At 63.0% G+C, this 230,047-nt stretch carries 208 protein-coding genes (2 of these 208 only partly in view); 83 read left to right on the top strand and 125 right to left on the bottom strand.

From position 1 onward, the window contains the following. Nucleotides 1-23, top strand: partial view of a hypothetical protein gene (locus tag NKK52_RS14295; RefSeq protein WP_245260485.1) — the final stretch only. It extends 127 nt beyond the left edge of the window; only the last 23 of its 150 coding nucleotides appear in the window; the start codon falls outside the window, past its left edge; it ends in the stop codon at nt 21-23. Here the strand turns inward: NKK52_RS14295 and NKK52_RS14300 are convergent, their stop codons facing one another. The 3 genes from NKK52_RS14300 to ettA form a co-directional block, all read right to left on the bottom strand. Then, nucleotides 24-1,145: a beta-ketoacyl-ACP synthase III gene (locus NKK52_RS14300; protein WP_023682164.1), complete on the bottom strand. Its 1,122-nt coding sequence runs from the start codon at nt 1,143-1,145 to the stop codon at nt 24-26. A gap of 131 nt (nt 1,146-1,276) precedes the next feature. Next, entirely contained in the window at nt 1,277-2,047 is a 771-nt protein-coding gene (gene tam, locus NKK52_RS14305; protein WP_023682165.1) for a trans-aconitate 2-methyltransferase, read from the bottom strand. A 49-nt stretch (nt 2,048-2,096) separates the two neighbouring features. Further along, entirely contained in the window at nt 2,097-3,746 is a 1,650-nt protein-coding gene (ettA, locus tag NKK52_RS14310) for an energy-dependent translational throttle protein EttA (protein WP_023682166.1), read from the bottom strand. A gap of 234 nt (nt 3,747-3,980) precedes the next feature. Here ettA and NKK52_RS14315 point away from each other — a divergent pair, with 234 nt between their 5' ends. Further along, nucleotides 3,981-5,267, top strand: coding sequence for a GGDEF domain-containing protein (locus NKK52_RS14315; RefSeq protein ID WP_023682167.1), 1,287 nt, complete (start codon nt 3,981-3,983; stop codon nt 5,265-5,267). A gap of 5 nt (nt 5,268-5,272) precedes the next feature. On the opposite strand, the gene NKK52_RS14320 is transcribed toward NKK52_RS14315, so the two are convergent. From NKK52_RS14320 to NKK52_RS14340, 5 genes are all read right to left on the bottom strand, one after another. Next, complete coding sequence (locus NKK52_RS14320; protein ID WP_156939230.1) at nt 5,273-5,887, bottom strand: hypothetical protein; 615 nt, start codon at nt 5,885-5,887, stop codon at nt 5,273-5,275. 70 nt (nt 5,888-5,957) lie between these two features. Next, nucleotides 5,958-6,965 carry a ribonuclease T2 family protein gene (locus NKK52_RS14325; RefSeq protein WP_023682169.1) on the bottom strand — a complete coding sequence of 336 codons (1,008 nt, stop codon included), beginning with the start codon at nt 6,963-6,965 and terminating at the stop codon, nt 5,958-5,960. A 98-nt stretch (nt 6,966-7,063) separates the two neighbouring features. Further along, nucleotides 7,064-7,513 (bottom strand): MarR family winged helix-turn-helix transcriptional regulator, encoded by a 450-nt coding sequence (locus NKK52_RS14330; RefSeq protein WP_023682170.1) that lies wholly within the window; start codon nt 7,511-7,513, stop codon nt 7,064-7,066. Further along, nucleotides 7,510-8,049 (bottom strand): alpha/beta fold hydrolase, encoded by a 540-nt coding sequence (locus tag NKK52_RS14335; protein ID WP_023682171.1) that lies wholly within the window; start codon nt 8,047-8,049, stop codon nt 7,510-7,512. Before NKK52_RS14335 ends, NKK52_RS14330 begins: the two co-directional genes overlap by 4 nt. After that, nucleotides 8,028-8,399 (bottom strand): alpha/beta fold hydrolase, encoded by a 372-nt coding sequence (locus tag NKK52_RS14340; protein WP_156939231.1) that lies wholly within the window; start codon nt 8,397-8,399, stop codon nt 8,028-8,030. The genes NKK52_RS14335 and NKK52_RS14340 overlap by 22 nt, the downstream gene beginning before the upstream one ends. A 141-nt stretch (nt 8,400-8,540) precedes the next feature. Here NKK52_RS14340 and NKK52_RS14345 point away from each other — a divergent pair, with 141 nt between their 5' ends. The 3 genes from NKK52_RS14345 to NKK52_RS14355 all read left to right on the top strand — a co-directional run bounded on the left by NKK52_RS14345 (nt 8,541) and on the right by NKK52_RS14355 (nt 12,377). Further along, complete coding sequence (locus tag NKK52_RS14345) at nt 8,541-9,473, top strand: alpha/beta fold hydrolase (RefSeq protein ID WP_023682173.1); 933 nt, start codon at nt 8,541-8,543, stop codon at nt 9,471-9,473. An 82-nt stretch (nt 9,474-9,555) separates the two neighbouring features. Then, nucleotides 9,556-10,731 carry a CaiB/BaiF CoA transferase family protein gene (locus NKK52_RS14350; RefSeq protein ID WP_023682174.1) on the top strand — a complete coding sequence of 392 codons (1,176 nt, stop codon included), beginning with the start codon at nt 9,556-9,558 and terminating at the stop codon, nt 10,729-10,731. Next, a complete protein-coding gene (locus tag NKK52_RS14355; RefSeq protein ID WP_023682175.1) occupies nt 10,728-12,377 on the top strand; it encodes a thiamine pyrophosphate-binding protein in 1,650 nt (549 codons plus the stop codon). Before NKK52_RS14350 ends, NKK52_RS14355 begins: the two co-directional genes overlap by 4 nt. Before the next feature lie 243 nt (nt 12,378-12,620). Here the strand turns inward: NKK52_RS14355 and NKK52_RS14360 are convergent, their stop codons facing one another. Further along, nucleotides 12,621-13,904: a cystathionine gamma-synthase family protein gene (locus NKK52_RS14360; RefSeq protein WP_023682176.1), complete on the bottom strand. Its 1,284-nt coding sequence runs from the start codon at nt 13,902-13,904 to the stop codon at nt 12,621-12,623. A gap of 122 nt (nt 13,905-14,026) precedes the next feature. On the opposite strand from NKK52_RS14360, the gene NKK52_RS14365 reads away from it, so the two are divergent. Further along, nucleotides 14,027-14,485 (top strand): Lrp/AsnC family transcriptional regulator, encoded by a 459-nt coding sequence (locus NKK52_RS14365; RefSeq protein WP_023682177.1) that lies wholly within the window; start codon nt 14,027-14,029, stop codon nt 14,483-14,485. Nucleotides 14,486-14,533: 48 nt separating this feature from the next. On the opposite strand, the gene NKK52_RS14370 is transcribed toward NKK52_RS14365, so the two are convergent. From NKK52_RS14370 to NKK52_RS14385, 4 genes are all read right to left on the bottom strand, one after another. Beyond that, on the bottom strand, nt 14,534-15,505 hold the full coding sequence (locus NKK52_RS14370) for an ABC transporter substrate-binding protein (protein ID WP_023682178.1): 972 nt from the start codon (nt 15,503-15,505) through the stop codon (nt 14,534-14,536). Nucleotides 15,506-15,543: 38 nt separating this feature from the next. Then, entirely contained in the window at nt 15,544-16,698 is a 1,155-nt protein-coding gene (locus tag NKK52_RS14375) for an ABC transporter permease (RefSeq protein ID WP_023682179.1), read from the bottom strand. Then, nucleotides 16,695-17,573 (bottom strand): ABC transporter permease, encoded by an 879-nt coding sequence (locus NKK52_RS14380; protein ID WP_023682180.1) that lies wholly within the window; start codon nt 17,571-17,573, stop codon nt 16,695-16,697. Before NKK52_RS14380 ends, NKK52_RS14375 begins: the two co-directional genes overlap by 4 nt. Nucleotides 17,574-17,903: 330 nt before the next feature. Further along, nucleotides 17,904-18,695 carry an ABC transporter ATP-binding protein gene (locus tag NKK52_RS14385; RefSeq protein ID WP_023682182.1) on the bottom strand — a complete coding sequence of 264 codons (792 nt, stop codon included), beginning with the start codon at nt 18,693-18,695 and terminating at the stop codon, nt 17,904-17,906. 110 nt (nt 18,696-18,805) lie between these two features. Here NKK52_RS14385 and NKK52_RS14390 point away from each other — a divergent pair, with 110 nt between their 5' ends. Further along, the gene (locus tag NKK52_RS14390; protein ID WP_031196380.1) at nt 18,806-19,210 is read left to right on the top strand and encodes a cupin domain-containing protein; all 405 of its coding nucleotides are present in this window, start codon (nt 18,806-18,808) and stop codon (nt 19,208-19,210) included. A 17-nt stretch (nt 19,211-19,227) separates the two neighbouring features. Here NKK52_RS14390 and NKK52_RS14395 read toward each other — a convergent pair whose 3' ends face one another. The 5 genes from NKK52_RS14395 to aptA all read right to left on the bottom strand — a co-directional run bounded on the left by NKK52_RS14395 (nt 19,228) and on the right by aptA (nt 24,164). Then, a complete protein-coding gene (locus NKK52_RS14395; RefSeq protein ID WP_031197044.1) occupies nt 19,228-19,611 on the bottom strand; it encodes a hypothetical protein in 384 nt (127 codons plus the stop codon). Nucleotides 19,612-19,627: 16 nt separating this feature from the next. Continuing rightward, on the bottom strand, nt 19,628-19,960 hold the full coding sequence (locus NKK52_RS14400) for a hypothetical protein (protein ID WP_050588123.1): 333 nt from the start codon (nt 19,958-19,960) through the stop codon (nt 19,628-19,630). Between the two features lie 41 nt (nt 19,961-20,001). Then, a complete protein-coding gene (gene hydA / locus NKK52_RS14405) occupies nt 20,002-21,453 on the bottom strand; it encodes a dihydropyrimidinase (RefSeq protein ID WP_023682186.1) in 1,452 nt (483 codons plus the stop codon). A gap of 62 nt (nt 21,454-21,515) precedes the next feature. Further along, nucleotides 21,516-22,766 (bottom strand): Zn-dependent hydrolase, encoded by a 1,251-nt coding sequence (locus NKK52_RS14410; protein WP_023690832.1) that lies wholly within the window; start codon nt 22,764-22,766, stop codon nt 21,516-21,518. A 69-nt stretch (nt 22,767-22,835) separates the two neighbouring features. Continuing rightward, nucleotides 22,836-24,164 carry an omega-aminotransferase AptA gene (gene aptA, locus NKK52_RS14415; protein WP_023682187.1) on the bottom strand — a complete coding sequence of 443 codons (1,329 nt, stop codon included), beginning with the start codon at nt 24,162-24,164 and terminating at the stop codon, nt 22,836-22,838. Between the two features lie 255 nt (nt 24,165-24,419). Here aptA and NKK52_RS14420 point away from each other — a divergent pair, with 255 nt between their 5' ends. After that, entirely contained in the window at nt 24,420-25,049 is a 630-nt protein-coding gene (locus NKK52_RS14420) for a TetR family transcriptional regulator C-terminal domain-containing protein (RefSeq protein WP_023682188.1), read from the top strand. A 30-nt stretch (nt 25,050-25,079) separates the two neighbouring features. Here the strand turns inward: NKK52_RS14420 and NKK52_RS14425 are convergent, their stop codons facing one another. Beyond that, nucleotides 25,080-25,859, bottom strand: a complete 780-nt coding sequence (locus NKK52_RS14425) for a toll/interleukin-1 receptor domain-containing protein (RefSeq protein WP_031197933.1) — start codon at nt 25,857-25,859, stop codon at nt 25,080-25,082. 58 nt (nt 25,860-25,917) lie between these two features. After that, entirely contained in the window at nt 25,918-26,790 is an 873-nt protein-coding gene (locus tag NKK52_RS14430; protein WP_023682190.1) for a helix-turn-helix transcriptional regulator, read from the bottom strand. Between the two features lie 104 nt (nt 26,791-26,894). On the opposite strand from NKK52_RS14430, the gene NKK52_RS14435 reads away from it, so the two are divergent. Then, complete coding sequence (locus NKK52_RS14435; protein WP_023682191.1) at nt 26,895-27,734, top strand: SDR family oxidoreductase; 840 nt, start codon at nt 26,895-26,897, stop codon at nt 27,732-27,734. Continuing rightward, nucleotides 27,731-28,453, top strand: coding sequence for an SDR family oxidoreductase (locus NKK52_RS14440; RefSeq protein WP_023682192.1), 723 nt, complete (start codon nt 27,731-27,733; stop codon nt 28,451-28,453). The genes NKK52_RS14435 and NKK52_RS14440 overlap by 4 nt, the downstream gene beginning before the upstream one ends. 2 nt (nt 28,454-28,455) lie before the next feature. Here the strand turns inward: NKK52_RS14440 and NKK52_RS14445 are convergent, their stop codons facing one another. The 7 genes from NKK52_RS14445 to NKK52_RS14475 form a co-directional block, all read right to left on the bottom strand. Next, complete coding sequence (locus NKK52_RS14445; RefSeq protein WP_023682193.1) at nt 28,456-28,833, bottom strand: DoxX family protein; 378 nt, start codon at nt 28,831-28,833, stop codon at nt 28,456-28,458. Between the two features lie 76 nt (nt 28,834-28,909). Continuing rightward, a complete protein-coding gene (locus NKK52_RS14450) occupies nt 28,910-29,368 on the bottom strand; it encodes a carboxymuconolactone decarboxylase family protein (protein ID WP_023668206.1) in 459 nt (152 codons plus the stop codon). A 32-nt stretch (nt 29,369-29,400) separates the two neighbouring features. After that, on the bottom strand, nt 29,401-29,919 hold the full coding sequence (locus NKK52_RS14455; RefSeq protein WP_023682194.1) for an RrF2 family transcriptional regulator: 519 nt from the start codon (nt 29,917-29,919) through the stop codon (nt 29,401-29,403). Nucleotides 29,920-30,028: 109 nt separating this feature from the next. Further along, complete coding sequence (gene preA / locus NKK52_RS14460) at nt 30,029-31,342, bottom strand: NAD-dependent dihydropyrimidine dehydrogenase subunit PreA (RefSeq protein WP_023712066.1); 1,314 nt, start codon at nt 31,340-31,342, stop codon at nt 30,029-30,031. A gap of 12 nt (nt 31,343-31,354) precedes the next feature. Then, nucleotides 31,355-32,197 carry a class I SAM-dependent methyltransferase gene (locus NKK52_RS14465; protein ID WP_023682195.1) on the bottom strand — a complete coding sequence of 281 codons (843 nt, stop codon included), beginning with the start codon at nt 32,195-32,197 and terminating at the stop codon, nt 31,355-31,357. Between the two features lie 5 nt (nt 32,198-32,202). Beyond that, the gene (locus NKK52_RS14470) at nt 32,203-33,558 is read right to left on the bottom strand and encodes an NAD(P)-dependent oxidoreductase (RefSeq protein WP_023682196.1); all 1,356 of its coding nucleotides are present in this window, start codon (nt 33,556-33,558) and stop codon (nt 32,203-32,205) included. A 130-nt stretch (nt 33,559-33,688) separates the two neighbouring features. Continuing rightward, nucleotides 33,689-34,408, bottom strand: coding sequence for a gamma-glutamylcyclotransferase (locus NKK52_RS14475; protein ID WP_023682197.1), 720 nt, complete (start codon nt 34,406-34,408; stop codon nt 33,689-33,691). Between the two features lie 194 nt (nt 34,409-34,602). Between NKK52_RS14475 and NKK52_RS14480 the strand changes: the two genes are divergently transcribed. Beyond that, the gene (locus NKK52_RS14480; protein ID WP_023682198.1) at nt 34,603-35,379 is read left to right on the top strand and encodes a VOC family protein; all 777 of its coding nucleotides are present in this window, start codon (nt 34,603-34,605) and stop codon (nt 35,377-35,379) included. 74 nt (nt 35,380-35,453) lie between these two features. Here the strand turns inward: NKK52_RS14480 and NKK52_RS14485 are convergent, their stop codons facing one another. After that, on the bottom strand, nt 35,454-35,942 hold the full coding sequence (locus tag NKK52_RS14485) for a hypothetical protein (protein ID WP_023682199.1): 489 nt from the start codon (nt 35,940-35,942) through the stop codon (nt 35,454-35,456). A gap of 209 nt (nt 35,943-36,151) precedes the next feature. Here NKK52_RS14485 and NKK52_RS14490 point away from each other — a divergent pair, with 209 nt between their 5' ends. Continuing rightward, nucleotides 36,152-36,544, top strand: a complete 393-nt coding sequence (locus NKK52_RS14490) for a DoxX family protein (protein WP_023682200.1) — start codon at nt 36,152-36,154, stop codon at nt 36,542-36,544. A gap of 113 nt (nt 36,545-36,657) precedes the next feature. Here NKK52_RS14490 and NKK52_RS14495 read toward each other — a convergent pair whose 3' ends face one another. Then, nucleotides 36,658-39,099, bottom strand: coding sequence for a GcvT family protein (locus tag NKK52_RS14495; RefSeq protein ID WP_023682201.1), 2,442 nt, complete (start codon nt 39,097-39,099; stop codon nt 36,658-36,660). A 78-nt stretch (nt 39,100-39,177) separates the two neighbouring features. Next, entirely contained in the window at nt 39,178-40,716 is a 1,539-nt protein-coding gene (locus NKK52_RS14500) for a trimethylamine methyltransferase family protein (RefSeq protein WP_023682202.1), read from the bottom strand. A 217-nt stretch (nt 40,717-40,933) separates the two neighbouring features. On the opposite strand from NKK52_RS14500, the gene NKK52_RS14505 reads away from it, so the two are divergent. Next, a complete protein-coding gene (locus NKK52_RS14505; protein WP_023682203.1) occupies nt 40,934-41,524 on the top strand; it encodes a transglycosylase SLT domain-containing protein in 591 nt (196 codons plus the stop codon). Nucleotides 41,525-41,580: 56 nt separating this feature from the next. On the opposite strand, the gene NKK52_RS14510 is transcribed toward NKK52_RS14505, so the two are convergent. The 8 genes from NKK52_RS14510 to NKK52_RS14545 all read right to left on the bottom strand — a co-directional run bounded on the left by NKK52_RS14510 (nt 41,581) and on the right by NKK52_RS14545 (nt 56,962). Then, nucleotides 41,581-42,018, bottom strand: a complete 438-nt coding sequence (locus tag NKK52_RS14510) for a TA system VapC family ribonuclease toxin (RefSeq protein ID WP_023682204.1) — start codon at nt 42,016-42,018, stop codon at nt 41,581-41,583. Continuing rightward, nucleotides 42,015-42,242 (bottom strand): hypothetical protein, encoded by a 228-nt coding sequence (locus NKK52_RS14515; protein WP_023668191.1) that lies wholly within the window; start codon nt 42,240-42,242, stop codon nt 42,015-42,017. The genes NKK52_RS14510 and NKK52_RS14515 overlap by 4 nt, the downstream gene beginning before the upstream one ends. A 142-nt stretch (nt 42,243-42,384) precedes the next feature. Further along, a complete protein-coding gene (locus NKK52_RS14520; protein WP_023668190.1) occupies nt 42,385-44,601 on the bottom strand; it encodes a dipeptide ABC transporter ATP-binding protein in 2,217 nt (738 codons plus the stop codon). Between the two features lie 48 nt (nt 44,602-44,649). Then, nucleotides 44,650-45,807 (bottom strand): ABC transporter permease, encoded by a 1,158-nt coding sequence (locus NKK52_RS14525; protein ID WP_023682205.1) that lies wholly within the window; start codon nt 45,805-45,807, stop codon nt 44,650-44,652. A gap of 13 nt (nt 45,808-45,820) precedes the next feature. Further along, nucleotides 45,821-46,855, bottom strand: coding sequence for an ABC transporter permease (locus tag NKK52_RS14530; protein WP_023668188.1), 1,035 nt, complete (start codon nt 46,853-46,855; stop codon nt 45,821-45,823). 223 nt (nt 46,856-47,078) lie between these two features. Then, nucleotides 47,079-48,731, bottom strand: a complete 1,653-nt coding sequence (locus NKK52_RS14535) for an ABC transporter substrate-binding protein (protein ID WP_023668187.1) — start codon at nt 48,729-48,731, stop codon at nt 47,079-47,081. 252 nt (nt 48,732-48,983) lie between these two features. Beyond that, complete coding sequence (locus tag NKK52_RS14540) at nt 48,984-55,031, bottom strand: translocation/assembly module TamB domain-containing protein (protein ID WP_023682206.1); 6,048 nt, start codon at nt 55,029-55,031, stop codon at nt 48,984-48,986. A 2-nt stretch (nt 55,032-55,033) separates the two neighbouring features. Further along, nucleotides 55,034-56,962 carry an autotransporter assembly complex protein TamA gene (locus NKK52_RS14545; protein WP_023804940.1) on the bottom strand — a complete coding sequence of 643 codons (1,929 nt, stop codon included), beginning with the start codon at nt 56,960-56,962 and terminating at the stop codon, nt 55,034-55,036. Between the two features lie 277 nt (nt 56,963-57,239). Here NKK52_RS14545 and NKK52_RS14550 point away from each other — a divergent pair, with 277 nt between their 5' ends. The 7 genes from NKK52_RS14550 (at nt 57,240) to NKK52_RS14580 (ending at nt 69,972) form a co-directional block, all read left to right on the top strand. Next, entirely contained in the window at nt 57,240-62,726 is a 5,487-nt protein-coding gene (locus NKK52_RS14550; RefSeq protein WP_352629206.1) for an alpha-2-macroglobulin family protein, read from the top strand. Between the two features lie 83 nt (nt 62,727-62,809). Then, nucleotides 62,810-64,915 (top strand): penicillin-binding protein 1C, encoded by a 2,106-nt coding sequence (gene pbpC / locus NKK52_RS14555; RefSeq protein ID WP_031203746.1) that lies wholly within the window; start codon nt 62,810-62,812, stop codon nt 64,913-64,915. A gap of 253 nt (nt 64,916-65,168) precedes the next feature. Then, nucleotides 65,169-65,852, top strand: a complete 684-nt coding sequence (locus NKK52_RS14560) for a M15 family metallopeptidase (RefSeq protein ID WP_023682209.1) — start codon at nt 65,169-65,171, stop codon at nt 65,850-65,852. Between the two features lie 230 nt (nt 65,853-66,082). Then, nucleotides 66,083-67,111, top strand: coding sequence for a sulfate ABC transporter substrate-binding protein (locus NKK52_RS14565; protein ID WP_023673082.1), 1,029 nt, complete (start codon nt 66,083-66,085; stop codon nt 67,109-67,111). An 18-nt stretch (nt 67,112-67,129) separates the two neighbouring features. Then, nucleotides 67,130-67,981, top strand: a complete 852-nt coding sequence (gene cysT, locus NKK52_RS14570) for a sulfate ABC transporter permease subunit CysT (RefSeq protein ID WP_023682210.1) — start codon at nt 67,130-67,132, stop codon at nt 67,979-67,981. Continuing rightward, on the top strand, nt 67,974-68,858 hold the full coding sequence (gene cysW, locus NKK52_RS14575; RefSeq protein WP_023682211.1) for a sulfate ABC transporter permease subunit CysW: 885 nt from the start codon (nt 67,974-67,976) through the stop codon (nt 68,856-68,858). Before cysT ends, cysW begins: the two co-directional genes overlap by 8 nt. 73 nt (nt 68,859-68,931) lie before the next feature. Further along, complete coding sequence (locus NKK52_RS14580) at nt 68,932-69,972, top strand: sulfate/molybdate ABC transporter ATP-binding protein (RefSeq protein ID WP_023682212.1); 1,041 nt, start codon at nt 68,932-68,934, stop codon at nt 69,970-69,972. Between the two features lie 14 nt (nt 69,973-69,986). Here the strand turns inward: NKK52_RS14580 and NKK52_RS14585 are convergent, their stop codons facing one another. Continuing rightward, nucleotides 69,987-70,385 (bottom strand): type II toxin-antitoxin system VapC family toxin, encoded by a 399-nt coding sequence (locus NKK52_RS14585; RefSeq protein WP_023673078.1) that lies wholly within the window; start codon nt 70,383-70,385, stop codon nt 69,987-69,989. After that, complete coding sequence (locus NKK52_RS14590; protein WP_023682213.1) at nt 70,385-70,657, bottom strand: AbrB/MazE/SpoVT family DNA-binding domain-containing protein; 273 nt, start codon at nt 70,655-70,657, stop codon at nt 70,385-70,387. The genes NKK52_RS14585 and NKK52_RS14590 overlap by 1 nt, the downstream gene beginning before the upstream one ends. Before the next feature lie 240 nt (nt 70,658-70,897). On the opposite strand from NKK52_RS14590, the gene NKK52_RS14595 reads away from it, so the two are divergent. Then, nucleotides 70,898-71,884 (top strand): sulfate ABC transporter substrate-binding protein, encoded by a 987-nt coding sequence (locus tag NKK52_RS14595; protein WP_023682214.1) that lies wholly within the window; start codon nt 70,898-70,900, stop codon nt 71,882-71,884. 261 nt (nt 71,885-72,145) lie between these two features. After that, a complete protein-coding gene (locus NKK52_RS14600; RefSeq protein ID WP_023673075.1) occupies nt 72,146-72,595 on the top strand; it encodes an RrF2 family transcriptional regulator in 450 nt (149 codons plus the stop codon). Nucleotides 72,596-72,658: 63 nt separating this feature from the next. Here the strand turns inward: NKK52_RS14600 and NKK52_RS14605 are convergent, their stop codons facing one another. After that, nucleotides 72,659-74,200, bottom strand: a complete 1,542-nt coding sequence (locus tag NKK52_RS14605) for an acyl--CoA ligase (protein ID WP_502902993.1) — start codon at nt 74,198-74,200, stop codon at nt 72,659-72,661. 113 nt (nt 74,201-74,313) lie between these two features. Between NKK52_RS14605 and NKK52_RS14610 the strand changes: the two genes are divergently transcribed. Next, on the top strand, nt 74,314-75,459 hold the full coding sequence (locus NKK52_RS14610) for a hypothetical protein (RefSeq protein ID WP_023682216.1): 1,146 nt from the start codon (nt 74,314-74,316) through the stop codon (nt 75,457-75,459). Here NKK52_RS14610 and NKK52_RS14615 read toward each other — a convergent pair. The 7 genes from NKK52_RS14615 to NKK52_RS14645 all read right to left on the bottom strand — a co-directional run bounded on the left by NKK52_RS14615 (nt 75,454) and on the right by NKK52_RS14645 (nt 83,438). Continuing rightward, nucleotides 75,454-76,008: a gluconokinase gene (locus NKK52_RS14615; protein WP_023682217.1), complete on the bottom strand. Its 555-nt coding sequence runs from the start codon at nt 76,006-76,008 to the stop codon at nt 75,454-75,456. The genes NKK52_RS14610 and NKK52_RS14615 overlap by 6 nt on opposite strands. A gap of 2 nt (nt 76,009-76,010) precedes the next feature. After that, the gene (locus tag NKK52_RS14620; protein WP_023682218.1) at nt 76,011-76,997 is read right to left on the bottom strand and encodes an ABC transporter permease; all 987 of its coding nucleotides are present in this window, start codon (nt 76,995-76,997) and stop codon (nt 76,011-76,013) included. Beyond that, the gene (locus NKK52_RS14625; RefSeq protein WP_023682219.1) at nt 76,994-77,974 is read right to left on the bottom strand and encodes an ABC transporter permease; all 981 of its coding nucleotides are present in this window, start codon (nt 77,972-77,974) and stop codon (nt 76,994-76,996) included. The genes NKK52_RS14620 and NKK52_RS14625 overlap by 4 nt, the downstream gene beginning before the upstream one ends. Then, nucleotides 77,971-79,536, bottom strand: coding sequence for a sugar ABC transporter ATP-binding protein (locus tag NKK52_RS14630; protein WP_023682220.1), 1,566 nt, complete (start codon nt 79,534-79,536; stop codon nt 77,971-77,973). The genes NKK52_RS14625 and NKK52_RS14630 overlap by 4 nt, the downstream gene beginning before the upstream one ends. Before the next feature lie 94 nt (nt 79,537-79,630). Beyond that, on the bottom strand, nt 79,631-80,755 hold the full coding sequence (locus tag NKK52_RS14635; protein ID WP_023682221.1) for a sugar ABC transporter substrate-binding protein: 1,125 nt from the start codon (nt 80,753-80,755) through the stop codon (nt 79,631-79,633). A 326-nt stretch (nt 80,756-81,081) separates the two neighbouring features. Next, a complete protein-coding gene (gene gntR / locus NKK52_RS14640; protein WP_023682222.1) occupies nt 81,082-82,110 on the bottom strand; it encodes an HTH-type transcriptional regulator GntR in 1,029 nt (342 codons plus the stop codon). Between the two features lie 155 nt (nt 82,111-82,265). Beyond that, entirely contained in the window at nt 82,266-83,438 is a 1,173-nt protein-coding gene (locus tag NKK52_RS14645; RefSeq protein WP_050591957.1) for an MFS transporter, read from the bottom strand. A 232-nt stretch (nt 83,439-83,670) separates the two neighbouring features. Here NKK52_RS14645 and NKK52_RS14650 point away from each other — a divergent pair, with 232 nt between their 5' ends. From NKK52_RS14650 to mocR, 4 genes are all read left to right on the top strand, one after another. After that, nucleotides 83,671-83,958 (top strand): DUF3175 domain-containing protein, encoded by a 288-nt coding sequence (locus NKK52_RS14650; RefSeq protein ID WP_023673065.1) that lies wholly within the window; start codon nt 83,671-83,673, stop codon nt 83,956-83,958. 216 nt (nt 83,959-84,174) lie between these two features. Next, the gene (gene iolE, locus NKK52_RS14655) at nt 84,175-85,086 is read left to right on the top strand and encodes a myo-inosose-2 dehydratase (RefSeq protein ID WP_023682224.1); all 912 of its coding nucleotides are present in this window, start codon (nt 84,175-84,177) and stop codon (nt 85,084-85,086) included. A gap of 214 nt (nt 85,087-85,300) precedes the next feature. Next, entirely contained in the window at nt 85,301-85,507 is a 207-nt protein-coding gene (locus tag NKK52_RS14660) for a LacI family DNA-binding transcriptional regulator (protein WP_023682225.1), read from the top strand. Nucleotide 85,508: 1 nt separating this feature from the next. Next, nucleotides 85,509-86,975 (top strand): rhizopine catabolism transcriptional regulator MocR, encoded by a 1,467-nt coding sequence (mocR, locus tag NKK52_RS14665; protein WP_245263053.1) that lies wholly within the window; start codon nt 85,509-85,511, stop codon nt 86,973-86,975. A gap of 21 nt (nt 86,976-86,996) precedes the next feature. Here mocR and NKK52_RS14670 read toward each other — a convergent pair whose 3' ends face one another. Continuing rightward, entirely contained in the window at nt 86,997-88,241 is a 1,245-nt protein-coding gene (locus NKK52_RS14670) for a DegT/DnrJ/EryC1/StrS family aminotransferase (RefSeq protein WP_023682227.1), read from the bottom strand. On the opposite strand from NKK52_RS14670, the gene NKK52_RS14675 reads away from it, so the two are divergent. The 6 genes from NKK52_RS14675 (at nt 88,240) to NKK52_RS14700 (ending at nt 93,804) form a co-directional block, all read left to right on the top strand. Next, the gene (locus NKK52_RS14675; RefSeq protein WP_156939233.1) at nt 88,240-88,641 is read left to right on the top strand and encodes a hypothetical protein; all 402 of its coding nucleotides are present in this window, start codon (nt 88,240-88,242) and stop codon (nt 88,639-88,641) included. The two genes, NKK52_RS14670 and NKK52_RS14675, sit on opposite strands and share 2 nt — an antisense overlap. Next, nucleotides 88,616-89,527 (top strand): polysaccharide deacetylase family protein, encoded by a 912-nt coding sequence (locus NKK52_RS14680; RefSeq protein WP_023682229.1) that lies wholly within the window; start codon nt 88,616-88,618, stop codon nt 89,525-89,527. The genes NKK52_RS14675 and NKK52_RS14680 overlap by 26 nt, the downstream gene beginning before the upstream one ends. A 63-nt stretch (nt 89,528-89,590) precedes the next feature. Beyond that, the gene (locus NKK52_RS14685; RefSeq protein ID WP_023682230.1) at nt 89,591-90,559 is read left to right on the top strand and encodes a rhizopine catabolism ABC transporter substrate-binding protein; all 969 of its coding nucleotides are present in this window, start codon (nt 89,591-89,593) and stop codon (nt 90,557-90,559) included. A gap of 157 nt (nt 90,560-90,716) precedes the next feature. Then, nucleotides 90,717-91,832: an ABC transporter permease gene (locus tag NKK52_RS14690; RefSeq protein ID WP_352630512.1), complete on the top strand. Its 1,116-nt coding sequence runs from the start codon at nt 90,717-90,719 to the stop codon at nt 91,830-91,832. Beyond that, nucleotides 91,829-92,665 carry an ATP-binding cassette domain-containing protein gene (locus tag NKK52_RS14695; protein ID WP_023712088.1) on the top strand — a complete coding sequence of 279 codons (837 nt, stop codon included), beginning with the start codon at nt 91,829-91,831 and terminating at the stop codon, nt 92,663-92,665. Before NKK52_RS14690 ends, NKK52_RS14695 begins: the two co-directional genes overlap by 4 nt. A 32-nt stretch (nt 92,666-92,697) precedes the next feature. Then, nucleotides 92,698-93,804, top strand: coding sequence for a Gfo/Idh/MocA family protein (locus NKK52_RS14700; RefSeq protein ID WP_023682232.1), 1,107 nt, complete (start codon nt 92,698-92,700; stop codon nt 93,802-93,804). Nucleotides 93,805-93,953: 149 nt separating this feature from the next. Here the strand turns inward: NKK52_RS14700 and NKK52_RS14705 are convergent, their stop codons facing one another. Then, nucleotides 93,954-94,730, bottom strand: a complete 777-nt coding sequence (locus tag NKK52_RS14705; RefSeq protein ID WP_023682233.1) for a FadR/GntR family transcriptional regulator — start codon at nt 94,728-94,730, stop codon at nt 93,954-93,956. A 107-nt stretch (nt 94,731-94,837) separates the two neighbouring features. After that, nucleotides 94,838-95,728 carry an NAD-dependent epimerase/dehydratase family protein gene (locus NKK52_RS14710; protein ID WP_023682234.1) on the bottom strand — a complete coding sequence of 297 codons (891 nt, stop codon included), beginning with the start codon at nt 95,726-95,728 and terminating at the stop codon, nt 94,838-94,840. Nucleotides 95,729-95,845: 117 nt separating this feature from the next. On the opposite strand from NKK52_RS14710, the gene NKK52_RS14715 reads away from it, so the two are divergent. After that, the gene (locus NKK52_RS14715) at nt 95,846-96,784 is read left to right on the top strand and encodes an NAD(P)-dependent oxidoreductase (RefSeq protein ID WP_023682235.1); all 939 of its coding nucleotides are present in this window, start codon (nt 95,846-95,848) and stop codon (nt 96,782-96,784) included. An 18-nt stretch (nt 96,785-96,802) separates the two neighbouring features. On the opposite strand, the gene NKK52_RS14720 is transcribed toward NKK52_RS14715, so the two are convergent. Together NKK52_RS14720 and NKK52_RS14725 are read right to left on the bottom strand one after the other, a co-directional pair. Beyond that, nucleotides 96,803-97,585, bottom strand: coding sequence for a FadR/GntR family transcriptional regulator (locus NKK52_RS14720; protein WP_023682236.1), 783 nt, complete (start codon nt 97,583-97,585; stop codon nt 96,803-96,805). Nucleotides 97,586-97,764: 179 nt separating this feature from the next. Next, on the bottom strand, nt 97,765-98,754 hold the full coding sequence (locus NKK52_RS14725) for a sugar-binding protein (protein ID WP_023673050.1): 990 nt from the start codon (nt 98,752-98,754) through the stop codon (nt 97,765-97,767). 465 nt (nt 98,755-99,219) lie between these two features. Here NKK52_RS14725 and NKK52_RS14730 point away from each other — a divergent pair, with 465 nt between their 5' ends. From NKK52_RS14730 to NKK52_RS14785, 12 genes are all read left to right on the top strand, one after another. After that, nucleotides 99,220-99,960 carry an ATP-binding cassette domain-containing protein gene (locus NKK52_RS14730; RefSeq protein ID WP_023682237.1) on the top strand — a complete coding sequence of 247 codons (741 nt, stop codon included), beginning with the start codon at nt 99,220-99,222 and terminating at the stop codon, nt 99,958-99,960. 41 nt (nt 99,961-100,001) lie between these two features. After that, nucleotides 100,002-101,000: an ABC transporter permease gene (locus NKK52_RS14735; protein ID WP_023673048.1), complete on the top strand. Its 999-nt coding sequence runs from the start codon at nt 100,002-100,004 to the stop codon at nt 100,998-101,000. Between the two features lie 39 nt (nt 101,001-101,039). Further along, nucleotides 101,040-101,810 (top strand): SDR family oxidoreductase, encoded by a 771-nt coding sequence (locus NKK52_RS14740; RefSeq protein WP_031197944.1) that lies wholly within the window; start codon nt 101,040-101,042, stop codon nt 101,808-101,810. A 150-nt stretch (nt 101,811-101,960) separates the two neighbouring features. Next, nucleotides 101,961-102,788: an AraC family transcriptional regulator gene (locus NKK52_RS14745; protein ID WP_023673046.1), complete on the top strand. Its 828-nt coding sequence runs from the start codon at nt 101,961-101,963 to the stop codon at nt 102,786-102,788. 112 nt (nt 102,789-102,900) lie between these two features. Then, nucleotides 102,901-103,344, top strand: coding sequence for an SRPBCC family protein (locus NKK52_RS14750; RefSeq protein WP_023682239.1), 444 nt, complete (start codon nt 102,901-102,903; stop codon nt 103,342-103,344). Nucleotides 103,345-103,359: 15 nt separating this feature from the next. After that, a complete protein-coding gene (locus NKK52_RS14755) occupies nt 103,360-104,154 on the top strand; it encodes an FAD binding domain-containing protein (RefSeq protein WP_023682240.1) in 795 nt (264 codons plus the stop codon). A 60-nt stretch (nt 104,155-104,214) separates the two neighbouring features. Further along, nucleotides 104,215-104,697 carry a (2Fe-2S)-binding protein gene (locus NKK52_RS14760; protein ID WP_023682241.1) on the top strand — a complete coding sequence of 161 codons (483 nt, stop codon included), beginning with the start codon at nt 104,215-104,217 and terminating at the stop codon, nt 104,695-104,697. An 11-nt stretch (nt 104,698-104,708) separates the two neighbouring features. Then, nucleotides 104,709-106,076: a xanthine dehydrogenase family protein molybdopterin-binding subunit gene (locus NKK52_RS14765; RefSeq protein WP_352499685.1), complete on the top strand. Its 1,368-nt coding sequence runs from the start codon at nt 104,709-104,711 to the stop codon at nt 106,074-106,076. Between the two features lies 1 nt (nt 106,077). Beyond that, nucleotides 106,078-107,082: a xanthine dehydrogenase family protein molybdopterin-binding subunit gene (locus NKK52_RS14770; protein ID WP_023682242.1), complete on the top strand. Its 1,005-nt coding sequence runs from the start codon at nt 106,078-106,080 to the stop codon at nt 107,080-107,082. A gap of 7 nt (nt 107,083-107,089) precedes the next feature. After that, nucleotides 107,090-107,971, top strand: coding sequence for an AAA family ATPase (locus NKK52_RS14775; RefSeq protein WP_023682243.1), 882 nt, complete (start codon nt 107,090-107,092; stop codon nt 107,969-107,971). A gap of 202 nt (nt 107,972-108,173) precedes the next feature. Next, the gene (locus tag NKK52_RS14780) at nt 108,174-109,310 is read left to right on the top strand and encodes a vWA domain-containing protein (protein ID WP_023682244.1); all 1,137 of its coding nucleotides are present in this window, start codon (nt 108,174-108,176) and stop codon (nt 109,308-109,310) included. After that, nucleotides 109,310-110,197 (top strand): amidohydrolase family protein, encoded by an 888-nt coding sequence (locus NKK52_RS14785; RefSeq protein WP_023682245.1) that lies wholly within the window; start codon nt 109,310-109,312, stop codon nt 110,195-110,197. Before NKK52_RS14780 ends, NKK52_RS14785 begins: the two co-directional genes overlap by 1 nt. A gap of 44 nt (nt 110,198-110,241) precedes the next feature. On the opposite strand, the gene NKK52_RS14790 is transcribed toward NKK52_RS14785, so the two are convergent. From NKK52_RS14790 to NKK52_RS14820, 7 genes are all read right to left on the bottom strand, one after another. Beyond that, complete coding sequence (locus NKK52_RS14790) at nt 110,242-110,649, bottom strand: carboxymuconolactone decarboxylase family protein (protein WP_023668181.1); 408 nt, start codon at nt 110,647-110,649, stop codon at nt 110,242-110,244. A gap of 248 nt (nt 110,650-110,897) precedes the next feature. After that, on the bottom strand, nt 110,898-112,394 hold the full coding sequence (locus NKK52_RS14795; RefSeq protein WP_023682246.1) for a sugar ABC transporter ATP-binding protein: 1,497 nt from the start codon (nt 112,392-112,394) through the stop codon (nt 110,898-110,900). Next, nucleotides 112,394-113,443 carry an SMP-30/gluconolactonase/LRE family protein gene (locus NKK52_RS14800; RefSeq protein WP_023682247.1) on the bottom strand — a complete coding sequence of 350 codons (1,050 nt, stop codon included), beginning with the start codon at nt 113,441-113,443 and terminating at the stop codon, nt 112,394-112,396. The genes NKK52_RS14795 and NKK52_RS14800 overlap by 1 nt, the downstream gene beginning before the upstream one ends. Then, on the bottom strand, nt 113,440-115,563 hold the full coding sequence (locus NKK52_RS14805; protein ID WP_023682248.1) for an ABC transporter permease: 2,124 nt from the start codon (nt 115,561-115,563) through the stop codon (nt 113,440-113,442). The genes NKK52_RS14800 and NKK52_RS14805 overlap by 4 nt, the downstream gene beginning before the upstream one ends. 78 nt (nt 115,564-115,641) lie before the next feature. Then, nucleotides 115,642-116,667, bottom strand: a complete 1,026-nt coding sequence (locus NKK52_RS14810) for a sugar ABC transporter substrate-binding protein (RefSeq protein ID WP_023682249.1) — start codon at nt 116,665-116,667, stop codon at nt 115,642-115,644. A 60-nt stretch (nt 116,668-116,727) separates the two neighbouring features. After that, entirely contained in the window at nt 116,728-117,714 is a 987-nt protein-coding gene (locus NKK52_RS14815) for an ABC transporter permease (protein WP_023682250.1), read from the bottom strand. Between the two features lie 272 nt (nt 117,715-117,986). Beyond that, on the bottom strand, nt 117,987-119,420 hold the full coding sequence (locus NKK52_RS14820) for a DHA2 family efflux MFS transporter permease subunit (protein ID WP_023682251.1): 1,434 nt from the start codon (nt 119,418-119,420) through the stop codon (nt 117,987-117,989). A gap of 110 nt (nt 119,421-119,530) precedes the next feature. Between NKK52_RS14820 and NKK52_RS14825 the strand changes: the two genes are divergently transcribed. Then, nucleotides 119,531-120,532 carry an ornithine cyclodeaminase family protein gene (locus NKK52_RS14825; protein WP_023682252.1) on the top strand — a complete coding sequence of 334 codons (1,002 nt, stop codon included), beginning with the start codon at nt 119,531-119,533 and terminating at the stop codon, nt 120,530-120,532. Next, nucleotides 120,529-122,037, top strand: coding sequence for an HAL/PAL/TAL family ammonia-lyase (locus NKK52_RS14830; RefSeq protein WP_023682253.1), 1,509 nt, complete (start codon nt 120,529-120,531; stop codon nt 122,035-122,037). Before NKK52_RS14825 ends, NKK52_RS14830 begins: the two co-directional genes overlap by 4 nt. On the opposite strand, the gene NKK52_RS14835 is transcribed toward NKK52_RS14830, so the two are convergent. From NKK52_RS14835 to NKK52_RS14890, 12 genes are all read right to left on the bottom strand, one after another. Further along, a complete protein-coding gene (locus tag NKK52_RS14835; RefSeq protein ID WP_023682254.1) occupies nt 122,038-122,841 on the bottom strand; it encodes a 3-methyl-2-oxobutanoate hydroxymethyltransferase in 804 nt (267 codons plus the stop codon). It abuts the gene before it with no gap. 85 nt (nt 122,842-122,926) lie between these two features. Continuing rightward, on the bottom strand, nt 122,927-124,021 hold the full coding sequence (locus tag NKK52_RS14840) for a fatty acid desaturase family protein (RefSeq protein ID WP_023682255.1): 1,095 nt from the start codon (nt 124,019-124,021) through the stop codon (nt 122,927-122,929). Nucleotides 124,022-124,037: 16 nt separating this feature from the next. After that, nucleotides 124,038-124,952: a sugar phosphate isomerase/epimerase family protein gene (locus NKK52_RS14845; protein ID WP_023804913.1), complete on the bottom strand. Its 915-nt coding sequence runs from the start codon at nt 124,950-124,952 to the stop codon at nt 124,038-124,040. 54 nt (nt 124,953-125,006) lie between these two features. Further along, nucleotides 125,007-126,095 (bottom strand): Gfo/Idh/MocA family protein, encoded by a 1,089-nt coding sequence (locus NKK52_RS14850; RefSeq protein ID WP_352629231.1) that lies wholly within the window; start codon nt 126,093-126,095, stop codon nt 125,007-125,009. 101 nt (nt 126,096-126,196) lie between these two features. Next, nucleotides 126,197-127,261, bottom strand: coding sequence for an ABC transporter ATP-binding protein (locus tag NKK52_RS14855; protein ID WP_023685258.1), 1,065 nt, complete (start codon nt 127,259-127,261; stop codon nt 126,197-126,199). Continuing rightward, on the bottom strand, nt 127,261-128,049 hold the full coding sequence (locus NKK52_RS14860) for an ABC transporter permease (RefSeq protein ID WP_023685259.1): 789 nt from the start codon (nt 128,047-128,049) through the stop codon (nt 127,261-127,263). The genes NKK52_RS14855 and NKK52_RS14860 overlap by 1 nt, the downstream gene beginning before the upstream one ends. Beyond that, the gene (locus NKK52_RS14865; RefSeq protein WP_023685260.1) at nt 128,049-128,918 is read right to left on the bottom strand and encodes an ABC transporter permease; all 870 of its coding nucleotides are present in this window, start codon (nt 128,916-128,918) and stop codon (nt 128,049-128,051) included. Before NKK52_RS14865 ends, NKK52_RS14860 begins: the two co-directional genes overlap by 1 nt. Before the next feature lie 66 nt (nt 128,919-128,984). After that, nucleotides 128,985-130,046 (bottom strand): ABC transporter substrate-binding protein, encoded by a 1,062-nt coding sequence (locus NKK52_RS14870; protein ID WP_023687931.1) that lies wholly within the window; start codon nt 130,044-130,046, stop codon nt 128,985-128,987. Between the two features lie 60 nt (nt 130,047-130,106). After that, a complete protein-coding gene (locus tag NKK52_RS14875; protein ID WP_023685262.1) occupies nt 130,107-131,054 on the bottom strand; it encodes a PfkB family carbohydrate kinase in 948 nt (315 codons plus the stop codon). Continuing rightward, nucleotides 131,051-132,085, bottom strand: a complete 1,035-nt coding sequence (locus NKK52_RS14880; RefSeq protein WP_023685263.1) for an ADP-ribosylglycohydrolase family protein — start codon at nt 132,083-132,085, stop codon at nt 131,051-131,053. The genes NKK52_RS14875 and NKK52_RS14880 overlap by 4 nt, the downstream gene beginning before the upstream one ends. A gap of 3 nt (nt 132,086-132,088) precedes the next feature. Continuing rightward, entirely contained in the window at nt 132,089-132,814 is a 726-nt protein-coding gene (locus NKK52_RS14885; RefSeq protein WP_023685264.1) for a GntR family transcriptional regulator, read from the bottom strand. Nucleotides 132,815-133,023: 209 nt separating this feature from the next. After that, a complete protein-coding gene (locus tag NKK52_RS14890) occupies nt 133,024-133,794 on the bottom strand; it encodes an IclR family transcriptional regulator domain-containing protein (protein WP_023685265.1) in 771 nt (256 codons plus the stop codon). A gap of 116 nt (nt 133,795-133,910) precedes the next feature. Here NKK52_RS14890 and NKK52_RS14895 point away from each other — a divergent pair, with 116 nt between their 5' ends. Genes NKK52_RS14895 through pcaF form a run of 3 tightly spaced genes read left to right on the top strand, consistent with a single transcriptional unit; the run spans nt 133,911 to nt 136,760 of the window. After that, the gene (locus tag NKK52_RS14895) at nt 133,911-134,768 is read left to right on the top strand and encodes a CoA transferase subunit A (protein WP_023685266.1); all 858 of its coding nucleotides are present in this window, start codon (nt 133,911-133,913) and stop codon (nt 134,766-134,768) included. After that, a complete protein-coding gene (locus NKK52_RS14900) occupies nt 134,765-135,553 on the top strand; it encodes a CoA-transferase subunit beta (protein WP_023685267.1) in 789 nt (262 codons plus the stop codon). Before NKK52_RS14895 ends, NKK52_RS14900 begins: the two co-directional genes overlap by 4 nt. 1 nt (nt 135,554) lies before the next feature. Continuing rightward, the gene (gene pcaF / locus NKK52_RS14905) at nt 135,555-136,760 is read left to right on the top strand and encodes a 3-oxoadipyl-CoA thiolase (RefSeq protein ID WP_023687925.1); all 1,206 of its coding nucleotides are present in this window, start codon (nt 135,555-135,557) and stop codon (nt 136,758-136,760) included. Nucleotides 136,761-136,773: 13 nt separating this feature from the next. On the opposite strand, the gene pobA is transcribed toward pcaF, so the two are convergent. From pobA to pcaD, 6 genes are read right to left on the bottom strand one after another with little or no spacing between them, the layout of a single operon-like run. Next, nucleotides 136,774-137,946, bottom strand: coding sequence for a 4-hydroxybenzoate 3-monooxygenase (gene pobA, locus NKK52_RS14910; RefSeq protein ID WP_023685269.1), 1,173 nt, complete (start codon nt 137,944-137,946; stop codon nt 136,774-136,776). After that, nucleotides 137,946-138,998, bottom strand: coding sequence for a 3-carboxy-cis,cis-muconate cycloisomerase (locus NKK52_RS14915; protein ID WP_023685270.1), 1,053 nt, complete (start codon nt 138,996-138,998; stop codon nt 137,946-137,948). The genes pobA and NKK52_RS14915 overlap by 1 nt, the downstream gene beginning before the upstream one ends. Before the next feature lie 19 nt (nt 138,999-139,017). Continuing rightward, on the bottom strand, nt 139,018-139,632 hold the full coding sequence (pcaG, locus tag NKK52_RS14920) for a protocatechuate 3,4-dioxygenase subunit alpha (protein WP_023685271.1): 615 nt from the start codon (nt 139,630-139,632) through the stop codon (nt 139,018-139,020). Then, a complete protein-coding gene (gene pcaH / locus NKK52_RS14925; protein ID WP_023685272.1) occupies nt 139,632-140,387 on the bottom strand; it encodes a protocatechuate 3,4-dioxygenase subunit beta in 756 nt (251 codons plus the stop codon). Before pcaH ends, pcaG begins: the two co-directional genes overlap by 1 nt. Then, nucleotides 140,377-140,790: a 4-carboxymuconolactone decarboxylase gene (gene pcaC, locus NKK52_RS14930; protein WP_023685273.1), complete on the bottom strand. Its 414-nt coding sequence runs from the start codon at nt 140,788-140,790 to the stop codon at nt 140,377-140,379. Before pcaC ends, pcaH begins: the two co-directional genes overlap by 11 nt. Next, nucleotides 140,783-141,592 carry a 3-oxoadipate enol-lactonase gene (gene pcaD / locus NKK52_RS14935; protein ID WP_023685274.1) on the bottom strand — a complete coding sequence of 270 codons (810 nt, stop codon included), beginning with the start codon at nt 141,590-141,592 and terminating at the stop codon, nt 140,783-140,785. Before pcaD ends, pcaC begins: the two co-directional genes overlap by 8 nt. 92 nt (nt 141,593-141,684) lie before the next feature. Between pcaD and pcaQ the strand changes: the two genes are divergently transcribed. The 9 genes from pcaQ (at nt 141,685) to NKK52_RS14980 (ending at nt 151,233) form a co-directional block, all read left to right on the top strand. Then, the gene (gene pcaQ, locus NKK52_RS14940) at nt 141,685-142,602 is read left to right on the top strand and encodes a pca operon transcription factor PcaQ (RefSeq protein ID WP_023685275.1); all 918 of its coding nucleotides are present in this window, start codon (nt 141,685-141,687) and stop codon (nt 142,600-142,602) included. 276 nt (nt 142,603-142,878) lie between these two features. Beyond that, nucleotides 142,879-144,177: an ABC transporter substrate-binding protein gene (locus tag NKK52_RS14945; RefSeq protein WP_023685276.1), complete on the top strand. Its 1,299-nt coding sequence runs from the start codon at nt 142,879-142,881 to the stop codon at nt 144,175-144,177. A gap of 89 nt (nt 144,178-144,266) precedes the next feature. After that, nucleotides 144,267-144,941, top strand: a complete 675-nt coding sequence (locus NKK52_RS14950) for an ABC transporter ATP-binding protein (RefSeq protein ID WP_502898761.1) — start codon at nt 144,267-144,269, stop codon at nt 144,939-144,941. Beyond that, a complete protein-coding gene (locus tag NKK52_RS14955) occupies nt 144,938-145,666 on the top strand; it encodes an ABC transporter ATP-binding protein (protein ID WP_023685278.1) in 729 nt (242 codons plus the stop codon). The genes NKK52_RS14950 and NKK52_RS14955 overlap by 4 nt, the downstream gene beginning before the upstream one ends. Then, nucleotides 145,663-146,559, top strand: a complete 897-nt coding sequence (locus NKK52_RS14960) for a branched-chain amino acid ABC transporter permease (protein ID WP_023685279.1) — start codon at nt 145,663-145,665, stop codon at nt 146,557-146,559. Before NKK52_RS14955 ends, NKK52_RS14960 begins: the two co-directional genes overlap by 4 nt. After that, nucleotides 146,556-147,620, top strand: a complete 1,065-nt coding sequence (locus tag NKK52_RS14965; protein ID WP_023685280.1) for a branched-chain amino acid ABC transporter permease — start codon at nt 146,556-146,558, stop codon at nt 147,618-147,620. Before NKK52_RS14960 ends, NKK52_RS14965 begins: the two co-directional genes overlap by 4 nt. 2 nt (nt 147,621-147,622) lie before the next feature. Beyond that, complete coding sequence (locus NKK52_RS14970) at nt 147,623-148,408, top strand: coniferyl-alcohol dehydrogenase (RefSeq protein ID WP_027050689.1); 786 nt, start codon at nt 147,623-147,625, stop codon at nt 148,406-148,408. 94 nt (nt 148,409-148,502) lie between these two features. Continuing rightward, entirely contained in the window at nt 148,503-149,948 is a 1,446-nt protein-coding gene (locus tag NKK52_RS14975) for an aldehyde dehydrogenase (RefSeq protein WP_023685281.1), read from the top strand. 253 nt (nt 149,949-150,201) lie between these two features. Continuing rightward, on the top strand, nt 150,202-151,233 hold the full coding sequence (locus NKK52_RS14980) for a hydroxyacid dehydrogenase (RefSeq protein ID WP_023685282.1): 1,032 nt from the start codon (nt 150,202-150,204) through the stop codon (nt 151,231-151,233). A 297-nt stretch (nt 151,234-151,530) separates the two neighbouring features. Here NKK52_RS14980 and msuE read toward each other — a convergent pair whose 3' ends face one another. Both msuE and NKK52_RS14990 read right to left on the bottom strand, forming a co-directional pair. Then, nucleotides 151,531-152,091, bottom strand: a complete 561-nt coding sequence (gene msuE, locus NKK52_RS14985; RefSeq protein ID WP_023685284.1) for an FMN reductase — start codon at nt 152,089-152,091, stop codon at nt 151,531-151,533. Between the two features lie 125 nt (nt 152,092-152,216). After that, a complete protein-coding gene (locus NKK52_RS14990) occupies nt 152,217-152,873 on the bottom strand; it encodes a glutathione S-transferase family protein (protein ID WP_023685285.1) in 657 nt (218 codons plus the stop codon). A gap of 126 nt (nt 152,874-152,999) precedes the next feature. Between NKK52_RS14990 and NKK52_RS14995 the strand changes: the two genes are divergently transcribed. Then, nucleotides 153,000-153,908, top strand: coding sequence for an AraC family transcriptional regulator (locus NKK52_RS14995; RefSeq protein WP_198020008.1), 909 nt, complete (start codon nt 153,000-153,002; stop codon nt 153,906-153,908). A gap of 107 nt (nt 153,909-154,015) precedes the next feature. Beyond that, nucleotides 154,016-155,662, top strand: a complete 1,647-nt coding sequence (locus NKK52_RS15000) for an acetolactate synthase large subunit (RefSeq protein WP_023685287.1) — start codon at nt 154,016-154,018, stop codon at nt 155,660-155,662. A 29-nt stretch (nt 155,663-155,691) separates the two neighbouring features. Here the strand turns inward: NKK52_RS15000 and NKK52_RS15005 are convergent, their stop codons facing one another. From NKK52_RS15005 to NKK52_RS15030, 6 genes are all read right to left on the bottom strand, one after another. Continuing rightward, complete coding sequence (locus NKK52_RS15005) at nt 155,692-157,062, bottom strand: alpha-glucosidase/alpha-galactosidase (protein WP_031204338.1); 1,371 nt, start codon at nt 157,060-157,062, stop codon at nt 155,692-155,694. Nucleotides 157,063-157,083: 21 nt separating this feature from the next. Further along, nucleotides 157,084-158,751 (bottom strand): ABC transporter ATP-binding protein, encoded by a 1,668-nt coding sequence (locus NKK52_RS15010; protein WP_031204339.1) that lies wholly within the window; start codon nt 158,749-158,751, stop codon nt 157,084-157,086. Nucleotides 158,752-158,761: 10 nt separating this feature from the next. Further along, on the bottom strand, nt 158,762-159,898 hold the full coding sequence (locus NKK52_RS15015) for an ABC transporter permease (protein ID WP_031204340.1): 1,137 nt from the start codon (nt 159,896-159,898) through the stop codon (nt 158,762-158,764). Then, nucleotides 159,899-160,906: an ABC transporter permease gene (locus tag NKK52_RS15020; protein WP_023668135.1), complete on the bottom strand. Its 1,008-nt coding sequence runs from the start codon at nt 160,904-160,906 to the stop codon at nt 159,899-159,901. A 99-nt stretch (nt 160,907-161,005) separates the two neighbouring features. Further along, nucleotides 161,006-163,117 (bottom strand): ABC transporter substrate-binding protein, encoded by a 2,112-nt coding sequence (locus tag NKK52_RS15025; RefSeq protein WP_033000503.1) that lies wholly within the window; start codon nt 163,115-163,117, stop codon nt 161,006-161,008. 112 nt (nt 163,118-163,229) lie between these two features. Beyond that, the gene (locus tag NKK52_RS15030) at nt 163,230-164,678 is read right to left on the bottom strand and encodes an alpha-glucosidase/alpha-galactosidase (RefSeq protein ID WP_031204342.1); all 1,449 of its coding nucleotides are present in this window, start codon (nt 164,676-164,678) and stop codon (nt 163,230-163,232) included. A gap of 247 nt (nt 164,679-164,925) precedes the next feature. Between NKK52_RS15030 and NKK52_RS15035 the strand changes: the two genes are divergently transcribed. Continuing rightward, entirely contained in the window at nt 164,926-165,768 is an 843-nt protein-coding gene (locus NKK52_RS15035; RefSeq protein ID WP_081727386.1) for an AraC family transcriptional regulator, read from the top strand. 72 nt (nt 165,769-165,840) lie between these two features. On the opposite strand, the gene NKK52_RS15040 is transcribed toward NKK52_RS15035, so the two are convergent. From NKK52_RS15040 to NKK52_RS15070, 7 genes are all read right to left on the bottom strand, one after another. Further along, the gene (locus NKK52_RS15040; protein ID WP_023685295.1) at nt 165,841-166,908 is read right to left on the bottom strand and encodes an ABC transporter ATP-binding protein; all 1,068 of its coding nucleotides are present in this window, start codon (nt 166,906-166,908) and stop codon (nt 165,841-165,843) included. 3 nt (nt 166,909-166,911) lie between these two features. After that, nucleotides 166,912-167,760 (bottom strand): carbohydrate ABC transporter permease, encoded by an 849-nt coding sequence (locus NKK52_RS15045; protein ID WP_023668128.1) that lies wholly within the window; start codon nt 167,758-167,760, stop codon nt 166,912-166,914. Next, complete coding sequence (locus tag NKK52_RS15050) at nt 167,760-168,683, bottom strand: carbohydrate ABC transporter permease (RefSeq protein WP_023685296.1); 924 nt, start codon at nt 168,681-168,683, stop codon at nt 167,760-167,762. Before NKK52_RS15050 ends, NKK52_RS15045 begins: the two co-directional genes overlap by 1 nt. Nucleotides 168,684-168,914: 231 nt before the next feature. Further along, the gene (locus NKK52_RS15055) at nt 168,915-170,192 is read right to left on the bottom strand and encodes an ABC transporter substrate-binding protein (RefSeq protein ID WP_023685297.1); all 1,278 of its coding nucleotides are present in this window, start codon (nt 170,190-170,192) and stop codon (nt 168,915-168,917) included. Between the two features lie 26 nt (nt 170,193-170,218). Next, nucleotides 170,219-171,415 (bottom strand): PLP-dependent transferase, encoded by a 1,197-nt coding sequence (locus tag NKK52_RS15060; RefSeq protein WP_023685298.1) that lies wholly within the window; start codon nt 171,413-171,415, stop codon nt 170,219-170,221. Continuing rightward, complete coding sequence (locus NKK52_RS15065; RefSeq protein WP_023668124.1) at nt 171,412-172,146, bottom strand: FadR/GntR family transcriptional regulator; 735 nt, start codon at nt 172,144-172,146, stop codon at nt 171,412-171,414. The genes NKK52_RS15060 and NKK52_RS15065 overlap by 4 nt, the downstream gene beginning before the upstream one ends. A gap of 121 nt (nt 172,147-172,267) precedes the next feature. Beyond that, nucleotides 172,268-172,975 (bottom strand): DJ-1/PfpI family protein, encoded by a 708-nt coding sequence (locus tag NKK52_RS15070; protein ID WP_023685299.1) that lies wholly within the window; start codon nt 172,973-172,975, stop codon nt 172,268-172,270. A gap of 86 nt (nt 172,976-173,061) precedes the next feature. On the opposite strand from NKK52_RS15070, the gene NKK52_RS15075 reads away from it, so the two are divergent. Next, nucleotides 173,062-174,009, top strand: a complete 948-nt coding sequence (locus NKK52_RS15075; protein WP_023685300.1) for a GlxA family transcriptional regulator — start codon at nt 173,062-173,064, stop codon at nt 174,007-174,009. Between the two features lie 62 nt (nt 174,010-174,071). Here the strand turns inward: NKK52_RS15075 and NKK52_RS15080 are convergent, their stop codons facing one another. The 4 genes from NKK52_RS15080 to NKK52_RS15095 form a co-directional block, all read right to left on the bottom strand. Beyond that, nucleotides 174,072-174,851 (bottom strand): SDR family oxidoreductase, encoded by a 780-nt coding sequence (locus NKK52_RS15080; RefSeq protein ID WP_023685301.1) that lies wholly within the window; start codon nt 174,849-174,851, stop codon nt 174,072-174,074. Nucleotides 174,852-174,875: 24 nt separating this feature from the next. Then, the gene (gene araH / locus NKK52_RS15085) at nt 174,876-175,826 is read right to left on the bottom strand and encodes an L-arabinose ABC transporter permease AraH (protein ID WP_023685302.1); all 951 of its coding nucleotides are present in this window, start codon (nt 175,824-175,826) and stop codon (nt 174,876-174,878) included. An 11-nt stretch (nt 175,827-175,837) separates the two neighbouring features. Beyond that, nucleotides 175,838-177,349 (bottom strand): L-arabinose ABC transporter ATP-binding protein AraG, encoded by a 1,512-nt coding sequence (araG, locus tag NKK52_RS15090; protein WP_023685303.1) that lies wholly within the window; start codon nt 177,347-177,349, stop codon nt 175,838-175,840. A gap of 70 nt (nt 177,350-177,419) precedes the next feature. Next, nucleotides 177,420-178,409 carry an arabinose ABC transporter substrate-binding protein gene (locus tag NKK52_RS15095; RefSeq protein WP_023668118.1) on the bottom strand — a complete coding sequence of 330 codons (990 nt, stop codon included), beginning with the start codon at nt 178,407-178,409 and terminating at the stop codon, nt 177,420-177,422. A gap of 245 nt (nt 178,410-178,654) precedes the next feature. On the opposite strand from NKK52_RS15095, the gene NKK52_RS15100 reads away from it, so the two are divergent. Continuing rightward, nucleotides 178,655-179,344, top strand: a complete 690-nt coding sequence (locus tag NKK52_RS15100) for a FadR/GntR family transcriptional regulator (protein WP_245259915.1) — start codon at nt 178,655-178,657, stop codon at nt 179,342-179,344. 7 nt (nt 179,345-179,351) lie between these two features. Beyond that, a complete protein-coding gene (gene dgoD, locus NKK52_RS15105; RefSeq protein ID WP_023685304.1) occupies nt 179,352-180,500 on the top strand; it encodes a galactonate dehydratase in 1,149 nt (382 codons plus the stop codon). 239 nt (nt 180,501-180,739) lie between these two features. On the opposite strand, the gene NKK52_RS15110 is transcribed toward dgoD, so the two are convergent. The 5 genes from NKK52_RS15110 to uxuA form a co-directional block, all read right to left on the bottom strand. After that, entirely contained in the window at nt 180,740-182,392 is a 1,653-nt protein-coding gene (locus NKK52_RS15110; RefSeq protein ID WP_023685306.1) for an FAD-binding dehydrogenase, read from the bottom strand. 49 nt (nt 182,393-182,441) lie between these two features. Next, nucleotides 182,442-184,154, bottom strand: coding sequence for an aldehyde dehydrogenase family protein (locus NKK52_RS15115; RefSeq protein ID WP_352629259.1), 1,713 nt, complete (start codon nt 184,152-184,154; stop codon nt 182,442-182,444). 79 nt (nt 184,155-184,233) lie between these two features. Further along, nucleotides 184,234-185,406 (bottom strand): alanine racemase, encoded by a 1,173-nt coding sequence (locus tag NKK52_RS15120; RefSeq protein WP_023752124.1) that lies wholly within the window; start codon nt 185,404-185,406, stop codon nt 184,234-184,236. After that, nucleotides 185,403-186,692: a D-arabinono-1,4-lactone oxidase gene (locus NKK52_RS15125; protein ID WP_023681203.1), complete on the bottom strand. Its 1,290-nt coding sequence runs from the start codon at nt 186,690-186,692 to the stop codon at nt 185,403-185,405. The genes NKK52_RS15120 and NKK52_RS15125 overlap by 4 nt, the downstream gene beginning before the upstream one ends. 203 nt (nt 186,693-186,895) lie before the next feature. Continuing rightward, nucleotides 186,896-188,080, bottom strand: coding sequence for a mannonate dehydratase (gene uxuA / locus NKK52_RS15130; protein WP_023681202.1), 1,185 nt, complete (start codon nt 188,078-188,080; stop codon nt 186,896-186,898). 83 nt (nt 188,081-188,163) lie between these two features. Between uxuA and NKK52_RS15135 the strand changes: the two genes are divergently transcribed. Beyond that, on the top strand, nt 188,164-188,949 hold the full coding sequence (locus tag NKK52_RS15135) for an SDR family NAD(P)-dependent oxidoreductase (protein ID WP_023681201.1): 786 nt from the start codon (nt 188,164-188,166) through the stop codon (nt 188,947-188,949). Nucleotides 188,950-188,998: 49 nt separating this feature from the next. On the opposite strand, the gene NKK52_RS15140 is transcribed toward NKK52_RS15135, so the two are convergent. Together NKK52_RS15140 and NKK52_RS15145 are read right to left on the bottom strand one after the other, a co-directional pair. Next, complete coding sequence (locus NKK52_RS15140; RefSeq protein ID WP_023681200.1) at nt 188,999-189,835, bottom strand: amidohydrolase family protein; 837 nt, start codon at nt 189,833-189,835, stop codon at nt 188,999-189,001. A 68-nt stretch (nt 189,836-189,903) separates the two neighbouring features. Continuing rightward, nucleotides 189,904-191,433 carry an MDR family MFS transporter gene (locus NKK52_RS15145; RefSeq protein WP_031203639.1) on the bottom strand — a complete coding sequence of 510 codons (1,530 nt, stop codon included), beginning with the start codon at nt 191,431-191,433 and terminating at the stop codon, nt 189,904-189,906. Between the two features lie 117 nt (nt 191,434-191,550). On the opposite strand from NKK52_RS15145, the gene NKK52_RS15150 reads away from it, so the two are divergent. Further along, nucleotides 191,551-192,189 carry a MarR family winged helix-turn-helix transcriptional regulator gene (locus NKK52_RS15150; protein ID WP_023681198.1) on the top strand — a complete coding sequence of 213 codons (639 nt, stop codon included), beginning with the start codon at nt 191,551-191,553 and terminating at the stop codon, nt 192,187-192,189. A gap of 74 nt (nt 192,190-192,263) precedes the next feature. On the opposite strand, the gene NKK52_RS15155 is transcribed toward NKK52_RS15150, so the two are convergent. Genes NKK52_RS15155 through NKK52_RS15175 form a run of 5 tightly spaced genes read right to left on the bottom strand, consistent with a single transcriptional unit; the run spans nt 192,264 to nt 197,193 of the window. Then, nucleotides 192,264-193,466, bottom strand: coding sequence for a mandelate racemase/muconate lactonizing enzyme family protein (locus NKK52_RS15155; protein ID WP_023681197.1), 1,203 nt, complete (start codon nt 193,464-193,466; stop codon nt 192,264-192,266). A gap of 8 nt (nt 193,467-193,474) precedes the next feature. Beyond that, nucleotides 193,475-193,801: an NIPSNAP family protein gene (locus NKK52_RS15160; protein WP_023681196.1), complete on the bottom strand. Its 327-nt coding sequence runs from the start codon at nt 193,799-193,801 to the stop codon at nt 193,475-193,477. A gap of 45 nt (nt 193,802-193,846) precedes the next feature. Next, complete coding sequence (locus NKK52_RS15165; RefSeq protein ID WP_023681195.1) at nt 193,847-195,205, bottom strand: mandelate racemase/muconate lactonizing enzyme family protein; 1,359 nt, start codon at nt 195,203-195,205, stop codon at nt 193,847-193,849. A gap of 56 nt (nt 195,206-195,261) precedes the next feature. Continuing rightward, nucleotides 195,262-196,428, bottom strand: coding sequence for a mandelate racemase/muconate lactonizing enzyme family protein (locus tag NKK52_RS15170; RefSeq protein ID WP_023681194.1), 1,167 nt, complete (start codon nt 196,426-196,428; stop codon nt 195,262-195,264). A 54-nt stretch (nt 196,429-196,482) separates the two neighbouring features. After that, a complete protein-coding gene (locus NKK52_RS15175; protein ID WP_023681193.1) occupies nt 196,483-197,193 on the bottom strand; it encodes a GntR family transcriptional regulator in 711 nt (236 codons plus the stop codon). A gap of 205 nt (nt 197,194-197,398) precedes the next feature. On the opposite strand from NKK52_RS15175, the gene NKK52_RS15180 reads away from it, so the two are divergent. The 6 genes from NKK52_RS15180 (at nt 197,399) to NKK52_RS15205 (ending at nt 203,990) form a co-directional block, all read left to right on the top strand. Continuing rightward, the gene (locus NKK52_RS15180) at nt 197,399-198,877 is read left to right on the top strand and encodes an ABC transporter substrate-binding protein (RefSeq protein ID WP_023712166.1); all 1,479 of its coding nucleotides are present in this window, start codon (nt 197,399-197,401) and stop codon (nt 198,875-198,877) included. Between the two features lie 81 nt (nt 198,878-198,958). Continuing rightward, nucleotides 198,959-199,918, top strand: coding sequence for a carbohydrate ABC transporter permease (locus NKK52_RS15185; protein WP_023681191.1), 960 nt, complete (start codon nt 198,959-198,961; stop codon nt 199,916-199,918). Then, nucleotides 199,915-200,805 carry a carbohydrate ABC transporter permease gene (locus NKK52_RS15190; RefSeq protein WP_023681190.1) on the top strand — a complete coding sequence of 297 codons (891 nt, stop codon included), beginning with the start codon at nt 199,915-199,917 and terminating at the stop codon, nt 200,803-200,805. The genes NKK52_RS15185 and NKK52_RS15190 overlap by 4 nt, the downstream gene beginning before the upstream one ends. Before the next feature lie 124 nt (nt 200,806-200,929). Beyond that, nucleotides 200,930-202,027: an ABC transporter ATP-binding protein gene (locus NKK52_RS15195; RefSeq protein ID WP_023681188.1), complete on the top strand. Its 1,098-nt coding sequence runs from the start codon at nt 200,930-200,932 to the stop codon at nt 202,025-202,027. Between the two features lie 32 nt (nt 202,028-202,059). Then, nucleotides 202,060-203,223, top strand: a complete 1,164-nt coding sequence (locus NKK52_RS15200; RefSeq protein ID WP_023681187.1) for a mandelate racemase/muconate lactonizing enzyme family protein — start codon at nt 202,060-202,062, stop codon at nt 203,221-203,223. A 23-nt stretch (nt 203,224-203,246) separates the two neighbouring features. Beyond that, a complete protein-coding gene (locus tag NKK52_RS15205) occupies nt 203,247-203,990 on the top strand; it encodes a ribonuclease activity regulator RraA (protein WP_023681186.1) in 744 nt (247 codons plus the stop codon). Between the two features lie 87 nt (nt 203,991-204,077). On the opposite strand, the gene NKK52_RS15210 is transcribed toward NKK52_RS15205, so the two are convergent. Both NKK52_RS15210 and NKK52_RS15215 read right to left on the bottom strand, forming a co-directional pair. Then, a complete protein-coding gene (locus NKK52_RS15210; protein ID WP_023681185.1) occupies nt 204,078-205,148 on the bottom strand; it encodes a DUF930 domain-containing protein in 1,071 nt (356 codons plus the stop codon). 141 nt (nt 205,149-205,289) lie between these two features. Continuing rightward, nucleotides 205,290-205,445 carry a YjiS-like domain-containing protein gene (locus NKK52_RS15215; protein ID WP_023681184.1) on the bottom strand — a complete coding sequence of 52 codons (156 nt, stop codon included), beginning with the start codon at nt 205,443-205,445 and terminating at the stop codon, nt 205,290-205,292. 235 nt (nt 205,446-205,680) lie between these two features. Here NKK52_RS15215 and NKK52_RS15220 point away from each other — a divergent pair, with 235 nt between their 5' ends. The 7 genes from NKK52_RS15220 to NKK52_RS15250 all read left to right on the top strand — a co-directional run bounded on the left by NKK52_RS15220 (nt 205,681) and on the right by NKK52_RS15250 (nt 211,293). Continuing rightward, entirely contained in the window at nt 205,681-206,550 is an 870-nt protein-coding gene (locus NKK52_RS15220) for a LysR family transcriptional regulator (protein ID WP_023681183.1), read from the top strand. A 318-nt stretch (nt 206,551-206,868) separates the two neighbouring features. After that, the gene (gene ftsZ, locus NKK52_RS15225) at nt 206,869-207,849 is read left to right on the top strand and encodes a cell division protein FtsZ (protein ID WP_023702103.1); all 981 of its coding nucleotides are present in this window, start codon (nt 206,869-206,871) and stop codon (nt 207,847-207,849) included. A gap of 454 nt (nt 207,850-208,303) precedes the next feature. Next, entirely contained in the window at nt 208,304-208,945 is a 642-nt protein-coding gene (locus tag NKK52_RS15230; RefSeq protein WP_023681182.1) for a hypothetical protein, read from the top strand. A gap of 183 nt (nt 208,946-209,128) precedes the next feature. Further along, nucleotides 209,129-210,100, top strand: coding sequence for an SDR family oxidoreductase (locus NKK52_RS15235; RefSeq protein WP_023668089.1), 972 nt, complete (start codon nt 209,129-209,131; stop codon nt 210,098-210,100). A gap of 251 nt (nt 210,101-210,351) precedes the next feature. Continuing rightward, nucleotides 210,352-210,669: a hypothetical protein gene (locus NKK52_RS15240; protein WP_023668087.1), complete on the top strand. Its 318-nt coding sequence runs from the start codon at nt 210,352-210,354 to the stop codon at nt 210,667-210,669. 26 nt (nt 210,670-210,695) lie between these two features. Then, on the top strand, nt 210,696-210,872 hold the full coding sequence (locus NKK52_RS15245) for a PCC domain-containing protein (RefSeq protein WP_023668086.1): 177 nt from the start codon (nt 210,696-210,698) through the stop codon (nt 210,870-210,872). Further along, entirely contained in the window at nt 210,865-211,293 is a 429-nt protein-coding gene (locus NKK52_RS15250; protein WP_084026208.1) for a GFA family protein, read from the top strand. The genes NKK52_RS15245 and NKK52_RS15250 overlap by 8 nt, the downstream gene beginning before the upstream one ends. A 118-nt stretch (nt 211,294-211,411) precedes the next feature. On the opposite strand, the gene NKK52_RS15255 is transcribed toward NKK52_RS15250, so the two are convergent. From NKK52_RS15255 to NKK52_RS15275, 5 genes are all read right to left on the bottom strand, one after another. Further along, entirely contained in the window at nt 211,412-213,550 is a 2,139-nt protein-coding gene (locus tag NKK52_RS15255; protein WP_352629275.1) for a PAS domain-containing hybrid sensor histidine kinase/response regulator, read from the bottom strand. Continuing rightward, nucleotides 213,498-219,209: a HAMP domain-containing protein gene (locus NKK52_RS15260; RefSeq protein ID WP_031246159.1), complete on the bottom strand. Its 5,712-nt coding sequence runs from the start codon at nt 219,207-219,209 to the stop codon at nt 213,498-213,500. Before NKK52_RS15260 ends, NKK52_RS15255 begins: the two co-directional genes overlap by 53 nt. Before the next feature lie 447 nt (nt 219,210-219,656). Beyond that, nucleotides 219,657-219,932 (bottom strand): hypothetical protein, encoded by a 276-nt coding sequence (locus NKK52_RS15265; RefSeq protein WP_023681179.1) that lies wholly within the window; start codon nt 219,930-219,932, stop codon nt 219,657-219,659. 297 nt (nt 219,933-220,229) lie between these two features. Beyond that, nucleotides 220,230-220,850: a cysteine hydrolase family protein gene (locus NKK52_RS15270; RefSeq protein ID WP_023681178.1), complete on the bottom strand. Its 621-nt coding sequence runs from the start codon at nt 220,848-220,850 to the stop codon at nt 220,230-220,232. Nucleotides 220,851-220,873: 23 nt separating this feature from the next. After that, on the bottom strand, nt 220,874-221,416 hold the full coding sequence (locus tag NKK52_RS15275) for a DUF6894 family protein (protein WP_023700055.1): 543 nt from the start codon (nt 221,414-221,416) through the stop codon (nt 220,874-220,876). Nucleotides 221,417-221,438: 22 nt separating this feature from the next. On the opposite strand from NKK52_RS15275, the gene ku reads away from it, so the two are divergent. Beyond that, nucleotides 221,439-222,398, top strand: coding sequence for a non-homologous end joining protein Ku (gene ku / locus NKK52_RS15280; RefSeq protein ID WP_502900853.1), 960 nt, complete (start codon nt 221,439-221,441; stop codon nt 222,396-222,398). A 654-nt stretch (nt 222,399-223,052) separates the two neighbouring features. Here ku and NKK52_RS15285 read toward each other — a convergent pair. From NKK52_RS15285 to NKK52_RS15305, 5 genes are all read right to left on the bottom strand, one after another. Then, nucleotides 223,053-224,099 (bottom strand): ATP-dependent DNA ligase, encoded by a 1,047-nt coding sequence (locus NKK52_RS15285; protein WP_023696313.1) that lies wholly within the window; start codon nt 224,097-224,099, stop codon nt 223,053-223,055. Nucleotides 224,100-224,227: 128 nt separating this feature from the next. After that, on the bottom strand, nt 224,228-224,734 hold the full coding sequence (locus tag NKK52_RS15290; RefSeq protein WP_023668075.1) for a YciE/YciF ferroxidase family protein: 507 nt from the start codon (nt 224,732-224,734) through the stop codon (nt 224,228-224,230). A 330-nt stretch (nt 224,735-225,064) separates the two neighbouring features. Then, on the bottom strand, nt 225,065-225,484 hold the full coding sequence (locus NKK52_RS15295; protein WP_023681173.1) for an HD domain-containing protein: 420 nt from the start codon (nt 225,482-225,484) through the stop codon (nt 225,065-225,067). A 40-nt stretch (nt 225,485-225,524) separates the two neighbouring features. Then, on the bottom strand, nt 225,525-225,935 hold the full coding sequence (locus tag NKK52_RS15300; RefSeq protein WP_023681172.1) for a DUF427 domain-containing protein: 411 nt from the start codon (nt 225,933-225,935) through the stop codon (nt 225,525-225,527). 626 nt (nt 225,936-226,561) lie between these two features. Next, a complete protein-coding gene (locus NKK52_RS15305) occupies nt 226,562-226,882 on the bottom strand; it encodes a hypothetical protein (RefSeq protein ID WP_023807304.1) in 321 nt (106 codons plus the stop codon). 202 nt (nt 226,883-227,084) lie between these two features. On the opposite strand from NKK52_RS15305, the gene NKK52_RS15310 reads away from it, so the two are divergent. Further along, a complete protein-coding gene (locus tag NKK52_RS15310; RefSeq protein WP_023681170.1) occupies nt 227,085-227,660 on the top strand; it encodes a GNAT family N-acetyltransferase in 576 nt (191 codons plus the stop codon). Nucleotides 227,661-227,739: 79 nt separating this feature from the next. Here NKK52_RS15310 and NKK52_RS15315 read toward each other — a convergent pair whose 3' ends face one another. The 4 genes in view from NKK52_RS15315 to NKK52_RS15330 are tightly spaced (at most 2 nt apart) and all read right to left on the bottom strand, a layout consistent with a single transcriptional unit that may run on beyond the window. Further along, nucleotides 227,740-228,072 (bottom strand): hypothetical protein, encoded by a 333-nt coding sequence (locus NKK52_RS15315; RefSeq protein WP_023681169.1) that lies wholly within the window; start codon nt 228,070-228,072, stop codon nt 227,740-227,742. A gap of 2 nt (nt 228,073-228,074) precedes the next feature. Beyond that, nucleotides 228,075-228,437, bottom strand: a complete 363-nt coding sequence (locus tag NKK52_RS15320; RefSeq protein WP_245260251.1) for a hypothetical protein — start codon at nt 228,435-228,437, stop codon at nt 228,075-228,077. Then, nucleotides 228,434-229,654: an NRAMP family divalent metal transporter gene (locus NKK52_RS15325; RefSeq protein ID WP_023681168.1), complete on the bottom strand. Its 1,221-nt coding sequence runs from the start codon at nt 229,652-229,654 to the stop codon at nt 228,434-228,436. Before NKK52_RS15325 ends, NKK52_RS15320 begins: the two co-directional genes overlap by 4 nt. After that, nucleotides 229,651-230,047, bottom strand: partial view of a hypothetical protein gene (locus NKK52_RS15330; RefSeq protein ID WP_245263030.1) — the 3' portion only. It continues 65 nt past the right edge of the window; only the last 397 of its 462 coding nucleotides appear in the window; the start codon falls outside the window, past its right edge; it ends in the stop codon at nt 229,651-229,653. Before NKK52_RS15330 ends, NKK52_RS15325 begins: the two co-directional genes overlap by 4 nt.

Here is a 230,047-nt window from a genome sequence, read left to right on the forward strand (position 1 = left end):
TGGTGCCGTTCATGCCGGCCTGATTACAGCATCCGCAAAAGCGCGCCACCGATCGAATAGCCGGCGCCGAAGGCGCACAGCACGCCGAAATCGCCGGGCTTCATGTCGGCGTGGTTTTCCGACAGCGCGATGATGGCGCCAGCGCCGGCGGTGTTGCCGAGCCGCTCCAGCACCATCGGCGCGCGGTCGTGGTCGACCTCGTGGCCGAAGGCCAGTTTCAGGATCATGGCGTTCATTCGCGCATTGGCCTGATGCAGCCAGAAGCGCCTGATGGCTTGCGGCGTCAGCCCGTGCTCGGCGAGGAATTCGACAATGAATTTGTGGCCGGCGACGGTGACTTCCTTGAACACCTTGTTGCCGACCTGTTTGATCAGATTGCCTTCGAGGTTGATCATGTAAGGATCGTCCTGGGCGGTGCGGGTGTGATAGCCCAGATTGGTGCGGATATTGTTCGACATCTGCGTCCAGGTGCGCGTGTCCAGCACCTCGAAGCGCCCCGGCCGCTTCTCGCCCCTGGCCAGCCCCTCGACCACCATCGCCACCGACGCATCGCCGAAGATGAAATGCGTCTGCCGGTCGCGGAAATTGAGATGGCCGGTGATGATCTCCGGCGTGACCACCAGCACGCGTTTGTGCGCGCCCGCCCGCACCAGATTGGCCGCAATGTGCAAGGCGGCCGCGGCCGATGAACAACCAAGCCCCATATCGAAGCCGGCGCCCTTGGTGCCCAGCGCCTCCTGCATTTCGATGGCGATCGCCGGATAGGGCCGCTGCTGGTGCGAGGCCGAGCAGATCACCAGGTCGATGTCGGACGGCTTCAGGCCGGCATGGTCGAGCGCCTTCCTGGCTGCGGCGACGCCGAACTCGGCCTGCAGCGACAGCGCATCGTCGAGCCGCGCCGGAATGCGCGGCGCCATGCGGGTCGGATCGAGAATGCCTTCGCGCTCGATCACATGGCGGGTCTGGACGCCCGAGGCATGGACGATGAAGGCGCTGTCGGATTTCTGCAGCAGCGTCTCATCCGTGCCTTGCCGGCGTGCATTCTCGGTGTCGACCCAGGCATTGAAGCTGGCGACCAGTTCTTCATTGGTGATCTTGGCTTCAGGGATTTCAACGCCAATGCCGCTGATGATGACGCGATGCATATCCAGTCCGTCCATGCGCAGGCGTTGTCGTTCTCATGTGAACGACGAAGGGGCGCGACACAACACTTTTCTCACCCCACCGGTTTACGCCGGCTTAAACCATAGGCTGTGGCCGGATGTCATCGGGAGTGCTAGCCGGCCCGCTTGGCGACGATGAAGATACGCGGAAAGCGCAGCAGCACCTTGCCGTTTGCGGTCTTCGGATAGGCCTCGGTGATCTTGGCCGTGTAGCTGTCGAGGAAGGTCTTGCGCTCGCCGGCGTCCAGCGGATCGAGGAAAGGCTTCAGCCCCGTCGACTTCACCCATTCGACGATCGCCTCGGCGTCGGTCAGCGGATGATTGTAGGCTGTATGCCAGATATCCACCCGGTCGGAGAGCGGCGACAAGAGATCATAATAGAACGACACCGCCGGCAGCGGTCCGCGCGCAGCACCTGCCATCTTGGCGGCGAACGGCATTTCGGCGGCCGTCTCGCGCATCACCTGATGCGACGGCTCAAGCAGATTGTCGGGCATCTGGACGGCGAGCGCGCCACCGGGGGCGAGAAAGCCCATCAGCCGCTGAAACACAGCCGGATGGGTGGGCAGCCACTGGAACACGGCATTGGCGAAGATGACATTGACCGGCTCGGCCGGCTGCCACGTCGAGGCATCGGCGAGGTCGAAATTGACGCTGGGCAGGCGCGCCCTCGCCTTCTCGATCATGTCGGGCGAGGTGTCGAAACCGCTCACCTCGGCATCCGGCCAGCGCTCGACCAGCAGCTCGGTCGAATTACCCGGCCCACAGCCGATGTCGACGACCCGGCGCGGGAAATCCACCGGCACCTGCGCAACAAGATCGCGCGCGGGCCGCGTGCGCTCATCCTCGAATTTCAGATATTGGGCGGCTGACCAGTCGGTCATTCAAGCTTTCCTCGTATCAGTTGAGAAATTCGCCGCCCCGGTTGCTCCCTTACCGCGTCAGCCTCTTGTAGGTCATCCTGTGCGGGTTGACGGCTTCGGGGCCGAGACGACGGATCTTGTCCTGCTCGTAGTCCTCGAAATTGCCCTCGAACCATTCGACATGGCTGTCGCCCTCGAAGGCGAGGATGTGGGTGGCCAGACGGTCGAGGAACATACGATCATGCGAGATGATGACCGCGCAGCCACCAAAATTTTCCAGCGCGTCTTCGAGCGCCGCCAGCGTTTCGGTGTCGAGATCGTTGGTCGGTTCGTCGAGCAGCAGCACATTGCCGCCGGTCTTCAGCATTTTTGCCAGATGCACGCGGTTGCGCTGGCCGCCGGAGAGGTTGCCGACCTTCTGCTGCTGGTCGCCGCCCCGGAAATTGAACGACGCGCAATAGGCGCGCGTGTTGGCCTCGAACTTGCCGAGCTTGACCACTTCTGCGCCGCCGGAAATCTCCTCCCACACCGTCTTTGACGGATCGAGCGCATCGCGGCTCTGATCGACATAGCCGAGCTTGACCGTCTCGCCGACGCGGACAGAGCCGGCATCCGGGGTTTCCTGGCCGGTGATCATGCGGAACAGCGTCGTCTTGCCGGCGCCGTTCGGCCCGATAACGCCAACGATGCCGCCCGGCGGCAGTTTGAATTCCAGACCCTCGATCAACAGCGTGTCGCCAAAGCCCTTCGACAAGCCTTCCGCCTCGATCACCACATTGCCGAGCCGCTCGCCATGCGGAATGACGATCTGCGTATCGCTCGGACGCCGCTTGTCGGCTGCATCCAGCAGCTCCTGGAACGCCTGGATACGCGCCTTGGACTTGGTCTGGCGGGCTTTCGGGCTGGACTGGATCCACTCGCGCTCGCGGCCGATAGCGCGCTGGCGGGCGTCGTCCTCGCGACCTTCCTGCTTGAGGCGCTTGGCCTTGGCTTCGAGGTATTTGGTGTAGTTGCCCTCATAGGGAATGCCGCGGCCGCGATCGAGCTCGAGGATCCATCCCGTGACATTGTCGAGGAAGTAGCGATCGTGGGTGATGATCATCACGGCGCCGGGATAGGCGCGCAGATGCTTTTCGAGCCACGCCGTGGTTTCGGCGTCGAGATGGTTGGTCGGTTCGTCGAGCAGCAAGAGGTCGGGCTGACGCAGCAGCAGCTGGCAGAGCGCGACGCGGCGGCGCTCACCGCCCGAAAGCTTGGTGACCTCGGAATCCTTGGGCGGGCAGCCCAGCGCTTCCATCGCCATCTCGACCTGCTGTTCGAGATCCCACAAATTGAGCCGGTCCATCTCGTCCTGGAGCTTGGCCGACTCGTCAGCCGTCTCGTCGGAGTAGTTCATCATCAATTCGTTGTAGCGCTCGATGATGGCGGTCTTGGCGGCGACACCTTCCATGATGTTCTCGAACACCGTCTTGTTGGCATCGAGCGCCGGCTCCTGCGCGAGATAGCCGACGGTGGCGCCTTCGGCGAGCCAAGCTTCGCCGTTCCACTCCTTGTCGAGCCCGGCCATGATCTTGAGGATCGTCGACTTGCCCGAGCCGTTCGGGCCGAGGATGCCGATCTTGGCGTCGGGATAGAAGGAGAGATGAACATTCTCAAGCACCTTCTTGGTGCCATAGGCCTTGTTGAGGCCGGCCATGTGATAGATGAACTGGCGTGCCACGCGCGCTTTCCTTGATGATTGACCGAAATGTCGGATTGAATGGAGGTTGGCCGCTATGTAGGCGATGCCGGGCCGAACGGCAATCGCTTTTGCCATTTCAAGCCGGGTGTACACCGCACGTTAAGTTTTCCGCCGGTTGTGGGGAGCGTTGAAATCCCCGGTTAACCCTTCAGCGTCAAAACAGGATCGATCGCTGGCCTGTCGCGATCGAAAGTAAAGATCGGACCGAAGGTAGTGCTGAACAGTTTCCTGCTCCTTGCCGAAGCGGTCGTCTACTTCAGCGTCATGGTCACGCTGTTCCGCTTCAGGGATCGCATCGGCCTCGGCGTCTTCGTCTGCGCGCTGGGCGCCATGCATTTCCTCGAAACCTATCTCGCCAGCGTCTTCTACGTCGCCCTGCCCTTCGGCATGGTCTCGCCAGGCTCGGCGGTGCTGTTTTCCGGCAAGCTGGTGATGCTGCTTCTGCTCTACATGAAGGAAGATGCGGCCACGGTGCGCCAGCCGATCTATGGCCTGCTGCTCGGCAACGCCTTGATGATCGGGCTGGTCCTGATCCTGCGCCTGCACGATATTTCAGCTCTTTCCGACGGCAAGCTTCCCGATATCGGCTTCATCGACCAGATGGGCTGGTTGATGGTATGGGGCACGACGCTGCTCTTCATCGACGCCATCCTGATCATCCTGCTTTACGAAAAGCTCGGGCGTTATCTGCGCAAGGCGCCGTTCTCCCGCATCCTGATTTGCGTCGCCTGCGTGCTCACCTTCGACCAGGCCGGATTTTTCACCGCCCTGCATTTCGTCGCAGGCGCACCGATTGCGGTCTTCTTCGGCGGCTGGTTCGCCAAGATGGGTGCCGCTTTTGCCTACAGCGCCATGCTTGTCGCCTACCTCAGATGGTTCGAAACGCGTCAGGTCGTGGCACCCCGCGGGCTATCCGACGTCTTTGACACCTTGACCTATCGCGAGCGCTACGAAGCCCTGGTCGAACATGTCGGCCGCGACGGCCTCACCGGCCTGTTGCACAGGGGACGCTTTGACAGCGACGGCGAACGTCTGGTTGCCGTCAGCCTGCGCACGGCCCAGCCGCTCAGCCTGCTGATCGTCGACGTCGACCATTTCAAGTCGATCAACGATCGCTTCGGCCATGCAGAGGGCGACAGGGTGCTGAGATCAATCGCTCAGGTGCTGACCCAGGCGGCCGGCGCGCACGATCAGGTTTTCAGGATCGGCGGCGAGGAGTTCGCCATCCTTTGCTCGCAGCCGCATGCGGTCGCCAGGTTGCTCGGAGAAAACCTCCGCCAGGCCGTCAAGACGTGCGTAAACCGGTTCGACATCAGCGTCAGCGCCGGCATCGCCACTGTCGATGAGACCGTAGGCTCGCTTGCCGATCTCTTCGCCCTTGCCGACGAGCGTCTCTACAGGGCCAAGTCCACCGGGCGCGACCGCGTCGTCGGCGAAGCGCATGACGATGCCGAAGACCTAACCGCGTGGACATTGCCCACGCGTGGCGTCAGCGGATAAGGCTGTCAGCTCCGCTTGCGCTGCTGCAACGCGCCGACCGCAACTGAAACGGCTATCAGCGCGATGGCCAGCCATTTCAGCACGGTGATGATCGGACTGGCATCGATGTCATAAGCGATGAACAACAGAATGCCGGGCACCAGCAGGCCGCACATGACCAGCATGATGCGGTTGATCTGCCAAGACACTTTTGCCGCCAGCGCTTCGTCACCGGCTTTGCCGACAAGACCGGCGCGCATCTCCCGGGAGATGGCCAACGCGCTCGACAGGCGCATGGAGATCGGCAAGCCGAGCCCGATTATGAGGAAGGCACACGCCGCCAGCAGAGCCGAGAATTTGAGCGCGCTGGTGTCGGCCGGCACCGGAAACAAAAGTGTCGCCAGCGGCAGGAAGACACAGACGATGCCGAGCGCGGCAATGGCGATGAAGATCGCGGCATTGACCCAAGTGAACAGCTGGTAGCGGCCTGCCCCGATCGGCGCGGCAAGCACGCGCATGCGCGCCCACTCGGCATCGGTATAGGAAAAGCCCGGCCATTCCATGCGGCCGTCTTTTATGGCTGTCATTCCCCTGGCCCAGAAAGCCAGCCGCGCCAGCCCGCCTGATGTCATGCCACTCATCGCCACCCCCGCCGAATGAAACACATCCAGACCATATCACCGCGTCACTGCTAAGCGACAGACGGATATCCTACTGGAACCCGGCCGCATCGACCGAACCCTTCGGACAGCCCGCCTTGGTCGTCGGCGCCGAGGCGAGCATGAGAGTGCCCAGCGAACTGTCGGGGCCGATCGGGCCGGTCAGGCCCAGCGTCAGCTCGCCGATCAGCCGCCTGCCGCTCGACGGATCGACCAGGCAGGAGACACGCACCCGCGCGCCCGCCCCGGCGCCGAAGGCGCTGTCGAAGGTGCTGCGGATCTGGTCCGAAGTCAGTTGCTTGCCGACGTTCCTGGTGAAGAGCTCGCGCACCGGCGACGCATTCACCGCCCGCATCAGGTTCAGCGCCTCGGCAAAATACTCCTGCTGGCTCTTGCCGTAGCAGGTGCCGTGCTTGATCCATTCATGCCGTTCGAGCTTGGAGGCGGTGCCAGGCATCACCTGGTCGAGTTCGGCGCGCGTATTGGCATCGAGGTTGACCGGCGGCAGGTCTGCCCAATGGGCCGGATTGTCATTGGCCTTGTCGCTCGCCGGCACCTGGCAATAGAAATTGCCGTTCGGCTGCGGCCAGAGCCCATGCAACGTGAAATGCGACGCGTCGAAGCCGCCCGCCGTCTGCGCCTGGCATTCGGGCTTGCTTGCCTTGGTTTCGCAGAAGGCCGGCTGCCAACTCAGCGCAAAGACATATTCGGGCTTTCCCGAAGCCGCAGGCTTGCCCTGATCGGCGGGCGCGGCCGGCTGGGCGGCTGCGCTGCCGCCGGTGACATGACCGCAGCTGATCTTGACCCAGCGACGCTCAGGATCGGCGCCCGGCACGCGGATGAGGTAATGCGTCGGCGCATCCTTGTTGCCGGCCAGGAGGTCGTAGCTCTGTCCAGCCGTTGTCGCGATATTGCCGGGGTTCTTGCCGCTCTTGATTGCCTGCGTCGCCGGGCAAGCCGCATCGGCCATGAAGGAGCCGCTCATCTTCACATCGGCGCGCGCTAGGCCGACACCGGCCAGCGCCACCAACACCGCACCCCATATCGCCGATATCCGCATTCCAGCACTCCTAGCGTTTCATAGCGCAAGCTAGAAACGTGTGACATGTCAGAATTACGATTTCTTTCGTCCGCCGCAAAAAACAATCGCTCTGTCGATCAGACCCCGCCCTCCTCGACCCGCTTCGTCAACATACGCAGCAGATCAAGCGCTGTCTCGAGCGCGCGAGCCTCGATGCCCTCGCTGATGCGGTTGGCCCAGACATGCTGGCGCGTGCCGATATCCCGGATCGCGGCCCGGCCGGCATCGGTCATCGCCAGGAGCTTCGCGCGGCGGTGCGCCGGGTTGTCCGCATAGGCGGCAAGCCCTTCGGCGGCCAGAATGTCGGCAAGGCGCTGCACGCTCTGGCGGGCAAGCCCCATGTCGCGGGCAATGTCGGCCACCGATTTCGGCTCCTTCAGCACCGCGCCCAGAACCTGCCAGCGCGCCGCCGTTAACCCGGCAGGCTCGGCCAGCCGGTCGGCCGCGTCGAGAAACCCGCCATTCAGCCGGAACACGGCAAGCACCATTTCGGTGAGCACATCTCCGGCTTCGGTCCTGCTTGTCATTTCTGGCCGGCCTCGATGGTGGAAACGAAAGTGTTGACGGCTTCAGCCACCGCCTCCGGCTTGTCAAGCATCACCCAATGGCCGGAACCGGCGACGGTTCTGTGGCCAATTCGGCTGCACAGCCGAAACAGGGCCGCCGCATTGTCATTGGCCTCCGTAGCCAGCACGAAGATCGGCCCGCGATAGGCGTCGAGCGTCGGTTCGGGATTCCATTCCGCCAGCGCCTTGCCGACGCCTGCCAGAGCCGCCGGATCGACCACCGCCGCATCGGCGAGGACCCGTTTGCGGACATCTGGATTGGATCCGGCGATCGAGGTGTAATAAGCGCTCAGGACGTCGCCGCCGTTTGGCCCCGCCAGATCGCGCACGAACCCGTCGCGAATCTCTTTGGGCAGGGCGCGCGGATCGGTCGCCGGATCGACCAGCAGGATGCCGGCAACACGGTCGGCATGGCCGGCGGCATAGGCGAGCGCGGCCCCACTGCCGCCGCTATGTGCAACGAGGACAAACCGCTTCAGGCCGAACGCATCGGCCACCGCACTATATCGTCGGAACGGCCGTCATAGCCGTAGTCGGCATCAGCTGCAGGCGCCGATGCGCCATGGCCGCGAAAATCGAAGGCGACCGCCTCACGGCCACCTGCGGTGAGCTGCATCACCCGGTTCCACTGTGTGGCGCGGCTGCAATCGCCATGCGCGAACAGGATCGGCAGGCCGCCGCCGGATTTGATGTCGTAGCCGGCAAGCTGGCCCTGCGGGCCGGCAATGGTTGAGGTCTTCATGGTCGTCTCCCTGGTCTGGCTGGAAGCAATGCCGGGCAGGAGCATTGCGGATGAAAGGCTCGCCAGCAGAAACGCGCGGCGCGAAACGGTCGAAACGGTTTTCATGCTCATGTTCCCGATGTAATTTGACAGCATGCTGTCATATAGCCAAATTGACAGCACACTGTCAATAGTGACGCCGGCTGATTTCGACCTCCCCTTGACGTCGGTCACGCCGTCGCCCAACAGTCGCCAAGGGAGCGAGACATGGCATTTGACAAGCAGACGACGCTGGCCTCACCGACCGGGGCCACGCTCAATCTCTATGTGAAGCACGCGGGGGGCTCTCCACGCGCGGTAGTCCAGGTCAATCACGGCCTGGCCGAACACGCCGCGCGCTATGCCCGCTTCGCCGATTACCTCAGCACCCGCGGCTTTCATCTCTACGTCCACGACCATCGCGGCCATGGCGCGACCAAGGCGCCCGATGCCCCGCTCGGCAGATTCGCCGGCACAAGCGGCCCGGCCAAGGTGATCTCCGATGTCGACGCAGTCCACGATTTGATTGCGAAGGAGCAGCCCGGCCTGCCGGTCATCCTGTTCGGCCATTCGATGGGTGCGTCGGTGGCGCTCAACTACCTGCTGGCGCACTCGCCGCGCGTCCACGCCGCGGCGATCTGGAACGGCAATTTCTCACAAGGCCTGCTTGGTCAGCTTGCACTCGCCATCCTCGCTTATGAGCGCTTCAGGCTCGGCTCCGATGTTCCCTCACGCGTCTTGCCCAGGCTGACCTTCCAGGCCTGGGGCAAGGCGGTGCCCAACCACAAGACGCCGTTCGACTGGCTGTCGCGCGACGAGGCTGAAGTGGCCAAGTACATTGCCGACCCGCTGTGCGGCTGGGATGCCTCGATCTCGATGTGGCGCGATGTCGTGGAGATGGCGCAGAAAGGCGGCAAGGATGCGGGCTTTGCCGGCATCAGGCGCGACCTGCCCGTCAGCATCGTCGGCGGCGAGAAGGATCCGGCCTCCGACTATTGCAAAGGCATCGATCATCTCACCAAGCGGATGCGCGCGATGGGCTTTTCGAATCTGGTTTCAAAGGTTTACGCCGACACCCGCCACGAAAGCCTGAACGAGGTGAACCGCGACACCGTTATGGACGATTTCGCTGCCTGGGCCGATAGCGTGCTCAAAGAGTGACATCGCTGGCCTACCGCAAGGCCCGTGACAGCGGCATCCCGGGTTGATAGAGGCTGCGGTTCCGACCCGTTTTTGGTGATTTATGGCTGAACCTCCGCTGAAAGGCGTCCGCGTCGTCGAACTCGCCCGCATCCTGGCCGGCCCCTGGGCAGGACAATTGCTGGCCGATCTCGGCGCCGATGTCATCAAGGTCGAGAGCCCCGAAGGCGGCGACGATACCCGCAAATGGGGTCCGCCCTTCGTCATGAGCCATGATGGCGAGAACCTGTCGGCCGCCTATTACCATTCCTGCAATCGCGGCAAGCGTTCCATCGCCGTCGATTTCTCGACATCGGAAGGGGCCGAGACGGTGCGCCGGCTGGTTGCCACGGCCGACATTCTGATCGAGAATTTCAAGCTCGGCGGCCTGAAGAAATACGGGCTCGATTACGAGAGCCTGAAGGCGATCAATCCAAAGCTCGTCTACTGCTCGATCACCGGCTTCGGCCAGGACGGGCCTTACGCCCCACGCGCCGGCTATGATTTCATCATCCAGGCCATGGCCGGCATGATGTCGATCACCGGCGAGGTCGGGCGCGAGCCGCAAAAGGCCGGCGTCGCTATTTCCGACATCTTCACCGGCCTTTACTCTGTGATCGCCATCCAGGCAGCGCTTCGCCATGCCGAAAAGACCGGCGAAGGCCAGCATATCGACATGGCGCTGTTCGACACGCAGATTTCCGCACTCGGCAACCAGAACCTCAACTATCTCGTCTCCGGCAAGGCGCCGGTGCAGATGGGCAATGCGCATATGAACATTGCGCCCTATGAGGTTGTCCCGGTCAGGGACGGCCACATCATCCTGGCGGTCGGCAATGACGGCCAGTTCGCCAAATTCTGCGCCGCCGTCGGTCTCGACCATCTCTCAGCGAATCCCGATTTCGCCACCAATCCGGCCCGCGTGGCCAACCGGGTGAAGTTGCGCGAGCACTTGATCGAGACGCTGAAGAATTGGGATCGCGACCCGTTGCTGGCCAGGCTCGAAGCGTCAAGCGTGCCGGCGAGCCCGATCAACGACATCGGCCAGATGTTTGCCGACCCGCAGACGATCGCACGCGGCATGCGCCTCGACCTCGACGATGGCCATGGCAATCGTCTGCCCTCGGTACGCGCGCCGATGGTGATGTCCGGCACACCGCTGGTCTATGAGCGTCCCTCGCCGCGCCTTGGCGAACACACGCAAGAAATCCTTGCCGAACTGGAGAAGTCTGGACGATGAAGACCGGTGGACAACTGATTGTCGACGCACTCGAGGCGAACGGCACCGACCGCATCTTCTGCGTGCCCGGCGAATCCTATCTCGCGGTGCTCGACGCATTGCATGACTCGCCCATCCGCACCATTGTCTGCCGACAGGAAGGCGGCGCCGCCATGATGGCCGACTGCCAGGGGCGGCTGACCGGCAAGCCCGGGATCTGCTTCGTCACCCGCGGCCCCGGCGCCACCAATGCATCGGCCGGCATTCACATTGCCATGCAGGATTCGATACCCGTCATCCTGTTCATCGGCCAGGTCGCCAGCCACGCCAAGGAGCGCGAGGCTTTCCAGGAGGTCGACTACAAGCGCTTCTTCGGCGACATCGCCAAATGGGTGGTGGAGATCGACGATGCCGCGCGCATCCCCGAACTCGTCACCCGCGCCTTCGCCGTCGCGACATCGGGCCGCCCCGGCCCCGTCGTCATCTCGCTGCCGGAAGACATGCTGACCAGCCTGGTCGACGCGCCTGCGGCCTTGCCGCACACGCCGGTCGAAACCCGCCCCGGCGAAGCCGAACTCGACGCGCTGGAGAAACTGCTCGGCAAGGCCAAACGCCCTTTCGTCATCCTCGGCGGCACACGCTGGGACGAGGAAGCGGTGGCTCGCATGCGCACCATTGCCGAGGCCTGGTCGCTGCCGGTCGGCTGCTCCTTCCGCCGCCAGATGCTGTTCGACCATCTGCACCCGAACTATGCCGGTGATGTCGGCATCGGCATCAACCCGAAGCTGGCCACCGCCATCAAGCAGGCCGACCTGGTGCTGCTGATCGGCGGCCGCATGGGCGAGATGCCGTCCTCCGACTACACGTTGCTGAAAAGCCCCTATCCCGACCAGACGCTGGTCCATGTCCATGCCGACGCCGGTGAACTCGGCCGCGTCTACCGGCCGACGCTGGCGATCAACGCCTCGCCATCGGCCTTCGTCGAAGCCTTCGCCAAGCGCAAGCCAGCCTCCGCGCCAGCCTGGGCGGATGAGACGCCAAAGCACCATGCCGCCTACCTCGACTGGTCGACGCCGCCTGAGACCGGCCCCGGCCCGGTCCAGATGGGACCGATCATGAATTACCTGGAAAAGGTTCTGCCCGACGACGCCATTTTCACCAACGGCGCCGGCAATTACGCCACCTGGGTGCACCGCTTCCACCGCTTTCGCCGCTTCGCCACGCAGGGCGCGCCGACCTCCGGTTCGATGGGTTATGGCACGCCGGCCGCGGTCGCCGCCAAGGCGCTCCATCCCGACCGCACCGTGATCGCCTTTGCCGGCGACGGCTGCTTCCTGATGAACGGACAGGAATTCGCCACCGCCGTGCAATACGACCTGCCGATCATCGTCATCGTCGTCAACAACGGCATCTACGGCACCATCCGCATGCACCAGGAGCGCGACTATCCCGGCCGCGTCGTCGCCACCGATCTGAAGAACCCTGACTTTGCCGCTCTTGCCCGCGCCTATGGCGGCCACGGCGAGACGGTCGAGAACACGGCAGATTTTGCCCCTGCCTTCGAGCGGGCCCGCGCCAGCGGCAAGCCGGCGATCGTCGAGATAAGGCTCGATCCCGAGGCGATCACGCCGACGCGGACGATGACGCAGATCCGCGACAAGGCCTAAGAACTTCGTAGCGAAGCCGAGTTCGTCACACCCCCCTCTGTCCTGCCGGACATCTCCCCCTCAAGGGGGGAGATTGGATGTCATGTCGCCCTTCGCCAATCTGCAGCGTTGCAGACAGGGCGCTATGGTCAGAGCTGCTGATCTCCCCCCTTGAGGGGGAGATGGCCGGCAGGCCAGAGGGGGTGCTGTCCCGCCGACGCTGCCAAGGCGATCGCCCCTTTCCTGATATCTACAAGCGAGCTATCAGACCGCTACCAGCGCCTGCGTCAGGTCGGCGATAAGATCGTCCGGATGCTCGACGCCGATCGACAGCCTGACAGTCGTCTCCAGCACGCCGATGCGCTGGCGCACGTCGAAGGGGATGCCGGAATGGGTCATGGCCGCCGGGTGGCTGGCGAGCGATTCCGTGCCGCCAAGGCTCACCGCCAGCTTGAATATTTGCAGCCCGTTGAGAAAGGCGAAGGCCGCCTTCTCTCCGCCTTTGATATCGAAAGAAAATGTCGACCCGGCGCCGCTGCATTGCGCCTTGTAGGCCCGTCCCGCTGCGGTGTCCTCGCCCAGGAAGCACAGGTAATGCACCTTCTCGACCTTGGCGTGATCGCGCAGGAATTCGGCCACGAGCCGCGCATTGTCGTTGGCGCGCTCCATGCGGATCGACAGCGTCTCCAGCGAGCGGCCGAGCATCCAGCAGGAATGCGGGTCGAGTTGCGTGCCGATGGCGCCGCGCAGCGCCTTGATCGGCTTGGTCACCGCCTTGCTGCCCATGGCTGCACCGGCGATCAGGTCGGAATGGCCGCCGACATATTTGGTCAGCGAATAGACGGAGACATCGGCGCCATGTTCGATCGGCCGCTGGAACACCGGGCCGAGCAGCGTGTTGTCGCAGACGATGATCGGCGTTGATCCTTGGCTTGCGCCGATCTCGTCGGCAATCTTCCGGATCAGTGCGATGTCGACCAGGCTGTTGGTCGGATTTGACGGCGTCTCGATGAGAATGACCGAGACACGCCCCTTCGCCACCGCAGCATCCGCAGCGGCCCGCACCGCCTTGTCGTCGACGCCGTCGGCGAAGCCGACAGCGCCGATGCCGAAGCCGGACAGCGTGCGCGTCAAAAGCGTCTCGGTGCCGCCGTAAAGCGGCTGCGAATGCAGAATGACATCGCCCGGCCGGGCATAGGCGAGCAGCGTGGTGGCGATCGCCGACATGCCCGACGAGAACAGGATGCAGGCGTCCGTTCCCTCATAGACCGCCAGCCGGTCCTCGACGATCTCTGAGTTCGGATGGTTGAAGCGCGAATAGACCAGGCCGGACGCCGTGCCGCTCGGCGGCTCCTTGCGGCCGGATGTGTAGTCGAAGAAGTCGCGCCCCTCCTCCGCCGATTTGAACACGAAGGTCGAGGTCAGGAACACCGGCGGCTTGACGGCGCCTTCCGACAGTTGCGGATCGAAGCCATAGCTCAACATCAACGTTTCCGGATGGAGCTTGTGGTTGCCGATGTGGGTTTTCGACGGGCGCGGCGCGGTCATGGCTTTTCCTGCATCTGGAGGAGTCTCGTGCAGCAATTTATGCGATCCCGGTCCGCCAGTCCTTGCTATTTTCGGCCTCGCATGGCTGCATCCCGGCAACAAATTGCCGAGCGAGAGCAAAAGTGCAGCAGAAGATAGCCGACGATTTCGACCGCAAGATCCTGCGCGAGCTGCAGGCCGACGCCCGCATCACCAACAATGAGCTTGCGGAGCGCATCGGCCTGTCGCCGTCGCCATGTTTGAGGAGGGTACGCCGGCTGGAGGAGGCCGGCATTATCCGGGGCTATACCACGCTGGTCGACCCGGCCGCCTTCGGCTGGAACATGGTCGCCATCGCCACCGTTCGGCTCAGCCGCCAGAACGAGGACGAGATCGTCATGTTCGAGGACGCCATCCGCGGGTGGGAGGAGGTGCTGGAATGCCACCTCGTCACCGGGTCGCGCGACTATGTGCTGAAGGTGGTGACCGGCAGCCTCGAACAGTACGAGCGCTTCATCAAGGAAAAGATCGCGCGGCTGAAATGCGTCGCTTCGATCGAGACCAGCTTCGTCATGAACACCATAAAGGAACGGCGCCTCTGACATTTGGTCAAAGGCGCCGCTCTCGAGGTCGAAATTGCCTGGCCAGGCTTATTTGATCGCCTTGTCGGTGATCGCCGTGGTGTAGGCGCCGGTCGGCGCCTTGGTGATGATCTTCTGGTCGAGCAGCGCCTTGGCGGTGCGCTCGTAGGTCGCCGGGTCGAGCTTGCCGTCGGCATTGTCGATCAGCTTGGCGACTTCGCTCATCATCCGCTTCTGGTGGTTTTCGTCCTGGCCACCGCCGTCCATGACAATGCCCGCGGCCTCGTCATTGTTGTCGATGGCATATTTCCAGCCCTTCATCGAGGCGCGCACGAAACGCACCATCTTGTCTTCGAAAGCCGGATCCTTGAGCTTGTCTTCCGAGGCATAGAGCCCGTCCTCAAGCAGGTCGTTGCCCATCGCCGAGTAGTTGAACACGGTGAGCTGGTCCGGCTTGTAGCCGGCATCGATCAGCTGCCAGTACTCGTTGTAGGTCATGACCGAAATGCAATCCGCCTGCTTCTGGATCAGCGGCTGCACGTCGAAGCTCTGCTTCAAAACCGTGACGCCGTCCGGGCCGCCTTCGGTCTTCAGGCCGAGCTTGTTCATCCAGGCGTAGAATGGATATTCGTTACCGAAGAACCAGACGCCCAGCGTGTGACCCTTGAAATCGGCTTCGGTCTTGATCGGGCCGTCCTTCGGGCAGACCAGCTCCATACCGGCCTTCTTGAACGGCTGGGCGATGTTGACCAGCGGCACGCCCTTTTCGCGCGCGGCGAGCGCCCCGCCCATCCAGTCGACGATGACGTCGGCGCCACCGCCGGCGATCACCTGCTCGGGTGCGATATCGGGACCGCCCGGCTTGATGTCGACGTCGAGGCCTTCTGCTTCATAAAAACCCTTGGCCTTGGCGACATAGTAGCCGGCAAACTGCGCCTGCGTGACCCATTTCAGCTGCAAGGTCACCTTGTCGGCGGCCATTGCCTGGAACGCGGCCAGCGACATCGCGCCGGCCAGCATCGGAATGATCAGTCTTTTCATGTTTTTACCCTCTGAAGTTAACACCCGAACCCACCGCCCTATCCACCACGGACAGAGGGATGCCAAAACGTGACGGCTCTCTCGACGAGAGCGACCACGCCATAAAAGACCGAACCCGCCAGTGCTGCAACTGCGATTTCGGCCCAGACCATGTCGATGTTCATCCGCCCGACCTCGGTCGAGATGCGAAAGCCCATGCCGACCACAGGCGTGCCGAAGAACTCGGCGACGATGGCGCCGATCAGCGCCAGCGTCGAGTTGATCTTCAGCGCGTTGAAGATGAAGGGCGCTGCCGCCGGCAGCCGGAGCTTCAAGAGTGTTGGCCAGTAGCCCGACGCATAGGTGCGCATCAGGTCGCGCTCCATATGGCCGGAGGCGGCAAGACCGGCAACCGTGTTCACCAGCATTGGGAAGAAGGTCATGATGATGACGACCGCGGCCTTGGACGGCCAGTCGAAGCCGAACCACATCACCATGATCGGCGCCACACCGATGATCGGCAGCGCCGAGACCATATTGCCGATCGGCAGCAGACCGCGGCGCAGGAACGGCACGCGGTCGGCCGCAATCGCCACCAGGAAGCCGGCGCCGCTGCCGATGACATAACCGAAGATCACCGCCTTGAAGATGGTCTGCCTGATATCGGCGCCGAGCACCGGCAGGGAACTGGCGATGCGCACACCGATGGCGCTCGGCGGCGGCAAAAGGATGAAGGGAATGCCGGCGCCACGCGTCACCGCTTCCCATATGATCAGGATCCAGGCGCCGAAGATCGCCGGGATGATGAGGCGCAGCGCCATCCGCGCCCCTTTTGCCATCGGGCGAAGCCCCGACAGCACCGCCACACAGCGCCAGGCCAGCAGCCAGGCAGCGGCGAGCAGCAGGAAATAAGGCGCCAATGCCGTGCCTTCGAAACCTGTAATGCCCGAGATCAGCATCCAGGCGACGAGATGAGCGCCGATGAACAGCACCGCAGCCTCGGCCAGCGGCGAAATTCTGATCATCGAGATCAGCCCTGCCAGCACGGCCAGGCCGATCATCGGGGTCTTTATCCCGAAATAGGGGTAGTCGAAGCTTGCTGTCGGGTCTGCAAGGGCGGCCGCTTCCGGCTTCGACATCGCACCGAGCGCGACGGCGACGAGGCACAGCGCAATGGCCAGCACGGCTTGCCAGGAGGGCTTCAGCCAGTTCATGCCGGCCTCCCGCCCATCGCGCGGTCAACGAGGCGCCCGGCTATGCCGACCACCATGACCAGAAGGGCCGCCACCACCGAGCCCGCCACAAGGGCGGACCAGATGTCGATGGACTGGCTGTAATAGGCGCCTGCCAAAAGCTTGGCGCCGATGCCGGCGACAGCACCGGTCGGCAGTTCGCCGACAATGGCGCCGACCAGGCTCGCCGCCACCGCCACCTTCATCGAGGTGAACAGGAACGGCACCGAGGCCGGCACCCGCAGCTTCCAGAGGGTCTGCGAGACACTGGCATTGTAGGTGTGCATCAGGTCGAGATGCATGAGTTCGGGCGAGCGCAGGCCCTTCACCATGCCAACCGTCACCGGGAAGAACGACAGGTAGGTCGAGATCATCGCCTTTGGGATCAGACCGCTGATGCCGATCGCCCCCAGCACGACGATGATCATCGGCGCCACCGCCAGAATGGGAATCGTCTGGGAGGCGATGATCCACGGCATCAGGCTGCGGTCGAGCGTCGCCACATGCACGATGCCAACCGCGATGACGATGCCGAGCGCCGTGCCGAAGGCAAAGCCGAGCAACGTCGACGACAGGGTCACCCAGGCATTGTAGACGAGGCTTCGGCTCGATGTGATGGGCCGCAGGAAGGTGTTCTCGAAGAAGTTCACCGCCACCTGATGCGGCGCCGGCAGCGTCGGCTTGGGCTGCGACAGCGTCTTGCCGATGAATTCGACGGTGTCGTGGGTTTCCCCGGCGCGCCGGTCGAGGTCGCGCTGGAAGGGCGCGTTTAGGATGACGGCGAAGACATACCAGAGCACCACCACGCCCAGGAGGATGGAGGTCACGGGGATGAATTTTTCGCGGAAGGTGTCCATCAGGCGCGCTCCCCTTCTCCTCTCCCCGCCGGGAAGAGGGTGGCCGGAGCGAAGCGGAGGCCGACCACCTCCGCGTTCGTCATCCTAGGGCGGAGCGACACGAAGCGTCGTGCAGACCCTAGGATCCATTCCGTGACGTTGGCCGAGGGGTATAAGCGGTTGAGAATGTTCGCCTTCGCGGGCGCAGCGGCGTGTGCACCGTTTTGCACCGTTGCGGACCGTATAGGTAACGGTATGGATCCTAGGGTCTGCCCCGCGTCGCTTCGCTCCTTGCTTCGCCCTAGGATGACGAAGGCGTGGCGGCGACGTCCGCACTCATTCGCTACCCCCTCAATCATCATAGCTGTGCCCTGCCCTCAAGCCATCGCGTACCCTGGCCGCGATCGCCAAAAATTCCGGCGTCTCGCGGATATCCAGTGGCCGCTCTTTTGGCAGCGTCGATTCGATGATGTCGGTAACCCGACCTGGGCGCGGCGACATGACGACGATGCGCGTCGACAGATACACCGCCTCGGGGATGGAATGGGTGACGAAGCAGATCGTCTTGTTGGTGCGCGCCCACAATTCCAGAAGCTGTTCATTGAGATGGTCGCGCACGATCTCGTCCAGCGCGCCGAAGGGCTCGTCCATCAGCAACAGGTCGGCGTCGAAGGCGAGCGCGCGGGCGATCGAAGCGCGCTGCTGCATGCCGCCGGAAAGCTGCCAAGGGTATTTCTTCTCGAAGCCGGAGAGGTTGACGAGCTCCATCGTGCGCTTGATGCGCTCGGCCTGCTCCGCTCTCGAAAGGCCGATGATCTCCAGCGGCAGCGCCACGTTACGCTCGATCGTGCGCCACGGGAAAAGGGCTGCCGCCTGGAAGACGTAGCCATAAGCGCGTTTCTCGCGCGCCTGTTCCGGCGTCATGCCGTTGACCGAGATCATGCCCGATGTCGGTTTTTCCAGATCGGCGATGACGCGCAGCAAGGTGGTCTTGCCGCAGCCCGATGGGCCGATGAAGGAGACGAACTCGCCCTTGCCGATGGTCAGGTCGACATTGGAGAGCGCCTCTACCGGACCGTCATTGGTCTGAAAGGTAAGGCCAAGTCTGCTTGCCGAGACGACGGCTGGCGATTGTCCCGTCATCGCTTGCTGCCTGCCTCTCGCAGCCGCCCAGGATGAAATGCCGTTGCATTCGCGTTGATGTTGCTTTCCACTCGTCCAATCCCACCCACTCGACGCCCGGAGCCTTGCCGATGTCGCCCAAACCCACTTGTCACCTTATCCGTCCTGAAAGCACTTATGAAGGCAAGCAGGGATTGACCTATTTTGCCGGCATTGCAGCCGAGACGGTCGGCTCGTCCGGCATCTGCATGCATCTGCTCACCCTGCCGCCCGGCGCCCGCGCCAAGGCGCATCTGCATGAAAGCCATGAGACGGCGATCTATGTGCTCTCGGGCGAGGTCCACACATGGTATGGCGACAGGCTCGAGAACCACATCGTCGTCAAGGCCGGCGACCTCTTCTACATCCCGGCCGGCGTACCGCATCTGCCGGCCAATATGAGCAACGCCCCGTCCTCGGCCGTCATCGCCCGCACCGATCCCAATGAACAGGAAAGCGTCGTCCTGTTGCCGGAGCTGGATGCGCTGGTGGCCTGACGCTGACGGGACTGCCGTCATTTGCACCGCGCCACTTCGCCCATGACATTGCCGTCCTCGTCGGCGACCGTCAGCTTCTTGGCGTTCTTGGCGCTGCGCTTGATGGTGAATTTGGTCGGCTCCTGTCCGTCTTCACCTTCGGCCTCGCATGTCGCCGTCACCACCAGCGAACCATCAGCCTGCGCTTGCTTCTCCGTGAAGGTGCAGGCGCTGGCGGCGGTGACCAATGCCTCGTCGGTCAAAAGCAGCATCCGATCGGCGGCGACTTCCTGGCCGTTGCGGTTGATGCAGCCATATTTGTCCCCATAGGGTTTCGTCAGGTCGATGCCTGCCGCAAGGGCCTGACCCGCAGCCAGAACGACTACCATCGCAACAGATGGCCCCAAACCGCGCGCGCTCATTCCCCCAGCTCCAACGTCACGAACACGGTTGCAACGGCCCCATTTCTTCAAGACCGGGAATGGTCACGAAGAACCCACCCTCGCCCTTGTTGGTGACCACAACGGTTTCAGCCGTCGTCCCCGCCTCGCCTTCGGCGGAACAGGTCGCATCAAGTGATTGCGTGCCCGGCGCCCACGTCAATTGCTGCGCGAACCGGCAGCCGCTGCCATAGGTCTCGATGCCCTCGGCGGTCAGCACGATATAATCGTCGCGGCCCTGAAAGCCGGCCTTTGCAAAGACACAACCGGCATCGTTGCCCCAGAAGCCCACCAGCCTCTCGGCCCCTGTTGCCGGACCAGCGACCACCATCGCCACGACCAGTGAAATGAGCGCCCCCGGGCTCCGCAACGTCAAACGCCTGTCGCCGGAATGCCGGTGCGTTCGACCTTGCGCGGCGCGGTGATGTCCTTCCAGGTCGATAGAGCCCGGTTGACCGCCGCGTTCGGCTCGCGGGCGACGAATTCGCCATGGCCGGGCTTGGCCTTGACCTCCGCTTCCTCGACCGACAATTCGCCGCGCGAAAAGACGAAGCGCGGCAGGCCGGTCACCTCAAAACCTTCGAAGACGTTGTAGTCGATCACCGATTGCTGCTTCTTCGAGGTGATGGTCTTCTTGGCGCTGGGGTCCCACACCACGATGTCGGCGTCCGCGCCTTCGACGATGGCGCCCTTCCTAGGATACATGTTGAGGATCTTGGCGATGTTGGTCGAAGTCACCGCGACGAACTCGTTCATCGTCAGCCGCCCGGTGTTGACGCCCGTCGTCCACAGCACGGGCAAGCGGTCTTCAAGCCCGCCAGTGCCGTTCGGGATCTTGGTGAAATCGCCGACGCCGTTGCGCTTCTGCTTGGTGGTGAAGGCGCAGTGGTCGGTCGCCACCACCTGCAGCGATCCCGCCTGCAGGCCGGCCCACAGCGAATCCTGGTGCAGCTTGTTGCGGAAGGGCGGGCTCATGACGCGGCGCGCCGCATGGTCCCAATCCTTGTCGAAATACTCGCTTTCATCCAGCGTCAGATGCTGGATCAGCGGCTCGCCGAAAACCCGCATGCCCTTCTGGCGGGCGCGGCGGATGGCTTCGTGGCTCTGCTCGCAGGACACATGCACGACATAGAGCGGCACGCCGGCCATGTCGGCGATCATGATGGCGCGGTTGGTCGCCTCGCCTTCCACTTCCGGCGGCCGCGAATAGGCGTGTCCCTCGGGACCATTATTGCCGGCAGCGAGCAGCTTTTGCGACAGCGCCGCAACCACGTCGCCATTCTCGGCATGAACGAGCGGCAGCGCGCCGAGATCGGCGCAGCGCTGGAACGACGCGTACATCTCGTCGTCGTCCACCATCAGCGCGCCCTTGTAGGCCATGAAATGCTTGAACGAGGTAATGCCTCTGTCGACGACGGTGGCCATCTCGTCGAACACCTGCTTGCCCCACCAGGTGATCGCCATGTGGAAGGAGTAGTCGCAGGCAGCCTTCGAGGTCTTGTTGTCCCACATCTGCAACGCTTCCAGCAGCGATTGCTGCGGCGCCGGCAGGCAGAAATCGACCACCATCGTGGTGCCACCGGAAAGGGCCGCACGCGTCCCGGACTCGAAATCGTCGGCCGAATAGGTGCCCATGAACGGCATTTCGAGATGGGTGTGCGGATCGATGCCGCCCGGCATGACGTAACAGCCGCTGGCGTCGAACTCATGGTCGCCATGCAGGTTCGAGCCAATGGCGACGATCTTGCCGTGCTGCATCAGCACATCGGCCTTCCAGGTGCGGTCGGCGGTGACGATGGTGCCGTTTCGGATGACTTTGGTCATTGTCGTGTTCCCTTGTTCTCTTCGCGCTTCTTGTGAGCGTCGTTTTGAATACAGATCTTAGTTCACGCCACGATCCCCGCTGTCTCTACCACCGCATGGAACAGCACGTCGGCGCCGGCGCCGGCCCATTCCTTGGTGATTTCCTCAGCCTCGTTGTGTGACAACCCGTCAACGCAGGGGCACATCACCATGGCGGTCGGCGCAACGCGGTTGATCCAGCAGGCGTCGTGGCCGGCGCCGGAGACGATGTTGCGGTGGGAATAGCCGAGCCGATCGGCGGCGTCGCGGATCGCCTTGACGCAGCCGGCATCGAAGGTGACCGGATCGAAAGCGCCGACCTGCTCGACCTTGTACTGGATGTCGAGCGCCTCACAGATTGTGTCGATGCCTTCGCGTATGCGCCCATCCATCGCGTCCAGCACTTCCTTCTCGGGCGAGCGGATGTCGATGGTGAAGACGGTGCGCCCGGCGATGATGTTGCGCGAGTTCGGAAACACCTCCATGTGGCCGACCGCGCCGACGGCGTCGGGCTGGTAGTCCATGGCGATCTCGTGCACCAGTTCGATGACCCGAGCCATGCCGAGCCCGGCATTACGGCGCTTGGGCATCGGGGTCGAGCCGGTATGCGCCTCCTTGCCGGTCAGCGTTACCTGCAGCCATTTCAGGCCCTGGCCGTGGGTGACGACGCCAATGTCGATGCCTTCGTCCTCGAGGATCGGCCCCTGCTCAATATGCAGTTCGAAGAAGGCGTGGATCTTGCGATCACCGACTTTCTCGGTGCCTTTCCAGCCGATGCGCTCCAGCTCCTCGCCAAATTTCCTGCCCTGTTTATCAGTGTGCTGATACACGTCCGCCTGATCGAGCACACCGGCGAACACGCCGGACGCCATCATAGCCGGGGCAAAGCGCGAGCCTTCCTCATTGGTCCAGTTGGTAACGACGATCGGATGCCTGGTCTGGATGCCGAGATCGTTAAGCGAGCGAATAATCTCCAGCCCGCCGAGCACGCCGAGCACGCCGTCATATTTGCCGCCGGTCGGCTGCGTGTCCAGATGGCTGCCGACATAAACCGGCGGCAGGCTGGGATCAGCGCCTTCCCGGCGGGCAAACATGGTGCCCATTTCGTCGAGCCCCATTTCGAGCCCGGCCGCCTCGCACCAGCGCTTGAACAGATGCCGTCCCTCGCCGTCCTCGTCGGTCACGGTCTGGCGATTGTTGCCGCCGGCAATACCGGGGCCGATCTTCGCCATCTCCATGATGGAATCCCACAAACGGTCTGAATTGATTCGCAGATTCTCGCCCGGGGCGGCCATTCAAAGTCCTCTCATTTCATATAACCAACCGGGCGGCGGTTCCCGCCGCCGCCCGACTGGCTGGATAGATTAGTCGATCGCCCTCAGCACTTCTCTGACATGGTCGATCAATTCGTTGATCTGGCCCTTGGTGATGATCAGTGGCGGCGACAGCGCGATGATGTCGCCGGTGGTGCGGATCAGCGCGCCGCGCTCGAACGCCTTGACGAAGGCCGAGAAGGCCCGCTTGGTCGGGCTGCCGGCGATCGGCGCCAGTTCGATCGCGCCGATCAGGCCGATATTCCGGATGTCGATGACATGCGGCTCGTCCTTCAGCGAATGCAGCGCATCTTCCCAGTAAGTCGCCAGTTCCTCGCCACGGGTCAGCAGGCCCTCTTCCTTGTAGGTGTCGAGCGTGCCGAGTGCCGCGGCGCACGCAATCGGATTGCCCGAATAGGTGTAGCCGTGGAAGAACTCGATCATGTGCTCGGGGCCGGTCATGAAGGCGTCGTGGATTTCCTTCTTCACGAACACCGCGCCCATCGGGATGACGCCGTTGGAGACGCCCTTGGCGGTGGTCATGATGTCGGGCGTGACGCCGAAATAATCCGCTGCGAACGGCGCGCCGAGACGGCCGAAACCGGTGATGACCTCGTCGAAGATCAGCAAAATGCCGTGCTCGGTGCAGATCTCGCGCAGTTTCTGCAGATAGCCCTTCGGCGGCAGGATGACGCCGGTGGAGCCGGCGACCGGTTCGACGATGACGGCGGCGATGGTCGAGGCGTCATGCAGGGCAACGATGCGCTCCAGCTCGTTGGCGAGTTCCGCGCCATATTCCGGCACGCCCTTGGAGAAGGCGTTCTTTTCCGGCAGATGCGTGTGCGGCATGTGGTCGACGCCGCCGAGCAGCGTGCCGAACATCTTGCGGTTGGTGACGATGCCGCCGACCGAGATGCCGCCGAAATTGACGCCGTGATAGCCGCGTTCGCGGCCGATCAGGCGGGTGCGCGCGCCCTCACCCTTCACACGGTGATAGGCGATCGCCATCTTCAGCGCGGTTTCCACCGATTCCGAACCGGAATTGGTGAAGAAGACATGGTCCATGCCCTTGGGCGCGAGGTCGACCAGGCGGTTGGCCAGTTCGAACACAATCGGGTGTCCCATCTGGAAGGCCGGCGCATAGTCGAGTTCGGCCGCCTGATGCTGGATCGCTTCCGTGATCTTGGGACGGCAATGGCCGGCATTGACGCACCACAGGCCGGCGGTGCCGTCGAGCACCTTGCGGCCGTCGCTGGTGGTGTAATGCATGTCCTTGGCGGACACGAACATGCGCGGCGCCTGTTTGAACTGCCGGTTTGCCGTGAACGGCATCCAGAATGCGCTGAGATCGTTCGGCGTGACTTTCAGCCGGTTGGACATGACCAAGACTTCCCCTTGTAACCTGTTTCGGTGCGGCTAACGCTTGGTCTTTCCAAAGCTTGGTCTTTGCTGCGTTTTCATGCTACGCAAATTTTTGACCGATTGGACAAACGTTAGCACCGCCCTGTCGGCGGTCAAGGGATTACTAGCGGAAATGCGGCCTGCGAAGTGCGCTCCACGGGTAAGAGAAAAACTGGTCCAGAGAATTGGTCCAGATGACCCGCTCGGCCAAGGCTTGCAGGGGTGAGCGGCGCCATGGAAGGCTCAGCCCCTCGCCGCACCCGCATCCAGCAGGAAAAGCGCGAACTGATCCTGGAAGCAGCGCTCGAAGTCTTCTCCACCAACGGCTTTCGCGGCTCGACCATCGACCAGATCGCCGAGGCCGCGGGGATGTCGAAGCCGAACCTGCTCTATTATTTCCGCCGCAAGGAAGACATCCACGAAACGCTGATGGAGCGGCTGCTGGCGACGTGGCTGGCGCCGCTACGTGAACTCGACGACATCGGCGACCCCCTGACCGAGCTCAGGAGCTACATCCGGCGCAAGCTCGAAATGGCGCGTGATTTTCCCAGGGAGAGCCGGCTGTTCGCCAACGAGATCCTGCAAGGCGCGCCGCGCATCATGCCGCTGCTGGAAGGAGAGCTGAAAACGCTGGTCGACGAAAAGGCCAACGTCGTCAAGGGCTGGATGCGCGCCGGCAAGATCGCCCGCACCGATCCCTGGCACCTGATCTTCTCGATCTGGGCGACGACCCAGCATTACGCCGATTTCGACGTCCAGGTCCGCGCCGTGCTCGGCGCCGACCGCGGCGGCGACGGCCGCTTCGAGGATGCGGCGCGCTTTCTCGAACAGCTGTTTATCGATGGGCTGAAGCCGAAGCCCTGATAACTGCCGCGGTGCTCAGTTGCGTGATGCTCAGTTCCTTGGAGGTATTGCTTTCCATTCGTCATAAGATGCCTGATGAAGAACTCCCCTAAACGCTACGAGCTTGCCCTGTTGCGGTGTGATCTTTAGCTTCGTCGGCATTTTAGGTGTGATGGCTCCGCCGAGTGGAGCAATAGCAAAGCCATTCACCACTATGCCGTTGTCCAGGGTGATGCCTTTGTTGAACCCACCCCGATGCGGCACTCCACCGTTCATCTCGATTTTGATTTCACCCTCTTCGTTGTCTATCAAAACAAGAAATGAGGGATTCGGCTCCATGAGGTGAGAAGCCGAAATTACGATGTCCACGGCAACAGACGGATTACCTGAAAAGCTATAGGTGAGATTGGAGAATCCCATATGCTGCGGGGTGAACGTATTATTTCCTTGGATGACATTCACGATCTGAACAATCGCTGCTTCAATCCCATTGGCGAACATATCGATGTAGACGTTCTGAAGAAGTACAGGCGGCATCGTGGAGCCATCCACACGAACGGGAATGATTTTGCACTCGCCCTTCGTGGCTTTATATAATGCGTTCTGCCATTCGAGCTTGACCATGTTGCTCTGAAGACTTTTTCCAGAAACAAAGAAAAAAACAAACTTTGGCGAAGTCAGGCCTTCGTTCATTTTATCAATGATGCCATCGCCTGGCTGTATTGACCAGCTGTCGTAAAAAACCTTGTCCTGCCCAAAAATTTCGCGGAGCCGAAGTGCAACCGGTTCAATAACGGGCTTGTCCGCGTGATTATGACTTAAAAAGATCATCTATGTGCCTCCCCGGAAATTGTCTCGGAGAGGTGGGAACTTGCATTCACAACGTCAACTAGGCACTGCGCCGTTCGACAGGCAGCGCGTCCACCAATGCCTGCAGCTTGGCGACCGAATTCTGCTCGGCCAGCGGCGTGTAGACGATCAGCTTCATGTCCGAGCCGTCATCGATCGACAGGCTCATATGCTCGAACGCCATCGCGCCGGCGATCGGATGGCGCAGATACTTCTTGCCGGAGAGACGATGCACCACATCTCGCTGCGGCCACCACTCCCGGAACTCCGGGCTCGACCGCATCATAAGCGCGATCAGCCGCTCGAAATCCGGGTCGCCGGTGTATTTCGCGCTCTCGGCGGGAAACGCCGCAAGGGTGGCGCGCGCCAGCTGTTCCCAGTCGACCAGCAAATGGCGCCGGTGCGGATCGGTGAACACGCCATGGAGGATGTTACGGGCGTCGCCCTCCAACAAGCCGTAATCGCCGAAAATGGCAACCGCCCCGGCGTTCCAGGCCAGCACATCCCAGCGCGGCCCGACAATATAGGCCGGTTGCAGGACGAGACTCTGCAGCATGTGCAGCAGGGGACCTTCGACCTTGACCGGGGTAATGCGCCGCCGCTCGGGCTGCTGGCGGCCGGCCAGCGTGAACAAATGCCGCTTCTCGGCGGCATCGAGGCGCAAGGCCTCGCAAAGCGCCGTCAGTACCTCCACCGAAGGCCGCACATCCCTGCCCTGTTCCAGCCAGGTGTACCAGGTCGTGCCGACGCCGGCGATCATCGCCACCTCTTCGCGGCGCAGACCGGGCGTACGCCGCCTCGCGCCGGCCGCAATGCCGGTGGCTGACGGCGAAAGCCGTTCGCGGCGCGAACGCAGGAAGGCGCCAAGCTCGCGCCGGCGGCTGTCTTCGGGCGATGGTGCGGAAGCATCCATGAGGGCGCAGTATAGCAGTATCGATACCAGGATAAAGTTTGAACTGTTTGGCGAGCGCAAAGCGCACCATCTTGGCATCCAGAGCGAATATGGAGGCTCCCGACATGGACCTGAAAGACAAGACAATCCTCATCACCGGCTCGACCGACGGCGTCGGCCGCGCCGTCGCGCAAAGGCTGGGCGACGGCGGCGCGCGCGTGCTGGTGCATGGCCGTGACGCGGCTCGCGGCAAGGCAACCGTCGCAGAAATCGAATCCGCCGGCGGCAAAGCCGAGTTCCTCGCCGCGGACCTCGCCTCGCTAGCCGAGGTCCGCCGCCTCGCCGAGGCCGTACGCGCAAAAACCGACCGGCTCGACATCCTCATCAACAATGCCGGCATCGGCACGGCCGGCGCCAAGCGACAGCTCAGCGCCGACGGCTTCGAACTGCGCTTTGCGGTCAACTATCTCGCCGGTTTCCTGCTGACCTCGGAACTGCTGCCGCTGCTCAAGGCGAGTTCGCCGGCGCGCATCATCAACGTCGCCTCGGCCGGCCAGCAGGCGATCGATTTCGGCGATGTCATGCTGACACGTTCCTATGACGGCGTGCGCGCCTATTGCCAGAGCAAGCTGGCGCAGATCCTGTTCACCATCGACCTGGCCGGAGAGTTGAAAGGCAGCGGCGTCACCGTCAACGCTCTGCATCCGGCGAGCTACATGAACACCACCATGGTCCGCCAGGCCGGCGTGACGCCATGGAGCTCGGTCGAAACCGGCGCCGACGCCATTCTCAACCTCGCGACATCGCCCGCGCTGGAGGGCCGCAGCGGCCTCTATTTCGACGGCCAAAGGGAGGCCCGCGCCGACGCACAAGCCTATGACGCCAAGGCCAGACAGCAATTGCGAACCCTGAGCCTCGACTTCGTCGGCCAGGCTTCCCCAAAATCGAAGGAACAACATTCATGACCGGCAAGATCGAACACACCGTCATCATCGGCGGCTCATCCGGCATCGGCCTGGCGACGGCGCGCAAACTGCTTGGCCCGGGCATGAAGGTGACGATCACCGGACGCAACCGGGACAAGCTGAACAGCGCCTGGAAGAGCCTCGGCGGTGCCGCCGACAAGGCGGCCTTCGATGCTTCGAAGCCGGACGAGGTCCGTCAGTTCTTCGAGCGCCTCGGACCCTTCGATCACCTTGTGCTGGCTGCTAGCGGCGGCAAGGGACTTGGGCCGTTCGCAAGCCTCGATCTTGCCGACATCGCCGGTGGTGTCGACGAGAAGGTCCGGCCGCAATTGTCCTGCCTGCAGGCAGCGTTGCCGACGCTCAACAAATCGGGATCGGTGACCTTCATCTCGGCTGTATCGGCGCAGCTGACCGCGCCCGGCGTTGCCGGCATCGCCGCCGTCAACGGCATGCTGTTGACCGTGGTGCCGATCCTGGCGGTGGAGCTGAAACCGCTGCGCGTCAACGTCGTTGCGCCCGGCGTCATCGACACGCCGTGGTGGGACTTTTTGCCTGACGAGCAGCGGCAGGCGGTCTTTGCCGACTATGCAGGTAAGACCCCTGTCGGCAGGATCGGCCACGCCGAAGACGTCGCCGGTGCAATCGCCTTCCTCGTCTCCAACGGTTTTATGACCGGCCAGGTGCTGACCTGCGATGGCGGTTTGCGCTTCGCGGCGTGACCTTACAGCGACTGTGCGATCAGCGTGAGAAAGCCTCCGGCGAGGGCGACGTTGCCGACGAAGCCGTTGATGCGCGAGGCCCGGTCCGGGCCCTGATGGTCCCAGAAATTGTGGAACATCGGCGTCGCGACAATGAGAAACAGCACCAGCACAGCACTGGCGATCGCGGTCCACAGGCCGGCCATCACCAGCGCGCCGGCAACGGTCTGCAGGACGATGCCGGCCCACAACGCCAATCTCGCCTGCGGCACGCCGCGCGCGGCCATCAGCCCGGTCAGGAACGCCTCGTTTTGAACATTGCGCAGTCCCGCGACAACGAAGGCGCCGCCAAGCAACAGGCGGCCGAGAAACAACAGGGTCGAAGGCAAATCGACAGGCATGAAATCTTCCCCGTACTTAAGCATGAAACAGGTGGAGCGCCGCCCTTTCCACGGCGCTCCATGACTAACCGCACGGTCAGGCTGCTTTGGCCGCCGGCATCGGGTGAATGGCGTGGAACGGGATGCAGAGCCGGTTCCAGGTGTTGATCATGCCGATCGCGACCGACAGCTTGACCAGTTCCTCTTCCGAGAAGTGCTCTAGCGTGCGGGCATAGAGTTCGTCCGAAACGCCATTGTTGGCGATCAGGGTCGTTGCCTCGGTCCAAGCAAGCGCCGCGCGTTCGCGCTCGGAAAACAGCGGCGATTCCTTCCAGGCCGAAACCAGATAGAGCCGTGTCTCGGTTTCGCCATCGCGCCTCGCCTCGCGGCTATGCATCTCGACGCAGTAGGAGCAGCCATTGATCTGCGAGGCGCGGAGCTTGATCAAATGCAGCAGGCTCACTTCAAGCCCGCATTCGTCGACCGCCTTGTTGAGCGCCGACACGGCTTTCATGATCTCAGGCGCCTTGGCGAAGAATTGCAGTCTCTGTTTCATCGTCTTTCCTTTCACATCTGTTTGGCGGGGGATTAAATCTGTTTGGCTGCAGCGGGTTTCTGCGGCCGCTGATGGCGCGCCACAAAGGCACAGCTGGCGGCAAACGATCGCGGATCGCCTTCGGCCTTGTAGTCAGCCACGATGTCGGACAACCGGGTTTCCGCGAGAGCGGCACGATAGGCACGCTCGGCTTTCAGCATCGCGGCATTGATGCCGCACGGCTTCACATAGGCCGAAGCATCGATCTTGACCGGGCCGCGCTGGCGGATCTCGCCGCAGCGGAAGGCCGGCTCGCGACCCTCGACCGCAAGCACGATATCGAGCAGCGTGATGCGCTCGGCCGGACGCGCCAGCCGGTAGCCGCCCGCCGGTCCCGGCACCGATTCCAGGATGCGCGCAGCAGTCAGCTGGTTCAGATGTTTCAGCAGATAGCTCGGCGACAGGCCGAAGGACTCTGCCAAAGCAGCACCCGGTATCGTGCTGTTGCCCTCCACGCTGGCCAGTGTGGCCGCGCAATGGATGGCCGCTTCTACACCCTCGCCCAGCTTCACGATGTTGCGCTCCTATTCATGGATATCTTTTATCCTAGATAAAATTTATCTGCAATAGGAAAATGAAAAACGGCGCTCGAAAGCGCCGCTTTTTTCTTCGACCCGTCCCCTACTCCGCAGCCACCTTGGCCATCGGGTTGTTCGGGTGCGTCGTCCAGTTGGCATAGACCGGCGACACCGGCTTGCCGGTGCGCTGGTCCATCACGCCGGCGGCCAGCGGCTCCATGGTGATGCAGTTCTCGACCGGGCAGACATTGACGCACAGATTGCAGCCGACGCATTCGGCCTCGATCACCTCGAAATGCCTGACGCCGTCGACCATGTTGGTGATTGCCTGGTGCGAGGTGTCCTCGCAGGCGATGTGGCAGCGGCCGCATTTGATGCAGGCGTCCTGGTCGATATGCGCCTTGGCGATGTAATTGAGGTTGAGATACTGCCAGTCGGTGACGTTGGGCGTGGCGCGGCCGACGATGTCGTCGAGCGAGGCATGGCCCTTCTCGTCCATCCAGTTTTCAAGACCGGCGATCATCTCCTGCACGATCTTGAAGCCGTAGGTCATCGCCGCCGTGCACACCTGCACATTGCCGGCGCCGAGCGCCATGAACTCGGCAGCATCCCGCCAGGTGGTGATGCCGCCAATGCCGGAGATCGGCAGGCCGTGCGTTTCGGGATCGCGGGCGATCTCGGCCACCATGTTCATGGCGATCGGCTTCACCGCCGGGCCACAATAGCCGCCATGCGAGCCCTTGCCGTCGATGGTCGGCTGCGGCGCGAAACTGTCGAGATCGACGCCGGTGATCGAGTTGATGGTGTTGATCAGCGACACCGCGTCGGTGCCGCCGGCGTGGGCGGCGCGCGCCGGCTTGCGCACATCGGTGATGTTGGGCGTCAGCTTGGTGATGACAGGCATGCGGGTGTTGGCTTTGCACCAGCGCACCACCATTTCGATATACTCCGGCACCTGGCCGACAGCCGCGCCCATGCCACGTTCCGACATGCCGTGCGGGCAGCCGAAATTGAGCTCGATGCCGTCGGCTTCGGTCTCCTCGACCACCGGCAGGATCGCCTTCCAGCTTTCCTCGACGCATGGCACCATCAGCGAGACGACGATGGCGCGGTCGGGCCAGTCCTTCTTGACCTGCTTGATCTCGCGCAGATTGACCTGCAAATCGCGGTCGGTGATCAGCTCGATATTGTTGAGGCCGAGCAGGCGGCGGTCGGCGCCCCAGATCGCGCCATAACGCGGGCCGTTGACATTGACCACCGGCGGGCCTTCCTCGCCCAGCGTTTTCCACACGACACCGCCCCAGCCCGCCTTGAAGGCGCGGATGACATTGTAGGCCTTGTCGGTCGGCGGCGCCGAAGCCAGCCAGAACGGATTGGGCGATTTGATGCCGACGAAATTGTTGCGGATGTCTGCCATGACAGGTCCCTTTCAACCGAGACGAACGAGCATTTCCACGGGTGCGAGAATGCCGCCTTTAAGCGCGGGGGTGAGATTGGCGATCTTGGTGCCGGCGTTCTCGCCCATGATAAGATTAACGCCAGGCGGCGGCTTTTTTCCTTCCGCCTGCGCCGCAGCCATGCGCGCCCGTATCGTGTCGAAAAATTCGATGGCAAAGGCGCCACGAGGGCGCTCGGCGGTTACAGAGAACCCCGCGGCGGCGGCAGCCGAACGATAGTCGTCGGGCGTGGCAACGAAGGACATGCTCTCGTCGGATGCCCATGGCAGCGGATAGGTCAGCGCACCTGCCTTGAGCCGCATCACATCGTAGACGGCAAAGACGCCGCCCGGCTTGAGCACACGCGCCGCCTCGCTCATCAGCTTTTTCTTGTCGGGAAGATTCATGCCGACATGCAGGATCATGGCCGTATCAAAGCTTTTGTTGCTGAACGGCATGTCCAGCGCGCTGCCCTGCACGAACCGGACTTTGTCGGCCATTCCCACCCGCTTCGACAGGCTGGTCGCGATGTCGACATAGCTTTGCGTCAGATCAATGCCGGTGACATCGGCGCCGGCATTGTTGGCGGCGAAGCGGGCTGGACCACCCACGCCGGAACCAATGTCGAGCAGCCTGGCCCCCGGCTTCAAACCCATCTGGCCGATGAGTTCCCTGGTGGCGGCGATACCGCCAATGTGGAACTCGTCGACCGCTTCGAGATCGCCAGCGCGTAGATGGGCAATTTCCACGCCGGTATCGGCGAGCACGGCAAGAATGTGCTGCTCAAGATCCGAGACGTCGTAGTGACGCGCGATGCCTGATTCCACTGAGGCCATGATCTCTATCCCTGTGCCAGACTCCGGTTGATGCTCTCCGCCGCATCGCGGCCTTGCGCGACGGCCGATACCGTCAAATCGTCGCCGCGAAAAATGCAGTCGCCGCCGGCCCAGACATTGGCGAGCGAGGTGCGCCCTTCTGCGTCGACCTTGATGCGGCCGGCTTCGAGTTCGATCGCAGCACCGCTGCCGTTGAGTGCCGCCGGCACAAAGCTCTGGCCGATCGCCTTGAACACCTGGTCGGCGGCCAGCGTAAGCCGCTCGCCGGTGCCGGCAAGCCTGTCGCCGTTCATCGCGGTGTATTCGAGTTCGATGCCCGACACTTTGCCGGCCTCAGTGATGACCCGCTTCGGCTGCAGCCAGTGGCGGATGGTGACGCCGTTGGCGGCAGCCAGATCCTGCTCGAACTCGGAAGCGTTCATGTGTTCCTGGCCGCGCCGGTAGCAGATCGTCACCTCCTCGGCGCCGAGCAGCTTCGATTGCACGGCGGCGTCGATCGCCGTCATGCCGCCGCCGATGACGACGACGCGCCGGCCGATTGGCAGGCTCGAGAGATCGCTGGCCTGGCGCAGTTCGGCGATGAATTCGACTGCATTGACAACGCCATCGGCGTCCTCGCCATCCGTGCGCAACGCATTCACGCCGCCAAGCCCCATGCCGAGGAAGACGGCATCGTAATTCAGGATCAGATCCGACAGCTGGTAGTCGCGGCCGAGCGCCTTGCCGTTATGGATATCGATGCCGCCGATCCCCGTGACATAGTCGACCTCGGCCTGGGCGAAATTGTCGATGCTCTTGTAGGCGGCGATGCCATATTCATTGAGGCCGCCGGCCTTCGGGCGGGCTTCCAGAATGGTAACGTCATGGCCGTGGCGAGCGAGCCGGTGCGCGGCGGCGAGGCCGGCCGGCCCGGCGCCGACCACGGCGACCGACTTGCCGGTTGTTTCAGCGCGCGGATAAAACTGCTTGTGCTCGGCCATGGCGACATCGGTGGCGTAGCGCTGCAGGCGGCCGATCTGCACCGGCTTGCCTTCCGCCACCTCGCGCACGCAGACCTCTTCGCACAGCGTCTCGGTCGGGCAGACGCGGGCGCACATGCCACCCAATATGTTCTGGTCGAAAATCGTCTTGGCCGAACCGATCGGGTTGCCGGTCGAGATCTGGCGGATGAACAGCGGAATGTCGATCGAGGTCGGGCACGCATTCATGCACGGCGCATCGTAGCAGAAATAGCAGCGGTCGGATTCGACCAGCGCCTCGTGGTGATCGAGCGGCGGATGCAGGTCGGAAAAATTCTCGGCGTACTGGTCGGCGGCAAGCCGGCCGCCGGCAATGCCGTCCTTGAACTGGCCTTCTGGCATCGTCAGTTCCCCACGTTTTCGTTTTGGGGAAGGCTAGCACGTTTTATTTTTTTATCAATTGGTCAATTTTCGCCGCAAGCCATTGAAAAGACTAGCTCATAATATGATTTGACTACTCATGTTATGGCTTTCAGCCTATGGCACGGGCGAAAGGCCGGAGCTCGTAGCGGCCATGGATCGACCGGATCTCGTCGGCAACCAGTTGCTGCAGCCGCCACAGATTGCGGTCGCGGATGCCGAATTCCTCGAGGTGGCTGACGGTGTTGTAGAGATATTCCGCGCCTGAGCCGACATGGCCGCAGGCTCTGGCAAGCACCCCCGCCACCGTGTCCAGCGGCTGCCCGAGCGAGGTTCCCCTGCCCGTCACCCCGACCCAGAAGCCGAGCGCCCGTATCCGGCCCTGCTGGGTGCGCACGGGAACCCACCGGACCGAGCTGACACTCTCATGATCGTCGATCTCGCGCCGCAGCAGTCTTTCGATCTGCTGCGGCTTGTCGCCGTCGGGCAGGCGGTAGATGACGCCGTCGCATCGGCCACCGCGTTCGAGCGCCATCATCAGCCCCGGCTGCGCGACGCTGCCGCGCCAGCGCACCATGTCGAGGCAGAAGGAGCGGTGCCAGCCGAAAGCAGTGGCGCGCTGGCGTTCGACGGATTCGAAAGCCGGCTTCCAGATCAGCGAGCCATAGGCGAACACCCACAAAGGCCCCTCGTCTGCTTCTTCAGACAGCCGCAAGGCCAAGGTCCGGTAATCCTCATCGTTCAGCTGCGTCCAACTGCAGTCGGGTCCGGGATCGACCTCTTCGCGATGACACAGTGACACAAGCTCAGGCGTGAGCGACATAAGGCGCATGAAACGACTACCCCTCGTTTGCCCAAGGAAAGTCGAAAACCGCCGCATGTGCAAGCCGCCGGTGGGCCGAAGTGCGGAACGACGTGTCAACGCAGCCGTTGAACTTTCTCCGCTTCGCTGTCGGATTTGCGTCGCTGAAAACGTCCTTTGATGGATCGGACGACGATCTATGCATGAAGGTGAGGAGACCGAAAATGCCGAAATCCCCAATGCCCTTCTTCTGGTACGAGTTGATGACCAGCGACCTCGATGCGGCGCAAGCATTTTACACCACCGTGGTCGGCTGGCGGGCCGAGCCCTTCGACAAAGCGCCCAGCATGCCGCGCTATATCGTGGTGAACTCCGCCGAGCGTGGCGTGGGCGGGCTGATGACCCTGCCCGAGGAAGCAGCCAGGACGGGTCTGAAGCCGGCCTGGTTCGGCTATGTGCACACCAGCGATACCGATGCCTCGACCGAGGCACTGAAAGCCGCCGGCGGGACTGTTCACCGCGAACCCGACGACATTCCCGGCGTCGGCCGCTTCTCCGTCGTCGCCGACCCGCAAGGCGCCGCCTTCATGTTCCTGCAGCCCAATGGTCCCGACCAGCCCGTCCTTCCGGCAACGACGCCGGGCCATGTCGGCTGGCACGAGCTTTATGCGTCCGACCGCCAGAAGGCCTTCGATTTCTACTCCAGCCAGTTCGGCTGGACTGATGCCGGTAGCATGGACGTCGGCGAGATGGGCATCTATCAGACCTTCTCAGCCGGCCCTGAATCCGGCGGCGGCATCATGAACAAGCCGCAACAGCTGCCGGTGCCGGTCTGGCTGTTCTACTTCAATGTCGACGCCATCGACGCAGCCGCCAAACGCGTCACCGACAATGGCGGCAAAATTGTCATGGGTCCGATGCCGGTGCCGACCGGCCAATGGATTGCCCAGTTCACCGATCCGCAAGGCGCTTATTTCGCGCTGATCGCGCCGGGCCGCTGATCCCCTCCGGTACTCGCCTGCACGGAACTGCTCTCATCGCGCCGCCGGTGCGATGAGAGGCGCGTCCGGGGCGGTCACTCTGGCGCCAGCACAGCAACCTTGAGGTTCTCTTTCCTGGCGCCGCTGAGCTGGATCGTGGCTGCGCCAGGCGTCAGCTTGAAGCGCACGCTCTTGCGGATGCCGGGGCAGGTCTTCACGCCGGTGAAACCTGCTGATTTCACGGCTTGGCCATCCTGAATGACGTCAACCCAGGCCTCGTCGGATAGGCTGATCTGGAGCTCTCCTTCCGGTGGCACGGCCACGTTTGCCGTCGCGCCGAACGTGCCGGCTGCCGGCGCGCGTTGCGGTGAGACCGTGAAGCTGACCGCATCGACCGGCTCCAGCGCCATATCCGCGGCTTCGCCGAAAGCAAGAGAGGCACCGGACTGCGCGGCGGGCGCCGCCGGAAACAGTTCCTGCTCGCGTGTCACCGGCCATTTGAAGCCATCGCAGCCAGCTTCAGCGGCCACGGCGAAACTGGTGCTTGCGAGGATTGCGAACAGGCTGATGGCGACTTTTTTCATGGCGAAGGAACCCGTTTGGTTTGGAGTGTCTACACGCAGGTATACAACTTAAACGAGCTGTATGCAACCATAACGAGAACAAATTTCGGAGTCCAGACTGGAAGTGATTTCCAATCACCGATTGTTGATGACAGGCCACGCGAAGTGAATGGTCCAGCGCCGGGTGATAATTTATGGCCGGGCCGCAGGGTTGGAAAAATGGAGTTTAGATGAAGCTTTTTGACGGTCTCGCCAGATTTCAGCCGCAGGCACTCGGCGTCCTGCGCATCATCACAGCCCTGCAGTTCGTCGAACATGGCTCGCAGAAACTGTTCAATTTTCCGGTCAGCGCCGAGCCTCACGCTCTTACCGGCCTGACGGCGACGGCAGGCATCCTGGAGTTCGCCGGTGGCATCCTGCTGGCGCTCGGTCTGTTCACCCGCCCGGTCGCGTTCCTTCTGGCCGGCGAGATGGCCATCGCCTATTTCATGGCGCACTACCCGCGCGACTTCTTCCCGGTCAACAACAGCGGCGACGCGGCAATCTCCTTCTGCTTCATCTTCCTCTATCTGGTGTTTGCCGGCGCCGGCGCCTTCGCGCTCGACAACCGCCGCAGCACCTGACGCGCCTGATGCATGTCGCCCAAAAGTGCGCAGCGGTTTTGGGATAACGACTTGCACAAAAAACGACTTGCACAAAACAAGAATCTGAAGCGCCTCGGCGAAGCCGAAGCGCTTCAGGCGCGCATTCGCTCGAAGTTCGCGTCAAAGAGCGGCGCTGCCTGAACGCGCGCCGCGTGGCGCTTGCCCAAAAGTTCGATTTCGAAGCCGTCGCTCTTGTCTGCGATCTCCTTCGGTACATAGCCGATGGCGACGGATTTCTTCGAGTGATGCGCATAGCCGCCCGACGTCACCCAGCCGCGCACCGCGCCATCGTACCAGATCGGCTCGTCGCCGATGACATCGGCATCGTCGGCGTCGAGGATAAATGTGCGCAGCCTGAGCTTGCCGCCCTGCTTGCGCTCGGCAAGAGCGCCGGTTTTACCGATGAAATCGGCATCCTTGCCATAGGCGACGAAACGGTCGAGCCCGGCCTCCAGCGGCCCGTAGATCGGCCGGTATTCACGCGCCCATGAGCCGTAGTTTTTCTCCAGCCGCAGCGCATTGAGCGCGCGCGAGCCGAACAGGCCGAGGCCGAATTCCGCGCCTGCCGCCATCAACGCCTGGAAGGCAGCGCGCTGATATTCCGGCGCCACCCAGATCTCGTAGCCGAGATCGCCGGTGTAGCTGACGCGGCCGACCAGGCACGGCGCCGTGCCGATGTCCATTTTCGCGACCGCCATGAAGGGGAATGCGGTGTTGGCGACATCCGCGCGGCTGACCTTCGCCAGCACCTCCCTCGCCTTGGGTCCGGCGATCGCCAGACCGGTCAGTTTCTGCCCCAGCGCCTCCATGCGCACTGAGCTATCCGCAGGTAAATGCGCCTCGAACCAGCGCATATGATACTGCTCGGCGATACCGGAGCCGGCGATGAACCACTCGGTCCCGTTGGAATTGGTGGCACCGATATTGGCCAGCGTGAAATCGCCGATGAGCTTGCCGTCATCCTTCAGCATCGGCGCCAGCGTCATGCGGCCTGGCTTGGGCAACTTGCAGGCAAAGACCCGGTCGAGCCAAGCGGCCGCCCCTCCTCCCGTCACCTTGTATTTGGCGAAGTTCGAAATCTCCGCCAGGCCGACGCTCTCACGAACAGTCGCGACCTCATTGGCGACATGGGAAAAATCGCTGGACCGCCGCCACGAGAACTCGTCCTTGACACCCTCGGGCGCAAACCAGAGCGGCACTTCCAGCCCATAGGACACGCCCCATTGCGCGCCCTTGGCCGACAGCAGATCATAGATCGGCGTCGTCTTCAGCTGCCGCCCGGCGGGCAGCTCCTCATTGGGGAAGCGGATAGAGAAGCGGCGCGAATAGTTCTCGCGCACCTTGGCGTTGGTGTAGGCCATCGTCGCCCAGTCGCCGTAGCGCGCGACATCCATCGCCCAGATGTCGGCGCCGGGATCGCCCTCGATCATCCAGTTGGACAGCGCCAGGCCGACGCCGCCGCCTTGTGAAAAGCCCGCCATGACGCCGCAGGCGACCCAGAAGCCGGGAAGGCCACGCACCGGCCCGACCAGCGGATTGCCGTCCGGCGCGAAGGTGAAGGGGCCGTTGATGATCTGCCTGATGCCGGTCCTCTCGAAGGCCGGGAAATGCCTGAAGCCGACTTCGAGCGACGGCGCGATGCGGTCGATATCCGGCTCCAGCAGTTCATGGCCGAAATTCCACGGCGTCTGGAATTCGGACCAGACCTTGTTGGCCTTCTCATACGTGCCCATCAGCATGCCGCCGCGCTCCTGGCGCAGGTACAGCTCACCATCGAAATCGACGGCATGGATGATCTCGGTGCCGGTCTTGGCGTTCCAGGCGGCGACTTCCGGCATATCCTCGGTGATCAGGTACATGTGCTCCATGGCCAGCACCGGCAGTTCCAGCCCGACCATGCGGCCGACCTCGCGCGCCCATAACCCGCCGGCATTGACGACATGCTCGGCCACCACTTCGCCCTTGTTGGTGATGACGCGCCACATGCCGTCGGGACGGCGGACGATGTCTTCCACCTTGGTGAAGCGCTCTACTTCCGCGCCCAGTTTCCGCGCGGCCTTGGCATAGGCATGCGTCACGCCGGAGGGATCGAGATGGCCGTCCTCCTTGTTGCGGACGGCGCCGACGAATTGTTTCGGGTCGAGCAGCGGCATCAGCTCGGCCGCTTCGTTGGCCGATATCTCCTCGAGGTCGATGCCGAGGTAACGCCCCTTGGCGACGACGCCGCGCAGCCAGTCGAGCCGCGCCTCGGTTGCCGCCAGAAGCACGCCGCCGGTCAGATGTACGCCGGTCGCCTGTCCCGACAGCTCCTCGATCTCCTTGTAGAGCGAGATCGTGTATTTCTGCAGCTTGGCGACGTTGGGGTCGCCATTGATCGTGTGCATGCCGCCGGCCGCATGCCAGGTCGAGCCCGAGGTCAGCTCGTCGCGCTCCAGCAGCACGACATCGGTCCAGCCATGGCGGGCCAGATGGAACAGCACCGAACACCCGACGACGCCACCGCCAATGACCACGACCTTTGCATGCGATTTCATGAGTTTTGCTCTGTTATCAATGAGTTGAGGAGATAAGGTGAATCAGAAAGGCAGCGCCGCGCGCCGACGCTGAAAAAGTCACGGCTCGCCCTGCCCGATCGCTTCCTTGCGCCTGGCCACATACGCCTCCAGCGCCTCGCGCACGGCGATATCCATCACCGGCTCGACATAGTCTTCCAGCGCCTTCTTCCACAGCCGGGTCGCGCGCGCCGTCGTGTCGAGGCCGCCGGCCTCCTGCCATGCCTCGTAATTCTGCCAGTTGGACAGTATCGGCTGGTAGAAGGCGGTGGCATAGCGTTCCAGCGTGTGCGGTTCGCCGAAGAAATGGCCGCCGGTCGGCACCGCGCCCAGCGCCTCGACAGCAAGCTCCGCCTCGTCGACGACGATCGGGCGCAGGAATTCCATCATGTGCTGGATCATCTCGACATCGATGATGAGCTTTTCGAACGATGCCGTCAGCCCGCCCTCCTGCCAGCCGGCGGCATGATAGACGAGGTTGCCGTGGCCGAGCACAGCGCCCCACAGCGCCATCAGCGTCTCGTAGGCGCCTTGCGCGTCCGCCGCATTCGATGCCGACCCCGGTGTCGTGCGGTAGGGCAGATTGTAGCGCCGCGCCAATTGCCCCGAGGCGATGTTGGCCTTGGTGTTCTCCGGCGTTCCGAAGGCCGGCGCGCCCGACTTCATGTCGACGTTGGAGGTGAAGGCGCCGTACATCACTGGCGCGCCGGGGCGCACCAGTTGCGTCAGCACCACGCCGAACAGCGCCTCGGCATTCTGCTGCGCCAGGGCGCCGGCGAGCGTCACCGGGCTCATCGCGCCCATCAGCGTGAACGGCGTCACCGCCACCGACTGGCCGAACTCAGCCATGGTCATCAGCCCTTCGGCCATCATCTCGTCGAAACGCCGCGGCGAGTTGACCGAGATGATGGTGGCAATGCCGGGATCATCGCGCATCTCGTCCAGCGTCAGCCCGCGCGCGATTGCCATCATCTCGATGCCGTCCAGCGCCCGGCCTCGTCCGATCGCCGAGACATGGAACGATTTGTCGGTCAGCGTCAGATTGGTGAAATAGGTATCCATGTGCCTGGTGTTGGCCGGCAGTTCCACCGGCGCGCAGACCTGGTTGCCGAGCATGTGGATGCAGTTGAAATGCTGCGCCAGCCGGGTCAGATCGGCATAGTCGTGCAAGTTTCCGGCGCGCCGGCCGCGCTCCATGTCGTGCACATTGGGCGGCCCGGCGACGAGGGTGAAATTGATCGTGTTGCCGCCGAGATGAATGGTGTTGGCGCGATTGCGCGGCGTCAGCCGATAGCTGGACTGCGTGGTCTTCAGCGCCTCGGCGACAAGGCCCCGGTCGATGCGGACGTTCGCCGTTACATGGTCGACCTTTGCGCCCGCCTTCTCGAACAGCGCCAGCGCCCGCTGAGACATCACCTCGATGCCGAAATTTTCCAGAATATGCATCGACGCCTGGTGGATCGTTTCGACCTGGTCGACTGAGAGCATCGCCATCGGCGGATAGGGATTGGTCACCCGCCGCAGTGGAAGTTGCGGGATGGCGGCAGGCCCCCGGTTGCTGGTTCGCTCCGCGCCGCGCTTTCGTCTTGGTTCATTCATGCCTGGCATCAGAGCGCCGGCATCCGGATATCGCTGTCAGAAATCCGCCCTTCGCGGGCGTGATTTTAGCCAAGGCGGCATTTTTGAATTCGTATGGAGACAGAGGCGACGCAAAAGGTCGGAATAATGATACAGGTCCCACTCAGCGGAGCCGGGCCGGCAAGCCGTTAAGAAACGCCGCAAGATTCCCTTTATGATTTCAGCCTATCCGTCTTCCATGCGTAGTTCGAATTTGAGTAAAATTGTAGCGGTTGGCGTGCTGCTGGCTTTGCCGGCCTGCGCGACGCCGCCCAACCATATCAACAATGTCTGCGCCGTCTTCGACCAGAACGACGGCTGGTTCGACAACTGGCAGTCGGCCGCCGAGCGCGCCTCGCAGAAATACGGCGTCCCCGTCCCCGTGCTGATGGCGACGGTGCGCAAGGAATCCGGTTTCAAGAGCAATGCCAGGCCGCCGCGTACCAAACTGCTCGGCTTCATTCCGTGGAAACATGTCTCGTCGGCCACCGGTTTCTCGCAGGCGCTCGACGGCACCTGGTCGCAATATCAGAGCGAAACCGGCAGCTGGGCGGCGCGGCGGACCAAGTTTGCCGATGCCGTCGATTTCGTCGGCTGGTATCATTCCAAGACATCAGACACGTTCGGCGTCGCCCGCAACGACACCTACAATCTCTATCTCGCCTACTATCTCGGCTGGACCGCCTACGGCCGCGGCAACCGTGGCGATGCCGGCGTGCAGGGCTATGCCAGGGCGACCGAAAAGATGGCCCGCGACTATGCCGAACAGCTGCAGCAATGCGGCAGCTGACGTTGCCAAGCGGTCTTGCAGCCACGCAGTTTGCGATCGAAGCAGAACTCAGCCATTCATTCGCTTGGGATCAGGTGGAGGATCGACCTCCCTCCCTTTACCGCTGCCGTCGACAGCTTTCGGTCAAACGTCGCCAATTGGCCGTCACGCGCCTTGGCGAGTCCCAACAAATAGCTATCCGTTACCTGTGCCGGGGTGAGGATCCTGGCTGCATCGATGTCGTTGGAACCGACAAGGCTGATCTCGTCAGGCCAGAACTGATGTCCTGAAAGGGCATGCAGCTTGCCGACAATCTGCGCCACCACGGCGGGCGAACCCGGAGAATTGGGGTATTTCGGGTTGCTTACAATCCTGATGACGCCATTCTCGGTAATGGGACATGTTGCCCATGATAAATGCCCGGTGGATTGAAACCACCGATGGGCATCTTCATGCGCGACGTGAGCCGGATCGATCAACGCAATCAAGACATTGACGTCGAGCAGGAAGGTCACGGCAATTCGTCGCGAAGCGCATTGACCATTTCGAGATCGACCATCGGGCCGTCGGGCCGCGATGCAAGCAAGGGGATGCCGTTGCGTTCACCGCCGGTCGGTGGCCTGCGCAGTGAGCGGCGAGCCAGATCGGAAATGACATCGCCAACGCTGCGATCCTGCTGTCGCGCCATGGCCTTGGCCGCAAGTAGGACATCGTCATCGATTGCAAGTGTGGTTCTCACAATATGCTCCCTATCGCGCATCAAACATCACGCATCACATAAAGCAATGGACAGCAATATTCAAGCGAACGTAGCCTGTCGTTCCTTGAGCTATGGCGACGCTGCGGCAATGCGCCAACGAGCGGCATTGCCTCTTGGCTGGTCAGCTCGGCTTCTTGCCATGCGGGCGCTTCGGCGGTTCGCCGGCGAAACCGGGGCCGATCCCATCCGGTGCGTCTTCCGGCACGCCCTCATGCGCTGCGTGTTCCCTGTCGAACTTGATCACCGGCTCCATCGTCGCCAGCACATCGTCCGACAGCCAGCACAGGCTCATATGGCCATCGCCGAGATGCTTCACCGGCGGCACCTTGGTCTCGCACAGATTGTCCGGCACCAGCCTCTTGTAGCCGCAGCGCGTCTGGAACGGGCAGCCGCTCGGCGGGTTCATCGCCGACGGGATATCGCCTTCGAGCACGATGTGCCGTTTGACCACGCTGGTGTCGGCGATCGGGATCGCCGACAGAAGCGCCTCGGTGTAGGGGTGGTAGGGCGGCGCGAAGATCTGGTCGGTCGTACCCTGCTCGACGATGTAGCCGAGATACATGACGACGACCCGGTCGGCGATGTAGCGCACGACGGACAGATCGTGACTGATGAACAGCATCGTCGTCTTGTTCTTGCGCTGGATGTCCATCAGGAGCTCGGTCACCGCCGCCTGCACCGAGACGTCGAGTGCCGACACCGGCTCGTCGGCCACCACCACCTTGGCATCGCCGGCAAAGGCGCGCGCCACGCCGATGCGCTGCTTCTGGCCGCCTGAGAGCTGACGCGGCTTGCGCGTCTCGAAGGCCCGCGGCAGCTTCACCAGGTCGAGCAGCTCCAGCATGCGCTTGCGCCGCTCGGCGACATTGTTGCCGACTTTGAATTTTTCCAGCGTGCGGATGATCTGCGAGCCGACGGAGTGGCTGGGATTGAGCGTATCGAACGGGTTCTGGAACACCATCTGGATCGACGACACCGTTTCGACGCTGCGCTTCTCGATGCCGGTCGACTGGATCTCCTTGTTGCCCAGCGTCACTGTGCCGGCACTTGCCGTCTCCAGCCCCAGCAGGACCTTGGCCAGTGTCGACTTTCCACAGCCGGACTCGCCGACGATGGCGACGGTCTCGGATTCGCGCGCCATGAACGAGATCGTCTCATTGGCCTTGACGACGCGGCCTTCGCTGGAGCCGAACACTTCGCTGCCGCCGACCTTGTAGTATTTTCTCAAATCCTCGATCTTGAGCACCGGGGCGCCGGGCACGACCTTCTCATTGACCTTCTTGGCGCCGGGAGGCAGCGCTTCCCAGTCGATCTCGTTGAAGCGCACGCAGCGCGAGAAATGCCCTTCGTGACCGGCGACCTCGATCATCGGGATTTCGGCGGCGTTGCAGACGCCCTCGACGAAATGGTGGCAGCGCGGCCCGAAATTGCAGCCCTTGGGCCGCTCATGCGGCAGCGGCAACTGGCCGGGGATAGAGATCAGCGGCCGCGAATTCTTGTCGGCGCCCGGCAGCGGAATCGAGCGGAACAGCCCTTGCGTATAGGGGTGACGCATCCGGTCGAACACGTCCTTGATCTTGCCGGTCTCGACCGCTTCGCCCGAATACATCACCGTGATGCGGTCGCAGGTCTCGAGGATGAGGCCCAGATTGTGCGACACGAAGATCATCGACGTGCCGAACTTCTCGCCCAGCCCCTTGACCAGTTCGACGATGCCGGCCTCCACCGTCACGTCGAGCGCCGTCGTCGGTTCATCGAGCAGAAGCAGCGCCGGCTTCGACAGCAGCGCCATGGCAATGACGATGCGCTGCTGCTGGCCGCCGGACAGCTGGTGCGGATAGGAACGCATCATGCGTTCGGGATCGGGCAATCTCACCGAGCGCACCATTTCGAGCGCCCTTTTGTAAGCCTCTTCCTTCGACACCTTGTCGTGGATCAGCGGCACTTCCATCAATTGCTGGCCGACCTTCATCGCCGGATTGAGGCTCGCCATCGGCTCCTGGTAGATCATGGCGATCTTGTTGCCGCGGATGGAGCGCAACTCCTCGTCGGACAGCTCGCCCATGTCCTTGCCCTGGAACTTGATCTTGCCGCCGACGATCTTTCCGATGTTGGAGAGGTCGCGCATGATGCCGAGCGACACGGTCGACTTGCCGCAGCCGGACTCGCCGACGATGCCCATGGCTTCGCCCGGCATCACCGTGCAGGAAAAGTCCATGACGGCAGGGATCTCGCCCTTGCGGGTGAAGAAGGAGATCGACAGGTTCTCGATCTCGATGATCGGCGCAGCGCTTGGCCCAAGGGTCGGGTTGCCGGGATTTCGAACTGCCTCATTCATGGGTCGCTCCAATCCTATTTTTATGCTCGCGGGGCCGAAACCCGCAGATCAGTCTTTCATCGATTGTTCGCGCAGCGAGTCGGCAAGCAGGTTCAAGCCCAGCACGAACGACATCAGCGCGATTGTCGGCGGCAGCGCCGGGTGGATGAACGAGCGCAGCAGGCGGCTGGCGTCCTTGATCGCGGTGCCCCAATCCGGGCTCTCCGGCGCCAGGCCCAGCCCGAAATAGCCGAGCGTGCCGAGCAGGATCGTGGTGTAGCCGATGCGCAGGCAGGCATCGACGATCAGCGGTCCGCGCGCATTGGGCAGGATCTCCCACAGCATGATGTACCAGGGCGATTCACCGCGCGTCTGCGCCGCCGCCACATAGTCGCGCGTCTTGATGTCCATCACCAGGCCGCGCACGATGCGGAACACGCCGGGGCTGGAGGCGAACACCACCGCCACGAAGATGTTGAGCTGGTTGGGATCGATGTGGATGATCTTGAACGGATCGGCGTCGAACACCAGGCCGGCATAGACCCAGCCGCCGATGACCAGCGTCAGCCCGAGCAATATATAGAGGCGGTCCGGCCGGTTCTTGTAGCGGGTCCAGAACAGCACCGAAAAGAAGATGATCGGGAACAGGAAGAACAGCCCGGCCATGGCGTAGGGGATCGGCGTATCCATGATGCCCGGCGTCACCAGCAGGTAAAACAGCAGGATCACCGGGAAGGCCAGCACCAGATTGGCCAGGAAGGACAGCACAGTGTCGATCCGGCCGCCATAGTAGCCGGCGGGCAGACCGAGCGTAATGCCGACCATCAGCGCGAAACCGGTCGCAGCCGGTGCGATGATCAGCACGATCTGGCTGCCATAGACCATGCGCGAAAAGACATCGCGGGCGAGCTTGTCGCCGCCGAAATAGTAGATGAGTTTCGATACCGGCTCGAGCGCGCCCGGCAGCGCATCCTTCATGATCGGGACCTGGGCGAGCGGATCGAAGGGCGCGACGGTCGACGCGAAGATTGCAGTGAACAGCCAGAACAGGCAGATGCCGACACCGACAATGCCGACGCCGCTATCGAACAGCTGGCCGTAGAGGCCTAGCCTTTTCTTGTAGGCGAAGCTCGCTCCCATCACCAGGGCAAGCCCTAACCAGACCGGCCAGAAACGCCCAATCACGCCGAGCACGACATTGAAGGCACCGATATATTCGACCTGCATCTGCCCCAGCCCCCTATTGAACTCTGATACGCGGATTGAGGAACGCGTAGCCGACATCCGAGATGAGCTGCGTGATCAGCACGATGAACACCGAGACCAGTGAACAGCCAAGCAGCAGATCGATGTCGTTGTTGCCGGCGGCTTCGACCAGCGTGTAGCCAAAGCCCTGGTAGCGGAACATCACCTCGACGATGACGACGCCGGTAAGCAGCCAGGGAAATTGCAGCATGATGACGGTGAACGGCGCGATCAGCGCATTACGCAGCGCGTGCTTGACGACGACGCTGCCGAAGGAAAGCCCCTTCAGCCGGGCGGTGCGGATATATTGCTGCGTCATCACCTCGACCATCGAGGCGCGCGTCATGCGGGCGATGTAGCCGATGCCGTAGATCGCCAGCGTCATCACCGGCAGGGTGAAATTGTAGAAGGTGATGCCCTGGCTTGCCGAGGCGGCCGAACCGTTCAGCCAGCCGAGCCAGGAGGCGAAGATGACGGTGAAGATGACGCCGGACACATATTCGGGCGTCGCCGTCGACGCGATCGAGGCGACGGACAGCGTTCGGTCCGTTCGCGAGCCCTCGCGCATGCCGGCCAGGATGCCGATCAGCAGCGAAATCGGTACCATCACCAACAGCACGCAGAGCATCAGAATGCCGGTGGCGGCGAGTGCGGGGAAGAGCTTTGACGCAACGGAGGTTTTGAACTTCGTCGAGCAGCCGAAATCACCTTCCAGGATGCCGGAGAATTTCGGCTCCAGCGGATCGTTGCAGAAGGAGAAACGCTGCGTCGGCTTGCCGGTCGCCGGATCGGTCACCGGTTGCTTCGGGACGACGCCCAGCCATTGCCCGTAGCGCACGAAGAAGTTCTGCCGGTAGCCATGGTTGACCAGCCAGCTTTCGAGCTGTTCGGCCGATGTGTGCATTTCGGTCTGGCTGATCGCCAGCTTCTTCAAATTCGGCTCGAGGTTGATCAGGAAGAAGACGATCATCGTCAGGCACAGCATCGTCAATGCCATGGTGCCGAGACGCCGGATTACGAAAGAAAGCATGGCGGTCCCCTGCCGGTCTGGTTGGGGTTGGAGCCAGTTCGAAAAACCAGCTTTGCCGTTGCCGGCAGAGTTGGCCGTCAAATCGGCACTCGGATGCAATCAACCCAGTTTTATTGAACGGTCTTTCAGGAGAGTCCGCAACTTTTTGCTGCGGCGGCTTCCGGTTCTGGACCAAGCGAGGCGTGACGGGAAGGAGCGAAGCGCCCCTTCCCTGACGTTCCGATCACGCCTGGTCGAGCCAGACCTTGCCGTAGTCGCGCTCGAAGGTCGGATGCATCTTGTAATTCTGCACCGCCTTGACCGAGTGGCTGTAGAGCTTGCGCCAGTATGGCTGGATCATGATGCCGGAATCCTGCAGGATCTGCTCGATGTCCTTCATCATCTCCTTGCGCTTGGCCGCATCGGCAACGGCCAATGCTGCATTGAGCTTGGCATCCCATTCGGGGTTGGAATAGGCCGACTCGTTCCACGCCTCGCCGGTGCGGTAGCCGATCGCCAGAACCTGAACGCCGAGCGGGCGCATGTTCCAGTTGGTCATCGACAGCGGATACTTGGTCCAGTCGTTCCAGAACGTCGAGCCCGGCAGCACCGTGCGCTTTACCTTGAGGCCGGCGTCGCGCATCTGCGCGGCGATGGCGTCGCCGGTATTCTTGTGCCAGTCTTCGTCGACCGTGATCAGCTCATGCTCGAAGTCGGCCTGGCCGGCTTCCGCCATCAGCGCCTTGGCCTTGGCCGGATCGCGAGCGACTTTGGGCAGCTCGTAATATTCCGGGTGGATTTGGCAGACATGGTGGTTTTCAGCCACCGTGCCGGCATTTCCGTAGCCAAGCTGCAGGACGACATTGTTGTCGACCGCGAGTTGCAGCGCGTTGCGTACCTTCTGGTCGCCGTAAGGCTTGTTGTTGATGTTGGTGCGGCACACGATGGTCGACGCGGTGACGATTTCGGACTTGACCAGGTCCAGTCCGTCGAGGATTGACACATAGTCGGCCGAGGTCTCGAAATTGGTATGGACTTCGCCGGCCTCGAAGGCACTGACCATGGCTGCCGGATCGGTGCCGTAGTCGACGAATTCGATGCCGTCGAGGAACACCTCGCCGTCCCACCACTTGTTGTCCTCGCGGCGCTTGTAGACCACCTTCTGGCCGACATCGTAGGAGACGAGCTCGAACGGGCCGGTACCGATCGGGCAGGCTTTGAAGTCGCCGCCCTTCTCGTCGAAGCTCTTGTGCACGATGAGGCCGGGATAGTCGCACATGTTCGGAATGAGCGCGATGTCAGCCTTGCCGAGCTTCAGCTTGACGGTGTGGTCGTCAACCTTGGTCACGGCGCTTTCGTCGAGCTTGTCGTCCTTGACCAGCGTGCCGAGACGGCCAGGCATGGAATTGCCCTCGGCCTTCTTGTCGGCCCAGCGCTTGAGATTGAAGATGACGTCATCGGCGGTGAAGGCATCGCCATTCGACCAGGTCACACCCTTGCGCACATGCAACGTGTACTCGGTGGCGTCGTCGTTGACCTCCCAGCTCTCCAGAAGGTACGGGCGGAACGTGTATTCGCTGGTGTACTTGACCAGCGGCTCAAGCGCCTGACGCTCGGCATTGGCGATTTCCGACCAGTCGGCCTTGCGCGGATCCTTGGGATCCTTGACCCATTGCGCGACTTTAAGGATGCCGCCCTTCTTGCCCTGCACCTCTTCGGCCCTGGCTTGGGTCGGCACGGCTACGCCGAGCATGCCGTAGGCCATCGCAGTCGACGCGCCGAACACGCTCGCCATGGCGAGGAACTCGCGGCGATCGACTTTGCCTGCCTTGGCTTCTTCGGCCATGGCCAGGATGTGATCGGGAACGCGATCGCCATTACTCTTGTAATTTGTCATACCTTAACTCCCATTGTTGGCTTTCCGCCTTTTAACATTCCGCATCCCTGCCGTGATGTCAAAGACGGCATGGCTACGGAACCTGTTAGGGAATGTGCAACTTTGAAAAGGGAGCGGTTCGCGTGATAACGACAGACTTGGCGCAAAAGTGCTAGCGCGCCCAGATTCCGCCGGAATCTGCTTAGGCGAGTAATTGATACATTTGGGCGGGTTGACACAGCGCCAGTTCCGGTGGCGGTAAGGGCCAGGAACTCAATATTCCTTTTCGTAGAATATGCCGCCCTTGGCCTCGCCGCCATCATTGGCCTCGCCGCGCAGCTTGACGCCGCGTCCGACATTGAGGTCGATCGTCGCCTTGCCCGACCCTGGCCTGTCGCCTTTCTGGATCGTCACATAGGTGCGGTCATTGAGGTACTTGCCCGCCGACACGGCGGTGCCGCCCTGGTCATCGGTGGTCACATCCAGGTCGTCGACGCCGATTGCACTGCGCAGGTTTTCGAGCAGCGAGGTCGAGCCGCCGACGCCGGCCAGTTGGCCGGCGGCCTCGGCCAGCTGCGCGATCTGCAGCGGCGACAGGTTCGACATAGAGCGGCCGAAAATCAGCTGCGCCAGCACCTCGTCCTCGGGCAGCGCCGGCACCGATGAGAAGTCGAATTTCGGATTGGTCGCTTCGCCCGAGACGACGATGGTGACGGTGGCGCTGGTCGTGGTCGATGTCGCGGTCAAGTTGAGGTAGGGCACCAGCGAGCCCGAAAAGCCGACCGTGCCTTCGGTAAAGGTCAGCCGCTTGCCGAGGATCGACAGCCGCCCACGCTGCAAGGTGAAGGTGCCGACCGCCTGCGGCGAAGCCGCCGGGCCGGTCAGCCTCAGCGAACCGCCGAACTCGGCATCGACGCCCCTGCCCTGGATGAAGATCTGGTTCGGCGCATTGACCGTGACGTCGAGGACAAGCCCACTGCCGCCACCACCGCTGGCCGCCGCCGGTCGCAAGGCCTTGTCCTGCGCCCGCACGGAGGCGGGCGCGTTCTTGTGCTTGACACCGAGCGCTGCCAGCGAGCCCGGCAGCTTATCGGGAACGGTGATGACGGTCTTGGCCAGATTGACGGTGCCCGAAATCACCGGCGCCGAGGTGAGCGGCCCCTTGATGGTCAGGTCGCCGCCGAGATTGGCTGTCACCACCCTGCCGTCGGTATAGCGGCCGTCAACCAGCTTGATAGACAAATCGGCTGGGAAACCTTGCGCCGGATTGATGCCGAGGGTGCCGGAGGCCGACAGGCTGCCGCGTGTCGACAGCGTGCCGGTCAGCCGGTTGATCCGGGCAACGCCGTTGCCGATCGAAATGTCGGCGGCAATGTCGTTGACGGCAAGGCCGGAGCGCGCGTCGACCAGGCGGGCGCCCGACGTGCTGACCGTGCCGCCGATCACCGGCGACGCCGCCGGGCCGCGCATCTGGATATTGACGTTGGCGGTGCCGCTGAGCGACAGGCCTTGCGCCGCAAGCTTGGCGGCCAGGAAGGAAAATGGCACCTTGCCGTTGAAGTCGAGCACCAGCGCTGGTGTGCCGGCCGTCGTCACCGTACCGCCGCCCTTGAGGCCAAGCCCGGCGCCGTCGCTGATGTCGGCGTTGAAGGTGAGCTTCTTGCCGGCAAATGTTCCCGACGAAGAGATATTCATGCCGCCAAGACCGGCGCTGCGCGTCTGCGAGGTCTGCACCCCGCCGGCATCGATATCGAAGGCGACAGCCGGATTGCCCAACGCGCCCGTCACCTTCACAGTCCCTGAAATCGAACCGGCGGCCTGGAGGCCCGGCGAAAAACTGTTGGCCAGCGAAGCCGGCACCTTCGACAGCGCGGCACTGATGTCGAGTGCCTGCCCGACCTTGCCGGTCACCGTCGCCGTGCCGCCACCGAGATTGAGCACCAGCTTGTCCAGCGTCGTTGTGCCGTTGGCGATGCTGACGGTCGAGGCCTGGGCGATGGCCGCCTTGATGCCCTGCACCGTGGCCTGGCCGGAAGCGAGTTCGATGGTGGTGGTGCCGCCAGCCACCTTTATCCTGCCCGCAGCCTTCGCCGGAATGCCCTTGACGGTGGCGCCGCCGGAAAACCCGGTCCAGTCGCCGTCGCGCTTCAAATCGACATCGATGCCGCTGATGGCGGTGCCGCCGGAAATGACGCTGTCGGCGCGAATTTTGCCCGAGATGACCGGCGCGGCGAGATAGTTGGCGACCAGCGCATCGATCGACACCGTCTTCGCCTGCAGGTCGCCGCGCGTAATCGAAGCGGTCGCAGCCTTGACGGCGACGTTCGGGCCATCCGCGGTCTTTGAGAAGGCGATGGTGCCGCGCACGTCGCCTTCGGCCTTTTCCAGCGCCAGCGCCGCCAGGGGCCCGATATCCGGCAGGTCGAGCGCGATGGTGCCGACCGGCACGAAAGCCTCGTCGAGCGCAAGGTCGCCGGAAATCTTGTTCTTGCCGAGCGACAGCAGCAGGCCGTTGATGGCGCTCTTGCCGTCCGCCGTCGCCAGCACCGCGCTGCCTTGCAGCGCCTGCCCAGCAACATTGCCGGTCAGTTGCACATTGGCCGCCGGATTGGCGGCATCGGCCTTGCCGGTGGCGGTCAGCTTCAACCCGGTGATTTCGCGTTCCGCCACGAGAAGCCGGTCGCTGCTGACCGTCAGCGACAGATCCGGGGCCAGGCTGGGCCCCTGCGCGTTGAGTGCAAAGCTGATCGCGCCTTTGGCATCTTTCGACAACAGCGAGATGTCGGCCAGTGCACCCTTGATATTTGCGCTAAGCTTGTTGTCGGCGAGGCTGGCCTGACCGTCCGCGGTCAGTGCGCCCGACGCCAGCGTGACCGGATTGGCGCTGACATTGCCATTGGCATCCCGCTTCAGCGTGGCGCTGAGCTGCGTGCGCTCTGCCAGCACGCTGCGCGCCGCCGCCGGCAACGCCGCCGACAGCACGTCGGCGTTGAGGTTGAGGTCGATTGCTCCATCGGCAAAGCCGACACGGCCATTGAAGGCGCTGCCCAGCGCATCGCCCTGCACCGAGCCGCTGTCGATGGTGATCGCATCGGCCGCCAGGCTGCCCGCGACCTTGGCGGTGACTTTGCCGGCGATCAGCGGTGCGATGGTCGGATTGTCCAGACCGATCTTGTCCGCCGTCACCGTGCCCGAGATCGGACCGGTGCGGCTTCTCAGATCAAATGCATCGGAATGCAGCGCAAGCGCAATGCCCTCGACCTTGGCGTCATCCGTCGCCACCGAAGGCAGTACCGCCGAGATGTCGAGCTTGGCTTGCGCAGCCTGCCCGGCCGCCTTCACCGACAGCGCCTGCAATTCGAGCTTGATCGGGCTTTCCGCGCTGCCCAGCGTCAACGGCAGGCTCGGACCGGACGATGTCAGATCGAGCGCGAAATCGCTGGCGCCGTTCGGGTTGACGGTGCCGGCGGCCTTGCCGGAGATTTTTTGGCCCGACAGCGTCGCCTGATCCAGCACGACGCCGCCGGCCGTCGAATAGCTGCCGGCCGCATCGACATCGAGCGGTCCGAGCCCGGCCTGACGGGTCTGGCTGGTCTCGGCGCCGGCCAGTTTTGCATTAAAGCGAATGTCGGGATTTGCTGACGGCCCGGTGATTTGCGCCGTGCCGTCGAGCGTGCCCGCGGCATCGAGGCCGGGCGAAAAGCCATTGGCAAGCGCAGCCGGCAGCGCCGAGAAGGTCGCCGCCAGATCGAGCGTCTGGCCCACCGTGCCCGACAGCGTCACCGAGCCGCCGCCGAGATCGACTACCAGCCTTTGAATGTTGGTTATGCCATCGGCAATGGTCAGGCTCGACGGCTCGGCGATCGCCACCTTGATGCCGCGCACCGTCGCCTCGCCGGACGCGATCTCGACGCTGGTCGCGCCGCCAGCAATCTTCGCCCGCCCGGCAGCTGTCGCCGGAATGCCTGATATGGTTGCTCCGCCGGTGAAATTCGTCCAGTCGCCGTCACGCTTGAGGTCGACGCCGATGCCACTGACGACGGTCGTTCCCGAGGTCACGCTCTCGGCCTTGATCGTGCCGGAGATCGCAGGGCTGTTGAGATAGTTGGCGATCAGTGCGCTGACGGTGACTGCCTTGGCTGCCACATCACCGCGCGCGATCGACACGCTGGCTGCATTGATGGTGACAGTGGGAGCCTCGCCGTCTTTGGCGAACACCACGGTGCCGCCGATATCGCCGGCCGCCGTCTGCCCGGCCAGCGACGCCAGCGGCGCGATATCGGGCGCGGAGATCGTCAGCGTCCCCAGCGGCAGGAATTTCTCATCGAGCGTGAGGTCGCCCGACACCTTGTTGTCGCCCAGCGCTACGCTGAGCCCCTTGATGGAGCGCTTGCCATCGCTCGTCACCAGCGCCGCCTTGATGGCGAGCGGCTGTTCGTCGACCGCGCCGGTCAGCGAGATATCTGCGGCCGGGCTCACAATGTCGGCCTTGCCCGATGCGGTCAGCTTGATGTCCTTGACCGTGCGGCCGGAGGCCGTCAGGCTGGCACTGTCGGCCGAAACCGAGAAATCCGGTGCGTTGCGCGCGCCGCTTGCCGTCAGCGCGAAATCGACCCCGCCGGCGACCGGCATGCCGACCAGCGAAGACAGCACCGAGACGTCGCCGAGCTTGCCCTTGATGTCGGCCTGGATATCGCTGCCTTGCGCGCTGGCGGTGCCGCTGGCGCTCAGCGAACCGGAAGTGAGTTCGATCGAGTTGGCGGCGAAAGAGCCCTGCGGATCGCGCGTCGCGGTCGCCGAGAATTTGACCCGTTCGCCAAGCAGTGAACTGATCTGCGGCGGCAGCGCCGTCGACACCGCATCGGCATTCATCTTGAGCGTCATGGCGAGGTCGGCCAGCGCCACCTTGGCCGTCAGCCCGGCATTGAGCGCATCGCTGCGCAGCGTACCCTCATCGAGCGAGATCTCATCCTTGCTGATCGAGCCGGAAAGAGAGGCCGTCAGCTTGCCGGTGACCAGCGGGGCCAGCGTCGCGACGTCGGTCTTCAGCCCGGCCGCCGCCAGCGACACGCTGACCGGGCCGCTGCGGTTCTCGATGTCGAAACCGTCGGAATGGATCCGCGCATCGAGATTGTTCACCTGAGAACCGCCCGCAACCACCGAGACGAGCGAAGCGCTGGCGTCAATCATCGGCGCCTTGCCGTCACCGAAGGCGCGCGCGGTCACATTGTTGATGGCCACCATGATCGGCTGCGCCTGGGTACCGGCATTGACCGTGACCGGCTTGGCTTTGACCACGAGTTCGACCGAAAGGTCGCTGGCGCCGTTGGGGTCGACCATGCCGGCAGCGGTACCATGAACTGCGTCGCTCTCGATCGCAGCGCGCTCGATGTCGACGCCGCCGGCCGCGGTCGCGGTGCCGGCTAGGTCGAAGCTGGTCTTGCCGGCAAACAGCGACTTGAACCGTTCCGGCAGGAAGCCTTCGAACGAACCGTCGCCCTTGGCCTCGATCCGGTTGCCCTTGTCGGTGAGCTGGTGCCGGCCGGTGAGCTGGGTAACGATCTGACCGTCGACCATGAAGGTGCCGATGCCGCTCCAGTTGGCCAGCGGCCCGGTGCCCGAGACGACGATGTTGACCGGCGGCGCGCCGGGTAGCTTGAGCAGGTTGGCGATGATGCCGCCGGCCGGCTCGGAAGCCTTGAGATCGAGGTCGAGCTTGTTTTCATCCGGCGCGAAGTGGATGTTGGCGTCGACATTGCATTGCTTGCCGTCATGGCGGGTAACGTTGAGCACCGTCTGGATCGCCAGTGGCGACGCATCGACCTTGGCCGATCCCTTGGCCGCAAGTTCGGCAATGCCGCTGCCGGCAAGTTGCTGGCCGAGCGCGATCTCCGGCAAATCGATCGCTCTGATATCAAGCGAAACCGGCAGGCCGCCCGACCCGCTCTTGCTCGGCTCGGTGCTCGCCACAGGCAGCCGTGCCAATTCTATCCGTTCGGCCGCTATGCGGTCGGCGCTGAAATTCTTCGACAGCAGCGCCAGCGGCGACCAGTCGATGGCCACCTTGCGGGCCACCAGCCAGGCGCCCTCGCGGTCTTCCAGCACGACATGGTCGACCGTCAGCGCGCCGGACCAGATACCGTTAATGCCGCTGACCGTGACTTTGCTGTCCCTTGACGAGGCCATGTCAGAGATGATGCCGGCGAGATTTTCGCGGCCGCGCTCGGTCTTGGTCAGCACGACCAGCGCGCCGATGCCCGCCGCCGCCACGATCAGCAGCGTGTAGAAAAACAGGCGAAGGATGCGTTTCAAAATCTTCATCGTCAGAACGCCTGTCCGATCCCGGCATAGATGCCGAAACGCGGGTCGCCACGGTCGCGGTTGAGCGGCACGGCGGCGTCGATGCGCAGCGGCCCGAACGGCGTGATGTAGCGCAGGCCAACGCCCGCGCCGACCTTCACGTCGGAAAAGTCCGGCGTCGCTGTGGTCGAGACAGTGCCGGCGTCGACGAACGGCACGATGCCGATCGTGTCGGTCAGCGCAATGCGCATTTCGACCGATGTTTCGAAGAAGGAAAGCCCGCCGATCGGCTGATTGTCGATGTCCTTCGGTCCGATGCCCTGATAGGCATAGCCCCGCACCGAGCCGCCACCGCCGGAATAGAAGCGCCTGTCGGCTGGAACGTTCTGAAGGCCGGTGCCGACGATCGAACCCAGCGCGACGCGTTCGGCAAGCACGAATTTCGAGGCCGTGTCGAGCGACTGATAGGCCGACCCCTCGCCCCTGAGCTTGAGGAAGGCGGCGCCGCTCAGAATGTCGTAGCTCGGTTCGGCATAGGCCAGAACCCTGAAGCCGCTGGTCGGATTGAGCCGGTTGTCCCTGTTGTCATAGACATATTGCAGCGGAATGCTGGCGATCAGGTATTTGTGCTTGCCGAAGGCGTCGGTGATCCTGGAATAGTCCAGCGCGATTTCAGCCGAAACCGTCTGCTTCTTGTCGATCTCATAGGACAGGCCGGTGCTGCCCTTGACCGAGAAATGGTCGTAGGCATCGGGATGTTCGAGGACGGTCTTGACGCTGGCGATGAATTTCGAGGCCGGCCCGACCACGCCCGGCTTCTCGAACATGATGCCGGCATTGTAGTTGAGCTCGCTGAGATCGTTGCTGCCGATGCCGCTGATCTTGCCCTCGATGCGCAGCTTTTCGGCCCGGCCGAACAGATTTCGGTGGCCCCAATAGCCTTCCAGGCCTAGCCCTTCGGTGTTGGAGAAAGTGCCGCCAACGCCGAAATAGCGTGGTTTGCGCTCGCTGACCTGAACGCCGATCGGAATGTTGCCGTCGGCGTCGAGACTGTCGGCTTCCTTCAGCGTCACGCTGTTGAACACTTCGAGCCTCAGCAGCCGGTCGCGGGCATCGTCGATCTCGTCGGGCGAATATTGCCGGCCGCGTTTCAGCCCGGTCATATATTCGGTGAACTCGCGATTGACCTTCTCGGTGCCATCGACGGTGGTGTCGCCATAACCGGCAACCGGCCCGGCGGCCACCGTCAGCGTCACGTCGAGCGTCGAGGTGGTGTGCTCGGCCACGACCTGCCTGTCGGTGATCCGGGCCAGCGGCCGGCCCTCCTGCTTCAGCGCCCGCACGATCAGCGCCTCGGCCTTGAGCACGGCGCCCGAGCCGGCATCGCCGCCGGCTATCAGGCCGAAATCGGCGCTCGCCAGCCCGGCGGCATCGCCCTCCAGCCGAATATTGCCGAGCGTGAATTTGGGCCCGCTCGAGATGCTGATCACCACCGGGATCGGCTGCGGACCCGTAAATTCGGCATCGGGCGGCAAATCGTCGAGCGCCTTGCCCTGGATGGTGATAGTGACGACGCCTTCATAACGGGCGTCGGCATAAAGCGCGGCGACCAGCTGTTCGCGGTCGCTACGCGCCTTCGCCAAAAGGCCGAGCGAGCCGGAAACCGGGCGGTCTTCGTCGGATTTCAGCGACGAGGCGTTTTCGAGCTTCTTGACCAGGTCCTTGTCGGCATCGGGCGCTTCGATGGTCACCGCATAGCGCAGCGGGTCGACGATATCGGCGTCCTCGTCATTCGAAGAGCCCCACAATTTGATGCCGAAGAGCTCGAAGGCGGCCGCCGACCCCGATTCGGCAACGAGCACGGTCGAGCACGCCAACGCCACAATCAGCGCACGCGAAAGCGTGCGCCGTGGCGCACTTACCTTCGACATCTGCGCTTCATACGCCGGCATCAGGACAACCTAGGTTACAAAACTAAAATTGGAATGAAGTTTTGAAGCGCTCGTAAAGGGGCCACAATCCAATTGTCTGAAATAGGCAGGGCTTGGAATTCACACCTTCTGCGTTTTCGCAAGAAAGCGTGATCCCTTTCCCGTGGATGAACTATCGGCATACCGGTCATTGGCCGGTTTGGGAACCGTTGGCGGGCGGAAACCTGCCCGTCCTCGTGTTGACAAGCTTGACTGAAGCTTGAACATGCCGCGGACGTAGCAGTGTCTGGAGGGTGTTATGGCGATGCGCGCGGCGGCTCGTGGTCTGTCGATCTTGATTCTTCTCATTTTCGCCTGGGGGTCTGTAGCGCAAGCGGCCGAAGCCCGCCGGGTGGTGACCTCAAATAATTCCGACTATTTCGGCTTCGATCTCAGATCGGACCAGAATGTCAGCCTCGATCAGTGCAAGACGACATGCCTCGGCGACCCCGCCTGCCGCGCCTTTACTTACAACAACAAGGCCAAATGGTGCTTCCTAAAATCCGACTATAACCAGTTGAAACCCTTCAGCGGCGCGGTCGCGGGCAAGGTCGTCAATGTCGATGGCGACCCCGATATCGGCGCCCCGCCGGAACTCGCCTTCTTCCCCAACTGGATGGCCGACCAGGCCCAGCAATACCGCAACAAGCTGACCGATCCGGCCTATGACAAGCCGACCGACGGGCTGGAATCACTCCGCGCCGCCGCCGAACAGGCTGCACTGACCGGCGACCATGGCCAGGCCATGAACAAATACGAGGCCGCGGTCTCGGTCCTGCCTGACGACGGCCAGCTTTGGCTCGGTCTGGCGCGTGAAACGCTTGCCATACAGCCGGCCAACGGCACCTCCGAATCCTACAATCTGCCGGTCAAAGGCACCTCCGCCGCCATCAACGCCTACAAATTGCTGCGCACCACCAAGACCCGCGCCGAAGTGCTGGCGCTGCTCGGCAACGGCCTCGACCGCCGCGATCTCTACCGTCCAGCCCTGCAGGCTTATGAAGCCAGCCTCGCGCTGGTCAGTTCGCCGGCGGTCAAGGCCGAATATGAGGATCTCAAGGCCCGCAAGGGCTTCCGCGTCATCGATCACTCGATCGACGCCGACACCAGCGCGCCGCGCATTTGCGCGCAGTTTTCCGAGGAGCTGGTCAAGACCGGCGTCGACTACGCCCAGTTCGTCACCGTCGACAACCAGCCGCCCAAGGGCGTCGAGGCCAAGGACAAGCAGATCTGCGTCGAAGGCCTGGAGCACGGCCAACATTACGAAGTGACCTTCCGCGCCGGCCTGCCGGCCGCCATTGGCGAGGTCACCGCCGCTCCGGTCGTGCTGTCGATCTATGTGCAGGACCGCGCGCCGTCCGCCCGCTTCACCGGCGACAGCTTCGTGCTGCCCGCCGGCGCCCGCCGCGGCATCCCGGTCGTCACCGTCAACATGAATGCCGCGCAGATGAAGCTCTACCGCATCGGCGATCGTTCGCTGGCGCAGCTTCTGTCCGGCTATCAGTTCCTGAAGCAGCTCGACGGCTATGATATCTCCAGCATTTCCGACCAGATGGGTGAGCCGGTCTGGCAGGGGCAGCTCGATATCGCCAACGACCTCAACAAGGACGTCACGACTTCGTTCCCGGTCGACGAAGCCTTGCCGCAGCGCAAGCCCGGCGTCTACGTGCTGACCGCGCAAGCGGTAAATGAAAATGACGAGGACAATTACAATTCGCTTGCCACGCAGTGGTTCGTCGTCTCGGACATCGGCCTGTCGACCTATACCGGCCAGGATGGCCTCAATGTTTTTGCCCGCTCGCTCGGAACCGCCAAGCCGATCGCCGGCGCCGAACTGACGCTGCTGGCCAGGAACAATGAACTCCTCGGCACAGCCACGTCGGACGCCGAAGGCCATGCTGTCTTCAACCCCGGCCTGACGCGCGGCGACGGCGGCATGATGCCGGCCGTTCTGATGGCCAAGCAGGGCGACAACGATTTCGTCTTCCTCGACATGGGCCGCGCCGGCTTCGATCTGTCCGATCGCGGCGTCGCCGGACGCGCCGCACCGGGCGCGCTCGATGTCTATGCCTGGACCGAACGCGGCATCTACCGCGCCGGCGAGGATGTGCATGTCGCAGCCCTTGCCCGCGACGGCGCCTCCAAAGCGGTGGAAAACCTGCCGCTGACCTTCATCTTCACCCGTCCCGACGGCGTCGAGAACCGCCGCATCGTTGCCGATGGCGTCTCGGCCGGCGGCTATGCCGTCGACCTGCCGCTGGAAGCCAACGCCATGCGCGGCACCTGGACGGTGTCGATCTATACCGATCCCAAGCAGGCGGCCGTTTCCAGCCAGATGTTCCTGGTCGAAGACTTCGTGCCGGATCGCATCGAGTTCGACATGAAGTCCGACAAGCAGGAGATCGCACAGGGCGAAACCGCCAACATCGACATTGACGGCCGCTTCCTTTATGGCGCGCCGGCCGCCGGCCTCGCGCTCGAAGGCGAGCTGACGCTGTCGACGGCGCGCGACTGGGACCGTTTCGCCGGCTATTCGTTCGGCCTTGCCGACGAGCAGTCGGCCGAGCCTTCGGTCACCCCGTTCACCGGTCTGCCGGTGGTCGGCGACGACGGCAAGGCGACCTTCCCGGTCACGGTCGACCAATTGCCCGCGACCACCAAGCTGGTCGACGCCAAGGTCACGGTTCGCATGCGCGAAACCGGCGGCCGCGCCATCGAGCGCTCGCTCAACATCGGCATCCGCCCGCAAGGCCACATGATCGGCATTCGTCCGGATTTCGCCGACAATGAGGTGCCGCAGGGCGGCACCGCCAATTTCAGCCTCATCGCGGTCGATCCCGACGGCAAGCGCGAGACGCTGAAGGGCGCGCAGTGGTCGCTGGTCAAGGTCGAACGCAATTACCAGTGGTATCGCAACAACAACTCGTGGAACTACGAACCGGTCACCTTCACCAAATCGATCGCCAACGGCCAGGTCGATCTCAGCGCCGATGCCGAGGCGACCGTGACGATGCCGGTCGACTGGGGCCAGTACCGGCTCGAGATCGAGACTGCCGATCCCGAGGGCCCGGCGACCAGCTATGAGTTCGACGCCGGCTGGTATGTCTCCTCGACCTCCACCGAAACGCCTGACGGGCTCGAGATCGCTCTCGACAAGGACAGCTATGCCGTCGGCGACGTGGCCAAGCTGAAAGTGTCGCCGCATTTTGCCGGCGAACTGCTGGTCACCATCGGCGCCGACAAGCTGCTCAAGACCGTCACGGCAACCGTGCCGGCCGGCGGCAGCACGGTCGAGATCCCGGTCGGCGACGACTGGGGCGCCGGCGCCTACATCACCGCAACCCTGTTCCGGCCCGGCGATGCGCAGGAAACCCGCATGCCGGCGCGCGCCATCGGCGTAAAATGGCTGACGGTCGACCCAGGCTCGAAAAAGCTCGCGGTTACCCTGACGCCGCCGGACAAGACGATGCCGCGCCAGCAGCTGTCGATCCCGGTTTCGGTCGCCGGCGTAGCGCCGGGCAGCAATGCCTATGTCACGGTCGCTGCCGTCGATGTCGGCATTTTGAACCTCACCAACTACAAGGCGCCGGATCCGGAGGGCTGGTATTTCGGCCAGCGCATGCTCGGGCTCGAAGTCCGCGACATCTATGGCCGTCTCATCGACGGCTCGCTCGGCACCAGCGGCAAGCTCAGGACCGGCGGCGACGGCGCCTCGATGCAGCCGCAAGGCAGTCCGCCGACCGAAAAGCTGGTCGCCTTCTTCTCCGGCCCGGTCCAGCTCGACGCCGACGGCAAGGCGAGGATCGACTTCGACATCCCGCAGTTCAACGGCACCGTGCGCGTCATGGCCGTCGCCTGGACCAAGGAGGCCGTCGGCCATGCCACGACCGATGTCATCGTGCGCGATCCGGTGGTGATCACCGCCGGCCTGCCCCGCTTCCTGGCGCCTGGAGATGCAGCGATCATGCGGCTCGATGTCGCCGACACCGACGGTCCGGAGGGCGACTATGCCCTGTCGATCGCCACGACCGGCGACCTCTCGACCGGCGACAAGCCGTTGCCCGAAAAGCTGACTCTCGCCAAGGGCAAGCGCCAGACGCTGACTGTGCCGCTGGTTGCACAGACGGCGGGTAATGCCTCGATCACCATCAAGCTCGCCCATGGCGACGGCACCGCCGTCGAGCAGACGCTGTATGTTCCGGTGCGTCCGGCGCAATTGCCGGTCACCACCCGTCTGGTCGTCGACCTCAAGGGCAATGGCGGCTCGCTGCGCATCGACAAGGAGCTGCTCGCGGCAAGCCTGCTCGACGGCGCCTCGATCAGCGTCGGCGTTTCGCAGGCTGCCGCCTTCGACGTGCCGTCGCTGCTGATGACGCTCGACCGTTACCCCTATGGTTGCGCCGAGCAGACCACCAGCCGCGCCATGCCGCTTCTCTACGTCAACGATCTGGCGTCCGGCGTCGGCATGCAAAGCGATCCCGAACTGCACGACCGCGTCCAGGCGGCCATCTACAAGGTGCTGAGCTACCAGGCTTCGGCCGGCAGCTTCGGCCTGTGGGGTCCGGGCTCCGGCGATCTGTGGCTTGACTCTTACGTCACCGACTTCCTGACCCGGGCGCGCGAGCAGAACTACGACGTGCCGGCCCCGGCGATGAGCCAGGCGCTGAGCAATCTGCAAAACTCGGTCGGTTACGACCAGGACGTCCAGGATCGCGGCAGCGAAATCGCCTACGCGCTCTATGTTCTGGCCCGCAACAAGAAGGCCTCGGTCGGCGATCTGCGCTACTACGCCGACACCAAGCTCGAAGCCTTCTCGAGCCCGATGGCCATCGCCCAGTTGGCGGCGAGCCTGGCGCTCTACGGCGACGCGCAACGTTCGGAAGCAACCTTCCAGACGGCGCTGCAGCTGGCCAAGTCGACCACCGAGTACGACTACTACCGGTCCGACTATGGCTCGCGGCTGCGTGATGGCGCCGCGATCCTGGCGCTCGCCGCCGAATCGAAGCCGGTGCCGACCATCGTGCCGGAGCTGATCCGGCTGGTGGCAAGGGAACGCGCCGATGCCCGCTGGACCAGCACGCAGGACGAGTCCTGGATGCTTCTGGCGGCCCGCGCGCTGAAGTCGGGCAACGACTCGATCACGCTCTCGGTCAACGGCGCGCCGCATGCCGGTGGGTATTCCAACCACCTCAGCGGCACCGACATTGCCGACAGCCCGCTGACCATCGCCAACACCGGCGCCACGCCGCTGCAGGCGGTCATCACCACGGTCGCCTCGCCGGTAGAGCCCTTGCCGGCCGGCGGCGACGGCTTCACCATCGACCGCACCTACTACAAGCTCGATGGCACCGAAGCCAACGTCACCGAGGCGACGCAGAACGAACGCTACGTGGTCGTGCTCAAGGTTTACGAGCAGAACCGCTGGCCTTCGCGCCTGCTGATCACCGACCTGTTGCCGGCCGGCTTCGAGATCGACAATCCGGGCCTTGTTTCCAGCGCCCAGCTGTCGAACTTCACCTGGCTGGCGCAAACCGACGCCGCCCATCTCGAATTCCGCGACGACCGTTTCGTCGCGGCATTCAATCCCAATGACGGCGATGGCGACCGCAACATCATGCTGGCCTATGTCGTGCGTGCGGTGACGCCGGGCACCTATGCCCATCCGGCGGCCACGGTGGAGGACATGTACCGGCCGCAATATTCGGCCCGCACCGCCACCGGTATGATGGAGATCAAGGCGCCGTAAGGCGCCTTGACGAAGATGAACACGCCGATGTCCGCGACCATCTCCTTCTCCCCGCTATGCGGAGAGAAGGAGCCGGCAGGCGGATGAAGGGCACCACCATGCTCTCCAGAAAATTTCTCCGTCGAACAGGCATCGCCGCCGCCTCCCTCGTCGGCTTTGCGGCGATCGCTGCCGCTTCTCTCTGGGAACTCGACCGCGCTTTTCCGCCGCCGCTGCCCGGAAGGCTCACCGTCTGCACCGAGGTCCAGGACCGCGACGGCCAGCTGTTGCGCGCCTTCGCCACGCCGGACGGTTACTGGCGGCTCGACACTCATCTCGACCAGGTCGACAAGCAGTTCGTCGACATGCTGGTCACCTATGAAGACAAGCGCTTCTGGGACCATGATGGCGTCGATGTGCTGGCGCTGGCGCGCGCCGCCGGCCAGTTCGCCACCAGCGGCCATATCGTCTCCGGCGGCTCGACCCTGTCGATGCAGCTTGCCCGGCTGATCGAGCCACGCGAAAACCGCAGCCTCGGCTCGAAGATCAAGCAGATGCTGCGTGCCATCCAGATCGAGCGGCGGCTGTCCAAGCAGGAGATCCTCGAACGCTACCTGACCTTGGCGCCCTATGGCGGCAATCTTGAAGGTGTGCGCGCCGCCTCGCTCGCCTATTTCGGCAAAGAGCCGAAGCGGCTGACGGTCTCGGAAGCAGCACTGCTCGTCGCCTTGCCGCAATTGCCGGAAAAGCGCCGGCCCGACCGCAATCTCACCATCGCTCATGCCGCCCGCGACCGCGTGCTGACCCGCATGGTTTCGGCAGGCCTGCTTGGCGAGCGCGAGGCCGCGCGCGCCGCCCTCGACGATGTCTCGGGCCTGCGCCGCAAATTGCCGGCGCTGGCGCCGCACGCCGCCTACGCCATGCTGCCCAAGGCCGTGCCCGGCAAGCCACTGCAGCTTACGATCCGCAAAAGCGTCCAGCAAGGGCTGGAACAGGTGGCGCGCGATGCCGCGATCAAGCTTGGCCCGCGCCTGTCGGTCGCCATGGTGATGGCGGACGCACGCACCGGCGACATTCTTGGCGAAGTCGGCTCGGCCGATTTCTTCGATGCCAGCCGCTCCGGCTGGATCGACATGACCAGGATCGTGCGTTCGCCCGGTTCGACGCTGAAGCCGTTCATCTATGGCCTCGCCTTCGAGCAGGGGCTGGTGGCGCAGGAAATGCTGATCGAGGACAGTCCGGTCGATTTCGGCGGCTACCGGCCAAAGAATTTCGACATGGGCTATCAGGGGGATGTCTCGATCCGCCAGGCGCTGCAGCTGTCGCTCAACGTTCCGGCGATCCGCGTGCTCGACTCGGTCGGCCCGGCACGGCTGATGGCGCGCTTCCGCCAGGCCGGCGTCAGCCCGGTGCTACCGGTCAACGAGGCGCCGGGCCTCGCCATCGGCCTCGGAGGCGTCGGCGTAACGCTGCGCGATCTCGTCCAGCTCTATACCGGCCTGGCCAATGGCGGCAAGGCAAACACGCTGCATGACGGCACCGAGCCGGCCAACGACGAGCGCGCCACCGCCACCATCCTCGACGCCCAGGCGAACTGGCAGATCACCGACATATTGTCGGGCGTAAAGCCGCCTGAGGGCGCCTTGCAGCGCGGCATCGCCTACAAGACCGGCACGTCCTACGGCTATCGCGATGCCTGGTCGGTCGGCTTCGACGGCCGCTACGTGCTGGGTGTGTGGGTCGGCCGCGCCGATGCCGGTGCGGTGCCCGGCCTGTCCGGCTATGTCTCGGCCGCCCCCATCCTGTTCGAGGGCTTCGTCCGTTCAGGCCTGACCGCCGTCCCGTTGCCCAGCCAGCCGGCCGGCGTCGTCAAGGCCAGGCGCGAAGACCTGCCGGTGACATTGGCGCGCTTCGGCGCCGGCGCCGACGGACTGGTGCAGGCAGGCCCGACGGAACCGGCGCCAACGATCATTTTCCCGCCCAACGGCGCCCGCGTCGATCTCGCCACCAATTCCGCCGAGGCCTCGCCGCTGGTGCTGAAACTGCAAGGCGGCCGCGCGCCGTTCCGCTGGCTGGCCAATGGCAAGCCGCTCGTCGGCATCGACCGCCGCCGCACTGCGACCTGGCTGCCCGACGGCGCCGGCTATTCGACGCTCACCGTCATCGACGCCGTGGGACGCGCGGCAAGCGTGAAGGTGTTCGTTGAATAGATGGCGCCAAGCGATTCAGGGGATTGGGCTTCTTCGCCCGAGACCCGGCGCGAGGCACCCCCCTCTGGCCTGCCGGCCATCTCCCCCGCAAGGAGGGAGATTGGCAGCTTCGGCGCCGCGCTCATTCAGCAACGTTGAAAATTGGCGAAAGCCGCAGCGACATCTGATCTCCCCCCTTGCGGGGGAGATGGCCGGCAGGCCAGAGGGGGGTGTGCCGAAGCGCTTGCATCGAGGATTGGCCTTAGCCCTATCCATGTTCGTTTCGACTTGCTCCCCCGCCGACGCCGATCCCCTGCCCGCCGGCTTCGTCCGCCTGGCCGATGTCGATCCCTCGATCCGCCAGGACATCCGCTATGCCGGCCTGGAAAATTTCCTGCATCGCAAGGCCGATGGCTACGACGCCCCCATCTGCATCCTCACGAAGCAAGCTGCGCAAGCGCTGTCCGGTGTGCAGAAAGCGCTCGCCGCCGATGGCCTGACGCTGGTCGTCTTCGACTGCTACCGCCCGGCCCGCGCCGTTGCCGACATGGGCAAATGGACCAGAGAGGGCGGCCCGCCCGATCCGCAATGGTACCCTCAGGTGCAGCGCGGCGACCTCATCGCCACGGGCTATATCGGCGAATTGTCCACCCATTCGCGCGGCTCGACCGTCGATATCGCCATCGCCCGCAGCGACGGCAAGAACAAATCATGCGCCGCTTGCGGCACGGCCGGCGCCGGCACGCTCGATTTCGGCACCAGCTTCGACTGTTTCGACCCGGCAAGCGAAACCGCACATCGCCCATTGGCGGCAGAAGCGGCGGCAAACCGCAAAAGGCTGCTCGACGCCATGCGCGCCGGCGGCTTCAAGAATTATGCGCGAGAGTGGTGGCACTACACGCTTCGGGATGAGCCGTTTCCAAAGCTGCGCTTCGATTTTCCCATCACTGCGGGCTGAACCGCCCGGTGCTACACCGAGCCTTCCCTCACTCGGCCTTGCTTCTGCGGTGTCAGCTCCTAGATAGCGTCAAACCGGCCGGATTTGGGTTAGACCAATATGAGGAAAATATTTCCTTCCGAAACCCAATATCGGCGAAAATTTCCTTTGAGCGGACAAAAAAGGCAACGTTGAATGCATCTAATTTCTATCAATTCGATAGAGTTCAGCCGTCATCAACGGAGGCGGGAATGACCAAACCTCATTTCAAGAAACTGCTCGGCGCACTGGTCGCCACATCGATCCAGTTCGGCACGCTCGGTTTCGCGTTTGCCGATACGACCATTCTGAACGTGTCCTACGACCCGACACGCGAACTCTACAAGGCCTATGACGAAGCCTTCGTCGCACACTGGAAGGCCGAGACCGGCGAGACGGTCACCATCCAGCAATCGCATGGCGGATCGGGCGCCCAGGCCCGCGCCGTGATCGACGGCCTCGATGCCGATGTGGTCACGCTGGCGCTCGAAGGCGACATCAACGCCATCGTCACCAAGTCGAAGAAGATCAACCCGGACTGGCGCAAGAAGTTCGAGAACAATTCGGCGCCTTACACCTCGACCATCATCTTCCTGGTCCGCAAGGGCAACCCGAAGGGCATCCACGACTGGAGCGATCTGGTCAAGGACGGTGTCCAGGTGATCACGCCGAACCCGAAGACGTCGGGTGGCGCCCGCTGGAACTACCTTGCCGCCTGGGCCTATGCCAACGCCAATGATGGCGGCGACGAAGCCAAGAACAAGGAATTCGTCGGCAAGCTCTACGCCAATGCTCCGGTGCTCGACACCGGTGCGCGCGGCTCGACGGTCACCTTCGCGCAAAAAGGCATCGGCGACGTACTGATCGGCTGGGAAAACGACGCCTATCTGGCGCTCAATGAATTCGGCGCCGACAATTTCGAGATCGTCTATCCCCCGACCTCGATCCTGGCCGAGCCGCCGGTGGCGATCGTCGACGCCAATGTCGATGCCAAGGGCACCCGCAAGGTCGCCGAAGCCTATCTCGGCTGGCTCTATTCCAAGGAAGCCCAGACGATCATCGCCAAGAACCACTATCGTCCGGCCAAGCCCGAGCTGGTGGATGCGGCTGACATTCCGAAGACGCCCGAAATCAAGCTGATCTCCATCGACGATCCGCTTTTTGGCGGCTGGAAGAAGGCACAGCCTTATCATTTCGGCGACGGTGGTATATTCGACCAGATCTACAAGCCGGCCCAGTAGGATTTAGATCAGGACGACATGACCATAGCACCCGCCAAGGCGGGGTGGCGATTCAGACAGCCGAGTGTCATTCCGGGTTTCGGATTGACGCTCGGCTTCTCGCTTGCCTACCTCACGCTCATCATCCTCATCCCCCTGTCGGGCCTGATCTGGCGCTCGGCAGCCCTCGGCTGGACCGATTTCTGGGCGATCGCCACCGACCGCCGGACCATCAACGCACTCGAAATCAGCTTCGGCACAGCCTTCATCGCAGCCGCCGTCAACGTCGTCTTCGGCACGCTCGTCGCCTGGGTGCTGGTGCGCTACCGCTTCCCCGGCCGCCGCGTCGTCGACGCCATGGTCGACCTGCCCTTCGCGCTGCCGACCGCGGTCGCGGGCATTGCGCTGACCACTCTTTATGCGCCCAATGGCTGGATCGGCCATCTCCTGGCGCCGCTCGGCATCAAGGTCGCCTACACGCCGCTCGGCATTGTCGTGGCGCTTGTCTTCATCGGCCTGCCGTTTGTCGTGCGCACGGTGCAGCCGATCATGGAGGAGATCGACAAGGAAGTGGAGGAAGCCGCCGCGACGCTCGGCGCCAACCGCTTCCAGATCATCACCCGCATCCTGTTTCCCGGCCTGGCGCCGGCCATCATCACCGGCCTTTCGCTCGCCTTCGCGCGCGGGGTCGGCGAATACGGCTCGGTCATCTTCATCGCGGGCAACCTGCCCTACAAGTCGGAGATCGCACCGCTTCTGATCGTCATCCGGCTTGAGGAATATAATTATCCGGCGGCGACCGCGATCGCGGCGATCATGCTTTTGCTGTCGTTCGTGATGCTGCTGGTCATCAACCTCGCTCAGTCCTGGAGCCGCAAGCGCTATGGCTGACCCAGAGATCAAATCCTACGAACCGCATCACGAGAGCCGGTCGGCGGCGGTGACCGAAAGCCGGCCGGTGCGGCTGCTGCTGATGGCGGTGGCCTTCGCCTTCCTCGCCGTCTTCCTGCTGCTGCCGCTGATCATCGTCTTCCACGAGGCGCTGGCGAAAGGCATTGGCGCCTACGCGGAATCGCTGTCCAATCCCGATACGCGCTCGGCGATCCGGCTGACGCTGCTGGTGGCGGTGATCGCCGTGCCGCTCAACGTCGTCTTCGGCATTTCGGCTGCCTGGGCGATCGCCAAGTTCGAGTTCAAGGGCAAGGCTTTTCTAACCACGCTGATCGACCTGCCCTTCTCGGTCTCGCCGGTCATTTCCGGCCTGGTCTATGTGCTTTTGTTTGGCGCTCAGGGACTGTTCGGTGAATGGCTGAAGGCGCACGGCATCCAGATCTTGTTCGCCGTGCCCGGCATCGTGCTCGCGACCATCTTCGTCACCTTCCCCTTCGTTGCCCGCGAACTGATCCCGCTGATGCAGGAACAGGGCAACGGCGACGAGGAAGCCGCGCTCTCTCTGGGCGCCAATGGCTGGCAGACCTTCTGGTACGTGACGCTGCCCAACGTCAAATGGGGATTGCTCTACGGCGTGCTTTTATGCAACGCCCGCTCGATGGGCGAATTCGGCGCGGTCTCGGTCGTGTCGGGCCACATACGCGGGCTGACCAACACCATGCCGTTGCATGTCGAAATCCTCTACAACGAGTACAACGCCGTCGGCGCTTTTGCCGTCGCTTCGCTGCTTGCCGGCCTGGCGCTGGTCACGCTGGTCTTGAAAACACTTCTCGAGATGCGCTACGGCGCCGAGATCGCCGCGACGCGCGGGCACTGACTAAATGCATGTCGCCCAAGACTGGGAACCGGTTTTGGGACAACGACATGCACCAAATTACTGAGGGATCTACATGGAAGTTCGCGTTGCCAACGTACGCAAGGAGTTTGACCGGTTTCCGGCCCTCCATGACGTATCGCTTGACATCAAGTCGGGTGAGCTGATCGCGCTGCTTGGGCCATCCGGCTCCGGCAAGACGACGCTGCTGAGGCTTATCGCCGGCCTGGAGCGGCCGACGCGCGGAAAGATCTTCTTCGGCGACGAGGACGCCTCGCACCGCTCGATCCAGGAGCGCAATGTCGGCTTCGTCTTCCAGCACTATGCGCTCTTCCGGCACATGACGGTCGCCGACAATATCGGCTTCGGCCTCAAGGTGCGGCATGGACCGTCGCGACCACCGGCGGCCGAAATCCGCCGACGCGCCTCCGAACTGCTCGATCTCGTTCAGCTTTCCGGCCTGGAAAAGCGCTATCCGGCGCAACTTTCGGGTGGCCAGCGCCAGCGCGTGGCGCTCGCCCGGGCCATGGCCATCGAGCCCAAGGTGCTGTTGCTCGACGAGCCGTTCGGCGCGCTCGATGCGCAGGTGCGCCGGGAACTGCGCCGCTGGCTGCGCGAGATCCATGACCGTACCGGCCACACCACCGTCTTCGTCACCCACGACCAGGAAGAGGCGCTCGAACTTGCCGACCGCGTCGTGGTGATGAGCCAGGGCCGCATCGAGCAGGTCGGCTCCGCCGACGAGATCTACGACACGCCGAACTCGCCCTTCGTCTACTCCTTCATCGGCGAATCGAGCATGCTGCCGGTCAAGGTTGAGAATGGCGAGATCTGGCTCGCCGACCGTCCGATCGGCGTGTCGGCGCCGCACGCACCCGAGGGCGATGCGACGCTGTACTTCCGCCCGCACGATATCGAACTGCTCGACGGCTGCAGCGGCTGCATCGCCGGCACGGTCGTCGCCAGCCGCCGCGTCGCCGGCACAAGACGCGTCGAACTGGAAATCGGCGGCGAGCGCCAGCGCGTCGAGATCGAACTGCCTGTGGACCATCCTGCGGCGCAGAAGAGCCGGGTGGCGTTCAGGCCGAGGCGCTGGAAGCTTTTCCCGGCGGCATAGACATCGATCCGGCGCTACTCCAGCCAGTTCTCGACCGTCAGGCCCTTGATCCGACGGAACTCAGCGGTGTTGGCCGTCACCAGTGTCGTCCCCAACACACAGGCATGGGCAGCAATGAAAAGATCATTGTGGCCGATTGGCTGGCCTCTGGCCTCCAGCTCGGCACGAAGTGCTCCGTATTCGTTATCCATCGGCACATCGAGCGGCAACACAGGAACCTCGGCGAGCAATTCCTCCACCTTGGCGAGCAGCTTGGCCGATCTCTTGCGGGCGCAGCCATAACGCAGCTCCGAGGCGACAACGATGCTGGTGCACAGGGCACCGTCTCCCGCGCGAACCGCCGCACTGGCAGCCTTGCCGGCAGGGTTTCGGATCATGTCGCTGAGAATGTTGGTGTCCAGCATGAACCGCATCAAAAGATATCCTCAGGCCCCACGGGCGCATCATGGATCTCGGGAAAGTCGTCTTCAGGACCAAGCGGCGGCTCTTTCGCCCATTGGGTGAGCAAGGCGGTGAGGCCTGGTTGACGGACCGGCTCGATGATCAGCCGGTCGCCATCGCGGCTGATCAGGACCTTCTCGCCAGGCAGCTCGAATTCGACAGGGATGCGAACCGCCTGACTGCGGTTGTTGCGAAACAACTTCGCCTCCCTGGGCGGTGGTATTGAGTGACGGTGCTGCGGCATGGCAGCCTCCCCTGTCTGTTCCACTCGTATATGCCATTTGTATATGCCACTCGGCCTCGAATTGCAAACCACAGAAAACCCCAACGCATCGGCATTTCGGCTGGAATGAAATTTCGCCGATAACCTGCTTCAGCGATTTCTTTTTCGCTGCAACGCCATACGTCTGCCCCGTGTGCCTCGCAGTACACCCTCCGGCCCGGCTATGTTCTGGCAACGCATTGCACATCGGAGCCTGTTTTCATGAAGCGATTTTTCCTCAGCGTCGCCACTGTCGCCGGCCTGGTCCTCGCCTGTTCGCAGGCCTGGTCGGCCGACAAATTGCTCAACGCTTCCTATGATGTCGGCCGCGAATTGTTCGCCCAGGTGAACAAGGCTTTCGTCGCCGGCCATCCGGGCGTCACCGTCGACCAGTCGCACGCCGGCACCTCGGCGCAGGCGCGCGCCATTGCCGAAGGCCTCGGCGCCGATGTCGTCACCTTCAACCAGGTCACCGACATCGACTTTCTGGTCAAGAAAGGCCTCGTCGCCGCCGACTGGCAGAAGGATTTCCCCGACAACGCCTCGCCCTTCTATTCGCTCCCATCCTTTCTCGTCCGCGCGGGCAACCCCAAGCACATCAAGGACTGGAACGACCTCGTGCGCGACGACGTGCAGGTGATCTTCCCCAACCCCAAGACCTCGGGCAATGCGCGCTACACCTATCTGGCCGCAACCGCCTACGCCAAGGAAGCCTTCAAGGGCGACGACGCCAAGGCGAAGGAGTTCGTCACCAAGCTGTTCAACAACGTGCCGATCTTCGACACCGGCGGGCGCGCCGCCACCACCACCTTCGTGCAGCGCGAGATCGGCGACGTGCTGATCACCTTCGAGTCGGAAACGCGCGGCATCCGCAAGGAGTATGGCAACGACAAGTTCGAACAGGTCACGCCAACGGTCAGCCTGCTCGCCGAATTCCCGGTGGCGATCGTCGACAAGGTCGCCGACGAGCACGGCAGCCGTGACCTCGCCAAGACCTATCTCGACTTCCTCTACACGCCCGAGGGCCAGACCATCGCGGCTGAAAATGGCCTGCGCGCCCGCAACGCTGAAGTCGCGGCAAAATACAAGGCCGACTTCCCCGATGTCCGCCTGCTGACGGTGGAAGACGTCTTTGGCGGCTGGGACAAGGTACAGAAGGAGCACTTCGCCGCCGGCGGTCTGCTCGACCAGACCTATGGCAGCCGCTGATATCAGCAGCGTTCGACCTCACCTCACAAGAAAGCCGGCGCTTTGCCGGCTTTTTCGTTTTCGCGCGCCGACAAACGGCTTTCATGCGGAATCTGTCGCGATCGGCGAAAAACGTTACAAAGAATCAACGCCTTTGTGCCTAACGTCTCAACCGGGCGGCTTGTTCTACGCGAAACCGGGTTGTTCAGGCGAAACGTCATGATTTGCACACAAACAACCGCCAGATGCGGGTGGTTGGGGTTTTCATGAACTGAAGCGGGCATGCTTACCAAAAAAGGCAAATACGGCCTCAAGGCCCTCGTGCATCTTTCCGGCCTGCCGGTCGGCCAGCTTGCATTCGTCAACGACATCGCGATCGCCAACAACATCCCGAAGAAATTTCTGGATGCCATTCTGGGCGAGCTGCGCAATGCCGGCTTCGTCCTCAGCCGCAAGGGCAAGGAAGGCGGTTATCGCCTCGCCCGGCCGGCTTCCGAAATCAAGATCGGCCACGTCGTGCGCGTGCTGGACGGCCCGCTCGCTCCCATACCCTGCGCCAGCCGCACGCAATACCAGCGCTGCGAGGATTGCGACGAGGCGACCTGCCAGGTCCGGCACATGATGCTGGAAGTGCGCCAGGCGATCGCCGAAGTGCTGGACAATCGCAGCCTCGCCGCCATGCGCGACGCCGACAATGATGATTTTCCGGTCGAGCTGACGTCGCAGATCTAAATTCGAGCATGATCCCGAAAAGTGGGAACCGGTTCGGACAAGATCATGCTCAAATGAGAGTCCTCAGACCAGGCCGAGCTTGCCGGCCAGGCCGACGCGCTGGATTTTGCCGGTGGGACCCTTGGGTATCTCCAGGAGAAACAGGATGTGGCGCGGCACCTTGAACTCGACGATCCGGCTGCGCGCGAAATCGCGTATCTGCTCGGCATCGGCGGTGGCGCCCTCGGCCAGCACGATGGCCGCACCCACCTCTTCGCCGAGCATGGCGTGCGGCACGGCAAAGGTCACCGCCTGCGCCACCAGAGGATGATCGAGCAGGACATTGTCGACTTCGAGCGGCGAGATCTTTTCGCCGCCGCGATTGATGATCTCCTTCAGCCGCCCGGTGATCTTCAGATCGCCATCCTCGTCGATCAGGCCCTGGTCGCCGGTGCGGAACCAGCCATCGCTGAAGGCAGCTTCATTGGCCACCGGATTGTTGAGATAGCCATCATGGATGTTGGCGCCGCGCACCGCGATCTCGCCCTTTTCACCCGCCGGAAGGATCGTCCCCTTGTCGTCCAGGATCGTCACCTGCGGACCCGCAGGCAGGCCGACCGAGCCTGGCTTGCGGCGCGCAGGCGGCAGGTCATTGGATGTCATCTGGTGCGCCGCCTCGGTCATGCCATAGGCCTCGACCACCGGACAGCCGAAGACGCGCTCGAGGTCGCGGAACACGGTGTCGGGAAGCGCTGCCGAAGACGAGCGGATGAAGCGCAGCCGCGCAGCAGCGATGGTTTCGCCATTGCGGGCGGCGCGCGCCAGGATCGCCTGATGCATGGTCGGCACCGCGCTGTACCAGCTCGGCCTGAAGTCGCCCAGCCAGCCGTAGAATTTGAGCGGGTTGAAGCCCGGCGTGCAGACAACAGCGCCGCCGACTGCCAGCTGTGCGCTGAGCGCCGCCATCAGCCCGTGAATGTGGAACAGCGGCATCACGTTGAGACAGATATCGTCTGCCGAAAGCGCCAAGGTGCGGGCGATGTTGGCCATTGATGCCTGCAGATTGCGCTGCCGCAAGCCGACGATCTTCGGCCGCGCCGTGGTTCCCGATGTGTGCAGGACAAGCGCGAAATCGTCCGGCCCGTTGAGCTGCATATCGTCGAGGCGAGCCTCACTGGCAGCCTCCACCTCGGCGTCTCCCGCCAGCAGAAACTCGCCGGCCTTGGCGCCGTCAGTCACGACGACGTCGAGCACCGCAATGCCGTGCCCCTTGGCGGCGTTGCGCGCGGCATCGCCCATGCCTTGTCCGCACAGCAGCAGCTTCACATCGAGATCGCCGAGATAGAAGCGGAATTCGTCTTCGCCGTAAGCCGGATTGAGCGGCGCCGCCGTCGCCAACGCCGAGACCGCCAGGAAACAGGCCGCCATTTCCGGGCCGTTGGGCAAGACGATGCCGACGGCCGTGCCGCGGGCAACGCCACGCCTGGCGAGATCGCCGCAGAGCTTGTCGACAAGATTGGCGAGGCCGGCAAAGCTCAGGGATGGCCGGTCCGGCGCCATCAGCGCCACCGCAGCCGGCCGCCAGGGCGCCAGTTGGGGAAGTGCTACCGATAGGGCCTGTTTCAAGTTCGAACCCTGAATGGCGTTCACCATGGCCTTGCCGGCGCCGATTGCGCGCCCGTGGCAGACGCAGTAAAGCGATTTCCGGACGCACGCAAGAACAGGTGGACACCGATCGGATGAGGCTGCCGTGGTTGGGAAAATCCCGGAAAGCCGACCGGACACCATCTTCCGCCGTCATTTATCATACGGAAATCATCGCCGACATCCTGGTGCCCGAACGCGCCGAGCATGTCCGCTTCTTCAGCCGCAAGCAGGTTCGCGCCGGCAAGTTGCGCACCTTCAACAACAGGGATCTCCGCGAGCTGCTGCTGGCCGCCTTCTACATCGGCGTCGCGGCATCGCTGCCGGTCGATTGGTGGGCCGCGGTCTGCAGCCGCGTATCTGGGCTGCGCCTCAAGCGCCATATCCGCAAGGATTTCGTGCGCTACGCCGCCGCGACGCGCGCCGTGCTCGGCAACGGCATCGATGCGCAAAGGCAGTTCAGGGCCTTGCTCTGCGCCAACCACCGCCGGCGTCTGCTACTTGCCGCGCATCTCATCGGCCGCCGCTGGTCACCTAATATCCGTCTGGAGGGCCTGGAAGGCCTGCAAGCGGCGCTGAAGCGCGGCCACGGCGCTATCATCTGGTGCGATCAGTTCACGGCACAGACCATCATCGGCAAACGCGCTCTCCATGAGGCCGGTATCGAGACACACCAGCTCAGCGTCAGGGCTCACGGCATATCCGATTCGACCTTCGGCTTGCGCTTCCTGAACCCGCCGATGGTTCGGGTCGAGAACCGTTTCCTGAAAAGCCGGATCGTGTTCGACCGCAGCGACGCCTACCAGGTCACCGGCCGGATCCACAAGATCCTTGGCAACAACGGCGTCGTATTGGTGACCAACACCGTGCATGCCGGCTCGACATTCACCGAAGTCGGCCTTGGCGAGAGCGGCTGGACTCACCTCGCCTCGGCGCCAACGAATTTCGCTGCCAGAGGCAAGGCGGCGCTGTTTTCCATGTCGACCTTCGAGACCGATCCGTTCCGCCAATACCGCGCCGTCCTAAGTCCCGAACTGGTGCCGGCCCCGGCAGAGGCCGGCGAGCGCGCGGCCAGAGCCGGCGCCAAGAACATGGCGCTGCAGGCCGAGTACATATTGCTCAAGCGCGACCGCTTGCTGGAGGCGCTGAAACTCTATCCCGAGCAAATGATGGTCTGGTCCGGCGCCGACCGGTTCACCGAACGGCCGGAAACCGCCTTGCCCGACGAGGGTGGTTCATGATTTTGCGCCGGCCAGCAGGCTGGCAACGGCGGTGACGATCTCAGCCACTGGAAGTGTGGCGTCGGCCGTCAGCGCCCGCTCGTCGGCGCCAGGCGGCTCAAGGATGGCGAACTGGCTTTCGACCAGGCTTGCCGGCATGAAATGGCCCTTGCGGCTGGCGACACGCTGCTTGGCGGTTGCGGGATCGATCTTCAGATAGATGAAATCGATATCCCGGCGGAAGCCACGCAGACGATCGCGGTAGCTGCGCTTCAGCGCCGAGCAGGCGGCAACCACGCTTTGGCCGCTGCCGGTCAGGTCGGCGATCCGCTCGCCGATGGCATCGAGCCAGCCCTCACGCAGTTGATCTGTGAGCGGCTCGCCGCTCGCCATGCGGGCGACGTTTTCGGGTGGGTGCAGCCTGTCGCCTTCGACAAAGACGGCCCCTTCCTCTGCTGCCAATGCTTTGCCGACAGCCGACTTTCCGCAGCCGGCGACGCCCATCACCACAATGGCCCGAGGCACTGAGCCGGTAGCGCCCATTGGCGCCTGTGCCGTCTTTTCGTCCACGGTCAGCGGCTTGCCGGCGCGCGGCCGTAGAGCAGGAGCATGGCAACGATGACCAGGCCATAGACGATCTGCCGCCCCGCCTCCGGCATCTGCATGACCGAGAGTATGGACTGCAGGAGGGTGATCAGAATGACACCGGCGACGGTGCCGAGATAGGAGCCGCGGCCACCCAGGATCGAGGTGCCGCCCAGAACCACGGCGGCGATCGACGGCAGGAGATAGGCATCGCCCATCGATTGCGCCGCCTTGGAGGCATAGCCGGCGAGAAGCACCCCGCCAAAGGCGGACAGCCCGCCTGAGATAGCGAAGGCGATCATCACCACGCGCCTTGTATCGATGCCGGAGAGATAGGCGGCACGCTCGCGGTTGCCGATGCCGTAGACGGTGCGGCCGAAGCTGGTGCGGGACAGCACGAACACCATCGCGGCACCAATCAGGGCCCAGATGATGACGGCGTTAGGCGCGCCAGGAATGGTAAAACCTGTCGCAAGATAGCGCATGGCGCCGGTGGCCGAATCCTGTGGCGAGTAGCCGCCGGTATAAACGACCATGAGCCCCTGAGCGACAGCGTTGGTTGCGAGCGTGATGATCATGGAGGGTATGCGCAGATAGGCGACGCCAAAGCCGTTGACGATGCCGATCAGCACCCCGCAGAAGATGCCGAACGGGATGGCCAGCGCCACACCGATCGGGCCATAGGCCGCAGCCGCACACGCCATCATCGCGCCCGCCGCCACCGCCCACGGCACCGACAGGTCGATCTGGCCTAGCAGGATGACCAGCATCATGCCTGTGGCGATGACGCCGAGGAACGAGGCCACCTTGAGCTGCTGCAAGAGATATTCAGGCGACAGAAAGCTCCTGGAATAGAGGCTGCCTAGGAACAGCAACAGCACGATGCAGGCGAAGGCCGTCAGCACCGCCGGATCGGCGCGGCGGATGAATTTCGGCATGCGGCCGGCGATACCGCCCAATGTCGTTTCGCTCACAGGAACCACTCCAGCCGGTTGCGGACCCGAAACAGTGCAAAGGCGCCAAGGCTGACCGCGACCAGCAGGATAACGCCCTGGAACAGCGGCTGCCATAGCGGATCGAAATCGAAAACGAACAACAGGTCGCCGATGGTGCGGAAGGCCAGCGCGCCGAAGATGGCGCCGATGGCGCTGCCCTTGCCGCCGAACAGCGAGACGCCGCCCAGCACCACCGCGGCGATCGAAAACAGCGTATAGGCGTTGCCGCTGGCATAGGCTGCATCGCCCGTATAGGTGAAGAAGGTCAGGAACAGTCCGCCGATCGCGGCCAACAGGCCTGCGAGCGCGTAGGCAGCGAACTTGCCGCGCCTTATCGGCACACCGGACATGTAGGCCGCCGTCTCCGAGGACCCGGCCGCATAGGCCGCGCGCCCGAGCACCGAGCGGCTGAACGGTACCCAGACCACGAGCACGACGGCGAGCAGCACGACCAGGCTCGCCGGCACCACGCCGAACAGGCGTCCGGTCAGCGCGTCGGCGAGACCTTCGTTGACCGAACCGCCGGGAAACGGCCTGAGCAGCAGCGCGATGCCGAAATAGACCGCACCCGTGGCGATCGTGGCGACGATCGGCTGCAGGCGGCCGTAGATGACGATGGCGCCGTTGATCGCTCCGCACAGGAACCCGGTGCCGAGCACGGCGATGACGCCGAAAGCGGTCTCGAGGCCGGTGCCGATGACCAGCCAGGAGGCGAGGCAATTGGTCAGCGTGAAGATCATGCCGACGGAGAGGTCGATGCCGGCGGTGATCACGACCAGTGTCTGCGCCATGGCGACGAAGGCGAGCAGCACGCCCTTGTTGGACGCCGTCTGCACGACATTGGCGGTGAAGCCCGCTGGATGGTTCGAGGTGTAGATGACGAACATGACAATGAATATGCCGAGTGCCATCAGTGTTCCGCGCTGCTCGGCCAGCCAGTAGCGCCACTCTTTCACGCGTCCGCTCCCTGTCTTGCGCCGGCATCGTCTCTCGCGCCGCCGTCATCGCCGCGAATGTTGAGCGCGCTTGCAATGAGCGCCCGCTCGGTGATCTCGGCCCCGACCAGCTCGCGCTTGACCGCGCCGTCATAGAGCACCAGCACGCGGTCGCAGCAGCCGATCAGTTCGTCATAGTCGGTCGAATAGAACAGGATCGCCGCCCCCGCATCCGCCAGCTTGCGCATCAGTTGATAGAGTTCCTGCTTGGTGCCGACGTCGATGCCGCGCGTCGGATCGTTGAGCAGGATGATACGCGGCTGGCGCATCAGCCATTTGGCGATGACCACCTTCTGCTGGTTGCCCCCCGACAGCGCACCGACCGGAATGTCGAGGCCGGCCGTCTTGATCGCCAGCAGCCCGACCATGTCGTCGATCAGCCGCTGTTCGGCGGCGCGGTCGATGATGCCGGCCTTGGACAGCCGGTCTAGGGCGGCAAAGGACAGGTTCTCGCGCACCGTCATCGGCAGCATCAGGCCTTCGGTCTTGCGGTCCTCCGGGATCAGCGCCATGCCGATGCGGTCGTCGCGCGCCGCTTGGGGGCTGGCGATCGAAACAGGCTTGCCGTCGATAAGGATCTGGCCGCCGAGGCCGCGCAGCACACCGAAAAAGGCAAGCAGCAATTCGCGCTGGCCCTGGCCGTCCAGGCCGCCAAGGCCGACGACCTCGCCTGCCCCGACCGTCAGCGAGACATTGTCCAGCCGGTCCGTCCAGGACAGCTTGCGCGCCTCCAGCACGGGAACGGCGGCGGCTGCGGTGCGCGCGGGTTTCGGCGGGAAAATATGGCTGTATTCGCGCCCGATCATCAGTTCGACGACTTCGTTGTCGCTCTTTGTGCCTGCCTTGTAGCTGGCGACATTGCGGCCGTTGCGAAACACCGTGCAGTGGTCGGCAAGCTCGGCGATCTCGTTCATGCGGTGCGAAATGTAAAGCAGCGCCAGCCCTTCCGAGCGCAATCGCTTGAGCACGCTGAATATCCTGGCGACGTCCGTCGCGGTCAGGGCCGAGGTCGCCTCGTCGAGGATCAGGATGCGCGGCTTCCTGGCCAATGCCTTGGCGATCTCGACCATCTGTCTTCTTGAAAGCGGAAGATCCTTGACCAGCGCCAATGGATGGATGTCGGCCGCACCTGCGCGTGCCAGCGCATCCTCGGCAATGCGGCGCTGCGCCTTGCGGTCGATCATGCCGAAACGCTTCGGCGGATCGGAGATGACGATGTTGTCGGCAACGCTGAGTTCGGGAACCAGCGACAGCTCCTGGAAGATGCAGACGATGCCGGACTTGTTTGCAGCAGCAGGCGAAGCGAACGTCACCTCGCTGCCGTTCAGCATCATGCGGCCTTCGTCGGGCGCGACGACGCCCGCCATGACCTTGATCAGCGTCGATTTGCCGGCGCCGTTTTCGCCGAGAATGGCGTGGATGCTACCGGACGAGACCGAAAGCTCGGCCTTTTCCAGCGCCCGCACACCACCATAGCGCTTGGATATGCCTTCCATCCGGAAGAGCGGAACCGCACCGTCCATCGGCCCTCCCGAGGCAGTTTGACTTCAAGGGATATCGAGTGGCCGGCGCCGCGGAGATCCCGCGGCGCCGGATATGCCGCCTATTGGTCAGCCCCTATTGGTCAGCTTTGGTCTGACCCATAATTTCCTGCGCGGTGAAATTGATGCCGCAGGTCGGGAAGGAATTGCCGACGAAGAAATTGTCGGACTGGTCGGGGAAGAAATCCTGACCGGCCTTGAAGTTCGGATCCTCGACGATCGCCAGTGGCAGTTTCACTGCTTGCGGAACGACATTGCCTTCGAGCGCGGCAATCGCCGTCTTGATGGCAACCGCGACCTGCGCCGGACCGGTGCCGGCCGATGAGCATTTCAGCCCGTCGCCGGCATGTGCCGCGCAGAACTTGCGGAAACCGTTCTCGGTCTCCCCGCCGAACGGCACGAAAGCATGCTTGGCATCGATCATCGCCTGCACGATGCCGGTGTCGCCGCCTTGCCCGGTGATACCGTCGAACGGACCGTTGGTGGCAATGGCGTCGGCCGTGGCTTTCTGCGCCACGCCGTCGTCCCATTTGCCGACCACCTCGGTGACGTCCCATTTCTTGCCCGAGGCATCGAGCGCTTCATGGATGCCGTTGTGACGGTCGGTGTCGACGGAAGTTCCGGCAACGCCGCGCACTTCGAGCACCTTGCCGCCATTCGGCACATGGCCGACCAGCCATTTGCCCCACAATTCGCCAAGGCCCTTCTGGTCGACATTGACGTTGATGGCGTCCTTGGTGTCGAGAATATTGTCGAAGGCGACGAGGATGACGCCAGCTTCCTTGGCGCGCTTGATGACCGGCCCGAAAGCGGTCGGGTTCTGGGCGTTGACGACGATCGCGTCATAGCCGGAATCGATGAAGTTGTTGATCGCCGAAATCTGGGCCGGCACGTCCTCGCCGGTCGAGACGACCTTGAATTCCTTCAGTTTCGCGGCGACCTCCGGCTGGGCCGCATAGGCCTTGGCGGTCTGCACCATCTGGATGCGCCAGGTGTTGGCGATATAGCCATTGGCGAGCGCGATGCGGTATGGGCCGTCTTTCTTGGGGAACTTGAAGAACTGCGTATCGGCCGCCCAGGGCGCAAAGCAATCCGGCTCAGCCGACGGGCCCTTGACAACTTCCGGGTCGGCCATGGCCGACGAACTCAGCATGACGAATGCAGTGGCGGCAACGATGCCACCAACAAGTGACTTGATCATCGATATTCCTCCCAGTTGTAGTTTTGTTTGCTGCTGCTTGTTTATTTGATGCTGTTTGTCGTGGTGTGGTTTCCACGCCTGCCGAAGGCCCTCCAGCCTGGCCGGCGCCACGTCTCAAGGGCCCGAAGCCGGCCCGATCCCCTCCCCCTCGCCGCTTCACAGGCGAGAAACGAAACTAGCATATTATACATAATAAACAAGCATGAGCTGTTGCTTATGTATAATAAACAGGCACGGCCTCTCATCAAAACGTCTGCCCGACGAAAATGGTAGCGCTACCATGACGTTGTGTAAAGCACCATTTGCTGAGGCCGGCCAAAGCGTGTTCAGCGTGCGGTGCTCTCGCGGGGCTTGAGTTCGAAACCAAGATCGACGACCCGCTGCTCAGGCCTTCGTCCTGCGATCGCCGCCAGCGCCATGGCGACAGACCGACGGCCGATTTCATAGCGAGGGGTGCGGATACTGGTGAGCGGCGGGAACGCCGCCTGCATCATTTCGAGGTCGTTGAAGCCGACAATGCCGATTGTTTTCGGCACGTTGAGCGCGGCGCTATGGCATTCGAACAAAACGCCGAGCGCGATGTCGTCATTGTTGCAGAAGACGCCGTCGAGCGCCGGCATCTTGGCCAGCGCATCGCGAAGCAGCTCGCGGCCGAGCGTCACGCTGGACAGTAGCGGCGTGGTGGTGACCAGCCGCGGGTCGAACAGGCCGGCCTTCTCCATTGCCGCGCGATAGCCGGCAAGCCGCCGCTGCGAGCGCGGGTCCATGCGTGCGCCGATGAAGCCGATCCGCCGGTAGCCCGCCTCGATCAGATGCTCGGTCGCGGTGCGGCCGCCGTCAAAATGCGAGAAGCCGACCAGCATGTCGACCGGATCGGGCCCGGTCTCCATCACCTGCACCACCGGGCAGCCCGCGCTCTCCAGCAGCTTTCGCGAGGTCGGCGTCTGGTCGATGCCGGCCACGATCAGCGCCGCCGGGCGCTGCGGTGCGAACACCTGCAGCAGGCGCTCCTCCTCGAGGCCGGAATAATGGGTGTTGCCGAGCTGGACGCGGAACGGGCCGTCCGACAGGCTGTCATAGATGCCGCGCACCACTTCTGCGAAGACGTTGTTGGTCAGCGACGGCACCAGCACGCCGAACACATCGGCGCGCGCCGAGGCCAGCGCCCGTGCATTGGGATCCGGGACATAACCGAGTTCGTCGACGGCGGCCTGGATCTGGCGCCGCAGATCTTGGCTGACGCGTTCCGGTTCGCGCAGCGCCCGCGACACGGTGATGGCGCCGACGCCGGCCTTGCGCGCCACATCTGATAGGGTCGGGCGGCCGCCCCCACGACGCGAGCGCGGCTTGGTCATGGACATCCTCCACGTGCCGGGCCCCGGCCGCTGCGCCCTTGCGAAACCATGTCCAGCTTTTCCACCGCCACCATGCCAACCGGCTGCTGCCGCACCCACTCGCCTGCTGGCGTCGCGCAGCCAATCGCCCTTGTCAAGCAACAAATCCTGCCTTCCTAAGCCATCAGGGCAGCACTGCGTTTTGCTTTCCACAGCAGCAGCCCGATGGCCACTATGTTCAGCAAGTTCCACGCGATCCCGTTGAGGAACGCGGCGGCGTAGGAGCCGGTCAGGTCGTAGATCCAGCCCGACATCCAGCCACCGATCGCCATGCCGAAGATGGTCGCCATCATGACGATGCCGATACGCTGGCCGGCCTCCCTGGCGGGCAGGTATTCGCGCACGATGATGGCATAGCAAGGCACGATGCCGCCTTGCGACAGGCCGAACACCAGCGACACGACATAGAGCGAGGCAAGCCCGTCGAACGGGATGTAAAACAAAAGCGACAGGCATTGCAGCACGGAACCGATAAGCAGGGTTTTCACGCCGCCGATGCGGTCGGCGACAAAGCCGGAGGCAAGCCGGCTGACGACGCCCGCCGCCATCATGATCGACAGCATGTCGGCGCCATGCGCAATGCCGTAGCCAAGATCCATGCAATAGGCGACGATGTGCACCTGCGGCATCGACATCGCCACGCAGCAGCCGAGACCAGCAACGATCAGCAGCACCTGTAACGCCGCCGGCGACAGCGAAATCGACTGCACTGGCCGGCTTCCGGGCGAACCGGCGGCAGCCGCCGTCGGAGCAGCGCGCCGCAACAACAGCACCAGTGGCACCATGGTGACCAGGCAGAAGACACCGATGCCGGCATAGGTGAAGCGCCAGCCTTCCGCCTTGATCAGTGTCGGCATGATGGTTGGCCAGAGCGCTCCGGCGAGATAGTTGCCAGCAGCCGCCGCCGTGACGGCGACGCCGCGCCGATGGTTGAACCAGTGCGAGATGTCGGCGATCAGCGGCCCGAAGATCACCGATGTGCCGACACCAATCAGCACGCCCTGGGCAAGGGTGAATTGCAGGATAGAGGTCGACAGCGCGGCGAGCAGCAGGCCGGCGGCGAGAGCCACCGAGGATAGCAGTGCCGGGATCCAATACCCCATGCGATCGACCGCGCGGCCAACCAGCACATTGCCGGCGGCGAAGCCGACCATGGTTGCGGTGTAGGGCATCGATGCCGCGGCGCGGTCAACGCCGAACTCGGCCTGCACGGCCGGCAGCACGACGACGACGGCCCACATGCCGACCGCACCGATCGTCGCCAGCAGCATGGAGATGGCAAGCCGCATCCAGGCGTAGCTGCTGTCGATGCCGGGGCTATCCGCCTGATTGGCGACGATCGGGGTCAAGGCGTTTCCTGTCTACGGTCCTGGGAAGTCGACCGTTGTGTCGCCACTATCGGCGCATTCACCGCGACGGGCAGCGCCACAGGGCCATGATCCGTGGCTCCAGCGGCCCGGCGACTTTCTCGGGAACCGGCGGCGGCCTGCCCGAGTTTTTGCGACAGGAAGGAGTTTTGTCATGACCGCGAAAAAGAAATGGTCGGCCGAGGTGACCGAGCACAGCGATGCGATGGACCTCGAGGACCACATCTTCGAAGCCGACGACGCCAGGAAGATCGCGGCCTCGCTCAAGCGCTCGGCCGAGCACAGCGACCGCCGCAAGGCCGAGCCGTTTCAGTCGGCCATGTCGATGCTGAATTTCTACATCAACCGCGCCGGCAAGAACCTGCCGCAGGCGCGCCGGAAAGTGCTCGAGGACGCCAAGGACGAACTGCGCGCGGCCTTCGGAAGGCCGCAGCAGGATTAATGCATGTCGCTCAAAAGTGGCGCCGGTTTTGAGACAACGACATGCATAAAACGAAGACATAAAGCGCGTCGACTTAGTCCGTTCAAACGGGAAGCGCTTTTAGCGCTCCCGATTGGTTCTGCCAAATTTACCTCAACTGGACCTAGTGACAGGTCCTCTTTCCCCTCAGTTTGCCGGCCTCGGCTTTGTGGTTCCCCGAGCCTTTGAAGTAGCGGCATGACGGTCAAGATCGGCATCAATCCAATCACCTGGAGCAATGACGATGTTCCCGCACTCGGCGGCGATACGCCGCTCGCGACATGCCTGTCGGAAACCAGGCAGGCCGGCTATCGCGGCACCGAACTCGGCGGCAAATTCCCCAGGCGAAGCGACGAGCTTGGACCGATCCTGTCTTCTTACGGACTGGAGCTCGTCTCCGGCTGGTATGACGGCCGCATCCTCGACCGCACGATCGACGAGGAATTCGCCGCCGTCACCTCGCATCTGACCCTGCTGCGCGATCTCGGGGCCAAGGTCGTCGTCTATGCCGACACCTCGCGCGGCCGTCATGACGGCATTTTCGCGCCGGTCTCACAGCGTCCGCGCCTCGCTGACGGCGAATGGACCGCCTATGGCGAGAAGCTGACCGAACTCGCCGACCGCATGGCTGCCTTCGGCGTAGGCATGGCTTTCCATCACCATATGGGCACGATCGTCGAGAGCGATGACGAGGTCGACAGGCTGATGGCCGCAACCGGCAAGAGCGTCGGCCTGCTGTTCGATACCGGCCATTGTCTGTTCTCAGGCGGCGACCCGGCCTCCCTCCTGAACCGGCATCTCGACCGCATCGTGCATTTCCATTGCAAGGACGTCCGCGCGGCCGTGCTGGAGAAGGCACGGCGCGAGGACATGAGTTTCATGGCGGCAGTGATGGAAGGAATCTTCACCGTGCCCGGCGATGGCTCCGTCGATTTCCTGTCGCTGCTGCAGCCTCTGGCCAGCCATGGCTTCGAAGGCTGGATCGTCGTCGAGGCCGAGCAGGATCCGGCCAAGGCACACCCCTTGACCTATGCCACGAAAGGTTACGCTTCGCTTCTCAAAACGGCCTGCGCGGCCGGGTTCGACGTGGCAATACGAGACATGGCCTAACCACCGCCGGGGGGCTGGTGGTTGGGCCGGTTGGGCGCGCGCCTCGGTAGGGGTAGCGACGCGAAAGCGCCCGGCGATCCGCGCCGCCGCCCTCCCTTGGCGGCGCGGATCGCACAGTTCTTGGCATCGAAATTTTTGCCCCCGAGTTGCCGGCCCGGCGTTTCCAGCTTGAGGCTGGGGACGAGGCATGCCTTGATGCAGATGGAGGAGCGACATGGCATTCGAGGCGGCACTCGGCATGGAACGGCTTTGCACCATCCGTGAGATCGCCGAGAAGGCGGAACTCGGCGCGGCAACCGTTCACCGCGCGCTGAAGAACAGCCGCGAGGTTCATCCCGAAACCAGACGGCTGGTGCTGGAGACTGTCTGCCTGCTTAACGAAGAGAAGATCGCCCGCGCCGCCAGGTTGGTCGGAGACTAGCTTGGCCGACCATATGCGCCTTTCCCTCGACATCATGTCGGTCGACCGCGGCTCGGACGAACCGATGCACCGGCAGATCTACGGCGCCCTGCGGCGCTTCATCCTCGACGGCCAGATCCAGCAGAACACGCTGCTTCCTTCGACACGCTCGCTGGCCGAGGATCTCAAGGTCGGCCGCAACACGGTGATCGCCGCCTACGACCAGCTGCTCGCCGAAGGGTTTATAGAGGCGCGCGCCGGGTCCGGCACCTGGGTGGCGCCGATCCAGCAGAAACGCCCGCCGGCCGCGCTGCGTGCCGGCCTCGCCGCCCCGCAAAAACTCTCGCGGCGCGGTCAGACCATCGTCAACGGCCCGCAGCCGCCACGCAATGCCGGCGTCATCAACTTCCATCCCGGCGTGCCGGAAACCGCCTCCTTCCCCTTCACCATCTGGTCCAGCCTTCTGGTGCGCAATGCGCGCAGCCGCGACGAGAACTTGCTCGGCTATATCTCCTTTGCCGGCCATCCCGGTCTGCGCCAGGCCATCGCGTCGACCATCAGCCTGTCGCGCGGCATCAACTGCACCGCCGACCAGGTCATCATCGTCACCGGCGCGCAGGCGGCACTCGACCTCGCTTCGCGCGTGCTGATGGACGAAGGCGACCATGTCTGGATGGAAGAGCCCGGCTATCTCGGCGCCAAGAGCGCCTTTCTCGCCAGCGGCGCGCAGCTTGCGCCCTTGAAGGTCGATCGCCTTGGATGGCATCTCGCAGACCCAGAGCTGCCGCCGCCGCGCCTGATCTATGTGACGCCATCCTGCCAGTGGCCGTTCGGCACCATCATGCGCATCGAGGAACGGCTGCAGCTGCTCGACATCGCCGAGCGCCACGGCGCCTGGATCGTCGAGGACGATTATGACGGCGAGTACCGGTACCGTGGCCGGCCGGTGCCGGCGCTGCGCGGCCTCGATCATGCCGACCGCGTCGTCTATATTGGTTCCTTCGGCAAGACGCTGATCCCGACGCTTCGCATCGGCTATCTCATCGTACCCCGCGAACTGTCCGTGCCCTTCGACCGTGCCGTCTCGATCACCGGCCAGTTCGCGCCGCTGATCCTGCAGGCGACGGTCAACGACTTCATCACGCAAGGCTATTTCGCCACACATCTGAAACGCATGCGCCGCCTTTATGCGCGCCGGCAAGCCAATTTCGTCAAGCTGTGCCAGGAGCATCTGGCCGAATGGCTGACTGTGACCGAGAACGATTCCGGCATGCAGCTGCTGGCCAGTTTTATCCGACCCTACAAGGACAGCGACGTCGTCGCCGCCGCCGTCAAGGAGGGCCTCGACGTGCAGGGCATCTCGATCAACTACCATTCGAGCGAGCCGGAACACGGCCTGCTGCTCGGCTATGCCGCGATGGACGAACGCCTGATCCTGCGCGCGGTGCTGGCGTTGCGCGCTGCCTTCATGCGGCTGGACCGGCAATAGGCCGATCCAGCGCTGAGCGCTTCAATTCACACTATCGAATTTCTGCAGATCGACGGGCGCTGCCTTGCGCACCTCGACATCGTCCAGCGAGGCATTCTCCAGCGCCACACGGGCCGCCGCATCGATGTTATGGACCATGTCGTCGATGTCGGCGTCGCCATGCGCCGGATTCATCGCGATCATCACCGTGCGGTTGAGGATGTCGAGAGAACCCTTGCCGAGATCGTCGGCATAGGTCAGCCGCAGGCCCTTGTTTTCCGGCAGCGTGTACGGATTGAGCGCCGGATGATGCGCGCCCTCATGCATCAGCACCTGGTCCCACTGAGTGAAATTGTGGCGGCCGGTCTTGCCGGCAATGACGCTCGGAATGGTCTTCGAAAAAGTCTGCGCCGCCTGTTCGCTGGGCAGCAGATACATCACCTGCGCCGCGCAATCGTCGTCGGGGCTGTTCATCGGCGACGGCGTCAGACCGAGATTGCCGAGATGGCGCGTGCCGGCCAGCACCTTCTTCTTCTCCGCCCGCATCGCCTCGATGATGCCGTCGAGACGGTCGAGCTGGACATTGAGCATCGCGCCCATCAATTCCGAGGCGCGCGCGCCGATGCCGGCGAACGGCTTGATGCTGTCGCTGCGGCCCTGCCAGTAGAAGTGGCAGGGGTCGATGGCGCAGCGCGCCCGCTCCGCCACTTTCGGATAGCTGGTGGCGATGCCGCCGCCCTCGCCCGACGTCATGTTCTTGAAGTAGTTGAAGGAGTAGGCGCCGGCATGGCCGATGGAGCCGAGCTTCTTGCCCTCATAGCCGCCGCCAATGCCCTGGCAGACATCTTCCAGCACGAGCAGACCGCGTTTTTTAGCGATGTCCATGATGGCGTTCATGTTGCAGGCCGCACCCCACATATGTACCGGGATGACCGCCTTGGTGCGCGGGCCGACGGCGTCGCGCAGAGCGGCCGGGTCGATGGTCAGGCTCTCGTCGATGTCGACAATGACCGGAATGGCGCCGACCGACAGCACTGCTGTGGCGGTCGCCATATAGGTGTGCGCCGGCACCAGCACCTCATCGCCCGGGCCGATGCCGAGGCCGATCAGGCCTGCGGCGAGCCCATAGGTGCCGCTGGCGGCAAGCGCGAAATGCTCGACGCCGAGATGCCTTGCATAGCGGGCCTCGAAGCGGTTGCACTCGCTGTTCTCGCCATAGCGAAACAGCGCGCCCGAGCGGATCACCCTGGCAATGGCTTCGATCTCTTCTTCGCCGGCGGTGTACATGGCAAGTCTCCACATCGCTGATGGTATGAAAGCAGTACGCCTGCGGCCGCCGTTTGAAAGAACCACTCCGCTGCGATCGGACCAAGCCATCCTGCTCACGTCGGAGCGGCGTTTAGCGCCGACTGTGGGCATATCGAATGAAATCGACATTCCAGAATGCAGGCCCGCGGAAAAATCGTACCCATCCGAATTCGTCGAAGTGGCCCTGTCGGAAAGCCCGCGTTGGGCGTTCCATCGCGTCCAGTTGGGCAAACGGTCGGTTCCATGCAGCACGGGACACACTTTGGAAGACCCTCGAAACCGGCGTGCCGGCAAGATGGTGGCCGGCAAGATGGTGGCCGGCAAGATGGTGGCCGGCAAAACGGTGGCCGTCCATGACGCGACAGCTCGTCCTGCATGAAGACGATGTCGGCATGTGCCATGGCGCCAACAGCGCCTTCCTCGAACTGACCGCACTGGGCGCCTGCAGCTCCGGCGCCGTGATGGTGCCGTGTCCATGGTTCCCTGAGATGGCCGAAGCGACAGCCGCCGACCCCCGGCTCGATCTCGGCGTCCACCTGACGCTGAACAGCGAAAAGCAGCACTACAAATGGCGGCCGCTGACGTCGCCGTCGCGCGCGGCCGGCCTGACGGACGAGTTCGGCTATTTCTGGCCCGATGTCGCGACCACCCGCCGCAAGGCAGCACCGCAAGCGGTGGAAACCGAGCTTCGCGCCCAGATCGACACCGCCTACCGCGCCGGCATCGACGTCACTCATCTTGACGCCCATATGGGGGCAGCGCTGTCGCCGGAGTTTTGCGACGTCTACATCAGGCTCGGCCTGGAATATCGGCTGCCGGTGCTGTTGACCAAAACGCTGTCGGCCTATTCGCCCAACGACAATCTGGTCGGCGTCACCGAAGCGGCGTTCCAGCGCGGCGTCACTGGAGCCCGCGCCAAAGGCTTTGTCATCTTCGACGCCGCCATGCAGACGACCTGGGGCCGTCCACGCTCCAAGCCGATAGAGCCAGTCTACAAGGCATTGGTCGAAGGGGTCCGTGAAGGCCTGACCTTCTTTTGCCTGCACTTCAACGCGCCGGGCGAGCTCGAACTGATCGAGCCGCGCTCCGCCTATATCCGCACCGAGGAATATGAACTCTTCCGCGACCAGGCTTTTCGCGACTGGCTCGGCGCGCAGGACATCGACATCATCGGCATGAAGCCGTTGCGCGAGGAACTGCGTGCACGGCTCGGGGCATCGACACCGGCAAAGGCCCGCAAAGCGGCCACCCGGTCAGCGCCGTAAGCCGATCCGTCGGCCAACAGCGCAAAGAGGGATTTGGAACTGCAACGACAATGGGAGAATGACATGAAGACTGTTCTGAAACTGGCGCTCGGCGCGCTTGTCTCGATGAGTATGCTGGCGGGCGTCGTGCAGGCCGCGGGCCTGAAGGACCCGAAGGATGTCCGCATCACCTTCGTGGTGCATGGCTCGGCCTCCGATCCCTACTGGTCGGTGGTCAAGCGCGGCGTCGACGATGCGGCGGCGCTCACGGGCGCCAAGGTCGAATATTATGCGCCGCAAGTGTTCGACGTGGTCGAACAGGCCCGCCTGCTCGACGCGGCCATCGCCACCAATCCAGACGGCATCGCCGTCTCCATTGCCGACGCCAATGCGCTTGGTAAATCGGTCAAGGCCGGACTTGCCGCCAACATTCCGATGGTCGTGCTGGATTCCGGCGAGAAGGAAGGCGCCGAACTCGGCACCTCTCTCTATGTCGGCACAGTCTCCGAATATGATTCCGGCAAGAAGGCCGGCGAGCGCCTGGCCAAGGAAGGCACGCTCAAGGTCGTCTGCATCAACCACGAGGTCGGCAATGTCAGCCTCGACCAGCGCTGCCAGGGGTTGAATGACGGGCTGAAGCCGTCAGGCGGCGGCACCGAGGTGCTTACCGTGTCGCCCGATCCGGCCGACATCCAGCGCCGCACCGAGGCCTATCTGTCGGCGCATCTCGACACCCAGGCCGTCTTCGCGCTCGGCGCCACCGCCGCCAATCCGCTGATCCCGTTCTTCCGGCAGAAGGAATTGTTCGGCAAGATCAAGCTCTACACCTTCGACATCAGCCCCGAAGTCCTGGATTCCGTCGTCGCCGGCGAAATGGGCTTCGGCATGGACGCCCAGCAATATCTGATGGGATACCTGCCGGTGATCTATCTGGTCGAGCATGCCACACATGGCTTCTGGCCGCAGAACAACGCCTACACCGGCCCGCTGTTCATCGACTCGCCCGACAAGGCCAAGGCGATCCTGGCGCTCGCCAAGGACGGCATCCGCTAAGGCAAGACCAAAACGGATCGGGGAGCCGCCATGCGCTCCCCGTCTCTGGTCGAGATTGCGAAGTGAGCGATTGGGGAGCCTAATGGCTGTTGTGGAAGACAAGGCAATACCTCCAGAAGCGCCGGCCCCCGGGGTACTGGGCAAGGACCGTTTCGGCATGATGTCGAAACGGCCGGCCGGTGCTGACGAGCGGCTGGCCAGCACCGGCCGGCTGACTCAATGGCTGCGCCGGCCCGAAGCCGGTGCCGCCGGCGGCCTCATCGCCACCATTATCATCTTCGCCCTGCTGCCGGGTGCATCGAACCTCTATTCGCTGCAGGGGTCGATGACCTTCCTGACGCTGGCGGCCGAACTCGGCATCATCGCCACTGCCGCAGCCCTTCTCATCATCGCCGGCGAGTTCGATCTCTCGGTCGGCTCGATGGTCGGCTTCGCCGGCGTCGTCATCGGGCTGACGGTGAAATACTGGGGCCTACCGCTGTGGGGCGGCATCGCCTGCGCCTTCGCTGTCGCCATCCTCACCGGCTACGTCAACGGGCTGATCGTTGTGAAGACCCGCCTGCCCTCCTTCATCGTGACGCTGGCGTCGCTCTACATCCTGCGCGGCCTATCGATCGGCATCACCCGCGCCGTCACCGGCCGCACGCAGATCCCCTACATCCTCGACGGCGCGCCGGACCCGGCAACCGCGGGCCTGTTCAACGGCCATCTCCTGACCGGCTTCTTCCAATGGATGGGCACGCAAGGTTGGATCGCCACCCGCACCGACGGCATTCCCTTCGTCGTCGGCATTCCGATGTCGATCGTCTGGTGGCTCGGACTGACAGCGCTTGCCGGCTATGTCTTGACCCAGACCAAATACGGCAACTGGATCTTCGCCACCGGCGGCGACCTCAATGCCGCCCGCAATGTCGGCGTGCCGGTCGACCGGGTTAAGATCGCGCTGTTCATCTACACCGCCTGTGCCGCGACCTTGCTTGCCACCATCCAGGTGATGGAGGCCGGCTCCGCCGACACCATGCGCGGCCTGCTCAAGGAATTCGAGGCGATCATCGCCGCGGTCATCGGCGGCGTGCTGCTCACCGGCGGCTACGGCACCGTCTATGGCGTGCTGTTCGGCGCGCTGATCTTCGGCCTGGTGCAGATGGGCATCTTCTACACCGGCATCGACACCGACTGGTTCAAGGTCTTCCTCGGCATCGTCATTTTGATGGCCGTGCTGGTCAACAACTACATCCGCCTCAAGGCGCTCGGACGCGGAGGCGGCAAATGACCTACCCAAACCCGTCCCCGGCCATCCAGCCAGCCATGGAATTGCGTGGTGTGTCGGTCAATTTCGGCTCGGTGCGCGCGCTGCAGGATATCGACATCAAGGTCTATCCCGGCGAGGTGCACTGCTTGCTGGGCGACAACGGCGCCGGCAAGTCGACGCTGATCAAGGTTCTGTCGGGCGTGCACCGGCCGACCAAGGGCGAGATTTTCGTCGACGGCAAGCCCGTCACGTTCCGCAGCCCGCGCGACGCGCAGGACCTCGGCGTCGCGACGGTCTTCCAGGACCTCGGCATGATCTCGCTGATGTCGATCACGCGCAACTTCTTCCTCGGCCGCGAGCCGACCAGAAGCCGCCTGCCCTTCTCGCGCTTCGACAAGGAGCGCGCCAACACAATTGCCCGCCAGGCGATGGCCGATATCGGCATCGACGTGCGCGACCCGACGCAGGCCGTCGGCACGCTGTCGGGCGGCGAGCGCCAGTCGGTGGCGATCGCACGCGCCGTGCATTTCGGCGCCAAGGTGCTGATTTTGGACGAACCGACCTCGGCGCTCGGCGTGCATCAGGCGGCGATGGTGCTGAAATTCATCATCGAGGCGCGCATGCGCGGCCTGGCCGTGATCTTCATCAGCCACAACATCCACCACGCCTACCCTGTCGGTGACACTTTCACGCTGCTCAACCGCGGCCGCAATCGCGGCACATACGCCAAGTCCGAGATCTCGCGCGACGAGGTGATTTCGATCATGTCGGGCGGCGAGGATTTGAAGGCGGTGGAAGCTGAGATTGCCGGGCTGTTGGCGCAGATCGGCAATCGGCCGGCCGCCGCACCCTGAGCCTGGAACACTTTGCAGAGAGTTTTAGCAGCATGAGCAGGATACGGGTTGGCGTTATCGGCGCCGGCATGATCTCGCAGGTCGAGCATATTCCGAATCTGTTGCGGCTCGGCGACCTGTTCGAACTGGTCGGCGTTGCCGACCCGTCAAGGATTTCGCGGGAATATGTCAGCGAAATTCACGGCATCGCCAATTTCGAAACGCCGGAGCAACTGTTCGGCCAGAAGCTCGACGCCGTCGTCATCGGCTCGCCCGACCCGCTGCATCACGAGCAGGTACTGGCCGCACTCGGGCGCGGCCTGCATGTCTTCTGCGAAAAGCCGCTCTGCTATTCCCCGGCGGAAATCGCCGAGATCATCGCCGCGCGCGACAAGGCCGGCAAGGTCATGCAGGTCGGCTATATGAAGCGCTTCGATCCGAACTACCGGCTGGCGCTGGCCTCGCTGCCCGGCACGGCAAAGACGTTGCGGTCCGTCTCGGTCGAGGTCAACGATCCCGATGCCTGGCCGTTCATCGCCCACCAGCGCTACAAGCGAGGCAACGACATTCCCGAGGAGCTGATTGCCGCCGCGCAAAGCAAGCAGAAACAACAGGTCGAGCGCGCCATCGGCCAGCCTTTGAACGATCTGGCTTTCCGTGGATTTACCGCCGCTTACAGCTCCGCCTTGATTCACGATGTGAATGCCGTACACGGCCTGCTCGACGCGCTCAGCGTGCCGGATGGCGAGGTCGTCGGCGCGCAGATCTTCGCCAATGGCGATGGCGGCCAGGGCGCGGTAAAACTGCTCGACGGCCAGGCGCTGTGGACGATGACGCATCTCACCGTGCCGAAGCTCGCCGACTACAAGGAACGCATCACGCTGTTCTTCGACGATGCCAGCCTTGAGCTCGAATTCCCCTCGCCCTGGCTCAACCATCATCCGACCCGGCTGACTGTGAAGACCTCGGACGGCCACACACTGTCGACAAGGGATCTGCGTGCCGGCTACGGCGAAGCCTTCGTCGAGGAACTGCGCGGCTTCTGGGGTGCGATCGTCAATGGCGACGAGGTGGTCAACCGCCCCGAGCACGCCGCCCGCGACCAGGCGCTGCTGGTCGCGCTGACCAGGCAGCACCTGGCCACTTCGCAGGCCGGCTGAGCGCTCGCAGGATGTGTTGAGATTCAGGTCAGGCCGCGCCGAAAACGTTGGATTTCGAGAACCGGAGCGGAGCGTACTTAAGTAAGTGAGCACCGGAAGCGCAGAAAGCCGGCGTTTGCAGGCCGGCCTCACCTGAATATCAGCACATCCTACCGGGTGTTGATGACGCCGTCTGTATTGGCGAGCAGCTTGCGCACCGCGTTGCGGGCCGCATCCGGCCGCTGCAGGCGGATGGCCTTCTCGATCGCCTCGTGCAGTTGCTGTGCATGCTGCAGATCGTCGAGTTCGCGCGTCGTATAGGTGAACAGATGATCGAAGGCGGATTCGATCAGCACGCCGAGCGGCACCAGCAGATCGTTGCCGGAGGCGCGCAGGATGGCGAGATGAAAGCGTGTGTCGGCGCGCGTGCGCTCCTGCAGGCTCGACGCCTCGCCCATCTCGCGGCAGGCCTGGCTGATCTCGGCCATCTGCTCCTCGGTGCGTCGCATGGCGGCGAAGGCAGTCGCTTCCGGCTCGATGATGTGGCGGAATTCCTGCACCGTCTTCAGGAACACCTCACGGTCGGGCGCGGTCGCGTACCAGGCGAGCACATCGCGATCGAGCAGGTTCCAGCGCTCCCTGGGCTCCACCCAGCTGCCGATTTTAGGGCGTGATGCCAGAAGGCTTTTGGCCATCAGCATCTTGATCGCCTCACGCACCGCCGAGCGGCTGACGTTGAAGGTTTCAGACCATTTGGCTTCATTGGGCAGGATGGTGCCCGGCGGATAGTCGCCGCGCACAATCCGAAGCCCGATTTCGCTGGCCAGTGACGCATGCACGCTGGTGCCGGGCATCCGGGCCGCGTCAGCCCGGCGAAGGGTCGCCGGGCGCTCTGCGGATGCCGCCTTTTCAGGCATCTTTCCCTTATTCGGCTTTCCGTCCCTCATGCCTCCACAAAGTCCGGATTTCGGAAGCTGTCAAGCAAAGGGCGGGACGTTGACGGCAAAGGCTGCGGCTGTGCACAGATCAGGTCGCAACCTTGCCCCCGGCCGGCCTATTTGACGTATTTGCGCCAGCTGTGCTCGGGACGGAAGCCAAGCATGTCCCTGGCTTTGCGGTTGGAAAGCAGCGTCTCGTATTCGTCGAGCTCCGCCTTGACCGGCACGTCGGGGTAAAACCGCTTCAAAAGTTCCGCTGTCGGCAGGTCGGACGAGGTATCGTCATTGGCCGCGTTGAACACCTGGAAGCCGAGCCCGTCCGTTTCAACGGCGCGCAGCGTGATCTGGCCGAGATCGCGCGCGTCGACATAGCTCCAGGCGATGCGCTTGCGAAAGCCCGGATCGGCAAACCACTTCGGAAACAGCGAATATTCGTGCGGCTCGATGACGTTGCCGATGCGCAAGGCATAGATATCGGTGCCGTTGCGCTGCGCAAAGGCGCGCGCCGTGTGCTCGTTGACGACCTTGGACAGAGCATAGCTGTCCATCGGATCGACGTCGTATTCTTCATCGAGGGGAAAATATTTGGGGTCGCGCGGTTCGTTGGCGAACACCACGCCATAGGTGGTCTCGCTGGACGCGATCACCACCTTGGGGATGCCGAGTTTCACCGCCGCCTCGATGACGTTGTAGGTGCCCATCGCATTGATGCGGAACACCTCATTGTCGGTCGTGATCATGATGCGCGGTATGGCGGCGAAATGCACCACGGCATCGACCGGCTGCGGGCGCAGCGACGGGTCGAATTCGTGCAGACCCATATAGCTCGACAGCGCGTTGAACACCTGGCCGCTGTCGGTGATGTCGGTGATCAGCGTGCGTACCTTGGGATTGTCGAGCGGCTTGGTGTCGATGTTGAGCACCTGGCAGCCCTGTTCGATCAGATATTGCACGACATGGCGACCGGCCTTGCCGCTGCCGCCGGTGAACATGATCCGCTTCGTCATTTTCGTCTCCAATGCCTAGGATTTCTGTGTATTGTCAGACAATATGGCATTCCGCAACCACCCTCGCCCGCAAGACGGCGGCGCCCAATATCAATCATCGCAACAGGACTTCAAGACATGACCACGACCGCCGCGAGCGAAAAGATCGGCTTTATCGGCCTTGGCCTGATGGGGCACGGCATTGCCAAGAACATCGTCGACAAGGGCTATGGCCTGACCTTCCTCGGCCGCAAGAACCGCAAGCCGGCGGAAGACTTGGCTGGCCGCGGTGCGAAGGAAGTGGCCACCTCGCGTGAGGTGGCAGCGGCATCCGATATCGTCTTCATCTGCGTCACCGGCTCGCGCGAGGTCGAAGCCATCATCCGTGGCCCCGGCGGCCTCAAGGAGGGCCTGAAAAGAGGCTCGGTTGTCGTCGATTGCTCGACCGCCGATCCGGTCTCGACCGTGGCGCTGGCGGCGGAACTGAAGGAGATCGGCGTCGACTTCGTCGATGCACCGCTCAGCCGCACGCCGAAGGAAGCCTGGGAAGGCACGCTCGACGCCATGGTCGGCGCGCCCGACGCGCTGTTTGCCCGTGTGAAGCCGGTCATCGAAACCTGGGCCGGCCGCATCGTCCATATTGGCGATACAGGTGACGGCCACCGCATGAAGCTGCTCAACAACTTCATCTCGCTGGGCTATGCCGCGATCTATTCCGAGGCGCTGGCGCTGGCCGAAAAGGTCGGCATCTCGCCACCGCGTTTCGACAGCGTCATCCGCAACGGCCGCATGGATTGCGGCTTCTACCAGACCTTCATGCGCTGGACGCTGGAGGGCGACCGCGACGCGCATAAATTCACCATCGCCAACGCCTTCAAGGACCTGACCTATCTGGAATCGATGGCGGGTGCGGCCGGCATCGCCAACCCGCTCGGCAACGCCACCAAGAACTCCTTCGCCGGTGCCCATGCCACTGGCCCGGCCGAGCAATTCGTGCCGATGCTGGCGACATATATCGGCAAGGTCAACGGCGTCGACCTGATGCCCAGCAAGGATGGCAAGAAGCAGACGATTTGAGGTGGCGAAAAGCCTGTGTCAGCGCCTCGACCGGCCGATAACATCGTCGGTGTTGGCGAGCAGTTTGTGCACCGCATTGCGCGCGGCCGCAGGACGCTGGAGGCGGATGTTCTTCTCGATCGCCTCATGCAGCGCCTGCGCCCGCCGCTGATCGCTGGTCTCGCGTGTGACGAAGACAAAGAGATGATCGAGCGCCGACTCGATCAGAACGCCAAGCGGCACCAGCAGATCGTTGCCCGAGGCGCGCAGTATGGCGAGGTGAAAACGCGTATCGGCGCGGATACGCTCCTGCAGGTTCAGAGCCTCGCCCATCTCACGACAGGCCTGGCTGATCTCGTCCATCTGCTCGTCGCTGCGCCGCGTGGCGGCAAAGGCCGACGCTTCCGGCTCGATGATGTGACGGAACTCCTGCACCGTGCGCAGGAAGGCCTCCCGGTCCGGCCCGGTCGCGTACCAGGCCAGCACATCGCGGTCGAGCAGGTTCCAGCGTTCCCTGGGCTCGACCCAGCTGCCGATCTTGGGCCGTGAAGCCAGCAGGCTTTTGGCCATCAGCATCTTGATGGCTTCGCGCACCGCCGAACGACTGACATCGAAGGTCTCGGCCCATTTGGCCTCGTTGGGCAGAATGGTGCCGGGCGGATAGTCGCCGCGCACGATCCTGAGGCCAATCTCGCCGGCCAGCGAGACATGGACGCTCGCTCCCGGAAAATGCGCGGCACCGGCCCTGCGCATGACAGCCGGACCGAGGCTGGTTTGTGCCTTGGCCCGCTCGGCTCGCTTCTTTGATTTCTCGTCCGGCATTCACGTTCCAATGCGTCGGCCGTCTGCGTCCGGAATGGTCCGAACCTGCACGGCGCGCCGATCTCGTTGCCGAAAATCCAAACTACAGGCGTGTCAAAGCCGGAGCCTGCTGCCCCAACCGTTGCGTCCGTCCGGGAAGAGACGGGGCGCCCGTCAAAGGGCGCCCCGAAATCGAGAACCTACTTCTGGATGCAGGTGTCGACCGTGTCCTTGGTGCATTCGTCGAGGCCGGTGAACACCGGATCGGCGACCGCCTTGCCTTCGACCAGGTCGATCATCACCGATGGTGCCTTGTAGCCCATTTCGAACGGCCGCTGACCGACCAGAGCGGTCACAAGGCCGTCACGGGCGATCGCCACTTCATCGCCGATCGTATCGGCGGCGCCAATGACGAAGTCGTTGCTGGCGATGCGGTCCTTGAGCGGCCCGAACAGGTCGCGATAGGGCTGCGGTGCGCCAAACAGCGGCCAGCCGCCCATGATGCCGAAGGCGTCGAGCTTGGGATTGGCGGCGAGGATGTCGGTCATCGCCTGCACGCCCTTGGCGCCGTCGTCATTGGTGAACACCGGGCAACCGGCAACTTCGGTCCAACCGCCTTCGCCGGCAAGTGCCGCCAGGCCTTCCTTGCCCGACAGCGCGTCACGCATGCCCTGCGCCCGGCGCAGGATGTTGTCGGCCGCGGGATTGCCTTCGATGGTACAGATCGTGCCGCCGTTCGGCTTGCCCTTCTTGATGTACTCGCCGATCTTGTGACCCATCAAATAGTTGTCGGTCCCGAGATAGGTCTTGCGCAGCGCGGCATCTTCCTTGCTGAGATCGGCGTCGAGCGTCATGATCGGGATCGTCGGATTGGCGGTCTTGATCGTCTGAGCGATCAGCGGCGCGTTGGATGGCGAAATCGCCATTGCCACCGTGTCGGCCTTGCTCAGCATGTCCTGAACGATCTGCGCCTCGCCGGCCTCGTCCGAGGTCGACGCCGGGCCGGTGTAGAAGCATTCATATTCCGAGCTGGCATTTTCCTTGTTCCATTTCTCGCAACCCTGGTGGATGGCTTCGAAGAATGGATTGTCGAGACCCTTCACCACGATGACGAGCTGTTTCTTGGCCAAAGCCGGCCCGGCGCCCAGCGCCATGGCGGCGACGGCGGCGAGCAAAAGTGTTTTCCTCATGTCAGTCCTCCCTTGAAACAGACGGACACGGCGTGCCCGCCACACAGATCGACCGGATGCTTAATGACCGAGGTTCGTTTCACGAGCACTCGTGTCGCCAAGACAGATCGATAAGCATTTCCAGATGCGGCATTGGCCCGGCTCAACACATGGGTGGCGCCGCAACCTCGACCGATAACCTCCGCCGATTCCGCCCGGCTAACCGCCAGCGGCATCGGCATAATCTCCTCCGACGCTTAGCTAATATCGGCTTGCGGCCAACGTCAATGCTATTTGTCCTACAAAACGGATTTTTGGATGACCAACGCTTCAATTCGTCCGACAATTGATTGACGAGCGCCGGCTTTTGCGTAAAAGAACGCTGACGCTGTTTCCGGGAGGAGATGGGGAGAGCGGGGCCAAAGCAGCGCCGGCATTCACGCCGGGAACAGCAGCGGGTCGCAAAACACGGGGAGGCAAAGACTGGTGGCGGTTCTCGAACTCACCAATATCTCGAGGCATTTCGGCGCCATCCAGGCGGTCAACGACGTATCGCTGTCGATCGAGCCCGGACAGGTGGTCGGCCTGATGGGCGACAACGGCGCCGGCAAGTCGACACTGGTCAAGATGATCGCCGGCAATTTCCGCCCCAGCCATGGCGTCATGCGCATGGACGGCAAGGAGTTGATCCTGCACAAGCCGGCGGAAGCTCGCCAGCACGGCATCGAGATCGTCCACCAGGACCTGGCGCTGTGCAACAATCTGACCGCCGCCGCCAATGTCTATCTCGGCCGTGAATTGCGCCGCGGCCTCGGCCCTTTACGCATCCTCGACTATGCCGCCATGTACAAGCGCGCCGGCCAGCTCTTCGCCGAGTTGAAGTCCGAGACCCGTCCGCGCGACCTCGTCAAGCAGATGTCGGGCGGCCAGCGCCAGGCAGTAGCGATTGCCCGCACCATGCTGTCGCAGGCCAAGATCGTGTTGATGGACGAACCGACGGCCGCGATCTCGGTGCGCCAGGTCGCCGAAGTGCTGAACCTGATCCGCCATTTGCGCGACCAAGGCATCGCAGTGGTGCTGATCAGCCACCGCATGCCTGACGTGTTCACCGTCGCCGACCGCGTCATCGTCATGCGGCGCGGCCGCAAGGTCGCCGACAAGACGATTGCGTCAAGTTCGCCCGAGGAAGTCACCGGGCTGATCACCGGCGCCATCGAACAGGTTTGATCTCAGCGAATTTCACCACGCACAGCACATGAAGGTCGACGATGGCACTGACAATTGACCAGCCGATCGAACAAAAACAACAATCCTTGCCGGCAAGACTGTTTGCCAGCCAGACCTTCTGGGTGGTGATCGCGGTCATCCTGGCCTGCCTGTTCCTGTCTTTTGCCACCGACGCCTTCGCCACGTCGAAGAACCTTTACAACATCACCCGCAACATCACCTTCGTCGCCATCATCGCGCTCGGCATGACCTTCGTCATCATCACCGGCGGCATCGACCTGTCGGTCGGTTCGGTGCTCTGCCTGTCGTCGATGGTGCTGGCCGTCACCATGCATGCCGGCTACTCCATAGAAGTCGGCATCCTCGCCTCGATCGCCACCGCGCTCGCCATAGGCGCCTTCAACGGCATCATGATCGCCTATCTCGGCTTTCCACCCTTCGTGGTGACGCTCGGTATGCTGTCGATTGCCCGCAGCCTCGCCATGGTCGCCTCCAACAACACCGTCGTCTTCCAGTTCGGCCCCGATCACGACAAGCTTCTGGCGCTGGGCGGCGGTGCCTGGGTGTTCGGCATCGCCAATCCGGTGCTCTACATGATCCTTTTGGCGCTGATCACCGGCTTCACGCTGCGCTGGACCAAGTTTGGCCGCCACATCTTCGCCATTGGCGGCAATGAGCACGCGGCGACGCTGACCGGCGTTCCGGTAAAGCAGATCAAGGTCGCCGTCTATATGATCTCGGCGCTGGCGGCGGGCATTGCCGGCATCATCCAGACCGGATGGCTTGGCGCCGTCACCACCAATCTCGGAACCGGCATGGAACTGCAGGTCATCGCCGCCACCGTGATCGGCGGCGCCAATCTCGCCGGCGGCGTCGGCACCGCTTTCGGCGCCATTGTCGGTGCCGCGCTCATCGAAGTGATCCGCAACAGCCTTGGTCTGCTCGGCATCAATGCTTTCTGGCAAGGCGTGTTCATCGGCGGCGCCATCCTGCTCGCGGTGCTGTTCGACCGGATCCGCAACTTCAGGCGCAATGACTGAATGTTTTTGGACTGAATCTTTCGGCTGGAAACCGTTGCTTTGACATCGAAATCCCTGTTCGACCTCAACGGCCGGCTGGCGCTGATTACGGGCTCCGGCCAAGGCATCGGCCTGGCGCTGGCGCGCGGCCTTGCCGAGCATGGCGCAAGTGTCGTACTCAACGGCCGCGATGCCGGCAAGGTTGCCGGTGCCGTCGCCGGCTTGCGCGATGCCGGCTTCAAAGCGCACCCCTCGACCTTCGACGTGACGGATTCTCGCGCGGTCGATGCCGATGTCGCCCGCATCGAAGCCGAGATCGGCGCCATCGATATCCTAATCAACAATGCCGGCGTGCAGTTTCGCGCCCCGCTCGAGGACTTTCCCGAGGAGCAGTGGGAGCGGCTGTTCAAGACCAATGTCTCCGGCGCCTTCCATGCCGGCAAGGCGGTCGCCTGCAATATGATCGCGCGCGGCAAGGGCAAGATCATCAACATCGGCTCGGTGCAGAGCGAACTCGCCCGGCCCAACATCGCGCCCTATACGGCCACCAAGGGCGCAATCCGCAATTTGACACGTGGCATGTGCACCGACTGGGCGAAATACGGCTTGCAGGTCAATGCCATCGCCCCCGGCTATTTCCGCACCGAGATGAACCAGGCGCTGGTCGACAACCAGGAATTCTCCGCCTGGCTGGAAAAGCGCACGCCGGCTGGCCGCTGGGGGTATGTCGACGAACTGATCGGCGCCGCCGTGTTCCTCGCCTCCGACGCCTCATCCTTCGTCAACGGCCATACGCTTTATGTCGACGGCGGCATGACGGCTTCGGTTTGACGGGAAACCCTATCGCTCAGTCTGAAAATCCACCACTACGGCCGGCAGCACACAGCGGCTTTCGCCCCGCGCCTTGACGCGAGCCCGAACTCAGCCGCACAATCCCGTCGCAGGCGAAGGGAGGCCAGTCGTCTGCGGGAGGTATAACCCATGACGGACGCGATCAGGCTCTATTGGGGCCGGTTCGGACATGTTTCTGTCCTGAATGTCGCCAGCGACTTCGTCACCCATGCGCATGTCGAGGCCCACATCATCATCTGGCTGGAGGGCACGGCCGGCGAGATGACCGTCGGCCGCGAGACGGTGCCGCTGGGTCCCGGCACCGCCGCCGGCATCAATTCCTACCAGCCGCACAGCCACATTCTGTCGCAGAACGGCAGGCCCGGCCTGTTCCTCGCTTTCTACATCGATCCGGATTGGGCGCGCCGGCGCCGCGACCTGCCTTCGTCGGCGCCGTTGTTTGCACAGGCTGCGATCACGCTCGAACCCTGGCTGCACCAGGCCGCCGCCAACCTGCTCGACCATTTGAGCGATAATGAAAGCATCGACGACGTCGCCAATTACGAGATCGAGCGCTTCATCGATAGCCTGCTCGACGCCGCCGACGCCTCGGCGCCGCAGGAGGCGCGGATCCGGGTCAACACAATGCAGGATTTCCGCGTCCGCAAGGCAATCCAGCTGATGAAGGCCAATGTCTGCGAACGCATCTCGTTCGACGACGTCGCCCGCAGCGTCGGCCTGTCGCGGCCGCACTTCTTTGCTTTATTCAAGGAACAGACCAATCTGACGCCCAATGTCTACTGGAACACGCTGCGCATGGAGGAAGCCGTGCGGCAGCTGCAGTGGTCGCAGGAACCGCTGATCTCGGTCGCCTGCAATCTCGGCTTCACCACCCAGGGCAATTTCTCGCGCTTCTTCCGCGACCATGTCGGCGTGCCGCCGACGCTTTACCGCGAAGCGGCGCGTGCCATGGCCTGAACGGGCCGTTCGTTTTTCAGACTCCTTGATAGGGCCGCAAGACCCATTGATAAGCGCAGCACCGGCCGCCGCCCTACCCTGCTGCGTATCGAATTCGTAGGGGAATGATCATATGGCCGAAGTCACCGTCTCCAGTGTCATCGACGCGCCGGTCGAAAAGGTCTGGGCGCGCATCCGCGACTTCAACGGCCTGCCGGGCTGGCATCCGCGCATGGTCAAGAGCCATATCGAAGACGGCAAGAGCGCCGAAACCATCGGCTGCGTGCGTAATTTCGAGCTCGCCAGCGGCGCGCGTATCCGCGAAAAACTGCTCGACTTCTCCGATGCGAATTTCCGCGTCAGCTACTCCATCCTGGAGACGCCGCAGCCGCTGACCAATCACAAGGCGACGCTGCAATTGCGCCGCGTGACCGATGGCGATCGCACCTATGCCGAATGGACCGCGAGCTTCGACGCGGCGCCCGAAGAGGCCGACAAGATCGCCGCCGGCATGGCCGCCAATGTCTTCCAGGGTGGCTTCAATGCGTTGAAGAGCCATTTTTCTGGCCAGAGCTGAACCAGGGAGACTGCCATGGCGCTTGCCCTCCAGACCTTTTCGGCCGTCAGGGATGCCAACGCGGCGCTGAAGGCGCCCGGCACCCGCTATCTCGGCGGCGGCACGCTGGTCGTGCGCGCCGCCAATGAAGGCGATGTCTCCGTCACCGGCCTCGTCCGCTCGACTGATCCGGCCCTCTCCGGGATCACCGTTGCCGGCGGCAAGGTCCGCATCGGAGCTTCGGTGAAAATGGCGGCCATCGCCCGCCATCCCGAGCTTGCGGCGCTGTCCAGGGCTGCGCGCGCCGTCGGCGGCCCGGCGATCCGCAATATGGCGACTGTCGGCGGCAATCTGTTCGCACCGGCGCCCTACGGTGATTTCGCTGTCGCCCTGCTGGCGTTGGATGCGACGGTCGCCACCGATGATGGGGAATTGCCTATCGAGGATTTTCTGGCCTGGCGGGACGGCAGCCGCGCCATCGTCACATCAGTCGCCTTCGCGTTGCCGAAGGCCGAGAATTTCCGCTTCCTGAAAGTGTCGCGGGTCAAGCCGAAGGGCGTCTCGGTGCTCAGCATCGCCGCTGTTCTCGAACAGGCCGGCGACGGCACTGTCTCCTCGGCGCGGATCGCGCTCGGCTGCATGGCAGACCGGCCGATGCGCGCCCGCGCTGCGGAAAAGGCACTGATCGGCAGCAGGCTTGACCAGGACGGCGTCGCAGCGGCGCTGGCTGCAGCCGGTGAAGGCACTTCGCCAATCACCGATCCGATCGCCAGCGCCTGGTATCGCGCCGAGGTTCTCCCGGTCCATCTCGGCCGGCTGCTGCTTACTTAACCACCGCTTGGGGGGCGCGCGTCTGTCCGATCAATCGGGCAGGCGCGCTGGGAGGAAAACATGGCAAAGGTTCCGGTTCAGTTCACGCTCAACGGCTCGGAGAAGGCCGAATTTGTCGACAGCGGCACGACGCTGCTGCACGCGCTGCGCGACAAGATCGGCGACACCTCGCCCAAGGGCGGCTGCCACCAGGGCACCTGCGGCGCCTGCTCGGTGATCATCGACGGCGAACTCCGGCTCTCTTGCCTGACCGTGGCCGAGACCTGCAGCGGCGCCGACATCCGCACCACATCGGGCCTCGCTGAGGCCGGCGTCCTGCATCCGCTGCAGCGTGCCTTCCTCGACGCCTTCGCCACGCAATGCGGCTTCTGCACGCCGGGCATGATCATGGCCGCCAAGGTGCTGCTCGACCACACGCCCAATCCGAGCCGCGAGGATGTGATCGAGGCGCTGTCCGGCAACATCTGCCGCTGCACCGGCTACGAGCCGATCATCCAGGCGGTGCTGACCGCGGCCCGAGCCAATTCGCAGAACGCGGCCTAAGGACCAAAAGAATGGAACTGCGCAAAAACTATTTCGCCGATCAGCGCAAGGACGGCCTGCACGAGATCGGCCATGGGCGGCCGCGGCTGGATTCGCCGGGCCATGTGACGGGCAAGACCGCCTATTTCGCCGACCGCAACTTCCCGAATATGCTTCACCTGAAAATGGTGCGCAGTCCGCACCACCATGCCCGCATCCGTTCGATCGACACTTCCGAAGCGGAGAAGCATCCCGGCGTGGTGAAAATCCTCACCGCCAAGGATGTGCCGCACAATGTCTACACCATCCTGATCCTGATCCAGGTCGGACCGGAAGACGAGACGGTGCTGGCCGACGGCAAGGTACGCTGGAAGGGCGAGGCGGTGGTGGCGGTGCTGGCCGAGACCGAGCGCGCGGCTCAGGAAGCGGCAGCCAAGGTCAAGGTCGACTACGAGGTGCTGCCGGCCGTCTTCGACATGGAAGAAGCGCTGAAGCCTGGCGCGCCTTTGGTCAACGAATATCACGGCCAGAACTATTATCTCTATGACAGCGGCGAATGCCGCAAGGTGCGCTTCGGCGATGTCGAGGCGAGCTTCGCCGGCGCCGACCACATCCTCGAACAGAGTTATCAATCCTCGCCCATCGAGCATGCGCCGACCGAGACCACCGGTTGCGTCGTGGTGCCCGAAGGCAATGACCGCTTCACCTGCTACACCAACACCCAGGCGATGTTCTTCACCCTCGACAACGCCTCGATCATCCTGCAGATGCCCGGCTCAAAACTGCATTTCGTCGGCGGCACTGTCGGCGGCGGCTTCGGCGGCAAGGTCGACGTCATCGTCGAGCCGATCGCCATTCTTGGCGCTAAACAAACCGGACGCCCAGTCTGTTTCGTCTATAGCCGCGAGGAGGAGATGCAGATCTCCTCGCCGCGCGCCGCCGAAAAGATAATCATCAAGGATGGCGTGATGAACGATGGCCGCATCGTGGCTCGCAAGGTGACCGGCTATACCGATGCCGGCGCCTATTCGCGCCACTCGCCTTATGGCGCGCAGAAGGGAGCGGCGCACTATCCCGGGCCCTACACCATTCCCAATGTCTGGATCGACACTTATTGCGTCTACACCAACCGCACCCCCTCCTCCGCCATGCGCGGCTTCGGCGTCACCATCGGCGACTTCGCGCTTGAGGTGCAGATGGACAAGCTGGCGCGGCTGATCGGCATGGACCCGCTCGAATTCCGCTTCATCAACGCCTATCGCGATGGCGACATGAAGGCGCATCGCCAGCCGACCGAAGGAGCGGCGCTGATCGAGTGCATGCAGGAGGCGTCGCGCGCCGCCAACTGGCCGGTGGCGGAGAAGTATATGGCGATGTCCTCCTACACGAAGGGAGCTTGAGATGGCGATAAGGCGCGGACGCGGCGTCGCCGCGATCAACTACCCGACGGGCATGAACCTTGGCGGCGACCCGACGCAGGCGCTGGTGCATTCGACGCCGACCGGCAATTTTATCGTCACACTTTCGTCGGTCGATCTCGGCCAGGGCCTGAAGCAGATCATGGCGCAGATCTGCGCCGAGACCATCGGCGTGCCGACCGACCGGGTCACCATCGACACCGCCGACACCGACACCGGCCCGCACTGCATGGGTACCTTCGCCTCGCGCGGCACCCACCGCGCCGGCAATGCCGTCATCCAGGCGGCCAAGGAAGCGCGCCAGGTGATGTTGGAAGTGGCGGCGGAAGAGCTGGAGGTCAACGCTTCCGACCTTGAGACTGACGGCCAGGGCAATATTCTGGTCAAGGGCGCGCCGCAAAAGTCGATCTCGATCTTCGATGTCGCCTTGTCGGCGCATTTCAAGCGCGGGCGCTCGATATCCGGGCGCGGCATGTTCCTGATCCCGCGCTCCTATCCGGAGAAAGAGACCGGCGCGATGAAGCCGTCGACCTGCTACGCCCATGCCTGCACGGTGGCCGAAGTCGAGGTCGATGACGAGACGGGCGAGGTTACGGTGCTGACCGTGAAGAACGTCTTTGAGATCGGCCGCGCGCTGAACCCGAAAATGGTCGAGCAGCAACTGGTCGGCGGTTCCTGGATGGGCATCAGCCACGCGCTCTACGAAACGACCGAGCCCTATTATCCCAACCGCGACCATGGCGGCACCGACTTCAACCAGTATCTGATGCCGGGACCGGGCGATCTCGCCCAAACCGAGATCATCGTGCTGGAGCGGCCGTCGGCGGATGGTCCTTACGGTGCCAAAGGACCGGGCGAAATGTGCGCGAACCCGCAGATCCCCGCGGTTGCCAATGCCGTCTTCGACGCCGTCGGCGTGCGCATCGACACGCTGCCGATCACACCGGAGCGCATATTGCGCGCGCTGAAGGCGCAAGCGGCGAACTGAGGACGACATGCAGGAGCCGAATGCCGAGACTGTCGCGACCTCGCCGGAGGCGGTGGCACGCCACCTCGCTGGATCGCGCTACCTCGCCGACGACAGCCTGGCCACCGCCATCTTCCTGGCCATACGGCTCGGCAAGCCGCTGCTGCTGGAAGGCGCGCCCGGCGTTGGCAAGACCGAAGCTGCGAAGGCGATCGCGCAACTGCTTGGCCGCGATCTGGTGCGGCTGCAATGCTATGAAGGCATCGACGCAGCACACGCGCTCTACGAATGGAACTACCAGCGCCAGCTGCTCGCCATCCGCCATGCCGGCGAGCATGAGATCGACATCTATGACGACCGCTTTCTGATCGCGCGGCCATTGCTGCAGGTGCTGCGGGCGCCGGAGCAGCGCGTGCTGCTGGTCGACGAGATCGACCGCTCCGACCACGAATTCGAAGCGCTACTTCTGGAATTCCTCTCCGACTTCCAGATCAGCATTCCCGAACGCGGCACCATCCGCGCCGAAGCGCAGCCGATCGTCATCCTGACCTCGAACCGCACCCGCGAACTGGCGGAGGCGCTGCGTCGGCGCTGCGTCTATCACTGGATCGGCTATCCCGACGCCGAGCGAGAAGCCGCCATCATCATGCTGCGCGCCGGCGATGTCGCCGAGACCACCGCGCGCGCCGTGGCGAATGCCGTGCAGGAGATCCGCGTCCGCCCGCTGGCCAAGCCGCCCGGCATCTCCGAGGCCGTCGAATGGGCCAACGCCGCCACCATACTGGAGAAAGGCGGCAGCCCATGGCCGCAAGCCTTCCGCCGCGCCATCGGCGTGCTGATCAAGGACGAGGAGGATTTGTCCGCGATCGCGCCGGAGCTTGGCCAGATTGTCGAGGAGGCGCTGGGGTGAGCCGGGACTTCGGCAATGCGCAACGCCGGCGGGACAGCGCCCCCCTCTGTCCTGCCGGACATCTCCCCCTCAAGGGGGGAGATCAGCTGTCATTGTGGCTTTCGCCAATCTCCAGAGTTGCAGACCTGAGCAAGTCGCCGAAGCCGCCAATCTCCCCCCTTGAGGGGGAGATGGCCGGCAGGACAGAGGGGGGCGCGAAGGAATGATGCGTCAGGGAACCCTTCCTCTCGCCTCCGCGCCCTTCCTCCACTTCGCCCGGCTGCTGCGCCGCCACGCCTTTGCCGTCGCCCCCGAGCAGGTCTCCAGCTTCATGCAGGCCATAGCCCTGCTCGGCCCGCGCTCCATGGCCGACATCCGTGAGGCGGCGCTCGCAACGCTTGCCCCCCCGCCCGATCGCCGCGGCGAATTCGAGGCGCATTTTCGCAATCACTTCCATGGCGATGGCCAACCCTCGATCGAAGGCGAGGAAGACGAGGAAACCCGCATCAAGGACGATCACGGCACGCGCCAGGAGGAGAAACAGACCACGCGCCAGGAGAAAGGCGGCGAGCTGTCGGCGGCAATCGAACAGCTCAGCAGCCGCGACTTCCTCCGCGACAACGATGGCCTTGGGCCCTTCCGCCGCAAGCTCGCTTCAGCCCTCCCCGCGCGCCGCTCATTCCGCACCGTGCGCACCCATTCGCGCGGCAAGCTCGATCTGCGCCGCTCGCTCAGGGAAATCGTCAGCGCCGATGGCGATATCCCCTCGCCGCAGCTCCGCCGCCGCCAAACCGTTTCGCGCAAGCTGCTGATCCTGATCGATGTTTCCGGCTCGATGAAGCTGCATACATCGGATTATCTCAAACTGGCGCACGCCGCCGTACAAGGTGCTGACCGTGCCGAAATCTTCACCTTCGGCACGCGGCTCACCCGCATCACATCCGCACTGCGTATCCGCGATCGCGACCAGGCTCTCGCCCGAGCGGCGGCACTCGTCGACGACTGGGACGGCGGCACGCGCATGGGACCGACCCTGCTCGCCTTCCTCTCGGTGCCGCGTTTCTCAGCTTTCGCCCGCGGTGCCGCTGTGATCATCCTGTCGGACGCGCTGGAGCGCGGCGACCATGCCGATCTCGAGACCGCAATGCGCCGGCTGAGCGCCCGCGCCTTTCGCCTGTCGCTGGCCACACCGCTGGCCGGTGACCCGCGTTTCCTTCCCGCCACGGCAGCACTCCGCGCCATCCTGCCTGATCTCGACGATCTCATCGACGGCTCGTCGCTCGGGAGCCTCACCGATTTCATCCTGTCGCTCGCCCGCCCCGCCCCGGCGGCGTCGGCAATCTGGAAAAGGGTATCGTGATGCAGAAAGCCATCGACGCGCATTTCCACATCTGGCGCCAGCAGGACCAGCCATGGCTGGTCGGGCCGATGGTGCCGCGCATTTTCGGCCCCTACGAACCGATCCGCCGCGACTATCCGATCGAGGAATTTCTCGCCGATCAGCAAGGCGCAGGTGTCGAGAAGGCCGTCTATGTCCAGACCAACTGGGCCAAGGAGGATTTCGAAAAAGAAGTCGCCTTCCTGCAGAAGACTGCCGACGAGACCGGCTGGCCGCACGCTATCGTCGGCTATACCGATATGACCGTCGACGATGTCCGGCCCCAGATCGATCGATTGAAAAAGTACCCGCTGCTGCGCGGCGTGCGCATGCAGATGCATTGGCACGAGACGCCGGCCTTCCGCTTCGCTGCCTCGGCCGATCAGGTCATCGACCCCAAGGTGCGGGCCAATGTCGCGCGGCTTAAAGACTATGGCCTGTCCTTCGACCTGCAGCTTTTCCCTGCCCAGATGAAGGACGGGCTGACGCTGGTCGGCGAGAACCCGCAGATCAACTTCATCCTCACCCATGCCGGCATGCTGACCGGCTTGGAGCCGGAAACCACCGAGGCCTGGAAAGCCGGCCTGAGTACGCTATCAACAGCGCCGAACTTCTACGCCAAGCTGTCGGGCCTCGGCACCTTCGCCCACCGCAACGATCCGGCGTTGATTGCCTACATCGTCGACAATGCCATCGACATTCTGGGCGCTGACCACCTGATGTTCGGCTCCAACTTCCCGATCGAAAAACTCTGGACGACCCATGCCGAACTGATCAAGGCGCACCGCGCCGCGGTAGGCAAGCATGGCGCAGCCGCCGAGGCGGATATCTTCTGGAACACGGCCGAGAAGGTTTACAGACCGGCATAGCGCACTGCTTCCCCTCTCCCACAGGGAGAAGGGAAATCCGCCCCTCACCTCACTTCAAACTCGGGATCGACCGGAATCTGCATCGCCGTCACCAGATGGTTGGTCTGCCCGGCCAGCCCGATGATCGACACCATCTCGCCATGCTGCGCATCGGTCATGCCTTTGGCGCGGGCAGCTGCCGTATGCGAGTGGACGCAGTAGGAGCAGCCATTGGCGGTCGACACCGCGATATAGATCATTTCCTTGGTCAGCGGGTCGATGGCGCTCTCCGTGGCCATCACCACCTTCACCTGTTCCCATGTCCGTTTCAGCAAGGCCGGATCGTTGGCGAGCCCACGCCAGAAATTGTTGACGAAATCCGATTTGCGCGTCGCGCGGATGTCATCGAACACAGCCTTCGCAACCGGGATTTTTTCGACCTCAGCATCGCTGAGGAGTTTTGTGGCGGCCATGGCGTTTCCTTTCGTTGAATCGGTGGATCAGGTGGTTGAATCAGGTCTCGAGCAAGGGCGGCTAACCGGCTATTCCGATTCAGTTTTTGATGCTGACAGAACCATGGCGATTGGCCGAAGCATCTCAGCTTCGTCATTCACGGGCGAAGCAGGCGCGAAGCGCCGTCGCGGAGACCCGAGGATGACGAAGGCGCTGAGGCCTTCGCCAATTGGCGACCTATGCGCACCCTCAAACACCGACCAGAAACCTAATGAACCGCCGCATACATGATCTTCTCCTCCGTCGCCTCGGCGGGCGAAAACTCCTCGACCATACGGCCCTGCCGGCACACCAGAATCCGGTCCGACAGGTTCATGATTTCCGGCAGGTAGGACGAGATAACGACGACGGCCAATCCCTCGTCGGCCAGCCGGTTGATGATCTGGTGGATCTCGGCGATGGCGCCGACATCGACGCCGCGCGTCGGCTCGTCGAAGATCACGATACGCGGCTGCTGCACCAGCCCCTTGCCGATCACCACCTTTTGCTGGTTGCCGCCGGAAAGCTCGACCACGCGGGCATTGTCGTTGATCGCCTTGATGTTCAGCGTCTTCGTCCATTCAGCGGAAAGCGTGCGCATCTCCTGCTGGTTAATCACCCAGGCCTTTTCGCGGCCCGCCGCCAGCAGCCCGCCGAACAGGTTCTCGGCGATGCCCATCGTCTCGAAAATGCCCTCGCTCTTGCGGTCCTCGGTAACATAGACGATGCCGTCGGCGACCGCCTCACTGGGCACGAGATAGCGCACCGGCCTGTCGTCGAGTTCAATCGCGCCACCGCGCAAAAAATCGCGCTTGTAGATGCCGGAGACGATCTTGAAGGTCTCGGTGCGGCCGGAGCCGATCAGCCCGAACACGCCGGTGATCTGTCCCTCGAAGATCGAGAAGGAGGTGTTGCGCACGACATTGCTCATCGAAATGTCCTGCACCGACAGCACCTTCTTGCCGGCCTTGCGCAGCCTGGCCTCGTCGCGCTGGCGATAGATCTGTCCCGACAGTGTACGCCCGACCATGGCGGCGACGATCTTGTCGCGATCGAAGGCCGATGTGTCGTCGGTTATGACCAGCTCGCCATCGCGCAGGATTGTGATGCGGTCGGCGATCATCAGCGCCTCTTCCAATGCATGGCTGATGAAGACGATCGAGACGCCGTTCGCCTTCAGCCGCCGGATCAGCTCGAAGAAGTGCCGCTTCTCCTCCGGCGTCAGCGTCGCCGTCGGCTCGTCGAAGATGATGATCTCGGCATTGTGGTGAACGGCGCGCGCGATCTCGACCATCTGACGCTTGGCCGCGCCCAGCGTCGCCACCATGGCGTTGGGGTCGACCGGAAAGTTCAGCGACTGCAAAAACTGCTGCGCCGAAATGTAGGTGCCGCGCAGCCGGTTGAGGAATTTTTCGGTGCCGAGATAGAGGTTTTGCGCCACCGTCATCGACGGCACCAGGCTGGTCTCCTGGAACACCATGGCGATGCCGGCCTCGAGCGCCGCATGCGGCGACGCATAAGCGATCTCGCGGCCTTTGTGGAACATCTTGCCTGAGGTGGCGTCGACGACGCCGGCGATGATCTTGGTCAGCGTGGATTTGCCGGCGCCGTTCTCGCCGAGCAGCGCGTGGATTTCGCCCTTGCGCAGTTCGAAGCTGACTTGTCTGACCGCGGGCACGCCGCGATAGTTCTTGGTGACATTTTCCAGGCGCACGATCGGTTCCATCAGAGACCTCCTGCGTCGATGGCCAGCACGCAATCGCCGCCCCTGGAGGCGATGAACAGGCGGCCGTCCGTTTCCGCCACGCTGCAGATGCCATGGCGCGTGCCGTCGGCGCGGCTGTGCAGGCTGAATTGCGGCTGCATGTTCTGATCGAGCCTGACCACCAGCCCATAGGAGCGGCTCGGCGACCAGGGCTTGTGGATGCCCATGGTGCGGATGCCGCCGCATTGCAGCGGTTCGAGGAAGCTGCGATTGGAGGCCAAAGCCGGCGCGATCCAGTAGGCCGGCGCCACCTGGTCTAGCATGTCGCGCCGATAGTGGGTTTCCTGGAGAACGAATTCGATCAGCCGGTTGCGTGGCGCGAACAGAGCCAGCCACGCGCCGCCATCGCCGGCCGGCGCGAGGCGCGCGGGATAGCCGGGCAGATGCGTCAGCACGGTCGAGCGGCTACCGGTCGCACCATCGAAGCGAACGAGCTGATGGCGCCAGCTTTCGCTGACCAGCACATCCCGCCCAATGGGATGCAGCCCATAGGGAAAGGCGATATCGCCGGCCACTTTGCGGAACTCGGCGGCGGCCGCGTCCCGCCTCCAAAGCGAACCGGACGCGCCCTTCTTCATCAGGTCGGCGGCCCATTGCGACGGCGTGTGCTCAGCCGAGCCATCGGCCAGCCACAACGTGCCGTCGTCTGCATAGGCAAGCGCGGTGATGCAGCTGACGCCGGCCGGCAGCGAAACCTCCTTGCCGGCAACCAGCAGCTTGCCGCTTTCCAACCCCACCGTCAGTTCGCCCGACAGTGATAGAGCCAGCGCCGTGATGGGGGAAGGAAAGGTCCCGACAACCTTCGGCTCCACCCCTGCGGCAAGCGAATATACCGCATTGCCGCTGGAAACGAGCAGCCGGCCATCGGCAACCAGAAGATTGTCGGGCTCCGTCAAATCGGCGAACACTGGCGCCTCGTCCAGCCGCGTGTTGGGACGGAAGGCACCGTCGAGCGGTGGGATGGTCACCGCCTTGCCACGAAACAGGTCGAGCACAGGATCGAGGATCATGGCTTCGCTCCCCAATAAGAAGCGGAACTGGTCCAGTTCGGGTCGGCGCCCGCAATCTTGTAGCGGCCGATGCGGTTGTTAAGGATGCCGCCGACGAACAGGAAACCCTTGTGCTCGCGCATCGAGGTGACCATCGGATGCGCGCCGCCGGTAAGGTCGCCCATCGCCTCGACAATGCCGCCCTTGTCGTTGAATTTCACCACGCCGCCGGTGTTGATGTTGGGGAACAGCCACTCGTCCTGCGGCAGCCGGCGCGTCATGCGCTTGCGCATATCGGGATGGCGCAGCGACAGGTCGAAGCTCGGCGTGCGCATGCCGAGCCATGCCATCCAGTAATTGCCGTCCGACGCCCGGTTGATGTTGTCGGGATAGCCCGGCATGTCGCGGATGACGCATTCGGCGGTGCCTGCTTTCGGCCCTTCCAGCCAGTATCGATGCACACGGCAGGCCCAGCTCTCAGCGAAGAACAGCGACTTCCCGTCATGCGCCATGCACACGCCATTGGTGTAGCGGTAGCCGTCGAGCAGTGTCTTCGTCGAACCGTCCTTCGGGTCATAAACCAGCAGCCGGCCGGTGGCGCGGTTCTCGATCGAGTCCAGCGCCCAATCGTGGGCGTCATAGCGCTTGTTGGAGTCAGTGAAATAGATCCGCCCGTCCGGCGCGATGTCGCAATCGTTGGGGTCGCGCAGCCGCGCATCGTCGACGATCGAGGTCCAGGAACGCGACGTCTCCGCCGACAGGCGTTTCACATCCCGATCCGGCGAGACGGAATAGAGCCCCATGGCGCCGACGCAGCTGATCAGATTGCCCGATTTGTCGAAGGCCAGGCCCAGCGGAAAGCCGCCGATATGGGCAAACACCTCCGATTTCATATAGTCCGGCGCGAAGAAGCGGACGATCTCGCCATGGCGCGTGCCGCAATAGAGGTGATCGTCGCGGTCGAGGATGACGTCTTCCGGCCCTTCCAACTCGCCGAGCCCGATATGGTCGGCCGCCGACAGCCGGTTGTCGAGCGCGTAGGGCGTGCCTGAGCCCGGCACCGCAGACTGTGTCTCGCCCATCTTGAGATAGACCGGCGCGACATAGACTTCGTTGAGCACCTTATGGCGGTTCTTCAGCCAGCGGATGTCGATCGTCACCGCCACCGCCAGCATGATGCCCAGCACCATCTGGTTGGTGCCGGTGCCATAGCCCAGCCGGATCAGCCCGTTGGTCATGGTCAGCACGATGATGGCGCCCATCAGCCCCTTGATGACCGAGCCGCGGCCACCACCCAAGCTGACGCCGCCGACCACCGCCGCCGTCAGCGCCATGATCTCAAGGTTGAGGCCGGTGCCCGGCCCTGCCCCACTCAGGCGGCAAGCGATCAGGAAGCCGCCGATCGAGGCGCAGAAGCCGGAAAAGACATAGGTCATGAACACGGTGCGGCGCACGCGAATGCCGGCATTGTGCGCCGAGCGCCTGGAGCCTCCGACCGCCAGCACATGCCAGCCCGGCCGTGAGCGCGTCAGCGCGATATGGGTGACGATGGCAAGAATGATCGCCAGCCACACCGAGACCGAAAGCCCCCAGAAGGTGCTGTCGCCGATGAAGTCGAGCACATCCGATGTCGCCTGGGAAAGCTGCACGTCGGCGGCATAGGTGGTGACGAGAATATCGAACAGCGCCCGGCCGAAGATGAACGTCACCAGGGTGGTGAGGAAGGCGCGCAGCCTGAGGTAGCCGACGAGGTAGCCGTTGACGGCGCCGAAGATCAGGCCGGTGGCGAGCGATGCCGCCAGCGCCAGCCAGATAGACTGTTCGAGAATGAAGAAGACATAGACGGCGGAGAAACAGGACAGCGCGAAGATCGAGCCGACGGACAGGTCGATGCCGCCGCCCAGCATCACCACCGTCATGCCGGTGACTACCATCGAGAACTCGCCGAGCTGGCGGGTCGATTCCTGCAGCGAGGTCAGCTTGAAGAAGCCGGGAATGATCGAGCCGAACACGCTGAGCGTCGCCACCAGCGCCAGGAACGGAATGGCGTTGTCGGTCCAGCGTTTTGTCAGGATCTCGCCGACCAGATGGTCGGGCACGAGATTGTAGCGCCAGGACTGGAGGCGTTCGCGAAAGGACATCGGCGGCTGCTATTCCATGAGGGAACGAGGTGACCGGATTGTCCAGTCACCTCGTTTATTTCAGTCGAAAAGCGCGGCTTACTTCGCCGCCGCTTCGGCCTGCAGCGCCTTCAGGTCCCAGCAGCTGTCGGGCTTGAGGTCGGCCTTGGTCGTAGCCTTCTCCAGCGTGTAGATGTAGGTGTGCGACGTGCCGGCCGGCTGGCCGCTCTGCAGCAGGAACTTGATGATAGCGTTCATGTCGCCGGACTGGCAGGCAAGGTCTGTCATGACAACGGCGCCATAGGTGCCGTCCTGCAGCTTGTCGCAATCGGCCGCCTTCTCGCCGCCGCCGGTGGTGACCAAAAAGACCTTGCCGTCGAGCTTGGCGTCGCGGATGGCGGCGGATGCGCCGGTGGCGTCACCATCCCAGAAGTCGATGATCGAGCAGATGTCGGGGTTCTGCTGCAGCATTGTCGTCGTCACGTTGCGCGACGTCGTCGGATCCCAGTTGGAGTCGGGCTTGGCCACGACTTTGAAGTCGGGGTGCTTCTCCAGCACCTTCATGATGCCGGCATACTGGTAGAGACTGGACGAGTTGGCCTGATCACCCTGCACAAGGCCGATCTTCTTCGACGAGTTCTCGCCGCAGCCCTTGATCGCCGCTTCGGCTTCGAGCTGGCCAAGCCGGTCCCAGTCGCTGCCGACAAAGGCGTCGGCCGGGAAGTTGGCGGGGTTGTCGACCAGTATGACGTAGGTTCCGGCGGCCTGTGCCTTCTTCATCAGCTTGGAATAGGAGTTGAGGTCCGGCGCATGGATGATCAACACGTCCGGCCTTGTGTCGGACGAGATCGCGTCGGTGATCGCCTGTGCACCGGCATCGACGACCCAGTTCGGATCGCGTGTTTCGAAGGTGCCGCCCCAGGCCTCGACTTCCGTCTTCAGATAGTGCGACCAGCCCTGCGCAAGGTCGAAGCCCATCGCCAGCGGCACCAGCATGACGCGCTTGCCCTTGAGCGCCTGCGCGTATGCGGCCGGGCCCGGATCGTCGGCGGCGAAGGTCGGCGCGACGAAGGCGGTAGCGGCAAGCGCCGTGGCGGCCGCCATCAGTGTTCTGATCAGTTTCATGTCACATCCTCTGTTTTTCACTTATTGCCGGCCGGTCGGCATGACCCGGTCGGGTACCCCTTAGATGTCGCCCTGCTGCGCGGTCTGTTCGTCACGCGGATTGATGATGCCGTCGACGATGATGGCTCCGAGCAGGATCGCCGCCTTGATCAGGTTTTGATAGAGCAGCGGAATGTCGATGATGGTCATCGCGTTCGACAGGATGCCGATAAGTGCAGCGCCCACCAGCACATTGCGCACCCCGCCCCGCCCGCCGGAAAGGCCGATGCCGCCGATCACCGCCACCAGCACGATGTCATAGAGCAGCGTCGAGTTGACGACGCGGGTGTTGATCGAGTGCAGGCTCGACGCCGTCAGCAGGCCGGCGATCAGCGCGACGAAGGCCGAAACCACATAACGCAGCACCAGCATTGGCCGCACCGGAATGCCGATGTTGCGCGCGGCGACCGGATTGTCGCCGGCGAAATAGATGTAGCGGCCCCATTTGGTGTAGCGCAGGAACAGGAAGAACAGGAAGGCGAGCCCGGCGAAGACGAACACTTCGATCGGAATGTCGAGGAAACGCAGGCCGCCGAGCAACTCCACCCAATGGCCCTGAGGCACCGGCACCGCATCCTGTGTGATCAGTTGCGAGCGGACATAGCCGAAGACGAAGGAGCCGGTCGCCAGCGTCACGAAGATCGCCGGCACGTCGGCATAGGCGACGAGAAAACCGTTGAGCAGGCCGATGGCGAGCACGCCTGCCAGCACATAGGCGAAGGCGAGCCCATCAGGCGTTCCGGCGTTGAGCAATTGCAGATACCAGGCGACCGACATCGCCATGATCGCCACCGCCGACAGGTCGATGCCCCTGCCGATTATGACGACCGCCATGCCGAGCGCCAAAATGCCTAGCACCGACACCGAGCGGATGATGGCAACGAGATTGTTGGCAGCGATGAAACCAGGCAGCCCAATGGCAGCGGCGACGAACAGCACCACGGCGATGGCAAAGACAATGCCTTCCTGATTCAGGCTCCTGACATTTGGCCAGCCAATCGTGTTCATGTCTGCATTCGCCCCGATGGCAGCTCTGCCACCCCTTCCGAAGAAAGCTAATCGGCTCGGCGCCGCTTCGTCAAATGAATCCGCGCTCGGAACGCCCGTTGGCAGTGATAATCTTCCAGTGGACGCACCGATTGCTAGAACTGGCGCAATCCTAGGAAAAGGCTGCGCTTTTGGCATTCCGTTGCGCCATTGCGCGTATGCGCAAAGGTGCCGTTCTGAGGCGAAAGCACAAGGCGGAATTAATTGCCGCCTGAGCGGCGAAAATCGCGAATTCAGGTCCTGGTCATGTGGCCTGAAACTTCGGCGCCTGCACCGGGCGGCAGCACGAGGAACCGCAACGCCGCCACCAGCCCGATGGCGCCGATGACCAGGAAGGCGATGCGAAAATCGACGAGGTCGAGCGCCGGCCGGCCCCTGACGATCTGCGACAGGTTGAGGCTGGCAGCCGCCACCGCTACGCCGAACAGCATCGATATCTGCTGCAGCATGGAGGACAAAGTCGCCGCCGAGTTGCGCTGCGCGGCATCGATGTCGGCGAAGGCCAGAGTATTCAGCGCCGTGAACTGCATCGAGCGCGTCAGGCCGGCGATCAGCATCAGCATCACTACCAGCGCCTGCGGCGTTTCGGGCGAGATCGCCGCGCAGGCCATGATCGAGGCCGAGGCGATCAGGCCGTTGACGACCATGACCGTGCGAAAACCAAAGCGTCGCAGCGTCGGCGTCGTCACCGTCTTCATGCCGAGATTGCCGAGGAAGTAGGCCAGGATCATCAAGCCGGCATCGACCGGCGAAAGGCCAAAGCCGACCTGAAACAGCAGCGGCAAAAGGAACGGCGTGGCGTTGATCGCCACGCGAAAAATGGTGCCGGCGGCAAGCGTCGAGATGGCGAAGGTCTGCACCCTGAACGCGCTGAGATCGAGCAGCGGATGCGGCGCGCGCCGGAGATGCCGCACCGCCAGCCAGCCGATGACGATGCCGGCGGCAACCAGCAGCACGGCGGGCAAGGCGCCGTCTTCCGGATGTGCGATGCGCTCAAGGCCGTAGAGCAGCAGCGCGAGCCCCAGCGACGTGAGGAAAACCCCCGGCCAATCCAGCGGCTTGGGATCGGCCGCGCGGTCGCCCGGAATGAAGCGCGCGACCAGCGCCAGCCCGACGAGCCCAAGCGGGATGTTGATGAAGAAATTCCAGTGCCAGGAGAGATAGGTTGTGATGAAGCCGCCAAGCACCGGCCCGACCACGGGCGCAAACAACGCCGGCCAGGTGATCAGCGCCGTGGCGTTGAGCAGCTCCGATTTCGACGCATTGCGCAGCACCAGAATGCGCCCGACCGGCGTCATCAGCGCGCTGCCAAGGCCTTGCACGACACGGGCCGCGACGAACTGGGTAAGGCTCTGCGAGAAGCCGCAGGCCAGCGAGGCCAGCGTGAACAGTACGATCGCCAGCAGGAAGATGTTGCGCGCGCCGAAGCGGTCGGCAAGCCAGCCCGACAGCGGCACGAACACTGCCATGGTCAGCATATAGGCGGTGATGCCGATGCTCATCGCCACCGCCGGCACGCCGAAGGATTGTCCCATCTGCGGCAGCGAGGTCGAGATGATCGTCGAATCCAGCAGCTGCATGAAAAACGCGATGGCGACGATCAGCGCCACGCGCCGCGCATTGCTGGCGGTTACGGCGGAGGCCTCGGTGTCGGGAACGGCAGTCATGGCGAACCGCGTTGAACAGCATATGGCTGGCCCAGTCCAGAGCTTATCCAACAAACTTCCGTGTCGCGCCGCGGCCTGTTATGGATGGGCGGGGTGGCCAAGGACATTGCATGAAGCCTATCTATATCGACTACCTCAATGCTCTCGATATCGAAGCCCTTGAGATGAGCGATGGCGAAATCATCGCCGCCGTCGAAGCCGGGCTTGTCGCGCAAGGCAACGGCCAGACGGTGATAGAGCCCCGCGTCCATCTCGAGCCCGATCCCTCCTTCCACGGCCACTTCAATGTGCTGCGCGGCTACGTCGCGCCGCTCGATACGGCCGGCGTGAAGATCGTCGGCGATTATGTCGACAATTATCTGCACGGCCTGCCCTCGGAATTCGGCATCCTCAATCTGTTCGATCCGCGCACCGGCACGCCGCGCGCCATTCTCGATGCCACCGTCATCACCGACATGCGCACCGGCGCTGTCACCGCCATTGGCGCCAAGCATCTGGCGCGCAAGAATTCCAAGGTGCTGGCCCATATCGGCGCGCGCGGCACCGCTTACTGGAACGTGCGCCTGCTCGACCATCTCTTCGACTTCGACGAGATCCGCGTTCATTCGCGCCGCCCGAAAAGCCGCGACGGCTTCGCCGCCAAACTCTCCGCCGATCTCGGCAAGACCGTCACGGCGGTCGCCGACTGGGAGAGCTGCGTCAAGGGCGCCGACATCGTCGTCGAGGCCTCGCGGCTGCCGGAGCCGCAGCCGCTGCTCAAGACCGAATGGATCAAGCCCGGTGCGCTGGTCGTGCCCTATGGTACGATGAGCGCGGTGGAGCTGTCATTGACCGACATCATGCAGAAAATGGTCGTCGACGACTGGGGCCAGTGCAAAGGCGGCAAGTTCGGCTCGCTGCGCGCCCATGTCGAGACCGGGCGGCTGAGCGAAGCGACGCTGCACGCCGAGCTCGGCCAGATCGCTGCCGGTCTCAAGCCGGGACGCCAGAGCGACGACGAGACGATCCTGTTCTGGCATCGCGGCCTGTCGCTGTCCGACATTGCGCTGGGCAAGGCGATGCTGGCCAAGGCTGCTGATAAAGGCATCGGCCAGAGGCTGCGCTTCGCATGAGCGCGCTCGTCCTCACCGGCGCCGGCGTCAGCGTCGAGGATGTCGCGGCGGTCGCCCGCGCCGGCCGCAAGGTGGAGGTTGAGCCTGCTGTCATCGAGAGACTCGACAAAGCGCGAAAAGTGCTCGATCAGGTCGCCGCGTCCGGTCAGCAAATCTATGGGCTCAACACCGGGCTCGGCGCCAATCTCGGCACATCGGTCGAGGGCGATGCCAGCGCCTTCCAGCGCCAGTTGCTGGAAGGGCGAAGCGGCGCTGTCGGCGAACCGTTGCCCCAAGAGGCGGTGCGGGCGACCATGCTTGCGCGCGCAGCGATGCTGGCAGTCGGCGGCTCCGGCATTTCGCCGGCGGCTTTCACCGCCCTTGTCGATGCGTTCAATGCAGGCGTGCATCCGGTAATGCCGCAGTTGGGCTCGATCGGCGCCGGCGATCTCGTGCTGATGGCGGCGCTCGCCCGTCTGCTGACCGGCGACGGCGAAGCTGACTATCAGGGTCGGCGCATGCCGGCGGCCAAGGCGTTGATGATGGCGCGGTTGGCTCCGATCAGCCTGGCGCCGAAAGACGGCCTGTCGCTGATCAACGCCTCGGCGGTATCAGCCGGCACTGGCGCGTTGGTACTGGCCGACGCGCTGTCGGCCTTTGCGCAACAGCAGCAGGCCGGCGCGCTGACCATGGAAGGGTTTGGCGCCAACCGCACCATCCTCGATCCGCGCCTGCATCTGGCGCGGCCGGCAGCCTGCCAGCAACTCGCGGCCAAGGGCCTGCGCGACCTGCTTGCTCGTGACGAGGAGCCGACGCCGACCACCTTGCAGGACCCGCTGTCGATCCGCTGCATGCCGTCGATCCATGGCGCGCTGATCCAGGCGATCGACCAGGCGCGGCTGGCGCTGGAGATCGAACTCAATGCCGCCGCCGACAATCCGCTGGTGCTGGGCGATGACGGGCTGGTCCTGTCGACCGGCAATTTCCACACCGCATCGCTGGCGCTTGCCTTCGAGACGCTCGGCCTGGCGATCGCGCAATGTGCCGCGGCAAGCGTTGCCCGCTTCATCCAGCTCGCCGGCTCCGGCCGCAACGGTCTGCCCAGATATTTGTCGCCGGTCGGCGGCGCCTCGGCCGGTTTCGTGCCGCTGCAAAAGACCGCAACGGCAATCCTGGCCGGCATCCGCCACAAGGCCAATCCGGTGATGCTGGATTTCCTGGCCGTGTCCGAAGGCGTAGAGGACCACGCCACGCAGACGCCGCTTGCCGTGTCGAAATGCGCCGGGATGATCGCGCTGTGGCGACGGCTGATCGCCTTCGAACTGATGGCCGCCGCACAGGCCGTGGACCTGCGCGACGGTCTCAAGCTGGCGCCCGGCACAGCAGCGGTCCATACCGCGGTGCGCGCGCATGTAGCGATGCTCAGGGAGGACCGGCCGCTGGGAACGGATGCCGAGGTGCTCCATGCCATGCTCGCCGACGGAACATGGCAAGGTGCAGCGATGATCGGCAAGGAGGCCGAGTAGTTAGCCCTTTGCGTCCACCCGTTTCATGAACAGGCTGAGCTCGGCCGGATCCATGCGCACGACATGCCTGTCTTCCGGATAGGCGCCGCTATCGACGTCGGCAACGTACTCGGAAAACGCCGCGACGCGTTCCGCCTGCAGGCGATCGTACTCGGCGGCGAAGTTGCGGTAGACCTTGGAATGACGCGGCATGTGGCCCCGGTTCTGGCCAAGAATATCGTCGGCAAACAGATATTGCGCGTCGCAGCCGGTGCCCGCACCCATCGACAGCATGATCAGCGAGGTCCGTTCCGAGATCGCCTTCGCCACCTCGATCGGCACCACTTCGATCTCGGCGCCGAGAGCTCCAACGGCCTCATACTGCTTGACCGCCTCAAAAATCTGCATGGCGGTGTCGGCGGTCTTGCCGACGGCCTTGAAGCCGCCGGTCCAGGTGGCGCGGGACGGAATGAGGCCGACATGGCCGATGACGGGGATCGCGTCGTCGGCGAGCCGCTTCACGGTGGCGAAACCGGCGCTGCAATAAACGGCGTCGGCGCCGGCCTTGTAGAGCCGGAACGCCCAGCGCAGGAAATCGTCCGCCGTGCCGATCTCATAAAAATTCTCGCCCGGCATGGTGAACAGGCTGGGCGCCGCATCGCGATACTCAGGGTTGAGCACCAGCTCGGGCGGCACCGAGACGATATCGACCCCTGCCCGCTCGGCAGCCTCGGCCTCGTCCATGGTCAGGACGCGCAGCATGGTCAGCTGGCGCTTGCCCTTCATGGCGCGCAGATCGGCGACGGTCGGTCTCTTTCGGCTCATCGGGATGTCCCTGTTGGCTGGTTGCTTTTCCCGGTCACCTTACCGGCCCCGTAACAGGCCGGATAGAAGGCGGGTGGTTTATTCGCTACTCGGCCGCCGCCGACATATCGAGCTCGTGAAATTCACCGCGATAGGGCCGCGCCGTCGGCGGCAATTCGCGCTTGAGGAAATAATCCTCGTACCGCAGCTGCTTCAGCAGCACCGGCCAGACCTCGCGATAGGCATGCCACATGGACGGGTTCGCCGCCGGCAGGTCGTGCTTGACCAGCTCGTGCAGCCTCGGCAGCGCATGGTAGGGCACCATCGGAAACATGTGATGCTCGACGTGGTAATTCATGTTCCAGTAGATGAAGCGGCTGACCGGGTTCATGTAGACGGTGCGCGTGTTCAGCCGGTGGTCGACGACATTGTCGGCCAACCCGATATGCTGGAGCAGGCCGGTCAGAACCATGTGCCAGCTGCCATAAAGACGCGGCAGGCCGATCAGCACCAGCGGCAGCCATGAACCCAGCGCGATCGCGAGGGCGATCGTCGCAACGTACACGGCGACATGCCAGCGCGCCGCCGTGATGGCCTTGCCCTGTTCGGTCTCAGGAATGTAGCTCTTTTCGTCGTCCGACAGCTTGCCCAACGCCTGGCGCGCCAGGATCGGCAGCGAATGACGGAAATCGAGAATGCCGGTGAAGGCAAGCGCCGCCTTGACCAGATTTGGCGGCCGCATTACCGCGATCTCGGCGTCACGGCCGACGATGATCGTGTCGGTGTGATGCCGCGCATGACTCCAGCGCCATTGCACCGGATTGCGCACCACCATGAAGCTGGCGATTTCGTAGATCGCATCGTTCATCCAGCGTGTGCGGAAGGCGGTGCCATGGCCGCATTCGTGCCAGCGCGAGTCGCTCGACGATCCATAGAGCACGCCATAGACGAGCAGGAACGGCACCACCCACCACGTGCCCCAGAACCAGATGATGCCGGCGGCCGAGCCCAGGATGGCTGCGATCCAGATGATGGTATCGCGGATCGCCGGCCCGTCGGAGCGCTGCATCAGTTCCTTCATTGCCTTGCGCGGCACGTCGGTGTGATACCACTCGGCCGAGGCCAGCCCGGTCTCGATCGCCCGGCGGGTGCTTTCGCCGACCAGGCCGTAATCGCGCTTTGTCTTGGCCGCCGTCGCCATCACCGTCTCGCCTACCTCAAAGCCCGTTGGCGCGGAACTTCCCGTCGAGAAATGTTTTCGCCCGCGGCACGTCGTCCTCGGTCAGATGCTCGATGATAACAGGGATGTTCGGGTGCTTCTCACTGAGCCGCTGCAGATAGAGATCGTAATTCAGCGATCCCAGCCCGGGCGCCGGCAGCTCGATCTCGCCGACGCCGCGGAAGGTCAGCCCCTCATGCGCGTCCGCGTCGCCGATATCGGCATGCTTCTCGGTCTTGTCGCTGCCTGAGCGCTTGACGTCCTTGGCATGGGCGATCCGGATCTTGTCGGCCAGCGTGTCGAATACCTGGTTCAGCACCTGGTCCATGCGGTCGATATTGTGTGCCTCGAAATAATTGGTCGGATCCATCAGCAGGCCCAGGCCCGGATGGTCTACCTGCGCGAACATTTTGACCGTCTCCTCGACCGAGCCGACGACATTGTTGACATAGGTTTCGAGCAGGAACACCGCGCCGTGGTCGTAAGCCGTCTGGGCAAGGTCCGAGATCACCTTGCGGCATTCCTCGAAGCCTTCCTCGGTCTTGTTCCTGGGGTGATGCACCCAGTCGGATTCGGTGTTGTAGGTTCCGGTCTCCGAGATCACGTAGGGCGAGCCGAAGGCGCGCGCATTGCGGATGATTTCCTTGAGATAGCCGACGCGCTTGTCGCGCTCGGATTTGTCGGGATGAATGATGTTGGTGTAGCCCGAGATGCAGCAGACCGGCAGATTGTGGTCGCGAAACGTGTCGCGCACTGTCCTCGCCTTGTCCCCGGTGATCTGCCCGGCCGTGAGATCGACATCCCTGAAATGCATGTCGAGCTGCACTGTGTTGAAGCCGAGTGCGCGGATGCGGCGGGCGGCCTCCGCGAGCTCGTAGGGGAAATAGCCGGTGAATATACCTGCCTGCATCATGATGTGACTCCTCCCGGTAAGCGATTCAGCCGCCACACTATTCGGCGGGCATGTTCAGTCGATCGATATCTCGGACAGTTTGACGGTGCGGCCTTGCGCCATCGAGCGATAGCCCGCCTCGACCAGCGCCATCGTCTTGACGTTGTCGGCCACCGATAATGCCGGCGGCGTGCCGGTCTTCAAGGCGTGCTGCAGTTGCTCCATGACGCCGATGAAGGCATGCGGGAACCACATCGTGTCCCAGCTCGGGCTGACCCACTTGCCATCCGTCGTCTCGGTCGAGGCATAGGTCAGCGTCGAGGCCACGCCTTTCGGCCAGCCGATCGTGCCTTTGGCGACACCGTTGGTGCCGTCGACGCGCCAGTTGATGTGCTGGTCGTCCAGATAGCCCTCCTGACGTGGGCCGGACCAGACATCCTCCAGCGACACGGCGAGCACGCCGGAGGGAAAGCGCAGCGTCGAGATGGTGATGCCGTCGGTATGTTCGAATGTCGTGCGCGGGTCCTTGCGTGTCAGCGTGGTGATTTCCGAGGGATCGCCGAACAGGAAGCGCAGCACGTCGAGATGATGCACGCTCATATTGGCGAGCGTCAGCCGGTCGTAGTCCTGAAGGAAGGTCTGCCAGTGCGGGATCGCATGCATGTCGATCTGCGCGAAGACGATGTCGCCCAGCGCGCCGCTGTCGATGATCTGCTTCAGGACGCGCATCGACTGGTCGTAGCGCATGTTCTGGTTGACCGAGAGGATCTTGCCGGACTTTGCGGCTTCGTCGCGCAGTTTCACGGCTTCATCGACCGACAGCGCCAGCGGCTTCTGCGCCAGGATCGCCTTGATGTGAGGCTGCTTCAGCGCATGGCGGATCAATGCCGGCTGCTGGTCGGGTGGAAAGGCAAGGTCGACGATCTCGATCTCGGGATTCTCGATCAGTTGTTCCGGCGTGTCGTGGATGGTCGGAATGCTCCAGCGTGCAGCTACCTTCTCGGCGCTGGCCTTGGTGCGCGAAGCGATGGCGACGACTGGGAAACCGGCCTGCGCATAGGCGGCAAGATGGCATTCGGCCATGATCATGCCGGCGCCGATGCAACCGATCCGGTATCCGCTAGTGCGAACCCTCACATCCGGCTCGAAACCCTGGCCTGCCATCCATTCCTCCCTGGAGGACGGATATAACGCCATGGCCCGTCGATCAGCCAAGGTCCGCTCCATCAATTCCCATCAGAACGATGCCGGGGTGACGGTGCGAACTAGTTAGCGGCAATCAGCACAGTGCTTTCCGGCGACCAGCTGAGCATTACATTCTGGCCCTCGGCCAGCCGGTCACTGCCGGTATTCTGGACGATGACTTTCAACGTCTGGCCGGCGCGCTCGACGAAATAGGTGCTGTTGTTGCCGGCGAAGATGCGCTTGGAGACTTGCCCCTTCAGCGTGTTGGCATTGCCGCTCGATGCCCCGGCGTCGGTGGCGATACGAATGCGTTCGGGTCGCACGGCGCAGCTGGCCTTTGTGCCGGCGGCAAGCCGACCACCCACCCCGGCGGCAATCGCCGTGCCATCAGGCAGCCGGATGCCGTTGCCGGTCGCATCGCCGCGAAGGATATTGGCGTCACCGAGGAAGGTGGCGGCGAATTCGCTCTTCGGCCGGTCGTAGATTTCCTCCGGCGGCCCTTCCTGCACGAGCCTGCCGTCCCGCAATATGCCGATGCGGTCGCTCATCGTCAGCGCCTCTTCCTGGTCGTGGGTGACGAAGATGGTGGTGATGCCGATCTCGCGCTGGATGCGCTTCAGCTCGATCTGCATGTCGACGCGCAGCGCCTTGTCGAGCGCGCCGAGCGGCTCGTCGAGCAACAGCACGCGCGGCTTGGTGACGATGGCGCGCGCCAGCGCCACACGCTGGCGTTGGCCGCCGGAGAGCTGGTGCGGCCGGCGCTCGCCGAGCTTGCCGAGCTGAACCAGATCGAGCGCGCGCTGCACTTCGGTGGCGATCGTCGCTTTCGTTTCGCCGCGCACCGACAGGCCGAAGGCGACATTATCGGCGACGCTCATATTGGGAAACAGCGCATAGTTCTGGAACACCATGCCGATGCGTCGCTTTTCGACCGGCACGCGTTCCACACTCTCACCGCCAATGGTGATGCGGCCAGTATCGGGAAAGTCGAAGCCGGCGATCTGGCGCAGCAGCGTGGTCTTGCCGCTGCCCGAGGGGCCAAGCAGCCCATAGAAACCGCCATCGGCGAAATCGATGGAGACGTCGTCCAGCGCCTTGTGCACGCCAAAACTGCGGGAGACGTTCGATACCTGCACGCCGGCCATTATTTCTCTCCGCCGAATTTGAAGAAGCGCGCCGTGAGCAGCATTAGCGCCATCGACACGACGATGATGATGGTCGAGACCGCGTTGATCTCGGGCGTGAAACCCTTGCGGATCGCGGCGTAGATTTCGACCGGCAGCGTCGTCTGGCCCGGCGTCGCCAGGAAGTAGGAGACGACGAACTGGTCGAACGACACGGCAAATGCGAACAAGCCGCCGGCAATGACGCCGGGCATGATCCACGGCAGCGTCACACGCCTCGTCACTTGCCACTGGTTGGCGCCGAGCGAGCGCGCCGCCTCTTCCAGCTCCGGTGCAAAAGTCTGCAGCCGGGCCGAGACGACGACGATGACATAGGGCAGCGCTAGCGCCACATGGCCGAGCAGGATGGCGAACAGGCCGCGGCCAATGCCGACGCCGAAGAAGAAGATCAGCATCGCCGTGCCGGTGATCAGCCACGGAATGGCGATTGGCGGAAACAGCAGCGCCTGCAGCACTTTCTTGCCGCGGAAATCATAGCGGAACAGCGCCAGCGAAGCGGCCGAGCCAAGCACCACTGAGATGAGCGTGGTGATGACCGCGATCTTGAGGCTGTTCCAGGTGGCCGCGATCAGCTGGTCGTTCTGCCAGAGCGAGGCATACCATTCCGTCGTCCATTCGAACGGCAATTGGTAGAAGGGCGAGACGTTGAACGACATCAGCGCCATGATGATGATCGGCAGATAGAGGAAGGCGAGCAGCAGTCCGATGTAGAAGCGGCCTAGTCCTTCGAGGATGCGGGTCGTCATCATCAAGCAGCCCTCCGCAGCACCGGCGAGGCAACCGCCAGGATCACCAGCACCACCGCCAGCAGGATGAAGGAAAGCGCCGCCCCCAGCGGCCAGTTGAAGACGGCGACGAACTGGTCCTCGATCACCGTGCCGTAGAACGTGCCGGTGCGGCCGCCGAGGATGCGCGGCTCCATGAACGAGCCGACGACCGGCACGAAGATCAGTGCCGCACCTGCCACCAGGCCGGGCATAGACAGCGGGATGATCACCCGCTTCAGCACCTGCAGCCGCGAGGCGCCGAGCGAGCGCCCGGCCTCGATCAGCGAGTCGTCGATTGCCTGCAGCGTGAGATAGCAGGTCAGCACCATATAGGGCACGTAGGAGTGCACCAGGCCGATGATGATTGCGGGATAGGAATACATCAGGTCGATGTTGATCTTGAACGGCAGCACGGCGTTGAGCGCCGTGTCGAGGATGCCGCCCTCGCGCAGCACCATGGCCCAGGAGAAGATGCGCACCAGCCCGTTCGACCAGAACGGCAGGATGACCAGCAGGAAGATCGCCTCGCGGCTGCGCCCCTTCAGCACCTTGGCCAGCACATAGGCGGCGGGGTAGCCGATGACGACGCACCACAAAGTCACTTCGAGGCCGAGCCGCAGCGAAGCGAGCAGCAGCGTCAGGTACAGGCTCTGCGAGAAGAAGGCGGCGTAATTGCCAAGGGTGAACGCCCATGGCTTTCCCGACAGCGGCAGGTCGGTCATGAAGGAGAAGAATACCATGGCCGAGAGCGGCAGGAAGATCGCCACCGTCAGCCAGAGATAGGCCGGCGCCAGCAGCGGCAGGGCCGATCTCAGCCCGCTGCGCGACGCGACCGCACCCTGTACTGCCATGATACCCTCCTCCCCAGGATTGAAGGGCCAGCCGGCGCCAACCGCCGGCTGGTCCGGACGTGAGCGTTACTTCACGTCGACTTTGAGCTGCTGCCACAGCGCCAGATAGGCCTCGCGCTGCGCGTCGGTGATCGGCGCCTGGAACTGGATGCGCTTGGCCACCTCGGGATCGCCCATCACCTTGCGGTTGAAGGAGTCTTCAGGCAGCGCTTCCACCGCCTTGGTGTTGGCCGACACCGGCGCGCCGACCTTGGTGACCCATTCGACATAGAATTTCGGATCGATCATCCAGTTGATGAAGGCCTGCGCACCCTCGACATTCTTCGAGCCCACGGGAATAGAGAACGCGTCGAGCCAGGCGACGGCGCCTTCCTGCGGAACGACCAGCGAGACCGGCAGCTTGAAATGCGTCTTGGCACGGTCGGCCGAGCCGCTCCAATAGGTGCCGATGTCGATCTGGTTGGAGGCGACCATCTGGTTCCAGTCGTTCTCCGAGCTCCAGAACGTCTTGATCTGCGGCATCAGCGAGGTCAGCTTCGCCTTGACCGCTTCCATATCCTTGATGTCGTTGATATTCTGACCGGTGGCGATGGCGCCGAACTGCACCGCTTCGACAGCGTCGTCGCGAATGACGACCCGGCCCTTATGCGCTGGGTCCCACATTTCGGCGATCGAGGTCGGTGGCTTGTCGAAGGACTTTTCGTTGATTGCCAGCGCCGTCAGGCCCCACACCCACGGCACGCCATAGACCTTGCCGTCATGGTCGAGCATCGGCGATTGCGCCTTGTCCTTGCTGATGTCGGCATAGTTCGGCAGCTTCGAGACATCGATCGGCTGGATCAGCTTTTCCGCCATCGCCTGATCGTTGAAGGCGGCGTTGATCATGACCACGTCATAGAGGCCCGGATTGGTGCGGATCTTGGTCAGCATTTCCTGTTCGGAATTGAAGAAGTCGTTGACGACCTTGTTGCCGGTCGCCTTTTCGAAGGCTTCGATCGCCCACGGCTCGTCGGCGCCGTAGCCCTTCCAGTTGAGCACATGCACTTCGGCGGCACTGGCGGCCAGCGTGAGCGCGGAGGTGATGACGGCGGTCGCCGTCAGCAGGGCAGTCAGTCTTGGCATGCGCATGTTCGTTCCTCTCTTGTTTGCCCGCTTGGCGGGTCAGGCTGTCTGATGGGCCTTCTGGTTCTAGCCCGGCTCGCCCGTGGCGGCCTGGCTCAGGAAAGTCTGGATCTCGCTGTCGGTCGGCGCCGATGAGCCGCCATGGCGGGTGACGGAAAGTGCTGCCGCCGCATTGGCATAGCGCGCCGCCTCGAAGGGATGCACGCCGCGCGAGAGTGCACTGACGAAACCGCCGATATGGGTGTCGCCGGCGCCATTGGTGTCGATGGCATCGACCTTGAAGCCGGCAATGGTCTGCGTCTCGCCATTGACCAACCTCACGAAACAGCCCTTGGCGCCGGCGCGGATAACGACGCCTTCGGCCTTTGGGCAGTGGTCGGCGAGCAGCCGGGCGGCGAGTGCCTCGACATCGCCTTGCCCAGCGATCTCGACCGCTTCCGTCATGTTGCAGCTCAGCCATGTCGTACGGGCAAGTACCCGCGACAGGATGGGACGTGGGATATCCGCGATGACCGGCGTTGGATCGAAAACGAAGGGAATGTTTTCTGGCAGCGCCTCGATCCAGTCGGTCAGCGCGTTGTGGCTTCCGAGATAGCTCAGCGTGTAGCCTGACGTGAACACCCAATCATCAGACGTGACCACCACGGGCCTCATCATCTCGAGGCTGAGAATGCTCTCCGCACCGGGCCACGACACGAAGGTGCGCTCGGCATCGCCGGAGATCATGGCGACGCAATTGCCGCTGTCCATGACCGGCGATGGCGACGTCAGCGTTATGATGCCTTCGGCCGCAAACGCGGTGCGCAAAAAATCGCCATTCGGTCCGCTGCCGAGCTGGCCGCCGAACACCACCGTCATGCCGGTGCGGCTGGCCGCGACCATCATGTTGAAGCCGCCGCCGGCGACCTGCGCAAAGCTCGACGCGGTCTTCTCGCAGCCCGGCGCCGGCAAGGCGTCGATGCGGTAGACATAGTCGACGACGGCGCTGCCGATATGGACCAGACGCCCACTCATGCCGCGGCATCCTTGCTGGCCTTTGCCGTGCGCGCCGCGACGAGCTCTTCGGCAAGCGAGCGCACCTCCCCCATATCCATGCCGACGAGCCCGGCAATGTGTTGTTGCGGCAGTTGCGAAAAGCCGACGCAGGCGCCGGCCATGCCTGAGGCAATCGCGCCGATCGTGTCGGTGTCGCCGCCGAGATTGGCGCTGATGATTGCCGCTTGCCAGGGATCGCCCTGCGCGACTTCAAGCACGGCGAAAGCTGCCGGCACGGACTCCTGGCTGGCCACACCGGTGCCGACGAGATCGGTGATGAGCCCGATCGCATCCCGCATGGTCTTGCCGCGCACGAGCTCCTGCGCCCAGGCGATACGCGCGGCGATATCGCCACCAGTCACCCAATGTCCGAGCCGGGCGCCTCGCCGCGCGGCTGCTACCGCGCTGTCGGAAGCGGCACGCCAGTCGCCACCGGCGACGCCGTGGCTGGCGGCGGCGGCAACTGCTGCGGCCGAAGCGATGGCGATCGAGGTGTTGTGCGTGGCACGGCAAGTTTCGGCGACCTTGGCGACGAAAGCGTCGAGCGGTTCCAGCGGCATCATGATGCCGACCGGCGCGATGCGCATGGCCGCGCCATTGGTGTCGCCCCGGCTTCCCGCCTCTTCCGCCGGCACGCCGTCATTGATGGCGTCGATGGCGCGCTTGGTCGATGGTCCCAGCAGGTCATAGCTGCCGCGCGCCTTGACCTCGCGCTCCCAGTCGAGCAGTGCGTTCACCCAGCGCGCATGATCGAAGCGGTCGCCGGACTCGACGAGAATGCGACCAAGCAGCAGGGCCTGTTCGGTATCGTCGGTGATGGTGCCGGCAACGAGCCCCTTCGACACCGGATGATCGGCAAACGGCGCCACGAAATCCTCGACATGGCCGTATAGCTCGGCGATCCGCGCCGGCGACAGAAGCTGCGTCGGCATGCCCAGCGCATCACCGAGCGCCCCACCGACAAGCGCGCCCATGGCGCGATCGAGCGTGTCGTTGGTTCTGTCCGGCATCGCTCAAAACCTCATATGCAGCGCGAAATGCGCCGGGTTGAGCAGGCTGGTTACATATTCGATCGGCCGGTCGTCGGCCGCACGCGTCAGCCGGCGTCCGCGCAGGAACGGCGTGCCTTGCGGGCAGCCGAGAATGGCGGCGTCTTCGGCATTCAGCATCTCGATGCCGACCCATTCCTCGCCATGGTCTGGGATGAGGCCGGCGCCGCGCAGCGTCTGGTGCAGCGAGCCTTCGCGCAGACCGCGCAGCGGCACGTCCTCCAGTTCGGGCGACAGCGGCAGGCGGCTGCGTTCGATGGAGATCGCATGGCCGTCGCTTGCATTGGTGCGCACCCGGTCGACGGCGATGAAGAACGGGCTTTCGATGCCAAGCAGCGTGGCAAGATCGGCATCCTCGATCACTTCAAGCCGCAGCGTCCGCGTCTCGGCATTGGCGCCGGCATTGGCCAGCGCCCGCGACCAGCCAATGCTGTCATCGACCGGCTTGCCGTCGAAAGTGACGAAGGAGCCGATGCCGACCTTGGTCGTGATCAGCCCACGGCTGGACAACTCCTCGAGGCCCTTGCGGACCGTGTTGCGGCTGACGGAAAAGCGCTGGACGAGTTCGTTCTCGCTTTGCAGGCGGTCGCCGAAGCCAAGCACGCCGGAGCGGATCTCATGTTCGAGAACGGTGGCGATCTGCTCGGGCTTGCCCGTGCCGGGAGAAAGTTGAACCGCGCGCCGCTTCATATGGGTACCTGTTCAATAAACCTGTATAGTCCTGTTCGATATTGGAGTTGAAGGGCGACGTCAACCATATATTTGGATTCACGCATATGCGTTGTGCTCAGGAGGTGCCCCGGGCATCGTTTGTTCGCATGGCGACGCTAACCGCGCAGGGCGTCCCGTCTCCGAGACAGAGCGGGGGCAGCGCTTCCCTCAGGCGATTAGCCTTGCGCTCACACGAAGAAAAATTCCTCAATCCGTTGCTTGGCCGTCCGCAGCGCTGGCAGGATATCCCGCTCCATCGCCTCGACGGAGAACCGCGCCGACTGCGTCGAGACGTTGATCGCCGCCACGGTCTTGCCGGCGCGGTCATAGATCGGCACCGCTATCGAGCGCAGGCCAAGTTCCAGCTCTTCATCGACGACGGCAAAGCCATCCACCCTCGCCGCGTCGATGGCCTTGGCCAGCGCGGCGCGGCTGGTGATCGTCTTCGGCGTGCGCCGTTCGATCCTCGCCTCTGCAAGCAAGGCCTTCAGCTCATCCGCGCCCAGCCCCGCAAGCAGGACGCGCCCCATCGAGGTGCAATGCGCCGGCAGCCTGGTGCCGACATCGAGCGAAACGCTGAGGATGCGGCGGCCAGGAATGCGCGCGACATAGACGACTTCCTCGCCCGACAGCACCGCCGCGTTACAGGCCTCGTCGAACTGGGCGGCCACGTCGCGCATGATGGGTGCGGCGAATGTCCACAGCGAGGCGCCGCCGAGCCAGGAGCGCACGATGGTGAGCAGGCGCGGCGATAGCGAAAACTGCCGGCCGGATTGCGTGGCATAGCCGGTCGCGGTTAGCGTCAGCAGGAAGCGACGCGCGCCGGCGCGGGTCAGCCCCGCCTCCTCCGCCATTTCGGTCAGCGTCATCCCGGCCGGATGCCGGGCCAGTATCTCCATGACTGCAAGGCCGCGCTCCAGCGAGCCGACATGGTCGCGTGTCGTTGCCTCGTCCTCCATGCGGCCTCCGCAAGACAATGCGCCGCCTTGACTCGTCTCGGCGGCGCGATGTAAAAATATCTCATACAAAACAAATGTTCGCAATACGAACTTTTTGAACTTCGGAGTTCTTGGCGATGGTCAATTTCCTGCCGCTCAAACAGGCCGTGGCTGAGAACCTGCATGATGGCGATACGGTCGCCTTCGAAGGCTTCACGCATCTGATCCCGACGGCGGCGGCGCATGAGGCCATCCGCCAGGGCTTTCGCGACCTGACGCTCATCCGCATGACCCCCGACCTGATCTACGACCAGATGATCGGCATGGGCATGGCCAAGAAGATCATCTTCTCCTATGTCGGCAATCCCGGCGTCGGCCTGCTGCGCCGCGCCCGCGACGCCATCGAGAACGGCTTCCCCCGGTCGATCGAGATCGAGGAGCACAGCCATGCCGGCATGGCCAACGCCTACGAGGCGGGAGCTGCCGGCCTGCCTTGCGCGGTGTTCCGCGGCTATCGCGGCGCCGGGCTGGCGGCAGTCAATCCCAACATCCGCTCGGTCACCTGCCCGTTCACCGGCGAGGTGCTTGCCGCCGTTCCTTCCATCCGACCGGACGTGACCTTCATCCACGCTCAGAAGGCCGACAAAAAAGGCAATGTGCTGGTCGAAGGCATTATCGGCATCCAGAAGGAAGCGGTGCTCGCGGCCAAGCGCGCCGTGGTGACGGTAGAGGAAGTCGTCGACAATTTCGACGACCTGCATCCCAACCTCACCGTGCTGCCGCGCTGGACCATCGCTGCGATCTCGGTGGTATCAGGCGGTTCGCATCCCTCCTACACGCACGGCTACTATGCCAGGGACAACGCCGCCTATCTCGAATGGGACGACATCGCCGCCGACCGTGAAAAATTCCAGACCTGGATGCAGGCCAATGTCCTTGAGCGCACGGCGGACGATTTCGCCGGCCGCGTAAAGCATCTGAGGAGCGCGGCATGAGCGGCTTTACTCCCAATGAGATGATGACGATTGCCGCCAGCCGAGCCCTGAAAAACGACGATGTCTGCTTCGTCGGCATTGGCGCGCCGTCGGCCGCCTGCAACGTCGCGCGACTGACGCATGCGCCCGACATCACGCTGATCTATGAAAGCGGCACCATCGGCACCGCGCCCGATGTTTTGCCGCTGTCGATCGGTGACGGCGAACTTTGCGACACCGCCGTCACGACCGTCTCGGTGCCGGAGATGTTTCGCTACTGGCTGCAGGGCGGTCGCATTTCGATCGGTTTCCTCGGTGCCGCCCAGCTCGACAAGTTCGGCAACATCAACACCACCATCATCGGCGACTATGCGCATCCCAAGACCCGCCTGCCCGGCGGCGGCGGCGCGCCGGAGATCGCCACCTCGTCGAAGGAGATCTACATCACCATGGCGCAGTCCAAGCGCGGCATGGTCGAGAAGATCGACTTCTTCACCTCCTTCGGCCATGGCAATGGCGGCGACCATCGCCAGCGCCTCGGCATCGAGACCGCTGGACCGACGCTGCTGATCACCGACCTCGCCATCTGGAAGCCCGACCCGATGAGCAAGGAATTCACCGTGGTGTCGCTGCATCCCGGCGTGACGCGGCAGCAGGTGCAGGACAGCTGCGGCTGGATCGTAAAGTTCGCCGAGGCGCTTGACGAAACGCCGGCGCCGACGGAACTCGAGCTGACGACATTGCGTGACCTGCAGGCCCGCACCAAGGCGGCGCATGAGGGAAGCGGAAAAGAAAAGGCCGCATGACATGACCGAGGCATTCATCTGCGATTACATCCGCACCCCGATCGGCCGTTTCGGCGGCTCGCTGTCGTCGGTGCGGGCCGACGATCTTGGCGCCATCCCGCTGAAGGCGCTGGTCGAGCGCAATGCCGGCATCGACTGGCAGGCTGTCGACGACGTCGTCTATGGCTGCGCCAATCAGGCCGGCGAGGACAACCGCAATGTAGCCCGCATGTCGCTGCTCCTGGCCGGACTGCCGAAGGAAATTTCAGGCTCGACCGTCAATCGCCTCTGCGGGTCCGGCATGGACGCGCTCACCATTGCCGCCCGCGCCATCAAGGCGGGCGAAGCCGAGTTGATGATCGCCGGCGGCGTCGAATCGATGAGCCGCGCGCCCTTCGTCATGCCCAAGGCCGAGACCGCCTTTTCACGCCATGCCGAGATCCATGACACCACCATCGGCTGGCGTTTCATCAACCCGCTGATGAAGAAACAATATGGCGTCGATTCCATGCCGGAGACCGGCGAGAACGTCGCCGAGGATTTTTCAGTGTCGCGCGCCGACCAGGACGCCTTTGCCGTGCGCAGCCAGGACAAGGCCGTCGCGGCACAGGCCAATGGCCGGCTGGCGAAGGAGATTACCCCGGTGACGGTCCCGCAGAAAAAGGGCGATGCGACTATCGTATCGAAGGATGAGCATCCCCGCGCCGGCACCACGGTCGAGTCGCTGGCCAAATTGCCGACGCCGTTCCGGCAAGACGGCACGGTCACCGCCGGCAACGCATCGGGCGTCAACGATGGCGCGGCGGCGCTGATCATCGCCTCCGAAGCGGCTGTGAAAAAACACGGCCTGACGCCGATCGCCCGCATCCTCGGCGGCGCTGCCGCCGGCGTGGCGCCGCGCATCATGGGCATCGGCCCTGCTCCGGCGACACAAAAGCTCTGCGCTCGCCTCGGCCTGACACCGCACCAATTCGATGTCATCGAACTCAACGAAGCCTTCGCCTCCCAAGGCATCGCCGTGCTCCGCCAACTCGGCATCGCCGAGGATGCGGAGCACGTCAACCCCAATGGCGGCGCCATCGCGCTTGGTCATCCCTTGGGCATGTCGGGCGCGCGCATTGCAGGCACGGCTGCGCTGGAGCTTCGCGAGCGCGGCGCCCGCTATGCGCTCGCCACCATGTGCATCGGCGTCGGCCAGGGCATCGCAGTGGCGCTCGAACGGGTTTGAGATCGCACTGCCCTTAATAGGGCAAACCGACATAGTTCTCCGCCAGCGCGGTCGACGCCGCCTGCGAATGCACGAGATAGTCGAGCTCGGCTTCCTGGATGCGCTGGCCGAACTCGCCCGTATCGGGAAAGCGGTGCAGCATCGTCGTCATCCACCAGGAGAAGCGCACCGCCTTCCACACCCGAGCCAGCGCTTTGGCTGAATAGGCGTCAAGCCCGGCCTGCGATTTGTCCAGATAGAATTCGCGAAGTCCGGCAAAGAGATAGCGCACGTCGCTGGCAGCGAGGTTGAGCCCTTTGGCGCCGGTCGGGGGCACGATATGGGCGGCGTCGCCGACCAGGAACAGCCGGCCGAAGCGCATCGGCTCGGCAACGAAGGAGCGCAGCGGCGCGATCGACTTTTCGAAGGACGGCCCGGTAACAACGGCGGCGGCAGTCTGCTCGGGCAGGCGACGGCGCAACTCATCCCAGAAGCGGTCGTCGCTCCAGGCCTCGACGCTCTCATCAACCGGAACCTGCACATAGTAGCGGCTGCGATGTGTCGAGCGCATCGAGCACAGCGCAAAGCCCCGCTCATGGTTGGCGTAGACCAGTTCGTGATCGGCCGGCGGCACTTCGGCCAGCACGCCGAGCCAGCCGAAGGGATAGGTCCGCTCGAAGGTTTTCAGCGCCCGCTCAGGCACCGATTTGCGGCTGACGCCGTGATAGCCATCGCAGCCGGCGATGAAGTCGCAGTCGATGCGATGGCCGACGCCGTCCTTGCTATAGGTGACGTAAGGCGCTTCGCCATCGAAACCATGCAGCGCGACGTTGGCCGCCTCATAGACGGTGGTCAGCCCGGCCGCCTCGCGCTTGTCCATCAGATCGTGCGTCACTTCGGTCTGGCCATAGACGGTGACATGCTTTCCCCCAGTCAGTGCCGTGAGGTCGAGCCGGTGCAGGCCGCCGCCGAAGGCAAGCGAGATGCCGGCATGCAGCAGGCCCTCGGCATGCAGCCTTGCAGCTGCGCCCGCCTCTTCGAGCAACTCGACGGTGCCTTGTTCGAGCACCCCTGCCCGCACCCGGCCAAGCACATGCTCCCGGCTCGAACGTTCGAGGATCACCGTCTCGACGCCAATGGTGCCGAGAAGCTGGCCAAGCAGCAGCCCGGACGGTCCGGAGCCGACAATGACAATCCGGGTGCGCATCAGTGTCCCAGGCTTTCGATCTGTCCGGCGAGTTCGGCGGCGAGCCGTAGCGCAGCCGCGGTCGCAACCGCCATCTGCGGCAAGAGCAGCCATTCCAGCGTCCAGGCAGCACCGGAGCGCTCCTGCTCATGCACCAGCGCCTGATGCATGCCGGAAAGCTGGGTGGCGTTGAAGCGCGCCAGCGTCACCAGCACTTCCGCCTTCACCGGGTTCTGCTTGTGCGGCATGGCCGACGAGCCGCCGCCGCCGGACAGCTTGATGTCGGTTCTATCTTGAGCCATCAGCGCAATGTCCTGGCCGAACTTGCCGAGGCTGCCGGTGATGAGCGATAGCAGCCCGGCGAATTCGGCCAGCGCATCCCGCTGGCTGTGCCATTGCGGCGCGTCGCCAAGGCCGAGCTTTGCGGCAAGGGCCGCGCGCACGGCAGGTCCTTTGTCGCCCAGCTTCTCCAGCGTGCCGGCGGCGCCGCCAAACTGCACCACGAGCAGACGCTTGGATTGCTCCGACAGTCTCTGCTGATGCCGTTGCAGCGGCGTGCGCCACACCGCCACGCGGTCCGACGCCTGAATTGGGATCGCCGGCTGCATGCGCGTCATCGCTGTCAATGCACGGCTGCCAAAACGTTCTTCCAGCCCCACCAGCCGCAGAATGTTTTCAGTCAGCAGCAGGTCGAGATGTTCAATGAGCCGGCGCAGCCGAAGCACCAGGCCAGTGTCGATGACGTCCTGGCTGGTTGCGCCGAAATGCACGCCGGCGTCGTGCGGCGCCCCGACCGCTGCCTTCAACTGGCGCACCAGTTCGGGCACGATCACGCCATCCTTCGCCACACCGGCCCGCAGCCGCGCGGTGTCCGGCTTGTATGACAACAGGACAGGTACAATCGCCGCGGCGGCATCCGTGCCGATAGTCCCGCTTTCGGCTTCCGCTTGCGCCAGCGCGCGCTCGAAATCGAGCATGGCGGCGATTTCCGCATCCACCGAAAAATGCCGAGCCGCCTCCTCGTCGCCGAGCAGGCCGGAGAGCAGCGGATGGTCGAAGGGCGATACGGTCATGTCATTGGTTTCCTGACCGTCAGCTGTCGAAGAAGACCGTTTCCTTCTCCCCTTGGAGATGGACGTCGAAAATATAGTTGTCGCCTTGCCGCTCGGCGATCAGCGTCGGCACGCGCACCTTGTGCTCGATGCGGGCCAGGATCGGATCCTCGGCATTGGCCTTGGCCTCGTCGGAGAAATAGAGCCGCGTGTGGAGGCCGATATTGATGCCGCGGGCGACGATCCACAGGCTGATATGCGGCGCCATCAGCCGGCCGTCGCCATACGGCACGCGTCCCGGCTTGATCGTCTGAAAACTGCACAGGCCGGTTTCCATGTCGGTCGGCTGACGGCCCCAGCCCTGAAAATCCGGATCGGCATCGCCGCGCAATTCGGCCGGCGAATTGTAGAAGCCATTGGCATCCGCTTGCCAGATTTCGATCAAGGCATCCCTGAGCGGCGTGCCGGTGCCGTCGAGCACGCGGATGCGCAAACCGATGCGCTCGCCCTTGGTCTTGTCGTTGAGCATCGTCGCGCCGAGGTCTGTCGGATAGACGCCGCCGATACCACCGAAATTCGGCGTCAGCCCGATATGCACGTAGGGCCCGGCGGTCTGCGACGGGCTCTCCTTCAGCCGGGTCAGCGATTGCGCCATCAATTGCCCTCCGGCCGGTTTTCGAACAGCGCGGCGCGGCGCCCGCGCAGCACGATGTCGAACTTGTAGGCGCGCGCGTCGAACGGGATCGTCGCCTGCATGTCGAGCGCCGCGACCAGCGTCTCAACGGCCGCCTTGTCACGGATACCGCGCACGATCGGGCACCGCCAGATCAGCGGGTCGCCCTCGAAATACATCTGCGTGATCAGCCGCTGTGCGAAGCCGTGGCCGAACACCGAGAAATGGATGTGCGATGGCCGCCAGTCATTGGGCCCGTTCGGCCAGGGATAGGGACCGGGCTTCACCGTGCGAAAGGCATAGCCGCCATCGGCATCGGTGATGGTGCGGCCGCAGCCGCCGAAATTCGGATCGAGCGGCGCGAGATAGCCGTCCTTCTTGTGGCGGTAACGGCCGCCTGAATTGGCCTGCCAGAATTCGAGCAGCGCGCCGGAGACGCCCTGGCCGCGCTCGTCGAGCACGCGGCCATAGACGATGATACGCTCGCCGATTGCGCTCTCGCCGGGCTTGGCGAAGTTGTGGATCAGGTCATTGTCGAGTTCGCCGAGCATGGCGTGGCCGAACACCGGACCGGTGATTTCGGACGCCGTGTTGTCGAAGGCCAGCAGCGCCTTTTGCGGCGAGCGCAACACCGACGTCTTGTAGTCGGGCGTCAGCGCCGGCGGATGCCAGCCACGGTCGCGCTGGAAGAAGGCTCCGCTCTCGGGCCTGCGGTTCGAGCCGGCATCAGCTGGCATGGCCAGCCCTGCTTCCGTCCATTTCCGAAAACACCTCCTTGGCGATCCTGAAGGCGCGGTTGGCGGCCGGCACGCCGGCATAGATCGCGACATGCAGGAACGCTTCGCAGATATCGTCGCGCGACGCACCGGTGTTGGCGGTGGCGCGCACATGCATGGCGACCTCTTCATCATGGCCAAGGGCGGCCAGCAGTGCCAGCGTCACGATCGAGCGTTCGCGCCTGCTGAAGCCCGGACGCGCCCACACAGTGCCCCAGGCTGCCTCGGTGATCAGCTCCTGGAACGGCCGGTCGAAATCGGTGACGGCATCCTCGCTGCGATCAACATGCGGGTCGCCGAGCACCGAGCGCCTGACGGTCAGCCCGGTCTGATATCTGGTTTCGTTTTTGGGCAGTTCATCCATGGGTCTGCTTTCTCAGGGGAAGCGCCGCGACGAAATCGCGGATCAGGGTGGTCAGCGCCTTGGGCTGTTCGACGCAAGGGATGTGCGCGGCGTCACGAATGATTTCGAAATGTGCGCCTGGGATCAGATCGGCCAGCCAGCGGACGAGATCCGGCGGCGTCGAGCCGTCCTGGTTGCCAACGACGCAAAGCGTGGGTACCGCGATCCCCTGCGCGGCCTCGGTGAAATCGGCATCGCGCACCGCGGCGCAGGTGCCGACATAGCCGGCGACGGCTTGCCGGGTCATCATGTTCCAGTAGCCGTCGAGCTCGGCGACACGGTCCGCGTGGAAGGCAGGCGTAAACCACATTTTGAGCACGGCATCGGCGATGGCCTGGATACCTTTGCTTTCGACCGTTTCGATGCGGGTGTTCCAGCTGTCGGCCGTGCCGATCTTGTGGGCGGTGTCGCACAGGATGAGGCCGTCGACGATTTCGGGGCGCCGGGCATAAAACCCTTGCGCAATCAGGCCGCCCACCGACAGGCCGCACAGCACCGCATTGTTCAGTTCGAAATGATCGATCAGGCCCGACAGATCATCGACATGCTCGTCGATCGAGCTGACGCCACCAATGTCGGACAGGCCATGGCCGCGCTTGTCGTAGACCAACACAGGCATTTCGCCACCCAGTTCGGACAACACCTCGTCCCAGACGCGGAAGTCGGTGCCCAGCGAATTGATGAACACGATCGGCCGCGCATTTCCCTTCGCCTTGATATGGCGATGGTGCAGCGTGATGCCGCCAATGTTGACGAATGGCACGATTTCGATCCTCCGTGTTCACATTGCACAAGGCATTTGGTTTGGTAAAATGATATTTTACGCCATTTCATTAACTGCTAGGTTATGAGAACATGTCCGAAAGCCGCATAAGGTTCCGTCACCTGCAGGCATTCCTTGAGGTAGCGCGGCAAGGCAGCGTGGCGAGGGCGGCCGACTTTCTCCATGTCAGCCCACCGGCCGTGACCAAGACGTTGCGCGAATTGGAGGAGGCGCTTGGCATCGCTGTCGTCGAACGCGACGGCCGCGGCATCAGGGTGACACGGCTTGGCGAAATCTTTCTCGGCCATGCCGGCACGGCGATCACGGCACTGAAGCGCGGCGTCGATTCCGTCCGCCAGGACGGCGCCATCAACCGGCATCCGATCCGCATCGGCGCGCTCCCGACAGTGTCGGCCAAGGTGATGCCACGCGCCATAAGCCTGTTCCTGAGTGAAAATACCGGTGCTGCGATCAAGATCGTCACCGGCGAGAACGCGGTCCTGCTGGAACAGTTGCGCGTCGGTGCGCTCGATCTCGTCGTCGGCCGGCTTGCGGCGCCGGAAAACATGACCGGCTTCTTCTTCGAGCATCTCTATTCCGAACCGGTGCTGTTCGTGGTGAGGGCCGGCCATCCGCTGCTGCAGCCGGGCCAGGACATCTTCGCCCGGCTCGATGAATTCCCGGTGCTGATGCCGACGCGGGAGTCGGTCATCCGCCCCTTCGTCGACCGCCTGTTCATCACCAACGGCATGACGGCGCCTGCGACCGAGATCGAGACCGTCTCGGATTCCTTCGGCCGTGCCTTCCTGCGCCAAAGCAATGCGGTCTGGATCATATCGACAGGCGTCGTCGCCAACGAACTCTCCAGCGGCGCCTTCGTCGCCTTGCCCGTCAACACCGAGGAAACCAAAGGGCCGGTCGGCCTGACGATGCGGACCGACACTGCGCCTTCGCCGGCCTTCACCATCCTGCTGCAGACCATTCGCGAGGCGGCCAGCCAGAACGCCTGAGCACCTTTCGCCAATCTGGCGCAGAGCGGGCCTTCAGCCGTATTTCCATAACCTGTTGGTTAACGAAACACCGCAAAATATCATTTTACCAAACCAAACACCTAGGGCACTGTGACGATGGGAGGATCGAAATCGTGCCGTTATCGGCATTGGCGGCGTTCCGCTGCCGCCTCAAGGCCTGCCGGGGCGATCTCCGATCTTAAGAACGGGCGGCATCGATTTTGAGCAGGCCGGCGGTGACCTCCAGGTGCCGTCAGGAAAGGGAGGAATACCAGCATGACCTCAAGCAAATCCGGCGTCTCGCGGCGCCAGTTCATCGCCACATCGCTCGCCGGCGGCGCGGCACTTGCGCTCAGCCGCGGCCAGGCATTCGCGCAGGCCGCCGACACGCTGAAGGTCGGCTTTGTCAGCCCGCGCACCGGGCCGCTCGCCGGCTTCGGCCAGACCGACGGCTATGTGCTCGATCTCGCCCGCAAGGCGCTCGCCAACGGCCTCGACATCGGCGGCAAGAAATACAGTGTCGAGATCATCGACCAGGACACGCAATCCGACCCGTCGCGCGCCGGCCAGCTCGCCAAGGACCTCATCAACAACCAGGCCGTCGACCTGATGCTGGCGGTGTCGACGCCGGAGGTGATCAACCCGGTCGCCGACGCCTGCGAAGCCGCCGGCGTGCCTTGCCTCTCCACCGTCATGCCGTGGGAGGCCTGGTATTTCGGCCGCGGCGCCAAGCCCGGCGAACCCTCGCCGTTCAAATGGACCTATCATTTCGGCTTCGGCGTCGACGAGTTCTTCCGGACCTACATCTCGCAATGGAACCTGATCGAGACCAACAAGAAGGTCGGCGTCATGTATCCCAACGACGCAGACGGCAATGCCATCCGCACCCATCTGGCGCCGTTGCTGGCAAGGCAGGGTTTCACCATCGTCGATCCCGGCGCCTACGAGACCGGCACCACCGACTATTCCTCGCAGATCGCGCTGTTCAAGCAGGAAGGCGTCGAGATCTTCAACTCCTTCCCGATCCCGCCGGACTTCGCCGCCTTCTGGCGTCAGGCTGCACAGCAAGGCCTGATCAAGCAGATCAAGATCTGCCAGGTCGCCAAGACCGGATTGTTCCCGTCCGACATCGAGGCGCTGGGCGATCTCGGCAACAAGATTTCGAGCGCCGCTTACTGGCACAAGGCCTTTCCCTACAAGTCGCCGCTGACCGGCGTTTCGGGAATCGAACTGGCCGACGGTTATGAGGCCGCCAGCGGCAAGCAGTGGACGCAGCAGCTCGGCGCCTCGATGTCGCTGCTCGACGCCGGCTTCGAGGCGCTGAAGGCAAGCACCGACGCCAAGGACAAGGCGGCCGTCGCCAAGGCGCTGAGCGCGCTCAACACCGAGACCATGATCGGCAAGGTCGACTTCACCAGCGGCCCGGTCGCCAATGTCTCTCCCGGCCCGATCATCGGCACCCAATGGGTGGCGGCCAAGGAAGGCGGCAAATTCCCGCTCGACTACGTCGTGACCGAGAACGCCACCGACCCGAAGGTTCCGGTCGAGGCCAAGCTCCAGCCGTATAACGGCTGACGGACGGCTACGGGGATCGCATCGTGAACGGTTCAGCAAACGCCGCGATCCTCCGCGCTGCCGGCATCCAGAAACGCTTCGGCGCGCTGGTGGTGCTCGACGATGTCGACTTCGCCATGAATGCCGATGAGGCCGTCGGCATCGTCGGCCCGAACGGCGCCGGCAAGACGACGCTGCTCAGCATCTTATCAGGCGCCTTCCCGCCGAGCGCCGGCACGGTCGCCTTCAAGGGTGGCGATGTGACCGCGATGCCGGCTACAGCGCGCTGTCGTCTCGGCCTGGTGCGCACGCACCAGGTGCCCAAGCCGTTCGGCGGCATGACCACGTTCGAGAACGTTTTTGTTGCCGCGTCGCATGGCGCCGGTCTCGCCCGCGACGAGGCCTATGAAGAGGCGCTGGAGTCGCTGAAACTGTGCGGCATGATGGGCGTGGCCAACCGGCGCGCCGAAACGCTCGGCCTGCTCGACCGCAAGCGGCTGGAACTTGCCCGCGCGCTCGCGGCAAGGCCTACGCTGCTTCTGCTCGACGAGATCGGCGGCGGACTGACCGATGGCGAGGCGAGCGAACTTGTCGATACCATCAAGGAATTGCGCCGCCGCAAGATCGGCATCGTCTGGATCGAGCACATCGTCCACATCCTGCTGCAGGTGGCAGAGCGGCTGATCTGTATGGACGCCGGCAAGATCATCGCCGATGGCGAGCCGCAAGCGGTGATGGCCGACCCGGAAGTCGTGCGCGCCTATCTCGGCGGAGGCCCGAAATGAGCCTGCTCGCAATCGAGAATCTGGTCGTCCGCCATGGCCTGTTGCAGGCGGTGCGCGGTGTGAGCTTTACGATCGAGCGCGGCGAAACGCTGGCGCTGGTCGGCGCCAACGGCGCCGGCAAGACGACGCTGCTGCGGGCGATCGCCGGCGCCCATGAGCCGACGGCCGGCCGCGTGCTGCTGAATGGCGCCGATATCACCGGCGTTCCCTCGCACAAGCGCGTCGGCATGGGCGTCGCGCTGGTGCCGGAAGGGCGAAAACTGTTCGTGCAAATGACGGTCGAGGAGAACCTCCTGCTTGGCAAGACCGCCGGCCGTCCCGGCGACTGGAGCGTGGAACGAGTGCTCGACACGTTCCCCAATCTGAAGCCGCGCCGCCATGCCAAGACCGGGCATCTCTCCGGTGGCGAGCAGCAGGCCACCGCCATCGGCCGCGCTTTGATGAGCAATCCCGAACTGCTGCTGCTCGACGAGGTCTCGCTCGGCCTGTCGCCGCTGGTGGTCGACCGCGTATACGCTTCGCTGCAAGGCCTGATCAGCTCCGGCACGACGATCATCCTGGTCGAACAGGACCTCAATCGCGCGCTCTCGGTCTCGGACAAGGTCATCTGCATGCTCGAAGGACGCGTCGCGCTGGAAGGCCCGAGCAAGGGCATGTCCCGCGATGAAGTGACGAAAGCCTATTTTGGTCTGCACAGAAAAAGCGCCGGGAGTGTGCCGGCATGAGCAACCAGATCGTCCAGGGCATCCTGCTCGGCGGCTACTACGCGCTGATCGCCTGCGGCCTCTCCTTCATGTTTTCGGTGATGCGCATAATCAACCTCGCGCATGGCAGCCTGGCCGTGTTTTCCGCCTACGCGCTGTGGTGGCTCGCCTCGCAATTCCATATCTCGCCCTTCGTCGGCCTGCTCATCGTGCTGCCGCTGATGGCGGCCATCGGCTGGGCGCTGCAGCGCTTCCTGCTCGAGCGCAGCGCCCGCGGCGGCGCGCTCCTGCCGATCCTGACCACGTTCGGCCTCGCCATCGTCATCGACAATGCGCTGTTCGAGCAGTTCGGCGCCGACACACGTTCGCTGGCGCCCTATATCGGCAGCCTCTCCTACGATTCCTGGGAATGGCCGGGCAGCATCTATGTCGGCAAGCTTGCCGTGATCATGTTCGCCGCCGCCGTCATCTTGCTTGGCGGACTGCAGCTGTTCCTCACCCGCACCAGGCTTGGCCGCTCGATCCGCGCCACGTCGGAAGATCCCGACACGGCCGGTCTCGTCGGCGTCGATGCGCGCCGCGCCAATGCCCTCGCCGCCGCCATCGCCATGGTCACCGTTGGGCTGGCCGGCGCCTTCCTCGCCATGCGCGCCACCTTCGATCCCTATACCGGCGCACCTCAATTGCTGTTCGCCTTCGAGGCGGCGGTGATCGGCGGCGCCGGTTCGCTATGGGGCACGCTGGTCGGCGGCATCGTTCTGGCGCTCGCCCAGACGCTCGGCGCGCAGATCCATCCGCAAGGTTTTCTGATCGGCGGCCATGTCGCCTTCCTGATCGTGCTGTTCATCCGGCTCTCCACCTCCGGCCTTGGCCTGCGCGGCCTGCTGCGCCTGCCCGCGAGGAAAGCATCATGAGCGCGGTTTTAAACGACCCCGTCATCGAGCGCGGCACCTCCGCCTCGCGCATCTCGGCGATTGCGGTCGTCGTCATCATCGCGCTGCTTGGCATCGCGCCGCACTTCCTGTCGGCCGGCGCCGTCGACCGCCTTACCGCCTTGTTCATCTATGTGATCCTGGCAGCGATGTGGAACGCGCTGGCCGGCTTCGGCGGGCTGGTTTCGGTTGGACAGCAGGTGTTCTTCGGCCTCGGCGCCTATTTCGCCATCCGTCTGGCCGATGCCGGCCTCAACCCGTTCGCCTCGCTGTTCGTTTCGGCGATCATCGTCGGCGCGATCTCCTGGCCGATGTCGCTGTTCATGCTGAAGCTTAAGAACGGCGAGTTCGCCATCGGCATGTGGGTGATCGCCGCGCTCACCCATCTGCTGGTCAATCTCGACCGGCTGGTGCAAGGCGAAACCGGGACGTCGCTGATCTCGCTCAACGTCTATGACGCCGGCGTCAGGCGGGCGACGATCTACTGGCTGGCGTTGGCCGCGATGACGGCGCTGCTCGCCACCCTGTTTAGCCTGCTGCGTGGCAGCACGGGTGCGGCCATCCGCGCCATCAGGGACAATGAGGAGGCCGCGGCATCGGTCGGCGTGCGCGTCACTGGAACCAAGCGGCTGCTCTTCGTGCTCGCCGCCTTCGGCATCGGCATGGCCGGCGCGCTGTGGTTGGCCACGTCGATCACCTTCCAGCCGAAAACCTACTTCAACGTCCAGTGGACCGCCTACATGATCTTCATGGTGCTGGTCGGCGGCATCGGCACCTTCGAGGGCGCCATTCTGGGTGCGCTGCTGTTCTTCCTCATCGAGACCTGGTTCGGCGGCACCGGCGTCTGGTATCTGATCGGCCTCGGCGCCACGGCGGTGCTGTTCTCGCTGTTCCTGCCGCGCGGCCTGTGGGGAACGCTGGAGGAGCGCTTTGGCCTGCGCCTGCTGCCGGTCGGCTACCGGGTCAGGCTGCCGGCAAACGCCGGCGATAGTGACGCGACGCCTTCGCCGCAACAGGCCGCAACGCATAGTGAAAAGGCGTGACCATGCTGTTCGGCAAGACCATCCTCATCACCGGTGTCGCCTCTGGTATCGGCGCTCGCACGGCCGAACTTGCCGGCCAACTGGGCGCTGACGTGATCGGCGTCGATATGCGTGAACCGGCAGCATCGGCCGGCAGTTTCGTCAAGGCTGACATCTCATCCAAGGCCGGCGTCGACGATCTCCTCGGGCGCCTGCCGCAGCGCATCGATGCGCTCTGCAATGTCGCCGGCCTCCCCGGCAACACCGGTGCGGTGTCGACACTGGCCGTCAACTTCTACGGCCTGCGCGCGCTCTCGGAAGGCCTCGCACCAAGACTTCGTGAAGGCGGCACCGTAGTCAACGTCGCCTCGATCGCCGGCTATGGCTGGCGCGCCAATCTCAACCGCGCGGCATCGATGGTCGGCATCGAAGGCTTTCCCGATGTGGCGAAGATGATCGCCGACCATCAGGTGAAGAACGAGGAAGGCTATCCCGTTTCCAAGGAGCTGCTGCTGTTGTGGACGCAGCGCGCCGCACATCAGGACCTGTTCAGGAGCCGCGGCATCCGCGTCAATGCAGTGAGCCCCGGCCCGGTCGAGACGCCGATCCTCAAACAGTTCCGCAATGTGCTGGGTGACGCCCGCGTGGACAGCGACATCGCCAGGGTCGGGCGCGCCGGAACCTCGGGCGACATCGCGCCTGTCGTGCTGTTCCTGTGCTCGGACGGCGCACGCTGGGTCAACGGCGTCAATGTGCCGGTTGACGGTGGGCTTGAAGCATCGATCAATGCCGAGGTGCTCGGCTTCTAGACCATGATCCCGAAAAGTGGGAGCCGGTGTTCGGATCAGATCGTGGTCGATAATAGATAGAAAAGACGCTCCACGGCGAGCGAGGGAGAGAACAATGGACATCGGACTTCTGATCGACGGCGACAAAAGGGATGCCTCCGGCTCAGCCTCTTACGAGCGCATGGACCCGTTCACCGGCAAGCTGGCGACCCGCGCTGCCGCAGCCAGCATCGCCGACGCCAATGCCGCGGTCGAAGCCGCTGCTGCCGCTTTCAAGACGTGGTCGAAGACCGGCCCGGGCGAGCGCCGCGCTTTGCTGTCCAAGGCGGCCGATGTCATGGACTCCAAGGTCGGCGAATTCACCAAATTGATGATGGAAGAAACCGGCGCGACCGGCCCCTGGGCCGGCTTCAACGTCATGCTCGCCGCCAAAATGCTGCGCGAGGCAGCCGCCATGACGACGCAGATTTCGGGCGAGGTCATTCCCTCCGACAAGCCCGGCACGCTGGCCATGGCGATCCGCCAGCCGGCCGGCGTCTGCCTCGGCATCGCGCCGTGGAATGCACCGGTCATCCTCGGTACTCGTGCCATCGCCATGCCGATCGCCTGCGGCAACACGGTTGTGCTGAAAGCTTCGGAAATGTGCCCAGGCACACACCGGCTGATCGGGCAGGTGCTGGTCGAGGCCGGCCTGCCCAAGGGCGTCATCAATGTCGTCACCAATGATCCCAAGGACGCAGCGACAATCGCCGAGGCACTGGTCGCGCACCCCGCCGTAAGGCGTGTCAACTTCACCGGCTCGACCAAGGTCGGCAGGATGATTGCCGAACTCGCCGGCCGTCACTTGAAGCCGGCGCTGCTCGAACTCGGCGGCAAGGCGCCGCTGGTCGTGCTCGACGATGCCGACATCGACGCCGCGGTCAATGCGGCGACCTTCGGCGCCTACATGCATCAGGGCCAGATCTGCATGTCGACCGAGCGTCTGGTCGTCGATGAAAAGGTCGCCGACGAATTCGTCGCCAAGCTCGCCGCCCGCGCCGCGCAGCTGCCTGCCGGCGACCCGCGCGGCCATGTCGTGCTCGGTTCGCTGATCAGCGGCCAAGCCGCCGACAAGATGGAAGAACTGGTTGCCGACGCCGTCGCCAAGGGCGCCAGGCTTGTGGCCGGCGGCAAGCGCACCGGAACCGTAGTCGAGGCGACATTGCTCGACCACGTGACGCCGGCGATGCGCGTCTATTCGGAAGAATCCTTCGGCCCGGTCAAGCCGGTGATCCGCGTCAAGGGCGAGGACGAAGCGGTACGTGTCGCCAACGATACCGAATACGGCCTGTCTTCAGCCGTGTTCAGCCGCGACATCCGCCGTGCCATGGCGGTTGCCGCGCGCATCGAAGCCGGTATCTGCCACATCAACGGCCCGACCGTCGGCGACGAGGCGCAAATGCCGTTCGGCGGCGTCAAGGGTTCAGGCTACGGCCGCTTCGGCGGCAAGGCCTCGATTGCCGAGTTCACCGACCTGCGCTGGCTGACCATCGAGGATCCGGGGCAGCACTATCCGTTTTGACTCCACCTTCTCTCACAGGGGAGAAGGAAAGGAGCCCTCAGGGCCGTTGCCTGGCGAGCCAACGGATTCCCGCATCAAAACCCGGCAAGGCTCGAGCCGCGCGATCGGCGGCCCCTCCCGGAGTTGTAAATCGTTTAATGGTGGGTATTTTACCCCTCAAGCACATGCCGCCGGACGGCGGCAAGCGGGTTTGGGGACTACCACAAGTGCAAAGCAAAATACGCGATACGGATCGCGCCGGGGAGGAATCGTTATGCCAAACAAGGCCCTGCCGCTGGTCATCAGCGCGCCGGAACCACGCACGCTCGACCTGATCTTCACCTCACCGCAGCTGGCGCGCCTCAAAGCGCATTACCGCGTCGTCGAGACGACGGCCGAGGGCGTGGCGAACTTGCCCGCCGACGTGCTTGCCGAAGCCCGCTATATTATCGGCCAGCCGCCGATCTCGCCCGAGACCTTGGACCGGATGCAGGCGCTGCGTTGCGTCTTCAATGTCGAGACCAACCTCATCAACAACATGCCCTATGAGACGCTGTTTGCGCGCGGCATCCATGTGGTCACCACCGGCCTCGTCTTCGCCGAGCCGGTGGCCGAGCTTGGCCTCGCCATGGCGCTCAACCTCGCCCGCAACATCGTCGATGCCGACCTCGCCTTCCGCAAAGGCGAAGAGCTGTGGGGCGGCGACGGCAATTTGACGGCGCGGCTTCTGTCCGGCGCCGATGTCGGCATCATCGGCTTCGGCGATCTCGGCCGTGCGCTCAACCGACTGCTGTCGGGTTTTCGCACCCGCACCAAGGTCTTCGATCCCTGGCTGCCGCCATCGATCCTGATCGACAGTGGCGTCGAGCCGGCCTCGCTGGACGAGGTGCTGTCGACCAGCGATTTCGTCTTCGTCGTCGCTTCGGTGACCTCAGAGAATCAGGGCTTTCTCGGTGCCAATGCTTTTGCCTCCATGCGCAAGGGCGCCGCATTCATCCTGCTCAGCCGCGCCGGCGTCGTCGACTTCCCTGCCCTGATGGCGGCGGTGGAAAGCGGCCACATCGTCGCCGCCAGCGATGTCTTCCCTGAAGAACCGCTGGCGCAGGACCATCCGGTCCGCACGATCCCCGGCTTCCTGCGCTCCGCCCACCGCGCCGGTGCGCTTGACATCGCCTTCAAGCGCATGGGCGACATGGTGCTGGAGGACATGGACCTGATCGACCGCGGCCTGCCGCCTCTGCGCTCCAAGCGCGCCGAGCGCGAGACGGTGTCAAGGATGCGTTCGAAGCCGGCGGACAGGAACTAGTTGTCGCGAGAAATCCGCCTGAGATGGATTTCGCAGTTGGCCAAAACCCCTTTGTCATCGCCGCTCAGGATGACCGGGAACCTTCCGGCATTGGCGTTTTTCAGCCGGATCGCTCCCATTCGATCCAGATCCTACTATCGATACCCCGCCAGGCGTAGCCGGCGGGGTATTGATTTTGAAAGCAATCGGGCTGTGGGAGGCCTGGCCTACTCCAAGGAGGCTCGTCACGATTCGCGTCGGTGGCGGGCCTTTTTATTCACTCCCGAGCAAAGCCGGAGGCGGTCTGCCCGCCTCGCTCTATCCGGCAGCAACGCCGGCTGCCGAGCGATTGGCCAGCACCAGCCCGACCTCGCCGACAACCTGATCGACGCGCTTCAGGATGGGTTCGGCCCGCAGCACGCCGTCGGAAAAGTCCTTGTCCGTGGCATAGACCCCTGTCGGCAGCGTCAGCGCCTCGAAGAAGCCGAACAACGGCCGCAACTGGTGCTCGACGATCAACGCGTGGCGATCGTTGCCGCCGGTGGCAAGCAGCACCACCGGCTTGCCGCGCAAGGAAGCGGGATCGAAGAGGTCGAAGAAGTGCTTGAACAGGCCGGTGTAGCTGCCCTTGTAGGTCGGTGACCCCACCACTAGCACATCGGCATTAACGACGCTGTCGAAGACTGCCCGGGCCTGGCCGTCGAGATCGCGCGCCCATTTGGCAGCGCCGAGCGACGGGCCGAGGTCTTCGATGTCATAGGTGCTCGCCGACAGGCCATGCTGGCGCGCAATATCCCTGACAACCTGGTCGACAAAACCACGCGTCTTGGACGGCCTGGTGAAATTGCCGGAAAACCCGACGACGGTTGGATTGGGCATGTTTCTCTCACCTCTCGCGGCGGGGTTTCATACCGCATATTTACAGGCTTGCGCCTGCCGCAAGAAGCAAATGACTGACCTTGCAGCACCATAGTGAGGAATTTTTTTCCGTTTGCCCGCTCGTCTCAGGCCGCGAGAAGCGGGCCATAGGATTCCAGGTAGAAGCCGGGCGACCTTGCGCAGGTCCGCACCGCCTCCCTGGCGGCAACCGTTTCCTGCCACCGCAGCAGGCGCTCGCATTCGGTCGGCATGACGAAGCCCAGATATTTCTCAAGCACGCACAGCTGTTCGAACCAGGGATAGAAGGCGATGTCGGCGGCGCTGAATTCCGAGCCCAGCAAAAACCGTTCGTCCGCCCCTCGCAGGGCGAAGGCATGCTGTTCCACAAAGCGCAGATCGTCGGCAAGCTGGGCCTTGATCCGCTTATGAACCATAGCGTCGGAACTGTGCATCATGGTTGCCGTCCGGGCGTAAAGCTGCGTGTCGGCGAAGCTGATCCAGATGCGCGCCTCAGCGCGGGCCTGAGCATCCCTGGGGAAAATCGGCCGTTCGGGGAATGCATCATCGAGATATTCGCAGATGATCGCCGACTCCCTGACATATTGCCCCTGATGGCGCAGCAGCGGCACCTTTCCCGTCGGCGTGAGTTTCAGGAACCACGCCGGCTTGTTGCGCAGATCGATTTCGATTTCCGTCGCCTGCAGGCCTTTCTTGGCAAGGGCGAGCCTGACACGGTGCGCATAGGGACAAAGCTGCGCGACAAAAAGCTCGATTGGCGGCATGGATAACTCCTGAGTTTCGTTATCGCCGACAAGCGGCCTGTCGGGCATAGCTAGGTCCAGTAAGGCCGGCGCGCTATTCGACGGCGTCTAGATTGATTTATCGATCGTCTGTTTCTGGAGCGAAGCGTGGACCTCCTGGCTACCCTCATGCGCGAATTGCACTTCGCAGCCGCCGGGTACCGGCGCCTCGAACTGGCCGCGCCCTGGGCGATCTCGTTCAGCCAGGCTGGGCTTCGCGGCATTCACGTCGTCATCAAGGGGCGATGCGAGGCGGTGTTCGGTGAGGAAGATGTCGAGCCTCTCGATGCCGGCGACCTGATCATTGCACCGCGCGCCGATCCGCATGTGCTGCGGTCGCCCGGCGCGCTCAAAAGCGCGAACGTCCCCGCCGCCGAACTGGCGACCCAAACCGCAGCCGGGCGTATTCGCAGCGGCGGCGAAGGCGAAAAGACCGTCATCCTGTGCGGCGCCTTCGCCTTTCGCGACGCCGACCATCCGGCACTTGCCGGCCTGCCGCGCATCGTTCACATCCGGGGATCGAATGGCCGTCTGCCCAAATGGCTGCGTGGCTATGTCGAGGCCTTGCTGGTGGAAGCGACCGACGAAGGTCCCGGCAGCGACGTGGTCATGGCTCGCCTATCTGGGGCCATCGTCACGCGCGCCTTGCGCTCCGGTCTGGAAAGCATGGACAATCCAGGTTGGCTGAGGGGATTGCAGGACCCCGCGATCGCCAGAGCGCTCGCGACCCTGCATGAAGCCTATGGCCACGACTGGACGATCGAGACCCTGGCACGCGCGGTCGGGCTCTCCAGGGCAACCTTTGCCGCCCGCTTTCGCGATCTCGTCGGCGAAGCGCCCATGGCCTATCTCTTCGGCTGCCGCATGCGGCAGGCCAGCCGGCTGCTGCACGAGGGCAAGAGCCTGGGCCAAGTCGCCGAGGCGGTCGGCTACAGCTCGGAAGCCGCCTTCTCCACCGCCTTCAGCCGCCACGCCGGCGTCTCGCCCGGCCAATTCAGGAAACGGAAGGATCTGTAAGGCAGAGCGATATTGGCGGCGGCCGGGCCTCGCGGTAGGACTTTGCCAGCACTATGTCTGATCATATCCCGACGCGGTTCGCCGCCGCTTTGCCCAGGAGATGCTTCGTGCCCAAAGGTTCTGACCTGCTTGTTGCCGCCCTCGAGAATGAGGGCGTCGATCGCATCTTCGGCATTCCCGGCGAAGAAAACTTGGACGTCGTCGAATCCATCCGCAAATCCTCGATCCAGCTCATCCTCACCCGTCATGAGCAGGCGGCGGCGTTCATGGCCGCCACCCATGGCAGGCTCACCGGCAAGCCGGGCGTCTGCATCACCACGCTCGGGCCCGGCGCCCTGAACCTGACGACGGGTGCCGCCTATGCGCTGCTGGGCGCCATGCCGATGATCATGATCACCGGGCAGAAGGGCATCCGGTCGTCGCGCCAGGCCCGCTTCCAGATCGTCGACATCGTCGCCGCGATGAAGCCGCTGACCAAGCTGTCACGCCAGATCATCTCGGCGAAGACCATTCCCGCCGTGGTGCGCGAAGCGTTTCGGATTGCCGAAGAGGAGCGTCCGGGACCGGTGCATCTGGAACTGCCCGAAGACATCGCGGCCGAGGAGTGCGACGATGTCGCGCTGATCCCGCCGCATCCGGTCGAGCTTCCGCTGGCCAGCCCGCTGGCGCTCGACCGTGCCGCCGAGATGATCATCAAGGCGCAGCGTCCTCTGGCGATGCTGGGCGCCGCCGCATCGCGGCCGCGCTCGACGTCCGACCTCGCCCAGTTCGTGATCAGGACCGGCATTCCCTATTTCACCACGCAGATGGGCAAGGGCACGGTGCCTGGCGGAACCGAGCTCTACATGGGCACCGCCGCGCTGTCCGAGCGCGACTATGTGCATGAGGCCATCGAACAGGCCGACCTCATCATCACTATCGGCCACGACACGATCGAGAAGCCGCCCTTCATTATGGGCGACAAGGGACCGAAGGTGATCCATGTCGGTTACCAGCCGGCCAATGTCGAGCAGGTCTATTTCCCGCAGACCGAAGTGGTCGGCGACATCGGCGCTTCGCTCAGGCTGCTTGCCGACCGGATCGAGGGCAAGATCCCCAACGCGCAGGCGCTACTGCCGCTGCGCGAAGGGATTTTGAGCCGCATTGCCATCCGCGCCACCGAAGACCGTTTCACGCCGCAGCGCTTGGTGCACGATGTGCGCGCGGTGATGCCGGCCGATGGCATCCTGGCGCTCGACAACGGCATGTACAAGATCTGGTTTGCGCGCAATTACCGCACGCGCGTCGCCAACACTTTGCTGCTCGACAACGCCCTGGCCACGATGGGCGCCGGCCTGCCGTCGGCGATGACGGCGGCGATGCTCTATCCCGGCCGCCGCGTCATGGCGATCTGCGGCGACGGCGGCTTCATGATGAACAGCCAGGAGCTGGAAACCGCCGTCAGGCTGAAACTTAACCTCGTCGTGCTGATCATCGAGGACAATGCTTTCGGCATGATCCGCTGGAAGCAGGCGGTCGACCGGTTCCCCGATTTCGGCATGACCTTCGCCAACCCCGATTTCGTCAGATATGCCGAGGCCTATGGCGCCAAGGGAACCAGGGTCGGCGCCGTCTCAGAAATACAATCGACGCTTGAACAGGCTTTTGCCGGCGGTGGCGTCCATCTCGTCGTCGTTCCGATCGACTATTCGGAGAACGAGCGCGTGCTGGTCGAGGAACTGCGCCACCGGTTGCCGGCGCCACCGGAGGCCTGACGGTGGAGTAGATACCGCCGCAGTAGCGCTTAGGCGGCCCGGACCTTGGCGCTCCCACGCGCCCAGGTCGGCAGCCAGTCGCCATGTGTCGCCAGCAACTCATCGACCAGCGCCCAGATCTGGTCGAGATCGAGTTCGGCCGCCGTATGCGGGTCCATCATCGCCGCGTGGTAGATGTGCTCGCGGTTTTCGGTCATCAACGCCTGCACCGTCAGTTCCTGCACATTGATGTTGGTGCGTATCAACGCGGTGAGTTGCGGCGGCAGCTCGCCAATATAGGTCGGCTGGATGCCGGAGGCGTCGACCAGGCACGGCACCTCGGCGGCGCAATTGTCCGGCAGCGAGGTGATGCAGCCATTGTTGCGGACATTGCCGTAGATCACCGACGGCTCGCCGGTCCACACCGAATTCATGATCGAGGACGCGTATTCCTTCGACTGCTCGACCTCGATGCGGTCGGCCGAGCGATAGGCCTCGGCCTGGCCCTTCCAGCGCTCGATCTGTTCGATGCAGCGCTTGGGGTATTCGTCGAGCGGAATACCGAACTTCTCGATCAGGTCGGGGCGCCCTTCCTTGATGAAATAGGGCGTGTATTCGGCGAAATGCTCGGAGCTTTCGGTGACGAAATAGCCGAGCCGCGTCAGCATCTCGTAGCGCACCTTGTTGGGGCAGCGCGGGTTCCAGCCCGGCTTCGGCGCCCTGCCTTCGCGATAGGCGCGGACCAGGTCCGGATAGAGGTTGCGGTAAGAGCCATCCGGCTGCCGGTGCTCGAACTTCAGGTAGAAGGCCATGTGGTTGATGCCGGCCGAGCGGTAGCGTATCTCGTCGTAGGGAATGTCGAGATCGTGCGCCAGTTCCATCGCCGTGCCCTGCACCGAGTGGCAGAGGCCTACCTGTTTGATCTCAGGGTATTTCTCTGAGATCGCCCAGGTGTTGATCGCCATCGGGTTGACATATTGCAGCATGATCGCGTCGGGGCAGACGGCCAGCATGTCCTCGCAGATCTTCCACAGATGCGGCACGGTCCGGAGGCCGCGCATGATGCCGCCGACGCCGAGCGTGTCGGCAATGGTCTGGCGCAGGCCGTATTTCTTCGGCACCTCGAAATCGGTGACGGTGCAGGGCTCGTAACCGCCGATCTGGAAGGCGACGACGACGAAGTCGGCACCGGCGAGCGCCTTGCGTTGGTCGGAATAGGTCTCGGCCTTCGCCTTCACGCCCAGCGTCGCGATCAGCTTGTTGACGACGATGGCGCTCTCTTCCAGCCGCTGCGGATTGATGTCCATCAGCGCGATCGTCGCGCCTGACAGCGATGGCCGCTGCAGCACGTCGCCGACAATGTTCTTCATGAACACGGTCGAACCCGCGCCAATGAAGGTGATCCTGGGATGTCTTGCCACTATTAAACCTCCGGCACTTTGCTACGCCACGTCGAAGGCGGCCCTGACGAGCCGTTCGGTGTAGGCGGTCTTGGGATGGGTGAGGACCTCGTCGACGGGTCCCTGTTCGACGATCTTGCCGTTCTGCATGACGATGACGCGATGGCAGAGCGCGCGCACCACCTTGAGGTCGTGCGAAATGAAGAGATAGCTAAGGCCGCGTTCGTCCTGCAGCTTGCGCAACAAGTCGATGATCTGCGCCTGCACCGAAAGGTCGAGCGCCGATGTCGGTTCATCGAGCAGGATGAATTCGGGCTCCAGCGCGATGGCTCGGGCAATGGCGATGCGCTGCCGCTGGCCGCCGGAAAATTCGTGCGGGAACCGCGACAGGATATCGCCGGGCATGCCGGCGCTGACCAGGGCGTCGCGAACCCGACCGACCCGCTCGCGCCGTGTCGCGCCGATCCTGTTGACGACCAGCCCTTCCTCGATGATCTGGCCGATCGTCATACGCGGGTTAAGCGACGAGAACGGATCCTGAAAAACGACCTGCATGCGCGAGCGCAGCGGCCGCATCCCGGCGCGAGACAGGCCGTGGATCGGCTGGCCGTCGAAGCTGACCTCGCCGCGCTTGGCCTCGGTGAGCTTGAGCAAGGCGAGACCGAAGGTGGTCTTGCCGGAGCCGGATTCGCCGACCAGCCCCAGTGTCTCGTGGCGGCAAAGCTTCAGGCCGAGATCGTCCACGGCGACGAGCTCGCGCCAGTCCGGCTTCAGGAAGCTGCCATGGCGCAGCATGAAGCAGACGCGCATATTGCGGGCCTCGAGGATGGTGCCGCTGTTTTCCGGCAGCGGCTGCGGCTTGCCGTGCGGCTCTGAAGCGAGCAGCCGCTTGGTATAGGCATGCTGCGGGTCGGCGAACAGCCGCTCGGTAACGTTGTGCTCGCACATCTCGCCATGCTGCATGACATAGACATAGTCCGAGAATTTCCGCACCACGGTGAGGTCGTGGGTGATCAGGATGACCGCCATCCTGAGTTCTTTTTGCAGATTGCGGATCAAATTGAGGATCTGCGCCTGCACCGTGACGTCGAGCGCCGTCGTTGGCTCGTCGGCGATCAGCACATCGGGGTCGTTGGCGAGCGCCATGGCGATCATCACGCGCTGGCGCTGCCCCCCCGACATCTGGTGCGGATACTGTTTGATGCGCGCTTCCGGCTCGGGGATCTGTACATGCCGCAAAAGCTCGAGCGCCCGCGCCCAGGCTTGCTTGCGGCTGACCTTTCGATGCACTCTGATCGCCTCGACGATCTGACTGCCGACCGTATAGATCGGGTTGAGCGAGCTCATCGGCTCCTGGAAGATCATCGAGATGCGATTGCCGCGCAACTTGCGCCGGGCGCTCTCGGGGAATTTCAGTATGTCCTGCCCGCAATAGTGGATGGTGGATTTCGGCGACACGGTGGCCCGCTTTGACAAGAGCCCCATGACAGCGCGCGCCGTCACCGACTTGCCGGAACCGGACTCGCCGACGATGGCGATCGTCTCCCCGCGATAGAGCTGGAACGAGACATCCTTCACCGCGTCGACGACGCCGTGCTCGACCTTGAAGGCGACCTCGATGTTGCGGGCATCGATGATGGGTTGGTCGTGGCGGCCAGCATGGTCGAACCGGACGGCTGGTGCGAAGGTGGCTGCGAGCGCTACAGTCATCCCGGCCACCTCAATAAGGATCGACGGCATCGCGCAGGCCGTCGCCCAGCGCGTTGAAGGCAAAGACGGTGATCAGCACGAAGCCGACCGGCGACAGGATCCACGGATAGGTGCCGATGACCGAATAGGTAGCCGTGTCCTGCAGCATCAGCCCCCACGAGATCAGCGGCGGCTTCACCGCGAAGCCGAGGAAGCCGAGAAAGGCTTCGAGCAGCACCACCGTCGGGATGGCGATCGTCACGGCGACGATGACGTGGCTCATCACATTGGGAAAAATGTGCTGCATGATGATACGCATGTCGGTGGCGCCGACCGCCATGGCGGCGCGCACATAGTCGATCCGCGCCAGCGCCAGCGTCTTGCCGCGCACCTCGCGCGACATCTGCGCCCAGCCCAGCGCCGACATGACGATGATGACGAAGGCGAGGAAGACGTTGGTCGGCGCGGTCACCGGGATCAGCGTCGTCAGCGCAAGATAAAGCGGCAATTGCGGGAAGGCGAGCACCAACTCGACGAAGCGCTGCATCCAGACGTCGAAGCGGCCGCCGAAATAGCCCGAGACCATGCCGACCGTGGTGCCGATGACGGTGATGATGAACACCACCGTCAGCGCAATCATCAGCGAGACGCGCGAGCCCTGGACGGCGCGCGACAGCACATCGCGGCCGAATTTGTCGGTGCCGAGAAAATGCACCGGCTGGCCGTCGGCCGAAGCGAAGAAATGCCGGTTGGCGGGGATCAGGCCAAGCAGCCGGTAGTCGGCGCCCTTGACGAAGAAGCCGAGCAGGCGCGGATGCTCGTAATCCGGCCCGACGACCGGCTGGAACGTGACCGGGTCGAGGTCTGCAGAATCCGCCAGCGCATAGACCCGCGGCTGGAGCACGAAATTCCCGTCCCTGTCGTGAAAACTCATCACTTGCGGCGGGGCGAAAGCGACATCGGTCACCTTGGGGTCCATCGGCGCGAAGAAATCGGCGAACAGCGCCATCAGCACCAGAAGCACGACCAGGATCAGCCCGGCCATGCCGGTCCAGGAGCGCCTCAGCCGGCGCCAGACCAGCGCCATATAGCTCTCATTGCCGCGTGGGGTCGCAATCGCGGTTGCTTCAGCCGGGGGCGGCGGCGGGGATGGGTCACGCGCCAGCATCTAGCTCTCCCTGAACTGGCGCACGCGCGGATCGAGCAGCGCGAGCAGCATGTCGGCGATGATGTTGCCGACGATCAGCGTTGCCGACAGCACCATCATGAAGGTCGCCGTGACATAGACGTCGCCGACCGCCATCGAGCCGACAATGGCCGGCCCGACCGTCGGCAGCGCAAAGATGATCGCCGTCTCGATCTCGCCGGTCAGCATGTAGGGCAGCACCACGCCCTGATACATGATGAGCGGGTGCAGCGCGTTGGGCACGGCATGGCGCATGACGACGGCGCTGCCGGTCAGGCCCTTGGCCTTGGCCGTCTCGACATATTGCGCGTTCAGCGTATCGAGCAGATTGCCGCGCATGACGCGCATATTGTAGGCGAGCCCGCCGAAGGTGGCGATCGCCACCACCGGCCAGACATGCTTGACGAGGTCGGCGAATTTCGCCCACGACCACGGCGCGCCGCCATATTGCGGCGAGAAGAAGCTGCCGATCTCCGACACGTTGAACTGGAAGACCAGGAGATAGACGATGATCAGCGCCATCAGGAAGCGCGGCACCGTCATGCCGAGGAAGGAGATGGCCGACAGCACCGAGTCGATCCACGTGTATTGCCTGGTCGCCGCCCAGATGCCGAAGGTGATGCCGAGCACCGAGGCCAGCAGATGGCAGACCAATGCCAGCAGCAGCGTGCGCGGCAGCCGCTCGCCGACCACGGCGGCGACCGGCTTGTTGTAATAGAGGCTGTAGCCGAAATCGCCGCGGGTGATGATGCCGGCGACCCAGTTCAGGTACTGGACGGGCAGCGGTTTATCGAGGCCGTGCTCGACCCGATAGGCCTGCGCCTGCGCGTCGGCTTCGGCAAAAGACGCCCCGCCCTGGTTGATGAGCTGCGAACGGATATAGTCGGCATAGTCGCCCGGCGGCGCCTGGATGATGGCAAAGGTGACCAGGCTCAGGATGACCATGACCGGCACCGCCGATGCTATGCGCATGGCCAGGAATCGCAGCATCGGACCGTTTCTCCTCCTTGGATCTAATCTGTTGCCGCTGACCTTACTCCGTCCCGGCCGCGCGCGCAGCGCGGCCGGGCGTCAGCCAGGGGAGGAAACTCAGTTCGTCGGACCCTTGTCGCCGGGCTTGCCGGGAAGCTGGTCGGGAAAGAGTTCGTATTTCTGCTGCTTGTCGGCGGCGACGAAGACGCGTTCGCGCACGATCGAATCCTCGGCCCAGTTGAACATGAAGATCGGCGTTCCCTGCGGGATGTTGGAGAAGCGCTTGTTGATGATCAGGGCGCCGGGATATTCGGTCAGTCCGATATTGTAGACATGCTCCGTCGAGATCTTCTGGAACGTCTTCATCAGGCTGGCGCGCTCGTCATTGTCTGACGAGGAGACGAACTTGTTGACGATGTCGACAAGCTCCTTTTCGAACGGCATCAGGTCGACCACGCCGCTTTCGGGCGCGCGGTGATCCCAGCTGGTCTTGGGTCCGACGGGCGCGAGTTGCACGGTATTCTGCACGACGGAAGTCAGCTCCTGCTCGTTGCGCCTGATCAGCCAGTCGAAGCGGCCGGAATATTGCGAGGCATCACGCTGGGTGCCGTTGAGGCCGTTGAGCACGACCCTGATGCCAAGCTTTTCCATCTGGCCGACGACGCCTTCGGCGAGGCTCTTGTCAGTGCCGTAGTCATTGTTGACCAGCATCACGATCTCGACATTCTTGCCGCCGGCGGTCCCGGCCGGGAAGTTCACGAAGCCGTCGCCATCCGTATCCTTGAGACCAGCCTTGGCCAGTTCCGCCTTGGCGCCCTCGATGTCGAAGGGATAGTAGACGGTCGAGTTGCGGTCATAGAAGCTGGTGCCCGAGGAAAAGCCACCGGGGTAGATGGCGGTGAACGGCCCCTTGACCAGCGAGTCGCCGAGCGCTTTGCGGTCGAGCGCCATGGTGATGCCCTTGCGGAAGTCCTCATTGCGATTGAGCTCGCGGATCGCCTGGCCGCGTTCGTCGGGATTGCCCCAGCCATTGGCGGAAAAGTTCATGCGCAGATTGTAGCCGATCAGGCGCGGGCCAAAGGCGAGCCGGGCCGGCGCGTCCTTGTCCGCCGCTCGCTTCAGCGAAGCGACGAAATTCTCCGGCTGCTCGAGGTTGGAGAAGTCGGCGGCCCCTGCCACCGCCTGCACGTCGCGGTCGGCCCAGGTCGACAGCTTGTAGTGCAGTTCGTTGAGATAGGGCAGCTGGTTGCCCTTCTCGTCGACCTTCCAGTAGTAGGGATTGCGGCGCAAGACGATGATGTCGTCGGGCCTATACTCCACCGGCACCCAGGCGCCCATCACCGGAATGTTCATATATTCCGGCGGGAACGCGTTCTTGAACTGCTCGTAGGTATTCTTCGAGTACTTCGGATGCTGCGGCTTGAGGATATGCGCTGGGCCGGGGCAGAAGGTGCCATAGGCCATGGCGTAGAGATACTGTTTGGGGAAAGCGTCCTTGAAGGTCCACTCGACGGTGTAATCGTCGACCTTCTTCAGCGTCGTGCCGACACCGAAGGTTTCCGCTGTGGCGCCGTTCAACGGCGAGACATTGGGGTCGACGACCTCATCGTCCCAGTAGAACATGACATCGTCGGCATTGAAGGCAACGCCGTCAGACCATTTGGCGCCTTCGACCAGGTGCATGGTCAGCGTGTGGCCATCCTTCGACCAGTCCCAGCTCCTGGCGAGGTTGGGCAGCGGCTCGGTGTCCTTGGCCTCGACCTGGAACAAAGGCGCGGTGCGCGTCAGGCATTCCGAAAGGCCGATGTCGATGCCGCCCCATCCTTGGGTCTGGCCGGCGCCATAATTCCAGCCTTCCGGCCGGCCGCCAATGACGTGGCGCATGGTGTCGCCATAAACGCCGATGCCGTCCGGCATGTTGCCGGTCTTGAACACCAGCGGCTCCTTCGGCAGGCGATCCTTGACCGGCGGCAGCTTGCCAGTCTTGACGTATTTCTCGGTGACCCACTCGGGCTCGTGATATTCGGGCAGCGCCTTGAACTCCAGGATGGAATCGCGGGCGACGTATTTGATCTTGCCCTCGGCGGGAAACGCCGCCGGCGCCGGCGGCGTGGTCGGCTCGGACGCGTATGCACTGCCAAGCGCCAATGCCGAGACGCTCAGCGCCAGCCCGGCGAGAATGCCCATTCTTCGCCCGGCGAGAATTCCAATTCCACGAAAGTTCCTCATTGTGTTCCTCCCAGATGTTTCGACGTCTGCTGCTGCCCGCATCTATTCATGATGGCTGATTGGCGAACCGGCCTCCCGCTGTCCGCCTGCCAGCATTCTCAGCCGGCCTGTTTCAGGGCCTTTCGGCGCGCAGTTCCTCGATCGAGCGCACTTTGCGCCGCGCCGCACCCGCCCAGTCGCGGGTTTTCACCATCGATTTCGAAAGCCGCTCCTTGGCGGCCGGCACGGCATCGGCGTATTGCGGCAGCCAACGCGCCTGGGCGACGACCATCTCGTCGACCATCTGCCAGACCTCTTCCGGCGTCGACACCGCACCCACCAGCGGATCGTGCAGCACCGCGAGCTTGAGCAGGTCAATGTCGCCCGTAACAGCCGCATGCACCGACATGCGCTGAACGTTGATCGAAGCCATGCAGGTGGCCGCGCAGGCTTCCGGCAGCGTGATGCCTGACGCCATGTTGATGCCGAAGCGATCGACGAAACCGGGTGATTCGATGATCGCGTCCTGCGGCAGATTGGTGATGATGCCGGTGTTCTTGACGTTGAAGTGGCCGCGATAGACGCGGTTCGTCTCCAGCGCTTCGAGAATATGGCTGGCATGCTCGTTCGAGCGCTTCGATACGTCGAGCGGCTTCGACGCCGCTTCGAGGAATTGCGGATATTCCGTCTCGAACCAGTTGCGGGTTTCCGTGGAGTAGCGAAGATAGCCGCCGGTCTCGCCATGGATCCAGTCGGACATGTCGATCCAGCGGGTGATTTCGTCCGGCCGCTTGCGATACCAGGGCAGATATTCGGAGAGATGACCGTTGCTTTCGGTGGAGTAGACGCCGAAGCGCTTCAGCACGTCGATGCGCAGCTTTTCCTGCTGCGAATAGACCGGATGCGCCTCGAAGGCAGCCACCAGTTCGTCCTTGCCGATCTTGCGGCCGTTGAGCCGCAAATCGATGAACCAGGTCTGGTGGTTGATACCGGAGCAGACATAATCGAGTTCGCTGTGCGACTTGGCGCCGAGCACTTCGGCGATCTGTTCGGCGCCGTGCTGGACACCGTGGCAGAGGCCGACCGTATCGACCTTGCCATATTCGATCGCCGCCCAGGTGTTCATCGCCATCGGGTTGGCATAGTTGAGGAATTTGGCGCCTGGCTCGGCGACCTCCAATATGTCCTTGCAGAAGTCGAGGATGACCGGGATGTTGCGCTGGCCGTAGAGGATGCCCCCGGCGCAAATCGTGTCACCGACGCACTGGTCGATGCCGTATTTCAAGGGAATGCGGATATCGTCGGCATAGGCTTCGAGCCCGCCCACCCGGACGCAGCTGATGACGTAGCGCGCGCCTTCCAGCGCCTTGCGGCGGTCGGTCGTCGCCGTCACCCTGGTCGGCAGCTTGTTGGCCTCGACGATGCGGTCGAGGATCGCCTTGATCATTTGCAGATTGTGTTCGCTGAGATCGGTCAGCGCGAATTCGATGTCGCTGAATTCCGGGATGCACAAAATGTCGGTGAACAGCTTCTTGGTGAAGCCGACGCTGCCCGCGCCGATAATAGCGATTTTGAAACTCATCACCTTCACCTCGATCCATTCGAATGCCGGGTAAGGAGCAACAGGAAAGGGAATGGCGGCCCGCCTTGGCGCGCATGCCATTCGAGCCGGAATTCCGGCTCGTTCTCCTCCCCGCCCGCTCCTCGACCGCGGGTCTTTCGCGTTCTCAGGATTTGGATTATGCCGTTATTCCAGGGCGCGGCCAGAGAACGATTATGCTTTCGAGGGTAATTTTGTGCTGCATGATCTGATCGCCAACGGACAGTTGATGCGCACCATCTCGCTGCCGCGCGGCCGCCAGCGCCTGCATGCCATGCCGACCAGCACCGGCTATGAAGTACGCGAGGGCGTGACTTACGACTGGGACGGGCGCAAGCGCGGCCAGACGCCGTTCACCGTGCTGCAGCACACGATCAGCGGCACCGGCCAGTTGCGCTACGAGAACCGCAACTACCGCCTGCAGGCCAACGACACGCTGCTGGTGCTGGTGCCGCACAACCATCGCTACTGGCTGGAGAAGGGCGACCGCTGGGAATATTTCTGGATCTCGATGAATGGCGAGGAGGCGCTGCGCGTCCACAAATCCATACTCAGCGTCTCCGGCCCGGTGTTTCGGCTGCAGCCGGAGACGATCGATCATCTCGCCGATTGCAGCCTGCGCCTGATCAAGGGCGGCGCTTCGCCTGGCGCTGCTTCGGCAATCGCCTATGAGGCGGCGATGGCGCTTTACGACGATGTCTTCGGCTCGCACGCCTTCACTGAGAAACAGAGCGTCATGCAGCCGGTCATCGATCATATCAACGCCAATCTCGACAAGCCCTTGCCCGTGGCCGAGCTCGTCCAGATCAGCGGCCTCAGCCGCGCCCATTTCTCGCGCTGCTTCGCCGAGAGCGAAGGCGTTCCGCCGGCCGAGTTCGTGCTGCAGCAGCGGCTGCAGCGGGCGGCGAAGCTGCTAACCAAAGCCGATTTCCTGCCAGTCAAGGAGGTCGCCATCCTGTGCGGCTTCGAGGACGCCAACTATTTCTCGAAAGTCTTCCGCCGGCTCTACGGCATCAACCCGACGCAGTTCCGCACCACCGGCATGTATGCCAGCCTGGGCAGCCTTCAGTAGAGCATGATCTCGAAAAGTGGATACCGGTTTCCGGAAGAGATCATGCTCGGAAAACAGGCCGGATGGCCGCCATCACCCGATGCGATTGCCACTTGCGGGATCGAACAGATGCAGCGCCGCCGGATCGGCAGACAGTCTTACCGTGTCGCCCGGCCGGATAGTGCTGCGTCCCATGACGAAGACACAAACCAGCTGGTTGGCGAGCCGGACATAGAACTGCGTCGACAGGCCGAGCGGCTCGACCACCTCGACCTCTGCCTTGAGCGGACCATCGTCGGCAAGCTGGATGTGCTCCGGCCGTAGCCCGACAGTAAGCACATCGCCATCCTTCAACGGCAAGCCATCAGGCAACCGCAGCTTCTGGCCGTCGGCCAGCACCGCGTCCACCTTGCCGCCCTTGGCCACTGTCGCCGGAAAGAAATTCATGCCGGGCGAGCCGATGAAGCCGGCCACAAAAGTATTGATCGGCCGATCGTAGAGTTCGAGCGGATGGCCGACCTGCTGCACATAGCCGTCATGCATGACGACGATGCGGTCGGCCATAGTCATGGCTTCGATCTGGTCGTGGGTGACATAGACCGATGTGGTCTTGAGCTGCTGGTGCAGCGCCTTGATCTCGGCGCGCATATGCACGCGCAATTTGGCGTCGAGATTGCTGAGCGGCTCGTCGAACAGAAACACTTTGGGATCGCGCACGATGGCGCGGCCCATGGCGACGCGCTGGCGCTGGCCGCCGGACAGTTGCCTGGGCAGACGGCCGAGGAAACTGTCGAGGCCGAGGCGCTTGGCCGCCGCCCCTACCCTGCCGTCGATCGTCGTCTTCTCCGCCTTCTTCAAAAGCAGGCTGAAACCCATATTCGACGACACATCCATGTGCGGATAGAGCGCGTAGGACTGGAACACCATGGCAATATCGCGGTCCTTCGGCGCGACATCGTTGACCAGCCGATCGCCGATATGGATCTCGCCGCCCGACACCTCCTCCAGCCCGGCAATCATGCGCAAAAGGGTCGACTTGCCGCAGCCGGACGGGCCGACCAGCACGACGAACTCGCCATCGGCGATCTCGAGGTCGACGCCGTGCAGGATGCGCAGCGAACCGTAATCCTTCTCGACGTTTTGCAGCGTGACGGAAGCCATCGATTATCCTTTGACCGCGCCGGCGGTGAGGCCGGTGACGAGATAGCGTTGCAGGAAGGCGAAGAAGATGCAGACCGGGATCAGCGCCAGGATCGACGCCGCCATCATCTGCCCCCAGTCCACGGCGAACTTGCCGATATAGGTGAGCAGGCCGACGGCAAAGGTCTTCTGGTCGTCGCTGGAGATCAGCATCAGCGCGAACAGCAATTCGCTCCAGGCGGCGGTGAAGACGAAGCCGAGCGTGGCGCCCATGCCGGGCAAGGTCAGCGGCACGATCACCTTGCGCATCGCCTGCGCCCGCGTGCAGCCGTCGATCATCGCCGCTTCCTCCAGATCCTTCGGAATGCCGTCGAAGAAGGACTGCATTAGAAAGGTGGCGAAGGCGGTGTTGAAGGCGGTGTAGATGATGATCAGACCAACCAGACTGTTGGTCAGGCCAAGCTCGCCCATGACGCGGTAGATCGGCGGAATGACCATCACCAGCGGGAAGGTTTGCGTCAGCAAAAGCATGATCGCCAGCGTTGCCTTGCCGCGAAAGGTGAAGCGCGACATGGCGTAGCCGGCGAGCGTGGCGATGACTGTCACCAGGGCCGCCGTCGACACCGAGACGATAACGCTGTTGAGGAAATAGCGGGGGAAGTCAGAGGCTTCCAGGACAGTGATGAAGTTGCGGAAGGTGGTCTGCGACGGCCACAGCGTGATGCCCTCGGAATAGAGCAGCCGCTCCGGCGTTACCGAAATCTTCAGCGTCCAGAAGATCGGAAACAGCGCAAAGATCATATAGGCGGCAATCGCCGCGTAGAGGCCGATGCCGCTGAAGATGCGCGAGGAGGTGGAGCGTCCGGCAATCATCAGACGTGCCTCACCAGCAAGCGGCGGATGGCGATCAGCGCGATCGCATAGGCGATGAGCAGTACCAGTAGCAGCACCGCCACCGCGGAGGCATAGCCCTTGTCCAGCGACTTGAAGGCGCTGACATAGATGTAGACCGGCACCGTGCTGGTCGAGCCGGCCGGCCCGCCCTCGGTCATGACGAAGATCAGATCGGCGAAGGTCGCGATCCAGATCGTACGCAGCATGACGGTGATGACGATGGTCGGCGCCAGGAACGGCAGCGTCACCTTGGTGAAGCGCTGCCAAGGCGAAGCGCCGTCGATTGCGGCCGCCTCATGCAGTTCCGACGGGATCGACTTCAGCGCCGCCAGCAGCGTGATGGCGAAGAACGGAATGCCGAACCAGATGTTGGCGATGATCGGCCCCCACATGGCGGTCGCCGGATCGGACAGCACATTGGTCGGCTCGGCCTTCAGCCCGAGCGTGAAGAGCCAATGCGGCAGTGGTCCGATGATCGGATTGAACAGCCACGCCCAGGTCAGGCCCGACAGGAAAGATGGCACCGCCCAGGGCAGGAACACCACCGCCTGCACGAACTTGCGCCCGACAAACGGTTTGTCGAGCAGCAACGCCAGACCCAGGCCGAGGAAGAACTGGAAGAACAGGCTGGCGACGGTCCACCACAGCGTGTTGACCAGCGCCTGCCCCAGCACCTGGTCGGTCAGCATCGCCTGATACTGGCCTAGACCGACATATTCGGATTTGAAGGCGGAGAACTTCCGGAACGAATAGCTGATGCCGATGATCAGCGGCACCAGCAGCACCACGACCAGCAGAACGATCGCCGGGCTGAGATAAAGCCAGGGCTCGATTGCTGCATGCGTCAGCCGCTTCTTTCGCGGCCGGCCGGCGGATCGTATTTCGGACACGGCATAAGTCATTAGCGCTCAACAATCATGGGTGGGTGCCGACAGCGGCAACAGCACCCTTCTCCCCGTTCACGGGGAGAAGATGCCGGCAGGCAGATGAGGGGCGGCGCCAGCCTTGGGGTGCTCGCGCTGCCCCTCATCCGGGCCTGTCTGTGCATGTCGTTGTCCCAAAACCGCTACGCACTTTTGGGCGACATGCATTCGGGCCACCTTCTCCCCGTAAACGGGGAGAAGGTGGAAGAACTACTTCTTGTTCTTGGCCAGCCAGTCCTGCTGTTCCTTGGTCAGGAACGCGGCCCATTGATCGGCAACGTCCTTGGCCGACTTCTGGCCGAGCAGCACTTCCTGGAAATTCTTGATCGCCACCTGGTCGACGAAATTGCCGAGGTTCTCCAGATGTGTCGGCGGCGTCACCATTTCATATTTGGAAGTGTCGCTGAGTTCGGTGAACCAGCCTTTGAACTGCTCGGTCTTGAAGTGGGCATCCTGGTCGGCGCCATTGTGGATCGGCACGACGCCGACTTCCTTGGCCCATTCGAGATTGTCCTTGGGCGACAACAGCGTCGCCATCAGCTTCCAGGCATCGTCCTTGTGCTGCGAATTGGCGAACATCGCCCACCCGGCATAGCCCAGCGTCGGATAGGATTTGCCGCTTGGCCCCACAGGCAGCGGCGCCACGGCAAAATCGTCGGCACTCATCTTGTCGGCAATGCCGATCAGCGCATCGGGATCCTGGTTGAGCATGGCGCAGGTGCCGGAATAGAAGCCGGTGACGGTCTCGTTAAAGCCCCAGCTCACCGCATCCTTGGGCGCCAGCCCGTCCTTGTACATGTCGGCCAGCATCTGCAGGCCCTTGACCGAGCCCTCCTCGTTGATGGTCGAGGTGCCGTCCTCGTTGAAGTAGCCGCCCTTGCCAGCGGCGATGTTCATGAACATGTGCATGCCGTTGAAGGCGCCCGGCCCACCACGCAGGCAATAGCCGTACTTGCCTGGAATGGCGGAGATCTTCTTGGAGTCGGCGATGAAGTCGTCGAGTGTCGCCGGCGGGCCGTCGAGACCGGCCTCCTTGAACAGCTTCTTGTTCCAGAACAGCGCATTCACATAGTAGCCGTACGGGATCATGAACTGGGTGTTGTTGACGGTCGAGCCGAACTGCTTGGCGCGGTCGCCGAGCGTTTTGGCATCATCCCATTTGGCCATGTAGGGACCGAGATCCTCGAGCTGGCCGTTGGTGGCGTAGAGGCCCATCCAGCGCTCCGGCATCTCGACGATGTCGGGCGTATCGCCGGCCTGCACCATGGTGAGGAATTTCTCGAACGCCTGGCCCCAGGGCAGCGAGACCACCTCGACCTTGACGCCGGCATTGGCGGCCTCGAACTCGGCGATCTGCTTCTTCAGGAATTCGGTGCGCTGCGGGCTGGTGATGACCTCGACCAGCTTGAGGGTGGTGTCGGCCAATGCGCCGCTGGCGGACATCGCCAGGCCGGCAGCGGTGGCAAGCATGATGCTCAGTCGTTTCATGTTCAGAACTCCCATTTTGAACCCAGTCATTTTTTTGCTTTGTCGAAGGCCTGGCCGATGTCGACCCAGAGGTCTTCGACGCTTTCCAATCCGACATTGAAGCGGATGGTTCGGGGGCTGACGCCGAAGCGCGCCATCGAATTGAGACCCGGTGTCTGCTCGAGCGAGGCCTTTGCCGGCACGACGAGGCTTTCATGACCGCCCCAGCTGACGCCGATGCGGAAAAATTTCAGCGCATCGACGAAAGCGGGAATGTCGACATCCTCCGTCACCTCGAAGGAGAACAGCCCGGCATAGCCGGCAAGCGTCTTCTTGCCGGGATGGTTGGAATAGGCGGGATGATTGACCCGCTCGACCTTGTCATGCGCCTTCAAGCGCTCGGCGATGATGAGCCCGCTCTTCATGTGATGCGGCAGTCTCAGCGGCAGCGTGCGCAGGCCGCGCAACAGCAGCCAGCCCTCGAAGGGCGACAGCTTTGCGCCAAGCTGCGAGTAGGTCTGGTCGTTGATGTGCTTGATATGGGCGGCCGAGCCCGCCACCACACCGGCGACGGTATCGCTGTGGCCGCCGAGATATTTCGAGGCGGAATGCAGCACCAGATCGACGCCGTGCAGGATCGGCTTCTGGAACACCGGCGTCGCCCAGGAATTGTCGATTGTGGTGACGATGCCCTGCTCTTTCGCCAGCCGCGTCAGATGTTCGAGATCCTGCAGCTCGAACATCATCGAGGTCGGGCTTTCCAGGTAGAGCAGTTTCGCACCGGGAAGTGCCGCGGCCACCGCATCCGGATCGGAGCCGTCGACATAGTCGACCTTGATATGCAGGCGCGGAAACAGCCGCTCGAACAGTCGGTAGGCGTCGCCATAGCAATTGCGCACCGCAAGGATGCGTTCGCCTGCGCCGACGAAAGCCAGCAACGTCGCGCTGATCGCAGCCATGCCGCTCGAAAAACCACGTGCGGCTTCAGCACCTTCAAGCGCTGCGACGCGCGACTCGAATTCCATCACCGTCGGATTGTCGCCGCGCGAATAGATCGGCTGTTTCCTGCGCCCGGCAAAGGTGTCGGCCATGTCGGCATAGCTGGCGAAGGTGAACAGCGAGGTCTGGTAGATCGGCGGCACCACCGCATTGCCGGGGAACGGGCCGTCATGCGCCAGAAGCGTCGCCGCCTCGGCGAGATAGTCGCTGCCGGAAATGCCTGGGTCGAAGCTGTGCTCGTTCATGTGCGGACCGAAAGTTTGAGGTTGGCGGCGCCGCGCTTCAAATCGTCCTCGACCGTGGCGATCAGCTTCAGCGCTTCGGCCCGGGCGCCTTCCGGATCGTGCGCGGCGATGCAGTCGAACATGGTGCGGTGGTAGGGAAAGCTTGCGTGGCCGAAATCGCGCACGCCGAGCGGATGTTCCCAGAAGCGGTGGAACAGTTCGTGCATGGCGGCGATAATCTGCTCGAACAGCGGATTGCCGCAGGCGCGGTAGATCGCCTGATGGAATTCCCAGTCCTCTTCCGACGACATGCCGGCGCGGCTGAGAAACTCTTCCTCCATGATGTCGAGCTTGCGCTCGATCTCGGCGAGGTCGTCCTTGTCGGCACGAATGGCGCAAAGGGCGGCGGCTTCCGCTTCCAGCGCGCGGCGGATTTCCAGCGTGCGCATCAGGCCGGTGAAATCATTGCCGCCGGCAAGCGTCAGCGGCATGTGCAGCATGTCGAGCGAGACGGCGGCCTTGAGATAGGTGCCCGAGCCCTGCCGGCGCTCGACCAGGCCAAGCCCTTCCCAGCGCGTCAGCGCCTCGCGCACCGTGTTGCGGCTGACCTTCAGACGCTCAGCGAGGATGCGTTCGGTCGGCAGCCTCTCACCGGGTTCCAGCTTCTCGCGCATGACGAAGCCGGCCAACGCCTTCAGCACCGCGTCGTCGCGGGCCGTCGTCTGGATCGGCGGAAGGCTGAATTCGGTCACCGGGGCTATTACCGAAGTGGTTCAATGGTCCAACCAATTTCTGCACAGACGAAGGGACCTGTCAACAGTGGAAACGCAGCAAGGCCGAAGGGCCAGGGGATGCACCTTCGGCCTTGCTGTTTCAGCCGTGGATGCGCGCCGGCGCAGCGGCGGCGCGAGCCTCGCGCCAGCGAGCGAAGATCGCCTCGCGAACCCGCCTCGAACCAGAGAGGCGCTTTTTTGCCTGCGCCAGCACCGCAGGCGACGCCTCGGCGGGCGTGCCGGACCGAAAGGGAGGAGCCGGGGCGTATTCGAGCGAGAGCTGCACGATCTCGGCCTCCTCCTGTCCAAGCAGCCTCGCAACCAGCGCCAGGCCGAAGTCGATCCCCGAAGTGACGCCGCCGGCGGTGATGAGCTTGCCGTCTTCGACGATACGCTCGTCGACCGGGATCGCTCCGAACTCCTCAAGGAAAGCATGCGCATACCAGTGCGTGGTCGCGCGCTTGCCCCTCAGCAGTCCGGCCGCCCCAAGCACCAGGGCACCGCTGCAAACGGAGGTGATGTAGCGCACCTGCCCCGCGCGCTCCCACACGAAATCGAGGACTGTCTGGTCCTCCAGCAGCGCGTTGACCCCGCCCCCGCCAGGAATGCACAGCACGTCGAGGGGCCGGCAATCGTCAAAGGTCGCGGTTGGCGTCAGCGAGAGGCGCGTCGATGACGTCACCGGGTTGCGATCCTTCCAGATCAGTTCCACCTCGGCATCCTTGGCCGATGCCAGGACTTCGTATGGGCCGGTGAGGTCGAGTTGTTGGACGTCGGGGAATACGAGGATGCCGAAACGAAGGGGCATGGAAATCTCCGTGGGTTGACTTCCGGCAATCTACGGCATCATGGTTTGGCACGATTGCCATTCATCCCTCGCTTCGGGCCAAACCAATGCGCCGTATCGAAGTACTTGCCTATCCCGACATCCAGCTCCTCGACGTCAGCGGACCGCTGCAGGTCTTTGCCAGCGCCAATGATTTCAAAAGGCAGGCCGGCGAACCGGCTCCTTACGAGGTCGTGGTCGTCGCCGCCTCACCGCGCATCCGGACATCGGCCGGTCTCGTGCTGGAGGCAGCAGTGCTGCCAACCCACGGAGGTAAGATCGACACGCTGCTTGTCCCCGGAGGATGGGGCGTCAACGCGGCCTGCGACGATCCCGTGCTGGTCCAGTGGATCGCCGGTCGCTCGCGCGATGCCACCCGAACCGCTTCCGTCTGCAGCGGCGCCATGCTGCTGGCGACGGCTGGCCTGCTCGACGGCCGCCGCGCGGTGACCCATTGGGGACGCTGCGCGGAGTTCGCCCGGCGCTTTCCCGCGGTCCGGCTCGAACCCGATCCGATCTTCATCCGCGACGGCAATGTCTGGACATCCGCCGGCGTAACGGCGGGGATCGATCTCGCCCTCTCCCTCGTCGAGGCCGACCTTGGCCGGCACACGGCGCTCGGCGTGGCGCGCGAGTTGGTGGTCTTCCTGAAACGTCCCGGTGGCCAGGCGCAATTCAGCCAGACCCTCAAGCTGCAGCAAGGCGACGGGCGCTTCGACCGGCTGCATGGCTGGATCCTCGAAAATCTGGCCGGTGACCTGTCGCTCACGCAGTTGGCCGACCACGCCAATATGAGCCCGCGCAGCTTCTCGCGGCGCTATCGCGAGGCCACCGGCCGGACACCTGCCCGCGCGATCGAGGAGATCCGGATCGAGGCGGCGCGGCGGATGCTGGAGCGGGGCCAGCCCGTCAACCAGACGGCCCGCCGCTGCGGTTTCGGCTCGGAAGAAACCATGCGGCGCGGCTTTCTGCGCGTGCTGGGCACCAATCCGCGCGCCTATCGCGAGCGGTTCTGATCGCGACTGCTTGCTCCATTAGGCCGGCGGTCGATGCCGTAGGAATAGAGCCTCTCCAGCGTTCAGGCGGGATGCTGTAGCTGGCTGAGCCCGCCATCGACGACGAGGGTCGCCGCGTTCATGAACGGGCACTCCTCAGAAATCATGAACACAGCGGCCAGCGCGATCTCGCGCGCCGAGGCGATGCGGCCGCCGGGATGCAGCGCCAGCGTCTTGGCGCGCGCCGCAACCGGATCGGCAAAACTGTTCCAATAGTCGGTCGCCTTCTGCGTCTCGACATAACCGGGCGCCAGCGCGTTCACGCGCACGCCCTGCCCGGCATATTCCAGCGCCAGCGACTTGGTCAGCCCAAGCAGCGCGTGCTTGGCCACGGGATAGGGGAAGGTATGAGGGATGATGGTGAAGCTGTGCGTCGAGGCGATGTTGAGGATCGCGCCACCGCCATTTGCGATCATTGCCGGCAGCACCGCCTTGGCGCAGTTCCAGGCGCCTTTGACGTTGACATCGAAATTGCGATTCCACTCCTCCTCGGTCGCCTCGAGCGGCGTCGAGAACACATTCATCCCGGCATTGTTGATTAGCGCGTTGATCGGCCCGATCGCGTCGGTCGCCCGGCTGACGGCAGCGGCAATCGCGGCCCCGTCGCTGATGTCGGCTGCGGTATGTCCGACATGGCCCTGCGGTGCGGCAAGGCCGGCGACCGTTTTGTCCAGCAGCGCGCCGTCGCGATCGACCAGGAACAGCCTTGCCCCTTCGGCGAGGCAAGCTTCAGCGATGGCAAGCCCAATGCCTTGCGCGGCTCCGGTGAGGAAGATGCGTTTGCCGGACAGGCGCTCAGCCATGGCTGTCACTCCACTGGAAGATGGTCAGCGCCGGCCCAGTGCCGACGAACGCAGATTGTCGAGCAAAACGGCAAGCAGCAGGATCACGCCGCGCACAATGTATTGGTAGAACGCCGGGATGTTGAGCAGGTTCATGGCGTTTTCGGCGATGCCCATGATCAGCACGCCGACGATGACGCCCGACATGGTGGCGCGGCCGCCGGCAAGCGAGACGCCGCCGAGCACGCAGGCCGAGATGACCGAGAGTTCAAGCCCGACCGCCGCATTGGGCTGGCCCGACGTGATGCGCGAGGCCAAAAGGATGCCGGCGATGCCACAGACCACGCCTTGCAGAGCAAAGATCCAGATGCGCGTCCAGTCGACATTGACGCCCGCCAGGCGCGAGGCCTCCGGGTTGCCGCCGATGGCCAGCGTGTTCTTGCCGAAGACGGTACGATTGAGGACAAAACCGAAGATGCAAAACAGCACGGCCAGGACCCAGACCGGCGTCGGAATGCCGAACAGCTTCGACAGCGCCAGCTGGTAGAAATCCGGGCTGTTGATGCCGACGGCGCGGCCGTCCGATGCGATCAGCGCAAGGCCGCGCACGATCTGCATGGTGGCAAGCGTCGTGATCAGTGCGTTGATGCGGAATTTGGCGATGACGACGCCGTTGATGAAGCCGACGAAGGCGCCGCAGGTGATTGCCGCGAGAAGCCCGAGCAGGATCGAACCGGTATAGTTCGACGCCATTACCGCGACCATGCCGGCAAAGGCGACGATGGAGCCGACCGAGAGGTCGAAGTCACGCGCGGCAAGGCAGAACATCATCGTGCAGGCGACGATGCCGACGGTGACCACCGACTGCAGCAGGCCGAGCATGTTGCGGTCGGTCAGAAAATTCGGCACCAGCAGCGACACCAGCACGAAGGCGACGATGAAGATCACGACGAGGCCCTGTTCGCCGAGCAGGATCTTCTTCAACTGATCGGTCATGGCAAAGATCCTCAGGATGCGATCGCGTCGGGGGTTTTCTGATCGGGAAGAGCGGCGGCCAGGATCGCTTTTTCGGCGAACTGGTCGCGCGCGAGTTCGGCGCTGATGCGCCCGCCGCACATCACCAGGATGCGGTCGCAAATGCCCATCACTTCCGGCAGTTCGGACGAGACGACGACGATCGCCATGCCGTCTTCGGCAAGCTGGTAGAGCAGTTCGTAGATTTCCGCTTTGGCGCCGACATCGATACCGCGTGTCGGCTCGTCGACGATAAGCACGCGCACGCCCTGCTCCGACAGCCAGCGGCCGAGAATGACCTTCTGCTGGTTGCCACCGGAGAGGTTGATGATGTCCTGCTTGCGCGACGGCGTGCGCACCTTGAGCTTCTTGATGAAGGTCTCGGCGGTGGCGATCTCGCTAGCGCGGTTCAAGATTCCGAAGCGTGTGTGATGACGCCGCGACGAGATGTTGATGTTCTCCTCGATCGAGCGGCCCTGGATGATGCCGTCATGCTTGCGGTCTTCCGAGCACAAAACGATCCCGGCGCGGATCGCGTCATGCGGATCGGTGGCATGCACGACCTTGCCATCAACGGTAATGGTGCCACCTGAGCGCGGGTCGGCGCCGAACACCAGCCGCATCAGTTCCGAGCGCCCCGCGCCGATCAGGCCGAAGAAGCCGACGATCTCGCCGGCCCTTGCCTCGAAGCTGGCAGGCGTCGTCAGTTTTACTCCGGAAACAGCGTCGACCTTCAGCCGGACATCGCCGGCCGGGCGTGGGCGAAACCCCCAGACATCGGAGATTTCGCGGCCGACCATTTCGGCGACGACCTGGTCGCGTGCGACGTTTTTCAGCGACGCATGGTGCGCCGCGAGCTTGCCGTCGCGCAGCACGGTCAGGCTGTCGCAGAGGCGGAACACTTCGTCCAGCCGGTGCGATACATAGATGATGACCTTGCCCTCGCCGCGCAGGCGGTCGATCAGGGCAAACAGGATTTCGCTTTCGCGCGACGACAATGACGAGGTCGGCTCGTCCAGAGCGATGACGCGCGCGTCGAGCATGATCGCCTTGGCGATCTCGACCATCTGGCGCTCGCCGATCGACAGCGTCTTGACCTTGCGGCTGATGTCGATGTCGATGCCCGCCGATTTCAGCTTGGCGCCAACATCGTCCAGCATCCTGGCACGGGCGATGATGCCGGCGTTGGCGGGGAAGCGGCCGAGGCTGAGGTTTTCGGCAACAGTGAGCTCAGGAACCAGCTGCAGTTCCTGGTGGATGACGATGACGCCATTGTCGAAGGCATCCCTCGTCGATGAATAGGCCTGGACCTCGCCGTCGATGCTGATTGCGCCGTCATCGGCATGCTGGTCGCCCGACAGGATCTTGATCAGCGTGGATTTGCCGGCGCCGTTCTCGCCCATCAAGCCATGCACGGCGCCCTTGTCGACGCTGAACGAGATGCCGGACAGCGCCTTGACGCCCGGATAGGTCTTGGTGATTTCCGAGAAGTCGAGAAGGGACATGGGGCGCCTATCCTTTTGCCATGCCAAACAGGCGGCGGCTATGAGCCGCCGCCTGTTTGTACAGGGAGGATTATTCGATGCCGAGACCCTTGCGGACCGTCTGGTAGTCGTCGCGCTTGGCCAGCGCACCGGCGGTCAGGATGAGCTTCTCGGGTTCCTTGTTGTTGGCGACCCAGTCATACATGTTGAGCGCAGTCTCGTAGCCGTGACGCTTCGGCGAGATGATCACCGTGCCGACGAAGCCGGTGGCGGTCGGCTTCTTGAACTCGTTGATAGCCGAATCCGCGCCGCCAATGCCGACGCCAATCACGTTTTCGGCCGGGATGCCGACGCTTTCGGAAGCGCGCACGGCGCCGAGAACGGCTTCGTCGTTGAGGCCGAAGGAGACCCACTTCTTGATGTCGGCATGGGCGTTGAGTACCACCGTCGCCGCATTGAGCGCAGCCTCGGTATCGGTCTTGGCCTGCGGCGCGTCAAAGATGTTTTCGGCCTTGAAGCCGTTGGCCTTCAGCACCGAAATGGCGCCTTCGACCCGGTCGACGGCGGTCGGCAACTGATCATAGGAGACGCGGATGGCGCCAACCTCGTCGGCCTTCCAGCCGCGCGCCTTCATTTCGTCGACGATCGCCTGGCCGACGGCCTCGCCGATCTTGGTCGCCGAAATGCCCATATGCGGCACGTCTTCCAGCGCCTTGCCGTCTGCGCCGACCAGACGGTCGTCAACGGTCATCAGCTTGAGATTGTTTGCGGCGGCCTTGGCGACGATGCCGGGGCCGAGTTTCACATCAGGTGTGCAGACGATGAAGCCTTGCGCGCCCTGCGCGCCGAGATTGTCGATCGCCGACATCAGCTTCTCACCGTCCTCGGCGCCGATCTTGACCAGGGTAAAACCCTTCTCCTTGGCGGCCTGGTCGGCGAACTTCCATTCGTCCTGGAACCACGGCTCCTCGGGCTGTTTGACGATAAAACCTATCTTGGTGTCCTGAGCATATGCAGCGATGGTCGTGACGGACAGCACGGCAAGGGCGCCCGCGACGAGCGCGGTCTTCAGAAGTCGCATGATTACCTCCCAGCGATGGCCGGGCGCTCAGCCCGGATGCAGAGTCTCTAATTCTTTTTATCATACTCGTCAATTGATCTGGTATGATAATTGAGCTACATGCTCCGACCAGGGATCGCTGGCGCAAATCATCCGCATCCGGTAAGGCCGGGGACGCGAGATCAGTGGTTTCGCCGCCTTGGAGGAGGGCTGAGGTGACCGAAACTTCGAAGAAGGCATCAGGCGACACCCGCCGCCCGCGCGTCATGCCCGATGTGACCAAGGCGCTTGCCTCAGACATCTTTTCCGGACGCTATCCCGCCGGCTCGTCTCTGCCGACCGAAAACGAGCTCGGCGTCGAATATGGCGTCAGCCGCACCGTCATCCGCGAGGCGCTGAAGGTGCTGGCCGCCAAGGGGCTGGTGCTGTCGCGGCCGCGCATCGGCACGGTTGTATGTGAACAGGACAACTGGAACATCATCGACCCGCAGGTGCTGGCCTGGCACGCGCCGCATGCGCTGGACGACAAATTGTTCGACGCCATCCTCGAGACGCGCCGCGCCATCGAACCTCTGGTAGCTGAACTGGCGGCGACTCGTGCGACGCTGCAGGAGATCGCCGATCTCGAAGCCGCCTGGCGCGGCATGGCCAATGCCGGCGAGGATCTCGCCGCCTTCTCGCGCTCGGACATCACCTTCCACCAGATCGTCTATGCCGCGAGCCACAACCCGATCTTCCGCCAGATCGGCAATCTGATCGACACCGGGCTGAAATTCTCGCTTGAAGCAACGGCGACCATTTCGCTCGCCCGGCGCATGGAAGCAGTGGCGGCGCACCGCGAGGTGGTGGAGGCACTGCGCATGCGCGATGCCGCGGCGGCGCGTGCGGCGGCAGGCCGGATCCTCGACCTTGCGGCGCGCGACCTGGTCAGCGCCAAGAAACTCAAGAACAACTGAGACCAGCATGAAAATCATCTCGCTCACCACCTACATCGTCCCGCCGCGCTGGCTGTTCCTGAAGATCGAGACTGATGCCGGCGTCACCGGCTGGGGCGAGCCTGTGGTCGAAGGCCGTGCGCTGACGGTCGAGGCAGCGGTCAAGGAACTTGGCGATTATCTGATCGGCAAGGACCCGCGCCTGATCGAGGACCATTGGACGGTGATGCATCGCGGCGGCTTCTACCGCGGCGGGCCGATCCTGATGAGCGCCATTGCCGGCATCGACCAGGCGCTATGGGACATCAAGGGCAAGGCGCTCGGCGTGCCTGTGCACGAACTGCTCGGCGGCAAGCTGCGCGACAGCATCAAGGTCTATTCCTGGATCGGCGGCGACCGGCCGGCGGAAGTGGCTGATGGCGCCAGGGAAGTGGTGGCGCGCGGTTTTCAGGCGCTGAAGATGAATGGCACCGAGGAACTGCAGATCGTCGACAACCATGACAGAATAGATGCGGCTGTCGAACGAGTCGCCATGGTGCGCGAGGCCGTTGGGTCCAACATTGGCATCGCCGTCGATTTCCACGGCCGCGTCCACCGGCCGATGGCGCGCATGCTGGTCAAGGAGTTGGAACCCTACCGGCTGATGTTCATCGAGGAGCCGGTGCTGAGCGAAAATCGCGAGGCGCTGAAGGAGATCGCCGCCCTCGGCTCGACGCCGATCGCACTCGGCGAGAGGCTCTACAGCCGCTGGGATTTCAAATCGGTGTTCGAACAAGGCGCCGTCGACATCATCCAACCAGACCTGTCGCATGCCGGCGGCATCACCGAATGCCGCAAGATCGCAGCGATGGCCGAGGCCTATGACATTGCGGTGGCGCCCCACTGCCCGCTCGGCCCGATCGCGCTCGCCGCCTGCCTGCAGCTCGATGCCGTCAGCTACAACTGCTTCATCCAGGAACAGAGCCTCGGCATCCACTACAACGCCGCAAACGATTTGCTCGACTATGCCGCCAACAAGGACGTCTTCCGCTACGAGGATGGCTATGTCGCAATCCCCGATGGTCCCGGCCTCGGCGTCGAAATCGACGAGGACTACGTCAAGGAACGCGCCAAGGAAGGCCACCGCTGGCGCAACCCGGTCTGGCGTCACAAGGACGGCTCCTTCGCCGAGTGGTAGCTCGGCCGACCTTGCGGCCAGGCCTTCAGGACCTCGGGTTCGATTTCGCGGTGGCGCCAGCGTAACGCAGGCCTCTGATGGGCCGCAGCGCCGAGCACCAGCGCATGGGAACCGTCGGCGCCGGCAAGCCGCAACTCGCTGACCGCCTGGGTTGCCGCAAGCGATCGAAAGCAGTCGCTATCCATGGAACATGGCGGATGTCCTGTTCTCATCGACCTTTTCTTGGCCCGCCAGCCGCGTCACCTGCCCGCGGCGTGCCGGCCTGCGTTCCTGCCGGAGAAGATGCAGCTGCCGAGAAATGTCCCTTCCAGCGCATTGTAGCCGTGATAGCCGCCGCCACCGCCGCCGGCCACCTCGCCTGCCGCATAGAGCCCGGCAATGGGTTCGCCATTGCCGTCGAGAACCTGCGAATTGAGATTGGTGTGCAGGCCGCCAAGCGTTTTGCGCGTCAGGATGTTGAGGCGCACCGCGATCAGCGGCCCGTGCCTGGGATCGAGTATCTTGTGCGGCTTGGTCACCCGGAAGATCTTGTCGCCAATGTAGTTGCGGGCGCCGCGGACGGCTGTGACCTGCGCATCCTTGGTATAGGCATGGTCGACCTCGCGATCGCGCGCCACGATCTGCGCCTTGAGCCGGTCGTAGTCGAGCAGATTGTCGCCTGACAGCGCGTTCATGCCGGCGACCAAGTCGGCCAGGTTGTCGCGGACGACGAAGTCCTCGCCCTTTTCCAGGAACGCTGCCACCGATGGTGGCGCCTTGCCGCCGCGCCGGTTCTTCAGCACGGCCCGCCAATCCTTGGCCGTAAAGTCTAGGTTTTGCTCCGAACCCGACAGCACGAACTCCTTCGAAGCGATCGTCTTGCTCAGCACGAACCAGGAATAATCGTGTCCCGTCGACAGGATACGCTTCAAGGTGCCGAGCGAATCGAAGCTCGGGAAGAACGGCGCCTCCATGCGTTGTCCCAGAGCATCGAACCATAGCGGCGACGGCGCCGACAGGATGCGGATGCCGTGGTTCGGCCAGATCGGATTCCAGTTCTTGATCCCCTCGACATAGTGCCACATGCGGTCGGCGTTGATGACGGCCCCGCCGGCGTCCTGGGTGATCGCCACCATGCGGCCGTCGACATGGTGCGGCACGCCGGCAACCATACGCTTCGGCGCTGGCCCCAGCCGCCGGACCGGCCAGACCTTGCGAACCAACTCATGATTGCCGCCGATGCCGCCGGAGGTGACGATCACGACACCGGCCGAAAGCTCGAAATCGCCGACGGCCGTGCGGCTCGACTGCTTGCCGCGCTCGACATCGGATGCCTCCAGGATTTCGCCCGCGACGCCGGTGACCGCGCCGTTGGTCTTGATCAGCCGGCTGACCTGATGACGGAATTTCAAAGTGATCAGCCCTTTGGCGACGTGCTCGCGCACGCGCCTTTCGAACGGCGCGACCACGCCCGGCCCAGTGCCCCATGTCAGGTGGAAGCGCGGCACTGAATTGCCGTGGCCATTGGCCAGCGCGCCGCCGCGCTCGGCCCAGCCGACCACCGGCCACCAGCGCATGCCCATGGCGTAGAGCCACGGCCGCATCTCGCCGGCGGCGAAATCGACATAGGCTTCCGCCACTTTTCTTGGCCAATGGTCCTCGGGCCGGTCGAACTGGGCAGAACCCAGCCAATCCTGCCAGGCGAGGTCGCGGCTGTCCTTGATGCGCAGGCGGCGCTGCTCGGGCGTGTTGACCAAAAACAGGCCGCCGAGCGACCAGAATGCCTGGCCGCCGAGAAAACCGCCACCCTCTTGCTCGACGATGATCACGCGCTTTCCGGCATCGCCGAGTTCCGCAGCTGCGGCCAGGCCGGCCAGCCCGCCGCCAAGGATGATTGCGTCCGCGTCAGCCATTGTCGTAGCTCCTGTGCCGGCTTTTGTTTTCGAGATCGGATGCTCGTTGCTAGCCGCGCAGCGCGTTCCAGATGATGCGCGGCAGCTTCAGGAGGCTCGGCTGGTAGTTGAACTCGGTGATCAGGCGGCCGACCATGTGTGCCCTTTTGTGGGTCAGGAACCAGGCCGGCTTCGGCATGATGCGGAACGGCGCTTCGAGCACGCTGCGTTCCGGTCTGTCGAACAAATAGGTGTTGTGGACGACGCCGATGCCGCTCTGCACGTCGTCGAGCGTGTGGCCAGGGAAAGCACCCCAGGTCGGGCGCAGCAGCGCGAACAGAACGCCGCTCCAGGAATTGATGCCGATGCCGCCATAGCGCAGTTCGGCAATGATTTCCTCGAAGCGCTGCCGGCCGATCTCGGCGATCGTCCTGGGATGGATGAGGATGTTGGCGGCAAGCGTGCCGTGCAGCTTTTCATTGGCGTAGGCGACAGCGGCGCGCAGATAGGATTCCGCATTGCCCGCCGGCAGCCGCATGACGCTGAGCGCCGGCGCGAACACCTCGGCATTTTCGAGATAGGTATCCGTGCCCGGCCGGAACGGCACCACCACGCAGGCCGGCCCGCCGGGCCGCTCGAATTTCTGTACGCTGTCGGCATGCGCCTCGAAGGCGGCGAGGCGCTCGGTCGCGCTGGGATAATAGGCCGGGCGCGACGGGGCTTTCTGCATCACCTTTTCGAGGGCCGCCAGAAGCGCGTCGGATTTGTCCCAGCCTTCGGGCAACACGAGCATTTGGCAGGCGATACAGTTGAAACCGGAATTGTTGAGCTTCTGTGTGGCGATCAGTTCGGCATGGTAGGCGATGTCGGCATTCGACCATGGGCCGGGCACCACGATGGTCGGCGCCACGCCGCCAAGCTCAGAGGTGATACGCCGGCTGTTGCGCGGCGTGCCCGCCGCCTTGTTCTTGCGGCCCTCCTCGCCGGGACCCCAGACGATCGCGTCATGCGAGGCGGCGGCACCGGTGATGTGGATGTCGTCGACGAGATCGTGGTTGCACAGATACGCACCGACATCGGTGCCGCCGCGCACGATGCGCAGCGCGCCGAATTCGATCAGCGGCCGCAGCGCCGGCCGCAGGAAATCAACGAGGTAATCATTGACCGGGTTCATCTTGAGCAGGACGACCTGATGTTCGACGAGCAGCTTGTGCAGGCAGTCGAGCGGCGCGATCGAGGCGACGTTGCCGGCGCCGAGCACGAGGCCGATCTTGCCCTTGCGGCTGGTGCGCGGCGCGTCATAGGCCGATGCGGTGTTTGCGGCCAGGTTCGCCTTGGTCACGCCGGGCTGCATCCAGATCTCGGCCTTCAGCCCGGTGAACAACACCTTGTCCCAGAGCGAATTCGGAACCACCGTCACCGCCACCTGTCCGCTAGGCAAGGTGCGGACCGGCAGTCTGTCGAGGAACTTCTTGCCCTCCATCAGGCTGAGCGTGTGGATGAACTGGTTGCAGCCATCCATCAGCGCCGCCGGGCCAGCCAGCCATTCCTCACCTTCCAGCGGCGAGCCGGTCGGGATGCCCTTCTTGCGCGTCGCGGTTTTGACCCACGCCTCGGCGACCTCGCGGATGTGATCCTTGACCTGCCGCAGCAAGGCGATCCGCTCGCCATTCGAGGTCTGCGCCCAGTCGTCCTTCCTGGCGTCGAGATCGGTGAGCGCGAGGTCGAGTTCGGCTGCCCATTCAGGCTGCACGGGCTGGGTTTTGACTGCCTTGGCAACCATCCTATCCTCCTCCACTTCGATCTCTTTGTTTGACGCAATTCCTGTGGGAAAACCGCTTCACACTTTTCCTGGAATTGCTCTACGAAAACGGCAGTGCGGCCCATTGCTCGACGAATTTCCCGCCGGAATAGACCTGGATCGAACCGAACTGCTGTAGCACGAATTCGCTCTGCGTCGGACGCAGGAAGGCGTAGTCGTCAGGCCCGACATTGACGTTGTCGGGCAGCGCCATGAATTGCTGATTGGTCGAAAAGCCGAACGTCTTGTCGGTCTTCATCCCTGTGGGATGGACGGGCTTCGCCATCCATTTTCCGCCATAGAGAAAACAGCCGCGCCGCGGCAACAGCCCGAGCTTCTGCAGCAGCCAGGAGCGCTGGTCGAGGCCCGGCGCCTGGACATCGACCACTTTCAGGATCGGCGTCGCGATGAATGCGGCAGGCCGCAATTGGCTGAGGCTCGGCACATCGAAATCGGTCGGCAGCATAAAAGCCGATCCGATGGACAATTCATTGGCGCCGACCCAGCTGTCATAGAGCAATGCGGTGCTGCTGCCGCCAAGATTGAGGATCTTGCGCTGGTCGGCGGCAAGGCAAGCGACATACTGGCGAAACAGGCTGATCGCCTTGACGCGCGCCTTGGCCGGTCCTCCCAGCAGTTTGGGGATATGGCCGATATGCGCCTCGTAGGCCATGACGCCTTCGCATTTCAGCCGCGGGTAATTCGCCAACGCGGAAACTGCCCGGGCCAGTGAGTCGGGATCGCTGATACCGCCGCGATGAAGGCCGACATCGACCTCGAAGCAGACGCGCAGCTCGCGGTCGAGCTCGGCGGCAAGCGAGCCATAGGCGGCCAGCCGCTCCTCGGTATTGATCAGCCAGACGATGCGCGACGTAGCTTCGCCGAGCCCGGCGAGAACGCCCTTCGTCAGCGCGTGCCTGGCGCCGGCAACCGGCATCGGCTTGCCCAACAGGAGATCGACTTGGGGAAACACTTTCAGCATCTCGGCGCTGATCGGCAGATGAAAGGTCATCAGCCTGTCGGTCGCAAACGCCGCGCGGATATAGTCGATCAGCGGCAGGCATGGCAGCGACTTGTCGACGAGGCGCAGATCGAGGCCCGTGGCGAACTTCGCCTTGATCGCAGCGATGTTGTGATCGAGCCGGTCGAGATCGAGCACCAGGCAAGGCTGAAAGATCCCGGCTGCCCTGAGCGCGCCCGACATTTCCGCGAAATAGGTGTCGGTCAGGCTCATGCCGCGACGCCGAGCAGCCTGGCAATATAGGGCGACACGAAGCGGTTGTCCGGGTCCATCTCGCGGCGGACCGCCATCGCATCGTTCCAGCGCGGATAGAGCGCGCTCAATTCCCTTGATGTCAGGCTGTGCATCTTGCCCCAATGCGGGCGGCCGCCGCGCTTCCTGAAGATCGGCTCGGCGGCGTTGAAGAACGCCATCGGATCGCGCTCGACGCCGTGATGGATGGCGATGGAACAGGTTGGGCGCTTGTAGAAGGGGCTGAGCCAGACATTGTCGGGCGCGACGACGCGCACCTCCATCGGAAAATAGACCTCTGGAAACCGCGTCTCGAGCAGCGCAATGATTTCGCTGAGTGCGGCCGCCCCTTCCTCGAACGGCAGGTGGTATTCCATCTCGTTGAACTTGACGTTGCGCTCGGAGGTGAAGACCTTCAGCCACTCCTCGATATAATCCTCGGCCGGCACCTTGGCGAAGGCCGAGCCGATGAGACGGCGGCGCAGCCAAGGGAGCCAGCTGAGATAGTCGCGCAGTTTTCTCAGCGTCGTCACCGCATCGTCGTCTTCCGTCGGCGGACGCACCGTCGCCGGCGCCTCGGTGATGTCGCTGGCAATCAGCAGCGCCTGGCCCGAAAACGGCACGTAGTAGAACTCGGCCGAACGATGCGCCGTCATGGTGCTTTCGAATTGCGCAAGCACATCGGCGATCGGCGCCGTCCAGCGGCGGTGCCGCATCCGGTAGCTCGCCACGTTGCGGATCGTCACTTCGGTGACGGCGCCGAAAGCGCCGAGCGAAGCGCCCATGGCTTCGATCATGTCGGGGCTCTTGGCACGGTCGAACTCTTTCAGCGCGCCACGCCCGTCGACGATCTGCATCGCCTCGAGCTGGGTGTGGTACGCGCCAAGTGTGATGCCCGAGCCGTGCGTGGCGGTGCCGAGCGCCCCGCCGAACGCCTGCTTGTCGATGTCGCCCATGTTCGGCAGCGCCTGGCCGACGCCGTGCAACAGCTTTGCCAGCGCGCCGATCTTGGTGCCGGCGCCGACCCGCGCCGTCAGTTTTTCGGGATCGTGCGACCTCAGGCCCTCGAAGCGGTCGAGCGACAGGATGGTGCCGTCATTCTTGACCAGCGGCGTAAAGGAATGGCCCGTGCCGACAAATCGAACTGGTCCCGGCGAGTTGCGAATGGCACCACTCAGCTCATCGAGACTCTGCGGTTCGGCAAAAGCATGCGGCGTGGCCGTGACATAGCCCGACCAATTGCTCCACTGGCTGATAGCCTCTCCCACGATCCCTCCCTGGGGCGCCGGCTTTGCCGGTCTTTCTCCTAGCGCTAGATAATATGATACATAGTCAGCTTTTCCGGATATGATACATTGTCAGCTTTCTGTCAACCTGGCAATCGGAGGTGTCTTGCGTCCGCGCCGGCCGCATTATCTACAGCGACGCACGCTGAGCCGGCGTCGGCATTGAACGCAAGTTCGTTGCCCCTTCAAGCCAGCCCAAACGTTTCCACGGCCCGCATGATGCCGCGCAATTCGGCCAAGCCCTTCAGGCGGCCGATCAGCGAGTAGCCGGGATTGATCCTTGTCTTGCCGATATCGTCGGCGAGCAGGTGGCCATGGTCCGGCCGCATCGGGATTTGCCAGTCGGCGCGGCCCTCCTTGCGGCGGCGCGCCTCCTCCTGCATCAGCGCCAGGATGACATGCGCCATGTCGGTGCCGCCTTCGAGATGCTCGGCCTCGTAGAACGAGCCGTCATCCTCGATGGTGATGTTGCGCAAATGGGCGAAGTGGATGCGGTCGGCGAATTCCTTGACCATGGCGACGATGTCGTTGTCGGCGCGCGTGCCGTAGGACCCGGTGCAGAACGTCAGCCCATTGGCCTGGCTGTCGACGGCATTGAGAATGAAACGCGCATCCTCGGCGGTCGAAACGACGCGCGGCAGGCCGTAGAGCGAAAACGGCGGATCGTCGGGGTGGATACACATGCGCACCCCCTCCTCTTCCGCCACCGGAATGATCTCGCGCAGGAACCACGCGAGGTTGTCGCGCAACTCCTTCGGCCCGATCCCGTCATAGTCCGCAAGCGCCTCGCGAAAACTGTCGCGGTCATACTTGCGCTCTGTAGCCGGCAGGCCGGCGATCAGATTGCGCTCGATCTGGTCGATCTTCTCGGGCGGCAATTCCTTCAGCCGCGCTTCCGCCTGCGCAATACGCGCCGGCGTGTAGCTGTCAGCTCCGTTCTTGCGCTTCAGCACGAACAGATCGTAGGCGGCGAAATCAACGGCATCAAAACGCAGGGCGTAGCCTGTCGTCGGCAGACGGTAGGCTAGATCGGTGCGGGTCCAGTCCACCACCGGCATGAAATTGTAGCAGATCGTGGCGATGCCGGCCTTGGCCAGCGCGCGGATCGAATCGCGGTAATAGCCGGCATAGCGCTCGCGTTCCTGCGCGCCGATCTTGAAGGAATTGTGGACCGGAATGCTCTCGACGACCGACCAGGTCAGTCCTGCTTCCTGGATAATGCGCTTGCGCTCCAGCACTTCGGCCTCAGGCCACGCCCGGCCGTCATAGATATGGTGGAGCGCCGAGACCACGCCGGTGGCGCCCGCCTGCTTGACATGATCGAGCGTCACCGGATCATCGGGCCCATACCAGCGCCAGCATTGTTCCATTTTCGGCTTTCCTTCTGCGAGAGGTTGGCAACTTATTGTTGGACCTCGATGGGAGTCGATAGAAAATGGAAGAGTTTTTAGAAATGATGGATTTCGACGGCAAGGTCGCCCTGGTGACGGGGACGACCGGCATTGGCCTGGCAACCGCCAGACGCCTTGCGGCCGGTGGCGCCGCAATCATCGCCTGCGGCATCGACCGCAGCGCCAATGCGGCGATGAAAGCGCAACTGGAAAGCGCTGGAGCTGCGGTGCTGGTCATCGAAACCGATGTGTCCATCTCCGACCAGGTGCGCGACGCGGTGGCGGCTGGCGTCGCAAGGTTCGGCGGCCTTGATGTCATCGTCAATTCAGCCGCCGTCCATCCCTATGGCACGGCGACGACCACCGACTGGGAAACCTGGAACCGAACGATGACGGTCAATGTCGGCTCGATCTACCTGACCGCGCATTTCGGCATTCCGGAAATGATCAAGCGCGGAGGCGGCGCCATCGTCAACGTCGCCTCGGTGCAGGGCTTTGCCTGCCAGCAGAACGTCGCCGCCTATGCCACGACCAAGGGCGCCATCCACACGCTGACGCGCTCGCTGGCGCTCGACTACGCGGCATCAGGCATCCGCGTCAATTCGGTCAGCCCGGGCTCGATCCGCACGCCGATCCTGGAGAAGGCTGCGCGCGGTGACGGCGGCAGCGATGCCGATGTCGAAGAGGCCTACAAGCGCTTCGGCGCGGCGCATCCGCTCGGCCGTATCGGCGAACCGGAGGAAGTGGCGGAACTCATCGCCTTCCTGTGCTCGTCGAAGGCCGGTTTCTGCACCGGCGCGGACTACAGGATCGATGGCGGCCTGACGGCAGGTATTGGCGTGAAGTAGCGCTATCATGGCGTTCTGCGCGCTTGCAGGCAATCGGTGTCCGACCGCGCTACAGCTTCCACATCCGCTTGGCATTGCCCGACAGCAGTTTCGTTCTCTCCTCAGGACTTGCTCCAGCGATCAACGCATGCGTCGCCGCCACCCAGGTCGCAAGGCCACCGCCAAGCGTGCACACCGGCCAGTCGCTGCCCCACACGACGCGGTCCCAGCCGAAGCAGCCGATCGTGTGCTCGACATAGGGGCGCAAGGTCTCGACTGTCCATGAGCCGGCATCGGCATAGGCGACGACGCCGGAGATCTTGCCGATGACATTGGGACGCCGCGCGATCTCACTCATATGCTCGCGCCACGGATGTTCCGCACTGGCCTTGATGTCGGGCACGCCGCAATGGTCGAGCACGAACTGCACATCCGGCGCCAGATCGGCGAGCGCAACCGCCCTTGGAATCTGATGCGGCAGGACGACGAAGTCGAAGGTCAGGCCTGTGCCGGCAAGCCGCTTGATGTTTTCGCGAAACAGCGCGCTGTCCGAAAGCTCGTCCGGCATGACATGCAGCACGCGGCGGAACCCCTTGACGAAGGGATCGGCTTGCTGGCGCTCGAGATAGGCGGCGAAGCCGGCCTCCTCCGGACGGCAGGAGGCGATCGCCCCGCGCAACAGCGTGCCCTTTTCCAGCGACTGCGCCTTCACATGGCTGGTCTCGGCCTGGATGTCGGCTTCATCGACGTCGACCTCCATATGCAGCGCGGCCTCGATGCCGGCGCGGCGGGCCTGGATCGCATATTCTGCGTGCGGGAAATCGCGGTTGAGCGCCGGCTCGCGGCTGAGCCAGGGATAGCGCAGCGCCGACAGGTCGATCAGGTGCAGATGAGTGTCGATGATCATGGCTGTCCTCCTCGGTGATTTCAGATCATCGCCAAATGCCTAAACCCAGCGCATGGACATACTCTGGCTCAGCCCCGCTTCGGGATCTCTTTGTCCTCGAGCAGCAGCGTCAGCCCCATGGCGACGAAATAGAGCGCCGCCACCCAGATGAACATCACGTTGAAGCCACTGGAGTAATGGTCGAGCACCACTTCGCGGATCGCGCCCGGCAGGCTCGATGCGAGGTGCGGCGTCAACCCGTTCAGGCCACCCGGCAGCAGGGCGGCGGCGTCTGCAGGAAGCTCGGCTGTCTGCCGGTTCAGCGCCCAGATCATCACCGCGCCGTTCAGCGCCAGACCCAGCGATGCTCCGAGCGTCCGCGCCTGGGTGATCAGCGATGTCACCGCGCCGATATCCTGCAGGGGTGCTGCCGCCTGGATCGCCACGATCAGCACCTGGAACTGCAGGCCCATGCTGATGCCGAACACTGCCATCATCGTCGCCAATACCCAGATCGGCGTATGCTGGTTGGTGAGGACGAAGCCCAGCATCAGAAACCCGCCAATAGCCATGGCGACCACCGGCATCCATTTGTAGCGTCCGGTTGCCGCGATCACCCGCCCGGCGACGATCGAGATGACCATGGACGTGAGCGACGCCGGCAGGAACAGGAAGCCTACCTCGGCCGGGCTCAGGCCCGTCAGCGTCTGCATGTAGAGGGCAAAATAGAAGAACATGCCCAGCGTCACCGTTCCGGCGACCAGCGACACGCCCGAGACGATGCTGACCGTCGAATCGCCGAACAGCCGCAGAGGTACGATCGGCTCTTCGGCCCGCCGCTCGACCATGACGAACAAGGTGATGGCGACTAGTGCCAGCAGCGGCAGCGCGAAGGTGATGAGGTCCGGTCCGCTGGGGTCGAGCACGTGGTAGCCCCAATAAACGATCGCCGTCGTGCCGGCGGCGAGCAGCACGCCGCCGAGATAGTCGATGCGGTGCCGCTTTTCGTTGAACCGGCTGCGCATGGCGAAGGCCAGCACCGCCAGCACGATGATCCCTATCGGCAAATTGACCAGGAACACCCAACGCCAGCCGAACAGGCTGGTGATGTAGCCGCCGGCCAGCGGGCCGAGCACCGACGACAGCGCGAACACCGCCGAACTGTAGCCCTGATATTTGGCGCGGTCGCGCGGCGAAAACAGTTCGCCGATCATGGCGAAGGCCGAAACCATCAACCCACCCCCGCCGATACCCTGCAGCACGCGCGCGGCGATCAGGCTCTCCATCGACCATGCCATGCCGCAGACCAGCGAGCCCAGCAGGAACAGGCCGATCGCCGTCAGCACGACATTCTTGCGGCCATACATGTCGCCAAGCTTGCCGTAGAATGGCGAGACCGCGGCGGTCGAGAGCAGGTAGGCGGCACCGACCCAGCCGAACAAATGCAGATTGCCGAGTTCGCCGGCAATGGTGGGCAAGGCGGTGACGACGATCTGCATGTCGATGGTTGCCATGAACATGGCGATCAGCGCGCCGAAATAGACGATCAAGGTCGTAAGGTCGGGCCTGACTTGGGCCTCAACGGGCCGCGCGTCCGGCAGCGTCTGCTCGACAGTCATCGGTGTCTCCGTAACTTGGGGCGCGATTTATGTGCCCACAACCAGGAGGTGTCAATCAGATATGTGCGCGTAGCATATAATTGACATCAGCATATATTCTTGCTAACGCGCTATGGGATGAGCAGCAACGCATCCGGCAGTCCGGACCGATTTCCAGCCCTGTTCCAGACGCGCGGCGACCGGGATCTCGCCGATCTGGCGCGCGGCAGCGGCCTGTCCGAACCGGCGGCCGAGGCCGTGGCCGCCATCGATGCGGTAATGAGCAAGGTGCGCCGCTCGATCCAGCGCCGCGACTTCGGCCGCATGATCCTGGCGCGCGTAGACCCTTCGCTGGAAGTGAGCCATCTCGATGCGATCAGCGCCATCGCGAACAATCCGTTTTTCAGCGCTACCCAGCAGGATGAGGTGACGGTTGGCGTCATCGCCGAGCGCCTCGAGATCGATCCGTCGCGCGCCAGCCGCATCGCGGCCGACCTCGTCGAACGCGGCTATGCCTGCCGTGTCGCATCGCAACGCGATGCCCGCCGCATCTGCCTCAAACTCACCGCCAAGGGTGAGCGCCTCGTGGCGGCGGTGCGCCAGACCAAATGGCGGATTTTCGCCGGATCGCTGGCACAGTGGGATGAGCAGGACCTAGTAAGGTTCGCCACCTTGCTGGAACGCTTCGCCGGTTGGGCCATGGACGAAGCCGGGATGAAAAGATCCGCCAAGGCCGTCAAGCAGTTGATGGACGAGATGCTGCCCGAAACGAAATAGGCGGCACGGCGTGGACGCTCACCCATGTGTGCGAGCCGTTCGATAGCCCTTGACGCTCAGGTCGCCTCGGATCGTTATCGGCCGAAGAAACCGGCGTCCTCTTCCGCCAGGTATTTCTTAGCCGCTTTGGCATCGATGTCGAGGCCGAGTCCCGGAGCTTCGAGCAGGTCGACCATACTATCCCTGACGATCTGCCCCTTGGGCAGGCCGATGACGATGTCCTCCCACCACGGGTCGGAGGCGCTGGGATATTCGAAGGCGATGTAGTTGGCCGGCAGCGTGGCGCAGACATTGATCAGCGCGCCGAGGCCGAGCAGACCGTTCGCCGTGCCGTGCGGCGCCATCATGATCGAGTGCATATAGGCGTGCTCGGCCACCCATTTGAGCTCGGCGATGCCGCCGATATCGGCGGGGTCCGGACCGATGACACGGACCGCCTGGGTCTCGATCAGTTCCTTGAAGTTATGCCGCAGGTAGATCTGCTCGCCGGTGTGGATGGGGGTGGACGTCGATGTCGTGAGTTCGCGATAGGCTTGCGGGTTGACCCATGGCACGTAGTCGCCGGTCAGCATGTCCTCCAGCCACATCAGATTGTATTTTTCGACGGCCCGCGCGAAGCGGATGGCGTCGGGCAGGAACCAGCCGGGGCCGCAATCCAGCGCCAGCGAAACCTTGTCGCCGAGCACCTCCTTCATGGCGATGACGCATTCGATCATATGCGCCATGCCGCGCTCGCTGATCTGCCCCTGGTCCATCGCGCCGTGATAGGTCGGCGGCTGGCGCACGCCATAGTGGAAGTCGGGAACGCTGGTCTTCATGTTGGAGTGGAAGCTGATGCCTTGCTTGACCATGAAGAAACCTTCCGGCCGCTCCATCATCCATTTGACGTCGGCCGCGTAATCCTCGGGCTTGTCGCCGGAGCGCTTCTTGCGGATGGAACCGTTATAGACCCGCACCTTGTCGCGCACCTTGCCGCCGAGCAGCTTGTAGACCGGAACGCCTGCCGCCTTGCCGGCGATGTCCCAGAGAGCATGCTCGATAGCGCTGACGGCGGCGCCGTAGGGCTTGAACGAGCCGCGCTGGCGGATTTTCAACATCACGCGTTCGACATCGGTCGGGTCCTCGCCGATCAGCGCGTCGCGGAAATGCAGCACCCAGGGTTTCAGATAAGGCTTGGTGTACTCGACCTCGCCGAGGCCATGGAGGCCTTCGTCGGTGACGATGCGCACGATGGGGTGCCTGCCGATGACGGCGCACCTGAGATCGGTGATCTTCATGATGTCCTCTATTTCACCGACGAGAAGGCGGTTGGCGCGAGAAACTGGCTGGAAATATTGGCCAGGATCGGGCCATCGCGCTCGGACTCGTCGCGGGCCTCGAGCCATGCCCGATCGGTGGTGAAGGCCTTCCATTTCACTTCGCGCTCGGCCAAGGATTCCCAGGCGACGAAATAGGTCAGTCGATTGCTGCTTTCGCCGACCACCGTGGTGAAGAACCCGGCTTGGCGGATGCCGTGCTTATCCCACAGCGCCAAGGTATGGTCGTTGAAACGCTTGAGCAGCGCCGGCAGCTGGCCCGGCACGCAGTCGTAAATGCGAAGTTCGTAGATCATGGTTGATCCTTCTGTTTACTTCTCCCTTCGGGGAGAGGTGTAGCGTCAGCTCCAGGTGCGGTCCCAGGAGTATTCGTCGTCCCAGTGGTCGGTCGGCTGCCAGATGCCTTTGACGCCGTCCTGCAGATGCTGGCTGATGACCTCGTCGACCACATCGTCTATGCCGAGGCCCGGTTTATCGTGCACGGTGATGAACCCGTCCTTGACCAGCGGCTTGGGCAGGCCGGTGACGATGTCGTCCCACCAGTCGACTTCGACGCTGTGATATTCGAGCGCCATGAAGTTTTCCGTCGCCACCGCGACATGCGCGGCGGCCATTGCCGCGATCGGGCTTTCCGCCATGTGAATGGCCATGGCGACGCCATGCTCCTGCGCCGCGTCGCCGATCTTCTTGGTCTCGAGAATGCCGCCGGTGGTCAGCAGATCCGGATGGATGACCGAGATGCCGGCGTTGAGCAGCGGCTCGAAGCCTTCCTTGAGGTAGATGTCCTCACCCGTGCAGATCGGCACCGAGGTCGCCTGCTGCAACTGCCGATACTGCTCGGTGTACTGCCAGGGGATCACGTCCTCGAGCCAGGCCGGTGCGTATTTCTCGATCCGCCGGGCCAGACGGATGCCGTCCTGCAGCGAGATGTGGCCGACATGGTCGATGGCGAGCGGGACCTCGTAGCCGATCACCTCGCGGACCTCGTGAATATATCGATCGAGCAGGTCGAGGCCCTTTTCGGTGAAATGGAGGCCGGTGAAGGGATGCGGCACGTTCTGCGCATCATAGGCGGCGTTGCGCGCCCGGCGCTCGTCCAGCGTGCGTGCCGGGCCGCGAGCGGCATGGCTGCGGAAACCGTCGAGCACGCCGGCCGGCGCCACCACTGCGCCCGGGATATGGGAGATCTGCGCCAGCCCGAGGTCCATCTTGAGGAAGGTGAAACCGAGATCCATCCGCGCCTTGAGCCGCTTTCCGGTCTCGGTGCCACTGGGCTTGTCCGCGTCGGTGTCGCAATAGACACGCACCTTGTCGCGAAACCGTCCCCCCAGCATCTGGTAGATCGGCACGCCATACGCCTTGCCGGCGAGGTCCCAAAGCGCGATCTCGACTGCCGAGACGCCGCCACCTTGCCGTCCATGGCCACCAAATTGCTTGATGCGCCGGAACAGCCGGTCGACGTCGCAAGGGTTCTCGCCCAGCAACCGGCTCTTCAGCATCAGCGCATAGGTCGCGCTGGCGCCGTCGCGCACTTCGCCCAGGCCGACAATGCCCTGGTTGGTGTAGATCTTGACCAGCGCGGAGGTGAACGGCGCGCCGACGATCTCGGCAACGCGCAGGTCGGTGATGCGCAGGTCGCTCGGCCTGGAGTTCGTATTTACCCGATTGAGCGCCTCGCCGGCGCTACCCGTCTTTGCCATGGCTTATCCTCGTTCTGATTGGTGGCGCCCCGCACCCCCGGCCTGCATAAGCGTTGCTAGCCAAGCTCTATCTCGTGGGCCTGCAGGTAGTCTCGGTTCATCTCGACACCGAGACCCGGCTTCGACGCCAGCTTGAGGCTGCCGTTCGAGACATCGAGTGGCTCGTCGATGAGGTGATTATATTTGTCCAGGTTCCACTCCGACGTTTCGAGCTTGTAGAAGTTGGGAACCGTCATCATCACCTGCGCTCCCGCAACCACATTGATCGGTCCCGCGGCGTCATGGGGCGAGACCGGGATGTAGTAGGCTTCGCACAGGGCGGAAATCTTCTTCAGTTCGGTAATGCCGCCGGTCCAGGTAACGTCCGGCATGATGTAGTCCGCAAGCCTGTTCTCGAGCACCGGCACGAAATCCCATTTGGTGTGGCCGCGCTCGCCCCACGAGATGGCGGCACTGACCTTCTCACGCACTTGCTTGAGAGCATTGAGGCTTTCTGGCGGGCATGGCTCCTCGAACCAGTCGATCTGGCCGGCTTCCTCGAGGCTTCGGCAGAGGCGAATGGCGGTGGGGACGTCGAAGCGGCCATGCGCGTCGATGAGAATGTCGACATCGGGCCCCGCCGTTTCACGGATCAAAGCCGTTAGTTCGGCAGCCTCGCGCTCGTCCTTGCGGGTCATGCTGCCATCGAGGTAGCCGTCCCGCTGTTCGCGCGCCAAGCCATCGGCGATGCGGCCCTGGTGGGGGAAAGGATCGAACTTCAGCCCGGTGTGTCCGGATTCGACGATGTCTCGAATTTCGCGGACCACAGCCTCCTTGCTGGTAAACTTGGCCTGGTTGGGATGGGTATAGAGCGCGATTTCATCGCGCACCGGTCCGCCCAGCAGCTCGTAGATCGGCTTGCCTAGAACTTTGCCGCGAATGTCCCAGAGCGCTATGTCGATAGCGCTCACGCATTCGACTGCGGCGCCGCGGCTGCCCATATAGGTGAAGCTGCGGAAAATCTTGTGCCAGAGATGCTCGATGCGCGCCGGATCCTCACCTGTGACGGCAACACCGATCTGCCGCAAGATCGTGCACAGCGCGCGGTTGGCGAGCCTTGTGGTGGTGGTGATTTCCCCCCAGCCACTCACCCCTTCGTCGGTCGTCACCTCGACGAACAGGAACTCCCCCCAATAGGAAGCATCGGACTTGATCAGCCACGGCCGAACGCTCGTGATTTTCATCTCTCAACTACCTCTGTCTGATGGCCGGACCAATGATTTTCTGGGCTGGAAGTTCTATCCGGCCCGAGCGGCGTTGCGCGCACGCATCTGTTCGAGAACGTGCCGGCCGGAACCCTCGACATGGCGGGCAATGAGTTCGGCCGCCTCGTCGGCATTTCCCGCTTTGATATGCGCGATGAGCTCGCGGTGTTCACGCATGATGGCGGCCCGCCGCGCGAGCGTGAAATTGAAACGCCGGCTCACGGCTCGCAGCACTTCGCGATGCTTCCACCAAAGCTCGGCGGCATGGCGGTTGTAGTGGCGCTGGTACATTACGGTGTGGAAGGCGGTATCCAGTTCACTGTGCCGCAATGTGTCGGTGAAGTTGTTCTCTTCGATCAGAGCCTGGATGCGTTCGAGTTCGGCGATGTCCTCGCCGGTCGCCATGTTCACGAACCATCGCGTCAGGGCCGGCTCGATCAGGACTCCGATCTCGTAGATATCCCGGACAAAATCCTGGTCTATGGGCCGGACGCGCGCGCCACGGTTGGCGACAAAGGTGACGAAGCCCTCCCCTCGCAACAGCTGCAGCGCCTCGCGTACGGGGTTGGTCGAGGTGCCGTGACGCCGGGCGAGATCGGTAACCACAAGTCGTTCGTTGGCGGCGAGCCGTCCCTCGATGATGTCTTCCCGGATCAGTTCATAAAGCGAGGCGCCCTCGCTGGACGCCCCGATGGGATCAATCCCCACGGGTGGCTCTGCTTTGAAATCGCTTGTTTCGGCCAAAGCCGGCTCCCCCGATTAGTACATCACATGCTCGATATCATACACGGGTTTTGCAAACAATGTACGATCGGGTGCGTTGACAGGCAATCCACGATCTGAAAACGTACCAGATGATCGAAGGGATACATTGAGCAGAAGGACGCATCCCGCACGGTCGAACGAGCCCCTTGGCGCACAGCGGCATGGGAGAATCTGGGAGGATACTATGACGAGGATTACACTCGGCGGTGCCGTCCTGCGCGGCACTGTCGCCACTGCTTTGATGGCGTCGCTCATGTCGGGATCGGCGCTGGGTTCGCCGCCGGTCGATTTGAGCAAGTGGTCGCCGGAATATGTGCGCTCCATCGCCGGCACACAGGATTTCGACACGGCCGCCGATTGCGGCAAGGTCACTCCGCTCGACTACAAGGGGCGACTGACGTTCTGGTATCAGGGCGTGTTCGAGGGCGACCCCGACCTGCTGCGTCAGTACTACAAGGATTTCTTCGAGACCTTCCGCAAGACCTATCCGAACATCCAGCTCGAGGATCAGGCCCTCACCTACAACGACCTTCTCGACAAGTTCCGCACGGCGCTGCTGGGCAATGCCGCGCCGATGGCGGTCCGCCTGCAAATCCTGGGTGGAACCGAGTTCGCCTCGAAGGGTTATCTGCAGCCGCTCAAGCCGGAAGATGTGGGCTATCCCACGGAGGATTTCTGGCCCGGCGCCATGAAGGCGGTAACCTGGGATGGCGTGACCTACGGCATTCCCACCAACAATGAGACGATGGCGTTCATCTGGAACGCCGACATCTTCAAGCGTGCGGGCCTCGATCCGGACAAGGCTCCGGCGACCTGGGACGACGTCGTCAAATATTCCAAGCAGATCCATGACAAGCTCGGCATTGCCGGCTACGGCCTCGTGGCGCGAAAGAACGCCGGCAACACGCCGTACCGCTTCATGCCGCAACTATGGGCCTATGGCGGCGGTGTCTTCGACGAAGCCTCCGCGAACCCGACCTATAAGGAGGTCGAACTCAATAGCCCGCAAAGCAAGGCGGCGTTGCAAGCCTCCTACGACATGTATGTTCGCGACAAGTCGGTCCCGGTTTCGGCGCTCACCAACCAGCAGGCCGATAACCAGCCCCTGTTCGTCGCCGGCCAACTCGGCATGATGGTCTCGCACCCGTCCGACTATAACGTCATGCTCGACCTGCAGAAGAAGGCAACGGGCGCCGACAAGGAGAAGGCGCAGACCGTCATCGACAACATGCGCTACGGCCTGATCCCGACCGGCCCCGACGGCAAGCGCGCCGTCGTGTTTGGCGGCTCGAACATTCACATCCTGAAGCCCGAATATGTCGAGGGCGGCAAGGTGGACGAGCCGGCCGCAAAGGCCATCATCTGCATGTGGACGAGCCCTGAATGGTCGCTGAAGATGGCGTATGCCGGCTCGAACCCGGGCAACCTCAACGGCTTCAAGACCAAATGGATGAAGGAACGTCTGGACAACATCAAGTTCCTCGATGTCACCACCTCGATGTTGCCATACGGCATTCCGTTCCCGGCGCTGCCGCAATCCCCCGAGATCATGAATATCATCGTCCCGGACATGCTGCAGAACGCCCTGACCGGAGCGATGACCGTCGACCAGGCAGCGGACGACGCGGCCGAGAAGGTGAAAAACCTGATGGACGGACTCTAGTCCGGGCCTGACCTGCGATCCGACCGGCTGCGCCGATAGTGCGTGCAGCCGGTTTGCTCCGAACAATAAGGGCACGCCATCGTGACGATCGTGACCGGCAAGGCCGAGGCTCGCCGAAGATTGCAACCCGGTAGCTCCGGCGTGCTGCGGAATATCTGGGAGCATCGCGCCGACTACGCTTACGTGCTTCCAGCGATCGCCGTGATGCTCATCGTCATCGCCTATCCGATCTACTACACGGTCGAGCTGTCGTTCTTTAAGACGCCGCCTGGCCTGCAGCTCCGCGACAAGACCTTCATCGGATTGGACAACTACACGGCCATCCTCACCAGTCAGGTGTTCTGGAAAGTTACCCTGAACACCCTGATCTGGACGATCGCATCCACCTTCGTTGCCTTTGCCCTTGGGTTTGCCGCCGCGCTGGCGCTCCACCGCGAGTTTATCGGCCGGGGCGTCCTGCGCGCTATCCTGATCATTCCCTGGGTCATCAGCGCGGTTGCCGCCTCCTATATCTGGAAGTGGATCTACCATTCGGACTTCGGCATCATCGGCGCGGTGCTGGTCGGCCTCGGATTGGCCGACCGGCCGCCGAACTTCATCGACAACGTCAGCACGGTGCTGCCCTCCTTGATCGTCGTCAATATCTGGCGCGAGTTTCCGTTTGCCATGATCATGATGATGGCCGGCTTGCAGACGGTCCCCGACCAGTTGCTGCGCGCCGCCGAAGTCGACGGGGCCAATGCATGGCAGCGTTTCTGGCACGTCACCTTCCCGCATCTGCGCAACGTCTCGACGGTGACGATCCTGTTGCTCGCGGTGGCCAATTTCAATTCCTTCATCATCCCGTGGATCATGACCGGTGGCGGGCCGTCGAACGCGTCGCATATCTGGATCACCCACATCTATGAGCTCGCCTTCGGCCGGCAGCGATGGGGCGTCGCATCGGCCTATTCGGTACTCCTGTTCCTCATGCTGATGGTGCTGGGCTACTTCTACGTTCGTGCGCTGGCCGGCAACGAGCGCAAAGAGGGGAGCGCATGAGCACGATCGTCGAGACAGCCCCTCGAGGTCCGGCCCGGCGCCGCATGCGCATCGACGGATGGCGGTGGGCCGGGCGCATCTTCCTCGTGTTCATGCTGCTTTACACCGCGTTGCCGATGATCTGGATGCTGATCACATCGATCAAGTCCGGCTTCGCGGCGATGCAGTTCCCGCCGCAATGGTGGCCGGAAGAGCCTACCCTGGCCAGCTACCAGAAGCTGCTCGATCCGCAAAACAGCGTCGGTCAGGACTTCCTGCGTTTTTTCTGGAATAGCCTCTACGTGTCGACGGTCACCACAATCCTTTCGGTGATCGTGGCCGTTCCTGCTGCCTACGCGTTTTCGCGCTTTCGTTTCCCCGGTCGAAACTTCCTGTTCTTCACCGTGCTTTTGCGCAACATGTTCCCGGCGGTGATCTTTCTCGTGCCGCTCTTCATCCTGATGCGCGCGATCGGGCTGGTGAACACGCATGGCTCGCTCATTCTCACCTATCTCACCTTCGGCCTGCCGCTGGCGATCTGGCTGCTCAAGGGCTTTTACGACAACATTCCGGTGCAGCTCGAGCAGGCGGCGCGGATCGATGGGGCGACCCGGTTCCAGGCCTTCATCCTGATCGTGATGCCTCTCTCGACGCCCGGAATCATCGCCACCGCGATCTATTCCTTCATTGGCGCCTGGAACGAGTACATCTATGCCTACACCTTCCTTTCCAAGAACGAGCAGTTGACCCTGCCGGTCGGCATACAGCGTTTCTTCTCGGAGAATACGACGGACTTTCCGGGCCTGATGGCGGCCAGCTTCATGATGAGCGTGCCCGTCGTGGTGCTGTTCCTCCTCCTGCAACGATACTTCGTACGCGCCCTTACCGAAGGCGCGGTCAAACACTAGAGCCGGATGATGTCAGGTCTGTTCGACCTCAAATCTGAATCCGCCTCTAAATCAAAGAGATAGAGCATGATGTCGTCCGAAAACCGCTTCACACTTTTCGGCATCATGCCGTAGGGAGTTGCCGATGGCCCACGTGGACCTGAGAGATCTCGTCAAGACCTATGGCGGCTTCAAAGCTGTCAACGACGTTTCGCTGACGGTCAATGACGGCGAGTTCGTTGCGCTCGTCGGCCCTTCGGGCTGCGGCAAGACAACCACGCTCAATCTTGTCGCGGGATTGATCCCGGTCACATCGGGCGACATCGTCATCGGCGACCGCGTGGTCAACGACCTCGACCCCAAGGACCGGGACATCGCGATGGTGTTCCAGAACTACGCGCTCTACCCGCAGAAATCGGTCTACAAGAACCTGGCGTTCCCGCTGCAGATGCGCAAGCTGCCCAGGGACGAGATCGACAGGAAGGTCAAGGAAGCGGCGCGCGTGCTCGACATGACGCACCTGCTCGAGCGCAAGCCGCGCGAACTTTCAGGCGGGCAGCAGCAACGTGTCGCCTTGGGGCGCGCCCTCGTCCGCGACCCTGCCGTTTTCCTCATGGACGAGCCGCTCTCCAACCTCGACGCCAAACTGCGCGTCCAGATGCGCTCGGAGATCAAGCGCTTCCACCAGGATCTCAAGGCGACCATCATCTATGTCACGCACGACCAGCTCGAAGCCGTGACCATGGCCGACAAGATGGCGGTGATGAACGGCGGCTACCTGTTGCAATACGATTCTCCGGCGCAGGTCTTTGCCCATCCGGTGAACATGTTCGTCGCCAGCTTCATCGGCAGCCCGGCGATGAGCCTTGTTCCACTGGAGGCATCGACAGCAAACGGCAACACTGCGTTGACCGGCGCGGAGGGCTGGAGCCTTGAGCTCTCGCCGCTCAACGCCCGGAAGGTTGCGGGGGCAACGTCGAGGAAAGTCGTGCTCGGCGCACGTCACTCGACCATCAGGCTCCACAAGAGCGCGGTGCCAGGCAGCGTCCCGGCCAGGGCCTATACAGTGGAGCCGACCGGAGACGTCACCTTCGTGCAGGCGTTGCTGTCAGGCGCCATCGTCAACATCAGCGTGTCCCCCAACATCGCCGTCGCACCTGACGAGCAGATCTGGCTCGAGTTCGACCAGGAGCGGCTGCATCTGTTCGATGGCGAAACTGAACTGGCCCTCAAGGCCGGCTGAGACAAGACGGGGGTTCATTGGGAACGTTGGGGATGACTGAAAAGCTTAAGATCACCGCGATCAAGCCCTATCCTGTGTGGGTTGGAACGCGTAATCAGATGCTCGTCAAGATCGAGACCGACCTAGGCGTCTTCGGCTGGGGCGAGAGCGGCTTGAGCGGGCGCGAAAAGGCCGTTGCCGGCGCGGTCGAGCATTTTCGCGAGTTTCTCATCGGCCGTGACCCGATGCAGATCGGGCGGATCTGGCAGGAGGCATATCGCAGCCAGTACTTCGAGGGCGGGCGCGTTCTGCAGGCGGCGATTTCCGCCATCGACATCGCCCTGCACGACATCAAGGGCAAGGCGCTGGGGGTGCCTGTCTACGAACTGCTGGGCGGCAAGCAGCGCGATCGCATCCCCACCTTCGCCTCGACCGGAGACGAGGCCGAGGGCGATGCCGCCGTCGAACGAGCCCGGGAGCTGCGCGCACGGGGGTGGCAGGCGATCCGCTTCTTCCCCGCAGGGCAAAGCAGCAGGGACATCTTCGAACCCCGCGAGTCGATCGGCGCTACCGCAAGCATGCTGAACAAGGCGCGCGAGGCGCTGGGCGACGACGTCGTCCTCGGCATCGACTATCATCATCGGCTGTCGGTGGCAGAGGCGGCGAGCTTCTGCAACAAGCTCGGCCGCGGCGTGCTTGATTTTCTCGAGGAGCCGATCCGCGACGAGACACCTGAAGCCTACGAATCCCTGCGCAGGATGACCGACATTCCCTTTGCCATCGGCGAGGAATTTGCCAGCAAGTGGCAGTTCCTGCCCTACATCGAGCGCGGCATCCATCAGTTCAACCGGCTCGATGTCTGCAATGTCGGCGGGCTCACCGAGGCGATGAAAGTCGCCGGCTGGAGCGAGGCGCACTATGTCGACCTGATGCCGCACAATCCGCTTGGTCCGGTGTGCACGGCCGCGACCCTGCATCTCGCCGCCGCCGTACCCAACTTCGCGTGGCTCGAGACCAGGGAACCCGAGACGAAGCTGGGCTTCGACAATTCCGACTTCTTCCCCGTGCAGCCACGGCTCGACGGTGCCGACTATCCGGTCAGCGACCTGCCGGGCCTCGGCGTCGAGGTCAACGAAGCGGCGGTCCAGGCGGAGGCTTTTCGTTTCTGGGAAGCGCCTCACCTCAGGCGCCGGGACGGGTCTGTTACGAACTGGTAGTTCCATCTCAACCGGAGTCCACAATGACGCATATCCCTGACATCACGCGACCGTCCAAAGACCTCATTGACGCCCTGAGGGAAATCGGCGCCGCGACGGTTGCCGGCACGCTGGGCCACATGGGTTTCCGCAATCCTCACATGGTCGGTCCGGTGGCGCAGAACCATGGGAAGTCGATCGTCGGGCCGGCGCTGACGCTGCAGTTCCTGCCGCAGCGGCCGGACCTCTTCAGCGAGGGAGAATACGCCGACCCGGAAACGCAACTGCACCGGCACGTGCTCTATCACGCGCAGGAAGGCGATGTGGTCGTCGTCGACGCGCGCGGTGACATGAGCTCGGGCGTCTTCGGCGATATGATGTCGACCTATTTCAAGGGCAGAGGCGGCGCGGGCATCGTAATCGACGGCTGCATGCGCGACCGGCCCAATGTCGAGAAGCTCGATCTGCCCCTATGGCTGCGCGGCTGGACGCCCAACTACCATGTGCAAACCAGCATCTATCCGAACGCCGTCAACGTTCCGATAGCCTGTGGTGGTGTCACGGTGATCCCGGGCGACATTATCATCGCAGACGACGACGGGGCGGTTGTGCTTCCCGTCGCAATGGCGGCAAAGGTAATTGAAGAATCGAAAAAACATCACGATTGGGAGGAGTTCTCGCGCGAGAAGCTCATGCAGGGCGCCCCGCTGCAGCGCTACTATCCGCTGCACGACGATGCTCGCGGCGAATATGAGGAGTGGCGCAAAGCCAATCCAGTGAAGGGCTGAGGCCCGGCAGCAACGGCATTCGGCATGCAGCCGTTCAAGAGGTGATTGTTGCCCGCAATACGTGGGTTTTGAGACCCTTGCCTTCGGCTACATGCCTGGTCCCACTCGAAAACCCTGCCGACGGGCCTCCCGATCCAGAAAAACGCTTTCCTCGGGTGAAGCGGCGGCTCCGATACGGAAGGTGAAGGACGTCACATGCGTCGCATTGGTGTCGATCCCACAGTGAAAGCGCACATGATACCAAGTCGTCGCGGTACGAAAAGCGGTATCCGGGGCGTCCAGAAGATTGCCGACCTCTAGTGGAATGCTTGGGAGCAATACGGGGCGATAAGCGGCGTCGTTCAGTTGCTGACCCAGAAGATTGGAGCAAAGGTCGGCTACGCGTTGCCCCCGTGGCACGTCGGCCATCGAGTTCGTTGCGAAGGGATCGCCGGTAGCGCCTTTTGAAAAAAGCTTGCGAACACCCGGAAGCCCCGCATACGCTAGTGAGTTGGCCGTGGGGTTTGGCTCTGCGGCCTTTGCGCGCGGCGGCTTCGCGGCCTTCGCCGGGCTGGGTTTCGGTGCAGTGTCGGGTCTGGCCTCAGGCGCCTGAGCCGACGCAGGAAGCTCGATCTCACCGCCATCATCAGCCGAAGGTGTTGCAGCGGCCGATTCGTGCCTGTCGGCGTCAGGAGCTCCCGCCTCCTGTTTGTCAGCTTCCGGCTTCTCATCGATGCTGGCTGGCTCCGCCGGCTTTGCAGCGTCGGGCGTCGGTTCAGATCTGCTCTCCGCATCGGTTGGCGTGGCAGCCGGCTTGGGCTCGCTGTCCTTGGCGGTGGACGACGCTTGGTCCTGAGCGCTTCTCCCATCCAGCGATTTCCTGGGGCCGGTGTCTTTGTCACCGAACTGGAATGCAGGCTTCAGGACTTTCTCTGACGGCAGGTTGTCCGGTACCGACTTTTCGACCTTCTTTTCAGGCTGACTTTTGGCTTCGGGTTTCGGCTTTGGTGGTTCGGGCGGCGGCACGAGTGCGACATTGATAGGTTGCTCCTCCTGCGGCTGCTGGGCAGGAACGGGCAGGCCATAGACCAGGAACGCGGTGATGAGCGCATGCAGGACCAGCGATGCGGGCAAGGCCCACAGCAAGGTCCGCCGCCGCTCGGATGTCTCGGTCTTCATCCCTCACGATGTGGAGCGAAACTGCGGCGGCATCAAGCGTGGCAACCGTATTGGCGCATTCAGCCGCAGCTCAGCAGTGAGGAGACGACGCATGATTGCTTCTCGCCGCCGGCTCCATTCTCTGCATGCCCGCCTCCAATCTCAGCGACGCAGGCTGGCGTCGCGGGCACGCTCGCGGAGCTCTTCGCGAGAAAGGCCCGCATCCGCCAATATGCTGTCTGGAAGCCGCCTCAAGCTCGCAAGCGTCTGGCGATAGGCAAGCCAGCGGGCGAAACGGTGTCGAAGTTCATGCAACATGATCGTCTCCTTGGCGAGCGGGATACCCACGCTCTTGGATTGGTCGAAAACGCAAAGCAATCGCGCAAAGCGTATGCACGATCGAACGGATTGCGCTGACTGCCTGGCCAACCGAGGTGCCTGTCATTTTCCCGCCAGGGCAGAATTATCAAGCGCTTCCAATGCCTATATACTTGCGCGTGATGGCCGCTTCGCGCTACAGCCACGGTCGCAAGGAGTTTTTCATTTCTGCAAAATGGATATTGGCTGGGACGATCTGAGGTTGTTTCTCGACATTGCGCGGCTGGGTGGCCTGAGCGCGGCGACGGCAACCACGCGCCTCAGCGCAGCCACACTCGGACGACGCGTCACCGCGCTCGAAAAGCAGATCGGCGAAGCGCTGTTCGTACGTCAGCAGACCGGCTACCGACTAACCCCGGTCGGTGAAGAACTGCTGCGGCGCGCCGAAGACGTCGAAGCAGCAATGCAGTCGCTAACCCGCTGGCGCGAGGGAAACCTGCCCGACCGCATTGTCCGCGTCTCGGCCGGGCCATGGACCTCGGCCTTCGTTTCCACCCATATCGGCGAAATCTGGACCGTCGATGACGGCATCAGGGTGGAACTCGTCACCACCACCGACCGGGTCGACATCGGTCGCCGCGCCGCCGATATCGGCATCCGCAGCGAGCGCCCGACCGAACAGTGGCTGGCCGGCCGTCAGAGCGGCAAGGTCGCGTATGCCATCTATTCCGGACGCCACCTGATCAACGGCATCGCCGCCGGGTTGTTCGTCGGCGTCACCGGCGAAGGGGCAAACATTGCCTCGGCGCGCTGGCTGCAAGCCCATCACGGCGATCGCATCGCCGTGCGCGGCAACAACACCCATTCAGTGCGCGAATTGGTGGCCGCAGGCGCCGGCCTTTCGATCTTTCCGTGCTTCGTCGGTGACAGCGATCCGCGGCTGGTTCGCGTCGCTCATCCTATCCCAGAACTCGAAACCGACCAGTGGATCGTCACCCACCATGAGGAACGCCACTCCCCGCCGGTACGAAAGATTGCCGACCGGATTGCCGCTCTGATGCGGGCCCATCAGCCGTTGTTTCGCGGCAAGATGCCGATCCGCTAAGCGTCAGGCGTCGATCGGCCGCCAGATTCTCAAGGTTCTGGCGCGTGAGGCGGGCGCGTGAAGCTTGAAGGGGTTGGATCCCGGATTGTGGATTTTCGCTGGCCAGAAGCCGGGCCAATCCCGGAAATTGGCTGGAGACTCGTCCAAAAGGTCGGCTCGTTCAGGCGTATATGGTACAAGTCCCACATCTTGTCTTGCCGCAAAGTTCACCCTCTGATTCCCTGTGCCAAGGCGATAGAACCTGATTCTTGCACCTGGCGTGTTCAAGCGGCGCGTTCCGGGAACTTTTTTGTCGATCAATTCCAAGGAGACAAGACGATGAGCACCGCGGCAAGGCCCGTCATCTCGGAAATGCGGCCGAAGATAACCGTCATTGGTGTGGGCGGTGGCGGCGGCAACGCGGTCAACAACATGATTGCCGAAAATCTGCAGGGTGCGGAGTTCATCGTCGCCAACACCGATGCCCAGGCACTGACCATGTCGAAAGCATCGCGGCTGATCCAGCTGGGTGCCCATGTCACGGAAGGCCTGGGCGCCGGGTCGCTGCCCGCGGTCGGCCGCGCGGCAGCCGAGGAATCGATCGACGAGATCAGGGACCACCTTGCGGGAACCCATATGTGCTTCGTGACCGCCGGCATGGGAGGCGGAACTGGAACCGGTGCCGCGCCCGTCATAGCGAACGCTGCACGGGCAGCCGGCATCCTGACCGTGGCCGTCGTCACCAAGCCGTTCACCTTCGAAGGGAAGCGCCGCATGCAAGCCGCCGAAGAGGGCATCGAGCAGCTTCGCGAATGCGCCGATACCGTGATCGTTATTCCGAACCAGAACCTCTTCAGGATCGCCGACGCAAAGACGACTTTCGCGGACGCCTTCGCCATGGCTGATCGCGTCCTTTATTCCGGCGTCGGCTGCATAACCGATCTCATCGTCAAGGAGGGGCTGATCAATCTCGACTTCGCCGACGTGAAGTCGGTGATGCGCGACATGGGTCGCGCAATGATGGGTACCGGGGAAGCCACGGGCGAGGACCGCGCCAGGAAGGCCGCCGAAGCGGCGATAGCAAACCCGCTTCTCGACGAAGCCTCGATGATCGGCGCCAAGGGCGTCCTGGTCTCGATCTCGGGCGGCATGGACATGACGCTGTTCGAAGTCGATGAGGCCGCCACCCGCATCCGCGAGGAGGTCGACGCCGACGCCGACATCATCGTCGGCGCCATATTCGACCGGGCACTCGCCGGAAAATTCAGGGTCTCAGTCGTCGCGACAGGATTGCGGCAGGGCCTGGAGATACCGCAGTAGGCAGGATCCGGGCTGCTGATTTATGAGTCTGGTGGACCGTGGTCATGGGCTTCGCCACCGAAAAGTCGGCCCGCAAGCCCGCACCATTGAACTTGCCGGTGAATTCGCGTTGCCGGTCTAGAGACCGAATTTGTTTCGAGGCCGCTGCCACGAATGCGCGAACTCGCATCAGCGCCGCCGCGGAACCGCTCCCAACTGCAACCGCGCCGCGAATGCGCTTCGACCCGGATCCCCAACAGGAGGCCATACAGATTGACCGCGGCAGACATTTCGCCTGCGATATGGCCAGCGTCTGCTGACCACATGATCGGCCCTTTCTGATCGGTGATGCGGGCTCGCTGGATATGGCACAATAAACCGGCATGGGTCAGGCGTCGGGAGCATCCAGTGGCGGCCAGCCTCGCAAGCACTATATCGAAGAAAAACTCAGGTCGACCCGACAGGAGCATACTCCATGGCTGACACGCCGATACCCGATGCTTCGTTTCTCGCGGCCCTGACGACAGAGCATTTCGTGCAGCAGACAGCGATCAGCACGTCCATAAGTGAAATGGCGTCGCGAACGACCATCTACATTATGTCTCTGTCGAGCGCTCTGGTGGCAACGGGCTTTGTTACGCAGTCCTCCGAGTTCTTCCTGCCGTTTGTCGCGGTTGTGCTGCCATCGGTCTTTTTACTGGGTGCCTTTACCGTCTTGAGGTTGGTCGACATCGCCGCTGAGAACATGCAGGCCCATATCGGCATTGCCCGGATCAGAGCCTACTATCGAACTTTGGGCGACGAGGCTGCCTTCCAGTTTTCCAAGGAATTCGGTCGCTGGCCCGAAAATGACGCCGAACCTTCTCTTCGTACTGGGCCTCTCCTGGCGTACCTGACCACTGCAGCTACTATGATCGCATTCATAAATGCCATCGTCGCTGCGGCGGGCGTTACTCTGCTTGCGTTTGGTGTCGGTGCAGAACTATTGCTCGCGCTGTGTCTTGGTGCTGGAGCAGCAATCGGCTTGATGACGATTTTCTATTTATACCAGCGCCTTCGGACGAAAGGCATGGTCCGCATTGCCAAACCCTATGGCTCTGAAAAGAGCGTGCTTTGAGCGGGTAATGAATGTGGTGTTTGTGTGAACGGCACCGGCATGGCACTTCCGATCTTATTGACGACCAATGCTCCACGCCCCTCGCAGGCTGTTCGCAATGGCGAGCCCTTTCGGGATCGAGATATTTGCGCAAACTTTTTTGCCCGGCATGCGTTGTTCGTTCTCCGAGCACAGGAGAAAGCCATGCAGACTAAGTCGCAGACTTCAGCCGAAGCCGCCAAGCAACGCCATATCCAGCGTGGTATCGACGCCAAAGACGAGACGAAGAGCATTGGCAAAATGCAACAAGCGATGCAAGCCGGCGCCCGCAAATATCCCGAGCCACCTTTTCCCGAGCAGCATCAACCCAAACCGGGGCATGAATGGGCGATCGAGCCCGCTCCGCTCTACGATGCGCCTTACTACCTCGGATCGAAAAAACTCGATGACAAGGTAGCGCTTATCACGGGTGGTGATTCCGGCATCGGCCGTTCGGTGGCAGTCTTGTTCGCCCGCGAGGGCGCCGACATTGCGATCGTATACTTGAGTGAAGACAGGGACGCCGAAGCGACCAAAAACGCCGTCGAAAAGGAAGGCCGGCGTTGCATACTGATAAAAGCCGATGTCAGTGAACGCGAGCATTGCCGCAACGCCGTGGCGCTGACGGTCGAAAAATTCGGCAGGATCGACGTGCTGGTCAACAACGCCGCTTTCCAAATCCATTCCAGTGACTTCAACGACCTGACCGAGGAACATTTCGACACGACGCTGAAGACCAATCTTTACGGCTATTTTCATATGGCGCAGGAGAGCGTGCCGCACATGGAGCCGGGCTCCGCGATCATCAATACCGGTTCGGTGACCGGCATCGACGGTTCCAAGCAACTGGTTGACTATTCGATGACCAAGGGCGGCATTCATGCCTTCACGCGAGCGCTTTCGGGCAATCTGGTCGGCAAGGGCATCCGGGTAAACGCGGTCGCGCCAGGTCCGGTGTGGACGCCGCTCAACCCTTCGGACAAGGAAGCCGACGACGTCTCGAAATTCGGCGCGGATACGCCGATGAAACGGCCAGCGCAACCGGAAGAACTTGCCCCGGCTTACGTGTTCCTCGCCTCGTCGCATTGCTCGAGTTACATCACGGGAGAGATCCTGCCGGTGGTCGGTGGCTACTGAGGTCGCGGAACGTATTTCGTTGCATTGGGCTACCGAGTAGACGGCACGCGGAGACGTCGTCTCCAGGGAGACGCTTGCCGCGCTCGATCGCTTCAAGAAACGCGTGATCGGTGCCGTGCGCCGCCGCTTCACGGCACCCGCCACGGCCCGTGTTGGTCGAAATCCTCGCCCGCGTTTCAGTTTTCTGAATTTCCACTTGGAACTCTCCCGCCGGCATCCCGTTCAAACATCATTGAGCCGGGAGAACGACCATGCCACGAGGCGACAAATCGAAATACAGCGACAAACAGGAACGCAAAGCCGACCACATTGCCGAAGGCTATGAAAAGCGCGGTGTTTCCGAGAAGGAATCCGAGCGCCGGGCATGGGCGACCGTCAACAAGGACGATGGCGGCGGCAAGAAAGAAGGCGGCTCGGGTCGTGGTAAACACACCGGACACCCCGCGGCCCACAAGGGTGGGAAAAGCGGCGGCAAGGCATCGGCTTCACGGTCAGCCGCAAGCCGATCGGAATCGGCAAAGAAGGCAGCGGCAACCCGCAAGCGGAATGCCGAGCACCATGCCCATTAACTGCTCCGCAACAGATTCGGAACGCCATGAAACCCAAGCTCGCTAATCAGGTCAGCGGGCAAAGAATTTTCGTCGTGGTGCTCGACCTCGGCGAAGAAGCCTTCGCCGCGCTGACAGCCTTCGCAACCGACCAAAACCTCGGCAGTGCCTCTTTGACTGCGATCGGAGCGTTCGGCGCCGCCTTGATCGATCTTGATGCGTGAGGTTGGCAAGCGCCTGCCCGGTTCCTTGGCCATCCATGGCGGATGTCTCTGTGGCAGGATCCGATTCAGCGTCGGGATCGAACCGAGGATTCACTACTGCCACTGCGATATGTGCAGACGAGCGACCGGCAGCGCGTTTGCAGTTCTTGCCTGGATGCCCTGCCAAAGCCTGACCTGGAATTCCGGAAAGCCAACATATCGAAGGTCTTCGCCGATTGCGCAAAGAGGCTTCTGCCCAGAATGCGGGTCGCCGCTCAGCCTTTGCTACGACGCATCGCCAACCGAGATCGCGCTGCACGTCGGTACTTTCGATGATCCGGCTCACCGGGAGCCTCGGTACAACTACGGTTCAGCGCAGCGCCTTGGTTGGGTGTGCTGCGGAATAGACCTACCGGACCGCGACACCGAGGAACGCTGGTAGCGCCGCGAACGACCCAGATTGCCGATCAGGAATGCGGCCCTTGTCGCCGTGCCCCGAAAGTGCGGTCTCGATCTGCCCGGCCTGCCGACGTCGCCAGACCGTCGACAATCCCTAAGCGCTAGCCGGTTTTGATCCTTTGGGGGGCCGCATTCTCTATCGCGAAGAAAATCGCTTCGAACAGATCCTCGTCGCGGAAGGGCTTGCCGAGCAAGGGCACGTCGGCTGGCCGATCGGCAATCTCCCGGGCATCGGCATAGCCCGTGATCATGACCGCTGGCCAGTCCGAGCGCAAATTGCGCGCGAAGCGGATTACGTCGACTCCGGATACGAGTGGCATGGCGAAGTCGGTGATAATGACGTCGAACTTGTCGGGAGTGCGCTCCATCATGGCCAGCGCCTCCGCCCCTCCTCCCGCGCAGGTCACCTCGAAACCGCGCTGGCGAAGGGACTCGGCGGTCAATTGCCGCAAAACATGGCTGTCGTCGATCAGGAGGATTGATGGGTGCTCCATTCCGGCATCGGCGAACGCTCGTTCAATGTCGGGTTCCGCCGCAGGATCCACCGGCTGTTCGGTCGAACGTGGCAGCCAGAGTTGCATGGTAGTTCCGCGGTTGACGACGCTTTCTATGCGAAGTGTCCCACCTGACTGCTTCATGAAGCCGTAGACCGTGCTGAGACCGAGGCCCGTTCCCTTACCGACCGGCTTGGTGGTGAAGAACGGTTCGACGACCTTGGCGACAAGATCGGGTGGTATGCCGGATCCGGTGTCCTTGACGGCGATCATGACATAGTCGCCCGGCGGAATATCCTCTGTTGGCGTCCCGATCGATCGATTCTGCGCATGCACGGTTATTGTCCCGCCAGAGGGCATGGCGTCACGCGCGTTGAAAACCAGATTCATCAAGGCCAATTCAAGTTGGCCTGCATCGACATGCACCGGCCAGATCGTGTCATCGATCTGCCAGTCGAAACGGATCAACCCCCCCAGCACGGGCGCCACCAATCCGTTCATCGTGTCGCCCAGCGCAGCAAGGCGCACCGCTTCCGGCTTCAGGGTCTGGCGCCGCGAGAATGCCAGCATTCGCGCGACAAGGTCAGCGCCTTGTCTTGCAGAACGCCGCGTCAGGTCGAGTACCTGTTGCGCCTGATCATCCAACGTAGCCCGGCGTTCAAGCAGCCCTAACCCACTGAGAATTGCGGCGAGCAGGTTGTTGAAATCATGCGCCAGGCCGCCGGTTAGCTTGCCGATAGCGTCGATGCGCTGGGATTGAAGCAGCTGATCCTCAAGACCGCGCCGCTCGGTGATGTCAAGCAATGTGCCGATGATTTCCGGTTCACGGCCATCTGAGCCGTCCGACATCACGCCCTGGTCGAGAAAGATGCGATACTCGCCATTGGCGCAATGCCAGCGGAACTCGCACGTATAGGAGCCGGTGGTTTTGGCCGCCAGCAGCGCTTGCTTCAATCGCGGCAGGTCGTCGGGATGAACGCGGCTGAGACCGAACTCCGGATCCGATGTCAGGTATTCAGGCGCAAAGCCGGTCAAGCGCTCGACGCCCTCGGTAACAAAGCGCGCCGCGAAGGGCGGCTCGGCTGCCCGAGCATGAAAGCAGACCGGCAACGAATTCAGGATGGCATCCTGCCGTTGCTCGGCGCTGCGCAGCGCGCGTTCGGCCTGAAGCTTGTCCTTGTGCGCCTGCAACGCCTGCGCCAATAGTCCCTGCTCGACCTCCGCCTTGCGCTGGATCTCGAGCGTCTTCTCGTGGAGTTCGACGAAAACCGCGACTTTCGAACGCAGCATGATCGGATCAAATGGCTTGAACACATAGTCGACCGCGCCGGCATCATAGCCGCGCAGCATATGCGCATCCTCCTTGTTGATGGCGGTCAAGAAGATGATTGGGGTGCGCTTGGATTGCTCGCGCTGGCGGATAAGTGCGGCCGTTTCATACCCGTCCAACCCTGGCATGAGGACATCCAGGAGAATGACGGCGAACTCCTCTTTCAGCAGAAAGCGCAGAGCCTCTTCGCCCGATTGGGCGCAGATGACCTCTCCGATAGTCGCGAGCACTTCGCTGATCGCCAGCAGATTGCGCTCATCGTCGTCCACCGCCAGGATGCGGGCTCTTGCCGGCCCTTCGGCAAGAGCTGCCACCTCAAGTTTCCTTACCCTGTTTCTTGCCAGCTTTTGCATCGAACGGCCGTCAGTTCGCTGCCAGGAGAAGTTTTTCCGGGCTCTCGACACGGGATCGGGCACGCCCGATCCAGACACGAAGCAGCGCCAGCAGGAGATCCAGGTCGACGGGTTTGGCGATGTAGTCGGAAGCCCCGGCATCCAGACATTTTTGCCGATCCCCCTTCATCGCCTTTGCGGTGACGGAAATCAGCGGGATATGAGCAATCGCCGGTGTGCCGCGAATCCGCCGCATCGTCTCGTAGCCGTCCATCTCCGGCATCATGATATCGATCAATGCCACGTCGACATCGGGCGCCTGTTCAAGAAGCGCGATGCCATCACGGCCCCGCTCGGCATGCAGAACCTGTATGTCATAGGTCTCCAGAACACTGGTGAGCGAATAGATATTGCGAATGTCGTCGTCGACGATGAGAACTTTCGCCCCGGCGAGATCGGACTTGCCGTTGTGTTCAGTTCCTGCCCAGGCCTCTTGGCGACCTTCTCCCGGCAGCGTTGCCGAAATATGCAGCGCCAATTGAGCGAAGTTCTCCGCCCGCGGTGCTTCCGCCAAGGCCGGGTTCAACGCCAGTACCTGTTCAAGCGCGTCCGGGTGAGGCGTAAAGAACAGCAGCTGCGGCAAGGCTTCGCCGAAGTGGCCGGTGATCTCGTCCAGCGCCTTTGCGTTGTCCTTGGCGGAGCGTCCAAAGCCGAGCACGACGGCATCATAGGAGGCGAGGCCAACGTCTTCTGCATTTGCCGCAACTCGACCGATCGCGGTGACCGACGTTACGCCGTCGCGGATTGCCTCGACCAGCGCCAGACGCCGCTCCGGGTCAGGGTCCACGACCAGAACGCGGCGCTGAACGCGGAGCTTCTTCGAGTGGATATCCTGAAACACCTTCATCAGCTCGTCCGAGGAAACGGGCTTGGTGGAAATGCTGGACGCCCCCTTGCGTGCGAGACTGTCGATGTCTTCGGCACCCGAGATGACATGGATGGGAATTCCCCTCGTCTTCTGGTCATGCCGCAGCAGATCGAAAAGCACCCAGCCATCGATATCCGAAAGCCCGAGATCAAGCGTGATTGCGTCGGGAACGAGCTTGCGGGCCAATGCCAGCGTGCCGGAACCTGCATTCGACAGAACGCCTTTCAGCCCGGCCGACCGGGCGAGGCCGAGCAGCAACCCGCCAAAGGTCGGGTCGTCCTCGACGATCAACACGATCCGATCGGTGGGTAGGATTGAATCGCGGTCGTCGATCAGCTCTGCCGAGGCCGGACTGCTGAGCAGAGCTGTCGCAGCAACCGCCTCCGCCGCCGGAGCCAGGGTCGACTGTACTGTCGTCACGCGGGGGCCGTCGAACGGGATGATGAGGGTAAATGTCGACCCCTTGCCCGGCGTGCTTTCGACCCGCAATTCGCCGCCAAGCAAGCGAGCGATCTCGCGGCTGATCGAGAGCCCAAGGCCGGTGCCGCCATACTTGCGGCTGGTGGTGCCGTCGGCCTGCTGGAAGGCCTCGAAAATCAGCTTCTGTTTGTCTTCTGGAATGCCAATGCCGGTGTCGGTGACGGCGATCGCGAGAGCCTTCACCGGCTGCGTCGCGCCATTGCGGCGGCCGGCCTTTTCAACCCGGAAGTTCAGGCTGACCTCGCCTTCCGAGGTGAATTTGAATGCGTTGGAAAGCAGGTTGAGGACAATCTGCTGCAAGCGTTTCTCATCTGTGCGGACCGTGTCGGGAAGCGCCGGATCGACCTTGATGGTGAAGCCAAGTCCCTTGTCGGCTGCCAGCTGACGAAAAGTTCGTTCCATGTGCTGGCGAAGATGCGTCACCGGCATATCGTTGATGTCGATGGAAACAGTGCCCGACTCGATCTTCGACAGATCGAGGATATCGTTGATGAGGCTGAGAAGATCGGTTCCTGCCGAATTGATGGTGCGGGCGAACTCTACCTGTTTTTCGTTGAGGTTGCCGTGCTGGTTGGTCGCCAGCAGGTTTGACAAAATGAGCAGCGAATTGAGCGGCGTGCGCAGTTCGTGGCTCATATTGGCCAGGAACTCGGACTTGTATTTCGACGTGAGTGCCAGTTGCTCGGCTTTCTCCTCCAGCGCGCGTCGCGCCATCTCGATTTCGAGATTCTTGTTTTCGACCTGCTTCTTTTCGTTCTCGAGCAGCTGCGCCTTTTCCTGCAGTTCCTCGTTCGTCGCATGCAGCTCTTCCTGCTTTTTTGTCAGCTCGGTTTGACGCGCTTGCAATTCCGACGTCAGCAGTTGCGACTGCTTGAGCAGGCCCTCCGTGCGCATCGTCGCAGCGATGGTGTTGAGAACGATGCCGACGGATTCCATGAGCTGGTTGAGGAACGACTGGTGTGTGTCACGAAACTCGCCGAACGAGGCGAGCTCGATGACGGCTTTGACTTCATCCTCGAACAGGGCAGGCAGGATGATGACATTGGCTGGCGAGGCGCTGCCAAGACCAGATGTGACCCGAAGGAATTCTGGCGGCACATTGTCCAGCATGATGGCGCGCTTGTCGGCGGCACTTTGCCCAACCAGGCCCTCTCGCAGATCAAGCCGCTGCTTGATGGCAGCTTTGCTCTCGGCGCCATAGGAAGCCGCCAGCTCAAGATAGGATTCCTCCTCGTCGCGATTGGTGACGTAGAACACCCCATACTGGGCGTTCACCAGAGGAGCGAGTTCGGACATGATGAGCCGCGAGACGGTGGCAAGATCGCGCTCGCCTTGCAGCATGCGCGAAAACCGGGCGAGATTGGTCTTCAACCAGTCCTGCTCGGCATTCTTCAGCGTCTGATCCTTCAGATTGCGGATCATTTCGTTGATGTTGTCTTTTAGCGCGGCGACCTCGCCGGACGCTTCGACGCTGATCGAACGGGTAAGATCGCCCTTGGTCACCGCCGTCGAAACCTCGGCGATGGCACGCACCTGGGTGGTCAGATTGGCAGCGAGTTGATTGACGTTGTCGGTGAGGTCGCGCCAGAGGCCGGCGGCACCTGGCACACGCGCCTGACCGCCGAGCTTGCCCTCGATGCCCACCTCACGGGCGACGTTGGTCACCTGGTCGGCAAAGGTGGCAAGCGTCTCGATCATGCCGTTGATGGTGTCGGCCAGCAGGGCGATCTCTCCCTTCGCGTCGACCGTCAGTTTGCGCCTGAGATTGCCTTGCGCGACCGCCGTCACGACATCGGCGATGCCGCGCACCTGATTGGTCAAGTTCGTCGCCATCAGGTTGACGTTGTCGGTCAGGTCCTTCCAGGTACCGGCAACACCTTCGACGCGCGCCTGGCCACCAAGCTTGCCCTCGGTGCCAACCTCACGCGCGACTCGGGTGACCTCGCCGGCGAAGGAGTTCAACTGGTCCACCATGGTGTTGATGGTCGACTTGAGCTCCAGGATTTCGCCCTTCACATCGACGGTGATCTTCTTCGACAGGTCGCCGCGCGCCACGGCGGTCGTGACTTCGGCGATGTTGCGCACCTGGCCGGTCAGATTCTCGGCCATCGAGTTCACATTGTCTGTGAGATCCTTCCACGTGCCGGCAACGCCGCGCACCTGCGCCTGGCCTCCCAACTTGCCTTCCGTGCCGACCTCGCGTGCCACGCGCGTGACTTCCGAAGCGAAGGAATTAAGCTGGTCCACCATTGTGTTGATGGTGTCCTTCAGCTCCAGGATCTCGCCGCGGACATCGACGGTGATCTTCTTCGAAAGGTCCCCGAGCGCCACGGCGGTGGTTACCTCGGCGATGTTGCGCACCTGGCCGGTCAGGTTGGCCGCCATGGCGTTGACGTTTTCGGTCAGATCCTTCCACGTGCCGCCGATGCCGCGCACCTGGGCCTGGCCGCCGAGCTTGCCATCGGAGCCGACCTCGCGCGCCACACGTGTCACTTCCGAAGCGAAGGAATTGAGCTGGTCGACCATCGTGTTGATGACGTCCTTGATCTGCAAGATCTCGCCCAGCGCGTCGACGGTGATCTTCTGGGTCAAGTCGCCGGTCGCGATGGCCGTTGCCACCTTGGACACGTCGCGCAATTGCACCGTCAAATTGCCGGCCATGGCGTTGACGTTGTCGGTCAGATCCTTCCAGGTGCCACCGACGCCTTCGACATGCGCCTGGCCACCAAGCTTGCCTTCCGATCCCACTTCGCGGGCCACACGCGTGACCTCAGAGGCAAAGGAGTTCAGTTGGTCGACCATCGTGTTGACGGTGTCCTTGAGCTCCAGGATCTCGCCTTTGACGTCGACGGTGATCTTCTTCGACAGGTCGCCGCGCGCCACGGCGGTGGTGACTTCTGCGATGTTTCGAACCTGGCCAGTCAGGTTGGCGGCCATGAGATTGACGTTGTCGGTCAAATCCTTCCATGTGCCGCCGACGCCCCTCACCTCTGCCTGGCCGCCCAGCTTGCCTTCGGTGCCGACCTCGCGTGCCACGCGCGTCACTTCCGAGGCAAAGGAGTTCAGTTGGTCGACCATCGTGTTGATGGTGTCCTTGAGTTCCAGGATTTCGCCTTGCACGGCGACCGTGATCTTCTTGGACAGATCGCCCGACGCGACCGCCGTCGTCACCTCGGCGATATTGCGCACCTGACCGGTCAGGTTCTCGGCCATCGAGTTGACGTTGTCGGTGAGGTCCTTCCAGGTGCCGGCGACGCCGCGCACCTGCGCCTGCCCGCCAAGCTTGCCTTCGGTGCCAACCTCGCGTGCCACGCGCGTGACCTCGCCCGCGAATGAATTCAGCTGGTCCACCATCGTGTTTATCGTGGATTTCAGCTCGAGAATCTCGCCCTTCACGTCGACCGTAATCTTCTTCGACAGGTCGCCCAAAGCCACCGCGGTCGTCACTTCGGCGATGTTGCGCACCTGGCCAGTCAGGTTCTCGGCCATGGAATTCACATTGTCGGTCAGATCCTTCCACGTACCGCCAACACCCTCAACGCGCGCCTGGCCGCCAAGCTTGCCTTCAGTGCCGACCTCGCGCGCCACGCGCGTCACTTCCGAAGCGAAGGAATTGAGCTGGTCCACCATCGTGTTGATGGTGTTCTTCAGTTCTAGGATTTCGCCCTTGACATCGACTGTGATCTTCTTCGACAGGTCGCCCGAGGCGACTGCGGTCGTAACCTCCGCGATGTTGCGCACTTGCCCGGTCAGGTTCGTGGCCATCGCGTTGACGTTGTCGGTCAGATCTTTCCACGTGCCGGCGACGCCCTTGACCCGGGCTTGGCCGCCGAGCTTGCCTTCCGTACCGACCTCGCGCGCGACGCGCGTCACCTCGGAGGCGAAGGAGGCCAACTGGCCGACCATGGTGTTGACGATCTTGCCGATGCGCAGGAATTCGCCGCGCAGCGGTCGGCCGTCAATTTCGACCATCATGGTCTGCGACAGGTCACCCTTGGCGACGGCGCCGATAACGCGCGCAACCTCAGCCGTCGGCTGAACCATGTCTTCGATGAGATCATTGACTGAACGGACACTGGATTCCCAACTGCCGGTGGCATTGCGAACCCGGCCGCGCTCGCCTATCCGCCCTTCCTTGCCGACGACCCGGCTCAAGCGCTCGAACTCGCGCGTCACTTGGTCGTTGAGGTCAGCGATCTCATTGAAAGTCTCGGCTATCTCGGAATCGAGGCCTTCATAAACATTGTCGATGCGGACGGAGAAATCGCCGCGCCGGAAGGCTTTCAGAGAATTCAGGATGCTTCGACGGTCCAATTGCTTCTTGGATGCCTGCACGGTCACAGCGCCACTCCCAGCCCTATGGATTTATACGGATAAAATTGCCCCCGCGGCCAATGGTGGATCGCGCCGCAAGACCCCAAACGCGGCATTTTCAATTTTGTTCCATCGTGCCGTGAATTCCAGGCCGACGATTGCGCCTTGGTTTAAACGCCGGATTTCATGATGTGGTTGTGGATTTATCGGGCTTTAGCCGACCACGACACGTCATGGCCGTTTGCCATTGCCCAGAGAGGCATGAATTGCGTTGCGGAACTCGGAAGGCGAGGCAGGCTTTGCGACCCATGTCCCGTGAAGGAAAATCGGATCGTGAAAACCCGAATTGGCGTAGCTTGCCGAATGGACGACAAAGGGGATGTTTCGGGCGTCAAGCAACGTAGCTATTCGTTCGAGCGCGATAAACGCCTCGTCTTCCAAAATCGCAACGAACCTATGGTGGTCCAATTATCGCAGTCCTTTGCTCTCCGAACCGATCGGCAGCGCAGCACGCCGCCTGACCGGTTCCACCCGGTGGTCGAAGCTCACGGCAATTTTCTTACCGGACATGGCATGGACCATAAGCCCGACCAATTCCTCGTCGTCGCAGCGACACTGAGGAAACCTTGCGCGGATTTCATCGACCGCAAACGCCGTCGAGATAATGTCGTCAGCGCGATAGCCAGAGATCACCGCGTAGACTGCGCTATAGGTTTCAAGGTCAATGACTTCGGTTTTCAGCACATCATCCTCCCTGCGGAAGGCCGACGGCAGAGGCGCCGGATGTCTCGCAAAGATTGCTAGATGCCGGCATCGAGTCTTCGGCGCTGTATCCTGTTCATTCTATGACGGTTGGCCGCGCTGTCGATAGCTCTGCAAGGCTTTGTACGCTTCCAGACACTGATTCACGCGAGCGACCAGATCAGGCAATCGTGCCGTTCATATACGTTTTCCGGTTCACTGTAGTGCCGTCCGCCAACTGAAACAGTCCGCCCGACCAGAATGACGATTGTCGGCCCTTTCACTTGAAGCCCCCCCAGATCAGCGAGTGAGTTGTGGCCAACACTCCAACACCTCCGTCATGCTGGCCGCCTCAATCTGCTCACTGAAGCGGGAATGGTAGACTTCCATCAGTGCGTCATGGGTCTGGTCGGCAGAGCTGCAGATGGCATCGGTGACGAGAATGACGCGAAAGCCACGATGGATGGCGCCAAGCACGGTCGCGAGAACGCAAACGTCGGTTTCGCCACCGGTGATCACGAGCGCACGCACGCCGGAGCCACTCAGCAGCGCGTCGAGCCGCCCCTCGGTCCAGGGTGAATAGACATGTTTGTCGACCACCGTCGCCGGCGGTACAAATCGTGCAAGTTGAGGCATCAGCTCGATCAGGCGCGGATCGATGTTGGAAAGGGTTACCTCCGCCCACCGACGATAGTAGTTTGCCCACATTCCCGGCGCCTCGCCCGGGCGGGCGGCAGGAATGAAGCGCGTGAACAGGGTACGGCTGGCATGTCTGGCGACCAGTTCTTCGATCGCCGGGACCACCTTTTCAGCCCACGGCACGGGCCAAGGTCCACCCGGCGCAAACAGGCGCTGCATGTCGACGCACAGATGCAGGCCATCGTCGCCTATTGGTCCGTGAATCAATCCTTGGGCGGCCACTGGTGCATTCCGTCGGGTTTGGGTTACTGGCCTGCCTGCCGCGCTGCATCGGCCTCAGCCACATCAACAGTGTAAAGCAATTCACCGTTTTCGTTGGATACCCTCACAAGCCAGCCGGACAGAGCGTCCGTGCCAGGCTGCAGGTCGGCGAGAAGATCGATTGCGCAGCGGATAGCTTCGGACCGGGCCGCCTCAAGGCTCGCCATCCTCGACGGCGGTATGCGTCGGCTGGTTTCGCCATCGCGATACTCAAAGACATATACGTCGCCGGCGCCGTCGCTTGCAGAGGTTATCTCGACCTGGTCGAAATTGCCGTTGCTGCTCGCGTCATATTCATTGGCTGCGAGATCAAAGGTCGCTGTCTGGACCAGGATTGCCTTTGCGCGGGCAAGCACGTCATCTTCAGCTTGTATCCCGACGTTTGCCATGTCCACCGTAACGCAGTCGCCGCCCTCGCCGCAAAATATCACCCGGCGAACCGACTGCCCGTCTGGCGCCCTGGCATTCACCACTTCGGTCCGAACGACTTGCATGACACTCTCCTGCCTGTGTCTGACAATGTTCATGGTGCGGTTTCGGTTCCTGCGGATGCAGGGCGTCGGCCCGGCTGTCGAGACCGATAGGACTTCCCCGCCGGACATTGACGTGCACCGAGCCCCCGCCGCAGGAACAATTCGAACGGAAACGCGTTGCCCTAGCTGGAAACGGGATAAGCGCAAAATGGCCGCGCCACGTGCTGCCTGGAAGGGCTTCTTGAAGGTTGGTTCGGTTACTTGCGGCGTGAAGATTGTCGGCGCAACCAGCGAAGCATCCAAGATCCATTTCAAGATTTTGAACCGCAAGGACGGTCTGCCGGTCAGGAGCGTCTACGCCGACGAGGAGACCGGAAAGCTGGTGGATGCAGCGGATCAGGTGAAGGGTTTCGAGATCGAAAAGGACGAATTTCTCCAGATCGAACCTGACGACATAAAGGCGTTGAAGCTGACGTCGAAGCACACGCTCGAAGTCGGCGAATTCGTATCGATTGACGATATCGATACGCGCTATCTCGAGAAGCCCTACTATCTGATCCCGGCCGACGGCGCCGCAATCGAAGCATACGGAGTGATCCGCGATGCCATGAAGAACAAGGGCGTGGCCGCTCGATCCTGCGTGGTGCTCTACCAGCGCGGCCGCGAAGTGCTGATTCAGCCCTATGGCAAGGGGATGGTGATGACCGAGCTTCGCAACCACAACGAAATGGTTTCGGAAAGCACTGTGTTCGATGGATTGGCCAAGCAGAAATACGACCCCGATCTGCTCGAAATCGCCGGCATGCTTATTGACAAAAAAGTGACGACCTTCGATCCCTCGAAATTTGAAGACACCTATGAAGACGCGCTGATCGCCATGATCGATGCAAAGCGCAAAGGCAAGAAGCTGCCGAAGCCCGCACCAAGGCCACAGGAGAATGTCATCAACCTCGCTGAGGTGCTGAAGAAGAGCCTCAAACAGGAAGGGCTGGCGAGATCCACAAAGAGAGCCTCACCGAAACGCAAGACAGCATAGTTGATAACTGCCCAGCCAGAAGGTCCGCACAGCAGCCCCAGCCGCCCTAAATCGCTCGGAACAATTCTCGCGGTTGCCCGTTGGCCACCAAGGACGATTCCTTATGGCCGAGATCAAGAACGTCGACAGGGCAGTCCTCAAAGAGCCAGAGGCAGCCGATGCCAACATTGCGCTCAAAGGAGCCGGAACGCAGGACTCTGATCGGGCGCCGACAAGCCCCAGGACCGCTGGCCATCGGTAAAAATACATGGGGTGTGAAAAGACCCTTTCGCCTCCAGACGCGGCGACGCGCGACCGGTGGCGGGCCGAACCCCACGCCCAAGCGAAACCCGGAGAATAGATGTGCCCCCCAAACCAGAGCCAACCGAAGAGCCGCCAGTGGATGCGCCGACTTGGACGCCGGACATACGCGAGCCTGAGCCGGATCTTCTTCCCGACGAAGTGCCAGTTCCTAATCCGGACGAGAACCGTGATCCGCCAAAGCGAGGCGTGGTGACAGACTGAACAACGAGTTTGGTCCGGCATCCTCCTGCAAAGGCGTTTATCTCGCCGCCGGGTTCAAGATCGCCAGTGAAATGCGACTGGATTTGGCTGCGCCGAATGCTTGACGGATTTGGTCTCGATAGTGTGGACCTGTCGACGCCTCGCCAATCCTCATTTTCCAAGTATCTGTTCGAACGTGCATTGCTTCGGGCTTTTGTCAGGACGCCATCGCAGAAATTTGGTGCCATGACGGAAACGATCGCCGGTGACATGATCGAACCGCACCTCCGCCACCAGTTCGGGCCGCAATGGCTCCCATTGTCCGCTTCTTTCCGTGCTCCACCGACTGGGACCGCCCGGCGCTTTTCCCGTGAAGCCAGGAGCCGATCGCAAAGCTTCAAGTTGTCGCGTAAGCTTGGCCCTGTCCTCCCGGGCGATCGTCGAAGTGAACCCGACATGGTCGAGTTGCCCCTGGTCATTGTACAGGCCAAGCAACAGGGAGCCGACTTCACGCGAATTCGCCAGGTAGCGGAACCCTCCGACGACACAATCGGCCGTGCGCAGGCGCTTGACTTTGACCATGGCGCGCTCGCCGGGTCGATATTCGTCATCGAGAAGCTTGGCAACGACCCCGTCGGTCGAACCTTGTCCGGATTGGCCAAGCCATCTGCCTGCCGCCGCCAAATCACGCGTCGCCCGAGACAGTTCGAGATCCTTTCGCGCGGCCGACTTTACGAACAGTTCGAGTGCAGCGCGCCGAACCGAGAGCGGCTGCTGCATCAAGGCGCCCTCGGAGGTCGCCAACATGTCAAAGAGGATCAGCTTTGCCGGCGTCGCGACCGACAGTTTCCGGATCCTGCTTTCCGCCGGATGCAGCCGCATCTGCAAGGCGTCGAAAGAAAGAGAGCCTGCAATTTCGATGACGATCTCACCATCGACCACGAACTCTTTTGTTTTCAGTTCATGCAACATCGCGACGACTTCCGGGAAATACCGCCCTAACGGCTTGCCGGATTTTGCACGCAACTCCACGGCCGCGCCGGCTTTAAAGGCCAGGCAGCGAAACCCGTCCCATTTGGGTTCGTATTGCCATCGGCCAGCATCGGCCGGCAACGTGTCGGCAGCCTTTGCTTCCATCGGCGCCGTGCTCAACGCCACGCCGAAAGACGATTTTACACTCGTCGGCAGATCGCGAGAGATGGCAGATTCGCCCGTCATGAAAGTTCCGTGGACAACGATGGAGATCGACTCAACGCAGCACTGGTGCCGGCTTTGGAAAAAATCATGCTCCAACAGGGTTAGGTCATGATGAGATTTCAACCAATCTCATCATGACCTGGGACGGTCTACTCGGCAGCCTGCATGTTGATCTTGCTTTCCGCCATTTCGGTGAGCTTGCGATCGGTCGCCTGCTCTTCTTTCAGATTCTTGGCCAATACGTTGGCGCAGTCACTGCGGCCAAGCTGCTTGGCCCAGGCGATGAGCGTGCCATATCTGGTCATCTCATAGTGTTCGACCGCCTGCGCCGACGCTATCAGCGCCGCGTCTAGAACCTCCTTGTCGTCGACGTCGCCGCTCACATCGTCGGCTTCCTCCAGAATGCCGTCTATCGCCGGGCAGTTGACCTCCTTGGCCTTGACGCCATGCAATTCGAACACCTGTTCGACGCGCTCGATATGGCCTTTGGTCTGCTCGAGGTGTTTTTCGAATCCGGCCTTCAATTGCGGATCGGTTGCCTTGCCGATCATCTTCGGCAGCGCTTTCTCGATCTGCTTTTCGGCGTAATAGATGTCGCGCAGCGTGTGCACGAAGAGATCGTCGAGTGTCTTGATGTCCTTCGAAAAGAAGCCCATGGCCTTACCTTTCATTGTGCAGAAGTTCGGGTTCGGCGGCGGCTTGCCCGCCACCCGCGGAGGCCGGGAACTCGTCCCGGCTTGCTGGTCAACGCACCGGTGCTGGAGGAGTTCCTGATTCCGAGCCGGCCGTTACTCCTTTTCGAGACGCTGCGGTCCATCTCCGGAGGAGCTTTGACCCGATCACACGTTCGATGGTCCAGCGAGGACCCTCAGGCGCACGCCGGCGCGGAAAAACTGACGGCCAGGAGAGCCGAAACGTGCTGTGCGCCGCAAGCTCTCGCAGGCGATGGCTGCTTCGGCAGATGCAATGCCAGCGTCGGGCGCGCACTATTGTCGGGAGAACTCTTGGTCAAGTATGCGAAGGCCCTCTTCATATTTGGCCGCCGACGCTCCGACCTGCCTCGACTGCCAGATGTTGTCCTCCAGATCGGCGCGTTTTACGGGGAGCGCCACTGGGTTCGACGCAGCCCGCCGGACAAAGGCGAAATACTCCTCATCCGGCCTGCGCGACATGGCATCGACCGCCGCGGTAATTGTAGGTCCGAAGCCTGCTTCTTCGAGCTTGGCGCGGGTCCAGCCTTCGCCTTTCTCAAGAACGTCATGAAGGTAGGCAACAGTCTTCTGATCGATTGTCTCGACGGCGTCGACGACACGGCGGCAATGCTCGATGTAGGGCCGCCCGGTCTTATCGCGCTGCGACGCGTGAACCTCCTCCGCAATCTTTGCCGCCTGGTAGAAAATGCTCATCGCGCCTGTCGTTACCGTGATTGTCTCTGCCTGATGAAACCTATTCGACGATATGTGGCGTGTGTCGCTTGTCCTCGGCAGGGTCGACATCGATACGGGCCTTTTCCGGATCGAAAGCGCCGTGACCTGCAATAGCCAGAGCAGCCGCATCGGGCGTTTCGTAGGCCCACATGAAATCGTCGGAAGAACTGCCGACGGCGTGGACACGCCAGTAGCTTGCGGTGCCTTTAAGCGGGCACCAGCTGGTGGTGTCGGTCTTTTCGAAAAGATCGAAATAGATGTCCTCGAAGGGGATATAGAAAACGGGCTCGTGCCCGTCTTCACGCAGGACCTTCGCCCGCTCCGTAGCTGCGACGATGGCGTCGGAAAACCGCACCGTCACCGTGCCGGAAAACGGTTCTATGGCCAATCGGCCAAGGTGGTGTTGTGAAGTTGCGCCTGAAGTTTGCATCTGAATTTCTCCCTGGCGATTACCGCAAGATGCCTGGAGACGAAATGCGCGGCGGCGCTTCAGGTTCCGGCATGTCCGATGAAGCTGAATGGCGGGCCGGACTTAAAGCGCCTACCGCTTGCCGTATCCAGCAGTTCTCGTTGGTAAGGCGCGGTGAAATGCTCGTCCAGCCCATTCGAAGACTTTGGAAGGACGACACGGTCGTCGCTTCCGTTGAGCGTCAGGGCTGGCACCGAAATGATCTTCGCCGCTACTTGCCGGCGGGCGAGTTCGTGGCTGGAGATGCTCCAGCTGTTTGGCCGTCGTCAGCTGCCGCCTCATGTACGGGCTCCGGGGCGGCCTCAGTTGCTGCCAACTGGGCCGCAAGGTCCCTATAGACCTTGTCCCTGCCGCCATCGTGTTTAGCGATCAGGCCAAGTAAGTCATGACGGCTTAGCTTTGCAATCTTCATTAGGAATTCGAATTCGTGCTTCGGAATCGAGGCTGCTAAGCGATCGAGTTTGGCCCGCCGGGTCTCTTTGGACACATGTGCTCCTATGTATCCAGCCATGCGAGGCACGTACTCGAAGGCCCGCCATTGTCTTGATGGCGGGCCTTCGGGCGGCCGAAGCCGCTAGGTCCATCGGCTACTTGTTGCAATTTTGCACGGTCGAGGTCGTTGCGCCACTTGCAGTGTTGTTATCGATGTCATTGCCTGCGGCGTCCTTGCAACGGTCGGTCATGCCGTTCGATTTTGTAGTCGAGTTTGTGGAATTCGGATCGGTTGGCACGGCCGCATTCCCGCTGCCAGTGCCATTGCCAGCGGCGCCGCCGCTGCCAACAGTTCCAGTACCAGTTCCATTACCCGTGCCAGCCGTGCCGCCAGCACCCGTTCCATTTGTCTGCGCCAAGGCGGAACCGGCCAAGGCAATAGTTATCACCGACGCGGCTAGAATTTTCTTCAACATTGGAGTCTCCGTGTTTGAATCGCCGAATTGCGATCGCTTTCCCAACGACAGGTTTTTCTCATTGTTCCCGGCGTAATGGATTGTGATCCGCAGCAGCCTTCGTCGAGGTGGACACTCTTGACGGCGCACGAATTGTGATAAGACCTGACAAGGGCAGGATGGGCTTTGTTCAACACCAAAGCGATATGTTGGGCGCGGCTGCATGCATCCGACGCGGATCGCGATGCGGAATGTGGGCAAGACGGGTTACAACAGAAGCGGCGATCAGAGCTGCGAGCGAACCGGCCGCCTTGATGTTAATCTGACGGTTGAATCTCAAGACCATTCCGACGCAGGAGCAGAACGCATGCCGGCTCGATCCGAAGGATTTACAATCGCTCTGGCTCACAACGGGGATGCACGAACGCAGGCGGCCGCTGCGCTCTATCGACACAACATCGAACAAACCGGAATCGATGACCGGGCAGTGATCGGCGCGGAGCTTACCGACCCCTCCGGAAAGATCTGGGGTGGAATTTGGGGCAGAACGGAACTGGGGCTCCTGTTTCTCGACATGTTCTTCTTGCCTGAAAAATTGCGTGGCCGATCCTATGGATCACAGCTTCTTATGGCGATCGAGGAGGAAGCCGTTAGGCGTGGATGCAAGAGAGCCGTCGTCGAGACGAGCAGTTTCCAGGCGCCTCAATTTTACCGGCATCATGGGTTTGAGGAATTCGGCAAGGTCGAATTCGTTATTCCAGGACACGCCCGCATCTTCCTTCGCAAGAACCTGCAGTAATCTTTGCGGAGGCGCCATCTGCACGAACGGCTGTTCGCCGGCAAAACGCCGGCGCCTTAGCCCTCCCAGCCGTAGCCATCTACTCCCGAAGGTCCTTTTGCCCTTTCCATCCAGGAAGCTCGGTCATCGGGCATAGTAGCCGCGGTCGCGCCGGATCGGAGATATCGAGTTTATCCCAGGGAATGCGGTACAGGCCGTCGCGGCGGCGCAGCCGAAACAGGTCGAGCATCGCGATGCCGATGGTCGAGGCCGACAGACGCTCGAACGCGGCGTAGATGCCAACGTGGAATTCAGTAACGACGAGCTCGTCGCCACGCTGTTCGGCGAGAATCTCTTCGATGTGACCGATGCTCTTTCCACGCTGCGAGAGCACGCGTCGCCCGGCAAGATGTTCGAGGTTGACTGTCCTCATCATCACGCTCCTGGGATGCGCCCGATGACATGATCGCGCAACCAGTCCTGCCAGGCGAAAATCGACGTCTCGCCCACCTCGATGTCACATTCGATGTCGAGCCCGTTGTCCTGCACCTTTTTCCACGCAATCCTGTGTGGCTCGGCGTGGCGTTTGCCACCCACCCTCGTCGCCAGTTGCGCCATCCATTCCCCGGGCCGCGCGCCAAGGCGGCGCGCCAAAGTGATGGAGCCGAGTTCTATCGCGACAATCCTTGGTGGTTTGCCCCGCCGCAACTCGGCCACCACTCCGTCGACCTTGCCGATCTTGACCCGCCGGCGGTCGAACACCTGCTTGTCCAGGAGATCACGCATCAATTCCATCATGTGCCTCCGAATATCTGCAGCGGAATCGTCACCACGGCGAGCACGAAGGCAAGCGCGATAATGAAGACAACGGCGGCATTCGAAATGATGCCGTTGCGATGTTCGCCGACATAGCGTTCGTCATTCAGCAGGAAGAGAAATGGAACTACCGTCAGCGGAAGGCTCGCCGCCGTTACCGCCATGGAAAAGATGGTCAGCCTCAGTGGGTCGAGGCCAAGCATGATCGGAATGGCGGCCAAAAACAATGATGCCGTATAGACGGCACTGAAGCCCGGATCATCGCGCGGCTTGCGATCCTCGCCCCAGGTCCAGCCAAAGCCCTGTGCCACCAGATATGCCTGTTGCAACCCGACTTCGAGTGCGGCGCCGAAACAGGCAATGGCGAGCGAGGCAACGAATAGAACGAACCCCCAGAAGCCGAATATAGGGATCAGCATCAACGGCAGTTGGTGATAGTCGTCCACCTGGTCGATGCCGCGCGTCGCGAGAACGAGAGCAGCGACGATCAACACGCCGATCGAAATGGTCCCACCGAAGGTCATGCCCAGCCCGGCGATGGCACGATTGGCCCCAAGGTGGCTTTCATCCCATTTGTCCTCGATAGCTCCCGAGGAATAGAACATGAAAAGATAAGGCGATATCGACGCGCCGAGAATGCTGGCCGCCATGAACCAGTAATTGATGGCATCGTGAGCCGGCAGCGAAGGCACGGCGCTGCCAGCGACCGCTGTCCAGTCGGGCTTTAACAACACCGCACCAACCACGAAGCACAGCGTCACGAGGCCGAGGACCGAAACGCCTTTCTCGATAAAGCCAAACGTGCCTTTCCACAGCAGCAGCCATGCCAGCAACGCCACCGGCAGTGCCCACCACTGGAAGCCTATGCCGGTGGCAAGTTCGAGTGCGATGGCCACACCGCCGATCTCAGCGGACAGCACCATGAAATTTACGAGAAGGACGACGAGCAACGGCCATAGGAAGACGTTGAACCCAAATCTTTCACGAATGCCCTCTGAGATCGTGTGATGGCTCATCGCGGCGAACCGACCGGCCATTTCAACCAAAAAGATGATGCATATGGTGCCGAGAACTATGGCCCAGATCAGCTGGAATCCGAAGGCGGCACCCGCCTGCGCCGCCGTAGCCATCGACCCGACTTCGAGGAAACCTCCGACACTGGTGACGACGCCAAGCGATATTTCCAGAAGCTTCTTCACGGCTTTGGTCCGAAAGCGCTGGTGTAAGCGGCGGCGAGCGAGCGCATGGCCGCCCGAAGATCCTGTTGTGCGCTTTTCACCTCAGTGCGATTGTTCACCCGCAATCCCGCCTCGGCATGCGCCACCGTAACCGACAAACTGTTGACTGCTGCCGTCAGTCCTGCTCGCCCGGCTGGTTCAGCGGTCTCGGCCGATCGAATTTCCGCCTCGACATCGGCCAGCGTTTTTCCGACCGAGTGCAGTGCGGCCGTGGCATAGGCGGACGGTGCCGCTCCCTCCCCCCAGGCATCCAGCACCATCGATACGGTCTGTGCCGCGGAGGCCGCGCTTCGTGATTGCTGCGCTACCTGATTGGAAGACGAGCATCCGGCCAACCCGGCTAGAATCAGCAGC

Source organism: Mesorhizobium sp. C277A, assembly GCF_040324395.1.
GTDB lineage: Bacteria > Pseudomonadota > Alphaproteobacteria > Rhizobiales > Rhizobiaceae > Mesorhizobium.

Excerpts from the sequence above, each read along its gene's own strand:
- NKK52_RS14585 (WP_023673078.1), bottom strand. The coding sequence starts at position 70,385 with ATGCGGTTCATGCTGGACACCAACATTCTCAGCGACATGATCCGAAAC.
- NKK52_RS14810 (WP_023682249.1), bottom strand. The coding sequence starts at position 116,667 with ATGAAACTGATCAGAACACTGATGGCGGCCGCCACGGCGCTTGCCGCT.
- NKK52_RS14945 (WP_023685276.1), top strand. The coding sequence starts at position 142,879 with ATGACCTCAAGCAAATCCGGCGTCTCGCGGCGCCAGTTCATCGCCACA.
- NKK52_RS14395 (WP_031197044.1), bottom strand. The coding sequence starts at position 19,611 with ATGAGCGCGCGCGGTTTGGGGCCATCTGTTGCGATGGTAGTCGTTCTG.
- NKK52_RS14360 (WP_023682176.1), bottom strand. The coding sequence starts at position 13,904 with ATGACCGCGCCGCGCCCGTCGAAAACCCACATCGGCAACCACAAGCTC.
- NKK52_RS14820 (WP_023682251.1), bottom strand. The coding sequence starts at position 119,420 with ATGACTGCCGTTCCCGACACCGAGGCCTCCGCCGTAACCGCCAGCAAT.
- ku (WP_502900853.1), top strand. The coding sequence starts at position 221,439 with ATGCAGGGCGTCGGCCCGGCTGTCGAGACCGATAGGACTTCCCCGCCG.
- NKK52_RS15150 (WP_023681198.1), top strand. The coding sequence starts at position 191,551 with ATGAGCAGCAACGCATCCGGCAGTCCGGACCGATTTCCAGCCCTGTTC.
- NKK52_RS15235 (WP_023668089.1), top strand. The coding sequence starts at position 209,129 with ATGCAGACTAAGTCGCAGACTTCAGCCGAAGCCGCCAAGCAACGCCAT.
- NKK52_RS15095 (WP_023668118.1), bottom strand. The coding sequence starts at position 178,409 with ATGCGACTTCTGAAGACCGCGCTCGTCGCGGGCGCCCTTGCCGTGCTG.
- NKK52_RS14560 (WP_023682209.1), top strand. The coding sequence starts at position 65,169 with ATGTTCGTTTCGACTTGCTCCCCCGCCGACGCCGATCCCCTGCCCGCC.
- NKK52_RS15230 (WP_023681182.1), top strand. The coding sequence starts at position 208,304 with ATGGCTGACACGCCGATACCCGATGCTTCGTTTCTCGCGGCCCTGACG.
- NKK52_RS14435 (WP_023682191.1), top strand. The coding sequence starts at position 26,895 with ATGGACCTGAAAGACAAGACAATCCTCATCACCGGCTCGACCGACGGC.
- NKK52_RS14530 (WP_023668188.1), bottom strand. The coding sequence starts at position 46,855 with ATGCTTTCTTTCGTAATCCGGCGTCTCGGCACCATGGCATTGACGATG.
- NKK52_RS14480 (WP_023682198.1), top strand. The coding sequence starts at position 34,603 with ATGCCGAAATCCCCAATGCCCTTCTTCTGGTACGAGTTGATGACCAGC.
- araG (WP_023685303.1), bottom strand. The coding sequence starts at position 177,349 with ATGTCCCTTCTCGACTTCTCGGAAATCACCAAGACCTATCCGGGCGTC.
- NKK52_RS14320 (WP_156939230.1), bottom strand. The coding sequence starts at position 5,887 with ATGAGTGGCATGACATCAGGCGGGCTGGCGCGGCTGGCTTTCTGGGCC.
- NKK52_RS15100 (WP_245259915.1), top strand. The coding sequence starts at position 178,655 with ATGCCCGATGTGACCAAGGCGCTTGCCTCAGACATCTTTTCCGGACGC.
- NKK52_RS14350 (WP_023682174.1), top strand. The coding sequence starts at position 9,556 with ATGGCTGAACCTCCGCTGAAAGGCGTCCGCGTCGTCGAACTCGCCCGC.
- NKK52_RS14780 (WP_023682244.1), top strand. The coding sequence starts at position 108,174 with ATGATGCGTCAGGGAACCCTTCCTCTCGCCTCCGCGCCCTTCCTCCAC.
- NKK52_RS14375 (WP_023682179.1), bottom strand. The coding sequence starts at position 16,698 with ATGAACTGGCTGAAGCCCTCCTGGCAAGCCGTGCTGGCCATTGCGCTG.
- NKK52_RS15075 (WP_023685300.1), top strand. The coding sequence starts at position 173,062 with ATGCGCCGTATCGAAGTACTTGCCTATCCCGACATCCAGCTCCTCGAC.
- NKK52_RS14725 (WP_023673050.1), bottom strand. The coding sequence starts at position 98,754 with ATGAGGAAAACACTTTTGCTCGCCGCCGTCGCCGCCATGGCGCTGGGC.
- NKK52_RS14300 (WP_023682164.1), bottom strand. The coding sequence starts at position 1,145 with ATGCATCGCGTCATCATCAGCGGCATTGGCGTTGAAATCCCTGAAGCC.
- pcaQ (WP_023685275.1), top strand. The coding sequence starts at position 141,685 with ATGTCCGAAAGCCGCATAAGGTTCCGTCACCTGCAGGCATTCCTTGAG.
- NKK52_RS14975 (WP_023685281.1), top strand. The coding sequence starts at position 148,503 with ATGGACATCGGACTTCTGATCGACGGCGACAAAAGGGATGCCTCCGGC.
- NKK52_RS15135 (WP_023681201.1), top strand. The coding sequence starts at position 188,164 with ATGATGGATTTCGACGGCAAGGTCGCCCTGGTGACGGGGACGACCGGC.
- NKK52_RS15050 (WP_023685296.1), bottom strand. The coding sequence starts at position 168,683 with ATGACTTATGCCGTGTCCGAAATACGATCCGCCGGCCGGCCGCGAAAG.
- NKK52_RS15045 (WP_023668128.1), bottom strand. The coding sequence starts at position 167,760 with ATGATTGCCGGACGCTCCACCTCCTCGCGCATCTTCAGCGGCATCGGC.
- NKK52_RS15140 (WP_023681200.1), bottom strand. The coding sequence starts at position 189,835 with ATGATCATCGACACTCATCTGCACCTGATCGACCTGTCGGCGCTGCGC.
- NKK52_RS14700 (WP_023682232.1), top strand. The coding sequence starts at position 92,698 with ATGAGCAGGATACGGGTTGGCGTTATCGGCGCCGGCATGATCTCGCAG.
- NKK52_RS14870 (WP_023687931.1), bottom strand. The coding sequence starts at position 130,046 with ATGCGCATGCCAAGACTGACTGCCCTGCTGACGGCGACCGCCGTCATC.
- NKK52_RS14875 (WP_023685262.1), bottom strand. The coding sequence starts at position 131,054 with ATGAGTGGGCGTCTGGTCCATATCGGCAGCGCCGTCGTCGACTATGTC.
- NKK52_RS14465 (WP_023682195.1), bottom strand. The coding sequence starts at position 32,197 with ATGGCCTCAGTGGAATCAGGCATCGCGCGTCACTACGACGTCTCGGAT.
- pcaC (WP_023685273.1), bottom strand. The coding sequence starts at position 140,790 with ATGGATGAACTGCCCAAAAACGAAACCAGATATCAGACCGGGCTGACC.
- NKK52_RS14600 (WP_023673075.1), top strand. The coding sequence starts at position 72,146 with ATGCTTACCAAAAAAGGCAAATACGGCCTCAAGGCCCTCGTGCATCTT.
- NKK52_RS14450 (WP_023668206.1), bottom strand. The coding sequence starts at position 29,368 with ATGAAACAGAGACTGCAATTCTTCGCCAAGGCGCCTGAGATCATGAAA.
- NKK52_RS14490 (WP_023682200.1), top strand. The coding sequence starts at position 36,152 with ATGAAGCTTTTTGACGGTCTCGCCAGATTTCAGCCGCAGGCACTCGGC.
- NKK52_RS15275 (WP_023700055.1), bottom strand. The coding sequence starts at position 221,416 with ATGAACATTGTCAGACACAGGCAGGAGAGTGTCATGCAAGTCGTTCGG.
- NKK52_RS15070 (WP_023685299.1), bottom strand. The coding sequence starts at position 172,975 with ATGCCCCTTCGTTTCGGCATCCTCGTATTCCCCGACGTCCAACAACTC.
- NKK52_RS14420 (WP_023682188.1), top strand. The coding sequence starts at position 24,420 with ATGGAAGGCTCAGCCCCTCGCCGCACCCGCATCCAGCAGGAAAAGCGC.
- NKK52_RS14880 (WP_023685263.1), bottom strand. The coding sequence starts at position 132,085 with ATGCCGGACAGAACCAACGACACGCTCGATCGCGCCATGGGCGCGCTT.
- NKK52_RS15315 (WP_023681169.1), bottom strand. The coding sequence starts at position 228,072 with ATGAGGACAGTCAACCTCGAACATCTTGCCGGGCGACGCGTGCTCTCG.
- NKK52_RS14535 (WP_023668187.1), bottom strand. The coding sequence starts at position 48,731 with ATGACAAATTACAAGAGTAATGGCGATCGCGTTCCCGATCACATCCTG.
- NKK52_RS15035 (WP_081727386.1), top strand. The coding sequence starts at position 164,926 with ATGCGCACCATCTCGCTGCCGCGCGGCCGCCAGCGCCTGCATGCCATG.
- NKK52_RS14565 (WP_023673082.1), top strand. The coding sequence starts at position 66,083 with ATGACCAAACCTCATTTCAAGAAACTGCTCGGCGCACTGGTCGCCACA.
- NKK52_RS14775 (WP_023682243.1), top strand. The coding sequence starts at position 107,090 with ATGCAGGAGCCGAATGCCGAGACTGTCGCGACCTCGCCGGAGGCGGTG.
- gntR (WP_023682222.1), bottom strand. The coding sequence starts at position 82,110 with ATGACCAAGCCGCGCTCGCGTCGTGGGGGCGGCCGCCCGACCCTATCA.
- NKK52_RS15285 (WP_023696313.1), bottom strand. The coding sequence starts at position 224,099 with ATGACGGGCGAATCTGCCATCTCTCGCGATCTGCCGACGAGTGTAAAA.
- NKK52_RS14485 (WP_023682199.1), bottom strand. The coding sequence starts at position 35,942 with ATGAAAAAAGTCGCCATCAGCCTGTTCGCAATCCTCGCAAGCACCAGT.
- NKK52_RS14380 (WP_023682180.1), bottom strand. The coding sequence starts at position 17,573 with ATGGACACCTTCCGCGAAAAATTCATCCCCGTGACCTCCATCCTCCTG.
- NKK52_RS14735 (WP_023673048.1), top strand. The coding sequence starts at position 100,002 with ATGGCACTGACAATTGACCAGCCGATCGAACAAAAACAACAATCCTTG.
- NKK52_RS14525 (WP_023682205.1), bottom strand. The coding sequence starts at position 45,807 with ATGCAGGTCGAATATATCGGTGCCTTCAATGTCGTGCTCGGCGTGATT.
- NKK52_RS15060 (WP_023685298.1), bottom strand. The coding sequence starts at position 171,415 with ATGAACGAGCACAGCTTCGACCCAGGCATTTCCGGCAGCGACTATCTC.
- cysT (WP_023682210.1), top strand. The coding sequence starts at position 67,130 with ATGACCATAGCACCCGCCAAGGCGGGGTGGCGATTCAGACAGCCGAGT.
- NKK52_RS14500 (WP_023682202.1), bottom strand. The coding sequence starts at position 40,716 with ATGAATGAACCAAGACGAAAGCGCGGCGCGGAGCGAACCAGCAACCGG.
- NKK52_RS14445 (WP_023682193.1), bottom strand. The coding sequence starts at position 28,833 with ATGCCTGTCGATTTGCCTTCGACCCTGTTGTTTCTCGGCCGCCTGTTG.
- NKK52_RS14885 (WP_023685264.1), bottom strand. The coding sequence starts at position 132,814 with ATGAAGCGGCGCGCGGTTCAACTTTCTCCCGGCACGGGCAAGCCCGAG.
- NKK52_RS14645 (WP_050591957.1), bottom strand. The coding sequence starts at position 83,438 with ATGCGGCTTGCCATCTCCATGCTGCTGGCGACGATCGGTGCGGTCGGC.
- NKK52_RS14410 (WP_023690832.1), bottom strand. The coding sequence starts at position 22,766 with ATGGCCGCCCCGGGCGAGAATCTGCGAATCAATTCAGACCGTTTGTGG.
- NKK52_RS14440 (WP_023682192.1), top strand. The coding sequence starts at position 27,731 with ATGACCGGCAAGATCGAACACACCGTCATCATCGGCGGCTCATCCGGC.
- NKK52_RS14470 (WP_023682196.1), bottom strand. The coding sequence starts at position 33,558 with ATGCCAGAAGGCCAGTTCAAGGACGGCATTGCCGGCGGCCGGCTTGCC.
- NKK52_RS15305 (WP_023807304.1), bottom strand. The coding sequence starts at position 226,882 with ATGTTGAAGAAAATTCTAGCCGCGTCGGTGATAACTATTGCCTTGGCC.
- NKK52_RS14610 (WP_023682216.1), top strand. The coding sequence starts at position 74,314 with ATGAGGCTGCCGTGGTTGGGAAAATCCCGGAAAGCCGACCGGACACCA.
- iolE (WP_023682224.1), top strand. The coding sequence starts at position 84,175 with ATGACGGTCAAGATCGGCATCAATCCAATCACCTGGAGCAATGACGAT.
- NKK52_RS14670 (WP_023682227.1), bottom strand. The coding sequence starts at position 88,241 with ATGTACACCGCCGGCGAAGAAGAGATCGAAGCCATTGCCAGGGTGATC.
- hydA (WP_023682186.1), bottom strand. The coding sequence starts at position 21,453 with ATGACCAAAGTCATCCGAAACGGCACCATCGTCACCGCCGACCGCACC.
- NKK52_RS14540 (WP_023682206.1), bottom strand. The coding sequence starts at position 55,031 with ATGAAGATTTTGAAACGCATCCTTCGCCTGTTTTTCTACACGCTGCTG.
- NKK52_RS14330 (WP_023682170.1), bottom strand. The coding sequence starts at position 7,513 with ATGACAAGCAGGACCGAAGCCGGAGATGTGCTCACCGAAATGGTGCTT.
- NKK52_RS14890 (WP_023685265.1), bottom strand. The coding sequence starts at position 133,794 with ATGGAGGACGAGGCAACGACACGCGACCATGTCGGCTCGCTGGAGCGC.
- NKK52_RS14900 (WP_023685267.1), top strand. The coding sequence starts at position 134,765 with ATGAGCGGCTTTACTCCCAATGAGATGATGACGATTGCCGCCAGCCGA.
- NKK52_RS15080 (WP_023685301.1), bottom strand. The coding sequence starts at position 174,851 with ATGGCTGAGCGCCTGTCCGGCAAACGCATCTTCCTCACCGGAGCCGCG.
- NKK52_RS15170 (WP_023681194.1), bottom strand. The coding sequence starts at position 196,428 with ATGAAAATCACGAGCGTTCGGCCGTGGCTGATCAAGTCCGATGCTTCC.
- NKK52_RS14720 (WP_023682236.1), bottom strand. The coding sequence starts at position 97,585 with ATGCCGGACGAGAAATCAAAGAAGCGAGCCGAGCGGGCCAAGGCACAA.
- NKK52_RS14710 (WP_023682234.1), bottom strand. The coding sequence starts at position 95,728 with ATGACGAAGCGGATCATGTTCACCGGCGGCAGCGGCAAGGCCGGTCGC.
- NKK52_RS14595 (WP_023682214.1), top strand. The coding sequence starts at position 70,898 with ATGAAGCGATTTTTCCTCAGCGTCGCCACTGTCGCCGGCCTGGTCCTC.
- NKK52_RS15030 (WP_031204342.1), bottom strand. The coding sequence starts at position 164,678 with ATGAGTTTCAAAATCGCTATTATCGGCGCGGGCAGCGTCGGCTTCACC.
- NKK52_RS14695 (WP_023712088.1), top strand. The coding sequence starts at position 91,829 with ATGACCTACCCAAACCCGTCCCCGGCCATCCAGCCAGCCATGGAATTG.
- aptA (WP_023682187.1), bottom strand. The coding sequence starts at position 24,164 with ATGTCCAACCGGCTGAAAGTCACGCCGAACGATCTCAGCGCATTCTGG.
- NKK52_RS14865 (WP_023685260.1), bottom strand. The coding sequence starts at position 128,918 with ATGGCAGTACAGGGTGCGGTCGCGTCGCGCAGCGGGCTGAGATCGGCC.
- NKK52_RS14580 (WP_023682212.1), top strand. The coding sequence starts at position 68,932 with ATGGAAGTTCGCGTTGCCAACGTACGCAAGGAGTTTGACCGGTTTCCG.
- NKK52_RS14895 (WP_023685266.1), top strand. The coding sequence starts at position 133,911 with ATGGTCAATTTCCTGCCGCTCAAACAGGCCGTGGCTGAGAACCTGCAT.
- NKK52_RS14675 (WP_156939233.1), top strand. The coding sequence starts at position 88,240 with ATGGCAAGTCTCCACATCGCTGATGGTATGAAAGCAGTACGCCTGCGG.
- NKK52_RS14690 (WP_352630512.1), top strand. The coding sequence starts at position 90,717 with ATGATGTCGAAACGGCCGGCCGGTGCTGACGAGCGGCTGGCCAGCACC.
- NKK52_RS14840 (WP_023682255.1), bottom strand. The coding sequence starts at position 124,021 with ATGGCGACGGCGGCCAAGACAAAGCGCGATTACGGCCTGGTCGGCGAA.
- NKK52_RS14785 (WP_023682245.1), top strand. The coding sequence starts at position 109,310 with ATGCAGAAAGCCATCGACGCGCATTTCCACATCTGGCGCCAGCAGGAC.
- NKK52_RS14750 (WP_023682239.1), top strand. The coding sequence starts at position 102,901 with ATGGCCGAAGTCACCGTCTCCAGTGTCATCGACGCGCCGGTCGAAAAG.
- NKK52_RS15200 (WP_023681187.1), top strand. The coding sequence starts at position 202,060 with ATGACTGAAAAGCTTAAGATCACCGCGATCAAGCCCTATCCTGTGTGG.
- ftsZ (WP_023702103.1), top strand. The coding sequence starts at position 206,869 with ATGAGCACCGCGGCAAGGCCCGTCATCTCGGAAATGCGGCCGAAGATA.
- NKK52_RS14845 (WP_023804913.1), bottom strand. The coding sequence starts at position 124,952 with ATGATGCAGGCAGGTATATTCACCGGCTATTTCCCCTACGAGCTCGCG.
- NKK52_RS15020 (WP_023668135.1), bottom strand. The coding sequence starts at position 160,906 with ATGCTGCGATTCCTGGCCATGCGCATAGCATCGGCGGTGCCGGTCATG.
- NKK52_RS14980 (WP_023685282.1), top strand. The coding sequence starts at position 150,202 with ATGCCAAACAAGGCCCTGCCGCTGGTCATCAGCGCGCCGGAACCACGC.
- NKK52_RS14685 (WP_023682230.1), top strand. The coding sequence starts at position 89,591 with ATGAAGACTGTTCTGAAACTGGCGCTCGGCGCGCTTGTCTCGATGAGT.
- NKK52_RS15160 (WP_023681196.1), bottom strand. The coding sequence starts at position 193,801 with ATGATCTACGAACTTCGCATTTACGACTGCGTGCCGGGCCAGCTGCCG.
- NKK52_RS14825 (WP_023682252.1), top strand. The coding sequence starts at position 119,531 with ATGAAGCCTATCTATATCGACTACCTCAATGCTCTCGATATCGAAGCC.
- NKK52_RS15215 (WP_023681184.1), bottom strand. The coding sequence starts at position 205,445 with ATGTTGCATGAACTTCGACACCGTTTCGCCCGCTGGCTTGCCTATCGC.
- pcaH (WP_023685272.1), bottom strand. The coding sequence starts at position 140,387 with ATGCCAGCTGATGCCGGCTCGAACCGCAGGCCCGAGAGCGGAGCCTTC.
- NKK52_RS15145 (WP_031203639.1), bottom strand. The coding sequence starts at position 191,433 with ATGACTGTCGAGCAGACGCTGCCGGACGCGCGGCCCGTTGAGGCCCAA.
- NKK52_RS14430 (WP_023682190.1), bottom strand. The coding sequence starts at position 26,790 with ATGGATGCTTCCGCACCATCGCCCGAAGACAGCCGCCGGCGCGAGCTT.
- NKK52_RS14765 (WP_352499685.1), top strand. The coding sequence starts at position 104,709 with ATGGAACTGCGCAAAAACTATTTCGCCGATCAGCGCAAGGACGGCCTG.
- NKK52_RS14400 (WP_050588123.1), bottom strand. The coding sequence starts at position 19,960 with ATGGTGGTCGCTGGTCCGGCAACAGGGGCCGAGAGGCTGGTGGGCTTC.
- NKK52_RS15190 (WP_023681190.1), top strand. The coding sequence starts at position 199,915 with ATGAGCACGATCGTCGAGACAGCCCCTCGAGGTCCGGCCCGGCGCCGC.
- NKK52_RS15290 (WP_023668075.1), bottom strand. The coding sequence starts at position 224,734 with ATGGGCTTCTTTTCGAAGGACATCAAGACACTCGACGATCTCTTCGTG.
- pobA (WP_023685269.1), bottom strand. The coding sequence starts at position 137,946 with ATGCGCACCCGGATTGTCATTGTCGGCTCCGGACCGTCCGGGCTGCTG.
- NKK52_RS14505 (WP_023682203.1), top strand. The coding sequence starts at position 40,934 with ATGCGTAGTTCGAATTTGAGTAAAATTGTAGCGGTTGGCGTGCTGCTG.
- NKK52_RS14795 (WP_023682246.1), bottom strand. The coding sequence starts at position 112,394 with ATGGAACCGATCGTGCGCCTGGAAAATGTCACCAAGAACTATCGCGGC.
- NKK52_RS14855 (WP_023685258.1), bottom strand. The coding sequence starts at position 127,261 with ATGGCCGGCGTGCAGGTATCGAACGTCTCCCGCAGTTTTGGCGTGCAC.
- NKK52_RS14715 (WP_023682235.1), top strand. The coding sequence starts at position 95,846 with ATGACCACGACCGCCGCGAGCGAAAAGATCGGCTTTATCGGCCTTGGC.
- NKK52_RS14660 (WP_023682225.1), top strand. The coding sequence starts at position 85,301 with ATGGCATTCGAGGCGGCACTCGGCATGGAACGGCTTTGCACCATCCGT.
- NKK52_RS15195 (WP_023681188.1), top strand. The coding sequence starts at position 200,930 with ATGGCCCACGTGGACCTGAGAGATCTCGTCAAGACCTATGGCGGCTTC.
- NKK52_RS14960 (WP_023685279.1), top strand. The coding sequence starts at position 145,663 with ATGAGCAACCAGATCGTCCAGGGCATCCTGCTCGGCGGCTACTACGCG.
- cysW (WP_023682211.1), top strand. The coding sequence starts at position 67,974 with ATGGCTGACCCAGAGATCAAATCCTACGAACCGCATCACGAGAGCCGG.
- NKK52_RS14370 (WP_023682178.1), bottom strand. The coding sequence starts at position 15,505 with ATGAAAAGACTGATCATTCCGATGCTGGCCGGCGCGATGTCGCTGGCC.
- NKK52_RS14345 (WP_023682173.1), top strand. The coding sequence starts at position 8,541 with ATGGCATTTGACAAGCAGACGACGCTGGCCTCACCGACCGGGGCCACG.
- NKK52_RS15040 (WP_023685295.1), bottom strand. The coding sequence starts at position 166,908 with ATGGCTTCCGTCACGCTGCAAAACGTCGAGAAGGATTACGGTTCGCTG.
- NKK52_RS14800 (WP_023682247.1), bottom strand. The coding sequence starts at position 113,443 with ATGATCCTCGATCCTGTGCTCGACCTGTTTCGTGGCAAGGCGGTGACC.
- NKK52_RS14835 (WP_023682254.1), bottom strand. The coding sequence starts at position 122,841 with ATGAGCCGAAAGAGACCGACCGTCGCCGATCTGCGCGCCATGAAGGGC.
- NKK52_RS15120 (WP_023752124.1), bottom strand. The coding sequence starts at position 185,406 with ATGAGCCTGACCGACACCTATTTCGCGGAAATGTCGGGCGCGCTCAGG.
- msuE (WP_023685284.1), bottom strand. The coding sequence starts at position 152,091 with ATGCCCAATCCAACCGTCGTCGGGTTTTCCGGCAATTTCACCAGGCCG.
- NKK52_RS15220 (WP_023681183.1), top strand. The coding sequence starts at position 205,681 with ATGGATATTGGCTGGGACGATCTGAGGTTGTTTCTCGACATTGCGCGG.
- dgoD (WP_023685304.1), top strand. The coding sequence starts at position 179,352 with ATGAAAATCATCTCGCTCACCACCTACATCGTCCCGCCGCGCTGGCTG.
- NKK52_RS14970 (WP_027050689.1), top strand. The coding sequence starts at position 147,623 with ATGCTGTTCGGCAAGACCATCCTCATCACCGGTGTCGCCTCTGGTATC.
- NKK52_RS14630 (WP_023682220.1), bottom strand. The coding sequence starts at position 79,536 with ATGGACGGTGCGGTTCCGCTCTTCCGGATGGAAGGCATATCCAAGCGC.
- NKK52_RS14805 (WP_023682248.1), bottom strand. The coding sequence starts at position 115,563 with ATGTCCTTTCGCGAACGCCTCCAGTCCTGGCGCTACAATCTCGTGCCC.
- NKK52_RS14745 (WP_023673046.1), top strand. The coding sequence starts at position 101,961 with ATGACGGACGCGATCAGGCTCTATTGGGGCCGGTTCGGACATGTTTCT.
- NKK52_RS14355 (WP_023682175.1), top strand. The coding sequence starts at position 10,728 with ATGAAGACCGGTGGACAACTGATTGTCGACGCACTCGAGGCGAACGGC.
- NKK52_RS15110 (WP_023685306.1), bottom strand. The coding sequence starts at position 182,392 with ATGGCTGACGCGGACGCAATCATCCTTGGCGGCGGGCTGGCCGGCCTG.
- NKK52_RS14965 (WP_023685280.1), top strand. The coding sequence starts at position 146,556 with ATGAGCGCGGTTTTAAACGACCCCGTCATCGAGCGCGGCACCTCCGCC.
- tam (WP_023682165.1), bottom strand. The coding sequence starts at position 2,047 with ATGACCGACTGGTCAGCCGCCCAATATCTGAAATTCGAGGATGAGCGC.
- NKK52_RS15010 (WP_031204339.1), bottom strand. The coding sequence starts at position 158,751 with ATGACTGTAGCGCTCGCAGCCACCTTCGCACCAGCCGTCCGGTTCGAC.
- NKK52_RS15310 (WP_023681170.1), top strand. The coding sequence starts at position 227,085 with ATGCATCCGACGCGGATCGCGATGCGGAATGTGGGCAAGACGGGTTAC.
- NKK52_RS14760 (WP_023682241.1), top strand. The coding sequence starts at position 104,215 with ATGGCAAAGGTTCCGGTTCAGTTCACGCTCAACGGCTCGGAGAAGGCC.
- NKK52_RS14550 (WP_352629206.1), top strand. The coding sequence starts at position 57,240 with ATGGCGATGCGCGCGGCGGCTCGTGGTCTGTCGATCTTGATTCTTCTC.
- NKK52_RS14545 (WP_023804940.1), bottom strand. The coding sequence starts at position 56,962 with ATGCCGGCGTATGAAGCGCAGATGTCGAAGGTAAGTGCGCCACGGCGC.
- NKK52_RS15115 (WP_352629259.1), bottom strand. The coding sequence starts at position 184,154 with ATGGTTGCCAAGGCAGTCAAAACCCAGCCCGTGCAGCCTGAATGGGCA.
- NKK52_RS15180 (WP_023712166.1), top strand. The coding sequence starts at position 197,399 with ATGACGAGGATTACACTCGGCGGTGCCGTCCTGCGCGGCACTGTCGCC.
- NKK52_RS14815 (WP_023682250.1), bottom strand. The coding sequence starts at position 117,714 with ATGAACACGATTGGCTGGCCAAATGTCAGGAGCCTGAATCAGGAAGGC.
- uxuA (WP_023681202.1), bottom strand. The coding sequence starts at position 188,080 with ATGGAACAATGCTGGCGCTGGTATGGGCCCGATGATCCGGTGACGCTC.
- preA (WP_023712066.1), bottom strand. The coding sequence starts at position 31,342 with ATGGCAGACATCCGCAACAATTTCGTCGGCATCAAATCGCCCAATCCG.
- NKK52_RS15165 (WP_023681195.1), bottom strand. The coding sequence starts at position 195,205 with ATGGCAAAGACGGGTAGCGCCGGCGAGGCGCTCAATCGGGTAAATACG.
- NKK52_RS14830 (WP_023682253.1), top strand. The coding sequence starts at position 120,529 with ATGAGCGCGCTCGTCCTCACCGGCGCCGGCGTCAGCGTCGAGGATGTC.
- NKK52_RS14340 (WP_156939231.1), bottom strand. The coding sequence starts at position 8,399 with ATGAAAACCGTTTCGACCGTTTCGCGCCGCGCGTTTCTGCTGGCGAGC.
- NKK52_RS14860 (WP_023685259.1), bottom strand. The coding sequence starts at position 128,049 with ATGATGACGACCCGCATCCTCGAAGGACTAGGCCGCTTCTACATCGGA.
- NKK52_RS15240 (WP_023668087.1), top strand. The coding sequence starts at position 210,352 with ATGCCACGAGGCGACAAATCGAAATACAGCGACAAACAGGAACGCAAA.
- NKK52_RS15155 (WP_023681197.1), bottom strand. The coding sequence starts at position 193,466 with ATGAAGATCACCGATCTCAGGTGCGCCGTCATCGGCAGGCACCCCATC.
- NKK52_RS14850 (WP_352629231.1), bottom strand. The coding sequence starts at position 126,095 with ATGGCAGGCCAGGGTTTCGAGCCGGATGTGAGGGTTCGCACTAGCGGA.
- pcaG (WP_023685271.1), bottom strand. The coding sequence starts at position 139,632 with ATGGCGCAATCGCTGACCCGGCTGAAGGAGAGCCCGTCGCAGACCGCC.
- NKK52_RS15205 (WP_023681186.1), top strand. The coding sequence starts at position 203,247 with ATGACGCATATCCCTGACATCACGCGACCGTCCAAAGACCTCATTGAC.
- NKK52_RS15245 (WP_023668086.1), top strand. The coding sequence starts at position 210,696 with ATGAAACCCAAGCTCGCTAATCAGGTCAGCGGGCAAAGAATTTTCGTC.
- NKK52_RS15210 (WP_023681185.1), bottom strand. The coding sequence starts at position 205,148 with ATGAAGACCGAGACATCCGAGCGGCGGCGGACCTTGCTGTGGGCCTTG.
- NKK52_RS14425 (WP_031197933.1), bottom strand. The coding sequence starts at position 25,859 with ATGATCTTTTTAAGTCATAATCACGCGGACAAGCCCGTTATTGAACCG.
- NKK52_RS14955 (WP_023685278.1), top strand. The coding sequence starts at position 144,938 with ATGAGCCTGCTCGCAATCGAGAATCTGGTCGTCCGCCATGGCCTGTTG.
- NKK52_RS15295 (WP_023681173.1), bottom strand. The coding sequence starts at position 225,484 with ATGAGCATTTTCTACCAGGCGGCAAAGATTGCGGAGGAGGTTCACGCG.
- NKK52_RS14520 (WP_023668190.1), bottom strand. The coding sequence starts at position 44,601 with ATGAATGAGGCAGTTCGAAATCCCGGCAACCCGACCCTTGGGCCAAGC.
- NKK52_RS15025 (WP_033000503.1), bottom strand. The coding sequence starts at position 163,117 with ATGAGGAACTTTCGTGGAATTGGAATTCTCGCCGGGCGAAGAATGGGC.
- NKK52_RS14385 (WP_023682182.1), bottom strand. The coding sequence starts at position 18,695 with ATGACGGGACAATCGCCAGCCGTCGTCTCGGCAAGCAGACTTGGCCTT.
- NKK52_RS15015 (WP_031204340.1), bottom strand. The coding sequence starts at position 159,898 with ATGCTGGCGCGTGACCCATCCCCGCCGCCGCCCCCGGCTGAAGCAACC.
- araH (WP_023685302.1), bottom strand. The coding sequence starts at position 175,826 with ATGACCGATCAGTTGAAGAAGATCCTGCTCGGCGAACAGGGCCTCGTC.
- NKK52_RS14990 (WP_023685285.1), bottom strand. The coding sequence starts at position 152,873 with ATGCCGCCAATCGAGCTTTTTGTCGCGCAGCTTTGTCCCTATGCGCAC.
- NKK52_RS14635 (WP_023682221.1), bottom strand. The coding sequence starts at position 80,755 with ATGATCAAGTCACTTGTTGGTGGCATCGTTGCCGCCACTGCATTCGTC.
- NKK52_RS14915 (WP_023685270.1), bottom strand. The coding sequence starts at position 138,998 with ATGACCGTATCGCCCTTCGACCATCCGCTGCTCTCCGGCCTGCTCGGC.
- pcaF (WP_023687925.1), top strand. The coding sequence starts at position 135,555 with ATGACCGAGGCATTCATCTGCGATTACATCCGCACCCCGATCGGCCGT.
- NKK52_RS15250 (WP_084026208.1), top strand. The coding sequence starts at position 210,865 with ATGCGTGAGGTTGGCAAGCGCCTGCCCGGTTCCTTGGCCATCCATGGC.
- NKK52_RS14680 (WP_023682229.1), top strand. The coding sequence starts at position 88,616 with ATGACGCGACAGCTCGTCCTGCATGAAGACGATGTCGGCATGTGCCAT.
- NKK52_RS14705 (WP_023682233.1), bottom strand. The coding sequence starts at position 94,730 with ATGAGGGACGGAAAGCCGAATAAGGGAAAGATGCCTGAAAAGGCGGCA.
- NKK52_RS15320 (WP_245260251.1), bottom strand. The coding sequence starts at position 228,437 with ATGATGGAATTGATGCGTGATCTCCTGGACAAGCAGGTGTTCGACCGC.
- NKK52_RS14755 (WP_023682240.1), top strand. The coding sequence starts at position 103,360 with ATGGCGCTTGCCCTCCAGACCTTTTCGGCCGTCAGGGATGCCAACGCG.
- NKK52_RS15300 (WP_023681172.1), bottom strand. The coding sequence starts at position 225,935 with ATGCAAACTTCAGGCGCAACTTCACAACACCACCTTGGCCGATTGGCC.
- NKK52_RS14650 (WP_023673065.1), top strand. The coding sequence starts at position 83,671 with ATGACCGCGAAAAAGAAATGGTCGGCCGAGGTGACCGAGCACAGCGAT.
- NKK52_RS14790 (WP_023668181.1), bottom strand. The coding sequence starts at position 110,649 with ATGGCCGCCACAAAACTCCTCAGCGATGCTGAGGTCGAAAAAATCCCG.
- NKK52_RS14475 (WP_023682197.1), bottom strand. The coding sequence starts at position 34,408 with ATGCGCCTTATGTCGCTCACGCCTGAGCTTGTGTCACTGTGTCATCGC.
- NKK52_RS15055 (WP_023685297.1), bottom strand. The coding sequence starts at position 170,192 with ATGAAACGACTGAGCATCATGCTTGCCACCGCTGCCGGCCTGGCGATG.
- NKK52_RS14590 (WP_023682213.1), bottom strand. The coding sequence starts at position 70,657 with ATGCCGCAGCACCGTCACTCAATACCACCGCCCAGGGAGGCGAAGTTG.
- pbpC (WP_031203746.1), top strand. The coding sequence starts at position 62,810 with ATGAAGGGCACCACCATGCTCTCCAGAAAATTTCTCCGTCGAACAGGC.
- NKK52_RS14390 (WP_031196380.1), top strand. The coding sequence starts at position 18,806 with ATGTCGCCCAAACCCACTTGTCACCTTATCCGTCCTGAAAGCACTTAT.
- NKK52_RS14325 (WP_023682169.1), bottom strand. The coding sequence starts at position 6,965 with ATGCGGATATCGGCGATATGGGGTGCGGTGTTGGTGGCGCTGGCCGGT.
- NKK52_RS14770 (WP_023682242.1), top strand. The coding sequence starts at position 106,078 with ATGGCGATAAGGCGCGGACGCGGCGTCGCCGCGATCAACTACCCGACG.
- NKK52_RS14495 (WP_023682201.1), bottom strand. The coding sequence starts at position 39,099 with ATGAAATCGCATGCAAAGGTCGTGGTCATTGGCGGTGGCGTCGTCGGG.